Here is a 164,458-nt window from a genome sequence, read left to right as displayed (position 1 = left end):
CCCCAGGGTGGTCAAGCCCAGGCCGGTCAAATACCCCAAAAAGAAAGCGGGAGGGCTTAACTGACTGGCATTAGGGCAAGCCCGCTCCCACAGGGTGCATCTGCGCCAGCGCTCTCTCAGGCCGCCAGGCCTTTGCCGGCCCGTTCCAGATTGCGCCACAACCAGGGCGGCAACACGTCCGGGTCGAGGCTGTCGATCAGGTTCTTCAGGCCCAACCCCAACTCCGTATCCCCCTCGATCACCAGCCGCCGACGGAAGAACAAGGTGTCCGGGTCTTCCTGGCGGCTGGCCAATAACAGGAACTCGCGCCAGTTACCGCTGATGGTCACCTGGGCCTCGGCCCGCTCGGCAATGCGTAGTCCTTCGCGGCCCAGGGTCAGGTACCAGCGCAAGCCCAGGTCGGGAATGCGCAGGCACATCCAGCGCCCGCGCAGCAGTTCAAAGCCGCCATCGCGCAAGGGCTCGGCCAAGCAGCGATTCAGCGCCTGTTGCAAGGCCAGGTGTTGCACCACAAAGGGCACCTTGCGCATCAGCGGCAGTAAGCGGTCGGCGCCCTTGAGCAGCCATTGCTTGCGATTCAGCACAGCCCCACCTCCTCGACCCGCAACATCCCGGCCTGGCCATGCCAGTAGCCATTGCAGCCTTCGACAAACACCGGCGGCGTGGCGCCCTGGCGCACCCGGTCAAAGGCTTCGACGATGCCCACCATGCCTTGCGCCCGTGGGCTCAGGCGCAACAAGTCAGCGCCGCAACTGACCAATCCCGGGTAGTCGGCCAGCAGGTTGGTGACATCCGCCGACAGGGTCTGGATGCCATTTAACGTGAACAGCGCCTGCCCTTCCTGGCTGGTCAAGGCCATGCCATCGGGGTAGTTGAGACAGCAGAACTGACAGTCATCCTTGGGCCGGTTTTGCGCCCGCGCCGTAAAGCAGCGGGCCGAATAGGCCAGGGGCAGATGCCCATAGGCGAACACTTCCACTTGCGGCAACGGCCGGCCCAGTTCCTGCACCTGCTCCAGCACATCGTCAATCAGCGTGGCCGAGCATTCCACCGGCGGCACCCAGCGCATCATCCCCGCACCCAGCAACTGCACGAGGGCGTGGCCGTTATACAGGTTCAAGGCCGGGCCGCCGACAAAGGGCAACTTGCGCTCGGCAAGCAGTTGCACGGCGCCCATATCATTGGCTTCCACCAGCACCTCGCCGTTGTCACACAGGCGGCGCAGGCTCGACAGCTCCGACGCGGCCTCGATCAGGGTCAGGCTCGACAGCACGATTTGCGCCTGACCTGCCGACTGCAATTCGCGGCCCAGGCCCAACCACTGGTCGAGGTTGAACGCGCGGCGCTTGGAGCACACGGTTTCCCCCAGGTAGATCACATCCAGCGGCAGGCTGGCCATCTCGCTGTAGAACTGCCCCAGTTGTTGCTTATCCCAATAAAACAGCACCGGTCCCAGGCTGAGTTTCATGTGCGGTTCCTCATTGCCACGAACGATGGTAGGCGCCCAGGGTGGTCTGGCTGCCTTCGGATAGACCGGCCAGCACGCTGCGCCACTGGTCCTTGACCACAAAACGCTGTGGCGCGCTGCGGTGGGCATCCAGCGCGGCGCGCCAGACCCCGGTGACTTGCTCGACATACGCCGGGCTGCGCTGGCGGCCTTCGATTTTTACCGCTTCGACGCCCATGGCGATCAACTCGGGGATCAGGTCCAGGGTGTCGAGGCTGGTGGGTTCTTCGAGGGCATGGAAGCGCTTGCCATCGACCATGAAACGGCCCTTGCACAGGGTCGGGTAGCCCGCCGGTTCGTCCGGGGTGTAGCGGTCGATCAGCACTTCGCTCAGACGCGCACTCAGGCCGTCGGCGTCTTCGCTCCAGCGCACCGCCTTGGCTGGCGAGCACACGCCGCACAGGTTCGGCGATTCGCCGGTAATGTACGAAGACAGGTGGCAACGGCCCTCGGCCATGATGCACAGGCTGCCGAAACCGAAGACCTCGATCGGCACCGAACTGCTGGCAGCCACCTGCTTGACCTGGGCCAGGGACAGCACCCGAGGCAGCACCGCACGGCGGATACCGTAGCGCTCGGCATAGAACTGCAAGGCCGCCGCATGGGTCGCAGAGCCCTGTACCGAGAGGTGCAAGGCCATTTGCGGATGGCGGTGACTGGCGTATTGCAGCACCCCCGGATCGCCGGCGATCAGCGCATCCACGCCATGGTCGGCAGCGCGGTCCACCGCCCGTTGCCAGCGCTCCCAGCCCTTGGGCTGCGGGTAGGTATTGACCGCCACATACAGCTTGCGCTGGTGCTGGCGGATATGGGCGACGGCGCCGTCGAACTGCTTGTCGTCCATGTTCAGCCCGGCAAAATGCCGGGCGTTGGTGTCATCGCGAAACCCCACATACACCGCATCGGCACCTTGGCGCACGGCGGCTTTAAGCGCAGGCAGATTGCCTGCCGGGCAGACCAGTTGCATGGTTGATCCTCATCAGAAAAGTTATCGCACTTGCATAGCAGCAGGCTTGTGTGGGAGCGGGCTTGCCCGCGATGGCGGCCTACCAGTCGACATTTATGGTGATTGACACACCGCTATCGCGGGCAAGCCCGCTCCCACATTGGTCACCACCGGCAGTTATTGCATCAGTTCGGCAAAAGACACGAACCGCACCAGGCCGCCCTTCTCCACCACCTGTTCACGCTCCACAATCGCCAGGCCATCGGCCCAGCAGGCGGCGCTCAACATCGCCGAGCTTTGCCGTGGGTGCAGGCAGACCCGCGCTTGGCCATCGATGCCCGGAGTCAAGCGGGCGCGCAGGTATTGGCGACGACGGTTGCGCTGGGTCCAGGCAAAGTCGGCCGGCAGTAGCATCGGCACCGACGTGACCTCAGTCACACCCTGGGCACGCAACAGAAACGGCCGCACCACCACCAACGCGGTAATCAGCGCCGCCGAAGGGTTGCCGGGCAAGCCGATCCACGGCTTGCCGGCGACATCGCCAAACGCCAGGGGTTTGCCCGGCTGAATCGCCAGGCGCCAGAAATCAACGTGGCCCAGTTCCTTGATCGCCTGCTTAAGGTGATCTTCCTCGCCCACCGACACCCCGCCGGAGGTCAGCAGCAGGTCGCACTCCGAGGACGCCAGGGTCAACGCATCGCGGCTGACGGCCAGTTCGTCGGCCATCACCCCATAGTCATGCACCTCCACGCCCCAGCCTTGCAGCAGTGCGGCCAGGCAATGGCGATTGCTGTTGTAGATCTGCCCCGGCGCCAGGTGATCGCCCGGCTCGCGCAGTTCATCGCCACTGCTCAACAGGCACACCCGCAACGGTCGATAGACCTTGACCTGGGCCAGCCCGGCGGCCGCCAGCAGGCCAAGCTCCTGGGCGCGCAGGCGTTTGCCAGCCGGCAGTAACAGAGCGCCCTGGGTCACCTCTTCACCTTGCTTGCGCACATGCTCGCCGGTGCGCATCGGCGGGCACCAGATACGTTGGCCGTAGACCCGGCAACGCTCCTGGGGCACCACGGTGTCGGCCCCGGCCGGCAAGGGCGCACCGGTAAAAATGCGCATGGTCTGCCCGCTGCCCAGCGCCGTGGCCGCATCCTCGCCAGCGGCGATGCGCCCGGCCAGGCGCAGGTAACCGCCCTCGGCCGGCAGGTCGGCGGCGCGCAGGGCGTAGCCGTCCATGGCGCTGTTGTCCCAGGCCGGCAGGTTTACCGGGGAAAAGATATCGCTGGCCAACACCCGGCCCAGGGCCTGGGCGGTTTTCACCTGTTGGGTGGACGGGGGTGGCGGTGCCTGGGCCAACAGGCGTTCGATGGCCTCATCCACCGGGATCAGTTCGCCGCTTTCACACACCGATGTGCTCATGGCCGTGCCTCACAGGGCTGTAGCGCTTGCACGGCCTGGGGCTTGAGGTGCGGGGCGAAATTGCACGGCCCGGTGCGGCTGTCCAGTTGCCCCAGGAGGATCTGGTCCCAGCCGGTGCGGCAGGCGCCGGGCGAACCGGGCATGCAGCACACCAGCACGCCGTTGCTCATGCCGGCCAGGGCCCGCGATTGCAGGGTCGACATGCCGATCTCTTGCAGGGACACCTGGCGAAACAGCTCGCCAAAGCCTTCGACATGTTTGTCCAGCAAGGGCAGCACTGCTTGCGGGGTATTGTCGCGCGCGGTGAAGCCGGTGCCGCCGGTGGTGAGGATCACCTGCACCTGGGGGTCGGCGATCCACTGCGAAATGCGTGCGCGGATCAGGTAAATGTCGTCCACCACCAGGGCCCGGTCGATCAATGCGTGCCCGGCCCCTTGCACGCGCTCGCACAGGGTTTGCCCGGAGGTGTCGCTGTCAAAATTGCGCGTATCGCTGATAGTCAGTACGGCGATATTCAGGGAGACAAAATTGCGTTGAGTCAGGTGTGCCATGGTGAAAATCCCGGGATAAATGAGCAATGGCCCCAGCCTGCACCGCAAAGGCCGGCGGGCCTATTCCTCCGAGGAGGTACCTCTAGGCGGCTTCAGGGCGCCAGGCGGCAGCGCTGCCAGGTGCCGTCGTGCCGCCGGTAATCGAGGCGGTCGTGCAGGCGGTCGGGGCGGCCTTGCCAGAACTCCACGCGCTCGGGTTGCAGGCAATAGCCGCCCCACTCTGCCGGGCGCGGCGGTGGTTGCCCGGCAAAGCGCTGGGTGACCTCGCGCAGGCGCCCTTCCAGCTCGGCGCGATGGGCCAGGGGCTGGCTTTGCAATGAGGCCCAGGCCCCCACCTGGCTGGCCAGGGGGCGTGAATTGAAGTACTCGTCGGACAGCTGCGGCGCCAGGCGCACGACCGTGCCTTCGATGCGCACCTGGCGTTCCAGGCCCGGCCAGAAAAAGGTCATGGCGGCGCTGGGATTGCTCGCCAGCTCCTGGCCCTTGGCACTCTGGTAGTGGCCGAAGAAGGTAAAGCCCTCGGCGCCAAAGCCCTTGAGCAAGAGGATCCGACAATGGGCGCGGCCCTGGGCATCGACCGTGGCCAGGGCCATGCTGTTGGCCTCCACCGGCGCCACTTCGGTCTTGCGCGCCTGCTCCAGCCACTGGCCGAACAACACGAGGGGATCGTCCTGTACCAGGTCATCGCGCAAACCGTACAGGGTGTAGTTGCGGCGCATCTGCGCCAGGGAAAGGGGCATGGGGCGAACCTCCGGTCAGTTCGCCACAGTCTGATCAGCCGACGGCCTGCGCACCTTGATCACGATCAACTGCGCGCCGCGGCATGGCGTCGCAGGCCGTTACTTGAGCCCCAGGCGCCGTGCGAGCTTGTGCAGGTTGCTGGAGTCCAGGCCGAGCATGCGCGCAGCACCGGCCCAGTTATCGCCGGACAGGCTCAACGCCTGGCGCACCTTCTGGCGCTGGCAGTCATCCACCGCATCGCTCAAGCTCTGGAACGCCGGCGCCGGCACTTCAGGCACAGGGGCCTGGGCCAAGGTGGCGCTGTCGAGATCCAGCAGCTCGGCTTCCAGGGTCATGATCTGGTTGCGATTGCCGCCACGGCTCAACTGCTTGAGGGCAGCGCGGCTGATCACGTGTTCCAGCTCGCGCACATTGCCCGGCCAGGCATAACCAAGCAGGGCCTGCTCCGCCGCCGGTGACAGGCGCAAGCCGCGCAGGCCCAGGCGCGCGCGGTTGAGCTCCAGGAAGTGCCCGGCCAGCAGCAGCACATCGTGGCCGCGCTCGCGCAAGGCCGGGATCGGCACCGGGTACACCGACAGCCGGTGGTACAGGTCGGCGCGAAACAGCCCTTGGCGAATGCTCTCGGGCAGATGGCGGTTGGTCGCGGCGATGATCCGTACATCCACATGCAACGGCTTGTCGGCGCCCAGGCGCTGGATCTCACCGTTCTGCAAGGTACGCAGCAGTTTGGCCTGCACACTCAGCGGCAGCTCGCCCACTTCATCGAGAAACAACGTGCCGCCGTTGGCCGCATCAAAACGCCCGGCGCGGTCGCTGGTGGCGCCGGAAAACGCGCCTTTGACATGCCCGAACAACTCGCTCTCGGCCAACGACTCCGGCAGCGCCGCGCAGTTGACCTGCACCAGCGGCTTTTTACTGCGCCGCGACAGGCGATGCAGGCGGCGGGCGAACAGCTCCTTGCCCACCCCGGTTTCGCCAAGCAGCAGCACCGGCAGATCTGAGCCGGCGAGTACATCCAGTTCGTTGAGCAGTTGATGCAGCACCGGGCTCTGGCCGAGGATTTCGCCGTCTTCGACGCTGGGCGAGCCCGCCACCGGCTCGCTGCGCGACAGGCGCAGGCTGCGGTTTTCCTGCTCCAGCCGCGTGACCCGCACCGCGGCTTCGATCTGCAAGGTGCAGCGCTTGAGTTGCTCGCGGGCATTGGCATCGAAGGTCCCGGCATGCAGGGCATCCAGGGTAATCGCGCCCCAGGGCCGGCCTTCGACGAACAGGCTCACGCCCATGCAGTCATGCACCGGCAGCGGTTCGCCGACCTGGGTATCGAGTAACCCGTCATACGGGTCCGGCAGGCGGCTGTCGGGCTCGAACCAGGTCGGCTCGCGGGAGGCCATGATCGCCGCCAGCCGCGGGTGCTGGGCAATCACAAAACGCCGGCCAAGGGCCTCATGCACCAGCCCCACCGTGGCCACCGGGCGCAGGCTGTCGTCGCCGTCCAGGCGCAACAGGCCCACGGCGCCGCTATGGAAATATTCGCGCAGGGTCTGCACCAGGCGTTGCAGGCGCACCGCGTTGGGCAATTCGACAATCAGATCGGCCGACAGACTTTCACGCAACATGGTCATTACTACCCTTGGATGGTCGGTTCTACCGTGCAGCATCAGGGTGATCCTGACCACTACAAAAAATTAATCTATATTTTTCAATAAGTTGGCAATGGCACAAGGCATACAATCACCGGCTTATCTGTTCACTTGATGAGGAAACCCGATGAACGCCATCGCCCCGGACAGCCTGCCCCAGGCGCAACTGATCGAACATTTGCTGGAGCGCTACCACGCTCGCCACCGCGAGCAACTGCCGGAACTGATCCGCCTGGCCAGCCGTGTGGAGCAGGTCCACGGTCATCACCTGGCCTGCCCCAATGGCCTGGCCGACCTGCTGCGGGATATCGAACAGGAACTGGAGGGCCATATGCTCAAGGAGGAACAGGTGCTGTTCCCGATGCTGCAAATGGGCATGGGGCCCCAGGCCGCGCCGCCGATCCAGGTCATGCGCTTTGAACACGAGCAACATAATCAGGCCCTGGCGCAATTGCTGGCACTGACCAACCGCATCCAGCCGCCCAGCGACGCGTGCAATACCTGGCGCGCCCTGTATCAAGGGCTGGAAGTGTTTCATGGGGACTTGCTGGAGCATATTCATCTGGAAAACGACGTGTTGTTTGTACGTGCGCTAACAGCCTAACCCTCCCAAGGAGCGAGCTTGCTCGCTCCACAGGGGGTCAGCGCAGCATCAGCTTGGCCAGGATCACGATCAGCACCATATGCCCAAGGATGCTGCGACGGATCCACACTGCCCGCAGCGGGCTCAGGCGCTTTTGCGTCAGCCAGTACGCCAGCAACAGGTAATGCCCGATGATGCTCAGCGCCAACACGATCTTCAGGCTCAACAGCGCGGAAAAATGACTGGCCCAGGGCGCGCCCAGCACGCCGCGGTAATGCCAGGCCAGGCCGATGCCCGCGCCATACAACAGCAGCACCACGCCATGCAGCACCTGCCGCGAACGCCGGGAAATGGCTTGCTCGCTGGTGAACTGCGCCGACCAGGCCAGTTCTTCGCGGGCGCGGTGCCAGATAAAAACCTCGAAGAACAGCGTGCCGATAAAGGCGATAGCCGCCAATAGATGCACAATCAATAACCACGAATAGAGCATTGCCGTTCTCCTAGCCCGGATGGCCGTCAACCCGCGCGCGCCACAGCATTGGGGCATAGCGCCATAGATACAGGCCCAAGCCCAGGGTCCAGCACAGGCCCGCCAGCCACAGCGCGGCATACGGCCAGACCAGCACCAGCAGCACCCGGCTCAGGCAGGCCAGGTTCAACAGCGCAAAAGCCAGGGTCATGCCCTTGGGTGGCGTCAGCGGCCGGCCGGTGTGGCCGAGGCTGACCCGGGCGATCATCGCCAGGATCAACCCGCCCATCGCCCCCACCGTCAGCGCATGCACCGCCAGGCTCGGGTTCAGCGGCGCGCCGAAATGCCATAACGCCATGCCCAGGCAGGCCACGGCCAGCCAGGCATAGGCCAGGTGCAGCGACCACAGCAGTGGCACGCGCCACAGGCCACGGTCGTGCCAACGTACCAGGCGCAGCAGATGACCGAGCCCCAGCAAGCCAAACAGCAGGCCCACCCACAGGCTGGCGGTTAATGCCAGGCCGCTGGCGTACAACAGCGCCACCCCTGCCGAGCCGCCCAGCAACAGGTGATCCAGCCACGGCCAGGGCTTCACCGCCTCGGTGCGCCCCAGGCCACGCTGGGTGAAAAACGGAATCACCCGGCCACCGATCAACCCCATCATCGCCGCCACCAGCCACAACCCGGTCAACACCGCCTGGCGCTGCCAGCCTTCATCAGCGCGCAGCAAGCCATACAGGGACAGGCCATCGGCCAGGGTCAACAGCAGCAGGACCAGCACAATCGGGTAGTTGCGTTGTTGCCGCACTTTCCACAGGGTCCAGCCCATCAGCCCGGCGACCGCCAGGGGAAAGCTCAGCTCCAGCACGGCCAGCAGCGGCCATGGCAGATTGCCCAGCCAGGCCAGGCGTGCGCCCAGCCATACCCCGGCCAGCAGCGCCAGGGGCATCCCGCTGATGCCGGGGCGGCCGGTCCAGGTCTGCACCGCCGTCAGCAGGAACCCGCCGATGATTGCCAGGGCAAAACCGAACAGCAGCTCATGGCGATGCCACGCCAGCCAGCCACCCGCCGGCTGCCAGCCCGCATCGCCGGCCAGGGCCAGCAGCCACAGGGGAATCGCCAGCAGCGCCAACAGGCAGCCACCGAGGAAAAATGGCCGGAAAGCCAGGCGAAACAACGGGGTAATCGACATAGCCTTGCGTCGATCCAGCACTTGCATACCACCACTCCTCAAGTCATTGCCGGCCCGATCATCCGGGATTGCCCGCGTCCGGCCCTTGTCGCAGATCAAGCAGGGCTTCTGGGCGGCGCAATATCCTGGGGGCCGTCGCAGAAATAGCGTTGCAAGGGCCGGGCCGAACTCCCCGGTGGGAGCTGGCTTGCCTGCGATGCGGGCACCTCGGTCTAGCGGTTAAACCGCAGCGATGCCATCGCAGGCAAGCCAGCTCCCACAGGGAATTGGCGTTGCTTATGAGGGTTTAAATAACCATTAGAGGGTTAAAAGAACCCTTAAAGACAGGGTCGTTTTGACCAAGCAGGCGCTACAGCCCAGGTTTTACAAGGCCCGCGCCTTGGCCCAGCTCTTGCTCTAGCCGGTTATCCCTTATTACTGCCCCCACGGAGTCACCATGAAAAAAGTTATCCAGCCCCTGGCCTGGTTCGTGATCCTCGGTTCAATGATGGCAGCGGCCAGTGGCCTGTCGTTGTGGCTTGTATGATCCCGTCCCTGGCCTGCTCCAAGGATGCGCCCCGGGTTTTGCACCGCGTGCATCATCAGATCCTGCGCAGCCATCACCTGTTCGAGCCGCTCAACGAAGAGCAGATGAATGAGTTGATGGCCAGCAGTCAGTTGCTGAGTGTCGACAAGGGCGAGCCGCTGTTCCGCCAGGGCGAGCCGGCCGATGGCTTTTACTTTGTGATTGCCGGCGCGGTGAAGATCTACCGCCTGAGCCCAGACGGTCAGGAAAAGGTCTTTGAAGTGATCGGCGAGCGGCAGACCTTTGCCGAGGCGATGATGCTGATGGACACCCCCAACTACGTGGCCTGCGCCGAGGCGGTGGGCCCCACGCAGTTGTATCGCCTGTCCAACGCCACGTATATGCGCCTGCTCCATAGCAACAGCCGCCTGACCTTCGCCCTGCTGGGCAAGCTGTGTGTGCGCCTGCACCAGCGGGTCAACGAGATCGAGACCCTGTCCCTGAAAAACGCCACCCACCGCGTGGTGCGCTACCTGCTGACGCAACAGGTGCGCCTGCACAGTGCCGACAGTTCGTTCGAGCTGCCCATGGCCAAACAGTTGATCGCCGGGCACCTGTCGATCCAGCCGGAGACGTTCTCGCGGATCATCCGCCGGCTGATCGATGAAAAAATCATCACCCAGGACGGTCGCCAGATCGCCATTCTCGACCGCCTGCGCCTGGAGCAATTTGAATGAACGCAACGCGGGTCTGCCTGTACTGCCAGCATGCCAACCCGCCGACGCACGCCGCCTGCGAACGCTGCGCCATGCCCCTGCCCGCTTCCACCGCCAGCCTTGAGGCGCGGCGGCTCAAGCGCTTCCAATGGTTCTGCCTGGGGCTGGCCGTGTTCTGCATCACGATGTTCTTCTGGCTGCCCCGGGACTTCTACTGATCGTCGGTCAACTGCCGGTACAGCTGCGGCAAGCGTAGCGGCAGTTGCTCCGGCTGGCGGATCAGGGTGTAGCCGTGGGCGCCGAACATGTACGGCAGGTAGTCCGCAGCCTGTTTGTCGATGGTGATGCAGAACGGCACCAGGCCCTGGCGCCGCGCTTCTAGCACGGCCTGGCGGGTGTCCTCCACGCCATAGCGCCCCTCATACAAGTCCAGATCGTTGGGCTTGCCATCGGTCACAATCAACAGCAGTTTGCGCCGTTGTTTACAGGCGCCCAGGGTCTGGGTGGCCTGGCGGATAGCGGCGCCCATGCGTGTGTAGTAACCCGGTTTCAGGCCCTGGATGCAGCCACGGGTGTGGTCGTCGTAGGGTTGCTGGAATGACTTGAGCTGTTGCAGGCGCACCTGCTGGCGACGCAGGGACGAAAAACCATACAAGGCAAACGCATCGCCCAGGCCCGCCAGGCTCTCGCCAAACAGCAACAGGCTGTCGCGGATCACGTCGATGACCTTTTGCGTATCGTTCAAATGGGCGTCGGTGGACATCGACAAATCGGCCAGCAGCAAACAGGCCAAGTCACGCCGGGTGCGGCGCTGCTCCTTGAACAGGCCGCGCTCGGCGCATGCGCCGTGTTGGCGCTCGACATGAAAATCCAGCCATGCCTGCAGGTCCAGTTCCGCGCCCTGGGGTTGTTGGCGTAGCCATTGGCGGTCGGTGCGCAGTTGCTGGAACTGGCGACGTAACCGCGCAGCCTGGGGCCGCAGGCGCGCCGGCAGCGGCTGGGGCGCGCTGTGGCGGGGTTGCATCAGTTGCAGGTTGACGAAGTTGGCTTGCAGGCATTGCTGGCGGTAGTCCCATTCGGGCAGCTTGATGCCGTCGCCCAGGGGGATATCGTCGACGTCGGCCGGGGGCAGATCCAGGTGCAACTTGAGCCCGCCGCTCTTGCGCACGCGCTGGCGCGACAGGCTCAACTGGTCGAGGTCTTCGGCGACCCGCGCGGCCTCTTCGTCTTCGGAGTCATCGGCCCAACGGTCCAGATCGACATGCTCGGTCCAACTGAACAGGTTTTCCAGGCGCACCACCAACAGGCCGCCGTCGCGGCTATTGTCGTCGACCCGGTTGGCCTGCTTGGGCGCGCCCTGTTGTTCGCCGGGGCGGGTTGCCAGGTCGTCGCCCTCGTCGTCCTGGTCTGCGGCCTGCGGGCTGTGCAGGTGCAAGGGGGGATACAGCCACAGCGGCAACGGCCAGGCGGCGCGCTCGCTGCGGGGTAACTGGCGGATGCTGCCGGGTTCGCGCAGGGCCTGGCGCAAGGCCTTTTCCACGGCGGCTTCGGCGGGGTTGAGGATGGCGGGATCGGGGCGCAATTGCAGGTGGGCCTCCACCAGGCGCTGATAGCTGGGGAGCATGGCCGGGTAGCGCTGCAACAGTTGCCAGGTCCAGCGCTGGTTGTCCCGGGCCCAGTGGGTCATCGGCCCGGCGTGCGCGGCCAGCAGCGCCAGCCAGCGGTACAGCTCCAGGTTCAGGGCCACCGTGGGAAACACCGCCAGGCTGGCCGGCAAGCGCAGGCGATGACCATCGCACGAGGCCAGGGGTGCCTGGCGACAGGTGCCGGCAATGCGCATCAACAGATTGCGCCGCAGCAGCAGGTCGCGCTCGCTGGCGGCTTCCACCGCTATCCCGTGGGCGCCGCCCAGGGCGCGGAACAATAGGGCCAGGCTGCGCTGGCGGTCGACCAGATCGACCCGCGCCTCGGGGAAGTCGGCACTGGCGCGGCGCGTGATAAAGCGGTGCCAGACACTGCCGACCCACTCTTCCAACTCAAGGGTAAAGGCCATGTGAAGTGCTCCAGACGTAAAACGGCCCGCAGTACCTGCCGGGCCGCCCTCTTGGGGATTAACGTTGACCGCTCAAGCCGTCACGGGCACGGCAGAGTCCAAGCCCTTGCCCCGCTGCCGGAAGCTCCACAGGTAGCAGAGCAGGCCCAGCAGGAACACCACGCCACTGGCCAGTCGTGCCCAGAACAGCAGGGCCAGGTGGTCCATGGTGGCCATGAACGGCAGCGCCACACCGTCCACCTGCCAGCGTTGCAACCAGACCTGCACGGCACCGGCGGCGGTGAGGAACAGGGTGATCATCACCATCGACAAGACCATCATCCAGAAGCCCCAGATCTCCAGGGTCTGGGAGCGTGCATCCGGCGCTTCACCGATGCCGCGCAGGCGGGGCATGGCGTAGCTGATCAAGGTCATGACGATCATGGCGTAGGCGCCGAAGAACGCCAGGTGGCCGTGGGCGGCGGTCAGTTGGGTACCGTGGGTATAGAAGTTGACCGGTGCCAGAGTATGGAGGAAGCCCCAGACCCCGGCGCCGAAGAACGCGGTGACCGTGGTGCCCTTGGCCCACAACGTGGCCGCCCGGTTCGGGTGCTGGCGCCGGCGCTGTTTGACCATGGTGAAGGCAAACATCACCATCGCCAGGAACGGCAGGGGCTCCAGGGCCGAGAAGATCGAGCCGACCCACAACCACACCTCGGGCGCACCGATCCAGAAGAAGTGGTGGCCGGTGCCGATGATCCCGGTGATCAGGGCCATGGCGATGATCACGTACAGCCATTTTTCCACGACCTCGCGGTCGACGCCGGTGACCTTGATCAGCACAAAGGCGAGCATCGAGCCCATGATCAGCTCCCACACGCCTTCGACCCAAAGATGCACCACCCACCACCAGTAGAACTTGTCCCGTGCCAGGTTGCCGGGGTTGTAGAACGAGAACAGGAAGAACACCGCCAGGCCGATCAGCCCGGTCATCATCACCATGCTCACCGTGGTCTTGCGGCCCTTGAGCAGGGTCATGCCGATGTTGTAGAGAAAGCCCAGGCACACGACCACGATGCCCATCTTGGTGATGGTCGGCTGCTCCAGGAACTCACGGCCCATGGTTGGCAGCAACTCGTTGTGGGTCAGCTTGGCCAGGGCCGCATAGGGCACCAGCAAGTAGCCGAGGATGGTCAACACGCCGGCGACGGCGAACACCCAGAACAGCAGGATCGCCAGCTTGGGGCTGTGCAATTCGCGGTCGGCCTCCTCCGGCACCAGGTAGTAGGCGGCGCCCATGAATCCGAATAGCAGCCAGACGATCAGCAGGTTGGTGTGGACCATCCGCGCCACGTTGAAGGGGATCAGCGGGAACAGGAAGTCGCCGACCACGTATTGCAGACCCATGATCAAACCGAACAGCACCTGGCCCAGGAACAGGATCAGGGCGAATACAAAGTAGGGTTTGGCCACGGCCTGGGATTGGAATTTCAGATATGGATTGACGGTACGCATCCCTCAGCCCTCCTTGTTTGGCGGCCAGCCGTTGGTGTTGATCTTCGAGCTCCATTTGAGGAACTCGGCCATATCGTCCACCTCCTGGTCGCTGAGGTTGAATTGCGGCATCGCGCGCCGGCCGGGCACGCCCAAGGGTTGCATCTTCATCCAGGCGTGCAGGAACGGCTTGAACGCTTCCTCGCCGCCGCGGCGGTTGAACACATTGCCCAGCTCCGGCGCAAAGTACGCGCCCTCGCCCAGCAAGGTGTGGCAGCCAACGCAGTTATTGCGCTCCCAGACGCCCTTGCCGCGCACTACGGATTCGGTGAGTAGCTCCTGATTACTGCGAGAGGGAAAGGTTTGTTCGGTGTGGTAGGTCAGGGCCAGGAAGATCAGGAAGAAGAACACGCTTCCCCCGAAGTAGATATTCCTGGCCATGCCCTTGGTGAAGGTCTCTGACATGGTCGCGTCCTCATTGCTTGGCAGGGACCATGATAGAAAGCCGGGGGGTAAAACCTGCTTGATGGCGATCAAGAAATGCCGATGGTTTTGCTCAGGTATTGGGGTTGGGGTACAGCCTGCGCGTACCCCTGTCGTCAGGCTTCAGCGGTGCGCAACAGCACAAGCGCCAATCGCTGGAGAAGCTGACAGACCAGTGCCCCCGTCAGCGTTCCCCAACCTTGAGCCGCTGGATCTGTGGCGTACCCGTAGATGAGCCATTCTTGCGCGGGTCAATGACGCTCAGCATTACCCTGTCGCTGGTGATGAATACCGGCCGTGACTTGCCTTGATCTTGCGGGTCATTGGAAAAAGCCCCTTTAAACTCGACAGATCGGCGTTGCTCGGGTGAGCCACCGTTCAAGGTCAGCTTCAGATCCCCGGAGGAGGTCACCTGCCAGTCCGAGATTTCGGCGTCGGTGTAGTCCAGTTGAACGGAGCTGCCCTCCGGGTCGTCAATATGAACGCTGCCTGACCCCTTGTTGATGATGTAAGTATTGCTACCGCCTTCACCGATCACCCGGGCCCCACCATTGATAACGACGACATCAGCCCCCTTGCCTGTGCGGGCAATGTCCTCGCGGCCATTGAGGGTCAGTAAATTATTCTGGTCGTCACCTTGAACATAACTTTCGCCGTTCTTCACAGTGGTTACATTGGAAAAGTTCTGCACACTGGCGATTTTTTTCACCCCCAAGGTATTGGAATTTTCGGTTTTTACCGAGACGGTGGAGTCTTTTAGATTAATGACATGCCCTACGTAGCTGGCACTTTCTTTCTTCCCAGCGTCGTCGGGTGGCGAACTTAACTCTCCAGAAAAAACCAGGGTATTGCGTCCCTCTCCACCCTCCAGGGATATTTGTCTGGGACTGAAAGTTTTGTCTCCGCTCTTCTCGACCTCACGCGCCCGCTCCAGTGTCTGGCGCGCATCGGCATTCATGACCACCGTATCGTCAGCGCGCCCGCCACTGACAACCTTTTTGCCGGCTCCCAGCAGGAAGACGTTGGGTTTGTTTTCCACCCCTCTTACATAATCGTCCCCACCCCCCAGGTCCCATAACGTGGCTTTTCCATCACCCAACTCGCCTTCAACCTGTTTGACCGGTTTGCCGTTCAATGATGCATAGCTTTCATCCACGCCTACCTGGTCATTGCCATCACGGACGGTCACCGACGGAACCTTGCCGGATATTGGAATCAGATTCAGCAGCCAGGTGACCGGCGAAAACCAGACTCTGGGTGTCAGTGGGACGTTGCCGTCCACTTGCTTGACCTCAACCTGCGACGAACCGTAGACCACCCGTTCAAAGTTGTGCTTTCCATCACCGCTCAGGAACGCTTTATAGCGACTTTGGCGTTGCTCATCGATTTCGTTGGTGTATTGGGTTTGCAGGTAAGGCTTGAGCACATCAAATCCGGGCTCCAGGCCCAGGAACGCCCTCGCCCCGGTGACGGCCTTTTGTTCACCAGTCAGCGGCGTGACCTTATCCAGCTCTTCCACGCTACGAACAGAGTGGTAAATCATTTGGCTCATCATGAGCGTCCCTGCCACGGCCAAGCCTATCGGCCCTGCCGAGGTCGCCCCCATCATGAATGCGGCGCCCAACGTTACCGAGGTTGCAGCGTTGGCCACCGAAAACGCACCGTCAACATAGTGATCCTGGGCTTCAGTACCGCTGCTTTTACTGGCTTTTTTAAACGAATCGACAGCACTGTAGATATCAAAGGGCAGGCTGATCGCCGTGCCCGCCCCCGTGCCGACCTTGCCAATCAGTTGCCCGACACTCGACGCTTTAAATCCCATGATCGAAGGTGCAGCCTTTTGAATGACACTTTGCCCCAACTTGTTGAGCGACGCCCCAATCGCGTCCCCGCCATATTGGGCCGCGACAGCGCCCAAACTGATACTGCCTTGAGTCACGTCTCCCTTCTGAAACGACTCAATCGCGCTGCGCAGCCCCTGAAATGTACTGAATGCCTGGAAGCCCAAGCCGGCAGCCCGCGTTTTTCCAAACTTGTCCACGCCACCTGCATCAAAGAAATTCGCAGGCATCGCTTGTTTAGTGCGAACCATCTCTTGAATCTGAGCAGAAACTTTGTGCACTTGCTGCATCTGTTTTTCAAAGTTGTCAGGCATCTTTGAAACTTCGGTACTGGGGATCAGCGGTCCAGCGGACGGATCACGATGAATCGCAATTTCAAAGAACAGCTTGGTTGCCTGGTCATTGAGCCGCACATCACCGGAACCGGACCATGCCTTGAAACGCGCAAAATCAATTTGTAGGTTAGTGGCCAACAGCTTGCCATTCGGATCACCTGCCGGCTGGGCTTCTATCGGCTTGCCGTGGATATTGATGCCCATTTTGTAGAGATCGACGCGACTGATATCCAGGGTGCCGATACGTATCGGCGGCTGGCTATCATCGAGAGCCTGAAGGCGCTGCACTTCCCCCGTCTTGCTGATGACCGTGGGTGTACCCAACGTGGCAAGAGGCGCACCCGCCTGGTTTGGGGCAAACAACTGGCGATCGCGCTGCATTTGTCTATCGATGTACGGAAAACCAGGAGGCGGGGTTGCTTCGGCGAGGGTGCGCACTAATTTTTGCTCAAGCCCCTGCATGCTGCCAATGTACGGGGAGCCCGGGTACTGTTTTATAAAGCCCTGAACAGTTTTCAATGAATCGAAAGTAGCGTGATACTGGGCCATGCCTTTTTTGGCATGTATGTTGTCCACACTTTCCAGAACATTTTGATAAACCGCAGCTTCCATACCCACAATGGGCTTTGAGTGTTTTCTAAAATCAGCCGAGGAAGGTAGGCGTGTACTATCAACTACTTTTATCGTATCAAGATCGGCCAAGGGGGCATTATAGGCCAGTTGCATCCGGGTGGACGTCGGTCTAAGCTCAGGGATATGGTCTGGGTTAAATACGCTGAACCTGTATTTAGGGTTATCCGGATCGCCGTTGAGTGGCTTAATTAATTTTTTCAGATCGGGATCGGTAAAGATTTTCTTCATTGCCCTTTCAAATGCCTTGGCAGAAGAAGACCTGACCAAGCCAATATTGGGGTCGGCGTAGTAATAGGTCCGTTTACCGTCCGCTCCCACCATCACCCCTGCCGATAGACGATGCTCTCCGGTCGAGATAAGCAACGTCGTTGGGGCTTGGGCTTTGAGGATCTGCGATACAATCGTTTTGTAAGACCCGAGCTTGTCAGTGGCCGGATCATGTGCCTTGTCGGCATACCCGGCGTACTTCTGGGCCCTGGAGATCGCAGCAAAAAACGCCTTAGATTCAGGCGTGTCGGAAGAAGCAAGCGCCTGGTATATATTGCCCAGAAAAATATCAGCCTTGCCCTCTCTTGCCGCCAGGGACAGGAGGTGTGTTAGGCCCGCACACTCTCCGCCGCTCGATTGGTTAATCATAGCGAGATAGTAACTTTGCGGCATGGGCGTCAACTTAGTTTCTTTACCCGATACTAATTCGGAAAATTTTGAAACCATGTCTTGAGTCATCATAATCGTGCGTCTTTCCGCCAAGTGCTTCAGCATGCCTAATTGCTCATCAGTCACACCTGGCTTTAATGCCATTTTATAAAACTGGGAACTACTCATCGAATCTGAATAACCAGCAGGCAGAGGCACTGACCCCGGTGAGTTATACCCTCGCATATACGCCTCTCGGCCCTGACCCTGTTTGACAGCTTCTACTTTTGAAAAAAAATCATCTGCACTGCCCATTTCAGGAACCGCCATCGCCGGTGTATCCCTACGTACACGGTGCCTCTCTGGCACATCGTTGTGCGTCGACAGTTGCCCCTGTGCGGGTTTTTCATGGGACGTTGGCTGGCGGTTTTGAGCTGGGTCATTGGGTCTAACAAACGACAGAGTATTGGGCAGGGACGGCAGGCGCATAATCACTCCAGCTAACAGGTTGGGTTTGCTCAATATCCTTTTATTTGAAGGGCTCCTAAGTGAGAAACCTAGCACCAGCCCCAACACTGTCATGACAGACAAATCCGGGAAAAAACATCAAGGTGTTACCAAATGCAGCTCTCCCTCACCACAGGTTTTCGACGGCATTTTTATGCACCTGGAAGGTACTTTCGGTGTCTTCCTGGGTGGCTGGGCGGATCAGTAGATTTTTCACCCCTTTGAGATTCCGAGCGGGCCAATAAACCCAGGCGCTATCGCTGATCTTGCGTCGGGCAGCGACCGAAGACCGCACATCTTGTGCGTTGACCAACTTTCCTACACACCATATAGTGTGCCCACACACGAAACCGACCACTACATAGTGTGCGATGCCGGTAATTATCAAGTTTTTGGACGGCTTCACACGCCGTCAGAACAGACCAGGAAGGAGTATTTCATGCTGAGTTGGGATGAAGCCGACAACGAAGACACCGGTGCAGCCGTGATCCGTGGCGCCAACGCCGGCCACGCCACCGAAGCCAACATGGACCGCCTCGACGGTGCCGGCGCCGCTGCTGCCCTCGAAGCCCGCGCAGTCACCGCCAATGACTCCGCCGCCATCGTGCGCGCCAAGGCCGCCCTGGACAAACTCGACATCGCCGAAGGCCTGGCCGAACTCGAAGGCGCCGCCGCCCGTGTCGCCGTTGACGAAAAGCGCATGATCAACTGCCGCGCCGACCTCAACCAACTCGTCCCCTTCAAATACGACTGGGCCTGGCAGAAATACCTCGACGGCTGCGCCAACCACTGGATGCCGCAAGAGGTCAACATGACCGCCGACATCGCCCTGTGGAAAAACCCCGAAGGCCTGACCGACGACGAACGTCGCATCGTCATGCGTAACCTGGGTTTCTTCTCCACTGCCGATTCCCTGGTCGCCAACAACCTGGTCCTGGCCGTGTACCGCCTGATCACCAACCCGGAGTGCCGCCAGTACATCCTGCGCCAGGCCTTTGAAGAGGCGATCCATACCCACGCCTATCAGTACTGCATCGAATCGCTGGCCATGGATGAAGGCGAGATCTTCAACATGTACCACGAGATCCCATCGGTCGCCAAAAAGGCCGCCTGGGGCCTGAAATATACGCGCTCGATCTCCGACCCGAAGTTCGAGACCGGCACCGTCGACACCGACAAGGAACTGCTGCGCAACCTGGTCGCCTACTACTGCGTCCTGGAAGGCATCTTCTTCTATTGCGGCTTCACCCAGATCCTGTCCATGGGCCGTCGCAACAAAATGACCGGCGTGGCCGAGCAGTTCCAGTACATCCTGCGCGATGAGTCGATGCACCTGAACTTCGGCATCGACGTGATCAACCAGATCAAAATCGAAAACCCACACCTGTGGGATGCCGAGATGAAGGAAGAAGCGACCCAGATGATCCTGCAAGGGACCCAGCTGGAGATCGAATACGCCCGCGACACCATGCCGCGCGGCGTACTGGGCATGAACGCGGCGATGATGGAGGATTACCTCAAGTTCATCGCCAACCGTCGCCTGTCGCAGATCGGCTTGAAGGAAGAGTACCCAGGCACCACCAACCCGTTCCCGTGGATGAGCGAGATCATGGACTTGAAGAAAGAGAAGAACTTCTTTGAGACCCGGGTGATCGAGTATCAGACCGGTGGGGCGTTGAGCTGGGACTGACCGGCCCACACCGCCTGTAGGCGCGACAAACTCGCGCCTACAGGCGGTTGCGATGCATGGCGTCAGTGGGAAACTTGCTCCAGAAAGATCAACTTCAGGGGCTCCTGGAGCAAGTCATCCGCCGTGGCGGCAAAGCGTTGGAAGTACGGCATCGCAAAATGCGCATCGAGGGCCGCCTGGTCCTTGAACGCTTCACGCATATAGAACGTGCCTGGCTCATCACGCAGCTCGAACAACACGTAATCCAGGTTGCCAGGCTCGGTGCGGGTCGGCTCGACCAACCCCAGCAGGCCGGCCTTGAGCGCTTGTTCCTGGCCCGGCTTGGCCTTGAGTACGGCGATGGATATCAAGGGTTTGCTCATGTTGGCGACTCCATTGGTAGGTTGGCTGGCGCATGCAGCGAGCATCACACACAGCGATAAGCCCAGGGCTTTGATCAGGGTGTTCATTGAAAATCCTCCAGCACAATCTTGCCCCGCGCCTTGCCGCTTTCCACCAGGGCATGGGCGCTGCGCATATTGGCCGCGTTGATCGCGCCAAAATGTGCGCCAAGAGTGGTGTGCAACACACCCTGGTCGATCAGGTGGGCCACCCGGTTGAGCAGATGGTGTTGCTGGATCATATCCGCCGTCTCAAACAGCGAGCGGGTGAACATCAGTTCCCAGTGCAGGGACAAGGATTTGAGCTTGAGTGGCATGACATCCAGGCTGGCCGGGTCGTCGATCAACCCCAGCCGCCCTTGGGGGCGCAGCACTTCGACCAGTTGCGCCAGGTACTGCTGGGTATGGGTCAGGCTGGCGACATGGCTGACCGCCTCGATCCCCAATGCCTGGAGCTGGGTCAGCATGGGCCGGCGGTGGTCGATCACATGATGGGCGCCCATGCGCTGCACCCACTCGACAGTCTCCGGGCGCGAGGCGGTGCCGATCACAGTCATCTGGGTGAGTTGCCGGGCCAGTTGCACCAGGATCGAACCCACGCCGCCGCCGGCACCGACCACCAACAGCACATCGCCCGCGCCTGCGCCTTCAGGTACACCCAGGCGGTCGAACAGCAACTCCCAGGCGGTGATCGACGTCAGCGGCAAGGCCGCAGCGTGGGCCGCATCCAGTGTGCGCGGCCGGTGGCCAACGATGCGCTCATCGACCACCTGGAATTCGCTGTAGCTGCCAGAGCGGATCAGGGAGCCGGCGTAGTACACCGCGTCGCCCGGCTTGAACAGGGTCACGTCAGGGCCCACCTGGCGCACGATGCCCGCCGCGTCCCAGCCGAGGATTTTCGGCTCCTTGGCGAAGGTGCCGGAGCGCACCTTGGTGTCGACCGGGTTGACCGCCACGGCCTGCACCTCCACCAGCAAGTCCCGGGGGCCGGGTTGGGGGGCTTCGATAGTCACATCGATCAGCGAGCGCGGGTCGTCGATGGGCAGGCCATGTTGGGTAAAGGAGATAGCTTTCATGGGAACTCACAGGTGATGAGGGGCGATGGCCCTCGATGGCTTGCATCATTACCGTTCCCAGGGCGCAGAAAAATCGACAAAATGCAGCAACACTTTCATTGCTGGAGTGAAAATGATCCGCATCGATGATCTCGGGCTGTTCCTGCGCAGCGCCGCCCTGGGCAGTTTTACCGCCGCAGCGGTGGAGGCCAACCTGTTGCCCGGCCAGGTGGCGGCGGCGATCAAGCGCCTGGAGCGGGAACTGCAGGTGCGCCTGTTTACCCGCACCACCCGCAGCCTGCGCCTGAGCGCCGAGGGCGAGCAGTACCTGCCCACCGCCCGTGGCGTGCTTGAGCAATTGGCGCTAGGGCAGGAACGCTTGCGCGGCGATAACGCGCCGCTGCGGGGCACGTTACAGATCGCCGCGCCGTCGGACCTGGGGCGCAATCTCCTATTGCCGATGCTCACCGAGTTCCGCCGCCAACACCCTGAATTGACCTTGCGTTTTCTGGTGTCGGACCAGGTCACCAACCTGTTCCGCGACCCGGTGGACGTCGCCCTGCGTTACGGCTGGAACGCGGACGCCAACTATATCGCCCTGCCCCTGGCGCCCTGGAACCGCCGGGTGCTGGTGGCGTCGCCGGACTATGTGGCGCGCCACGGTGCCCCCGCGTCCGTCGACGACCTGACCCGCCACCCCTGCCTGTTGTACCTGCAAAACGGCCGCCTGCATGACCGCTGGGAACTGGGCGCACACACCGTGCAGGTCACCGGCCCGTTGTTCAGTGACGACGCCGATGTGGTGCGGCGCTGGGCGGTTGCCGGAGAAGGCATCGCCTACAAGTGCTGGCTGGATGTGTATGCCCAGGTGCAGGCACAACGCCTGGTGGTGTTGTTGCCGGAGATTCCCGGGGATGTGTACCCCTTGAGTTTCGCCTGCCCCCATCGCGGGCAGATGTCCCGGGCCGTCACCCAGTTGTATCAATACTTGAACCAGCAGTTCAGTGCGCTGGAGCGCCAGTGAACCCTTTTGTCGTGGATTAGGAAAGACGCGGTTTTTATGCCCAATCAAACCATCAAGACGCCCTGCGTCGGCCTGTGTTCCACCGTGTATGGCGACCTGGTGTGCCGTGGTTGCAAGCGCTATCACCATGAAGTCATCCAGTGGAATGGCTACAGCGCCGAGGAAAAACAAGCGGTCTGGCTGCGCCTCGAACAGTTGCTGGTGCAGGTCATGGCCAGCAAGCTGGAGGTGTTTGACCCGGCGCGCCTGCGCCAGCAACTGGACACGCGCAAGATCCGGTTTATGCCGCACCAGTCGCCTTATTGCTGGGCCTATCAGTTGATTGCCCGGGGCGCGCGGGTGATTTCCAGGCTGGATGCGTATGGCTTGGCGTTGCTGCCGGAGTTTCGCGAGCGGCACTTGGCGGACTTGCGTGACGCGATTGATCGGGAGTTTTTCCTGCTATCGGAGGCGCATTACCAGCGCTATATCGCGCCGGATTTTTTGCGTGAGGCGTTTGGGCCCCAGTTGATAGCCACTCTCTAAAGCACACCACAACCCCCTGTGGGAGCGGGCTTGTGTGGGAGCGGGCTTGCCCGCGAAGGCGTAGTGTCAGTTGATGCATAGGTGACTGACCCACCGCCATCGCGGGCAAGCCCGCTCCCACACTTGGTCCTCATTGACCTTGAGGTGTCAGTGGGTCCAGGACGCCGCGCGCTCGGTGTGCAGGCCGTACCGTTCAATCGCCTGCTGACACACCTGCGCCTCCAGGCTGCCCTGTTCCACCAGGGCGGCCAACGCGGCCAGCACGATATGGTGGCGGTCCACCTCGAAGAAATCACGCAGCGCCGCCCGGGTGTCGCTGCGCCCGAAGCCATCGGTGCCGAGCACGGTGTAGTTCGACCCCAGGTATGAACCGATCATCTGCGGCACAGCCCGCACATAGTCCGACACGGCCACCACCGGCGCGCCCTCGGGCAGGCAGCTCGCCAGGTGGCTGCGCCGTGGGTTTTGCAGGGGATGCAGGCGGTTCCAGCGCTCCACCTCCCGCGCCTCGCGGGCCAGTTCGCTGAAGCTGGTCACGCTGAACACCTCGCTGTCGATCTGCCAGTCGTCTGCCAGCAACTGCGCGGCGGCCTGGGCCTCGCGCACCAGGGTGCCGGAACCGAGCAGGCGCACCTTGGCGCCGGCACTGCCATCAAGGCGGTACAGGCCCTTGATGATCGCCGCCTCGACGCCCTCGGGCAGGCTCGGTTGCGGGTAGTTTTCGTTCATCAGGGTCACGTAGTAGAACTCGTCCACATCGTGCTCAAGCATCTGGCGCATGCCGTGGTCGAGAATCACTGCAAATTCGCCGGCAAACGCCGGGTCGTAGGCGCGGCAGTTGGGCACGGTCGCGGCCATCAGGTGGCTGCTGCCGTCCTGGTGCTGCAGGCCCTCGCCACCCAGGGTGGTACGCCCTGCCGTGGCGCCGAGCAAGAAGCCCCGGGCGCGCTGGTCGGCAGCGGCCCAGATCAGGTCGCCCACCCGCTGAAAGCCGAACATCGAGTAGTAGATGTAGAACGGCAACATGCGCAAGCCATGCACCGAGTAACTGGTGGCCGCCGCGACCCAGGAGCTGATGGCGCTGGCTTCGCTGATGCCCTCTTCGAGGATCTGCCCGTCGGTGGCTTCGCGGTAGCTGAGAATCGAGCCAATGTCCTCCGGCTCGTAGCGCTGGCCGACGCTGGAATAAATGCCGATCTGCTTGAACAGGTTGGCCATGCCGAAGGTGCGTGCCTCGTCGGCGACAATCGGCACGATACGCGGGCCCAGGGCCTTGTCCTTGAGCAAATTGCTGAGCATGCGCACAAAGGCCATGGTGGTGGACATTTCCTTGCCTTGGGCCTGGGTCGCGAAACCGCCGTAGCCACTCACCGGCGGCACAGGCACCGGTTCGGCGCTCTGGCTGCGGCTGGGTACATAACCGCCCAAGGCGGCGCGGCGCTGGTGCAGGTAGCGCATTTCGGCACTGTCGGCGGCGGGTTTGTAGAAGCTCAGGGATTCGGTCTGCTCATCGCTCAGGGGCAATTGGAAGCGGTTGCGAAAGGCGATCAGCGCCTCGCGGTCGAGTTTTTTCTGCTGGTGGGTGGTCATCTTGCCCTGCCCGGCCTCGCCCATGCCAAAGCCCTTCTTGGTCTGGGCCAGGATCACCGTAGGGCGCCCCTTGACCCGCCGCGCCGCATGATAGGCCGCATGGATTTTCAGCATGTCGTGGCCGCCGCGCTTGAGACGGTCGATCTGCTCGTCGCTCAAGCCAGCCACCAGCTTGGCCAGGGACTCGCTCTGGCCGAAGAAGTGTTCGCGGTTATAGGCACCGTCCTTGGCGGCAAAGGTCTGGAACTGCCCATCCACGGTCTGGGACAAGGTGCGCACCAACGCACCGTCCTCATCCTTGGCCAGCAAGGCATCCCAGTCCGACCCCCAGACCAGCTTGATCACGTTCCAGCCGGCACCGGCAAACAGCGCCTCCAACTCGTCGATGATCCGCCCATTGCCACGCACCGGGCCATCGAGGCGTTGCAGGTTGCAGTTGACCACCCAGGTCAGGTTGTCCAAGCCTTCGCGGGCGGCCAGGGTCAGGGCCGACATGCTTTCCGGCTCGTCCATTTCGCCGTCGCCGAACACGCCCCAGACGTGGCGGTCGGTGGTGTCCTGCAAGCCGCGATGGTGCAGGTAGCGCATAAACCGCGCCTGGAAAATCGAGCTGATCGGGCCAATGCCCATGGAGCCGGTGGGGAACTGCCAGAAGTCCGGCATCAACCACGGGTGCGGATAGCTCGACAGGCCACGGGCGCCGGCCTTGACGGCGCCCAGCTCCTGGCGATAGTGGGCCAGGTCCTGCTCGCTCAAGCGCCCTTCAAGAAAGGCCCGCGCATAGATACCGGGCGCGGAATGCGGCTGGTAGAACACCAGGTCGCCGCCCATGTTGTTGTGGCGTGCCCGAAAAAAATGGTTGAAACCCACCTCGAACAGGTCCGCCGCGCTGGCGTAGCTGGCGATATGACCGCCCAATTCGCCATAGGCCTGGTTGGCGCGCACCACCATGGCCAGGGCATTCCAGCGCACCAGCGAAGCCAGGCGCTCTTCGGTGGCCAGGTCACCGGGAAAGTGCGGCTGCTGGGCCACACTGATGCTGTTGATATACGGCGTGCCATGGCGCGGTTTCCAGCCGATGGCCGGGGTATTGCCGGCGTCGGCCAGCATATCGAGGATCTGCCGCGCGCGCTCAGGGCCGGCATGGCGCACCAGGGAATCCAGGGCGTCGCGCCACTCGGTGAGTTCCTGCGGGTCAATGGCTGTTTGCTGGACTGTCTTGACGAAACCGTTCATGGGGCACCTGTGAGCTGTTTTTTTCCAGTTTATGTCTGCCCATAAGGATTTTTTGACTGTTCTGGGTAGGTAAAAGGGCAATTTGCAGCACAAAACACTTAAACACCCCTGATTAAAAGCACGTTGTGCTTGCGTCACCTGTGTCAACGCAATTGTGTTTAAAATGCCGCCCGTTTAATGATCGACGCCACCCGATGACCCCAGACGCCCTCGCCCTGCTCCACACCCACTTGCTGACCGCCCTGCGTGATGTGCCCGTGGAAACCCGTCGCCTGTTCCACGGCCGGGGTCGTTGTTGGCCGGGGCTGGAGCAGTTGACCGTGGATTGGCTGCAAGGCGTGGTGCTGGTCTCGGTGTTCAAGGAGCCGGAGCCTGCGCAGTTGCAAGCCTTGCAACACCAGTTGCGCGAACTCTGCGAAAGCCGCGAATGGCAACAGGCCGGCGCCCACACCCTGGCCCTGCAACATCGCTACCTGCCGCAAAGCACCACCGAATGGCTGTGGGGGGAAATGGTCGAGGAACTGACCATCACCGAAGGCGGCCTGCGTTATCGCATCGACCTGGGCAAAAAGCAGAACAGCGGGCTGTTCCTGGATATGCGCTACGGGCGCAACTGGGTGCGCGAGCACGCCCATGGCCTGCGGGTATTGAACCTGTTTGCCTACACCTGCGGGTTTTCCGTGGCCGCCATCGAGGGCGGGGCCGAGCATGTGGTCAACCTGGATATGGCCCGTGGCGCCCTGAGCCGGGGCCGCGACAATCACCGGCTCAATGGCCATGACCTGGGCAAGGTGAGTTTTCTGGGGCATGACTTGTTCAAGTCTTGGGCCAAGGTCACCGGCAACGGGCCTTATGACCTGGTGATCATCGATCCGCCGTCCTTCCAGAAAGGCAGCTTCCTGCTGACCAAGGACTACCAGCGCGTGCTGCGGCGCCTGCCGGACCTGCTGACACCCCAAGGCACGGTGCTGGCCTGCATGAACGACCCGGCGTTGGGCGAAGACTTCCTGATCGAAGGCGTCACCCGCGAAGCCCCGGGGCTGCGGTTTGAGCAGCGCCTGGCAAACCCGCCGGAATTTCCCGATATCGATGCACAAAGCGGCTTGAAGGCCCTGGTGTTCCGTCAGGGCTGATGCCGAATCCGCCAGTGCTTGCTACGCTGAATCCAAGGCCTTGGTGGTGAACCTTATCCCCCCCTTCCCGGTCGATACCTGCATCCCTTGGCCAGATTCGACGCCCAACCGTCGTCGGCTGCCCCGTTTCACCTTTTGGAGAACGCCCCTGTGATATCGACCCTGCATGTAGCCAGACTCAAAGCCTGGGGCGCCCACGGCTTTACCGCCACCGGCGTGGTGCTGGCCTTCCTGGCGACGCTGGCGCTGCTGGAGAACCAACCCAAGGCGTGCCTGCTGTGGCTGGGCCTGGCGTTGATCGTGGATGGCGTGGACGGGTCGCTGGCGCGGCGGGTCAATGTGCAGACGGTGCTGCCGAGCTTCGATGGCTCGGTGCTGGACCTGGTGATCGATTACCTGACGTATGTGTTTATCCCGGCGCTGTTTATCTACCGCTATATCGACCTGCCGGACTTCACCCACCTGTTCACCGTGTCGGTGATCCTGGTGTCGTCGCTGTTCTGCTTCTGCAACGTCAATATGAAGAGCAAGGACAACTACTTCCAGGGCTTCCCGGCGGCCTGGAACGTGGTGGCGCTGTGTGTCTACATTATCGACCCGAACGCCTGGGTGACCCTGGCCACGGTGATCGGCCTGGCGCTGCTGACCGTCACGCCGATGAAGTTCCTGCACCCGTTCCGGGTCAAGCGCTTTATGCCGATCAATATTGCAGTGACCACGGTGTGGCTGCTGTGCAGTCTGTTGCTGGTGATCGACCAGCCGTACACCAACAAACTGACCATGGGCTTGTGGTTGTTGATGTCGGCGTATTTCCTGGGGATTTGTATCTGGCGTACGGCGGTGGAGTGGTTGGATAAACGCAGGGCGTGATGCGTACCAGGCTGGCTCAGAACGCCAGCTTGAAACCAATCAACCCCAGCATCACCGCCAGGCACGGGCGCAGCAGTTCATCCGGCACCCGGCCGGACATATGGCTGCCGACATAGATGCCTGGCAGCGAGCCCATCAGCAAGAACCCCAGCAAATGCCAGTCCATATTGCCCATGCTCGCGTGCCCCAGGCCCGCGACCAGGGTCAGGGGGACCGCGTGGGCAATTTCGGTGCCCACCAGGCGCTTGGTGGCCAGGAACGGGTACAGGATAAACAGCGCCACGGTGCCCAGGGCCCCGGCACCAATGGAGGTCAGGGCAACCATGGTGCCCAGGATCGCACCGGTGAACACCGTCAACCCGTTGAGGCTGCGCGGGCTCACATGGTAGTTGTCGCCGGCATGGCGCTGGGCAAAGGCCAGCAATCGCTTCTTGAACAGAATCGCCAGGGCCGTCAGCAACAACACCACGCCCAGGGCTTGCTTGATCACCTCGTTCATCGCGCTGGGATCGGTGTGCAGATTCTTGAGGAACCACAGCGTCAGCAGCACCGCCGGCACGCTGCCCAGGGTCAGCCAGCCGGTGATGGTCCAGTCGATGTTCTTGTTCTTGCCATGCACCAGCACCCCACCGGATTTGGTGATGGCCGCGTACAGCAGGTCGGTGCCCACGGCCGTGGCCGGGTTGATGCCGAACCACAACAGAATCGGGGTCATCAGCGAGCCCCCGCCCACGCCGGTCATGCCGACGATAAAACCAACGATCAGGCCCGCCACCACAAAACCAAAATTACCCACATCCATTACAACTACCTGCGGCCTTATAAAATTCTGGCGGCAGCATAGCGATTTTTCTTATAACGACTTATACCAATAAGATCTGACTTTATTCCTTTTTCTGCATCCAGCCCTTCTGGCACTGGATTAAAACGCCGACACGCGCCATCCTCCGCGTTTTGCGCCCAAAGGATCTGTTCATGCACGACCAAGCCCTCGCCCCCGCCGATTTCGAGTTTATCGAAGACATTCTGCTCAAGTACGGCGATGATAACTCGGTGTTGAACCTGGCCGAACTCGATGGCTATTGCACTGCCCTGGTGTCCGGCCCGGCACCGGTGGACGTGGCTATCTGGTTCCCCGCGATCTGGGGTGGGCAGATGCCGGCATGGGAAAGCAAGGAAGAACTCGGGCAGTTTATCGACCTGTGCACGCGCCATCTCAATAGCCTTGCCCAGCAGTTGGCCAGCGATGCCCAGGGTTTTGAGGCGCGCTTTGAACACACCGAACACCAGGGCCTGCCGCTGACCCTCGCCGAGGAATGGTGCTTTGGCTATATCCGTGGCGCCGCGATCAGCGAATGGCCCACCCTGCCGGCCGAGCAGGCCGCGCAGTTGGAAGCCATCTCCTGGTGCGCCGAGCAGGACAATTTTGAATTGCCGGCAGACCTGGATGTGGCGGCCCATCAACAGCAGGTGGCGCGCATCGAGCCGGCCGCCAGGGCCTTGCATGCCTATTGGTTGAGCCAACGCGGTTAAACCCGCGGCATGATTTGACCCTGCCCTGCCGGATGGTCGATTATTCGTCTCCGCCAGCCGGCCACTCCCAGCCACCGCGCCTTGAATCAGGAGCCTTGTACCTTGAGTTCGCAGAAAACCGTGACCGTGACACCGCCCAACTTTCCATTGCACGGCAAGGTAGCGCCTCCCGGCTCCAAATCCATTACCAACCGCGCCCTGCTGCTGGCGGCCCTGGCCAAGGGCACCAGCCGCCTGAGCGGCGCGCTGAAAAGCGACGATACCCGGCATATGTCCGTGGCCTTGCGCCAGATGGGCGTGACCATTGACGAGCCGGATGACGTGACTTTTGTCGTCACCGGCCATGGCAAGCTGCAGTTGCCGGCGCAACCGTTGTTCCTCGGCAATGCCGGCACCGCGATGCGCTTTCTCACCGCCGCCGTGGCGACCGTGGAAGGCACCGTGGTGCTCGATGGCGACGAGTACATGCAAAAGCGCCCCATCGGCCCGCTGTTGGCGACGCTGAACCACAATGGCATCAAGGTTGAAAGCCCCACCGGCTGCCCGCCTGTGACCGTGCAGGGCACTGGCCGTGTGCAGGCCAAGCGCTTTGAGATCGATGGCGGCCTGTCCAGCCAATACGTCTCGGCGCTGCTGATGCTCGCCGCCTGCGGCGAGGCCCCGATCGAGGTGGCCCTGACCGGCAAGGACATCGGCGCCCGTGGCTATGTCGATCTGACCCTGGACTGCATGCGTGCGTTTGGCGCCCAGGTGGAGGTGGTCAACGACAGCACCTGGCGTGTGGCGCCCACCGGCTACACCGCCCACGACTACCTGATCGAACCCGACGCCTCGGCGGCCACCTACTTGTGGGCGGCCGAAGTACTCACGGGCGGCAGCATCGACCTGGGTGTCGCCCCGCAGGACTTCACCCAACCCGACGCCAAGGCCCAGGCCGTGATCGCCCAGTTCCCGCAGATGCCGGCCACGGTAATTGGCTCGCAGATGCAGGACGCCATCCCGACCCTGGCCGTGCTGGCGGCGTTCAACAACACCCCGGTGCGTTTCACTGAACTGGCCAATCTGCGGGTCAAGGAATGCGACCGCGTCCAGGCCCTGCATGACGGCCTCAACGAGATCCGCCCGGGCCTGGCGACCATCATCGGTGACGACTTGCTGGTCGCCAGCGATCCGGCGTTGGCCGGCACGGCGTGCACCGCACGGATCGACACCCACGCCGACCACCGCATCGCCATGTGCTTTGCCCTGGCGGGCCTGAAAGTCTCGGGCATCCAGATTCAAGACCCGGACTGCGTGGGCAAGACCTATCCTGAGTACTGGAACGCCCTGGGCAGCCTGGGCGTGCAACTGACCTACTAAGCCGTCAGCATCAGCGTGGGGAGGGAGTGATCATGACAATTCGCCAACCCTGCCCACCGGCTGTGTGTGACTGCGAGCGCGAACAATTGCTCGCGGCTCCCGACGCCGACCAGCGCATCCTGCAACTGACCCGCCAGGAAGAAAAAAAGCTGCTCGAGCGCCTGGAAAACCTGCAAAGCCTGGCCGACCTGGAACGCATGCAACACCTGATGCAGCAACAACTGGGCATCCGCGTGCACATCGCCCCGGGCCATACCGAAGTCAAAAGCATGCGTGGGATCCAGATTGTGATCGACGAGCTGCCGGGGCTGTGTCGCAAGACGCGGCAGTCGATTCCGGCGGCGATTCGCAGAGGGATGGAGAAGCGACCGGAGATTGCTTATCGGTTGCTGGATGCCCATGACCTTTTCCGCGACAGCCCAGCCCTGTAATGCCATTCAGTTAAGCGAACGCAATGCTCAAAGCAGCGCAGATCAAATGTGGGAGCGGGCTTGCCCTAATGCCAGTCAGTTAAGCCTTTTTGTAGGAGCGAGCTTGCTCGCGAAGAACTTGAGAGCGCCGCGTTTACCTAGCAAACACGCGTTATCGTTGACGTCCTTCGCGAGCAAGCTCGCTCCTACAGAAAGCAGAATCCGCTTAACTGACTGGCATTAGGGCTTGCCCGCGATAGCGGAGTGTCAGTCGACAGATATACCGACTGACATGACGCCATCGCGGGCAAGCCCGCTCCCACAGGGGATCTGCGCTTAACTGAACGACATTACCGCTTGCCGTCTCCTACAGGGCGGAGCGGGTTTGCACAAACAACTGGGCCTTGCGCGTCAATTGGTCAAAATGCCGGTCGCGCTGTTTCTCGGCATCGATCATCGCGCGCTTGCCGTGTTTGTGTAGCAAATAGGTGTGGATCTGCCGCACTTCCAGGGAGCTGTAGATCGACGCCACCTCCAACACGCCCATCAGGCCATCGGTGCTGTAGTCGCGGGTGTTCATCAACACCTGGGTGCCCCGCACGCCGCGCACCTGAAAACCCATGGCCTCGAACGCCGGGACTTTTTCCACCGCGCAGGCCAGTTCGCCATGGGGGTAACGGCTAAGCATCTCATCGATCATCGCCCGCGCCACGCCCTGGCGGCGGTGGCTGGCCTGCACGGCCATATAGGCCACACCGCAGGCTTCGGGATCATCCTTGACCGGCAGGTACAGCAGGAAGCCGATAACCTTGGCTGGATCCTGCTTATCCATCGCCACGATCAGCTCAACCGCAATGCCCTTGGCCCCGCCCACCGCCTCCAGGTACAGGTGCACTTCGTAGCCGATTGCATACTGGTAGACGTTGTACAGCAGGTTGCTCGGCGGGATGGCGACACTACTGATATCGGTCAGGTAGTCGACCACCATCTGCAGGATCTGGCTGTTGACGGGCTCGGGGCATGGGCTGGCGTAATGGGTAAGGGTGAACATCGAATTCCTGTTTCCTGGTCTTTCACATCAAGGCTGGCGGGATTGTACCTGTTATGCGCCACACACCTCGCGTAAACAGCCACGCAACCTGGGCTTGATCATCGGCGCATGGGCCCTGGGCGCGGCGCTGGGCCTTATCGTCCTGGCCTTGCTGCTGGCCGTCACGCGCCGAGTAAAAGCACAGCAAGCCATCACGGCGCCTTGACAAGGGAAAATCGTAACAGCTATTGTCTGACAACCTGATCACCTAGGTTTTGCCATGCTTGAGCTCCAGCGTCCAGATTCCCTCGTGGTGCGTGTTGTCAGCGCCATACGGGCCGAGATTGACTCCGGGCAACTGCCGCCTGAGTCGCGCCTGCCGACCGAGCAGCAACTGGCGGAACAGTTGAACGTCAGCCGTTCGGTGGTGCGCGAGGCGATTGCCCAGCTCAAGGCCGATGGTGTGTTGACCGCCCGGCGTGGCCTGGGCTCGTTTATTTCGCAGACCCCGGCCGGTACGGTGTTCCGCTTCCCCGAAAAGAATGGCCGGCGCCCTGACCTGGCACAAATGTTTGAAGTGCGCCTGTGGATCGAAACCCAGGCGGCCTCCATTGCCGCCCAACGCCGCGACGCTGACGACCTGCAACGCATGAAACGCGCCTTGCAGGAAATGCACGACAAGCGCGCCGACTTTGAAGCTGCAGCGCTGGCCGACGTGGCGTTTCACCGGGCCATCGCCGACGCCAGCAAAAACGAATACTTCGTTGCCTTCCACGACTTTTTGCGTAGCCAATTGGCCAGCGCCCGCAAGACGGCCTGGGAAAACTCCGCCTCGCGCTTTGCCAGCGGTTCGGCCGACGCCACCCAGGAACACCAGGCGCTGTACCAGGCCATCGTCGACGCCGACCCCCAAGGCGCCGCCGCTGCCGCCGAAGCGCATTTGCGCGCTGCCGCCAAACGCTTGCAACTGGAGCTGCCGGCAACCCATTGATCCATCGAACACCTATAAAGCGTGCCTGCGGGCGCGCCGTTTTTTTAACAAAAACATTAGTCTGACAACCTGATAAGCAGACTGAAATGTACTGATTTAGGTAGCCCATATGATTTATGACTTTTGCATCATCGGCGGCGGCATTGTCGGCCTGGCCACCGCGATGGAGCTGCTCAAACGCCAGCCCAACGCGTCCCTGGTGATCCTGGAAAAGGAACCGGTCCTGGCCAGGCACCAGACCGGTCATAACAGCGGCGTGATCCATGCCGGCATCTACTACGCGCCGGGCAGCCTCAAGGCCGACCTGTGCAAGCGCGGCGCCGAGGCCACCAAGCAGTTTTGCCGCGAGCATGGGATCAAGTTCGAGGTGTGCGGCAAATTGCTGGTGGCCTCCACCGCCCTGGAAGTGCAGCGCATGGAGGCGCTGTATGCGCGCTCGCAACTCAACGGGATGAAGGTCGAACGCCTGGACGCCGAGCAGTTGCGGGCCCGCGAGCCGAATATCGTCGGCCTTGGCGGGTTGTTCCTCGATGCCACCGGGATCGTCGACTACCGCCAGGTCTGCGAAACCATGGCCGGGGTGATTCGCCGCAATGGCGGTGAGATCTGCCTGGAAAAAACCGTGACTGCGATTGCCGAAGACAGCGACAAAGTCACCGTCAGCACCCACGACGGCGCCTGGCAGGCGCGGCACCTGGTGGTGTGCGCCGGCCTGCAATCGGACCGCCTGGCAACCCTGGCCGGGATCGATATCGACCACCAGATCATCCCGTTCCGGGGCGAGTATTTCCGCTTGCCCGCGTCGAAGAACAACATCGTCAACCACTTGATCTACCCGATCCCCGATCCAGAACTACCGTTTCTGGGGGTGCACCTGACCCGCATGATCGATGGCAGCGTCACCGTCGGCCCCAATGCCGTGCTGGGCCTGGGTCGGGAGAACTACAAGAAGTTTTCCGTCAACTGGAAGGATGTGGCCGAGTACGCGCGCTTCCCCGGGTTCTGGAAAACCCTCTGGCAGAACCTCGGCTCCGGCAGCGTGGAAATGAAGAACTCATTGTTCAAGTCCGGTTACCTGGAGCAATGCCGCAAGTATTGCCCGTCCCTGGAACTCGACGACCTGCTGCCCTACGAAGCCGGGATCCGCGCCCAGGCGGTGATGCGCGACGGCAGCCTGGTGCACGACTTCCTGTTCGCCCAGACGCCACGCATGTTGCATGTGTGCAACGCGCCGTCACCGGCGGCCACCTCGGCGATTCCGATTGGCGAAATGATCGCCGACCGCATGTTCACCCCCCACTAAATCCCCCTGTAGGAGCTGTCTCGCCCCGCGAGGCTGCGATGACGGCGGCACAGGCAACACATGTATTGCCTGGCCCACCGCTATCGCAGCCTCGCCAAGGCTCGACAGCTCCCACAGTTGACCGCGTTTGCAACCCCCTAATAAATATAATGACTGAGAAGGAAGTACAGCATGACGGCAAAAGCCCACAACCCCGCCACGGTGGAAACCCCGGCCCAAACCAAGAAACGCCTGCGCAAGGTGGCTGCCGCCACCATCTTCGGTTCGATGCTGGAGTGGTATGACTTCTACCTCTACGCAACCATGGCGGCGATTGTCTTTTCCAAGATCTTCTTTGATAACAGTGACCCGAAAACCGCGACCCTGATGGCCTTCTCCACCTTCGCCATCGGTTTTATCGCCCGCCCTTTCGGCGGCATCCTGTTCGGCTACCTGGGCGACAAGTTCGGCCGTAAACATGTGCTGGTGCTGACGTTCTGCATGATGGGCGTGTGCACCACGCTGATCGGCCTGATCCCCAGCTATGCCTCGATTGGTATCTGGGCGCCGATCATTCTGGTGTTTATCCGTATCATCCAGGGCCTGGGTGCCGGCGCCGAGTTGTCGGGCGCGGCAGTCACGTCCTACGAGCATGCGTCAGAAGGCAAGCGCGGCAGCCAGGGTGCCTGGCCGGCGCTGGGCTTGAACCTGGGCCTGCTGCTGTCATCGCTGACCGTGTACCTGCTGACCATCAATGGCAATGAGTTCCTGCTGGCCGGCGGCTGGCGCATCCCGTTTATCTGCAGCATCGCCCTGGTGGGTGTGGGCCTGTGGGTGCGCAACAGCATCCCGGAAACCCCGGAGTTCAAGGAACTGAGCCAGGCGCCGGCCAAGGCCAAGGTCTCGCCGCTCAAGGCCCTGTTCAAGAACGACCTCAAGGGCCTGGCGGTGGTGTTCTTCGTGGCGATTGGCTACAACGCCCTGAGCTATATCTTCAAGACCTTTTCCCTGGCCTACCTGACCCAGTTCAAGGGGGTCGACGTGCACGTCACCTCGCTGTCGGTGACCATCGCCAGCCTGGTGGCGATTGTCGCCGTGCCATGCTTCGGCTGGCTGTGTGACAAGTGGAGCAGCAAGTCGGTGCTGGTGCTCGGCGGTGTGTTGTCGCTGCTGTTCGCCTACCCGTTCCTGGCGCTGCTGAACACCGGCGAAAGCCTGATGATCTACCTGGCCATCGGGATCGGCACCGGGATCCTCGCGCCGATGATGTTCGCGCCCCAGGGCTCGTTCCTCAGCCGGCAGTTCCCGACCCAGACCCGCTCTTCGGGCTTCGGCACCGGGCGGGAAATCGGTACCGCCATCGCCGGCGGTTTGGCGCCGCTGGGGGCCTTGTCGATGGTGGCCGCTTCGACCACTCACTCGACGGACGGCGTGGTGATCATCCTCGCCATCGCGTCGGTGCTGGTGGTGGTGTTTGCCCTGTGTGACCAGGGCCGCAAGCACTCGGCATTCAAGAACTGAGGGCAAAATATTGCCCAAGGGGTGCATCCGCGCCCCTTCATCGCGCATCATGGGCACTTTCATGCTCAAGGGAAACGTCCATGCGCGCTCTGTCATTGATGATAGGTGTCACGACGCTGGCCGCCAGCCTGGTGTTTTGCGCCACGGCGTCGGCGAGCGAAGAGAGTCAATTGATCGACTCGATCAACCAGTACCGCAGCCAGGTGCAGCGCTGTGGCGACCAGGGCTCCCAGGAATTGCCGCCGCTGGCGGTCGATCCGCGCCTGGTGTTGCCGGTCAATAATGTCGGCGATTTGCAGCAGGCCCTGGCCCAGGTGGCCTACCCGATGGTCAATGTACAGGCGATCAGCCTGTCCGGGCCGCGCGACGCGCAATCGGCAATGAAGGCGGTGCGCGAGAGCTTCTGCCGGGTGGTGCTGGACCCGCAATTTGTCGATATCGGCGTCAGCAACACTGGCCAGGACTGGCGCATTGTCCTCGCCCGCCCGCTGTTGAGCCGTGGCCTGGCCAGTTCCCAGGAGGCCGGCCCGCAGTTGCTGGAGATGGTCAACGCCGCCCGCAAACAACCGCGCCAGTGTGGCGAGCAAGCCTTCGCGGCCACCACCCCGCTGGCCTGGAACGCCCAGTTGGCGAGCGCCGCCGACAGCCATGCACGCAACATGGCCAACCATAATTTCTTCGACCACCTGGACCGCGACGGCCGCACCCCGGGCGACCGCGCGGAACTGGCGGGTTATGTGGCCCAACAGGTCGGCGAAAATATTGCCGCCGGCCTGGATACACCGCGCAAAGTGGTCGATGGCTGGCTCGCCAGCCCCGGGCATTGCGCCAACCTGATGAACCCGCAGTTCCGCGAATTGGGTGCCGCCTATGGGCTGGACCCAAAAAGCGACGCGGGAATCTACTGGACGGCGCTGTTAGGCACGCAATAGCGCTGCACTGGCCGGCGCTGCTTGGTATTGCCCTGTGTTGAGGGCAGACGTTATACCAGGGTTTGGTTACCCCTTGAGCGCCGCCTCAATCGCCGCAATGTCGATTTTCACCATGCCCATCATCGCCTCGAACGCGCGCTTGGCTGCCGCAGGATCGGGGTCGGTGATCGCCGCCGTGAGCAGGCGCGGGGTGATTTGCCAGGAGAGGCCCCACTTGTCCCGGCACCAGCCACAGGCAACCTCCTCGCCGTCATTGCCGACAATGGCCTGCCACAAGCGATCCGTCTCGGCCTGGTCATCCGTGGCGACCTGAAATGAAAATGCCTGGTTGTGCTGGATACCCGGCCCGCCATTGAGGCCCAGGCACGGGATGCCCATGACGGTGAACTCCACGGTCAGGACATCGCCCTGCTTGCCCGCCGGATAGTCACCCGGTGCTGTGTGTATGGCCTCTACCGAGCTGTGCGGGAAGGTCGCGGCGTAGAACCTGGCAGCCTCCAACGCAGCGCCGTCGAACCAGAGGCAGATGGTGTTTTTGTGGGTCATCTGGATGCTCCAAAAAGGCGATTGACCGTTTCAGTCTAGCCAACCCCAGAACCGGCGGCGCTGGCGCGTCTCCCCATCCGCCATCAGCGCGTGCTGCGCGACGCCGACTTCATTTCCAGCCACGCGAGCGCACGTACGGCCCCCATGGGGCGCGCGCACAGATAGCCCTGGCCCAGCTTGCAACCCAGCTTGAGCAAGCGCTGGCGCTGGCTCTCGTACTCGACGCCCTCGACCACGACCGCCATCCCCAACGCCTCCCCCAATGCCAGGGTGCTGCTGATCGCCGCACGGTTGCGGGTGCTGGTTTTCAGGTCGCGGGCAAAACGGGCATCGAGCTTGATTTCGGTAAAGGGCAGTTGGCACAGGCGCTCCAACGACGAGTAGCCGATGCCAAAGTCATCGATGGCCAGGCCGACGCCCATCATCCGCAGGCGAATCAAGGTGTCGAGCACGCCGGGCGAGATCTCCAGCAATCCACTTTCAGTGATTTCAAAGCTCAGGCGCGACGCTGGGATAGCGTAGCGCTCCAGGGCCTCACACAAACGCGGAAGCAGAGACTCATGGGCCAATTGCCCGGCCTCCAGGTTGAGCGCCAGCGACAACTCATGCCCCTGCTCCCGCGCCGCCTTGAGGAACGCAAGTGCCTGTTCGAGCTGGGCAAACAGCAGTTTATCCATCAGACCGAAGCGGCGGGCCTGCGCCATGAAATCCGCCGGGCACAACACCCCATACTGCGGGTGTTCCCAGCGCGCCAGTACTTCAAGACTGCTCGCTTCACCGGTCATTAAGTTGAACTTGGGTTGGAAGAATGCCTTGATTTCATGCTGTGCAATGGCCCGCTCCAGGCAAGCCTTGCTCGCGTGACCATAGCGAACCTGCCGAGACACGGGGTGCCCCGCCGCGACCGTTGTTTCCAGGTAGCGGGTCAACAGCGCTGCAATCGCCCCGGCCCGCACCGGGGTATCGACATAGCCCAGGAGGCTGCTCCCCAGCAGGCCGATCAGACGTTCGATGGCCTCATGCAGGTCTTGGGACCGAGCGCTGCACAGGATGATGGACTTGACCCGCCGGGTGCGGCTGAGCACTTCAAGGTTCGTCAGCCCTTGCACCCCATGCTCCTTGAGGGGGCAGAGCACAATATCCACCGGCCCTGTGCGCTCAAGCACTGCCAGGGCAGCGGCCACGTCGGCCACGCCCATCACCCATTCACACCCCGAGTCCTTGAAGACCTGGGTGGCAACGAGTTGCTTGAAAGGATGCTCTTCGACGACCAGAACACGAATCGGCAGAAAGGACATGAAAAATCACAGATGAAATGAAAGTGCCCCCATTCTCACGACTTCTCCTACCGGCGCATTTAGGAAAGCTCCTAAATGGAAATCGAAAATTCCGTGTTGGGTGGCTCTTACACGAGCTGAAAACGCCGTAGTGCACGTGTGGGAGCTGGCTCCCACATTCAATCTGCATTGTTTGCCGTTGCCCTACATGTCGTAGCGCAACACCAAACCCACCGTGCGCGGCGCGCCCACATCGACAATATCGCCGCTGCGGTTGTTGGTGATGTATGCCTTGTCAAAGGCGTTTTTCACAAAGCCGGAAACCGCGACGTTCCGGGTGACCTTGTACTCGGTGTTGAAGTTGACCAACCAGTAGTTGTCGCTCCGGCGCTCACCCGTGACCTTGCCTGCCGTATCGAACTCATACTCCGACGGCGCGGTGCTCTGATACACCAGGTCGGTGTTCAGGGTCAGGCGATCATTCCAGCGGTAGAGGCCGCCCAGGGACAGTTTGTACTTGGGCGAATAAAGAAATGCCTCGCCGCTCATATCGCGGCCGTCACCGGTCACGAAGTCCTTGTACTTGCCTGCGGTGATCGAGCCCCCAGCCGTCAGGGTCAACTGTTCGCCCAGGTCTTTCTCGACAAACACTTCCAGGCCCTTGATATCGCTGCTGCCGGCGTTGAATACCTGGACAAAGTCGGTGTTGCGCTCCAGCACGCTGACCTGCTGGTCCTTCCAGTCGGTGTAGTACAGGTTGGCGCGGGTGCGCAGGGTCTTGTCGAAGAACGAGCCACGGTAGGACAGCTCGTAGTTGGTGGTGTATTCCGGGTCGTAGCCCTCATGGCCGCCACCGGCACGCACGTTGACGCCGCCACCGCGATAGCCCTTCTGCACCATCACCCCCAGGTATTGGTTGGCGGCCAACTCGAAGTCCAGGCCCAGTTTCGGCAGGAGTGCATCAAACGACTTGCTGACCTTGCCGGGGCTGGAGAAATCGTCCTGCTTGATGTCGGTATCGTTGGTTTCGTGGTCATAGCGCAGGCCGGTGATCAGGGTCCAGCGCGGGGCGAATGTCCAGTTGATTTCACCGAATACGGCCTTGCTTTCAAGGGTCGTCTCGCCCTTGGCAGTGCCGAACAGGACGTTGTCGAACAACAGGCGGTCATGGAAGTTGTTGGTGTTGTGGCCGTAGTAGGCGCCGACAAAACTCTTCACCGTGTCGCCGCTGTAGTTCAGGCGCAGTTCCTGGCTGAACAGGTCGCCGTCCTGGGTGCGCAGCACCACCTGGTTGGCGTCGGCGGACTGGTCGAAATCCAGGCGCGCGTCGTAGTCCGAGCGGGTATTGGCGGTCAGGCTGGTCAGCGACCAGTTGTCGTCCAGGCGATAGTCCACCTTGGCGCTGAGGGTGTCCTGCTCAAGCTTGTCATAGGCCTTGGTGTTGGATGTCATCTTGTAATAACGGATCTTGTCGTTCTGGCGCATGGCCGAGTTGTCACCCTTACGGCTTTCGCCATGGGCGTAGGTCAGCAGCACATCCAGATCGTCGTTGGGCAGGATCAGCAGCTTGCCCCGGGCATTGCCGGTGCGGGTCGGGTTGGCGTCGTCATGCAGGGCGACGTTGTCGATATAGCCGTCGCCTTCCTGGTAATCCACGGCAATACGCCCGGCGATCTTGTCAGCAACCAGCGCGCCGCCACCGGCCACCGCCGCACCGCGCTCGCCGTAGTTGCCCATGTTGGTGCGCGCTGCAAAACTCGGCTCGAAGGTGGGGTTGCGGGTCTGGATCACCACCGCGCCGGCCAGAGAGTTACGGCCCTGGGTGGTGGATTGCGGGCCGAGGAACACTTCGACCTGGTCGACGTCCCACAGCGGCATCGGGCTGAGGGTCAGGGCGCGGTTCGGTTGCACGGCGCCATCGACGAATACCGACACCGCACCGTTGAGCGTGGCCGGGCCCTGGTCGTCGAAACCGGACACCGGCACGCCGCGAATCCCCCAGTTTTCATTGCCGGACTGGTTGTACACCCCTGGCGTGCGGGCCAATACATCCACCAGGTCACGGTCCTGCTTGTCACGCAGTTGTTGCTCAGTCACCACCACCACGCTTGACTGGGTCTGCTCCAGGGTACGGTTGATTTTTTCACCGGTGACGGTGATCGGCGCAATCTCCAGAGCGCTCGCAGGTTCTGCGGCCCACGCACCGTTGCACAGGCAGATAGCCGAACCCACCGCCGCCATTGTCGTTTTTTTGAAATTCACACCCTGCTCCCCTACGCCTGTTTTTTTGTTTTTCTGATGCCCAGAACGCTGTGTGTGCCCAGCCGGCGGCAGTCTAATCGAATCCTGATGGTAAAGAAATACAATTGATAACAACTCTCATTCAGCACTTCCAGTTGGAGTGTGACGAAGCTGATACCCCCGGGCACCATGGCGTTTACTCCACGTTGACCATTCAAAGGGTAGTCGTTACTATCGCCAAAACCTACCGACCGGTAGGCAGTTTTTTAAGTTGGAGGCTGTATGAATTCGCTCCCCACCCACAGGGCCTCCCTGCGGCTGGCTATTGGCCTGGGACTGATCGGCGCCCTCGGCCCGTCGGCTGTCGATATGTACTTGTCGAGCCTTCCCGAGATTGCCCGCGAGTACCAGAGCAGCTTCGCCAGCGTGCAGTTGACCCTGACGTTCTTCCTCCTGGCCATGGGCGCCGGCCAGTTGATCTTCGGGCCCATCGTCGACGCCTATGGCCGCCGCCGGCCCCTGCTGGCCGGCCTTGTGGTGTTTACCCTGTGTTCACTCGGCGCGGCGTGGGCACCGAGCCTTGAGGCCTTGATCGCCCTGCGCTTCATACAGGGCCTGGGCAGCGCTCTGACCCTGGTGGTGATCATGAGTATGGTGCGGGACGTCAGCGAAGGCGTGGCCGCAACCAAGCTCTTCGCATTGTTGATGACCATCGAAGGGGTTGCGCCAATCTTCGCCCCGGCACTGGGCGGGGTTATCGATACCCACTACGGCTGGCGTGCGGTGATGCTGGTCCTCGCCGCTTTTGGCCTGGCGGTACTCGGCAACAGTTGGCTGTCGCTGCCGGAAACCCTGGCCCCCAGCCAAAGGGAACCGCTGCGCCTGGGCGCGGTGTACCGGACTTACCTGGCGATCGCCAGGGACCGGCACTTCCTGCGCCCGACCCTCGCCGTGACGGCGGTGTTCTTCTTTCTGTTTGCCTACATCGGTGGCGCAACCCTGGTGTACCAACAAACCTACGGCCTCAGTCCACAAGCGTTTGGCATGCTGTTCGGCGTCACCGGCGTGGCCATCCTGATGGGGGCGATGAGCGCCGGTAAGCTGGTCAGCCGGCTTGGTTTGCGCCGCCTCTCGTTGATCGGCGTGTCGTGCCTCGCCGCCGGCTCAGCCATCGCCCTGGTTTCCAGCGTTACCCACCTGGGCCTCCCCGGTATAGTGGCGGGTATGGCCGTGGCCCTGTTTGGCCTGGGCATCGCCGAGTCCACGCTGATGTCGCTGGTGATGTCCTCGCAACAACGTGCCCTGGGCTCCACCGCCGCACTGCTGGGCGCCTTCCAGCTGTCGATCTGTGCCAGCGCGACACCGCTCTCGGCCTTGGCGCTGACCTACGGACCGGTGGCTTGGGCAACGTTGCTGTTGGCCAGCGCATTGTTGACTTGCCTGCTGACCACCATCAGCCTCCCCCGGGGTACAGGCGAAACCTTTGACCTGGCCGGGCACTGATCAAGGAGCACTACCATGACATCCACCGTCCTGACCTCGGCTGCCGAACGCATCGCGCACCTGGCCCTGGAGCAATTTGCCGAGCATGGCTACGACGCCGCCTCACTCAATGACATCGCTGTGCGCGCCGGCATCAAAAAAGCCTCGCTGTACGCACACTTTGCGAGCAAGGATGCGCTCTACGTGGCCGTACTCGAGCTCGCACTGCGGGCCGAACGTGACTACGTGCAAAGCCAATTCGCGAAAAACGCCCGATCGATCAAGGCCCCCGGCGAGGTCTATCTCAACAACCTGCAACGCCGCCATAGCGCCAATGAATCCCTGCGGTTCCTGCTACGGGCCGCGTTTTACCCGCCGACGCCGCTACGAGACGTGGTCATGTCCGGGTTCAATGACTACATGGCCACGATCCGCAGCCATTTCCAGCAGGCGCTGCTTAAAAGCTATCCAGACATCGATGAACAAACCCTGGAGGTACTGGCAGAGGCCTACCTGGTGATGATCGACAGCCTGCATGTAGAACTGACCTACGGCGACGCACAGGCCTACTCACGCCGCCTGGAGGCACTGCAACGGTTAGCGCGGGCGGTGGGTTACGCTGAGATTATTCGTCGGCTGCGTGGATAAGCACGCTGGCGGGGCTTGGCGTAATGCTGTCCAGTTAATCGGCAAACATAAGTGTGTCTGTGGTCGGCATTCCGACCACAACGCAGGCTTGCTGGGTAAACGCGGCGCCCTCTGATTCTGCGCAAGCAAGCTCGCTTGTACAGTGGGCCTGTTGTCACACGCCCCTCCCCGGCCAATGTAGATCACTGATATGGTGGGCTTTTTTCCCAAGCAGGCACACCCGACCAGGCAGAAAAAGAGCACATGCAAACTTGCGCCAAGGTGCCTTGATCTATATATTCCCTAGCCTGCTGCACTGCTCAGGCGCTTTGCTGAACAAAGCCTGCTTGAGTCGCTTCATCGCGCTGCCGCCCGAATGGCGAAACTGGTAGACGCATGGGACTTAAAATCCCCCGCTCGTAAGGGCGTCCCGGTTCGATTCCGGGTTCGGGCACCATAGATATCAAGGGCTTGCATGATGAACCTCATGCAGGCCCTTATCTTTTCTGCTCCGCAATTTTAGGCCCTGCTCCGCAACTCTCTTCCCGGCGTCCTGCCGACAGCTCACAATCCACCACCAAGCAACCCAACTGCTGCGCTGTTCACTCCAAGGAGGAACACCGATGCCGAACTCTGACCTACTCCCTTCCCTACTGTCCAAAGTCAACGAAAACCAACTCGCCCTTGAAGCGGCCATCATGGAGCTTACGAACTGAGCTTTATCACAAGCAAGCTAAATTCACTTGAATGGGCGCTTGCGCGGGCTACAAATGGGGCCTGGGGAAGCCCCCCATGAAAATTTTGCCGAGTGATCTAAGCTGAAGTTTCTACCGAGGGCTTGCCGATGTGCGGAAGACTTTCACAGTACAGCGGAATTCATGACTTCGTTACGGCACTGAGCATGCCCAACGCCCTGGCAAACTCAGTGGGTGAAGCACCGCTTGAGCGTTACAACGTGGCACCAACCACCCAAGTCGCCCTGCTCCACCAGCAGGATGAAACGCTGCACGCAGACCTGGTGCGGTGGGGTTGGCTTCTTGCCAGTGGCCCATGCGCTACCCTGCTGGTGCCATCTCGACCGCTACACAACGCCCTTTCGTCCGCACCTTCTGCACCAGCCGCGCTCTGTTGACGAACACATTGATCTCGCAACTGCCTGAGTGCTGTACGTCTTCCCAGTATTCTGCGTGCACAAGTTGCCCGTTCTGCGGCCCCGTGTAAGTACCCGCTGCTTCACGTGAGACATAGCTACTGTCACGTACATACCTAAGCACTACCATATCTTCCGCCGGCGCCACCATGATCTGCCTTGGCACACCGAAGAAGTCGATCAGTTCGCCCACCGGGCGATCTTTCCAGGCACTGCTGGCCGACAATGATGCACAGCCACTGAGCAAGGTGGCGAGCAGGGCCAACATAAACAATCGGTTCATAAGGTCTTCTCCCTGAAGGTCGCGTTACTTGGCAGGCATCTGCGCGAACCCTTCATCTATCTTCTGCATGATGGCCGTCTTGGCGGCCTCGCGGTTCAATATCTCGAAGAACTGCGGCCCTGCCTTGCTCATTTGCGACGCGGACATCACACCCAAGTGCTCCATCTTCTTGGCCTGGCGTTCAGTCGGCTTACAGACAAAGTCACGGCTTTGCACCAACCAGGCGTCAGGTTTGCTCTGCCATTGGCTGGAATACTTCGTATTGCGAAGCTCATTGAACACGCTGCGAAAATCCGCTGCCCCCATTATTCGCACGCGGTTCTTCGCACAATCGATTTCGACATCGTAAGCGGTGAAGTTGGGTTTACCGGGCTCTTCGTAAAGTTGATAGACACCCAATGATTTCGCGCCACCTGGGCGATTGACGATGTGAGTGGGGTCGCCGTCTGCGATGAACACCTGATTCTTGCCCAAGGCACCTTGGTGGTGAACGACCCAGAAGTCGCCCTTCAGCACTTCGCTCGCCTGGGCAGAGAGGGCACTACACAGTAATGCGACAGGTAGGAGATGCCTTGTAAAAGCGATCATAGGGGCGGTCCTTTGCCGTTATTTTTGAAGACAATAGCTTCACACCCTGGATATGAGGCAAAGGGCCACCTAGCACATTCGTACTATTCATAAGAGACTTCTACGCCAATACCATCGTGACACAGGCGGCCATGCGCTTCGGCGCTAAAGCACTAGAAAAAGGATTTTGGAAAATGTTAAAGAAAATAACCATAGCTGGTTTCACTCTTGCACTTGATGCCGAGCGCGAAAAATTCGCGCTCTAATCTGAGATAAATAGCTTCAGGTTCTTTTGCATCCGTTGCAACAGAATATCAAAACAGACCGGCAGGTTCGGCCTGAATGTCCCAGCTGAAGATCAGCACCTCCTTTGCGTCGCTCCCTTTACCACCACCGACTGTGTACTTGATGTCGGTAGTCTCCATATGAAAGCCAGCGAACACCCTGCGGATGTCCGGGTGGTCGTTGAGGCTGACGATAGCCTTTCCCTTGATCTCACCCAGAAGTTTGGCCATGTCTTCATATTGCTCAATCCCAAATGGAACGCCATAGCCCTCGGTCTGCCAGTACGGAGGGTCGCAATAGAACAACGTGTGTTCACGGTCGTACTTCTTCATCACCTCCTGCCATCCAAGGTGTTCTATATAGGTGCTGCTAAGGCGTAGGTGTGCTGCCGACAGTGTCTCCTCCAGTCGCAAGAGGTTTAGACCTGGTGGTGTGGTGGTTGCCGTACCGTATGTCTGGCCATCAACACGACCGCCAAAGGCAGATTGCTGCAGGTAATAGAACCTGGCAACTCGCTGAATATCTGTGAGGGTTTCCGGCCTGGTCATCTGCAACCACTTGAAAACCTGACGGCTCGACAAGGCCCACTTGAACTGTCGGACAAACTCCTCCAGGTGGTTCTGAACCACCCGGTAGAGATTGATCAGGTCGCCGTTGACGTCATTAAGCACCTCGATAGCTGCCGGTACCGGCCGGAGAAAGAACAGTGCGGCACCTCCTGCGAACGGTTCGACGTAGCAACTATGTGCGGGAAACAGCGGGAAGATGCGGTCGGCGAGACGGCGTTTGCCGCCTATCCAGGGGATGATCGGTTGCGCGGACATGTTGCCTCCTGAAGGTTTTGAACGCTCGATGGCGGTGTCAGGAGGCTCTCGGCCTTCAAATGGTTAAGTGTCCGGCAACGCGGGCACTTGATCTGTAACTCAGCGAATTCACGCACTGCGGCGAGCTTCCGGCCACAATGGCCACAACGTATCTCTTGCATCATCTGCAAACCCTTTGCACTTCTGGTAGGCTCCCTGTCGCTCACGTGAGCGGGAGGGCCTTGGCTGGTTTGCAGGCTAGATCTGCTGACTGGCGGTCAGCCAAGGTGCTCGAACACCTTGGCTGACAGCCCTCTTCTATTACTGAATTGTGGTTTGCAACCACAGCGGTTCTTTTGGCCGCAGGGTTGGATCAGGGAAACCAGGCTGACTCGGCCAATCCCGAAGATCCAGTCTGTACGCCTGCAGCGCCTGGTACTCCTCTTTGCTCAACGTAGTGTCGCGCTCAGCTTCCATTTGGTCTCGATGGCGTGTCACTAGCGGGTCTGTTGTACCCAACTGACGATCCCTCCAGGCACGTTCCTGTCCCGCTAAATCCTCCAGCGGGACCTCAGGTTTGATCCAGGTAGGTCGCCCCTGCTCGTCGCTGCCACGGCGCATTCCTTGCGGTGGAGGCTGCTGACCGTACATTTCCCATTCTTCAACTGTTACCTCTATCGCGTCTTGCGGCCACGTACCCGCAGCGTCATAGGCGCTCCGTTCAGACAGAAAGAGGAAGGCCCGATCTTGAGCGCTGAAGTAAATCCTTTCCGGCGTTTCAGTTTCTTCGTCGATCATCTTTATTTTCCAATGGCAAAAATCAGCGGTTTAACCAGGGACTGGTTGCCCGTGCCAAACCATTGAGGGAAGACTTTCACCCCCAGACGGTCCCAATATTCCATCTGGAACATCTGATCCGAGAGGGTGTTACTGCTCGTAGAGCGAGTGAAAACACCGGCGAAAAGACACTGGCTGGGGAATGCAACGGGATGGCTAATTGCCGGGTAGGAGTCGGTTTCCGCTCCTGCGAGCGGGCCTTCGTACCACTGGATGTACAAAGGGCCGCTGCTGGTCGGGATCACCAAACGACCGTTGGCCGTCATGGCTGCAGCTGCAAGCACATCAGCGGTGTTGGCCTTGAGCGCCAGGGCATTGGTTACATCAACCGTGTTCGCCTTGGTTGCAGGATTGAAATTGCCCTCAGTCCAGATTTTCTTATCACCCCAAACCAAATCGCCCAGTACGGACATTTTGAGGTATCGAGCGAACTTTCCCGACCAGTTAAAAAGGATTGACGGCGCCCAGTTCAGATCGGTCTGACCGCCAGCGACCTCATTAACTTCCCTGATCTCAATCGCGCCGCCCTTACCATCGGCACCACCATCCGCCCCCGCAGCAACCGAACCAGCCAACACCGGCCGCTGACGACTGGGGGCACCTATCAAAAGTGATGTGGCCTTATCAGCCTTGAGGCCCAAGGCGTTGAGAATCGTGGTAGCAAAGTTGGGATCGCCGCCGAGAGCATCAGAAAGTTCCTTGAGCGTATCGAGTGCGCCAGGGGCCGAGTTAACCAGAGCCGCAATGGCGGCTGCAATTGCGGCATTCGCCTGATCCTTGGTGAAAGCATCGGCAATACCGTAGCCACCGAGGGTCGTGGCCTTGTTGGCTTTGAGGCCCAGAGCCGCCGTAACATCAGCGCCGTTCGCTTTGCTGGCGGGATCGAAGTTACCAGCGTGCCACAGAGTACTCCCACCCCAGAGCAAGTCGCCGACACTCGACATAGCCAAGTCTTTGGCCTTTTGCCCTTGCCAGTGGAAAAGCACGCGGGGCGCATACGAAAGGTCCGTCTTGGTATTACCGACCGCTTGGGCTTCACGAATCTGGAGGGCCCCACCTGTGCCGGAACCGTCAGTGCCGCCAGGGAGAGGGGCAGCCAATACAGGCAGTTGTTGGCTGATAACCCCAACACGCAACGCGTCAGTGATGCCATAACCGGCCAGTGTCGTCGGGTTAGAGCCTGAAACTGCCAGCCCTTTTACGTTGAACTGAACCTTCGTATATGTTCCCGCCTCAATGCCGCTGTCTGCAAGAGTCAGAGTTATCTCAGTATCGCCACTCCCGTCATAGCTCCCGCTGCCAGTCGCAGCCCCTTTGAACTTCAATGTGCGGCCCGTCGCCAACTTTGCCGCGACCGCCACTGTGGTTGTGCCATCAATTATCTTGGTGATCGCAGCCTTCAACCAAGCCGTCCGGTTACCCAGTTGCTCGGCCTGCTTGTTTGAGATCCCTCCCGGACCGCCAAGGACCCGATCAGACGTCTCAATCTGATACGTGCCTTCAGAAAAATCTTCTGTTTCCGGCAAGTTAGCCATCAAACACTGCTCCCATGGTTATACAGCCCGTCATAGTGAGCGGCGCCGTTGTAGCGGATGGCCACGGCTTGATATTCAAGCGAGGCAAGGCGGCGCCCAGCGGGCGCGATTGAGGACAACATGCGACGGATCAGATAAGCCTGATCGTTGGTAATGGGGTCATTGAAGATCACGCGATAGGCAGCCCATGCGCGCGAGTCACCGTACAAGTACAGTCCGTCAAACATGATGCTGCCGTCGTACTGGCGTCCGCCGAGCCCTTCCTGCAGCTGGACTTCACCGAAGCCCAGCAAGCGAATGATTTCGCGGATCGCCCAGGGCGTTCCCTTGTAACGATGAAGCTCGACTGCATTTTTGATCAGGTTCCTACGAGCATCCTCCGATTCAGCCAGCATCCAGACGGCCTCATCGAGCAGGCTGAACTGGTCGGCCAACACCGGCAGTAAAGGCGCTTTTACCAGGTCGACCAGGTACACCAACATTGGGTTGAGGTCGATGCCGGCATGACGCTCTTCAAGCAGTTTGCACAGCAATGCAAAGCGCTCATCGCCCGCCAGTGCGGGAGGTAGGGTCAGTTCAGCCATCAGCAGTCCCCGCATAGAGGATCTCGATGCCGGAGCAATCTGCCCAACCATGACGCTGCAGGTCCAGCGTTGCGGACGGTAGTTCCAGAGCAGATCGATACACGCCCATCACTTGAAGCCTGGCGTTGAGCTGCTCAGGCACGATGTCTATGCCTAATCCGGCTCGCAGTTCCTGGGCGTAATTCTCGGCGGCCTTTTGCACAGCAGCCAGAGTGGACTCCTTGTCGGTCCAGGAGTACAGGGTGATATGCGATCTGATACGCCAGTCGATCCGGTCCGGCATCTGCGCTCGCACCGTGTCACACAAGGGGCGCAACTTTTCCCCGCTCAGATAGCTTTCGACTTGTTCCAGGAGATTTGCCGTAGGCATTCCCGTCTCAGTCAGAGGGTGTATCGCGACCTCGCCATCCGGTAAGCCGTCGTCGGGGCCACGTACTGCCACATCAATAATGGACTGGTGAACCGACAGCGCGTGGTACCGATAGGCGCCGCGACTGCCTGCTGTGGTGTAAGCCTCAGGGGCAAGGATGATCCGCTCCTTGTAGCGGTCGTCAGACTCGTCCTCTACGCCATCCGCAGGCACCGTGCTGTTGCTCGCGGCCAACCCGGCGAACGGTTGACCGACCAAGGTATTGATCTGGCCGATGGCCCAGCCGTTTCCAATCACGCCCGCTGTTTCGCAGATTGCGCGTACTTGCACTGACAGTGTTCCAGCTTTGATTACCGCGTCCTGTCGGGTGAGGAAGGCCACAGCACCATTTTGGGTGGTGATCCGGGTGCCGGTTGGAATCAGGCGATCCTGTGGCTGAACCTGCGATGCAACGAATAGGAACGAACAGACCGCACCCATAGCCAACAGGCGCGGGGTGCCGACGAGGTCGCCCAGGTAATCAAGGATCGGCCCACTACTGAAGCGCACCAGAAGCTTTTCCCCGGCACTCTGGATCGCAGCCTTGATGCGGGCCTCCGAATAGGCCACCTGGTTAATGAAGAGGCGCTCGATCTGGGCCGGGAACAGCGACTTACCTGAGTCTCGCTCATAGAGCGCAATCAGCTCAGCCTCAATCGCTGCTGGGTCAATCTTGACGAACTCGGGTTTAGGCAGCTCGCGCATAGGGCACCTCAGTCAGTTGAGGAATGCCGTCGGCCACACGCCATTGCACACGTACGGTGACGTGTTCGACGTCGATGTTGACTTGCACCTGGACGACGGATACGCGGGCTTCCCAGCGGCGAATGGCGTCAACGGCTTCACGCACCAGGTGCGGGGTAACTCGGTTTGTGGGCCAGTCGATATATAGATGAAGGTCGCTGCCGAACTCTGGTCGGTGGGCATCACTGCCCTTGGGTGTGGTCAGGATGATGCGTATAGCCTGGTCAATGTCGCGGAGGCCCTCGACCACCTCGCCGGATGCGCCGAGGGCAGGCTGCCAGTGGGCGGCAGTGATACTGGTATAGGGAATGGGCGTCGTCATGCCCACATAGTGAATATGTCGTCTACGCTAGACTTTTAATCGAGTTTAAAGACAGTTACATCAAACCTAAATTGGGCAGGAAACTTGGAATGGAAAGAAAACCAAAAATAGCCGTACGCAGACACCTTCGGAAAGAAGTTGGCTTTGGCTGCCCAATTCCTGGTTGTGGTAGTCCATTTCTAGAGTGGCATCACTTTGATCCGCCTTGGCGCGAGAAAAATCATCATAACCCTGAGGGGATGATCGCCTTGTGTGTCGAGCATCATGCCCAGGCAGACGGAGGAGCTTTTACCATTGAGCAGCTCAGGAGTTTCAAGGGCTCGGCAGATTTAGCTGCAGAGGTTAAAGGACGGTTTAACTGGATGAGAAATGATCTGTTACTGGTTCTTGGTGGCTGCTATTACCTGGAAACCTATGAAATTCTTCGATACAAAGGAGATCGAGTGATATGGCTGAGCCGGGACGAGGAGGGATATCTGCTCCTGAATGTTGCCGAATCAACCGTAGACGGTGAGCCGAGGTTTTCCATGGAAGAAAACTTCTGGACAACGCATGGCAAGGAGATAGATATCGAGTGTCCCCCCTCTGGCAAAAAACTTTCAGTGAAATATGCCAATGGTGACTCTTGCTCGGTGGAATTTCTGGAGTTAGCGAGTGAGGAGGCGCTCAGGAAGAGGTACGCGGATGCTCCAGCTGATCTGTTTAGTATCAAAACCCCCATCACGGCAGTTGAAGTGACCTTCCGATTAAAAACCGTAGGCGTAGATTTTGGTCCAAAGAAGACGATACTGGGGGGGAACTCCTTAAGCCTATTTGTCAAAAATTGTGGAGTCGGAATCGATATCCGTTAGTAACTAATCAATGGCTGTGGTTACTCGAATTACCCTCGACATCCATAACGGCTCCTGTTGCATTGACATTGCCGTCCACATTCAGGTTTCCATTTACTTGTAGGTCGCCGTTCAAGGCGACCTGTGGAATATTCAATGTCGCCGACGGCGCGTTTACTACCACTGGCTCTCCAGCTTCAACCGTGATGTTCCGCCCACACTTCACAAGCAATGCCCCCACACAATCCAGCGTCATGACCCCAGCTGCACGGTCGTAGGTTGAAACCGTCCCATCACTGAAGCGGACATAATCAGTATCTTCGTCTACGACTGGCGGCGGCTCAGCAGTCGAGTAGATCCCGCCCAGGTACACACCACCGACACCGTCGGCATCTAGCAGCACCGCGACCTGCTCCCCCAGTTCGGGCATCAGAGGACGACGCTGAGTACCCTGCGTATTGCGCTGGGGCACGTGGAGCCAATAGCTCTCAATGCCATCACGGTCATCCAGGCGGACCCGCACGCGGCAGGATGGATAGTCCACGGCACTGACCTCACCGTACTCAAGCTCAATGCCCATCAGGCCACCACTTCATGCTGAATGCCGTAGGTCGACAACGCCAGGTCAGGCTTGGTATTGGCCAGGGTCAGATTGATCAAGGGTGCCGAGATGCGGCAGACCTCTTTATCCACGGTATAACCAGAGCGGGTCACCCGGTGATGTGATGCGGTGATCAAGTAGTTACCACCGAGCATGCCCGCCGCAACCAGAGTAACCACATTGCCGCTCACCAGGCCCGGTCGCCCAATGCAGCTCCAACTGCCAGTGGTGCGTTCCCTGTTGGTTTTAGCCAGCTCAGCTTTAGCCTTCGCTTTGGAGACTTCTGCCGAGGCGCTGCGCTTACGCTGCTTCTTCGTATCGGCGCTGGTGGTGGTCTTGCTGGAGCTGCTGGGCACGGCTACGGTTTCTCCGTTTTCCATCTTGTAGGCAATCAACTGCTTTTTGGTCGGGTCTTTGTGCTTCACCTCGACGGCCTTAGGCACCACAGTGATCTGGTCACGCAGTCGGACACTGGCAAGGTCCTTTAACACTAGGCTGGCCACCGACACGCCCTTGGCCAAGTCGCTGATTGCGTGGAACACCATACGTCTGCCGGTCACCTTGAAGGCATAGTCGTACTCGCCGGCCAGGTTACGCAGGAAGGCCAGGTCCGACTCCTGTTGAGTTAGGCGATCCAGCTTGATCGGTTCGATACGACCGATCAGCTCCAGCCCTTGACGGGTGGCAATCTGCTTGGCGACCGCGTCCAGTGTCATGTTTTCGTAGGCTTTATGCTCAGTGGTACGCAGCGCTGTTTGAATGCCTGCGCCAAGGGCACGAATACTGATGGTCGACGGTGGACAGTTCAATTCGACCTCATCTATTTCAAAGCTGCCCACCGCCCGCAACGGCTCGCCTTCCCAGCCTATGGACAGTTTCAGTGTATCGCCGTGCCCTGGGTACCAGGCGTCCCGCCATTTGCCCTCGGTATCCTCCAGTTCTACCTCCAGGCTGTCAGCTTCCCCCGTCAGGAAGTCGTCGTAGGTCAACGACAGCAAGTGCTTGGTGACATCACGGGTGATATTGCGCTGCTGATAGGTGAGCACAAAGCGCGCCTCGGGTACCAGCTTGGGAATCAACGCATCCATGGTGGGAGATCCTCGGTCGAGGTCACGGCTTCCAGCATAGGGATGGCTAACGTCAGCCCAGCTGGAAGCGCGGCGGTGATGGGCACATGGGTGTTTGCTTCGACAATGGGCAAATAGCGGTGAGCGTCACCGTAGTAGCGCCAGGCCAACTGATCCCAGCGCTCTCCCTCGGTGGTTACGTGGGCGATAAACATCAGGCTCTCCGGGTCAGTACTTGAGCTGCCAGGCCTGCAAGGCGAGTGCTGGCGCTGTTCAGGGTGGTCGCTGCCTGTCCAAGGGACTCGCGGGAGCTGGCAAAGCGGTCGGCGATATTGCCCAGATCCACCGGGTTGAGGCTGGACCGAGAGCCCATCACGCTGCCCAACACGTTATCGCTCAGGCGGGACAGATCAGCGCCATCGTCAAGCAATCCGGCTGCGAGCTTGAAGCCCTGTAGCGGCTCAATGGCCCTGGCAGTGATGCTCAACAGCTGCGGCACCTGACCAAGAATCATGGACGGGTTGCCACTCTTCACGGAGTCGTACACGTTCTTACCCGCACGCAATACGTTACCTACGGTTTTGGCGTGCGCGATAGCCATCTGCGTCGGGCTAGCGGGCGGGGTCAATTTAGAGATCAGCCCCGGCGATCCCATGGCTGCTGCAGCGGTTCCACTCAATGCCGGATCAAGCAACCCTGGTCGGAGTACTCTGCGATTAAACGCTCCGGTGTACTCCTTCAGGCTGACCTGGACTGTTGCTGCAGCGATTTGGCCCACAGCAGTCCCACGTCGCATCGTGTTACTGATGTCCGTGATGACGTAGGCGCCCAAGTACTCGCCGCTGCCCATCACGAATGCCAGCGGCTCATGCTTGCTCTTGGCCTGACGCAGTGCCCGTAGCCGCTCCTCGGGATCACCCAGCATCGGATGCAAAACCATCGTAAGGTTGCAGGCGTCCAGGCCTTCGCCAATCCACTCCAGTAAGGGCTTGCCCTGGATACGAGCATGTTCCGCCCAATCAGCGGTGCCGCTTTGCTCCAGGCCACTGATGCCGCCTGCAACGGTGAACTCAATGTCTCCCAGGATCGCGAACATCAGGCGAAGCCCTCATCAGGTGAGCCGTAGCTGCGGCGACGTTTATCGTGGTTGTAGCGCTCCATAAATTTGACCCAATCGGCATAACCTGCCTGCAGAGCCAGTCCTACCTGGTCGCGTACATCAGAGCCACCGGGCACGTTGATCTGCGGAGAGAAGTGGTAAGTAGGCTGAACACTCGCACCAGGTGCAGCCCCTTGTCCCGCACCTGCGAAGCCTCCCATCATGCTCGCCCTGGACACATCAGCCGGGTTGGGCGGCAGCATGTCGACCTTCGACTGCGTTGCCATTCCCAAGGCGGCCCTGCGCACCAGGTCGGATTGCGAGGTGATGCCAATGGCCGCTCCCTCGCTGATGTTCGCCCCGTAACCCATGAACACGCGGCTTGGCGACTGGATGCCCAGGGTCTCGGTAAACCAGCCTTTCACCGACGATCCGATGCCTACCACGCTATCTTTCAGCGCTCCGGCCATATTGCTGATGCCGTTGACCAGCCCTGTCACCAGCATGCCGCCGAACTCACTGAACTTTCCGGGTAGCTCAATCCCGAAGTAGCTCATCACGCCAGCAAAGGCGCGGTAGAACAGCCCGAGCGGAGAGAAGTCCAGGATCAAACTGGTGATGCCGGACAGTCCGCCGTTGAAGCCAGCTTTGATTTCGGTCCACAAGCCGCTGAAGAAGCCCTTGATGGGCTCCCAGTAGCGGTAAATCAAATAGGCTCCGAGGGCAATGCCGGTGATCAACAAGCCGATTGGGTTCATCAGCAAGGCTCGGCCCAACCAGAGGACGGCCTGACCCGCGAGTTTCAAACCGAACAGCAATGTTCCGCCGAGGATCTTGCCCAGGAACAAACCACCACGTGCCACCATCATCAACGGTGCGCCGAGGGCCATAGTGACGCCACGTAAGAACAGGCCACTGTACCGCGCAACCGTGAGCAAACTGCTGCCAATACGGTTGAGGCCGCTGATGAAAGGCGCGAACTTGCCCATCTGCCACATGCCACGCAGCAAGGTCCATTTGGCAGATACCGTGGTGATGGTGGTGGACATGGCCACGAACGGCGACATCACCAGGTTGGCGCCGTAGGCGAGTCCGATGAAGGCCAGCTTGCCCAGCAGCAGGCCACCGACGAGACCAACTACACCTTTAATAATGCCGGGGTTTTCGCTTGCCCAAGTGGAGAACGATGCCATTACTGGAACCAAGGCCTTGGTCACATCTACTAGGGCAGGTAGCAACGCATTACCTACCGAAATGCCTATGTCTGAAAGATTGGTCTTTAAACTTTTAAGCTGCTCTTTAGAGCTGCCCATTCGCTTATTCCAATCCTCATCCAGTACACCTTTATCCGCAGCATCCTTACTACCTGATTTAATATCACCCAAGTTTTTTTGGTTTGCGAGCGCAGGACGAACAAACGAAAGTACTTGCTGATCAACAAACAGCTCTCCCAATTTGTAGGCTTCATCCAATCGGGCGAGCGCTATTTGCTTTTCTTGGTCATCTTTTAGATCCAGAGCTTTCCCATATTGGGCAGCAGCTTCGGGCGCCTTCTTCCCGAGATGCACCGTCAATATTTTGATCATTGCTTCAGCAGGCGAAAGACCTTCGCTGACTAAATTCTTCATGCTGCTTTTAAGATCAATACCCGCCTTCTCAAAGGCCTTTATCGAATCTGGGGCGGTAATTTTTGAAAGGAAGTTTTTGAAGTTGTTAGCGGCCTCATCATTCGTGCCTGCGCCGCGCCGAGCTATTTGCAGTGACGCTCCGATTTCAGCAACTGCTCTTTCGCCTGTAACCCCCAGTGCAGCGAACTGTGGGGTCAACTGTGGCAACCATTTTGCCATGTCAGCGAGTTCGAACTGGCCGCTTTTCCCGGCGAATGCCAGCATGTTCATTGAACGCTCTAAACCAGCAGCGCCAATACCCAGGTTATCGTTCAGTGCAATAGCAACAGAACCAAGATCGTCCATGCTAGCTCGGGTGGCGGTAGCGGCCTTGGCCATTACTGGAGCGTAAGCCGCGAGTTCCTTGGCGCTCGATATACCCCCAGCGATCAAGACACCCGTACCCTTGGCCACGTCGGTTTGAGTTTGGTTCCACCTCAACGCGGCCCCACGCATCACATCGCTAAGGCGTTTTTCCTCGGCCTCGTCGAAGCCGCCTGTAATGGCGATGTCACGAGTCTGGTCTTGAAAATCGATAGCAGTACGCATCGACTGCACCACAGGCGCGCCCAGAGCGACTCCAGTGCCGATGGTTTCCATCGCCTGGCCACGCAGATCCCCGCGTTTGTTTTTCAGCGTTTCGCCACGGGCAATACTGGTATTGAGGCGCTCCTGCTTGGTCTTGAGCTGCTCAATGGTGCGGCCGACCTGGTCGTATTGCCGGCGAAGGCGCTCGACACCGGTACCGCCCCTGGCGATAGACGCCGCTAGCTCCGTGCCCATCAGTTTCTGCTTGGTGGTCAAGCCATCGGTAGCGCGGCCCAGCTGCTGCACAGTGGACTTAGCCGAGCCAAACGCGGCGTGCAGGCTGCCCGATACCACGGCACCAATCTTTAACCCGACGAGGACTTCATTAGCCATAATTTGCTACGCTGTAAGCATGTTTGAAAAAGCCGCTCTGCTCACCGCCAAAACCCTTTATGCACTGGCCATCGGCGTCGGTGTGATCTGGCTTGCCGGGCTTTGCCTGGCGAACCTGCCCTTGTGGGCGGCGGTGCTGATGTTCTGCCTGGGACTGCCGTTGCTTGCCCTGGCAGCCGCCCCTATAGCAGCGAGCGGCGCGTTACTGGCGGGAGTGGTGGTTGGGTTGGTAGCTTTGCTCAGCGGTTCATTTGCTCGGAAAGTTCGATCCGGCGGTTGATCTCTCGCTGACATACATCAACCCAAAATCCGTACCGCTCCATCTCCAGTTCATCGATCTCAGACGGCTGCATCCTCAGTACCAGCAGCAGCGCCTCGTCCCAGGAATTCAGCAATGTCTCGTCCGTTGGACATTTCCCGCAACACCTCGGTGGCTGACTTGGAGTCAGCAATATCAAATTCCAGTAGGTCTTCCAGAGTAATGCCGAGCATCTTGGCGCAGAGCATGTCTTCCATGGCGCCTTCGTCCTTGGCCACTGCCTGAGCTGCACTGATGTCTTTGCGCTTGAGACGTTTGATAGGCAGAGATTTGAGCTGGTCGCCCGTGCCTGATTTGAAGGGAAATTTGAGGGTGAAACTGACTTGGTCGGCCACGTTTGATACTCCAGGTTGATCGAGTGATCGGTTGCTCTATGAGAGCCCTGAGTGTCGCGTCTGGACGTGGCGCTGGCTTTTAATCGAGTTTAAAGAGACAGTAATTGTTGGGGGCACCAGGCACCTTGCGCATTACTGTTCATCACGAAAGGAGTAAGAAAGCATGAGTAACGATCACGAATTCAGTTTCAGTGGTTTGGTAAGGACGATACTCAACTTATTGATAGATTCTTGTCCTTTGCAGGTTGAGATTACCGTTGAAACACTGAACCTTCCAAAGGGGGATTACGAGAAGAGTCCACCGTCTAGTGGGCTCATTCTGGGTTTTTATAATCAGACTCCAGAGGAGGAAGTTCTGAACAGCACGCTTGAATGGCTTATCGCTGAGGGCTACATCCGAGCAGGAGCGCGTGATCACTACGTTGCTACGTTGCAGACTCTGAAGCTCTACGGATCAGTTCCAAGTGCGCTGAGTTCTTAACAGGCCAACGGGCTATCAGTGAGGGATTGACAAAGCTGAAGGCATTTTGCTTAGCAAAATGCCTTCAGCTTTTATGCCTGACCGATGTTCTTCCGGTACTTGGATAGCTGATCCTCACCACCTACGCGGAAGATGTTGGACAGGTAGTCCAGTCGCACGATTTCCTCACCGTTCAACAGCTGGCGCACGTAAGTGGCTGAGAACGGTGTTTCGAACTTGGTGGGGTCACGTGGTTTGTAACTGCCCAGGGCGTATTCCTTGAAAGTCACCGTCATCAGCGTGACCAGCGGGACTTCATCCACCAGCCCCGCACTGTTGAACACTTGTACGTTCGAACGGCACTGCAGCTGCACACTTTTGAACGGTGTGGCCAACTTCTTCGCCGCGTCGTAGTAAAGGCTGTTCCACACGATCTTGCCTTCCAGCTTGTCGAGACCGTCGGGCAACTCAATCAGGCCGACCATGCCCAGTCCTTGGAAGTCAGACATCACGGCTTTGACCGTGCCGAGTTCGATCTCCTCGCAACGAGCGAAGAAGCTGTTGCCGTCCAGGTATACGTTCGCGTTGGCGATCCGATGCGCGCTAAAGCCAGCCATTATTCGGCTCCCAGTTTGACCAGGTATTCCCCGGTAATTTCGGTTTCAAAAGTGCCGCGTTCAAAGGGCACCGGCACGGTGAGCTTGTAGTTGATCAGCAGGTTGCCCAGTTCGACCTGCGTCTGTGGATTCCGTGTCGGGTCAAACCAGCACTCACCGCCGAGCAGAGCCTCGTCGCCGATCAGCTTGCGGAAGAACTGGTTGACGCTTTCAGTCAGGCTGTCGATCAGAGAGTTCGTGATCGGCATGTCAACGAACTGCAACGAGCTGTAGCGAATCGATTCGTCGGCCACATCCTTGGTCCGGCGCACGTTTTCGAAGTTGCGCATATGGGTCACGGTGGGCCATGCCGCCGTTCGGTTGCCCCAGAGACGCAGGCCGGTACCGAACGAATTGAACACGGTGGTCACGCCGTTTTCGTTAAGCAGGTTGACTTCGCTGTTCGGATCATCGACCCGCGCCGTCAGTGGCCGCTCCAGACCGATGACCCCAACCAGCTCCTGGTTGGAGCTGGACCACCAGTAGCCCTTTTCGTTATCTACCTTGGCCCGAAGGCCTGCGGCACGGATCGACAGAGGCTGCAGCCGGTCGCTGTTGGTGCGTGCGTTATAGACTTTCACGTGGGGATAGCACAGACGCGCCCGGTCGCTGCTGGTGTTGAAGTTGATAACTCCACGTGGCCCGCGACCCGCAATTACCTGCTGCACGGTGCTGCCGATGGGGGCATCAATGTAGGCAACGCCGCCCAGTTGGGTTGCTGACGCGATCAGCTCTACGCCCACCGAGTTCAAGGTACTGAACCCTGGCGCGATGAAAATCTTGGGGAAGAAGCCAAACAAGTTGTAGCTATCCGGGAACGCCTTCAAGCCCGTGCGGCGACCAGCCAGGGTGACCGATCCGATGATGTCAGCCGGAGTGACCTTGCTTGGATCAGTATGGGTGTAGTCCGCCTTGACGTTGGCAGCGGCAGGAATAGCGCCAGACGGCAGCCGCGTGACGCGACCGGTCAACAGGTCCACCGAGTAGTCGGTATCAGGTACATAGGTGGTGGCACCGTCCTCGGACTTCAACGCCAGAGTTTGCAACGCGCCGTGCTGCACCTGTAGCAAGTCGTTGTCCCCGAACGGGCGAGCCTGGCCGACGACATTGCTGCGATGCACCGCTGGATCAAGCACGTTGATCACCAGCACAGTCCCGGCGCCAAACACGTGAATCCCCGCAAGTGCATCGGCAATGCTGAAGCCTTCCAGATCTGGACCAAACTGGGCGTCGTCCACTTCGGTCTGCGACAACGTCAGCTCGTTGACCGGACCAATCGGTGCAGTACCGACCAAGGCAATGACCGCCGACTTGACCACGCGAATAGCCCGAGGGCCGCGCTCGACCTCGATAGTCTCGATGCCGTGTAGATAGTTAGCTGGCATTGGCTTTTACTCCTTTCTTTTCGGTGGTCGGCAGCAACACCAGGTGCTTCAGCTCCAACAACACCAGGGTGTATTCGTGATCAGCTGGAAGCTCGACCGGCTGGCCAGGTAACAGCTGCACGTCGAGCAGTTCACGCGACTCGCCAACGCGCAGCGATGCGCAGCTCTGAGGGCCGGTGTAACGGTATCGGGTCAGTGTCATGGGTATTCCTCGAAGCGGACTTCTTTCAGTGGCGGGCCGTCTTCAAGGCCCATGAGTTGTAATTGCACTGCGCGAGTGGAGATGCTCAGGCCGTATTGCCAGAGCCCCTGTACCTGACCGATAAAGTTCTCGGCTGTTGGGCGACACGTCATATCGCAGTACGGTGGCTTCCAGCCGGTCAGGCATTCGCGGATTCGATCCAGGTAGCTGATCGCGCCGCTGGTGCCATGAAGCTGGCGAAACACCAGCGTCAGTTGAAAGCTCATGTTGCGTGCCTGGAACACCGCGTCAGTGGACTCTGATGCACCGAACGTCGATTTCCCGTATGCAACCAGGATCGCGCCACACGCATGGTTGAGCCGGTACTGGACAGGGTTTTCGGGGAACAGCTCAATGGCCAGCTCGCGGTCAAAGTCCTTTTTCAACCGAGTGACAAAAGCGTCCAGCAGCTGCTCGGTTTGTGTTTTTGCCCTGGGCTGGCTCATCAGTAGCGCTCCCAGCGGTCATCCGTGAATTGAGGACGTCGCGCACGAACCCTGATCTCACCAGGCTCCGGCGCGGCTTGGCCGGTCGGCATACCCAAGGTGACTACGCCGTCGCGGATGCTTTCCAGCAGCTTGATGGTGTCCTTGCGGCTGTCCTTAACCGCATCGGGCACCATACCTTCCGGCCTACGCTGATAAAGCCAATGCCGAGCCAGGTACACCGCCGCATCCCGCAACACCGTCGGCACTGGATCAAGGGGCAGGTTGTAGCGACCACGTAGGTAACCGTCGACCAGTTCCTCTGCCTGGCGTACACCGTCCTCGATGACAGACTCGTTGGGGGTCTCAGCCGCTGGATCGTCATTGGATAGCTGAATCAGCGTGCGCTCAGGGATGGCGTTGCTGACGTCAGCGCGGGTGCAGTAGCGCATAGGTCAGCCCAACTTCAGCTCGACCAGGGCTTCAGGAAACAAGCACATGGCCAATGGGTTGCCCTGGGCTTCCAGGTCCCAGCCTTTACCCAACCGACGTGGCTCGGCCTTGCTGTAGAACGGTTGGCCGAGGGTGTTCACGGTCTCGTTGTAGTTGGCGGGTGCGTTGAACATTCGGAATACGCCACGGGCCAACGGGAAGACCTGAGCAATATCCGTTGGAATAAACCGTTGGCTGCTGACCGTAACGTCGTACTCGATAAATTCGATGCCGCCGAAGGTGAACCCAGAGCGCACATCACCACCGAGTCGATCCTGGGCTTCCTGATAATTGGCAAATGCGGCCTTGACCTTCTCATGATCAATCAACGCATCGAACCAATCCGGCCCGCACAGCGCCCGAAAACCGGTGACCATCACACCGCCGAGCTTCGACTCGGAATGGCGCTTGGCGTCGAGGCATGCCTTGCGCACGTTGGTGCTGGCATTGCTCAGGGCCACAGTCACTTTCTTCTGGGCGACTTCAAATTCCTTGTACAGGTCGAACATGGTTTCGCCGTCCGCATCCAGCAGCTTGCCGCGCAGCGCGCCGACACGTTGGAACTCGCGGGTGGCCTCAATGCTGTTTTTCAACTCCTGCAGGTTGTCATTGATTACGGTCGCAACTGGCGCGGCAGCACCTTCCTGACCAAACGCGGCAACCCCTTGCAGTTGGCTTGGCAAAAGAGGCCGAGAGATCGGCAGGTGCAGGGTTTCAAAGCTGCGGCGTTTGCGTTTACCTGCTTTCACCGGCGCAGGATCGTCATTACGTGACGTGTTGGGCACCAGGACCAGACGCCCCTCGCGCTCGTCGATCACCACGCTGGTGCTGTTGACGCCTTTCTCGTCGAACAAGCCCATGGCGCCGACTTTTCCCGGAATGGCCGGGAGTTTGTTGATGGCCGCCGTGAGGTTGGCAACGCTGAACATGTCTTGCAGATTCATGGAGTACTCCTAGTTAAAGGGCCGCACGAGCCACAACGCCCAAGGCATTGAGTTCGTCCAGGGCAGTCGATTTTTGGGCTTCGGTAATGCCTTCCGGCCAAACCAGTTCGGCGGTGGCAACAACAGCACCGCGAGCAATCGCGACACCTGTCGTGTCACCTGCCGTTGCGTCGATGTGTTCGCCAAGTACCGCAGCTGCCTTTTTTGCGGCACCAGTGCCTGCAAGGTCGAGCACCTGGAACTTGCCAGCCACCTTGGCCAGTACCTGCCCGAACGCGTAATTGACGCCCCCCAGCAAGGTTGCTTTTTCTTTGGTCCAGCCTGGAGCGACCTCTACCAGCAGCAAGTCGCCCAGGTCTTTGGGCTGATTGAACGTGGCCATGGGGCCTCCTATCGTTGAGCGCGGGCTTCAGCGTCTGCCAGCAAGGGGTTGGTGGATTGGTTGACGGACTTGCCAACGCGGGTTTTGGTGGCCACCTCGGCGAAGCTGACGCCACCCGCCAAGTCGTTGAAGATGGCTTTCAAACCATTGCTCAATGGCTCGCGCTCATCTTCTTCACCGAACTCCAGTGGGGTCTCGCTGGAGTCGGCGTAGTCCAGCGCCGCGATCACCGCCGATGCATGAATGGGTTTCATGCCCGCGGCTACGAGCTGTTCGGCGTATTCAACGTTCGATGTGTGAATGGCAGCCTGGGCGGCGGCGCGGTCTGCTTTGTCGCGTTTGGTGATGACTGCTTGCAGGCGTTTGTTTTCCGCCTCCAGGGCGGCGCTGTCTTGCTCGGACATGCTGGTTACCTCAGTGGCGCGAGTGGGTTCGGAAAAGGCGTTTTGAAGGGGCTGATCTGGTTGGCGTGCGGTTTCGGCGAGGCTGTCTATTGCCCAGGACGGGGCGACCTGGTCGGCAGTTTCTTTGTCGAACTTGCCAATGAGCCACTCGCGAAAGCGGCGCCACAGATCAGAGCTGACTTCGTGTCCGTAGTCGCCGAACTCGACAACGCCTTGCTCGCCGTCGGCCAGTTCGATGGGGCGCAACCCTTTTACCGATGGTGGCTGGGCGCCTAGGAAGCCAACGTGGCGCAGGTAGTACACGCCTGGCACAGGGTTGTTGGCAGCATCGGGGTGGTAGAAGGAAGCGGAAATTTTCTTGTAGCTGCCCTTGGCCACTTGCTCGGCGAACTCAGCATCGACCTGCGCTGGGACGGCGATAAGACCTTCTGGGGTGGCTGTGAGTGACTGAATCCAACCGGAGGCCGGGCCGTCATGTTTGGGATGGCCGATAACCATCGGCGCTTCGTGCAGGGCCGGGTCATACGCACGCACGGTGGCTGCCAGATCCGACTCGCTGAAGTCGAAGCTGGCGCCGCTCATCGCAGTGTGCTTACCGGGTCTGAAGATATGGATGGGTTTCATGGGGCTGTGCGCTGCCGTTGAAGGTGATGCGCACAGATTGAAGCGGGGAGCTGACGGCGGCTTTTAATCGAGTTTAAAGAGTGTCGAAAAAGGACTCAGTATCGCCCTTCAATCTTCAAGTGTTGAGTCACCACGAAGGGTGGAAATATTGGCCCGGATCTCAGTAGATTCATTAAATCCCAATAGCAAGCCTTGGCATATGGATGCTCAATTTCCTCGGGATACTGAAACCTATACATGGGTAATTCGTCACTGTCCGGCGGGGTATAACTTCTCGTGTACTCCGGTGCCAAGTAGTCTTGAATGCCCCATGTCAGCCCGTTCAAAAACTCCGCGATTGTGCTGGCGTGATACGCGCAAACGTCCTCATAGAAAATTTCATAAAAGTCACCTTGGGCAAGCATTGCTTGGTACAACTCAACGGACTTACCGGCTTTCTGAAGGTAGCGCTGTATATCTTCAGCTACGCCCACAGATCGCAAAGTGTTGTGCTTCGAGAGATTCCCGACGATTTTCATCACAACATATCTTGGGATAGAGATTTCGACCTGCAGATTTATCGATGGCAACCAAGCGTCAACGGTCATTTCCTCACGTAGCCAGTCCCTAAAAACAATCACTGCCTTTTTTAGTTTCTGCACAGAGCCATTCACTTCGAAGCTTGGCGCATCACAGATATTATTCATTGCTTGTAAATAGGGTATTGATGGAACGGGGGCTTTTGGATCAGTTTGCGATAAAAAGTCCACTAGGGTGATGAAAAAGAATTGTCGGTGTACCGAGGTTTCAAACCAAACGTTTTTATGCTCCCCCTTACCAACCACCGTCATCAGCTGATAATTGACCATTGACCTAAGTAGCTCGGTTACTGCTGACAAATAAATGACCTCATCTTCCATTTTGTTCATCTGATTGTCTCAGTCGGTTACTGTTAGATTCGGCATAGCCCGAAAAGAGGGCCAATAAGCCTTTATAAAGCGTTTACAGAGATTTTTCAGCCTCGATACCTGTGAACCGTAGCGACATGAACACACGGGCGCGCCTGTAGGCCCTACAGGCGAGCGGTTCTTTCGATGTGATGCATGGCCAACTCAAGGATTGCTTCCTCTGCATCAAGCTGCAGCTGCCCCTCGGTGTCCATCGGCAAAAACGGGCGGCCTGGAATATCACCCCACAGGTGCGGGAAGTCCGACTTTTTACCGCCGAAGTGCATCATGGCGGCGTAGGGCTTGTTGCTGCCAACCAAGGCGGTGCTGTCATCAGCACGGCTGCTGATCGAGGCTGCCAGTCCTGCAGCGCTGATCTGCAATATCTGGCCAGGCCAATTACCGCTCTTCGCCCGGCGCTCGGTGGTGGTGTCCGACAGATCCGCCCAGTCGGGTCGACCTTCCTCGGCGAAGTTCTCTTCGGTCTGACTGACCAGCTCAGCAGCGATGCCGCGCATCAGCGGCGCGACATCTCCCACGGCCCACTCAACTCGGCGTAGGGCGGCCTGCAGACGTTCGTGATCCAACTCAACAGTGATCATTTCAACTTCCCTACACAGCGGTTTGTTTGCGTTTCAGCATGTCAGCGAGGCCAGCACCTGGTGCATGGTTGAACCCTGGGTCCGTAAGGAAGGTAATTGCCTTGCCTGCTGCATCCGTGGTGCGTAGGCCCGTAACCTCGGCGGTGCGTATCTCGCCAGTTCGTTTATCCGTGCCTGTCTCAACCGTTTCGGTGAACATGCGACCTTCACTTGAAATGATCCTCAGACCACGGCGCCTTACCGACGCCTCCGTAAGTGCAACGACACGGCAGCGGCAATTGAAGCCGTTCGGTGGGAAGATCGCTGCCCAGATCGGATCATCGTGACGGAACACCTGACCATGTAACGCTCGATGGCTGGGTCTTGTTTTGCCATCCAGAATGGCGACGTACATCCAATTCGGATGGGTGTCCGTGGTTTCTTCCATATCGGCCTTACGGCCAGCCATGTAGGCGCTCTGCAGATTTGTCTGGTAGATCGTTCGAAGCCTGCGCGGACTGCCGAGCTGCACCAGCTCACCCACGCCTTGGCTATCAACGATTACCTGCTGGCCCCACCAACCTTGAGATTCCAGCGTTGGTTGCAGTGCGGCAATGAACTGTTTAAGCGTTTGCCCATCTTGGAGCGCCGTCTCCAGTGCGCCACGAATATCGGACAGCAGATCGAGACGCATGGCCTTGGCCACAGTGAAGGCCTGGTCATGTGCCTGATCGAGCATTTCCTGCCAGTTCCAAGTGATCGCATACCCTTTGGACTTCAGGTACTCCATAGCCTTTTCTGGCTCCAGGCCGAAAATGGCCTTGAGGTCAGCCGGGTTCACTGGTTTTGCGGCGCTGGCCATGTCAGTTCTCCCGGTCGGCGCTGGCGCTCAAACGGCCCCAGGTGTCCGCGATGAACATCAAGCGTGCCAGCGTCTGCTCAAGGGCTTGGGTATCCATCTGGGGATAAACCTCGGCCAACAGCCCGAGCGCTTCGCTGTCGGCACGGCCACGTTGCAGTGCTTCAATCAGCGGCGCTATTGCCTGTTCGCTTTGCTCCTGGAGCAACGACGCAGGCAGAGCGTTAATGGCCTGGTCGAGTGCAACCTGATCAAGGATCGGTTTGAGCGCGGATTCAGCGAACTCTGGGCCGACATCGGAAGGCGTCGTTTCAACGATGTCGCCGTCCTGCAGGTTGTAGGTGCGTTTGAAGTATTGCGGGGTGAAGGTGACGCCTGATTCGCTGAGGCTTTTGTCTCGCTCAGCCAGCACCTTATCAATCTCTTCCTGCTCCCACAGCTCGTAAACGGGAGCGATCACCTGTTCGCCAAAATTTATATCGACGATACGTCGAATCACAGCATTCAGTGATGCAGCAACAATTCCAGCATCGCCGTCACGAATATCCTTAGTAACCTCAGCCCCCGCCGTAGCGCTTGCGCGGGTGCTGTCTTTCTCTGTGGTCTGGTTTTGCCCAAGCATGGCCACGTTGATTTCGCTGCGGCAATATTCCAATAGTTCGCGGTAAACCTCAGCGCTGCCAGCCTTACCAGCGGCTTCAATGATCTGCACGCTGGAGTCATCAGGGATCGCCGCGACGGCGTCCTGCACCATCGCCTCCAAGCTATCGAGAAGCAGATCGGTCTCGCCGTCAGTGGCACCACGCGGGTGTTTTCCGATAACCCACGGGCTGCCGTACTTCTCGGTGAACTGCACCCAGAACTTCAACCCTCCCTTCATGAAGGTCGCGGGCCAGAAGCACATGCTGAGGTCCGGGAAACCGTATGGGTTCGCATAGGTAGCATCCTGGCGGGCAACGATAAACCGCTGCGGGTCGCACAGCTCACCGTCCTGGCCTGCTTCTTTGGATCGAAAGCGCAGTTCGTTGTCCTTGTCGTAGAAGAACCATTCGGCAGGTTTGCCTAGCAGGTCTTCTGGCACTAGGTTCATACCGACTGGCTGCCACATCAGCTCGACGGGCTGATATCCAAACAACGGTGCGTCGAGCAGCTCGCGAATGATGCGGTCCAGATCCAGATCCGTCAGCCAGTCGCGGATGAATCGCTCAACCTTGATGGGCGCCGCGCCGCGTTTGATCCCGCGCTCCAGTGAAAGTACCGACGCTTTACGGCGGCGGATGTTGCCGCCAACCAAAGCCGAGCTGCGCAAGTCACGATAGACCGTAATGTCCTTGCCCTGTGCCTTGAGGATCGGGTCAGGGTTTGGCAGGTTGGCGCCGCTAAAGCTGCCCGCGTCGGATCGGCCACGGGTGGCGATATGTTGATTGAGCGTCGAGCTGCGCTTGGCTTCGGCAAAGCTGACAAATTCAGTGGGGCTGACCCACAAGCCTCTCTTGTTCATGCGAACCCCTGGGTGATGCGTTTGCCCTGACGGCGGCGACGTGATTTGACAGAGACCGGGCCGGAGGTGACTTCCAGCGTGGCAAAGTTGGCGAGCGCGCCCGCGCCCGCGAAGTCGCCGTGGCGGTACAGGTCCGGGTCTTTTAGATCTTGGGAGCGAGCTTTGACGATCATAGGAATACCGTCCACTTGCTCGATGGCGCGCACATCCTGGTGCAGGTTGTCGTCCTGGGGCATGGTGATGGTGTTGTCCTCAAACAGGCCGACGAACTTCGGCATCCAGGCGCCGTACCAGGCTCGACTGATTTTCACTTGTTTGATGAGGTTGTGGCCGAACTCGTCGGCGGTCTCTTCGGCGAGCGTTTCACCGTTACCCGACGCATCGAGCGCCGCGCCGCTGAAGCGGGGTAATCCGCGCAGGGTGTAGAACAACACGAGTTTTTGCTGACGCGCGGGGACACGATGCATCTCGATGACAAAGGGCACGTCTCGGTGGCGTGACTGGTCGACTGACATCGGGCAGGCAATGGAGAAGTCGCGGTGGCGGGCGTAGTCCATGCCCAGGTAATGGCGCAGATCGAGAGGGAGCTGCTTTACCAATGGAGCCAAATACCGCTCTATCCAGTCCTCAACATAGGCGTCGCGCCGTTGGACAGATTGCTGGGTGAAGTCGTCCGGCAGCGCCAGGCGCAGTACTTCTCGGCCCGCTCGCATAGCGTCGTCGATCCACACGCCAGGAATACAAACACCGTTGCCGTCCCTTGGGATCGCGTCCAGCTCTTCGCGCATCTGTGCTTTGCGCGGGCCGTAGGCATTGCGGATCTTTTTGTACCAGGCTTCCTTGCCTTCCGCTCTGGCGGGTTTCCCGGCCATGAAGCACACACGTTCATACAAACCGTTGGCCACCGCGTCATCAAACGTTGCTCGGAACACCTCGGCACTGTCTCCATAACGCTTGTCCTGGATGTCGTTGACCATCTGATTGAAAGGGTTGGATTTGCCGTTGTGGGTACTGATGATGACGATACGACCGCCCCAGATCAGCAAGGCAGTAGCGGCATCCAGCACGGCGGACACGTCACGGTGAAACGCTGCTTCGTCGATGATCACTTTGCCCTGCAAACCACGGACACCGGCGGGGTTACTCGAAAGTGCAACGATCTTGAAACCTGATGCATAGCGAATACGGTAGGCGTTGATTTTACGGGTGTTGCCTTCCTCGTCCTGGTCATCGAACAGGAACTCCTCAATCTGACTCACACCTGAGGTCTGGGCTTCCGCGATCACCCGGCTGAACTTGGCGCAGTAGCCGATGAACTCCAGGCCTTTTTCCTTGGTGTCGCCGATGTAGAAGCAATCCATGCCACCGGCCACATTTTGAGATGCGGCAGTGATCACTGAATCCAACGCTTCAGCAAAGGTGATGCCTGTACGACGTCCTTTTTCACAGAGTTTTATCTGAGCGTCCAATGCCAACCAGGCAGACTGGTGGGCCATCAGGATGCCTTCTGCCAAAGGGTTATAGCCGTCGGGGATCTGGCGAACGCTGGGGGGCAACTCGTCCCATTCGATGACGCGGACGGTGCTAGACGATGGTTTCATTGCCTCACGCCCAAGAATTTCTGACGCCAGAACATGGCCTGATCTTCGGTCATGCCTTTGGCTTTCACAGCGCTGTCCAGCTCAGCCGCTTGTTCCTGGAGCAGGCGTTCGCGGGCCGCTTTTTCGATGACCTGGCGTTCTTTCACGCTCATTGTCCGCGCCTCCATGGTGGCCTTGGCGGCACGGGCCAAGGCCGAGACTTCGGCGATGGTGACCTCGTCCTTTTCATGGGCACCCATCGCCGCCTGGTAAGTCAGGGTCGAAATCGCCTCGACCAGCAACACGCCGGTTTTATCCGATGCATCCTCGCCAAAGGCACCGACAAAAGCTTCGGCCATCTCCCGCTGCTGGCGGACCTTGTCGGTGAGTTCGTCGAAGCCCAACTTGAAGCGGCCCAAGGCGCTACGACTGGGGGCTTTCTCGCTGGGAAATCGCCTCTGAATATCGGCCAGCATGTCATCCAGGGTCATGCGATCTTCGCGCAGCAGTTTCTGGATGTGCGCCTTGACCAAGGGCGGCAGACGACTGATGGAGGACTTGCCCGCCATGGTTACGCTCCTGGCCGCTTGATACCGGGCACGCGAGCGCGTCCTGCAGCAATGTCCTGCCCGCGCTCGGAGAGCGTGGCCACCATCACCGGGCCGACATCCTGAAGGGTCAACGCCCCTTGCTCTGCCAGCCAGTGCAGCTCAGTTTTGACCTGGTCGCGACTGAGGGTATGCCCGTAACTATCGAGGGCCATAGTCAGCACGGAGCTGTTGGCACGGTACGCGGTCATCTCGACGAGCAAACGCAGCAACACTAAGCGGACATCCTGACGAATGAAGTCGGAATATGGGGTCATGTCTTTTCTCTCAGCAGGTAATCATTGATCCGGTCCAGCGAACGTGCCAAAGGGCCTAGCGCATCCTTCATTCCAGACAGCTCGGCCCGCACAGCCTTCATATCCCCCAGCAGATCGGTGACAGCAGTTTGGTCAGGCAGATGCCGAACGTGTTCTTCCAGGGCGACAATCCTGGTGCGCAGTACCAGCAGCTCCTGCGTGCTGGCGGCTTGACGATTAGTGAGCCAGGTGTAAATGCCAATTACCGTGAGCACTACCCACTGCATGGCGGTGAAGCTGAAGTTCAGTTGTTCCAGGTTCATCGAAAACCCCGTCTATTCATGTGTTGTAAAGCGCCTTCGCAGTCGCTGCAGTGTTCGGTGCCTGGTTCGTTCTGGCGGCGGTCCTCCGGGATCGCATCGCCACATGCCTCACAGCGGTAGGCTGAAGGCCCGGATCGGCGTTGCAGCCCACGGGCGTAGATTCGTGCTTCCGACTCATCGTCGTCCTGCTCTGTAGCGTGTTCGGCTACATCCATAGAGCGTCAGTCCTTTTTCTGTAGATCCAGCAAGCCGTTGAGTTGGGCAAGGTTGTTGCGAGCCCACACGCCGTAATCCTGGGCGTGGGCAAGGATGTCTGCGGGAGTGACGCCGCTTTCCAATAGTTCGGCGTCAGTGCCGGGGGCTGCCCAGGGCGCTTGCGCAGATTGGGTGGCAGTGGCGCCTGCTCTTGGGGCAGGCACACCGAGGGCGGTGTTGTAGTCGCGCAGCCAGCCAGCAGTGAACACGCAACGAGGGATAGGCTGAGCAGCTGCGCCAGGCGCAGGGCGGTATTGGGTCGTGACATGGGGGATGCGCTCCTGGAGCAGTTGTTTTTCTTTCGCGTACTGATCCATCAAGTTGAACAGCAGCGACTCGCTTTCGTTGGCTCTGGTGACCTGCTGCAGCAGCTGCAGGCGGTTGGCGCTTTCCGCTGCCAGGGCTTGCTCTGCGTGCTTGAATTTGAGATCTGACAAAGCAGTGGCGCCCAAGGACTGGCCGTAACGAAAGCCGAAGCCATACGCGATTGAACCGGCAGCTGAGGCGCTTAGCAGGCATGCGAGCCCGACAGCAGCGAGCCGAGCCGGTAAGGGCCAAACCAACTGCTCAAGCGCGCCCATGATGATGCCTCTGGCGGTTGCGTGATTTACGTGCACGACGTTTGGCAGCGACGATGCCGGTCTTGCCGTGCCGATAGGAGGGTGTGACTGACGCCCTGGTCCAACTGCCGACGGCGGAACTGGACACGGGCCAGCGAGGCGCCCACGTAAAACTCGCGAGCAATGCCGAAAAGAGACGGCCACACAAGTTGAACTTCATGCCGATGCCCCCTGATCCGGGCCTTGCTTGATCAGGCGAGCGAGGAAAAGCACCAGCGCCAAACCGCTGTTGAGGGCGGCATAGGCACGTGGTGAAAGTTGGGCCTGCCACATTGGCAGCAACTCAAGTTGAGCGAACCCCAGCAGCGCGATCAGGATGGTGATCTGGACGCTGTAGAGCCGGTAGCAGCAACGCCAGCCGCAGATGGGTTTCATGCCGCCACCCCATGCTTTGCCCCGCGCTCAATACCAGCGAGAGCCAGCCCATCGGCAATGATTGCATCGCCATACCAATGATCACCGGGCAATGGGCCTGGGCCGTTTTCATGACGGACGATGGCGCTGACCAGTGTGCGCATGACGTCGAAGTCGTACACGTCCACGCCTTCATAGTCAGGGTGAAGGCCAAGCGCACGTGCCACGCTAGCCGTGTAGGCATTGGTGTTGTTTTCGGAGGGTGGCGCCCAGCGTTCGATGAACTCGCGCACGGTGTCAATGCGGCTGCCGTCCTTGGCCAGGCGCTTGTCCTGGTAGGTGATCAGTACGCGGGCGATGGCACGGATACCCCAGCGCGGGGTGGTGAACTGAACGAACTCCGTATCGCCCTGGGCGACGGCCATACCTTGCCAACGCACGCCCTTGGCATGGCGGATATTGCCGGGATTGAAGTTGCGGATACCGCGAGGGGTTTCGGGTCGCATGGGACACCTCCTGTAAAGGCGCCGTAGGTTTCAGGCGCCAGAAATACACACGCCGCCATGATCGGCGGCGTGTGGCAGGAAGGCTTTTAATCGGGTTTAAAGAGCGGTTATTAGCAATATACGTTAGTTGCTTAGAATCATTTCCTTTTTTGGTTCTCTGGATTTAGCGCGTATATGCGGCCCTTGGGGGTTAGCTCCCAGTAATTGTAAAAGTTAGCATCGTACTCAATTGTTATCAGAGACCTATCGGTCAGAACATCAATGGCGGCCTGAGTAGGGAGCCGCGTAAGGCTGAGTTGTTCCATGATGTCGTGATCATCTGGGCATTGATTGTTTTCGAGGAGTGCAGCGATTGTCATGAGTACAGAATGTTCGATATCGCTCAGCTGTGGCATTGGCGGCTTGGTTCGTACTGGCGGATTTTTTAGTCTCTCGTTCTCAACATTGGTAGCATGCAATGTTCTATTTTGGAAAAAGATATAGAGACATAGGAGTAGTGCGAAGAGCAGCAAAGCTATTAGCTGCCATAGAGGCGTAGGAATTTCTTGCTTAAGGAGGGCTGCACCATAGAGGATGCCAGCCCAAATGGTCGATAGGATCGTAAAGTCGAGAAAGTAGTCGAAAGCTTTTGTCGCCGCCCAAGCAATACAGAAAAATACTACCGACCATACAGCTTTTTTGATTGATGATGCTGTGAAGATTCCATTCATGTTCATTTCTAGTTCCAAATACTAACGTGTGCTACGCCCATTGGGAAGAATAGCGTTCAAAAAGTGACTGCGTGAATTAAGAAGATTACTTCCGTTAGCTCTCGCAATAAACTGGTTTCGGCTTTGCGACCACTTCTTTCGTCTGTGGATCAACACCAAAAACTGTTAGGCATTCTGAATCTTTATTGTTTTTTACTGATTTGGCGGAGGCAGCTGGCTGGGCTTCTTTTAGGCACTCGGTACGGTGTGCTTGGAACTGCTCCAAGGCCGCCGACAAGGAGTCTGGAGCGGACTCGAAATCGCCTCGACCCGCAACACTAACTTTCGCTCGCCACCAGCTTTGGGCATAAACACCAGCTGCGCTACAGTGCCCTAAAGGGTCAAGAACTGATGATCCAAACGAAGCCTTCCCCAAGACTACAAGTGATGTGAAGTGCCGGCTATGCTTTCCCACCTCTTTCAAATCGCCTGCTTCTAGTATCGTAACCCCGTCGGCCATTGCTTTATCCAGTGCAATCATTTGTTTTGTTGCGCGTTTGAACGCATCTGGGCTTGGCTCCGTAAACGGCAGACCATGTGCAACTGAAGACAGTGCGAAAGCAATCACAGCAATAAGGTGTCTTCCGGTGCGTCTACTCATTACTTGTTCCCTCTTATCAATCTAATGAGGAGCTTGCCAACAAGGGATAGCACTACAGAGCCGTTAAGTATCCACCATTGCCGAAATCCATTCCAAAGCGCCGCTCCGAGTAAAACAAGCATTGTTGAGATAGCTCCGAGTTCAAAAAAGCTCACGGGGGGGATATCTGGAGAGCGGCTATTCAGCAACTGCAGCAACGCTCCCCAAACGAGCATAATCATGAAGCCAAAGCGCAACAGACGCTCATTTCGTGCCTGAGTCTTAAGTTCATAGCGGCAATGGTTGCAGATGGTGACATCAGCGCTGACGACCCTATCTTCGCACCGGGCACATGGTTTGATGGCAACCTGCCTAAGCTGCTCAGACGACAATTTCAAAATGGTGTTGTGTTCGTAATAGTCGCGTCCCGCTACACGATTGTTGTCCCCGTTGATACCCATTTCCGCTATCACTCCTTGGTATTGAAATCTCGCCCTGCTACTCGGTGACCAGACCCGGAAACGGTTTGTGTACTTGTGTGCGATGTCTGCTCAGCAGTGCTTGTGCCCATAAGCATGGAAGCAAGCGCACGCTTTTTACTTGACGTATCGAGCGTGCGGTAACCGTCAATCAGCACCTCTTCATCAGGCGCCAGTTTGTTTGGCACATGTTGAGGGCGTTCTCCCGTGAGTACGTACATCGCGTCCACCCCTATAACCATCAGTCTGGCTACGAGGTCAGCCGGGCACTTCTGCCTTCCTGACACGACATCCTTGAGCCGCTGCGGGCTCGACTCGTGCGCGGCACGAGAAGCCGCAGCCAGCGACATACCGCAGCGGTCGATTTCTTCGCGCAAACGAACGTGTATATATTCCACTAAATCAGTTGACACGGTGTATATATCCCACCAAAATAATCCACACAAACACTAATCATCTTTGCATCACAGGAGCCACCACCATGGCCACCCATGCCAAAGCCCTATCCGCCGACCAGGTGAAAGAAAACTTCCGTCGGGTTGGCAAAACCATCACTGAATGGGCTACCGAGAACGGCTACACCCGTAACGAGGTGTACCGCGTACTCAATGGCCAAGCCAAAGCCCATTACGGCAAGGCTCACGATATTGCGGTGAAACTGGGGCTTAAACCTTCATCGGCGTTGGCAGCGTAATGGCTGTCGTGCAGATGGGTGTCGACCGCTTCGGCTTCCGGCTTGCCGCGTTGTCGATTGGCGAGCCATGCGGGCTTCAGCCAATTGATCGCACAGCCAGCCAAGCGTCTTCGTCGCTTCAGCCTCAATTGATTGGCCTGGCCAACGAATCGGCCTCAGCGCCTTCTCAAGGCACTCAGCGGTCACAAGACCTTCAACTTCAAAAACTGCCGCAAGGCGTAACCAGCCCTGCGCCAAAGCATTCACTTGCGCTTCAAGCGCCTCAATACGGTCGGTCATAGCCATGTCTCAGTTTGCGAATGTACCGCAAAACTTTGCAGCTGGCGCAACCCGTTTGGCTAGCTGCAAAAAAAGCATTTGTTTGGAAGGCCGTTTGCAGGAGGGTTTCCAATGAATCGTCGCCGCTGGAAGAACGTTCGCCCGACATCGCTGCGCCACGCTCTAGAGCTGTGCAAGGATTTTGCAATCGACGCTCACAATAAAAGTGTGCAGCGCATCGCGGATGAAATGGGGCTCCCTGATCACTGGGCGCTTTATAAATGGTTACAAACTGGCCGCATGCCCGCCAACTTGATTCGCCCTTACGAGCGAGTGTGTAACTGCGATTACGTCACTCGCTGGATCGCTGCCAGCGCAGGTCGCCTGACTATTGATATGCCCACCGGGCGTAACTGCAACGCCCAGGACACCCAGGTTTTACAGGAACTGCTGACAACCGCTGCAGGGAAGCTGCTGGCTTTCTACGCCAAGAATAGCGAAGCCGACGAGACCTTAGCCGCCATTCAGGAAGCTATGGAAGGGCTCGCCTGGCACCGGGGCAACGTCAGCCAAACCCAACACCCACAACTTGAACTGGAGGGACGGCCATGAGCCGCACTGCCTCAGGAGCAGCCCGTGTGCTGGGCGTGCTGAAAGCGCTGAAGGGCCACACCGTCACCGGCCTCAGCAATACCGAGTTGGCCCAGCTGACCAAGGACAGCCCGAGCAACATCACCCGTGCGATGCAGACCCTGATTGAAGAAGGGTTGGCGGTGAAGCTAGACAACGGGCGGTTTGCCCATTCGGTGGCAATGCTGCAAATCGCCCAGGCACACGCCGAGCATATGGCGCGGCTGACCCAACGGATGCAAGAAATCAATCAGCGCATTGCCGCTGGCTCGATAAACTAAGGAGACAACCATGGCACGTGCAAAAAACCAAATTGCTGACCCCATTGAATTGCCTGCGTTGGATGGCGAAATGCTCACCGCCACTCAAAACTCGATGGCCACCGCAATGACCTCACACAGTGAGGAGCGGGACATCGTCAATCAGCTGCTCGGCCAGGCCCAAATGGCCGACTCCATCGGCAAGTTCACCGCGACGGTCGCGGTTTCCAAGATGGCCTATGTGAAAGAACACAAGCTGTACCGGGGCTTGGCGGGGATGCACGACCGCGACGGTCGCGGTTTGAGCGGCACTTGGGAGGAGTTTTGCAGCCTGCTCGGCACTTCTGCACCCAAGGTAAACGAAGACATAAACAACCTGCGCCAGTTTGGCGAGGACGCCCTTGAGTCCATGTCCCGCATGGGCATCGGCTACCGCGAAATGCGTCAGTACCGGCGCCTGCCTGAAGACGCCCAAGCAGCCCTGATTGAAGTTGCCAAGGCCGGTGACAAGGATGCCTTTGTTGACCTGGCAGAAGAAATAATTGCCAAGCACGCCAAGGAAAAAGCCGAACTCACCCAGCGCTTGGACGAGATCAACGCCGACTACGACGCCCAGGGCGAAGTCATGGCGAAGAAAGCAAAAGAATTGGACAGCACCAAGCAGGAGCTGGAGAAACACCGCAAACGCATCCAGACCGCAACGCCGGACGAGGTCATCAAAGAACTGCGCACCGAGTTAGTCGCCCTTCAATTTGAAGTGGAGGCCAAGATCCTGGGCGAGCTGCGCGAAGGGTTTTCCAAAATGGCGGAACACGCCACCGACAATGGCCAGGACCATCGCGCCTATCAGGCCGACTTGATCCTGCAGCTGGAAACAACCCTGGCCACAGTACGCAGCGAGTTTCATCTGCCCCATCACCAGGGCGCCAACCCTGTGTGGATGGACCAGGTAGAGGCGTAACCCATGAACCCGGTACAGACCCAGCAACTGGCTCAGATCGCCCAACGGGCAGCCAATGCCCCGCATGGTCAGCGCACCGCCATTTACAAGGCCGGTGCAGCCGAGCTGGGTGTTTCCCTTCAAACCCTGCAGCGCAAGCTCAAGGAGGTTGCGGTGAGCAAACCCCGTAAACGTCGCAGCGATGCAGGCAATAGCGCCTTGCCCTTGGATGAGGCTCGCATGATTTCAGCCGTGTTGCTGGAGTCCATCCGGGCCAACAACAAGCAGCTGTCCACCATAGAGCGAGCTGTTGAGCGCTTGCGCAGCAACAACTTGATCCTTGCGGGCCGCGTGGATGAGGGCTCGGGAGCGTTTCGCCCGCTGACCAATAGCGCCATCAGCCGCGCCCTACGCACTTACAAGCTGCACCCGGAGCAGCTGCTGCACGATGCACCCGCCGTGTCGCTGGCCAGCAAGCACCCCAATCACGTCTGGCAGGTCGACGCGTCAATCTCGACGCAGTTCTACCTGGCGGACGACGGAGCACGGGTGATGCTCAAGGCAGAATTCTATGATGGCAAACCGGGCAATCTGAAGAAGATCGAGCGCCAACGTCTTTGGCGTTACGTGATCACCGACCACACCAGCGGCACGTTGTATGTCGAGTACGTGCTGGGGGCGGAGTCGGCTGAGAACCTGTGCAACGTGCTGATCAACGCCATGCAGAAACGCAGCGAGTCAGACCCATTCCACGGCGTGCCCTGGATACTGATGACCGACCCCGGCGCCGCCATGACCAGCGGGATTTTCCGCAACCTATGCCGTGCCATGTCCATTGAGTTGATCATCAACCAGGTCGGTAATGCTCGGGCCAAGGGCCAGGTTGAACAGGCTCACAACATCGTCGAGCGCGAATTTGAGAGTGCCCTGAAGTTTCAAGCCGCGACCAGCCTAGAGCAGATCAACAGCTGGGCAGGCCAGTGGATGCGTTACTTCAACGCAACGTCTATTCACACCCGTACCCGCCGTAGCCGCTATGGCGTGTGGCAGATGATCAAGCAGGACGAATTGCGCCTGGCTCCCAGCGTTGAGGTCTGCCGGGAACTGGCGGTCAGCACGCCGGAGCAACGCAAGGTCAGCAACCTGTTACGGGTTTCGTTCCGAGGCGACCAGTTCGATGTCAGCTCGGTACAGGACGTGATGGTAGGCGACAAGCTACTGATCACCCGTAACTGCTGGCGCGACAAGGACTCAGCCATCGTTGTGATGATCGGCGCCGACGGTCGCGAGCATTACCACGTCGTTGATCGGATTGGCATGGATCAATTCGGTTTCGCTCAGACGGCAGCGACCATCGGAGAACAATACAAACGCCATGCGGAAACACCTGCTCAAACCTCGCGCAAGCTGCTGGAGCAGATCGCTACCGGTACTACCAACGAGGCCGACGCCCAGGCTGCCCGCAAGGCCAAGACCCTGCCATTCGGTGGACTCATTGACCCGCACAAACACGTTACTGACACCGTGCTGCCAGCCTACCTGCCGCGTCGTGGCACGTCCCTGAATGTCAACGTCCCTACTGTCGAGCATGCACTTTTGTCGCATGTAGAGGCTGCGAAATTACTGCGCCCGAGGATGGCCAATCTCTGGTCAGCCGAGACATTCAACTGGCTGCAGCAGCAATACCCGGAGGGCATCGCCCAGGAGCAGCTCGACACCATCGAGGCCGAGCTGAAACGACCTGTAGAGGTCATGCGCAAACCGCTAAGCCTAGTTCGGGCTGCGGTTGGAGGTGAGTGATGTTGAAACTTAAGCACGTTTTACAGGGGGTCGGCCGACCTCAATCGGCCCTGGCCGAGTCGCTGAAGCTCAGCGAGGCCGCCATCGCCCAGCTGCTGAACCACGGCCAGTGGCCACGCAGCCTGGATAACGAAGAACTGCAGGGGCGCATCCGTGTGTTCCTGACCGAATCCGGCGCCAACGATGCCGATATCGCCAACGCTTTTGAAGAAGTGGATCTGCCGTGCGCCAACACGACAGATCCGGCCCTTAAAAAAGAGCCGTCCGGGGAGGACGAACCTATGTTACTGCCAAAACAAACTTTGCTGCCATCTACCCGCAAGGCGTTCAGCCTTTTCCGTGACCCATTTGATGAGCTTTCCTGCGCCCAGGACATGTGGGTCAGCCCGGATATCCGCTACGTTCGCGAGGTGATGTACCAGACCGCCCGACACGGTGGCTTCATCGCGGTTGAGGGGGAATCCGGTGCAGGCAAAAGCACCTTGCGCCGTGACCTGGTGAACCGGATCGCAGAAAACAACGATCCTGTGTTGATCATTGAGCCCTATGTATTGGCCTCGGAAGATAACGATACCAAGGGTAAATCCCTGAAAAGCACTCACATTGCGGAGTCAATGATGGCGGCGGTCTCGCCCCTGACCAAGCCCAAGAACAGCCCCGAAGCGCGCTTTGCGCAACTGCACAAAGCGTTGAAAGAATCCCATGCGGCGGGATATCGCCACTGCCTGGTGATCGAGGAGGCCCACAGCCTGCCTATCCCGACGCTTAAGCACCTCAAGCGCATCCTGGAGCTGGAGGTGGGTTTCACCAAGCTGGTCAGCATCATCATGATCGGCCAGCCCGAGCTGAGCGTGAAGTTAAGCGAGCGCAACGCCGATGTGCGCGAGGTGGTGCAGCGGTGCGAGCGCGTCACGCTTCCACCGGTTGAAGGCGCTCGCCTGGAGGAGTTTCTGAAGTTCCGCTTTGAGCGTGCAGGTAAGCCGCTGGCCGAGGTGATCGACGCCGGGGGCATCCAGGCCATTGCTGCGCGTCTGTCGCAGGCCGACCGCCGTGGTGGTCGAGACGAAACAATCTCGCTGCTGTATCCGCTGGCCATCGGCAACTTGATGATCGCCGCGATGAACTTGGCCACCCACCTCGGTGTGCCGACAGTCACCGCCGATGTTGTGAAGGGGGTGTGAGATGGCCGCTCTGTATCTGGTAAGTCCGCCAACAGCTCATAGGTTCAGCATTCTGGCTGAGGAATTCCCGGTGAAGTTGTTGGCATTCAACGAACTGACCCGTGATATTCGCAACGCCGATATCGAGATAAAGCACCTGGTACTGCTGGACAACAAAATCTTCATTGAGCAGGGCTGCGTTGAGCTGTTCTTGCGCCGTTTTGGGCACGAACTGCGCGGCTTGCGTTACACGCCTGCAGGACGTTTTACCCGTAACACCGTGACGGTGCGGGGTGTTGATGTGGCTTGGTACTCCTTGGTAAAGGAGCAAGACCAATGAATCACGCGCTTGATGTCTCGATTAAAGCCCTGAGAGCGGCTGTTGAGTCCGAAACCCCAACGTTGTTCTGGCAGGAAACCATGACGCATGTGGCGGTACTGCTGGATCATGCTGAGCGGGTGCCCAATTCATCTCGGGCGTTAGAAGCGGCTCATGCGGCCATTGCTGAAGCCCGCTTCCCGGACGCTATCCAACATTTGCAACAGGTCATCAACTGCCTGCACGCCGAGTGCAGCGAACACGTCACCCGGTTGGCTGATTTGGTGACGGCCTTCGACGCCGCGCTGAGCCTGCGGCCCTTCCTATGGCTGGAGATCGGCTTCAACAGAGTCGTTGGCTGGATGATCACCGTCTACGACAAAACCGGCGGGGTTGAGCGGGTCGTTGTGCAGGCTCAAGGCGCGGGCGCCGATGAAACCTGCCAATGGGCCACCTTGCATCTTCAGGCTCTTATAAAGGAGAGCAGCCATGTCTGACATCAAGATCCCAGAAGGTTTTGTCCGCAATGCCGTAGGTCATCTGGTCCCTGTCGACCAGGTGCGTGAACAGGACAAACTGCGTGACCAAGTCGCCCGCGAACTGGCTGAAGCGGCGAAGGCGCTGAACCTGGCTCTGAAGAACTTCAAGCAAAAATCACTCACTGACGTGGCTGATCTGATCAGTATTGCCGGTGAGCGCTACGGCGTTCAGATGGGGGGTAAGAAAGGCAACGTCACTATCGCGACCTACGATGGCCAGTTCAAAGTGCAGCGCTCATATGCTGACCGGCTGACGTTCACCGAGGAAATGGAAGTGGCGAAGGTCTTGGTCTACGACTGCATTCGGGCCTGGAGCAAGGGCGCGGACGGCCATTTGCTGGCTATCGTCGACAGGACTTTTAGCCCAAACCGTAACGGCCAGATCAAGACCTCTGATGTGCTCGACCTGCTTCGTCTGGAAATCAACGACGACAACTGGAAGGCGGCGATGCAGGCGGTCAAGGATTCGATTCTTGTCACGGGAAGCGCGGTGTATATCCGTGTATATGAACGGATCGGCGACTCGGACAACTACAAAGCGATCCCTCTTGACCTAGCGGTGGTGTGACATGACTGATCTGGCCAAAGCAAACATCTGCGACCATGACGTCGTGGAGATTATCGAAATGCTCCAGCAGTGGCATGCCAACCGCCTTGAGAAACTGCAGATGATTGTGCAGGTACCTTCAGATACCGAGTTGGTATTACGCGGAAAGAATGGACAGCAAATTTCACTGATCGGTGAAGAGCGTAAGGGCTTCAAAGCTGGTTGCGCCACAGCACTGGAACTGTTTGGCAAGTTCCCACTGACTATGACCAAGGTCGCCAGCGACGACACAGACGCGGGGCAAGAGTGATATGGACAACAACCGCACTCTGGAAAAAATCAAGAAATGCCTGGAGATGGCCAAGTCCAAAACCAGCAACCCCCACGAGGCGGAGACCGCATTACGTCAAGCCCACAAACTGATGGAAATGTACAACCTGGAGGTGGGTGATGTACTCGCCAGCATGGCGAGCGAGCACACAACCCTTGCGGGCTCTGAGGGTTCTCCGCCTGTTTGGCGTGTGCGCCTGGCCCAAGTCTGCGCAGATGCATTCGGCAGCAGGTTCATCATTTCCAACCCTCGGTGGAGTGCAGCTCGCTTCATCTTTGTTGGCTGTTCAGCTGCACCTGAACTGGCCGGTTATGCGTACCAGGTACTCGGACGCCAACTGCAGAAAGCTCGCCGTGACTTTCTGGACACTCAGAAGCGCTGCAAGCGTTCGACGAAAGTTGCCCGAGGTGACGCGTTCGCCAACGGTTGGTTGGATGCTGTCCACAGCAAGATCCAGGCTTTCGCGGGAGTTGAGGACAATATTGCGGAGGCAATCGAGGCGTTCATGCAGAAACATCACCCTGAGTTGGAGAGCGTCGAACTCAAGCGCCGCAAGGTCAAAGCACGCAATGAAGGCGCCAGTGATGCCGGTTATGAGGCTGGTAAATCCGCTCAACTGCACCAGGCGGTGAATCACCAGCCTCGCGCACGCTTGACCATGGGGCTTTGAAATGACCACGACCAGCACAGGGAAACTTTCAGCCGGTGTATTGGAGTTCTTGGCGATCTGCGATCAGTGCCAGCGCACCCGAAACACCGGTAACCACACCAAATGCAGCAAGGCTCGGCAACAGATTCACGCTGCCCGAAACCAGCAGAGCAATAGCGCACGTTCGACGCAGGGAGGTGCCCAGTGAAAACCGCGCCTTCCAACCCGAACCGCCTGCGCTTGATCAAGCTGATCCACGTCGCCCGACGTGAGCTACGCATGGAAGATGACACCTATCGCCTGATGCTGGCTGGCATGAAGGTTTTGGACGGCGCAACGTCCACCGCTGATCTGAGCGTTCCAAACCTGCTCAGGGTTTTGGAACAGCTCAAGCTAAAGGGTTTCAAGGCTCGTCCAAACAAAGAGCAGAAGCGGCCTCTGGCCGACGACATCCAATCGAAGAAGATCCGATCACTGTGGTTGGAGCTGCACGGCCTGGGTGCGGTGCGCGACCCCTCCGAGGCGGCTCTGGCCAAGTTCGTACAGAGCATGACTCGTGTCGAAGCGCTGCAGTGGCTGACCACAGCCCAGGCAAGCCGGGTCATTGAGAACCTGAAACAATGGATGGGGAGAGTCCAGCAATGAGTACATTACGCGGCAGTGATCTTTTGAGCGAAGCCGTCGAGCCTATTGCCAAAGTGATTCGCGACACTCTAGGGGTCAGCCCCGAACTGGCCGAAGCGACGAGCGTGGAAATCACCACGCTGTTCGCATTTTTGTGGGGGGGCCAGGTGGTATACGTCCCGAAGGGCGTTTTTATCCAAGCTTCGAAGCTCCACCAAAAAATCTACGATGACTTCACAGGACGGAATCACCACCAGGTGGCGACGAAGCACGGCGTCTCTGTTCAGCACGTATATACAGTGGTGAAACGTATGCGACTGGCAATCATCGCCCGTGACCAGGGAGACTTATTCCCACCACCGGACGATGAGCATGCTTGAGCCCGCTACGATCTAAACCCAGCCACATGCCCCCGCCAGCACCAGCTGATCGGGGGCTACTTCCAATTGCACTAGCTGCAACTCTATTTCACAATCCATCCCAACCCAGGCCAGCGTATCCCGGATTAGCCCAGGTTTATCTCACCGCTCCCTATGGATTTATCTCAGTCCTAAACATGCACTTACAGGATGCGGACTTCTCCCTCCCCCAGCGCCACCCGCTCCCCCCACAGTCGAGCACTCTATTGCAAGCAAGACCGAAATCGCCGATGCAAAAAGGAAGCTGCTCAGACGTATATCAGACCCTGACTCCGCGAAATTTGAAACTATTTACAAATTCAAGGGGCGCTTCGCTAGCGGTAAAAGCTATGAAGGAGTCTGTGGGTATGTGAATTATAAAGGCGCAGAAGGTGGCTATGAAGGATTTACACCATTTATGGTCGTTGGAGATGTGGTCTCTTATTACGGTGACCATTTACCACACAACTACCATATCCTCAAAAGTTTTTGCACAAAGTCACGATCAAGCTAATAGGCAGAGGCCGGTAAGTAAAGGTCAAGTTAGCCTTTGAGATCAATAGTAAGTACTACCGAACCTATATTAATACTTTCCTAGGCTAGTGCCCCGAATGGCTAGCCGGTCTGGATGTTAACGCATCCGCCCGGCTCACTTCTTTTCAGACTGTTGTTTCGCGCCTATAGGCCTGACAGGCCTTGAGTAGGATTAGGCCTCGGTCGTCTTCGTCGGTGATGACGATAATTCGTACCAGTTTATGCTCGCGCCTCGCTTGGTAGTTCCGGGATCGCCGCAGGCAGCGGCGGCGAACTTGCCGGCTTCAACGTGCAGCCGCTCGCCAGCGACACGCGAGCTTTTGTCATAAAACAGCCGAGTGTCAGTGATAGGTTCACATCAGGTCTCACTTCATCAAAGGAATGGATTATGAACGCCTCATACCTGCTGATGCTGGGTGCACTGGGTCTAACACTTTCACCGTTGATCTACGCCACGTCCGAGGTTGATGCCGAGGAAAAAAGTCAGTTACGCAAGCTTTTTTGCGAGTCAAAGGGCGGATCTGATGTGACACTGCAAGGCGAGTTGAAAAAGGGGGACGGTGTCGGTGCCGTAGTGGTGTGCAGGCTCCCGCCTTCCGCAACAACCGTTGTCGAAAACCAAGCAGTGTCGACCCGGGCCCTTCTGCCACTCACGCCCATTACCGCCGCGCTCTCCCCCCATCGGGGGTATACAAGCTTGATCCAGGCGCCGCCTCCGTCAATACATCCTGTTCGGCCAACATAGCCATCGCAAGCATGACGATAACGCAGTGAGGCTGGCCATGAGGAATATGCCTGGTTTTTTCAGAACCGTTGCCAGAATGGGCGTATTGCTGACAACGATACCGTTGTCTCTTTCTGGCTGCGCTCAAGAACCGCCCAAGACGGTAAGCCAAGACGCCACGCGACGGGTGTCGGTGATCTGCTCCAGCAGCATCCCTACGGACGCCACCCCGTGTCAGCAAAAAGCCGAATCGGTATGTCAAGGTGCCGTGAAACTACACTCCGTCAAACCACCCACCAAGGTCATCGTCGCAGAAGGCATCTCCCAGCACCCATTAACGGTTGCCTACACCTATGACACGGTTTACCTCTGTGAGAACTTACCCTCAAGCACGTTGTGACACGACCGCATCGGCGCCGCCCATCTATTGATGGCCTGGTTCCCAGCGTTACGCACCTGTGCGCCCCACAACTTTACTACCTGTTCCGCCCCGCAAACTCGTGAACTCAAGAATCACCGTAAAACGCTGCTGCTCAAGGATCACCTCAATCTGCCAACCCAATTTTGCGCATAACTGACGCATCAATTGCAGCCCCAGGCCGTAACCGAAATCATTGGACTCCTCCCGCGGCTTGGCCTCCCGGACGTGATTGGCAATCACCAACCGGGGATAGTCGAAGCTGATTTCTACCTGGCCTTCTTCCGCGTATTGCAGCGCATTGCGCAGGAAGTTGCCGATCACGATGCGACACGCGGTGGGGGGGAGTCGGCAGGGTTCGTTGTGGATGTCGACAAGCAACTCGATATCCCGGTTGCCGATCAGGTAGCGATGTTTGTCAATCAACTCGCCCACCAACGCGCTCAGGTCAATGTCTTCCTGCGGCAACGGTTCGGGGCGCTCGCGGCTCATCCACAGCAAGGTCTCGGCGATAAGCTGCATATTCAGCACCGAGCGCTCAATACGTTGCAGGGCGGGTGGCAGGACACCGCCGGCCTGCAGGGTCAGCAGTTCTATATTGGCCTTGAGCACCGCCAGCGGGGTTCGCAGTTCATGGCTGGTGTAGCGCAACAGGCGCCCTTCGCGCTGGCTGGCGGCCTGCACTTGCTCAACACTCTGGGCCAGGGCGTCGGCCAGGGTATTGAACTCCTTGAAGCTGAAATCCGGGCGTTTGCAGGCCATGGCATCAGGGTTTTTCAGGGTGCCGGACCATTGGGCCAGGCGCCCCAGCGGCCGCACCAGCCACCAGACCAACAGGGCGATGATGATCAGCGCCGGCACGAACACCGCCAGGCTGATAAACACGACGCCTTGCAGGACCTGGTCAAAGTAGGCGTCGGACAGCGGCGTCTCGACCTCGCCACCCTCTTCGTGATCATGGTCGATGTCATACATATACAGGGTCTTGCCGTCGCCCAGGGGCTGGGAAAGGACCGCCCGGACCTCTGTGTCGTCGTCATCGGAGTCGGTATCACCAAAGACCTGGACCGCGCCGAAGGACATGCTCGGCGGTGCCTTGAGCAACTCACGCACACTGGCCGGCAAGGCTTCCTTGCCGATGACGGACTCGAAGAAGTAATTGTGCGGGGGTGGCGTGGTCGGGTCCTTCTCGTAGTGCCTGACGAAATACCGGGCCTCCTCTTCCATCATCGCGCTGGCGGTGTAGAGCAGGCCGCGCACGGTGTATACCGGCAGCAGCTGGCTGTAGATCAGTAACACCACGGCAATCAGGAACAGGAGCTGCCGCTGATCACCCACTTCAGGCTCAGGCCGTTACGCATGGGGTTTGACCTGAATACCGACCCCAGGAAGGGTGTGGATCAACGGCCGGTTGAAGGGTTTGTCGACCGCCTTGCGCAGCCGATGCATGTGGACCTTGAGGGTATTGCTGTCCGGTGGTTCGTCGCCCCAGATCGTGGTTTCCAGGCGTTCCCGGGGCACGGGTTCAGGGCTGGCGCGCATCAGGTACTCCAGCAAGGTCCAGCAGATGGGCGACAAATGCAGTACCTGCCCGGCGCGGCTGACGGTGCGGGTCGTCAGCTCCATCACCAGGTCGTCCACTTGCAGGCGGCTGGTCTGGCTGCTGCGGCGCATGCTCAGGGCACGAATCCTGGCGACCAGTTCGGCCAGCTCGAAGGGCTTGACCAGATAGTCGTCGGCGCCTGCTGCAAAGCTGGCGAGCTTGTCCGGGAGGGCGTCCAGTGAAGTGAGCATCAGGATCGGCGTCTGGCTGCCTTGCGCGCGTAACCGTTCGCACACTTGCTGGCCGTCCAGGCGCGGCAACATGATGTCCAGGAGGATCACGTCGTAATGCTGGTCGAGTGCCAGGTTAAGAGCGGCCTGGCCATTGCTGACGTGGTCGCAGACCATGCCGCTGATCTCCAGGTATTCGATGATGGTCGTGGCCAGGTCAAGGTTGTCCTCGACCAGCAACAGATGAATATGCACGGGAACGTCCCCTCGGACAGGTGTTGCGCAGAGGGTTGAAGGATAACGGAAGTCGCGCGATTTCCCGTGGATGTTTACCTCGCGTTAACCCGCCACTCTCTAAGCTGGCCTCTTCCTATCCAGAGGTCATCACCGTCATGAACCGTTACTCGATGGTCAAAAGAGTCCTGCTGGCCTTGATGCTCTTCGCCCTGATGGCCAGCGTCCTGCCCGCTCGCGGGCATCGGGGGGAAGGCAGCCGGTTTCTGCTGGGCACGGGCATCGAGCAGGCAGCTCCGTGCTGTGGCGCCAATGCCTTCCGATAGCGGCACCCGTTACACCTGGCAGGTGGTGATATGCCTGGGGGTGATTATGGGGGTATCGATTGCGATGGGCGCCTATATCATGCATTTGAATGCGCGCATTGATAAGCAGCGAGAACTGTCGCCGGTGTATCTGCACGACTGTGACAGCGGGCGCGGGGGGTTTATTGTCTACCCCGATGGCCGGCGCAGCAGTGACAATTGCTACCCCATCGATGAGGCTGAAGCGACGGGCGCCGACCTGACGCCGGACCTGCCAGGCCCGCGCCGCACGGAATGGCTCAAATACATCCTGCCTGCCGCTGAGCCCGCCCCAAGAACGCCCAAGGGGGCCCGGACGGTCTGATCAGCACCTCCAGGCCCCAGCCCAAACCCCGGCACACCAGCCTGCAAGCTGCATCTGATACGCTTTTTTCTTTATCAGCTGCATCTGTACCGAACAGCCCACAACCCCGACAATGGCTCATCGGCAGGAACCCTCCTGCCACCCTTCTGCCTTTTGGAGGCCCCATGGCTAAGATGGCACTTTTTCTGTTTGGGTTTCTGGCACTGACCATCGGGATCGGCCTGCTTGCCACCATCTCACCGGTCTGAGCCCTGGCCCGCAAAGGCCTCGGCTCTTTAGCCGGCAAAAAACATCGGGTACAACGACAGCACCAACAGCCCCGCCATCGACCCGTTGAAGATTTTCAACCAGCGAGGCTCACGCAGGATATTGCGCAAACCGGTGCCACACCCGGCCCACACGCACACACTGGGCAGGTTGACCACGGCAAACACTACGGCGATGACCAGCACGTTGGTGAAGTAACCTTCAGCCGGTGTATAGGTGGTGATCGCCCCCAACGCCATGACCCAGGCCTTGGGGTTGACCCACTGGAACACCGCGGCGGCGAGAAAGGTCATGGGCTTGCGCTTGCCGTCCGTGTCGTCTGACATCGCGCTGGAGGTCGCAATCTTCCACGCCAGGTACAACAAGTACGCCGCCCCGATATAACGCAACGCGGTGTACGCCCAAGGCAATGCCTTGAACACCTCCCCCAGGCCCAGGCCGACCGAAATCACCAACACCATAAAGCCCACGCTGATCCCCAGGGCATGGGGAATCGAACGGCGAAAACCGAAGTTCACCCCCGACGCCAACAGCATGGTGTTATTGGGGCCAGGGGTAATCGAAGAGACGAAGGCAAACAGCGCAAAGGCCGACAGCAGGCTGGTGGACATCAACATGGGGCGTTATCCGGGCAAATTATTGTTGCCCTGACAGTAGAGCGTTCTGTGACGCCTCGCCCCGTACAGCTAGAGGTAGATCGAGAGATACAATTTGGACGGTGTTCCGCCAAGTTCCCCACTTAAGGCCGCTGACAACCTGCAATAAAGATCCATGTGGGAGCTGCTGCGATGAGCCTAGTACTCTGGATGGTTCAACCCCGCTCTGCTATGGTGCTGTCATCTGAAAACCCTGGCTGTCGCGCACCTACAGCCCTCAAGGAGTCAGCATGTTCAGCCACATCACCGTAGGCACCAACGACCTGGATAAAGCCGCCGCATTCTACGATGCCGTATTGATCCCACTGGGCCTGTGCCGCCGCCCTGTGACCCCGGATGACGGGCCCTCTTCCGCTTGCTGGATCACCCCAGGCAGCCCAATGCCACGTTTCTATGTCTACTCCCCTTACAACCGCCAGGACGCCACAGCGGGCAATGGCAGCATGGTGGCTTTCTCTGCCCCCTCACCCGATGCCGTCGATGTGGCCTATGCCGCCGGAGTGCTGGCGGGTGGACTCAATGACGGCGAGCCCGGCCCACGCCCGCATTATGGCGACGGTTACTATGGCGCCTATCTGCGGGACCCGGACGGGAACAAAGTGCATATCGTGCATCGCGGCGATCTCCAGGCCACGGCATAACGGCCAGACCGCTGCGAATAATGGCCGCGCTTCTCAAGCCCCAAGTTCCATTCAACTCAACCGGAACGCTGGGTCACTGTCAGTAAGATCCCGAAGCCCACAAGCAGGCCGCCAAAGATGCGATCAATCCAATGTCCCGCGGCCATTAACCGTTCGCGCACCATCCCGGCCGAGAAACATAGCGCGACAAGGCTGAACCACAGCACATGCGCGCCAACGATAAATAACCCATAGGCCATTTGCACGGTCAACGGGGTGTCTGCTCGTACTACCCCCATGAACAGGCTGACGATGAAGATCGATGTTTTCGGATTCAACGCATTCGTCAGAAACCCCGTACGCAGCGCTGCCAGATCCGACATAGCCGGTGGCGCGGCGTCCAACGGTTCAAGGGCCGGCTTGGAGCGAAGCATCTTGATCCCCAAGTAGACGAGATAGGCCGCTCCAGCCAGCTTCAATACATTGAACAACCAAGGTGTCTGTTGCAGCACCACCCCGAGTCCGAGCAACGTGTAGCCCACGTGGACAAGCACCCCCAGGCCAATTCCCACAGCGGTGAACACCCCTGCCCGTCGAGACAGGAGCAGTCCGTTGCGCGATACCATGGCGAAATCTGGCCCCGGACTGATGCATGCAAGGAGTGTGATGGTGATTACTGCTATCCATTCGCCCATGTTGTACCCTTTGATCTATTGGTCGTATGACGCAATATTTACAGATCTTATGCCTGGGTAATAACGATGATTCCTGAAGGAAATAGTGACTGCAACTCACTGATTTCTGAGAGCCGCATGCCGTCTCTGCTTGCATTGCGCTGCTTTGAATCAGCCGCACGCCTCGAAAATTTCGCCCGTGCGGCTGACGAACTGCACCTGACCCCTGGTGCCATTAGCCGCGCAGTGCGCCTGCTGGAAGAGGATTTGGGCGTTGATCTGTTCGAGCGGCGCAGCCGAAGGGTGTTCTTGACCGAGGCCGGAAGACGCCTGGCAAAAGCGGTCAGTGAAGGGCTTGGCTTGATAAACCAGACCGTGCGCGGGATACGCACCGATGCCCGGCGAACCCGCCAGCTGGTCTTGTCCTGCGAGCCAACGCTGCTGATGCGCTGGTTGATCCCTCGTTGGAGCGACTTCCAGGCCCATCATCAAGGGCTGGACATTCACCTGGTTGCCGGCGGTGGCCCCTTCTCATTCAACCAGGGGATCGACCTGGCCATTCGCCGGGACGACTTCCCCCGACCTGCCGACTACCATGCCGAGCCCCTATTCCCAGAGAAGGTCGGCCCAGTGTGCCGGCCGGAAAAGGCCGAGCAGTGGTTTGGCAAACGCAGGCAAGCCCTGCTCTCCTCAGCCCCGCTGCTGCAGACGACGAGCCGGCCTACGGCTTGGCAAGAGTGGGCCAGTGCAAAAGGACTGCCCACTCCGGCCATGGACATGCAACCATTTGAGCACTTTTACTTCAGCATCCAGGCGGCTGTTGCAGGCCTTGGAGTGGCCATTGGCCCGTGGCACTTGGTGCGCGACGATATCCAAAGCGGTGTGTTAGCCGCGCCATTGGGATTTGTTGAAGATGGCTCGCAGTACTGCCTACTCTCGCCTACCGCACCTAAGCCGGGTAGCGTGGAAATGAAACTGCTTGAATGGTTGCAGGCTGTGGGCTGACGTTTATGGGTTTTCGTGACATCCGTTGCGACCCGCTTGCTGATCGACACGTTTTCATCAGCATGGGGGCAGTCTTCACTCTTTAAAAAATCAACACGTTTTCACGTGATCAGTTTCACCACAGCGCCAACGTATAGTTAAAGATCAAACGGTTCTCATCTATATCGCTACCAAAATTGCGGGAACGCACGGTTGCGTTGCGCAATTTGATACCCACATTTTTCATTGGACCGCTTTGAATCACGTAACCCAGGTCGGTATTGCGCTCCCACTCCGAACCCTCGGGAAGACCGCCCCCCAACTCAATGCTATCCCCTTTCACATAACGAGTCATAAAGGTCAGGCCAGGAACCCCCAGGGCGGTAAAGTCATACTCGTAGCGGGCTTGCATCGAACGCTCATTACGGTTGGCGAACTCAGATATTTGCACGAGGTTAACCAAGAATGGATCGCCATTACCCAGATAGGGATACCCCGTTTTCCCATTCATTTTCTGGAAGGTAACCGTAAATGCATGACTATCCAAAGTATAAGTAAACATCCCACCCAGAGCCCGGTTATCAACGTTGCTGTTGGTCCCATTCTTGGCCCAAGCATAGCGCAAGTCGGTTTTCAGGACCTGGCCCTGGGCAATGGGCAACGTATGCACCAGATTGATAATCTTCTGCTCATAGAGCCCCTCCAACCGGCCATAGTGCAGCCCCGTTGCGAGCCTTGGCTGCCACTGGTAGGTCAACCCTGCAAAGTCGAAACGATCACTGCTCTTGCCTACCACAATCCCCTTGGCTCCTCCCGTGGTGATGGTCATCTTTTCTGCATTCGATGAGTCGCGCTGACTGACCCTGTCCAGGCGGCCAAAATCCAACGTCAGTCCATCAATCTCAGAACTGTTCAGATGAGCCCCCCGATAGGTCTGCTGTATCAGGCGGGTGTCGTTGGCCAGCACAGTGGGAAGCCTGGGAATCAGCGTACCGACCTTCAATTGACTGTTTGAAGCACGCAACTTGATGGTGGGCCCTAAGCGTCCGAAATCGTCAGGCGCTCGACGCGGTGCTGAGCGCCCCCGAGGAAGTAGTCCACTGCCGGCTCTATCTGGGCTCGAATCCAGCTTGATGCCCAACTGGCCAATCATATCGAGCCCCACACCCACCGGGCCCGAGGTGTAACCGGAGGCATAGCGCAATGTAAATGCCTGTGCCCACTCCTCCTGCTTGGATTGTGTGGCAGTCGGCTGGCGAAAGTCGCGGTTAAAGTAGAAATTACGCATATCGATGCTGGCTTTACTGTCACTGATAAAATCCGCAAAGGCCTGAGGCACCGTCAGGGTAAAAAACAACGGGGTTATCAGCAAAGTAAGCGGACGCGCAGATACACAACGAAAGAAGGTCATTGTTTTTATTCTCGACGATCAAGCGATAAAAATGGCCGCATCCCCGAACAACATGCGAATACACGGAATACTCATCCAAATAACATCAAGTTGTACGGTATGAGTCGGGGCAGGGTTTTGTCGATTCCAGCGATAAGGGCGCGAGCACGCCTTCCTCAGTAGGTTTCTCTCCAGAGGATCGGACTTTCAAAATGAATAACGCGACCGGAATAAAGCAGAAGAAGGAGCAAACCAAGCTGGTAACGGGACATCGGACTAGCGCCAAGCGCAGTACGAAAACTGACAATCTGATTCTGCATCGCAAGGTACCTTTTATTTTTTTAGGGTTACCGCATGGCATGGGACGGGTGAAATAGCTTACAGATTTTTAATCTAAACAGCCTTTTTCATTTTCGTAATCGAATTACGCAAAACGTAATTCCTCCAGGAAAGCTCGTCAACCCCAAAATATCAACCTTCCGTCTTATAGCTCAAAGGAATATGAAAATTCCTTTTTGATATAAAAACCACAAAGACGAAATCAAAATTTTCGCCATCGTCGGCGACAAAAAAATCGACGCTGCCATTCAATTCCTAGCGGCAGTTCAATTAATAAAAATTAAAGATTTTAAACTTGGCAAAACTCTATCGTCATTTAAAAGGTTACTACAAGACCCCGTAAGATGGTATATCCATAATCTCCGCAAGGAAACTAGCTCCCTCCTGATCGGCGAATTTGAGACACGCATCCGGGGCAGTTGCTTATCAATTAATAAGAAATCTTTAGAACATAATTAAGTTTATTGTTATTTTTTTCCTGAGTATTTTTGTCTACCTTGGCGACTCACCTAGAGGAGATCGTCATGAGCAGCGTAAAGAGGAAGTTTGGCATCTCAGTTTGGGGGCTGGGGCTGTCTATTCTTCCAATAATATCGACACCCGCTCTGGCCGAGAACCTAAAAGATCAGATCGGCATGGCCCGTCATCTCGGTACTGCTACTTGGGCGCGTTGCGCGCTTGAGTTAGAAAAACCAGGCGCCAAAGCTTTTGAACTCTCTCACGAGCGGGCCAATGAGATGCCACAAGCGAAGTTCGCCGAGAACGAACAGTATCGCTTTGATGCCCCGCATGGCCTACCTAATACTCGCCACGGCTTCAACACCGAATCGGTCCAAGGAAATATCGGGGGGCAAGGCACTCAGATCGATGCCCTTGGCCACTTCGGGTATCTTCCATTCATATGGGATGGCAAGGGTGAGTTTCCAAAAGACAAACTCAAATACTACGGAGGCTGGACACATCAGCAGATCAAACCTACCGATGATTCAAGGCTCCAAGCCTTGGGAATCGAAAAAGTCCCGCCCATTGTAACCTCCGCCATCTTGCTGGATGCCGCTCGCTACCTGAATAATGGCAAGCGTCTCAACGACAATCAGATTATCAGCCAGGCTGATATCGAAGGCATGCTAAAAGCACAAGGGCTGGCCAAACGAGGTCTCCTGCCCGGAGATATGCTGCTGATTTACACAGGCTGGGGTAAGAACTGGGATGAAGCTCCAGCAAAGTATTACACCCAGGGCCCGGGGCTCGGTTATGACGCAGCGCTTTATTTGCAGCAGCATGAAATCGTGGCAGTCGCTTTGGATAACCCGTTCACTGACCCAGCTCCAAAAGGCATGCTCGACGGCACGAAACAACCGGAGGGAACACCTAAGGGGCTCCCCTTCGCTATCCACCATAACAATCTGACTCAGGCGGGCATCTATCAGATCCAGAACGCCAAGCTGGACGAACTGGCAGAAAACCAGGTCTGGTCATCTTGCGCAATAGTCCTGCCCTTGAAGATCAAAGGGGGTGCTCAATCTCCCGTGAGGCCCGTCGCTATTGGAGCGGCTTCGAGCTAATTCCCTCCAGGCCGTCCCGCCAGAGTGGCGGTGAAGGGTCTAAGCCAGATGAAATGCATCTAGAGGCTGCATAAAAACGGGACAGATTTATTTTCGGAGAACAGGCCACTTTTTTCGATAAATAAATCCGCTCCCCTTTATGCAAAGCGGTGTGTTAGCCGCGCCATTGGGGTTTGTTGAAGATGGCTCGCAGTACTGCCTGCTATCGCCTACCGCGCCTAAGCTGGGTAGCGTGGAAATGGAGCTACTTGAATGGTTGCAGTCTGTGGGCTGACGCCTGTGAACCATCAGCCACTTCCACGCCCCCCTTCAGGTTGTGTTACACAAACGATCCTAACTGCCAGGCAACACCCACTCAGCGAAGGACATAGCGTGCTTATCGTATTCAGCGGCCTTCCCGGCACCGGAAAAACCACTATCGCCAAGGACCTCGCGGCTACGACAAGTGCCGTCTACCTACGGATCGATACGATTGAGCAAGCGCTCCGCAACTCCTCCGGTGCATTTGCACAAGACGTGGGACGCAGTGGCTACAGGGTTGCTAACGAGCTTGCATTGAGTAATCTTCGCCTCGGCCACACAGTCGTCGTTGATTGTGTAAACCCTGTGAACGAAAGCCGAATAGCCTGGAGCGAAGTCGCCTCAAAGGCCGGTGTCCGGTTAGTCAATATTCAAGTGATTTGCTCTGATAAAAATGAACATCAGCGGCGGGTAGAAACAAGGAAGATTGATGTTCCAGGGCTGACTCCACCCACTTGGCAGTCTGTACTGGATCATGAATATGAAGCGTGGGACGAGGCGCCGTTTTGCATAGACACCGCCGTGGTTTCGCCGACGCAAGCGGTCTCGATAATTACTCGCCAATAAGTGTCCAGTAAGTCGCTTGAAAGGTGCTCAGCGGACGCTGACACCTACAGGGTTTCAACTATAAGATTGATGCAAAACGGTTCTGGAGAGGCCTATGGACTTTGCAACACTAGCGTTATTCCTGCCCGCATGCTTTGCGCTGAATATGGCGCCAGGGCCCAACAATCTGCTGTCCATCAGCAATGCAACGCGCTACGGATATCGCACCTCCTGCCTCGCAGGCGTCGGCCGTTTGTTGGCATTCGCAATCATGATCGCACTCGCTTCGGCGGGCCTGGCCGTCGTATTGCAAACTTCAGAGCTCGTCTTCTACGGGATCAAGATAGTCGGCGCGGCGTACCTTTTTTATTTGGCGTATCAGCTGTGGAACGCCACACCACAAGCACAAGCCGAATCAGAAAACACTCGGGTGGGGTTGTGGGGGTTAGCAAGGCAGGAGTTCCTCGTCGCCGCCGGCAACCCCAAAGCCATTCTGATCTTTACCGCGTTCTTACCTCAATTCGTTGACCCAACGGTAGACGTTGGATCCCAATTCACACTGCTCGGAGTGTTGTTCCTGGCATTGGAGTGGATTGCCATTGGCGTCTATGCATACATCGGACTGCACATGCGCCGCTGGTTTACACAGCCTCGTGGGAAGAAGATTTTTAATCGTTGCTGTGCCGGTTTGTTATCCGCTGCGGCCTCGACCCTATTGATGGCGCGGCGTGCCTGATCATCATCAAAAAACAAAAATGGCACCGATTTATTGTCCGAGAGCAGGCCACTTTTCGATAAATAAATCCGATCTCCTTTATGTCCCATTGTGCATTGTCACTGTATTAACCTGGATGTGATCTTCAAGTCAGTCGACTGATTAGACTGCGCCGGTTACGCTGGCGTTTTTCGCATCAATGGAAGAGCGTATGACAAAGGTGTACCAGGGAAGCTGCCTATGCACAGCCGTCAGTTACGAGCTATCCGCCACGCCGAAAGCAGTGATTCATTGTCATTGCAGCCAGTGCCGCAAAGGTCATGGGGCAGCATTTGCTTCTTACGGCAGTGTTCCGCGTAGCGCGCTGCGCATAGCTGGTGGCTCCGTCCATATCAAAACTTATGCATCGTCAAAGACGGTAGTACGCGAGTTTTGCGCGCAGTGCGGGTCGGCATTGTTCTGGTCACGGTCTCAAGGCGAGTTTGCCAACTGGGTTTCAATAGCACTGGGCACGCTCGATACACCCTTCTTGCCTCAAAAGCAGAAACACATCCATCTCGACTCCGCAGCCCACTGGTACATACCCTTCAACCCATGCCCTCAGGTCGACTGAAGGCTTTGGGTCGAAACGCTCCTGTCTTTGACACGTACTCCCCCACAATACATCCAGTACCTGTTGCGTAGGCTGTTCGACGTCCCCGCCACGGTGGGCCAGCCTCATGCCTTGAGCAAACTCGGCTAGGCACCCTTACGTCGCTATAGTCGACTCTATTGGCGACCGTACTTCCAGGAGCTTTTCCAGTGTCTGACCTGCCGCCCCATTGCGCTTACACAAAACGCTTCAACGCCGTGCTCGCCTACATTGATGGCAATCTCGAAGGTGACCTGTCGGTGAAGACGTTGAGCCGTGTGGCAAACTTTTCGGCATTTCACTTCCACCGCCAATTCACCGCGTTCGTTGGCGTGCCGGTCTCACGTTATGTGCAACTGATGCGCCTACGCCGCGCGGCACATCGCCTGGCGGCCCTTGCGGATCACTCGGTGCTGGACGCGGCACTCGATGCCGGCTTTGAAAGCCCCGAGGCATTTTGCAGGGCGTTCAAGCGGGCGATCGGCATGACACCGAGTGCATTCAGCAAGGAACCGAACTGGCAGGTCTGGAATACGGTCTTCGCAATCCCTCACTTTTCCAGGACTATCATCATGCAAGTAAGAATCGTGGATTTCCCCGAGGTCAAAGTAGCAGCGCTTGAGCACTGCGGCCCTCCCGGGCTCGTCAATGAGAGTGTGCGCAAGTTCATCGAATGGCGAATCCAGAGCGGCCAGTCGCCGCAGGCATCGAGTCGTACCTTCGGCATTCCCTATAACAACCCCGACACAACACCTCCCCAAGCATTCCGCTTCGCAATCTGCGGCGAGATTCATGAGGCGGTGGCGCCGAATGAGTTCGGCGTGCACGAGCTCGTCATTTCTGGCGGGCGCTGCGTTGTGGTGCAACACGCGGGGTCACCGGATCATATTGGCGAAACGATCTACCCGATTTACCGCGACTGGCTTCCTACCAGTGGAGAGGAACTGCGTGACCAGCCACTGTTTTTCAACTACCTGAGCACCTATCCCCAGACGCCGATGGATCAATGGCAAACGGATATTTATGTTCCGCTGCAATAGGGGAGTAAGCAGTTTTTGGCCTTGAGTTGGCGGCAGTGAGAGAAATTGGGGCAGATTTATCAGAGATAAATAAATCTGTCCCCTTTTCAGTCTATAAAGATGGGGAGCTACAGATTGCGCTTCATCCGCGCACGTATGTCCCCGAGAATTTCCTTAAGAATATCTCTATGAGCTTTCATACCGTCAAGGTGACGCCTCAGAGTCTCTCTATCCTGAGTACGAAGTGTTCCTGCATGGGACAAAGCATCCTGAAGAATACCGCAGGAGTGGCTAACACTTTGAAGAGCCTTCAATGTGGGCTTCAACGCTTGTTCGCTCACAGGCTGAGAAATAGCAATCATCAACGCCTGATGGACACTTTCCAAGCGCTTCAATCCAGATGGAGTCTCACCCGGCCGATAAAAGTCGCTACAAATCGTAGTCAACGCAGACACCGCTTCTTGAACAATACCTTCTGCCAAAGACACAGCGCGTATCTCAACGCCTAGGTCAGCCTCGCGACTTTTTCGCCTTTCCAATTCATGAGTTCGAGTAGCAACCATAAATGCGCCGATAATCGCGCCTATGGAACCTATGGCTTGGACCCAAGCAGCAGCGTTATCAAAAGTCCAACGCTGAAACATCAGGACTATAGCCACAACAATAAACAATGCTCCTGGGGGCGACAGGGCGACTTTCAGCAATGTATTAGTTTTAAAACGAATTTCCTCGGGAAGCATTTGTGGCTCCTAGCCATCACTCAATGTGTGATTGTGAACAAATCTAGAAATATCGTCCATGGAGGCTCCTTTAATCCTCGACCAGATTTATCAACAGCCAGAACCCAGTACGGCCTCAACTTCGCCGGTGGCGGTGGCGCGACCATGGACCGACGCCATCAGCATGCACAAGCGTAACCACCCAGGCGCCGAGCACTACATCACCGACGTCTATGACGTATGCCCGCGCATGATCACCATGGAAAACGTCGTGCGCCCCTTCAACGGGGCCCCTTGATCGCCAAGCGTGTGTACCGGCGCATCGGTGCGCTCGTGAAGCCTTCAAAATGAGATAGTTTCGGAACTCCACCTTCTAAAATTTCGGAACTCCAGCACTTTCTAGCAAGCAATAAAAAACCCCGTAGACGCTAATCTACGGGGTTTTCAAGAGTGGAGGCCGAGGTCGGAATCGAACCGGCGTAGGCGGATTTGCAATCCGACCACCAAAACACCACGGCATAAGCTTTGCAACGTGCTTTCAGTACCATAACCTCACTAACTTCGCGCAGCTACAAGCCCCGAGGAGCAAGGGGGCACCTCCGAGTATTGGTACTACTTCCCACCCGTCCACGGCGTCCTGCCGACAGCTCACAATCCACCACCAAGCAACCCAACTGCTAAGCTGTTCACTCCAAGGAGGAACACCGATGCCGAACTCTGACCTGCTCCCTTCACTACTCCCTTCCCTGCTGTCCAAAATCAACGAAAACCAACTCGCCCTTGAAGCTGCCATCATGGAGCTTACGAATTGGGTTGAGCAGCAAGGCGGCACTACCGTCGCCGAAAACGTGCGGGGTGCTCTAAACACGCTCGACTGGAACGAAGAATTCATCAAGTTGACTTTGGCAGTCCTCATGGCGCCCGACTGATCGAGTGTCAGCGAGCTATTGCCCTCGCATACGCCTGGCAAGCCCGCAGCGCGATCAGTCCTTGGTCGCCGGCATCGGTGATGGCGATAATTCGTTGAGCATGCGCTGGGTCAAGTTGGGCTCTACGGGCTCCATGAACCACGCCGACGGCGCCGGGGGCGGCAGGCACGTTGCAGCCACCGGCTGAATCCGTTGCGTCGAGAAGGACTGACAGCCGCACATCAGCAGTAGCAAGGCGGTCACGCAGCAGAGCCTGGTTGCGTTGAGCATCGGAAAGTTCTCGGGTGTGTTGTTGATCGGAGGTGGCCAGCGTCTGCTCCAGGGCCAGGCGCCTGCCCTGCTCGGCGCTCACCTGCTTGGCAGCCGCCGCGCTGACACCGGCCATTTCGCCCTGGTGCAGGCCGGCCTGCTCGGCCAGCTTCTTGCCCATGCGCCAGTCCTGCACCTGCCAGGTGAAGCCGGCGGCGCTGACCATCAGCACCAGGATCAGCACCACCAGCCCGGCCAGCTTCTGGATGGGCGTCATCACGGCACATCCTTGAAAAAGATGTGATGCCCGAGGCGCAGCGTTTGCTTGGCCTTCGCCGCCCAGGCCGGGGCCTTGGGCATCGTGGTTGCGTAGTAGTGCGTGGCCCCACCGGTTGGATCCGCTACCGCGCCGGTCATCACCTGGTCAGCCGCGCGCTGGGCCTGGGCAAACTGCGCGGCCGGGATCGGCTTCGCACCGCTGAGGTAGGCGTAGTTAGGGTCGTTCTGGTTCCAGCAGCTGAACTGCCAGGGCTTCAGGCACACGCCGGCGTAGCCCTCCCCCCACCAGGACTTGGCCTTGCCGTCGAACACGCGGTTGCGGATGGTCCAGGCCACGGCGATCTGGCCGTCCAGGCCTTCCCCACGGGCCTCGCCCCACAGCGTGCGCGCTAGGATGTCCCGGTCTTTATCGGAAGTGATCATGCTTTTCTCCAGGCAAAAATAAACCCGCTCGATGGCGGGTGTCTGTACTCAGCGCGCGGATCAGTCAGCGAGAGGCCCAACGCTGACCGGCATCGGGTAGCGCGCCTTGATGGCTGCCACAGAAGCGAGCCATGCGGTGTAGTCAGGCTCCAGACCCTGGCTCAGGGCGTCATAGTCGGCTTCCAGACGCAGCGGGTCAGACTCGGCAAGGTAGGCGGCCTGGCGCGATGCCCGTGCCGACTCCAGCGCCTGCTTCTGTTCATCCTCCAGGCGCTTCTCAACTGTGATTGCTTGGCTGAAATCGATGTTTTCGATCATAGGGGAATGCTCACATTGCCATCAGGCGGATTGATGATGTCGCGCGGGAAGCAGGCCGCCTGGCTGGCACCAGGCGCAACAGGAAGGCGGAACGTGATGATCAGGTCGCCATCGACACGCAGCACGCTTTCCTCGATGTAGTCACAGTCGATTGCCGATGCGGGAAGCGTTGCACCGTCAGGCAGTGGCCGGAAGTCAAAGCGCTCGCCGTTGACCGTCAGCACGTCACCGCGCTTTTTGATCTGCAGCGTTTCGGTAGGGTCGACCGGGGCGCAGGGTTTGAACTTAATGATCATCAGTACCACCTTCCAATTGCGAACAGCGTCATAGTGAAGTTTCGAGCAGCCAGGGACACAATCGACGCAATGCCAATTGATGCGGCTGTAGTGCCCGTCGTTGGAGCGAGCTCCAAGGTCAGCGCCCCGGGCGAATTGGAGATCCCCCTGGGCACAGGCGTCCCTACGAACTGAGCCGGATAGGTCCACCCATACGAGGCATAGTAGAGGCCAGAAGCTGGACCAGTTGAGACCGCGAAGTTGGCCGTGGCCGTGTGCCAACAGATCTGCGTGCCGTCGGCAAAACGAATGAACTCGCCGCTGGCATTGCTACCACGCTGGAAGACTGCACCCGCTGGGACGCCGGCGGCTTGCGTGATGATGCCCACCAGATCCGCAATAGATGCGGATTTCAGTTCCAGGTTGGCGCGAGCAAGAGCCGCCGTTGTTCCGCCTGTGCCACCCTTCGTCACCGGCACAACGTTCTCGGTTGAGACCGTGCCCAGCCCGGCCAGTGTAGAACCCCACTGCCGGATGATGTCTCCTGCAACAATGGCCAGATCGCGCTGGTAGCCCTGCACCGGCATCACAGCATAGTTTGCGTTCGACACCGTGGCACTGCGGTATGCAGGGCTGATCGACAGCGTGGTCGGGCTCGGGGCGTTGATGACCTCGTACCACTGGCCGTCTGGGCCGATGAATGCATCCCCAGTAAGCGTGTTCGCTGCGAAGTTCGTACCCACGCCAGTGACGTTGGTTTGACCAGCGACAACGTTCACCTTTCCCTCTTTGTACCAACCCATATTTTTCTCCAGGCAACAAAAAACCGCACAAGGCGGCTATTGGGTTTGATCAGTAATTTCAATCGCTAAGACATGGGCTTGGCAAAAACAACAGGGTTATAGAGAGTGGTTGATATGTCCACGCCAACGACCTGCATCACAAGTCTATCAAGTGCATATTCCCAAACCGCGTACATATTCCCCTGCCTAGATGTTAAGCCCGCCACATCCATAGCAATATTATTTAAGAGCATATAATCGCCTGATGACAGATTAAACGGGGCCGTCCAACTCAGCCTAGTTTGCCCTTGCCCAGTAGATGAGGCGCCAATATATTGCCAGCTTGTGATACTCCTCGTGAACTGGGCGGCAGGTGTTGCGCTATCAAATAGAAGCTTTGAGCTACCATCCCGCAACCTCATACCATAAATTGCAGTGGGCACAGATTTGAATGCCGCAACAAACCACTTACCTCGTGTTGGCACCCCTACAATGCTTTTAAAGGAAAACCCATACCACGCACCGGCCCCACCACTCAGCGTACAAAAGCAAAGAGTATCCGCCGTCTCGGGCCTGACAAAAACCAGAGGAGGCTCGTCAGTTAAGACTGGGGCCGCGAACGGAACATCAACCCCCTGCCCGAAACCATCCCAAGTCCCACTTTCAAGAACTACAAGCCGAGCGTATTCAGAGTCCAGAGTTACGACATCATTATTATTTTTAAACCTGAGCCCATATGACATCACCTATACCTCATGACAAGCAACCGCTGTGTTGCCGTCCCTAGCGGACCATTGTTGCTCTGCCTGTTACCGAACCACACCCTTACATTACCTGGGGTAACTTCTGGAATGAAACAAATAGCATCCCAAAACTGCCCGCTTGTATTGTATGGGGCAACCGGCACGCACACCGCCGAATATTTTTCGGGCTCGACTTCCGATATAGCTATATCCACAAACCTGCCAGAAGATCTCGGAATAAGGGCCGAGTAAACGATCCTTACCGTAAATGAGTTCTCATCGAGCTCAACAACTCCAGTAGCACTCTTTGTGCGAAGTCCATAAATCATGGCGAAAGTCTCCCGACGGTCGCGCGGTCGATATCGTTGGCATCAAATACTGTAAGGCCACCATTGTTCAGCAGTGATGAACCGTCTTCGTCTTCGCCCCGCAAAGTAAACTTGCCTGCTGGAATATTGATTTCCAGAAGCGGTCGGCCTTTGGAGTCAACCGTTGGCGACCGTAGAGTCATTCCCAGGATGATCTCTTGAATGATCGCCTTGCTGATGATTGCGGTGTTGAATACCACTTGGTTGTTCTCCACAACAAACATCGGGATTACCGTTCCGTCTAGCTCGTTCACGATGGCAAATCGCTGGGCGTAAATCAGGAATTCCGACTGCTCTCCGTTTGAGCCAAACGCAAGGCCCGATATAACCTTTCTTCCATCAACGATGGTCTGAGCCTTCATGGTGGTCTGAGCGGAAACTCTGCCATCGAGACCAACCAACGTCTGGCTAACCTGCTGAACCGATGCGTTGGTCTGCCCTATGCTTGATTGCAGGGTTTCCGTTGTCCTGCCCAAAGCCTCATTTGCCGATGCCTGCACTTTCTTCTCTGTGAAGAAGGCAGACGTGGATTCCCAAGACTTCACGACGCCGGCCAAATCAGCGGCACCATCATCACCGCGCACCGAAGCACGCAACGACTCATTGCTGGCTGCCAGGGACATGACCCTGCCATCAACCTCAGTGACCTTTGTGTCGAGGCCAGTGATAGCCACGGCATTACCGGCCACCTTCTCATCGGTCAGCGCCAGATCGCTTTTGAGCTGGTTCAGTTGAGTGGCTGCCGTCTCCCTGTTGGTCGCCACCACCTGCTCCAGAACGGTCAGCCCTGACTTGTTCGCCCCTACTTGCGCGTTCATCGTCAGATACTGCTGCGCCATCGCCTCGTTTTCGGTGGCCCTGGTGCGCTTCTCCAGAGCCAGATCAGCGGTTGACTGCCAGCCTTTGATCACGCCCGCCAGGTCACCAGCACCATCATCTTCCCGTGCTGCTGAGCGCAGCGCCTCAATGGATGATGCGGTGGCCACGATCTTTCCGTCGATCTCTTCGATCTTCGTGCTGACAAGGGCAATCTGCTGAGTGAGCGCGCTCGTGGTTTCGAGGATCGTCCCGATATCCTTCCAGTAGGTGGAGTTCGGCGGGGTTACGCCTGCCGGTACCGCCTGGATAGCCTGGTAGATTTGCCCACCTTCCTGGACAAACGCCGCAACCGGATAAGGTTTGCCGGGATCATAAGGCGCTGCACCCGTGACCTGCCCGAGCAGCTCTTCCAGCTCCTGCTTGGCCTGTCCCAGGCGATCATTGACCGACCCAGGACCGTCGCCTGTAATCAGCTCGATCTCTTCGCGCAAGTCCTGGTACAGAGCTCCCTTGCCAATCTTACCGGCGTAATACTTGTCGTATTCAGTCTGGTCCGAACTTGCCTGGCCATTGACCGCACCAGGGATCGGGAAGAACGGCCCGACGTTGCCGGTACGGTCCACCAGCCGCGCCCAGAAGAACAGACTCGCCCCCGCCAGCAGGCTGTGCATCTCATGCTTGGCCTGCGGGTAGCTGAAGTCGCTCAGCTTGATCGCCGTCGTCAGGTCCGGCGACTCGCTGTACCAGACCTCTGTGCGCTGGGTGTCCTCTGCACCTGGTGGAAAGCCCCACTGTATGCCAATGCCGTAGACCAGGCTGGTGGTGGTCAGGAACGCCACAGCCGGCGGCAAGCCGACCTTCCCCTCCAAGTTGGTAAGGTTTGAGCTCTTCCAAATCGAAGAGATCTCGAAGGCGCTCACAGACCGTACCCGAGCCAGATAGGCACCCGAGTAAATCCCCGTAACGTCCACGCTGGTCGAGCCAGTGCGCTGCAGCTTGATCCAGTTGCCGCTGTCCTTGCGCCACTCCACGTCATACGCGACCGCGCCAGCAACGGCGGGCCAAGAGATGTTCATGGTGCTGATGGCCAGGCCCTGGTCCACGGAGTAATTCGACGTGATATCGACGCTCGCCGGCGCCGGAACGACGGTGATCGGCACAACGCTGATCGGGCGATCTTCAAGGCGTGCGCCGGTATCGATGTGCGCGAACTTGCTCGGGTCGTACTGGACAGCCGAGATCTCGAACACACCTGGCTCCGGCCGGGCCACGCTGACCACGCGGTACAACGGGATGGCCAGGTCGTCAGCATCCAGCGCCCACACCAGCTCAGGTTCCGGCACTACGGAGTAAGCAACGGTCACGGTAATCTGCCGGCCGCTGACCAGGTGCACGGTCCGCCCCTCGCACTTGCCGTCGGGCAGGTTGAGGATCAGGCGATCGCCGGGCTTGGCCTGGGTATCGCGGTCCAGTGTGATGACTTTGCCGTTCACCGCCGAGATGCGCCCGCCCACAGGTCTACCGGCCAGAAGCTCGTCCGCAATCGGGATCACGTAGCCAGGCAGCGGAATGCGTCCATCGAGGCCGACCTTAAAGGTAACGGCGCGGTCTTTGGAGTTGGTTAGCAGAGCCCACTTGCCGCGGCGCTGGGCCTCAGACTCGCGGGTGCAGCCAATAGCGCTGATCTCCAGCGGGTTATCGCCGTAGCGCCGCTGCAGCTTCGGATCGGTCACCGGGGTGACATCGGTGTCGTAGTTGTTCAGCGGGTTGTCGTAACTGACCAGCGCCCGGGTGTAGCGGGTACGCTCCGACGCACTGGAATAGGTGAACTTGCCGTCGATCACGTTCGCGCGGGTGTAGGCAAAATCGAAGTCCGTGGCGCGCGGCATATCCGCCAGGGTGAACACCTGGCCCTGGGCCCAGTAGGTCATGCCCCGGTAGATCGCTGAGATATCGCGCAGCAGAGACCAGGCATCAGCTTTGCTTTGCAAGTTCAGGTTGCAAATGAAGCGCGGCTCCTGGCCACCCTTCCCGTCCGGCACCTGCTGGTCGCAATACTGCGAGATGCGGTACAGCTCCCACTTGTCGACCATCCACGGCTTGATACGACGGCCTAGGCCAAATCGGTCGGCCGTGGTGATGCCATACGTAGCCCAGACCGGGTTGTTGGTGTAGGCCTCCTTGAGCGTCCCATCCCAAATGCCGCTGTATGTGCGCGACACGGGGTCATAGTTGCTCGGGACCTGCCACTTGCGAGCCTTGCAGCCGACGGTCACCGCCGGAATGCTACGGAACTGCTCGGCGGAGAACTCGATATAGAGCAGCGCCGTGTTCGGGTAGCGAATCTTCGCGTCGATCACCTCGGTGAAGCCCGCGATCTGCATGGTGTCAGCGATTTTGTTGTTGTTCTGATTGGTCGTCAGGCGCGTGATGCGCATCAGCCAGCCGGTGGTTGCCCGGGGCAAATCGATACGGCGGGTGCGTTCGTAGGTGCTGGTGGTCTTGCCGTCCACAGCCTCACTCAGTACCTGCTGATACGCGCCGCCGTCGGTGGCCACCTCGACCTTGTATTCAATACGGTAGCCGTTGATGTTGTTGCTCGAATCCACGGACTGGAGCGCCGGCCAGGCGAAACGTACTCGCACGGCAGAAAGCTGGGTGTTGCTGATCGCTCGAACCCATGGCGTGCCACTACGCAGCTCGGTGCTGATCGTGGTTTCGTTCTCGATCGACGGAATGCCCTGGATATAGGTCTGGTCCACCGCCCCCGTACGCCACTCCCATTTCACGTTCGGGAAGTTCATGTTCCCCTGGGGGTCTTGCAGCGGAGTGTTGTCTAAATAGATGTCCCGCGCGGTAGGCGTGCCTTCAAACTCACCTTCCCCGATCGCGATCAGCATTTTGGCAATGGCGACAGAGCGCAGACTGTCCGGGGCTTCAGTTGGGGTCTTTGGCTTCTCGGAACCACCCTTGGCGCCGTAGATGTCGAGCTTCTTTGCTGCGCCCATGCTTTTCTCCAGGCAATAAAAAACCGGCTCATGGCCGGTTGCGGTGCTGCGGGTTTTCGTTACATCTGATCTTCGGCGTAAATGGCTGCGCTGATAATTGCCCCGCCCCAGCGGCGTTCGCCGATGCATAGCGGGACCGGGTTACCCGATGCGGTAGTGTTCTTGGCGCTGCCGAAGGCATAGCCGGGTGTGTTCTCAGGCGCAGCGCTTGTCTTGAGGCCGCCGGCCTGGGGGCTGAGCATTTGGATCACGCCGCCGGCGACAAGGCCGATACCGGCGGCCATCAAGCCCGGACCAGCCGGGCCAGCAAAGAATGAGGCAACAATCAGGACAGCGCCGATGATGGTCTGAAGAATCCCCGCGCGCTTGGAACCTGTAATTACCGGGACTATGCGAATCACACCTCGCCCCTGATAGCCAATCTCTGTCTCGCCAATGTTCCGTTTGCCACGGAAAACTGCGAACTCAAGACCTCGGGCTTTAGCAGAGCTAATAAATCGTTCAAGCCCAGGAATTTGGACACACAAAGCCTTAATAGCCTCTGCTGGGCTCCGAACCGCCAGTCTGTACTCTTTGCCAAATTGGCGTAATTGCCCGCCGAGTCGAACAGTTTCTATCGGTGCATATTCAATAGCGAGTGCTGCCATTGCATTTCTCCAAGCGTAAAAAAACCGCCGTTGGGCGGTTTTTCTTCAGAAACGGTTAGAGGCAGCTGCGAACCGCATCTTCTATCGCGCCTCGCCCCACCATTTTTGCCCAGGGCATGCGCTGATATAGCGCGACCCTGCTGCCACTTCCAGATCTTCCGATTTCAAGGACCTCGTCTGCCATCATGTCTGTCGCCACAATAAGGCGATAGCCATCTTCCGTTTCGGACATGGTTGAGGCTGATCGCTCCTCCTGCCATTTCGGGAACACGCAAAGCGCATATTGTTTTGGCGACTTCTTGCTGCTCGAACTGATTGTTGGGGCATTTTTTTTAAGATCGCCGGGTGTCGAGCACGCAGCCAGCAACACAGAAACAGCCATGACCGAAGCCAATAAAATACGCATGACATCCCTCCCTGTTAAAGGAGGGAGCGTATCACTACAGCCCAACCCTTCCTATGCGGTGAGCGCGCCTTCGACAAAACCGAGAGCGGTCAACACATCCTTCCTGATGTTGAACGTTCTGCACATGAACAGCATGTGATTGCCGTTCTTGGCCTCGTCAAGCATCTCGCGGACCTCTTTGGCAACCACTGCACGATCCAAAATCATGTTCATCTGCATGTCTGCGCCTTCAGGGATCTTGGAATTATCAATTTCAGCCTGATTAGATCCAAGAATGACGTTGGCTCTCATTACCTTTCCGAGATACTCAACCTTCAACACTTCGTTCCCTTTAGCGTCTCGCGCTTTTTCTCTGCGACTGACCGGGTTCATTTTTCGCTCCTTGATTATCTTTCGGTTGAACGAAAGCCCCGAATTAACGGGGATCTTCGTGGTGCAATGAGGCTAGGCCGCATCAAGAGCAAGAGTCAACTGTAGTTGCTCGCGCCAGTAATCTACATTGTGTTCTAGTCCTGGCTTTGACCAACGCCACCCCGAAAGCTCTTTTCCGCTTAGGCTTGCGAGTTGCTGACCACGCTCAAGGGCAAGGCATGCGGAGTCGAAGCGCTTACGAACATCCACGTCGCCGTGAAGAAGCGCGTCAATCTGCAGGTCGCACCAAACCGAGAAGTCGGCGGACAACCACCGCGCAAATGCGACAGCCAACTTAGGGTGCAGCCATATCCCGCCGCTTCGCCCCATCTTTCGACGAATTAATGTGTCGGAGGATCCGACACATAGGCGCTTTGCCAAAGCCTCCAGGTATTCCAACGTGGTTGGGAGCGCGAGCCAATGACTTGGCCTTTTGCCAAATTTCTTTGATATCGCTGTCGCATTAAGCCAGCCATCCGCGCTGAGCTGCACTGGATGGCCTTCGTAATCAAACGGAACGATATTGCTCATGCAGTTTTCCTCGACTCGACTGACGTCGCTGCGCCTGGATTGAATCCGTCCAGCGGCAACAGGCTCTTCTCGCTGACCGAGTAGCGCTTGCCCTCGACCAGCATCAGCCAGTTTTCTTCGACCTTGCGGATCAGTTGGCCGGAGCGACCAACCAGATTTGGCCGCTCCGGCATCAGGATCAGTGCGCGACCACCAGCTTTCAGGGTGAAGTTCATGCCACCGCCCTCCGCGAAGCTTGGTAGAGCGACCGGCGCCGCAAATTCTCGGTAGCCAGCGCTACGAACTCGAACATTTCCGCCGTCGAAACTGGCATGTCCCCGTGAACGAGCATCGACTGCATGAACTGCTGTCGCGTCAGAACGAACGCGCCCATTGGAACTGGAGTGATCTGCGCGTTGCCTTTTGGGTCAGCACTGAGGAGATAACGATCACACTGACCAAGCTTTTCCGGGATCAAGCTCGACTGACGAGGGATGTACTCGCCCTCGATTGCATAGCTCGCTACAAAATTGCAGGCCGCGTCCATTTGGTCGGCGGGAATCAGTTCCATGCGCGGAACATCGAAGCGCGCGTGGAGTGCTGAGGCGAGTTTGGCTGTGGCACTGCGTTGATGCTCGGAATCCAGCTTGGCTACACGGCAGCGCATTACGTTGCTGAGCGTCCTCGCGCCTTCGGCGCCCAGCGCCTCGGAAACAGCTTTGGCAACGAGGCTCTTGCTCGAAAGTCCCAGCTGAGACGCCATCCAGTTGAAGGCAGCAATGTAACCTTCCTTGATAGCTGCGGCTTTCTTGCCGGTGAAGCTCATCACCAGGAACATGAAACCGTCCTTGGTCATCTCGAAGGCTTCATAGGTGTTGCCGCGATGCTCAAACTGAACCGACGAAAAGTTGTCGGTTAAAAACTGAGCAGAACACTCAAGCGCTCTGACCTTGGCAATAACGTGGTTGTGGAGCTTTTCAAATGCTTCAGCGACCTGCCGAGTTGAGGTGAAGACCTCGCCGTTACGGGCCTCAACGAATTTGCGCATGTCAACTACTGTGGTATTCTTGCTCATGACGATTTCCTCTCTGAAGTTGATCTCGTTACCTGAAGCCCTGGCCTGCACGCCGGGGCTTCCTCGTTTCAGGCTACCGCCTGCTTGCTCTGTTGTTCCCGCCACTTGAAACCCTCCTCAATCAAAAGTCCGAGCTCAGCGTTGAGGCTTCGGCGATTGGCGTGTGCCTCCTGCTTTGCCTTCCCCTTAAGTTGCTCTGCGATCCGTAGGCTGTACGGTGCAACTTGGTGCGCGTCTTTCATGATTGCCTCCTTGGTGTGTGGACTCATATTAACTCAGATATAAATAGAGTCAAGTAGGATCATTGAGCCTAATTGAGTCATTGCGCATACTGCCCGCATTGCAAAACCACCCCGAGCAATTCATGACTGACCGCCACCAGATTTCCCCGTACCCAATTCGGATGCCTGCCGAGTTGAGAGATCAGCTTGAGGAGAGCGCCCGTAAAGGCTCGCGCTCACTGCATGCTGAGATCATCTCCAGACTCACCACCAGCTTCTCGCCTCGAACTCTAGATGAGGTTGAGGTGGCAAAGGCTGATGAACTGGACAGGGAAATAGCCAGGCTCACCATGGAAGGCGCCAAGTACAGCCGCGCAATGAATGCTCTTATGGAAAAAGCCAGAGCGGCGGCCGGCACTCCAGATGAAGATAGCTTTGGCGCTCAGATACTCGAAGTGGCAGAGGCTTTCGGCAAGATCGAGAGGGCGAAATTCCAGGCCATGATGCGCCGGGAGATGCTCGACAACTGACGGCGGCTCCCTACGCCCGCGCCACAGCAAAATCAATTCTGCCTGGACCAGACACAAGGCCAGCGGTAAGGCCTGGCGTTCCTATGTATGCGCGGCTGTAGCCATCCTTGCTCTGGCACTTGCCGGAGAATTTCATGCGATCAATCTCGACACCATCATCCAGAATGGCGACTTCGGCTTCAGCACCGCAGATACCAGCGTCGGTAATGGTGAAAAGGTCGTAAATGGTCAGCATGTAGCGTTGCGAGGTTTGCATGCCCTGCTCCAGCGGCCCTGCCGCGTCATGGTTGTTTTGCATCTTTATGCCTGAGGATCAGGCGCGTTCTGTCATGCCACGGGCCGCCGAAGACGATGATTTCCGACGGCCTGCCGTACAGGTGGTGCAACAGGAATGGCCCTGGCCCGAACGTGCCGGACTCTTCACCCGGTAGCGACGGATCGGTGCCCAGGTATATGCCAGCGTGGTTCGGGTGAGCTGTTCGCCCGACCTGCATAACGATCATGTCACCGCGCTGCGGCCGGTCAACGCGCACAAAGCCGGCGGCCTCGTAGTTCGCTTCGTACAGGCTCGCGTTCTCCGCGCTCTCCCACCACCCATCGATGCGCTGGAAGGCTTCAAACTCCAGCCCCCACTCACGCTGGTACCAATCAGCGCAGACCTGCCAGCAGTCCCAGGTGCCGTGCACGAACGGACGATTGAGCAGTGGTGTATGGCCGGTCGGCGTGATCGTGCGTAGGTCGCCCTCGGGCCAGCTCAAAATGTGCCAGGGCAAGGCCGTGGCCTCGCACATGGCCAGGTCGTGCGGTGAAGGCCTGCTGGTAGCGTCCGGGTGCGAGTGAACGATGCCGATAACCTCACCCAGGTCTTCCGCCGCAGCGTAGTCCTCGGGATCGAGCCGGAACTCCTCGCTCGGCTCCGTGGCAATGTTCCGGCACGGGAAGTACTTCTGGGCCCGCCCAACAGCCAACAGCAGGCCGCAGCACTCTTTCGGATACTCCGCCGCCGCGTGCGTCTGGATGGCCGCAATGACGTGTTTTCGCATGATCAGCTCCGGGCAATGAGGGAAACGGCAGGGAACCCACCGAAAGCAAGCTCGTTGCTCTCGCCATAGCGCAACTTGCAGGACGAGAGGCAGCCCTTGCACTGATCCTTGGCCGGGTCATCCGTGGGGTTGTCTTCGTCATCAAACATCGCTGTCCCCGTGTAGTTACAGTCAGGGCCCCTGTATCCCCCCGTCATGGCCCAGTGGCAGAACGTCGTCATTTGGCGCCCTGGCAGACCGTGGTTATCGATCTCGCCCGGCGAGGACAGCTCCCAGACCACAGCCTCGCCGTCCTCGCTGGTTTTCTGGTCGATGTACCAGATTTCCAGCGCTTCCTGGGTCGGATCGGCTGTTGGGTTTCCCTCGGGGAAGTTCGCTGAATCCAGGTACTTGGCCAACGTCTCGCGAACCGTCAGCTTGAACTTCAGTAGATCCTCGAAGGCGAGGCAAAGCGCAGTAACCCGCCCATTCACGTTACCGGCTGCGAAAGTCGGCCGAGAGGCTGTGCCATCGCTGCTCGAAGAAATACCTTCAATCTGCACCGGCCAGGCCGCGTACTCCTCGCCCTGCCACCAAATCGACTTGGCCGGCAAATCCTCATCAGAATGCTCGTAGGCCAGCAGCTCTTCGGGCGTGTGCGGAATGGCGTGCCCATGAAAGCGCAGGTAATCCGCGCCATACTCGGTCCCGTCAATTTCAAACAGGCGAATCTCGCCGCCGGGCTCCAGTTTCTGGATGTCCGTGATCAGTGCCATGGGCAGTTATCTCAGGGGTGAAAGGTTTGTTGGAAGGTGGCGGTGATGGCGTAGACCTGGCCGCCGCGGTGCACAGGCTTGTAGCCGTTGCACTTGTATAGGCCAAGCTCGCCAAGGGGCGGCTCCCAGAGGAAGCCCTTCGCCCCCTTGTGGCGATCGAGGAAGTCCATGATGTCCTTGATGCGTCCCTTCACGCCCGTGAAGGTCACGGGCCAGGATTGCGACCGATTGTTGAGGCCATCCTCGACCGACTGCTCGTACCCATCGCCAAACTGCTTGGAGCGAACGCGCTGGGCGATATCGCCCTCAGCGCCCTTTTCCGTCGCCCAGGTGAATCGTTCGATTGCCATCAGCGCCCCTTGATTGCTTTGTTGATGACGCCGCCCTGGCCCATGTCCTTGTTGCGCATCTGTTGATACTTCTGCTCAACGAACGCGGCCAGCTCCTTACCGAATAGGTCGTAGCCAGGCGCGTCAGCGGAAGACGATGCGCTCCCCTCACCGTCGATATGCACTTCGACATTGATCTGGGTTGCATCCGCCCCGCCACCGCCCATTGCCATTACGCCCAGCTTACCGCTGGAGGTTCTGGTCAGGGGCATGATCGCCTCTTCCCCGGCCTCGCCCATCACCCCGGTCTTGCCGTTGGCCATGCCAAACGCCGTGGGCTTGCTGACGATGGAGTTGGTAAACGCACCGCCGTCGGCGAACATCTGCACACCACCCGACCAAGCGCCGCCCATGGCTTGCGGGAAGTACGAGCCGGAGTAGCCGCCGGCGGACGCGCCAAGGTTCGACGACGCCGCGCCAGCGGATCCGGCTGCCAGACCATTGCCGCCGGCAACGCTGCCGCCGAAATAACTCGCCGCCGCGCCGACTAAGCTTCCCAGTAGTGCCGAACTGGCCTGCCGAGTTGCGATGCGCGCCATATCTGCCAGGATCGATTTGGCGAAGTCCGAAAACGACGCCTTGCCAGTCATGGCGAAGTTGACGATCGAGTCCTCCATGGAGCTGAAGGCATTACCGAACAGAGCCTTGGTTTGGCCAGCGATGTTTTGCGCCGAATCTAGATAGTTGGCCCAGGCCGATGTCGCGCCCTTCGTCCAATCACCCTGAGCGGCCTCCACATCCGCGTAGTTCTGCCGGATCTGGTCGGTAGCAGCCTTGTTCGCGTCTGCGAGCGCCTGCGACTTCCGCTTGAACTCCTCCTCCGACATGTTGCGCGACGGATCGGAACGCTGGTTTTCCAGATCCAGCGACTGCTGAGCAAACCGGTCTTGCTGGCCGTTCAGCTCACCGTTGAGCGCGTTCTGCCGATCTCCCTGGCCAACGCCGAGCACTGCACGCTGGCCCGCAAGCTCCAGGGCTCGCTGTTGCTGCCCCAGCGCCTGCACGTACGAGCTGATTGCCCGCTCCTGCTTGGCCAGACGCCCAGCCTCATTGGTCGCCAAAACCTCCAGCTGGCTGTCGGCATCCTTCTGTGCCTTGACCATCCCTGCGCGCGCGTCTGCAATCTTCTGGTCCAGCTGGATGCTTTGCGCTGCCGAGGTGGTCTTCTTGCCTTTGGCGGCCTCCAGTGCGGCAATCTCGGCCTCGTAGGCTACCGTGGTTTGGTCGAGTTGATTGCCGATCAGTGCTTGGCGCCGCAGCAGATAGTCTTCCTCAGACAGCAGGCCGGCCTTCTGTGCCGCTTCCAGTTCCTTCTGGTGGTTTTTGTAGGTGTCAGTGATGGCTGCCAGGTCGTTCTTGGCGCTGTTGAAGCTGGCCAAGTCGACCGCCGAAGATCCGCCTGTTTTCGAGTCCTTGAACTTGTCGCGAGTCTGCTTTTCTAGGGCCGCCTCCTCGGCTGCGGTGAACGTGTAGCCTGCCTGGCGCGCAGCAGCGATACGCCTTTGATTTTCCTCAAGCGCCTTCGTCAGTTTCGTGGACTTTGATGCAGTGGCGTCAAGGTTGTTTTGCAGGGTTTCATAGGCCTTAGTTCCCTCTTGGATATCCTGGGCCTGAAACATTTCCCGTCGCGCTTTTGCCTTGTCATCCACTTCTTGCTGCAACAGGGCGGTAATGTCGCTCTGGGCACCTGACTCGCCGCCGCTGAGCATCATCATGTCTGGGTTTTCGCCCAGGATCATGGGGTTCGACTTGGCGTTGCGAAGCGTATTCAGGCGATCCGCGAGCTTTTCAAACTTCTGGTCGAATGTCTCTTCACGCCCAATATCAAGTATTGCGTCCCATGCCCCCTTCGCGGCTCCCTTAACCAAGTTCCAGGCGCTTTCTACTGCGCCCAAGTTACTGGTGATGGTATCCGCGCGCAGAATCAAAGCATCGGCGTAGGCGCTCTCTGCCAACTGCTGGGCACCCAGAGTGTCACCCTGCTCATGCAAGGCTCGAATTTGGGTGTACACGGCGGCAGTGAGAAAGTTGTACTTGTCGTTGAGCGCAACGACAGCCTTCACCGGGTCATCCGCCAGCTTGGCGAACTCATCGACGGTTTCTGATGCCGCTTTTCCGGTGGCCTTTTCAAACGACAAGGCAGCAACCGCAATATGCTCGAAGCTACTGCTCACGATCCTACCGGAGCCCGCCAGTTGTGCCAGAATCGCCGCTGCCGCCCCAGTAGTGCCAATGGTGTCGCTGACCTGACGCGCCATACCCCCTAACGATGAGGATGTTGCTCCGGCGTAATTGCCGGTTAGGACCAATGACTTGTTATAGCGGTCCTGCTCCTCGCTGCCCTTGTAGTAGGCAACCCCAAGAGCGGCGACGGCGCCTGTCGCCAGGGCAATAGGCGCCAGCATGGCCAACAGGCCGGCAGCCGATGCACCAGCACCCGCGCCAAGCTGGAGAACAGCACGAACACCGCTCCCCCAGTCACCAGAGGACAGCGCATTGCCAAGCTGCGTGACATTTTCCTGCGCCTGGCGGGTGCCGAGGCGCAGTTTGTCGAACCCGGTAGTGGTTTTTTCGAGCTTGGCATAGTCCTTGTCGATCTTGCCCAGGGCGCTGTTGTACTGGTCCTGACTGATGCGCCCCTCGTCCAGGTGCTTACCAAGCTGCTCGACCTGAGTGTCCAGCTTCGCCAGTGCGGCGCGGGCCGGGTCGATGGCACCCAGCAGGCTGTTCAGGGCCTTCTGTTCGTCCAGGGCAGACTTGGCCAGGGCCACCTGCTGCTTGTCGAGCTGCGCGGAGATCTTCGCCGCCTCGGCCTCGCCATAGGCACCGGTCTTGGTCAGCTTGGCGAGAGCTTCACGTTGCTTTGCCAGATCCTGGGTAGTCTTGGCGCTGGTGGAAAGCGATTTCTCCAGGGCCTGCATTTCGTTCATCAGCGAAACGGCGGACTGCTCGGCCCGGCCGCCGGCCTTCGCCATATCATCCAGGTTGGTTTTTGCCTGGATTGCATCGGCCGAGTCGATCTTGACGCCGAGTTCTGCAATGTTCATCGACTCACCTTGAATAAGTGCCCGTGGTTACGGGCTGTTTTCCCTTTCCTCCGCCATAACGCGCAGGGCTTCGCCTTCCAGCACCTGAAGGTCAGGGAAGATTTCAGCGAGTTTCTTTTTCTTGATGCCGAGGAACCCGGCCACGTCGCGGATGCAGCTGTAGTCGAGACCGATCGCGCCGCCGGCGCCTGCTCGCCACTGGGTGGACATGCGGTTGAAAAGGAGGAAGGCCGGCCAGTTGCATGGCCAAACCTCCACTTCCTCAACCAAATCTCCAGGGGCAAGGCCGAACATCCCGATAATCGCGTCGGGCACTCTCGGCGAATACATGGCGCGGGCGGCGTCGGTTAGTTTCCCAGGCGGGCCTGGTTATATGCGCCTTCATGGGCTTTAACGACCGCCTCGGCGGCGCCCTGGCAGGACTTCACGAATGCAACAATGTTGTCGTCGTTGTATTCGTCGTCGAAGCCCCAGCCTACTACCAGATCCTTGATCTGCTGGGTTTGCTGCTCGGTATCCACGGCCACAATTTCTGACCATGACGGTTTATCGCCCAATGCGGCCTGCGCCTTCTTCCGCTTCTCGTTCCATTCATCGAACAGAGCAGCAAGCTCGGCGCGATCCCGGTACTTGAAGGTGAACTCAACCTTCTCAGGCGCGCTGCCGACGATTGGAATCAGCACTGGCGCAGCGAAAGTGGCGTTCTGCGCGATACGGATCTTGGCCATGGGTTACACCACCGCAGTCAGGTAGCGAGTCGGCTCGGCCTGCAGTGCCAGGTTGACGGTGCGCGTCAGCAGGTTGTTACGAGACACCGCCGGCTGTTTGGAGAACGACGTGTAGGCGCCGTACAGCAGCGTGTCATTGCCCGGCAGGTTCAAACGTGCGGCCTCGACCTGCTTGCCCGCATCGGCCTTCATCAACACCTTGTTGAAGTCTTGAATCGGATCGTCGGCGAGGGTCAGTACCATGCTGGCAGCCGACTTATCGGTGGGAATCTGCTTGCCCTGGTCGTCTTCGAGGAAAACCACGTCGAGGTAGTTCTGCTCGCCACCGGAGAAGGCCACATCGGAGATTTGCGGGATCTGAACCCAGGTCAGCACCTTGCGCATGGTCCCGGCGCCACCACCGAAAGGAAAGGCCTGGGTGTCGGTAGTGTCGATACTTTCCAGGGTGATTGCAGTAGCAGTCGCCGCCTTCACGCGCACGACCTTGCTATCCAGCTTGCTCCAGCCAGAAGTGAGCAGGACGATGTCGCCCGCAGCCAGGGTGCCGCCGACAACGGTGGCCACTGCCTCAGCGGCGTTGGTGATGCTGGCAAACGCCAGAGCAGCCGCATAGGTTGCAGCGTGCTGGAAGGTGCCGCCGTTCGGGATTTTGTAGCCCATTGGTATTTCCTCTTTGCAGATATGAAAAAACCCGCTCGATGGCGGGTTCGTGGGTTTGCCCAACGGGCGGGATCAGTCCGTGTCGGCTCGGTACAAGAACGAGACCGGGACGGTATAGGTGGAATCGCCGGTAATACCGGGGCCCTGGTCGACCGGCGACATCGTCACCAAGGTGACCGGGCCCTTGGTGTCCCTGGCGTACAGCGGGAACAGATCTGTCAGTTCAGCTGCTATCGGGTTCGTCTTGGTCTTGCCGGTGCCCGCCGGCGCGATGATGCTCACTTGGAACACACCGGTGAACAGCCGGTGATCACCGCCGAGCGTGTTGCTCGCGGTGTCGCCCGGGATAGTGAAGGCCCGCAGGTAGGTCTCGCCTGCCGCCGGCGTGTAGGCCATGTTCTCGAAAACGATCTTGAGCTTCTCTGACCTGGCAGCGTTCCAGGCGATGAGCTTGGCCTCGTAGATCGAAGCGATGATTGCGTGACTCATACCTGGTTACTCCTGATGGCCTCCAGCACGATCTGCTGGAAGCGAGCCACGGTGACCCGGACCATGCCGCCGGGGGCCTGGGTGGAATGACCGAACTCCAGAGGGATCGCGTAGGGCAAGTTATTGATGATGTAGGCCATCTGGCCGGCGGTGAAGTCGCTCATTGCAGCGACCAGCGCGGCAGTGGTTTCGGCGCCGCTGGGGTCAACCTCGTCGAAGGTGACATTCTCGACCACGCCGAGCGATATGTGCCAGTTCGCACGGAACCGACCGCCGACGTAGCCCTCGGGAGCCTTGATGTCCATGCCATCGTTGAGTTTGCGACCCTTCTTGAGCCTGCCGGCCTTGGTGAGATTCGCCGGGTCACTACGCAGCGCGCTGTTGTGATCGCCTACCGCCTTGTTGTACTGAGTCGCTACGACGTTCTGCGCCCAGATCTCCGGGTTGCCCGCGGGAGACATGCGAATCAGGCTGCTGCCGACCTCGATGATGATCTCACGTACGCTCGCGTCGATGGCTTCGCTGGCCTGGGTGGCGAACTCGGCCAAGCTCAAGGCGAAGCTGCCGGATTGGGTCGCCATATCATTTCCTCAGTTGCGCCGTCCACGTCGCGTCAGCAGGGTCCGCAGAGACGTTCATCACCCGCAACCCGTTGACGATATCGCCAATGGCCGGCGCTGCTGGGACCGCCGTTGGCACCCCGGCCTCGGACACGAATAGCTCGTTTTGCAGCACCAGAAGCTTCTTGTCGGTGGTCTGGATGAGCGAACCGTCGATCTCCTTGGACAGGTAGCTGCCTAGAACACCGCGCCCTGCGTACGTCACCGTGGTCTCCGGCGTTTCGCCGCCCAGATCAGGGTCCCATTCGCCAGCGACCTTGCGTACGCCTGTCACCGGCTTTACCGCGTCGGCCAGGCCATCGGGATCATCGAACGACTCGGCCAATTCAGCCTGGATCTCTTCGCGCATGCCCATGATCAGATCCTCTTCAGCATCATTACGCCGGAGCGCTTGATCCACGGCGCGAGCAGCGCCAGGGCGAAGTTCACGCCCGCCGACTGATCGGTTGAGCCCGCCACGTAGGTCTTGCTCACAGACGTGCCGGACTGAGCCGATACCGTCTTGCTCTGCACTTCCTTCTGCGTAGCAGTGTACAGCTTGCCCGCCGCTGCCTCTTTGGCGACCTGGGCGCCGGCTGTTTTGATCTCGGCCGGGACCGGACCGGGAACAGCCCGCTTAATCTTGGCTGTGAGCCAGGCATTGGCCATGGCCACAGCAAGGACCGGATCACCGGTGCCGGCCCAGTCAGGACCGAGCTGGGCGTCAACATCGGCAACGGTGATGAAGTCGGTCATGTGCTTGTCCTTATTCCGCCGGCACCAGGGCCTGCAGGTCTTCTTTCTTGGCGGTTGCGTCGAAGGCAATGCCCTTGGCGGTCAGCCACTCTTTCAGCTCGGGGACCTTCATTTTCAGAGGGTCGGTTTCCGGGGTTTCCTGCTCCTCGCCATCGGAAACCTTGATGCCGGCCGCTTGGTAGGCATCGAAGATATCCGGGGCATCGCCGTCGACCACCACCTCGGTTGCGGCGCCGATCACGCCGAAGAACTCGCTCAGCAGGCGGTAGCACACGCCGCGCTCTTTGCCCGGCTTGTTCGTATAGATCACTTTCATGAGTCACCTCAAAAGCACCCCGGCGCCCATAAAGGCGCAAGGTTGTGTGGGCCGGATTACGGCGTGGTAGTACCGCTGATGACGGCGGCGAACGGGACCTGCTTGCGGCTGAATACACGCTGCCAGTTCGCGGCGGCTGCGTACTGAGTCGCGGTTGGGCTGAGGTTCTGAGCCTCGGAACCTTTCCAGCTGAAGCCGGCAGGCTGGAGGATGTACGTCTTCCGCTCCCACAGCACTTCGGCACCGCCGCCGTTACCGCCGCCGGGCTTACGCTCCAGTTCTACCGGAACCTTCGGCGTGCCTTCGCCATAACCGAACGCGCCCTGGCCGAAAAACACAGACAGGTACTTACCCGCGCCATACACCAGGGCATCGTCCATGAACACTGGCTTGCCGAGGTAGGTGGCCAGAATGATCTTGCCGTCGGAGTCGCGCAGGTACTCGATGAGGTCCTGCTTGACCATCTGGTTCATCACCACCGAGTGCACGCCGATCGCGCCGAACTGGTCAGCCGCATCGCCGGCGGTGAACGCAGCATCCTGGAAGGCATTCGCGCTGATGGTCGCACCCGCGTCGATGACCATGTCACCGCCGTTGTTCGCGATGTTCGAGGCGATGATGCCGCGAGCCGCGCCCAGGGTGTAACGCTGCCACTGGCGGGTCCAGTAGGTGCCGAAGCGGTTGCGGATCTGCTGCTGAGGTTCGGTGTTCGCCAGCTCAGCAGTCAGGTCAGTGACGCCGTAGCCTTTGTTGAGGTACAGGACGCGGGCACGCATGCTGTCCTGGGTGACTTTGCCGACTTCACCCTGGTCGTTCGGGTCGTCGTTGCTGATGTTGGGAGCTTCATCAGCGTTGAGATCCTGCCAGTAGCTGATCTCGGCGGTGCCCTGGCTGCCGGAAGCGATCGCATCCAGCACAGGCGAGCGGGTCACAATGCCCGACTCGTACACAGCGGTCTTTTCCGGGCTGTTAACCGGTGCCAGGGAGGCGTAGTAGTCGCCGACGAAGATGTCGGTCAGTTGGGTAGTTGCCATGGATTAGGTTCCTTTGGTGGCCTGGATTTTCTTGAAGAGCTCAGGGTTGTCACGGGCGATCGCAGCGCGTTCGGTTTCCGTGTACTCACCCCACTTTTTCGTGGCCTTGCCACCGTTGTCGCCGGTCTGCCCGGCACCCTGAGCCCTTGGCCACAGGTGTGTTGCTGTTTCACGCAGAGATTCCGCCCATTCGAGCGGCGACAGCGGGGTTTTCCCGTCCTTCCCGTAAACGACCTCGCCGTCACGGTCGGTGGCAATCGCCTCGCCGTCTTCACTGAGTTTGAAAGTGCCCCGGGCGCGCAGGATGATGTCCTCGGCAGCCTCAGGGAGCGCGCCGGCCTTGATGGCAGCAGCGCGGATGGAATCGGCCAACACCTTGTCGCTGTACTTGGCGGCGAATTGCTCGGCCTTGTCGGCGCGAGCCTTCTCGGCGGCCAGCTTGGTGTCGTAGTCGGTGCGCAGGCGCTCGGTACGGCGGGTGATGACCTCGTCCAGCTTGCCCTCGGCAATCAGCTTGGTCTCTTCATCCTGGCCAACCTTGGTCAGCAGCCCTTTCACGGCGGCGATGTCCAGGCCTTCAAACTGGGACTTGAAGCCGTCCAGTTCGGTTTTGGTGGTCCGGAGCGAGCCAAGCAGCTCGGTATTTTTGTTCTTGAGGCCCAGGGTCGCCGCCTCTACAGCTGCAGCAATGGCGGTCTGAACTGCCGGGTCTTCAAGATCAATCTGGTTTTCGTCTGCCACTTGGTGCACCCCTTGGGTTTGGTCGGCCCGCTTTGCAGGCATAAAAAAACCCCGGCATGGCCGAGGTTATTGGTAACTCAGAATTATTTTCAGTCTTGGCGTAGACCGCCATATGGCGCGACAGCAACTTGAATAGCTACCCTGCCTGCCAGTCCTATGCTCGGAAAACTAGCGAGGTCTTTACCTGATAAATTGCGTAGGTCTCCAACAGTCTTGATGCCCTCATTGAGCAACGACATCCGCCAGCGCTTCTGGATACCGAGCGCTTCAATGCTGATATCCAATAATGCGTCATGTCGGTCAGATTGTTCGATTAGCGCGGAGAGAATAGATTGCGCAGCTTTTTTACTGTCAGCTTCAACCAAGGCTTGCGTAGATGTCCCGTCATGCCTGGTGATTACGTAGCGGGTAACTTCACGAATTTTGTATTCGGGCTTCATAATGTCTTCTCCGGCCTGCGCACAGGCTGAGTAATGGGATGGCGACTTGACATCGCAAATCCAGCGTACTCCCTCACCAGAAAACCTACAAACGCTTTCCGTTTTCCACCAAGCGGAGTCCGCGCAAGACCAGGTAATCGGCGAATTGCGTCCTGCTCGGTGCGTATGGCGGCGGCCGCATGCGAAAGCCTGGCGTATCGCGGTTGAGCCGCGTGCGCCGGCCATTGGGTTCAGTGCAGTGGGTCGGCTCTTCGATCTGGAGGTCCTGCTCGGCGGCGTACAGCTCGACCGCCAGCCGTACCTGGCCCCATTCCAGCTCAAAGGGCACGAATGTCTCGGAAAGCGTTTGGTATTCGATCTTGCAGTCACGCCGGGGCCAGGCCATCGCCTGTTCAGGCCTGGCCTTGCGCCCTTTCCACTGGCGACCGTTGATGTCGGCCGCAGCGCGCAGCAGCAGTTCGACCTGGTCAGCCTCAGCTTCAGGTATACGGAACCCGTAGTAGTCGCGGTAGAAGGTCAGCTTCTCCAGGGGCACGAAGCTATTTGCGTCTGGCCTGCCCTTCCCGTCCTCAACGATGATCTGCATGCGCCATCTCAATCTGGTTGAACGCCGAGTGTAACGCCTGCTCGGGTGAACATGTCAGGCTCTGCTTCCTTCAACTGCGCCAGCGTCAGCGGCTTGAACGATTTGTCGAGCTGCAACTTGGCGAACTTCTCCGGCGTCAGGCCACCATCACGGAACAACTTACCCCGGACCGGCCCGAGGGCATGATCCTGGAAGCTCGCCGGCTGCGTTGCCAGCCACTCGTAATAATTCAGGCCTGCGTCGACCTGGGCCCCGCCGTTATCGCCCACCGTGGCGCGCGTGGCGTCCTTCGCGAACATCTCCGAAAGCCTGGTGGTCGGCACCGTAGTTGACCGGCAGTTGATGTGCGCCGGCGGCAGCGGACCTTTGCCCAGGTCGAAACGCATCCCATCCAAGCCCTTACATTGCTGCGAGGTCTTGCGGTCGAGCGTCGACACCCAGCGATAGCCCAGAACCACGTCACTGTTGGCCTTTAGCGTCTCCATTCGTGCCGTGGTGGCTACGTGCTGGATTGCCGTCTGCACCACGGCGGCAGCATTGCGGTTGCTCACCGCCAGGACGCCGTCCGTGAAGTTCTGCGCCGCGGTGCCGCGAATCGCCTGGATGATCTGGGAATTGGTCTGGCCCTGGCCGAAGCCCAGCCGGATCGTGTTCGTGACGCGCATCGTCTCGGTCCGCGTCCAGCCGCTGACAAAGCTCTTCAACAGCTTGCCGCCGTCGATGCCCTTTACCTGAAGCGGATAGGAGAACACCGCCGCACGGATCACCGTGTTGGTCGGCACCACCGCATCGATGGAGAGTGCATTGCTCAGGCTTTTAGCCTCGAAGGTTGACTCGTACAGCGCGATATCGACCAGATCAGCCTGCATCAGGTCGCCGTAGGCCTTGTAGATCTCCAGCAGCTTTCCGTCGACCCGGGCCAGGAACTGCTCAAGGCGGTCCCGGCTGTAGGTGGTCAGTTCCTTGCGGGTGAGTTGATCCCGCACCAGCTTGTCGATCTGGCGCAGGTACTTCTCGAACTTCTTGACCTCGCCGGCCTTAAGTCGCTCCAGCATCACCGAGTGGCGGGTCGTCTGCTCCAGCAGTTGGCTGTCCGCCTGCACCAGGTTTGTCGATGGCATCGTCGTTGTCCAGGTTGATGCCGGCCGACTCGCGCTCATCGCTGATCAGCTCGGCCTCTTTGTCGTATGGGCGGTCCGGCAGCTTGCCGGTGGTGAGGTACTGCCAATAAGTGTCTGCGCTGACAGTTCCAGCCATCACGCCCTTGAGAAGTTCGGCAAGCACCTGGGCGTCGACCACAGGGGTCACGAACTCAGGGTTAACCTTGAACTTGACCTGCTTGGGGTCATAGCCCTTCCACTCGGCGGCGTATCGCAGGCCCTGCTCCACCGCCTCGGCCACCGTGATGACGATGCTGTGCAGTGTGGCGTGCTGGTCGTTCTGACGCGTCTTGCGCGCCTCACCCGACTCTGTGCCGGCTACATCCATGACCTTCGCACCGGCCTCAAGCGCCGCGTTCTTCTGGTCATCCATGGCCTTGCGCACTGCTTCGATACCGGCGCCTTGGAATTCCAGGTAACCGCACTCGCCATTCGGACCAAGGTCCCATGCCGCCGATGGGCCGGTGACACTCAGCTCCACCGCCTCATCCAGGCCAGAAACCCACGGCTGCGGGTGGCTGGTCTGGTGCAGTGAGGTGAAGTAGTCAGCGCTCAACTGGTAGGACTTCAGCGCGGCCCGGGCCATGGTCAGCAGCGGCACCTCGTCGACGTCCGGCGAGTTGTCGGTCGAGCCGCAGTAGATCACCGGCAAGTACGACAGGCCTTTAACCAGACGGTTGTCAGTTCCTGTTGTGCCCAGCGGCTTTTCGTCCTCGACCAGCTCGCCGCCTTCATTCCGCACGGCGGTGTAGCAGACCTCGTTGAGCATGAAGAACTCACGGAACACCGTGTCGCAGTCATGGCTGTATCGGTCCCCGCCCTTTTTTCGGAATTCCCGGAACACCGAAAGGACCAGGTCTTGCCGACCGCCTTGATCAGCGGTGCCCCAGTTGATGGCGTTGCGTGTGGCGTACGTCGAGAAGTACGGCTCGCCGCGGTCATCGATGTTCACCACCAGCGGCACCCGACCATGGGAAATAGCCTGGCGCACCATGCGGAAGAAAAGCTGCTTCAGGCCGAAGCCGTCGGCTGTGGCGTTGTCCTCCAACCCCTTCAGGCCGGCAGGTAGTTGGATCTCAGGTATAAGCCGCGAGACCAGACCCATCATCGAACGCAACGAGTCACGCACCCAATGCTCGTACTGAGCCCGGTTCGTGTAGTTCTCATACAGGTACTTGTTACCCGCGGCGTCGAGCTTTTCCGCCTCGACCATACCGCTCGGCTTGGGCAGGTTGCGGTCATTGCGCTTCACGGCGCACTCACCCTCGAGCGCGTCGTCCATCATCTCCCACTCCGCGATGTGCGCGTCGTAGTCGGGGTTTGTCGATTGCACTGGCATCAGGTCAAGCCTCCAATTCGGCGTGTTCCGCCTGTGCGTGTTTTGATCGGGTAGCGCTTGGCAATGAAGTAGCCGGCGGCGTCGTTCATGTGGTCGTGACCCTTTTTCGGGTCTTTGTCCGGCTCACCCTTGTCGGTGTACGTCTGTCGTTCGAGGCAGAGCATCAGCTGTGGACATTGGTCAATGTTGACCTTCAGCCGGCGCTCACCGTAAGTGTTCAGGAACATGGCGTTCACCGAATTAACGCGGTCCTTAACGCCTGGATTCGTTGAGTCAACGACCACCGTGAACCCGGCCTTCTTCAGTAGCGAAAGGTCGGACTCGCTCGCGTTTTTGCTGCTGGTGTTCTGCCCGCTGGCGTCCGGATAGACCGCCACCGAATGACCAGGGAACCGTGTCTGAATCTTCTCGATCATCTCCGGCGTGTCGCGCACCCCATGGAATTCATCCAGGGCCAGCGGCAGGTCGTCCCGAACGACGTAGACAACGGACGCCATCTTCATGACGTTGAAGTCCATACCGATATGCAGCGCCTCACCTGGCTTGATTCGCTCGCTGGTGCGGCAATCCGTACGATTGAACGTGTAGTAGACGACGCCTGCGTAGTTCTCGAAGCCGGCTTCGTATTCTTGCCGGAACGTTCGCGGGTCCATCTTGCGGCGGGCAGCGTCAAGCTCTTCAGGAGGAACGTTGCCACCCTGTAATGACGTGTACTGCCAGCTCTTGTGATCAGGCTCGCCACCTGGCTTGCCGTCCAGGTACGTGTCGTAGCAGTGGTTGAAGCCCTTCGGAGTACCAATTCGCAGCGCATGGCCGCCTTTGCGCACGCCGACGCCCGGAATCGTGTACTGACAGGTCGACAGCATCGGCCTCAGTACTTCTTCCCATGCAGCCCACGGGCAGTCCGCCCATTCATCCACCAGGACGAAGAACAGGCCGGAGCCCCGCAGGTTGTCGTAGTTGTCGAGCCCCACCACCCGCATGACGTGGCCAGACTTGAGGGTGATCGAGCATTCCGTCTCGTTCGGGCGGTGAGCACGCCATGCTTCGGGGATAGCCTGCTTCAGGCGCCGCCAGAACACGCGCTTGGCCTGTTTGAACGTCGGCGCGCCATACCAGATCTCGTCCTCAACACTCACACCCCACTCAGCAGCAAGGCGAGCGGCACGGCGCATTTCGGCCTTGCCCAGGAACGTCTTGCCGAAACGGCGGCCACACACCGCGTCGCGGAAGCGGGCCTCAGGCTGAAAGCCCCAGCAATATATGTTCGCCTGCTTGGGCGTCAGCTTCACCGGCGGGTCAAAGGTACGGGGTAGCGGGGACATTCTCATCAGGCTCCAAGGTGTACTCAGCAACGGCGTGCTGCTGGTCCGCTTGGGAGCCCAGAGGTTTCTCAGGTTCGAGGCGGCGATTCACGTAAACGTCGCCCACCTCCTTGGCGGCCTGCTCGTACAACTGCGCGGTCAGCGCCAGGTTGCGCATGCTCTCGGCCTTTTCAGCCATTCGCCCCAGGCCACGAAGCCGATAGGCGCGGTTGGCGATCGGGATCTCGGCGGTCTCTTCTCGGAAGCGCTTGCGAGTGTCGTGAAACAGGGTCACCCACTTCACCGCCAGCCCCTTCCCCGCGGACTTGGTTGGGTCGTGCGTCTCCACCTGCTGGCGGCTCACCACAACCCCGTATTCGTTCTTGACGGCTTCCACCACCTGGGATGGGGTGTCAAAGCACGCCAGCGCCTGAACGATGAAGCTCTTCACCTCATTTTTCAGGGCTGCCATAAATTCTCATCCGTCTAGAGCCTGTCAAGAATCAGGCCGATCTCAGCAGACAGGTTCCGCAGGCCCTCGCAATGTTCAATTTCCCCACCTCAGCAGGACTGTTTGCAGCATCCACCAACGCTTGAACGTCAGGGCTTGCACCGTAGCGGCGGACAACACCGACGAACTCTTCGACGTCGTGGCCCTGCAACTTGATCTTCGGTGCACCGTCTTGGGTGAATGCTGGTTGACCGTACTTGTCGGTCGCGTGAGCTAGGTGGTAAAGCTCGTGCTCGATCAGGGCGCAGAACTCAAGGTCGCTGCACTGAGCGCAGTAGTCAGCAGCCAGGGTGATGATGAAGGCCGGCACGTCGCCGAACCAATCACGCATCTGTTGCTCCATCCGGGCTTTCTGCCACCCACCCGCGCGGAACGCTACCTGCTCCGCCTGGCCCAGGACTGTTCTGCCCTGCTTCTCGAAGCTCGACGACGCCCACATGACCCGGATGTCTGCATCCAGTAGGTGGGCATGGTCTTCGTTGTGAATGCTGCCGGTGTCGGCAAGGATCTCGGCTTGGACCCAGTCCCACACCTCAGGGGCAGGAGTCAGGCGAATACCGAAATCGGATAGCTCAAACAGTTCCAGTAGTGACGTTGGAGGCATTGGCCTGCTCACAGACAACCTCCAAACTTGTACTAGAGTATGGATAACTGAAAATATGACGCTCAACCGGCTAAGGAGTAGCAGATGGTAATGTCATGCACGGACCCGCGGACGCTCATCCAGCATCTGGGTACTACTTACCCGGAGGCTACTCAATTAGTCCCTAATTCTGTTGGCGCTCTGCAGTTTGTATTTCCAGATGGGCTTGTGATTAATATCTATCCGAGGGGCACCATTCACTTCCAAGGCCAAACCAGTAGCATCAGAGCTGAAGTGGAAGCTGTTGTTTTAATAATGAACAAAAAGTAACGGACCATCCCCGCCGCACTAACCCTGCGGCACACCTACCCTTCCGCGTTATCCAGAAGCACATCAATCAGCTTCTGCTCACCCAGACGCATGGCCCCCAAGCACTGCAGGTCGTCGCACTTGGGCCCAAGGCCAAATACCGTGACCTGGCCTTTGGGGTCGATCAGCGTTAAAACGCCAACTGTGCACTCGGGATGCTCGCCGGCATCGAGGTCTTCAGCAATCTTTCGTAGCGTCTTGGCAGCATCGCGCCACCCCTCACGCTTGAGCTCAACGAGCTTCATGTTCATGCCGTCACCTGTTGTAGCCACTCTTCAATGATTCGCCGCACCACCAACTCGGTCAGGATGACCGACGGCTTCTTGCCCTCAACCACCGATTGGATAAGCTCGCGCGGGAGAACGTGGACACCATCACTGGCTACCACCATAAGGTGCGGGCGGTGGTCGGCGATGTCGTGGACTTCAGCGGTCATTGGCACACCATCTGGTGGGTTTGCGCATGGGCGTGGCCGTGGAGCAAGCTTACGATCAGCCCCTGGGGCAGCCCGGCTGCCTTGGCAGCATCCACAGCATCGGCAATGGCCTTGTCGAGGGCACTTACCGCAGCGTTAATGTCTTGGCCCAACGGCAGCGCGTGGCGAAGCCGGGTGACGTTGCTCACTTGTTGTGCCCTTCCAGAGGCTGAGCAAAGGTGAACTTCACGCCGTCATCCGGGCAATACGTGGAATAGGTGGCGTTCTGAAGGATCACACCATCGCCCAACACCTCTATGGCGGAATCACCATACTTGGCGATCAATGCGGCCTTCAGATCATCCGCCGACAAGGTGAGCGTGATGTCGTTGAAGTGGATCAGCGTCTTCTTGATGCTCATGTCTACCTCAAATCTAGCGCCACAATTTGGCGCATTTGAAAACGTGGCGCGGATTACTGTCCCGCACCGCGCCTGGGAAATTTGAACTCGGCGACCCGATCAGCAAAGTCGGCCAGCTTCTTAACGCCCAGGAATCCAATAAACACCCCTGCAGCCGTCGCAAGGTTCTGCGGCAGCCCGAAGTACTCAAGGACCGGGATCAGGCCAATCGTGATCAAGGTGCAGATCGCCGCCTCGAGCAGAGCCTGGCGCCGGGTCCCTCCGCCATAGATGATCCTGATACCAGCCATCAAGGCAGATAGTCCTGCGGCATAAAGCGTCGGCGAATGCTGACTCAGCCATGCAAGCACGATGAGCCAGGTGTCTGGTTTGTCTGGCATATTGGACATCTCGGTTCCTCCCCGTCAGGGAGTTAGGGATACGACAGGCCATGACCTGCGGAATTGAATCGACTCACACAGCACTCCCAGCTCGGAGCAATGGGCGTGGTGGAGCCGAAAACGAAAAGCCCCGATCAATGTCGAGGCCCTGAATAGGTCCCTCATCAGCGTGATAAATCAGAGGCTCTGAGGGCTTGGGGAAACTTAGACAATAAAAAACCCGACGCAGTGGCCGGGTTTTTTTGTCGCTTGCGTCACCTACATGCGCAAGTACGACAGGATGGGTAGATAATGGCTCATTGGCTCACTCGTCGTCAAGCAACTTCTGATATCACAAGGCCTTCTAGCTCGAGAATGTGCTGGGCCTCAACCAAGGCCAGGTCTACGCTGCTTTCCAACGCCTTGCGAATGTCACGCCTCCACCGCTCCTGGGTCTTGATCGGGTGCGGCTCATTCGACCAGTTGTCCATCTCATACCAGCCGGCCGGCAACACGTTGGTGGAGCGCTTTCCGTCGACACCAGCAAGCCGAGGCAACGCCCAAGTAACCACGGCGCAGTGCAGGAACCTTTCCGGCGCCGGCGAACGCATCACACGTGTCAGCTCAGCAATGGCCGCGTGCTTGCGCTCGGCGTGGGTGGAGAACTTCGCCACCAGGGCGCGCCAGTGCTCGGCAGACAGGGACTTGTGCAGCCGGCCGAACACCCAGCAGTCTTGGAGGAAGGCGGCCTCCTTGCCAACTATCTCCCCCTTCTGCTTGGCACACTGCACCTTCGGCTCAAAGTCGCAACCGCCGGCGGAGGTGATAGTCTCGGCCGCAAGCGCCCGAACCACTGCGGAAACAACGTTGCGATAGGTCATGCCGCTTCCCCTTTTTTCAGCTCTCTGGTCATTGCACGGTATTTGGCCTTGATGGCCTTGATCTCTTCCACGGTGTACTTGCAGGCCGGGTGTAGACCTTCCAGCCAAGTGACCTTTTCGGCGCCGATACGCTGCACCAGGCGAATGCGGTACTCCACGACGTTGCCGGACAGGTTGCGGTTGCACTTCACGCACTGACGGTGGATGTTCAGCGGCTCGAAGCGCAGCTCTGGGCAGGCGCCCACTGATCGATAGTGCCCGGCGTCCCAACGGCTGCCGGTCATGAGGTCTTTGTCGTTCGGCGTGGAGTCGCAGCTGATGCACGGTAGGTGCGCGTCACGCAGGCGGACGTACTCGTTCACCGCGGCCTGGGCCTCGCGCAGATGGTCCGCCCTGCTCTTCAGCTTCTCCTTGCGGACCTTGATCTCGCGACGCCCTACTTCTGCCAGGGCTTTCCTGGCGATCGCCCGTCCCTTCTCGGACTTGCCGTGTGCGATGGCGCACTCGATCTCCCCGCAGACGGCCTGGGAGCCACGCACCGGTGTGAACATCACTCGGCATGACGGGCAACGCTTGCGGCGTGGCCCACCGGACGTGAGTGGGGTTTTGCGTTGTAACGGGGTGCGCTTCATGCGGCCTCCTTGAATGCTTCAAACTCTGCCATTTCGGTCAGGCGCTCTTCCGTGAGCGTCGGCCAGTCATGCAGCACCAGGTACGCGCAGCACTGGCGCCAGAAGTCTTGGAATGTCTCCTCCCCCATCGAGTCGTAGGAAAGGCTGCGGGGTGTCTTGCGGGTGAGCTGGCCCAGGCCCGGGATGTCGAACGCCTCCTCATCGCAGTACACGCCCGACTCCAGTTGCAGGGCCTTGATTGCGTCGTGGGACTGCTTGCCAGAGAACCGGTCGATATTCTGGCTCAGTACCCGGCCCAAGCCGTGTACTAAACCATTGAACCGTGGATTGCGCGGCTGCTTGAGGTCGGCCCGGATCTTCGCGTTCATCTTGAATTCACGCTCGCGCAGGATCGACCGGTCAGCGTCGGAGGACGGCACGAACGCCGCTACCTCCTTACCGGTGGCAGGATCTATCAGGCGGCGCAGCACCAGGTACACGGGCATTGGGCGAGGTTTCGCTGGCTTGGTCATTGCGCCGCCCTCTTTTCTTCCAATTCCTGGACCTGTTTGATCAGCAGCGCCCGGCGATCCGCCAACTCATTGGCAGCCTCAATCCGCATTTCGAGCTTCCGTTCTTCGCTGGCCTTCTGCATTTCCAACATCGAGCTCTTCACCAGCTCCAGCTTCTGGCGAAGCGCAGGCTCTAGCCTGGTGACCGTACCGGTGAGCAACCCCGCGATGGCGCGACCGTCTTCGGTAATTGGCTCGATGCTCAGGTCTTCCAGGTACTTCTGCCCGTGTTCACGCGGGATGCGCTTCAGTTCAATCGCTTTGGTCACAGCCTGGATGCGCCGATTGGCGTCGAAACCGACGGAAACGTGCCAGTTGACCGGCTTCGCATCCTCGCGGGCCTGGCCCACAACCCGCTGGTAGGCATCAATGAACGCCATGCGCGCACCGATTTTGTCGCCGCCATCCAAGATGGGCTTCGCAGCAGCCAGAGCCAGCTGGATCTCGTCGGTCAGCACCACGGTTTCAAATTCATCGTTGGTGGTCATGGCGATGGCCCAGGCCTCGTCCTTCCCGGGGCGGCCGTCGGAGGTCTGGACACGCTGCAGGATGTCAGCCATCGCCAGCTTGCCCTTCACCTCGAAGCGGCACGCCTTCAACGCTGCCTTGACGACGGGCACCGGGTAGGCACAGAGGTCTTCGGCCATCATCGCGGCAGTACCGGGGTTCATTTCCTGGCCCATGGCCTCGGCAGTCGCGCAGATGGCGGCAGCAAGCCCGGCGACCTGCTGGTCGTTCATTTCAAAGGTATTCATTGCGGTCACCTGCTTGGCGCTTGGCCAGAACCATCTGGGCGGCCTGCTCTGCTGCGGAAAGGTTTGCCTCGGTCCGTTCCATCTGGCGGGCCGTCGTGCCGTTGATGCGCTGCCCGGTCACCCACTGGGTGTGGTAACTCTCGGCGTTGGCCAGCAGCTCGTTGAGGCTGTGGCACTTGCGCAGGACGGTGGCATCGCTGGTTTTCAGGAAGTGAGCGGCGACGTGGTGGGCTACGTCGGCGCCCAGTCTGTCGACGAGCAACGCCATCTGCTTGCCAGCCTTGGCGTTCCACACCGGCCAAGCGCTGTAGCGCTTGCGGTAAGCCATGGCATAGTTGGCCCAAACTTTGAAGGTCTTGCAGGCCTGATCCTTCGGCCCCGGCATGTCAGCAGGAATCTCAACTCGTGGTTGCTGCGGAACGAATTGCACGACCTGCCCCGTCACGACCTTGGCGGTAGCCTGGGGCGTAATTGGTTCAATGACCGGTTCCATGACTGGTTCAAGAGAGTTACTGATTCTGGGTGCAGCTGCTGCACTACCCCCTGGTGCAGGAGATTCACTAGGGGGTGAACCTGCTGCACTACCCTGGTGAATCTGCTGCACTACCCCTGGTGCAGGAGGTGCACCACCCCCTTCGAGGGTCAGGAAGTAAACGTTCGACGAATTCCCTTTTGGGCCACCCTTCCGGATCTCCTTGCGCAACAGTCCCGCCTCACACAGAGCGGTGATGTGGTTCATGACAGAACGCTTACTGATCTCGCACTGATCGGCGATGTGCTGATAGGAGGGCCAGCACTCGCCTACGTCACTGGCGTTGTCGGCCAACTTGATCAGCACCAGCTTGCGCAGAGGATTACCAACGCGAAGCTTCATTGCGGCAACCATAAGCCCCATGCTCATGCTGCACCTCCGGCGAGCGCGCGAAAATCAATCGTCCGCACGCCCTTCCAGCTATTGCAGGACATGCAAAGGGTCTGGAGGTTGCCCAAGGAAGCCTCTCCACCTTGGCTTTCAGGTACGACGTGATCAGCCCTCAAGCGCATCAGCACCGAGCAGCCACAGCGCAAGCACGCGTGACCGTCGCGGGCGAATACCCGAGCACGCAAGCCAGAAGGGATTGGTTTCTTTTTCGTCCTGCGCCGGGGCGGGAGGACCGGTGGTTGGTGCGCGGTGACGTGGCCCATACGGTCCGGGTTCCACTCACAGCCTTTTTCGGTGAGTCGGAATGCTTCAGGGCGAAGCTCAATCAAACCGGCCTCTTCCAGGGCCTTCAACATGCGGTAAGCGGTATCCGGTTTATCAGTGAGTAGCGGCAGCTCCTCGATGATCTTGGCCTTGCTCAGCGCGAAGAAGATCCCGTCATCAGTCTTGATTGGCTTGGTCCAGCTCGGGCAGCCGTAGACGAAGGCGAACAGCAGGGCCTGCTGAGAATTCAGGCCCCACTCCAACGCCTTCACCTGATTAATCGTGACGGTGTATTGCATGTCAGGCCTTCCCGACCTTTGCGGCCAATTCAAGAAAGCGATCCACGTACCAGTGAGGCTGCGTTTCGCGGGGGCATTGAGGGCTGGTGAGATTTTTGCCGTATGCCATGCCCTTCTCGGTCACGGACCAGAAGTCCACCATCTCCTGCTTGGAATTTTTGCGCTGTAGCAGAGTCAGGAAGCCGTGGGCCTTCAGCGCAATGTTGAAAGCGCGCGGAGTGCTGGCGATGGCGTGATCTTTGATCAGGGCGGTGATTGCCTTGGTAGGCATCGATGAGCCGCCAGCGGCATCTGGCGCGGTGTCCACGGCATAGCCTGGGAGGAACTTGGCATCCAGTCCGTTGTTGGCGGCGATCTTGGCCAGCATCAGCATCTTGCTGGAGTTGGCAGGCCTCAACAGGCGGTCGAAGCATTCCAGGATGGCCAGCTCTCCGACGATCTTGGAGTTGTTAGGGCCTTGAGCGGAAAAGGATCCGGTCTTGCGGATGCTCGGCAGTACCTGGTCCACCACCCACTCTTCAAACTTTTCAGCAGCCGGCAGCTTTGACTTCATCACCAACCGGTATAGGTCGCGCTCCGGGATGATGGTCAGGAAACCACCACCCTGTTTCGGGGTAGTGGTCGCAGCCTTGCAGTGGCGGGCTACGGCGTTCTCTGGCTTGGAGTAGCCAAGGGCGTCGGCAACGTCGCGGGCGACAAACCACGGGTCGCCGAGCTTATCGGTGATGACCCGGATTGCGGCGCCGTCGAAGTCGAACGGAATCACTGAGGAATTACGCGCCACGTTTTCAGATTGCGGAAAACGTGGCGCGAGATTGGTGGGGCTATTGATCGATTCTGTGTGTTGGTGCATGATTCGCTCCAGTTGTTTACCGCTGTAGAAAAAGCCACCCTCGTCCGGTGGCTTTTTTATGTCTGAAATTCAGGCGGCCTTAACCGACGCACCCATCACGTCGAGGCTCTGGCGAACGTGACTGATCTCTTGGCGGATCAGGTTCTTCTCGAAGGTGCTGACGTGGTTGTCGCCAAGCGCCTCATGGACGGCGATGGTCAGGTCGGCCACTTCCTTCGCCACATTGATCAGCGACTTGGTTAGGGCCTCGGGCTTGGGCTCGGTCTTCGCCACCAGGTCAAAGCCGAACTCGGCGGCCAGCACCGCAAGTGGGCGCATGTCGCCGGTATGCAGCAAGATCCCGAACAGATGCTCCACGGTCAGGTGGTGAGCTTCGTTGTCTGGGTTTGCGCGCTGGAGCAGGCCAACGTGTGGAACACCCATCTTTGCAGCCAGGGTCTTGGGCTCGTTGCCCTTCACTGCTGCCTGGCATGCATCCAAAAAGTCTTCCATTCGTAAAACCTCAAATTTGTTTCCGTGGCGCCCTGCCGATGCAGAAGCGATCATTTGCTCAATGGATCGGCGGACATGGATGTCAGGCGGCCTGAGCCTTCTTTGCTGCCTTGAATCTGCCCTTGGAGAGAACCTGAATCTGGTACTGCCGGGACTCGGGAATGGTTTCCCCCCACATGGTCACTGCGCTTGGGCGGATGCCCAGTGCTAGCGCCAGCTTTGTCTTGCTGCCGAAGAATTCGGCGACTTCATGCGTATTCATTTCGCATCCTCGTTCGACTCTGACGTAATTTCAGCATGCTTAAGTTATCGAGTCAACGGCGTTTTCTGCCTACTGCATGCTTAAATTCAGTTAACTTAATATTGAGTCCATGGAAAGACACGAACGTATTGCCCGAGCCATACAGCTCAGCGGGAAAAAGAAGGGTGAAATTGCAGCGCTATGCGGTGTTGCAAACTCCGCCGTCACTCAATGGATTACTGGGGAGAGCAAAAGCCTCCGGCCAGAGAATCTTTACGCCTTGGCGGATGCCACCGGGTTTGAAGCCGAATGGCTTGGAGTCGGCCGAGGGCCGGAACGTAAGCACGGCGAGCCAGGAAACCTGGCTGATGCAGACACGCAGGAGCAGAAGTTTCGTTACCCAGTGATTAGCTGGGTGGCTGCAGGCACTTGGTCCGAGGCCGTAGAGCCCTACCCGGCCGGATTCTCGGACGCCTACGAGTTTTCAGAGTACGACTCAAAAGGCCCGGCGTTCTGGCTGACAGTTAAAGGTGACTCGATGACGGCGCCCGCCGGCCAGAGCATCACTGAAGGTACGCTGATCCTGGTGGACACTGAGGCAGAGGTTGCACCAGGTAAGCTGGTCGTGGCCAAGCTCCCTGACAGCAATGAAGCCACATTCAAGAAGCTGGTAAGTGACGGCGGCCGGCTGTTCCTGAAGCCGCTGAACCCGAGCTACCCCATCGAGGCCGTCGACGAGAACTGCCGGATCGTGGGCGTGGTTGTGCAGGCGCTGCAGAAATTTTACTGATGCACTTGGAGGCTCCATGTCCCTCACCAAGCCCAACCAGCAGCTGCGCCGCGACCTGAAAGAGGCTGCGGCCCTGCTCAAATGGTCGGGCGTTGATTTGTTTGTCTTCGCCAAGCGCCTTCTGGCGGCAGGAGATGAGCAAGGCGCCAACGATCTGATGAGGATTGCGCTGAGCTTTCAGGGTGTCGAGGATCGGCTGACCGGGTATGCGGATGAGGTGAAGGCGGGAAGGATTGAGCGAACCAAGCCTTAGCAAACGTACGATTTCTGAGACGAGCGGGCAGCCTCATCGGTGACTAATAGCTTTTAGGCACCGTCTTTGTCGAGTAGAGTCAGCCCGCATGCTAGGTGTTTATGTAATGTCTAATGAAAGGTTTCGCACATGGAAGCGCTAATCAATCCGGAAATACTGAGATGGGCCCGCTCTAGGGCGCGGATCAGTGCGGGCACACTTGCAAAAAGTATCGGGACGGCTGAGGGAAATGTGCTCGCTTGGGAAGACGGTGCGAAACGCCCTTCTTTTAACCAGGCAATGAATTATGCGCATCATACCCACATCCCTTTTGGCTATTTGTATCTAGAAAAGCCGCCTATTGAAGATCTTCCTCTGCCCGATCTTAGAACTATAAACGGACGAGAGCCTAGCTATAGCCTCGCACTCAGAGACACAATCCGTTGGGCGATGGAGCGACAAGATTGGTACCGTAGCTGGTTGACTTCTCAGGGGTATGAGAAAAACGAAGTAGTAGGCCTCTTTAGTATTAAGGATGGAATTCCGGCAGTTGTAGCTAGCATGCGGGAAAAGTTGGGTATACCTGAAATTCCAAGACGAGGAACTTTCGATGACTACTTCTCTAAGCTGGTTCAAAGCATAGAAAACGTTGGAATTCTCGTGATGCGAAATAGTATTGTAAATAACAATACCAGTAGACCGCTTTCGGTCGATGAGTTTCGCGGATTTGCAATGAGCGACACTTTGGCTCCTGTAATATTCATCAATACTGCCGACTGCCCTGAAGCTCGACTATTTACCCTAATTCACGAGCTTTCGCATATATGGACTGGGAAATCCGGCGTATCTGATGGAGAGCCACAAACGCACAATAAAGAAGAAATATTTTGTAATGCTGTTGCTGCTGAATTGTTAGCGCCAGAGCGTGAATTTCGTGCCGCCTGGAAAAATCTAGAGAATTGGAAAGATAATGTCCCTTTCATTGCTCAGACCTTCCATGTAAGTGAGTGGGTGGTGGCTAGGCGTGCACTTACGCTAGGGTTCATCAGCCAGGCCGAATACCGCGAGTTCATTGCCGGCAAAATAGCAGTGTACAGAGCCAGAAATAAAGATGGCGCCCCACCCTACTCGCGCCTACAGACTGGGCGTATTAGCAAGACGTTGGCCAAAGCCGTGGCAAGTGAGGCATTGAGTGGTCGCATGCTTTTAAGGGACGCCTCTAGGCTGATGGGAATAAAGCCACACAAGATTTCTGAATATTCTAAGAAGGAACTTGGATTTTGAGCTACCTGCTAGATGCCAACTCTTACATACAAGCTAAAAATGCTCATTATCGAATGAATTTTTGTCCCGGCTTTTGGGATTGGCTCGATACGGCTTTTCAGCTAGGTCAACTATCGAGCATAACCATGGTCTATAAGGAGTTATCCGACTATGGGGATGAGCTATCCGATTGGGTAAAAAAACGTCAGGTGCAGTTCGACGCAATTGACGATAAAGATACTCAAGAGTTTTTCGGGCGAATTGCTGAGCACGTAATGGGAATGAAGCTCCCTACCGATCCCGAAAAAATTCGGTTCTTAGGTGGGGCAGACCCTTGGCTAATCGCAAAGGCGGCCACTACCGGTAAGACCATTGTCACTCATGAAGTTTTAGCCCCAGACAATAGCAAAAAAATTAAAATCCCAAATATCTGCAAGGATTTTAATGTTGGCTATATCACATCATTCGACTTATTGGACGCGCTACAGGCCAAGCTTGTTATAGAAAGGCCGCTGATTTAGCAACGCTAATGAAAGCAAGCATCCCAAGCCCGGCCCAGCGCCGGGCTTCTTGTTTCTGCCCTTTCACACTCGGGCTCCTCTGGTCATAACAATTCCTGGCGAACCCGCTTAAGCCCACCCTCCGCAGCCAAATCCATCACAGCACATCTTGTTACAACCATTTACCAGCAGGGTGCGCCCGCAGAGAACTTCAAACTTTTACTCTAGTCATAATGTTAGGCGTGCTTTAAACCGTGAGCGCCTGCTGACAACCCATAGAGGTTCACAAAATGAAAATAACACTACCCGCCCTAGCTTTGGGTGTCCTAATTTCGCAAGGAGCGATGGCAGCCGGAGATGGCACAGCCGCTCTTGGAGGCGGCGTTGGTGGTGCGCTAGGCAACATCGTAGGCCAGCAGCTCGGGGGCTCGACAGGCGCAGCGGTAGGCGCAGGCGTAGGTGGTGCTGCCGGTAGTGCTGTTGGTGCTCAAAAAGGCAACAGAGCCGAAGCTGCATTAGGTGGCGGTCTCGGCTCTGCTGGCGGCTCACTAATTGGTAATCGCCTCGGCGGCACAACTGGCTCGACTATCGGTGCAGGTCTCGGCGGTGCCGCGGGTGGCGCGCTAGGAAACAACCTGGCGGACGATGAGAAAAATTATCGTTCTGATGGCAAGAAGCACAAAGGCAACAACAAGCATAAACACAAGAACAAGCATCGTTAGTTTCTGACGTTATCTCATCTAAGCCCGGCCCAACGCCGGGCTTCTTGTATCTGCTCTCTCCGATCTGAATCCGTAGCACTCCAATGGTGGCTGTACGCCATGGATGGTAAAGTGCGGGATCAATTACGGGAGGGATCCAATGAAAGGTTTTGGGACGTTCGCGCTGATCGTAGGCGTGTGCTGGCTGATCTTTTCACTGAGCATGGACGTGTCTGTCGCGACAGGTGGCGGCGGCCGAGTGAACAATATGGGCCTTATGGCCGACCGACAGATCCATACGATCGTTGGCGGCATGATTGCCCTCGCCGGCTTGCTTATGGTGCTTCTCGGCGGTAAATCCACTTCGCCGCAAGCCGCGGCCGAGACAGATACACGCCCCTGCCCGCTCTGTGCAGAGACCATCAAAAGAGCAGCCATCAAGTGCAAGCATTGCGGTGGTGACGTACTCCCAGCACTGTCCGCGCAAGTACCCTTGATATCAGGATGGACTGTACGGGTGGAATGCGAGCCATGGGCACACGCGGAGGCAACCCGGTCAGTGAAGCGCCTGGGGCTCCCGACCACGAAAGGATCGGCGAAATTCGTCGCTGTCGGACCATTTGCCTCGGAGGCCGAGGCGCTAGGTGCGCGCGATAACATCCGCTCAGTAAGCGACCTTCTCGGCGATATCCATATTATAGCACCTGACGCATAGCTCTCCCGATCAAGCTCAAGCCCGCCAAGCGCGGGCTTTTTCATGATTGCAAAAAAGCCCCACCAATCGAAATATGCATTTATGCATGAAACTTCTTGCCGCAACCTTGCCAAGATACGTCAGCATCAATACTGTGTACACATACAGTATTCGCAAGGAGCGAAGCATGATCCAGACCCCCTACCCTACATCCAAACCACGGAATTCCTACGAGCTTGTCGGCCGTCGCCTCCAAGGGCTTATCGCCTCGCCTCGAGTGCAGAGGATTCAGTTGGTAGAGGTATCCAGGCGCGAAGATGAGAGCCCTGAAGCCTGGCACCAGGTCATCCAAGACATCGGCGACACCGCCGGTATCAGGATCGAGCATCTGGATGGCGGCGCCGTCAGGATCGGCTGGCGTGAGTACTGCGATTCTTGAGTGAGCCCGCCAGTGAGCGGGCTTTTTATCGCCTGCGAATTTCAGCAATCTGAATTATTTAATTCAGCATGCTTGACACATTAATTTCAGCTTGCTTAAATTCAACTCAAGCCGCAACAAAGAACACCGGCCAGCAGCTAAACCTGCACCGCTCTTTAGCGACACCCTTTGCCGGATCACCACCGGCCCAGATTCAAAGGCAGCGATGAACCGGCCTCAACGGTTCAGAGGGTTGGCAACTGACCCAGGCGTGCAGCGTAAAGCGCCAAGAACAGTTATCCAGCGGGAGAACAAGCCGAAAGGCCCGCGGCTGGAGTGACATTCGATTCAAGCCGGTGACCGACGCCAGTAGCGGGTCACGGCGCGCCACAGATTTACTGATGCCGCTTCTATGAGGCGGCATTGGAAATCAACGGAGGGCAACACGATGACCGATGCAGCAGCAACACAAACGAAGTGCACGTACTGCGGCAAGCCAGCCGAAAAGGTGGTGCGCCGCAACATTCACGACCGCACTCGCGACCCATACAGCAATCGGCAGGTGCTTCGCACTCGAGAGTTGTCGTTTTGCAGCGCCGAGCATGCAAGCAACTACCAGATGGGCTGCGAAGGCTGACGGACCTTTTCACTGATGCCCATCCAGAGCGGTGGGCATTGGGAAAACAACCGGAGAAACACAATGGAAGTCGTATTTCTTGCCGACAGTGTTTCGGCAGAGGTTTGGGCGCAGAACAAGATCAGGGTCGTGACCGAGGTCGAGCCGGAAGAGTTGCTCGACTCGCTCGATGTTGAAGATCGCATCAAAGGCTTGGATGAGCATGAGGTGATCACTGCTATGGGGATCAACAAGACGCTCAACCAGCTCGACGAAAAGGAATTGGCGGATTGGATCAAGAGCAGCGACATCGACCCTATCGATCTGCTCAACGCAATTGGCAAAGAGTCCATTTACGAGTGGATCAACTCGCAGGAGTGACAACCAGCGCCACGACAGCCTGTCGTTAACAGATTCGTTTATCTCAAGCACTGCACCGCAATTTCATAATCCGAAGATCTGACTGACCAGTCTTGCATACAATGCCGGCCAGTAAGATCTCCCGGACAAAGGAATGAAACGGATGATAGTAAAACCCCGCGCAACTCTGGTGGCAGTAGTTGTGATAACACTTGTGCTGACCGTCCTTAAGCTATTTGGACACATAGACTGGTCCTGGTGGTACGTCACGTTTCCTCTCTGGGTTTTCTACCTTGTCGTAAATGTTTGGCTGATCGCCATCCTGGTCCGTGCGCTGCGCTAAGGGTCATCACCTCTGCCAATTCGTTGAGTTGGCTTTGGGATGCGGACGAAATCGCGGCCTATAACCACCCATCTGCATCACCAACGTCCTGTTCGACATGGCTTCGGCCACACAGAGCGTAGGAGCCGGACAGCGTAACCGGCACCCTTCCTAACCTCTATTGCGTCAGCACTCCACCCGCGCCCATCGGCAACCAGCGGGAGGCATGAGTGCTGACGAATACAGGTGAACAACCCGCCACCTTGGAGGCGACCATGAACGCAGCATTGAAGATATGTCAGGAGCGTTACGACGCTCAGTTGCCTCCAGAAGTAAGCGAGAGCGACGAGGTGACGGAGTGGCTTGAGCACTCGGCCGAGCAGTTGGTGTGCGGGATGGACATCAAATGGAAGCGCCGCTTCGGCCAACCGCAGGTGGTGACGTTCGACCGATTCTGCACTGTCCTGCAGGGCCACCTGAACCAGCGCCAGATCGACGGTCTGGACCAACGCGATTCGTTTGCTCGACTGCTGCTGTCAGCAATGCTCGGCAGCCAGGGCGATGCCCGGACCCATGCCGCCGACCTGCTGGGCCAGCAACGGCCGCTTGAGGCGGTTGAGAGTATTGCCGTAGCGCTGTTGAGGCCCTATGCCGAAGACGCGGTAGCAGCAGAGCGGGAAGAGACAGAAAGCGACGCGGACGCAGACCTATGAGCCCGCACGTAGCAATCACCGTCGCCCTACTCGCCCTTGATCATCCAGACACGACGGACCTTGCCGAGTCATTGGCTGAGGGCCTAATTGTCCGCCACTTCACTACCGGCGCTATCAGCGCCGAAGAGTTCCATCACTACAGCGCCTGGCTGCTGAAGATCAGCCGACAGCGCAAGGAGACTGCATGACAACCCCAATCGTGAAATCGCTGGTTGATGAGCAAATCGAAGAACTGCCCGCCGACCGCATGATCCTGGCCTTCACCCATACCAAGTGGCTGGGCGCCCTGTCGCTGGCTCACGATGCTGGCATTCCAAATGTCCACGCATGGAGCGGCCGGGCCTGCCTGTGCGGTGAGTGGACAGTGGCATACGCCGTGAAGGTGGCGCCGTGAAGTTTCGCAGATTCGACGCTACGGACACAGGCCGCATACGTGCTGCCGAGACCAAGCGCCACAGCCGGATAGAGCGCAACTACCGTAATGAGGCTGCGCAGGGCCGCGAGCCAGAAGGCTTACAGCGGATCGATGGGGTCTGGAGAGCTGAATGCCGATCGTGCGGAGACGATTACATGTTCGACTGCGATGCCCGCGAGTTTCACCCAGATTACAGCTACTGCGGCCGCAGCGACCGCTGCATCCCATGACCAGCCACCAGCGCACGAGGCACATGCTCATCTGGTGCGGCTTCTTCCCTGTCCTCACCCTCTGCACCTTCCTGATGTTGCTCTGCGCCCTCACTGATCGAATCACTCAATAACCACCACCTTCAATCGCTGCGAGCATCGCGGCAAGGATTCCCCATGTCCGCACAACAGCAGGTCATCACCATCGACGACATCAGCGCCGACAACGCTCCGGCCATTTACGTTGCCGGCGGCCTAGGCCAGTTCTTCGACGCGGTGAAGGCTGAAGTCACCGCCGAGGTGCCCGATCTGACCACCCGCAAGGGCCGCGAGCGCATTGCTTCTCTGGCCGCGACGGTTAGCAAATCCAAAAAGGCAGTCGAAACACCCGGCCGCGACTACCTGAAGCGCCTCAAGGAAATGCCAAAGGTAGTCGAGGCTGAGCTGCGCGAGTTCGTCACCAAGATGGATAACCTTCGCGACGCTACCCGCCAGCCTCTGACGGAGTGGGAAGAGGCTGAGCAGGCCCGCAAAGACAAGCACGTTGACGGTATTCAGTCCATCAAGGATATGACCGTTTTCGAGACAACCCCGGCTGCCGCCCATGTCGCCCAACTCATTGCCAACCTTGAAGCCGTAGAGATCAACGATGCCTGGGAAGAGTTCTTGCCAGAGGCCGCCCAGGTGAAGGACGAGACACTGGCAAAGCTGCGCAACCTGCTGGCCGAGCGCACCCAGTACGAAGCCGAGCAGGCCGAACTGGTCCGTCTACGGGCCGAGGCAGAAGCGCAGGCCCGGCGCGACCGCGATGCAGAGATTGCTCGGGTAGCGGCTAAGCAGGCCAGACTCCAGGCAGAGCAGCAGGCCCAGGCCGAACGTGATGCGGCAGCCCGCCGAGAACAGGAACTGCTTGACCAGGCCGCAGCAGCGCAACGGGCAACCGAGCAGGCCGCCCGCGATGCGGAAGCCGCAGCTGAGCGACAACGCCTGCAACTGGAACTGCAGGCCGAACAAGCACGCACAGCAGCGGCACAGGCAGAAGCAAGCCGTGTTGCTGCTGAACAGCGCGCCGAGCAAGACCGGCTTGCGGCTATTCGCCGTCAAGAGGAAGCCGTTGAACAGGCCCGCCTGGACGAGAAGGCCCGCACCGATGCGGCAGCAGACGAAATCCTGCGCCAGCAGCAGGAGCGTCAGGCTGACGTAGCGCACAAGTCGAAAATCCTGGGCGAAGCCAAGCAGGCCTTGATCGGCATGAACATAAGCGAAGAGCTGGCCAAGGCCATCGTCCTGAAGATCGCCCGCAGCGAAGTTCCGAACGTATCCATTCAATTCTGAGGTCTTCAGCATGTCCACCGACATCATCATGCCGGAGCAGCGCCGCCAAGTAGCCGCCCCCGCCGCAATGGACACCTGCATCATGGCTATCATCAGCCGTGCAGCTTCCGATCCTTCCTGTGACATCAACAAGCTTGAGCGCCTGATGGAAATGCATGAGCGCATGCAGGCGCATAGTGCAAAGCAGCTGTACGACGAAGCGTTGGCACAGATGCAGGAAGAAATGCCCGTAATCGGCGAGCGAGGCGGGATCAAGGATAAAAACGGACGCATCCAGAGCACCTATGCGCTCTGGGAGGACGTAAACGAGATGATCAAACCGGTAATGGCGAAACACGGGTTCGCCATTACCTTTCGCACGCCGCGCAACGAGCGAGGCATCGAGGTTGAGGGCGTTCTCAGTCACCGCGCCGGGCACCGTGAAGTGACCTCAATAGTCCTGCCTGTAGATGCCACTGGCAGCAAAAACGGCGTGCAGGCCGTGGCGTCTAGTGTCAGCTACGGCAAGCGCTACACCGCCGGACTGCTGCTGAACATCACCACCACTGGCGAGGATGATGACGGCAACGGACCGGCGGCGCAGATCACGCCTCGCGTTACCTCGGCCCAGGCCACACAACTGGCGACGCTGCTGGAAAAGTGCAGCGACAAGGCCAAGGAGGCATTCAAGAAGATCCATGGCGCCCCAGCATCCGTGGAGAAAGCAGTGTTTGACCAGGTGCTGGGCATGCTCACCAAGTCGGCAGCACAGCATGCCGCCTCTCAGGAGAATACTGATGCAAATAATCACTGAGGTAGAACAGGGTTCGCCGGAATGGCTGGCCCTGCGCCTGGGCATCGTCACTTGCTCCGAACTGGAGTGCCTGCTTGTCAACGGCAAGGGGGAATCAGGTTTCGGTACCGGAGCGTTCACCTACATGAACACGCTCATCGGCGAGCGCATCACCGGCGAGGCTGCTGATCCGTTCCAGGGTAACCGGCACACCGAGCGCGGGCATGAGCTGGAAGGTGTGGCCCGAAAGCTGTACGAGCAGCGTGAGGAAGTCGAAACCAAGCAGGTGGCGATCATCCTCAACCACGGTGCCGGCTACTCGCCTGACTCACTGGTGGGCCCCAATGGCCTGACAGAGATCAAAACCAAGCTCCCTAAATTCCAAGTCGAAGTGATCCTGTCCGGCGATATCCCCAAGGAACACGTTGCCCAATGCCAGGGCGGCCTGTGGCTGTCAGAGCGCGAATGGATCGACTTTGTTTGCTACTGGCCTGGTATGCCGCTGTTCATCAAGCGCGCCTACCGGGACGAAGCCATAATCCGCAAGCTCTCGGAGCGGGTCAGCACCTTCTACGAAATCTTGGATGACCGGATGAATCGGGTCTTAGGGATCGCAGCATGATCAGCAACCACCTCAGCCTGGTCGAGCAACAGCGCCAGAATGCCGATTCAATATCGGAACGGACCGCGCAGTTTCTGGCAGCCGGCGGAACGATCTACCAAGGCGAAAGCCCAGCGATCAACCCGCCACCGCCGAAGCGCTCAACCAAGATCGACCCCGAAACCATCCTCAAGCGCCGCAAGCCGCCAATCACCCGGGCCGAGCGTAACGCGCTGCGCAAACTCGCGGAGGCTTTATGAGCAAGCGCAAGCCGTGCAATCGGCGCGTTCAGATCGAACGCAGCATGCGGGCCCTGATCAACACTAACCATGCTGCCGTCATCAACATCGATCCAAGCGGCCTTCAGGTGATGATCAACTGGAAGAACGGAAAGCAGATTCTTTCGAGAACGGTTTCCGACGCGCTCTGCGATGTTGCACACCGCTGGACGATATACATCGCCAGCATCTGTGTTCGCCAAGATGGAGCCCAGTACATGAAATCGATAAATATCAGACCAGACGGCGTGCACCTGGTGGAAAGGCTTTCGGATGTCCTTGAGCACTTCTATGAAGAGGTGAAGGCCGACTGCAATCAGAATCACCGAGTAGGCATGGGCTGGCTGGCCGTGCCTGGCGAAAAGACGGTAACCGAGGCGCAACTGTCATCCTTGCTGGCTTCGGTCGGCGCCTGGCGCCAGGTGAAGGTCGATTCATGCGCCGCATAGCCCGCACCCAGCAACGCAAACGTCAAACCTGGCTCGCACTGCCGGCCAGCGGAATAGAAGAGGTAGGCCATGGCAGCCGAACAGAAGGAGCGCACAGCCAGGCTTGCCGAGAAGCGGCAGGAACTTGGCGAGCAGGAGTTGCGGCACACGGTACCGCACGGCACCCGGCAGATGCTCGACGAGTTGATGCTCTGGCATAAGGTCGAGGAAGTCAGCGAGGCGGTGCAACTGCTGGTGCTGAATGGCCGGGCCGAGGATCTGCCGCTGGCGCCGCCGAGAGTCAAAGGGCCATCCGCCATCATCCGCCACTACTTCCGCCAGGGAATGCGTGACCGGTTGGGGGCGCTAACCGCCGAACTGGGCGAGACGAAGGACCGGTCTACCATCTGGAGACTGATCGCGCATTCCCACTCTCTGGGCCCCAAGAAATCCGCAGCCCTCTTCAAAATTAAGCGCCACGGTTACGAGATAACAGAAAACGTGGCGCGCAAATTACGGCAGGCAGGTTTTGCCGAATCGCTGCAGATGAACGCCGGCGACGACGGCGACGAATAAACCACCCTCCTCGCGGCATCCTGAGGACGACCTTTCCCTGGAAATGATCATTGCAGAGAGGGGAAAAGGCAATGTGCAAACCGAAATCTGAGCCCTCTATTGAACTGTAGAGTTGCTGTCCGGGTAAACTACATCGCCGACGCTGCTCGCTCTGAATCAGAAAGGCACGGTCGCGTATTTCCTTTTTCTGGATTTAAGCACCAGAACATCAATATCGAAGGATAGGGATATGAAGCACCTCTACAAAACATTTCTACTACCTACGGGTATCGGTATTGCGGTGTTGTGCTCGATGAATGTCGAAGCGATAACGCGGGAAGAAATGCTCAAGCTCAATGCCGCGTACCCGCCCGGTAGTGTTGTTCGCTGTGAGACGCAGCTTGAAGGAAATGGGAAAAATTTATTGCCAACGCTCCTGAAAACTCGCGCGCACATCAAAGAAAGAACGGGGAACCTGACCCGTACTGATGTGAGCGTAACGTTTGTCCCGCAGGGATCAGCAACCACCACAATGACCGTGAATTACCAGTCGCGAGCAACCATGGAAGATGACGGTGAGTTAATTGATATTGACCCAGATAGCCTAACTGTCTCATTCAGCCCTGCAAATCCAGCCAGTGAGTCCATTGTAGCGAACAAAATGCGCAGTACTCTCCCTCCTACTGGAAGCGATCTCAGGCTATACAAGACGGTAAAAATCACCGATTTCCCTTCCTTCATAATCACTCCCCTAAATCAGCCTCCCACCTACTGTTTTAAGGAAGAATAAGCAGTGACACTTTGCATCATCGATGCAGTGTCAGACTTGGAATACGCTAGACCCTGGTCGATCTGATGGAGTGGTCAGGCATTACTGAGCAGGGCGAGGCGATGACGCTGATGATTCATCACCTGCACGCCATGGGCGCATCGAAGTGCCAGCCGCTGCTGAATCCGCCGTGCCACGAAATCGAGATATCGCAAAACGTGGCGCGGGAATTCAGAAACAAAAGCCTGCTCGTAATTCAGAAAGATCCGGGCGACGAGATTATTTCACCCAGCCATCAATGACTTTCCTTGCTTCAGCGGTCTTGGCTGATTTGGCTTCCTCATAAGTCGGCCATGAATGATCACTGTCATTGCGCCAAGGCGAATCTCCGACTTTGAGTCGTGTAGTAATCCCGCCTCCATGTTGCGTGAAGTCGATCGTGAATTCGTAACCACGATATTCAGTAGTAAACATAGGCAGCATCGACATTCTCTCTCCTTGATCCGGCTCCATGCCGGTCACCCGTAATACCCCAACCCAAACCAAATTGCCACCACCGGATACGGAGGGCGGCGCCTACCTGAGGTAAACGCAATGCCCGTACTTCACAGCGCAATCCACAAGATCGACAAGAAGCCAGACGGCACCCCGGCCGTTCTGTTCCTTGGCGCCGCCGAGCAAGTAGAGAGCCAGGCCCGCGACGACCTGATGAGCCAGTTCAACGAAAGCTACAACGGCACCGCCGGCAAGGGCTGGGGCTTCTTCCATGCTGAATCGGGCGCATATCCGCTCAGTGGCTGGATCAACAAGTATCTGGCCAAGGGTTCCGACTTCCTGGAGTTCAGCACCACCGCTGTCGAGCACCTGGTCAAGCTGATGGAAGAGTCAAACCTGACCACCGGCGGGCACGCCCTCTTCTGCCACTACCAGCAAGGCCTGACCGAATACCTGGTCATCGCCCTGGTGCAGGAAACCGAAGCGGTGACCATGACCGAGGAGCTCAGCCTGCTGACGATCAAGCGCCTGGACTTGGATCACATCCGCCTGGCCGCGCGCATCAACCTCAGTGAATGGAAGAGCAATCCGCAGTCGAAGCAGTACATCTCCTACATCAAGGGCAAGCAGGGCCGCAGGATCAACGAGTACTTCCGCGACTTCATCGGCTGCCAGGAAGGGATCGACGGCCCAAGCGAAACCCGGACCTTGCTCAAAGCATTCAGCGACTTTGTTGAAAGCGAGGATCTACCAGAAGAGTCGGCACGCGAGAAGACGCACACGCTGGTCAGCTACTCCATGGCCCAGGCCAAGCTGGGCGAGACGATCACTCTTGGCGAGCTTTCGGGCCTGATCGACGAAGACCGCCCGAAGAACTTCTATGACTTCATCAAGGCGAAGGATTACGGCCTGTCTGATGCTCTGCCACCGGACAAGAAGACCCTCAACAAATTCCGGCGATTCACCGGCCGGGCCGAGGGCATGTCGATCAGCTTCGAGGCGCACCTGCTGGGCGACAAGATCAAGTTTGACGAAGCTGGTGGCACGTTGACGCTGCGCGGGCTGCCCACTCAACTGACCGAGCAGCTCAAGCGCGCGGCCGCCTGACACCAACCGCAGCGCCGCGCTCTCGACAGAGGGCGGCGCCTGACTGGAGATAATCCATGAGCAAGCCAAAAGTCGATCCGGCATCGCGAAAGGTGCTGGCCTACTCCGTAGAGACCAACGACCCCGAGGAATCCAACATCCAGTTCGCCACCTCGAACGCAGCGGCTCGACGCCAGGGTGCGGACGAGATTGGCACAGACTTCGGTGCAGTGTCATGCCAGCGCGCGCACTGGGCCGACCAATATACGTGCCAGCGCTTTATCCCGGCGAAGGCTTACATCGACGCCGGCTGGTGGTTCGGCTGTAACCATTGCGGCGCTAGGTGCGACAGTGATGCCAGCTACTGGGATGAAGAAACCGAAACAGATATCGCACTGGACCTGGTGTTCGATGGTCGCGTGGTCTACTGCTCTGCGGACTGTAAGGCCGAGCACGAAGCCGAGGTCACGGCCCGCAATGCCAGATTTGAAGAGTTCAAGGTTCGGGTAGCAGCAGAGCGCCCCGACGTCACCTTTACCGAGTTCACCGGCGGACACCCGTGGTGCGGCAACAAAGGGCTGTTCACTTTCCCCGGCGCCCAGTACGGCGGCTCAGTCACTGACACGGAAGAAGGCGAGGAACTGAAGTGGTACGTAGCCCAAGGCGATAAAGCAGCCTGGGACCACTTCATTGCTGAACAATCGGCCGACTGACCCGCTCTCGCCTGCTGCTTTGGGTGATAGTTGTCAACACAAACTAATGCCAACGCCACAACCGCGCATGCCTATAGACGAGAAAGTATTCCAGTTCTTGCCATCGGTTGATATTCGCAAAACACGCTCGTCGCCCTGCAAAAAATACCCCTCAAATTGCATATCGATTCTCTCGACAGCGATAGCATGAGGAGGTATCGCTCGCACCTGTAAAGCAATGTCTCTAGGGCCGCGGCGAATTGTTATCAGAGGCCCAACAACCTCTACATCCCAATTTTCGTCACCGGCTGACCATACGTTATCAACAATCTTCAGCGTTGTTGCACCTGTTGTATCGGCAAGAAATCCGGAAAGCAAAACTGGCGTGCCGGGCACCTCAGGAGGACGAACTGATAGTAAGTCGATTCCGTGAACCTGAATAAGAACTCTACAATCAATGAAGCTAACACCCGCAAATCGAATTTCAATGGGGTCGGGACCGAAATCAAACAACTCTGAGGCAAAGCCCTGCTGTTTGCATTTAGGGTTATCGTTCGCCCTGGCAACAGTCGCAGCCGACAATGTTCCACGCGCTCGCTTCTGATTGCACTGCATACAGAGCAGGGTCATCCCCTTTGGATTGTGCTCCCTAGCGTCCTTGAAGTCGGGCTCGAAGTGCTCATAGTCATAGTAAGCCAAGCCGCATATAACACATCCAAAACCGCAACGACCTCTAACTTCGCGGCGTACATCCTGCGGGACGTACCGCCCGAGTCCGTACTGGTTACGCTCAGCCATAACTGCTCCTAAATTTGATCCGGCCCCCTGCCGGTCACCCGTAATACCCCATATCAACGAACTGTGCCAGCAGGCTCAGCAGTCGATAGGCCGGCCAGATCGCGCCACCGTGCCAGGTCAGCTATTAGCTTGAGCCCCAGGCGCACCTCGGCCTCTAACCTTTCCTCGGGAAGGCTGAGAAGTCGCACCACCTCATCGCCGATCATGCGTATCGCTTCCACATCGGTTTTCGTGCTCATCTCAGTCACCGTCAGGTTTTTGCTGAGCGCAGATCATCAACCCAATTTACGAATCACGCCAGCCGGCGAGGATCCCTATGCCCGATATCAACTACGGCTCTGTGTGCAGCGGCATCGAACCATGCCTTCGAGTGCGAGTCGATGCGCGTCTGCATGGTGGATATTCATAATTCACCAAAACTCAACCTCGATGAATCAATTCGGCGATAGCCACTTCACATAGCAGAATTTGGTGCTGTGTTGTGCTGATACATGCCATGGCAAGGCCAAACCTGTAATGAAGGGCGAACACAGAAGTCCCCCTGTGCTCAATGAGTTTCTTATCCAGCAGCTCTATCGATCTGCGCACAGTGCACACTGCGGTTACAACGACGGGATTAGGAAGGGCTAACAGGTCAATTCGGTCGAGCATTGAAAGAATTTTTTCTATATCGGCTCGTAAATGGAGAGTATTAACACTCCCGTTTTTAGTTAATGATTCTTGCTCAACGACATTCAGTGCGTAGTTAAGTACCCCGACGATCGCGGCACATTTAGCTGAATCCTGACGAATCGCGGCTTTCTCTGCTCGTCTGCTCTGGCGGCTCGCGATAACCCAGGCGGCCCAGATCGAAACAATCGCCCCAACTGCCTGAACCCAGCTTGCCCATTCACTGGTAGTTAACTCCACTTTCATCAAAGCTAAAACTAGGACGAAAGTGGCAGATAAACATAAAACAATGTTCGGAACCGATAGTAACGGTTGAAACAAACTCTTCCCGTAATCATTAAGCATCGCGATCTCCCTTTACCTATCCGCAAATATAACCGGCGAGGATCCCCTATGTCCGCACAACGACCACGAATCGTTTGCCAGTTCAGCTGCGGCGCTGCCTCGGCGGTTGCCACAAAGCTGGCACTGGCGCAGTACGGCGCGACACGCGACGTGCAGATCATCAATGCATTCCTCGCAAATGAGCATCCCGACAACCGCCGCTTCGCTCTGGACTGCGAAGCATGGTTCGGACGCCGGGTGACCGTGCTGCGGGATGAGAAGTACGGCGCCGACGCTCAGGAGGTGTTCCGGCGCGAGCGGTACATGAAGAACCAATATGGCGCCCCCTGCACGAAGCTGCTAAAGCGCCGCGTGCTCGATACCTGGAAACAGCCCGGTGACGTGATGGTGATGGGTTACACGGCCGAGGAGGCCGATCGCCTCGCTGACTTCCAGCAGCGCAACCCCGACCGACCGGTGATCGCCCCGCTGATTGATCGCGGCCTGGGCAAGGAAGACTGCAAGGCGATGATTGAGCGCGCAGGCATCGAACTCCCCCTGATGTACCGAATGGGGTACGACAACGCCAACTGCATCGGTTGTGTGAAAGGCGGCGAGGGCTATTTTCGGGCCATCCGGCAAGACTTCCCTGATCAGTTCGAGGGACTGTGCCTGATTCAGGATGAGCTGGGCGAAGGCTCCTACCTCTTCCGCAACAGAACTACCAACGTGCGCTTTTCCCTGCGCGACCTCGGCGACGGCCCAGTGCGGCGGAACGAAAAGATCCCATCCTGCTCGTTTTTTTGCGAAATGGCCGAAGCCGACATCATCGCTAGCACATAACTCCCCCACTCCACCGCCCGGGCATGGCCCGGCAAGGACTCCCCGTGAAACGGATTTACCTCAGCGGCCCCATGACCGGCCTGCCCGGCCTCAACTTCGCCGCCTTCCACGCCATGACCACCAACCTGCGCGCCGGCGGCCACACCGTCACCAACCCCGCCGAAATCAACCCAGACGGCGGCACATGGAACGACTGCATGCGCCGCGACATTGCAGCCCTGATGGACTGCGACACCGTGGCCACCCTGCCCGGCTGGAAAGAATCGAAAGGCGCCCAACTCGAAGTCCTGATCGCCGAACGCTTCGGTATGACGGTTGTGAATGCCCATGATTTGATAGCGAGAGAGGCTGTATGACCGCCAACCCAATAAGCCAGCAACCATGCGAAAAATGGTGTTTCTAATAGAGCATGGAGATCTTTTGCGCCTTCAAAGACTGGCGTTAACCGCCACACGAGGACTGGGCGAGCCGGTGTATCAAACCCGCTGGAACCGCTTGGGCGAGTGGCAGGAATGGAATACGGTAAGCCGGGAGCGGTATCAGCGCAGCGAAGGCGGGCTGTTTGAGCGACGGATTGTCTACGCTGAGCAGCCCGCGCCGGTAGTTAAATAAGGATGTGATCAATGGACCCAAGCGCTGATGTCTTGGACGTTGGCCTGATGCACAGGGAGTGGGTAAAACCCGAAGTTCAACACCTAAGCCCATTGATCACCGCCCATGTGAATGAGCGCATATCCGCTTTGCGTCGTCAGACTTTCCCGCAAGGCTACGACAACTGCGGATGGTGATTTTTTACCAAATGCTCTTGATCCAGTCTAAGAACATTTTTTTATAAATCTATCCTCACTTCAAAGTCAGCCGAGCATAGTTACTCGTGCTTCGACCTGGAAGTTGACCGGGTAGCGCTCGAAGCTCTTAGCCTCACCATATCGAGGCCCCTCGCCAAAGCTTCCGTCATGGTTTCGCCGGGCGGCGACTCAGGTGTCCCCTCAAAAAGCATCCTCTCATCCGCCCCGTAAACGCCTACGAACAACTCAGTCCTTCCAAGAAGTGACATACGGACTTGGACATTTAGCAGGGTGCCATCGGCCAACCGCTCATCCACGGATCGAGTGTGAAGCGAGGGATCCGCCCAATCCCAGAAAACTTTGCCTCTTTGTCTCATCTGTATCGCCCTGATATTGAGGCGGCGATTATGCGACCGAGGCGAATGTCAGGGATATCCCCATTCAAAAAGATTTTTTACCCCCCCCCAACCTATCCAAAGTCAGCCGCTATAGCGCCAAGGACGAAGTCATGCCTGAAGAAAAGAGAATCCCCGACGAAACCTGGTCAGCCAATGAAGAGCTGTTCAATTGCGACAGTCTTGGTGAGTTGTTGGGCGAGAACGACGACCTCGAAGTCGGGGCAACCGTTTGGAAGGGAGAGAAATTCCCGGTAAACACCGCTGGCTATGTTGATGCGGGCGACGTAATTGAAATGCTCGGCGAGCGCGCCTATGACGATGTAGGTGAATTCGCGGAGGACTGGCCGGATGTTCCTGATGAGGCCCGCCAGGAACTCGACGCACTTCTGTCCGCATGGATAAGCAAGCATTGCACCGCGACGTTCTACCGCGTGCGCAACGTCGCCGAATACCAGATCACCGCAGAGGATTTGGCGGATCGGGTGACGCCATGATCGCCACCCTCTGATTCGCCTATGTCTTCATCTACGAGCAACTGGACGAGGATGTGACCAGCGGACCAAGGCGTTGAGTTACTAGCCCAGAGGAAGGGAGTTGTTTAACTCGCAGCTAACTACTTCGGTCCACTGATTCACTGCCCACTGCTTCAAGAGCACGCTCCAATGACTTGATAGAGCGCCAGTCGGCGAAGTACTTCAACAACACATATCTGAAATACATGCGCGACATGTCATTTCTAGCAACGATCCATCGTTTCGTCCAGGGTCGTTTTCAAATAATCCTCACCATCACAGTCAGCCGCTATAGCGGCAAGGACGAAGTCATGCCTGAAGAAATGAAGAAAGCCTGGCCCGACCACTTCCGCTACATCGATACCATCGGTCCAGATGGTCTTGAGGTCCACTGCATCACCTATCAAGTGATCGGCGAAACCGCGCAGTGCTACTACATCGGCGACACCCACACCTGCGACCTGGTCAAAGGCCCGCAATACAGCTGGACTGCTGAGGCGGTCAAGAAACGTCGTAAGCGCGTGCTAAAAGAGGGTGCCGAGTGGGGCCGGCGCTTCGCCTACACCGACAAAGCGCTGGCGTTGCGCTCCTACAAGGCCCGTAAATCCTGGCAGATGAAGCATGCCCAGTTGTCCCTGGAGCGCGCCAAGACGGCTATCGGGTATTTCGGCAACGCTCAAGTCGAAAGCGCGATACCGGACGCTGCCGTCACCATCCCGAACGAATACATCCAAGGCTTGAACTGGGAGGACTATTGATGATCGCCACCCCCTGGTTCGCCTACGTCTTCATCTACAAGGGGCCGAGGCCATGAAACAGCATCGTGTCTTGATCGGCGACTGCATTGAGTCGATGCGGACGCTGCAGGACCAGTCGGTAAACACCTGTGTCACGTCACCGCCCTACTATGGTCTGCGTGACTACGGCATGACCGGACAGATCGGCCTTGAGGAAACACCTGCTGAATTTGTAGGGCGTCTCGTTGAAGTGTTTCGCGAAGTGCGCCGTGTGCTGCGCAATGACGGCACGGTATGGGTGAACATGGGCGACACCTACGCATCAATCGCGGGCGGATACGCACCTGGCGGTTCAGCAGGTAAACACGATACGGTTTCTCAAGCTACGCGCGGCGCGGTACTGCGTGGCAAGCGACGATCACCGCCGATAGGGCTCAAACAGAAAGACTTGATGGGCATCCCCTGGCGCCTCGCCTTCGCCCTTCAAGATGATGGCTGGTACCTGCGCCAGGACATCATTTGGCACAAGCCAAATCCCATGCCTGAATCCACCAGGGACCGGTGCACAAAGTCACACGAGTACCTGTTTCTCTTGAGCAAGTCACCTCGTTATTACTATGACCAGGACGCGATTAAGGAGCCCGTAGCGTTCAGTTCGATCAAGCGACTGGCGCAGGAGATCGAGCAACAGAGTGGCAGCGACCGAGTGCCCGGAAAGTCAAACGGGCCAATGAAAGCCGTTCGTAGCAAGCGCGATAGTTTCAAGCGCGATGATTCAAAGCGAGAGCAAGCTATCCCTGGGCAATCACTGGGAACACACCGGCCAGATCGAGAGGAAAGCGCCTGGCCATTGGACACTCGTAACAAGCGCAGTGTGTGGACAGTGCCGACGCAAGGTTTCAAGGGTGCGCACTTCGCTACCTTCCCTCCGGACCTGATCAGACCCTGCATTCTGGCCGGCGCGCCACTCAGCGGCGTCGTGCTTGACCCTTTCGGCGGTGCCGGCACTACAGCGGTGGTCGCTATGCAGGAAGGTCGCAAGTCGATCCTGTGCGAACTAAACCCGGAATACGCCGCAATGGCTGAACGCCGGATCGCAGCGGCATGGCTCGACGGCGCGGCGCAGATGGATGTTTTCCGCGATACAGCGCAACACCCGGCAGCTTAACCCCAATCCCCCTACATGCCTGCCGGTGAGCGGCGGGCAGCGAATCACACAAAAGAGCTCACCCAGCCATCTGAGGCCACTCAGCGTTTGCTCTGAAACATCTGGCTGGGCGAACAACAGAAGACTAGCTGCCTTTGATGGCCGCGTCCCTATCCACTTTCTGAACAATTCACCCTCACCTTCTGCCGCCCAGCGCGGCAAGGACACCCCATGTACGCAACGAAACTCACCCTGCTCATGACGACCATCGTGTTGTACGTGGCGGGGTCCACCTTCTGGTTTTTCTGGCAGGTGCCGGAGCTGCTCTCCACCGGTACCGAACAAACCCTGGTCGCAGCATTCGCCGGCACCGTCGCCTGGATGCTGCTCACCTTCGGTTTCATCATCCACATCATCAAGACAGCGCGGCCTACAACGGGCGGCGGGAGGTAGTTATGGAAACCGAGATTTTGTCGGACGAGGAGCTGGCAGAGATCACCGGCTACAAAGCCAGAGCCTGGCAGCGTCGGTGGCTGGATGATCGGCATTGGCACTACGTCGAGAGCCGGGGTAAGCGGCCGCTCGTTGGCCGACTGTACGCAAGAGTACAGCTGGGAACGCCAGTAGAGGGGCAAAACAAACCGCCTGCCAATACCCCTCAATGGACTTTTGACCTGTCACGAGTGAGATGAAATGCGCCCAAGGAAGACCCATAACCGCCACTTACCCCAAAGAATGTACCAAGTAAATCGAAAGCGAAAAAATGGTCAGGTATGGGTCAGCTACATATATCGCGGCACCGATGGGATAGATATCCAACTGGGCCGCGACCTAGTCCAGGCTCGCCTGAAGTGGGCAGAACTGGAAGCGAAAGCGATACCCGCCGACCTAAAAATAATGAGCGGAGTGTTTGACAGGTACAAGCGGGACATCATCCCGAAAAAATCGGAGCGGACACAGAAAGACAACGCTGCTGAGCTTCGGCAACTCCGACCAATTTTTGACGAGATCCCAATCGACGCTATAACTCCATCAATGATTGCAGCATATCGGGATAAGCGCACGGCAAAGACTAGGGCAAATAGAGAGATAGCCTTGCTCTCCCACGTTTTCAACATTGCACGGGAATGGGGCTTGACTGACAGAGAGAACCCCTGCCAGGGCGTTCGTAAGAACAAGGAGACGCCGCGCGACTACTATGCAAACGACATAGTATGGAAGGCGGTCTACCAAAATGGGGAGATTGAACTGCAGGAGGCGATGGATTTGGCCTATCTCACTGGCCAGCGACCAGCTGATGTTCGGCTGATGCGCATGGAAGATGTCGAGGGCGTGTATTTGCGCGTGGGCCAGGGCAAAACCTCCAAGAAGATCAGGATTCTCATGGAAGTTGACGGCCAGAAAAACAGCCTTGGCTTACTAATCGAGAGAATCATTGCAAGACCGAAGAAACTCAACTCTGGTTATCTGATCGTGAACAAGTCGGGAAAGAAAGTTTCCGAGCGGATGCTTTGTCAGCGGTGGGACGATGCCAGGTCTAAAGCTGTAGCAAAAGCCGTTGCCAGTGGAGATCAGGGCTTAGCCCACAAAATCGCAGAGTTCCAGTTCAGGGATATCCGACCGAAGGCTGCCTCTGAAATCCTCGACCTGGGCGATGCAAGCCGGCTCCTTGGGCACTCTAAACAGGAGACAACCAAGAAGATTTATGTCCGTGTCGGAGCCATTGCGAACCCGACGAAATAGAAAAGTTTTGGTACGCAAGCCCAAATGTTTTGGTACGCCCGCACTTTCCAACAGCCAATAAAAAACCCCGTAGACGTTAATCTACGGGGCTTTCAAGAGTGGAGGCCGAGGTCGGAATCGAACCGGCGTAGGCGGATTTGCAATCCGCTGCATAACCATTTTGCTACTCGGCCTCAAACGATCAATGCCAAAACCACTGACATTCACCGCCTATAAACTTGAGTGGACTATATAAGCTTGCCTCTACTCTATCTCATTGAAAACATTGAAGTTTTTTATACCTCAGTGCGTTCGATGGCGGCAATTATGTACTGATTTGCCGAGGCTGGCAAGCCCTTGATTTCAAAAAATATTCTTCTGTGAAGCAGAACAGGGGCGGCTGGCCCCTGCCCTGTCTGCGCTTAGTAGCCCAGTGACAGCCCGGTATTGCGCCGTGGGTCGTTGGCGCCATAGAAGCGGTTGTTGCCCACCGGCTTGCCGTCCAGGGACGGGGCGCCGACGAGGATGGCGGCCAGGTGGTTGGCGTCTTGGGGGCCGGCGAATTTGTGGCCCCAGCTTTCGAGGATTTTCTGGGTGTCGGGGCTCAGGGCGAAGGTTTCGAGGTTGGTGCTGTCGGGCATCCACTGTTGGTGGAAGCGCGGGGCGTTGACGGCTTCCTGGATGTTCATCTTGTAGTCGATGACGTTGAGGATGGTCAGCAAGGTGGCGGTGATGATGCGGCTGCCGCCCGGTGTGCCGATGACCATCACCGCCTTGCCATCTTTGGTGACGATGGTCGGGCTCATGGACGACAGGGGCGCCTTGCCGGGGGCGATGGCGTTGGCTTCGCCCTGGACCAGGCCGTACATGTTGGGCACGCCGACCTTGACGGTGAAGTCGTCCATTTCGTCGTTGAGGATGACCCCGGTCTTGCTGGCCATGACGCCGGCACCGAACCAGTCGTTGAGGGTGTAGGTCACCGACACCGCGTTGCCCCATTTATCGACGATGGAGTAATGGGTGGTGTTGCTGCCTTCATGGGGCGCAACGCCGGGCTTGATGGCCATGGAGTCACCGGCTTTTTGCGGGTCGATAGCGGCGCGCAGTTTGGCCGCGTAGTCCTTGTCCAGCAGGTGGGCTACCGGGTTCTTTACAAAATCCGGGTCGCCCAGGTAGCTGTTGCGGTCCACGTAGGCGTGGCGCATGGCTTCGATCTGGTAATGGGTGCCCTGGGCCGAGCCGTAGCCCAGTTCGGCCATGGGGTAGCCTTCGAGGATGTTCATGATTTGGCAGATCACCAGGCCGCCCGAGCTGGGTGGTGGCGCCGAGACTACGTGGTAGCCGCGGTAGTCGCACTCGATGGGGGCCAGTTCGCGGGTCTGGTAGTTATCCAGGTCGGCCTGGGCGATGATGCCCTTACCGGCCTGGCTGGAGTCAACGATGGCCTTGGCCACCCAGCCTTTGTAGAAGCCATCGGTGCCCTTGGCGGAAATTTCCCGCAGGGTACGCGCCAGGTCTTTTTGCACCAGCTTCTGCCCGACCTGCAGTGGCTCACCCTTATTGAGGAAGATGCCGCGCAGGTCCTGGTCTTTTTTGAACTCTTCGGTGGCGCTGTGCAGCATGTCGATATCGCCCTGGTCGAGGGCAAAGCCATCTTCCGCGAGCTTGATCGCCGGCGCGATTACTTGGGCGCGCTTGAGGGTGCCGTATTTGCTCAAGGCCAGCTCCATGCCGGAGACGGTGCCGGGTACGCCGACCGCCAGGTGGCCTTTGGCGCTGAGGCCGGGGACGACATTGCCGTCTTTATCCAGGTACATATCGGCGGTGGCCGCCAACGGGGCTTTTTCGCGGAAGTCGAGGAAGGTCTTGCGCCCGTCCGCCAGTTGCACGGTCATGAATCCACCGCCGCCGAGGTTGCCCGCTGCCGGGTAGACCACCGCCAGGGCGTAACCCACGGCCACGGCCGCATCCACAGCGTTGCCGCCGGCCTTCAACACATCGACGCCCACATGGGTTGCCAAATGCTGAGCCGTCACCACCATGCCGTTTTCACCGGCCACCGGGGCTTGGGAGGCCGCCTGCACACCGCTGAATGTGAGGACCAGGGCCGTCGCGATCAAGGTTCGGGTAAAGGGTTGGTAGTTCATCCGTGGATACTCTGTTTATTGGAAGCGTTAAACGTAGCCTCTTTCGCACACCAACCCCAGCCAAGTGGCGCTTTTCAGACAGAGCGTGTCGGTGACGGAATGCTATATTCGCCCCGCCCTCCTCCTTGCCCTGAGATACACCGATGCCCACGGTCGCCGACCCCATCCACGCGCTGTACCACAAGATCACCTGGAAGCTGATTCCCTTCCTGTGTTTCTGCTACCTGGCGGCCTACCTGGACCGCATCAACATCGGTTTTGCCAAGCTGCAGATGCAAGACCAGCTGCAGTTCAGCGAAACCGCGTTCGGCCTGGGCGCCGGCCTGTTTTTTGTCGGCTATATCCTGTTTGAAGTGCCCAGCAACCTGATCCTGGAGCGCGTCGGCGCGCGGATCTGGATTGCGCGCATCATGATCACCTGGGGCCTGCTCTCGGCCTGCACGCTGCTGGTCACCTCCACCACCCAGTTCTATGTGCTGCGGTTTTTGCTCGGCGTCGCCGAAGCCGGGTTCCTGCCGGGAGTGCTGTATTACCTGACCACCTGGTTCCCCACCCATCGCCGCGGGCGGGTGATTGCGCTGTTTATGATCGGCCTGCCGCTGTCCAGTGTGATTGGCGGGCCGTTGTCCGGCTGGATCATGGGCCACTTCGACCAAATGGGCGGCCTGCGTGGCTGGCAATGGCTGTTCCTGCTTGAAGCACTGCCCAGTGTGCTGTTGGGGGTGCTGGCGCTCTGGGCGTTGCCCGATACCTACCACCAGGCCAAATGGTTGTCTGGCGCCGAAAAGACCCTGCTGCAACAGCAGTTGCACGCCGATGACAGCCAGGCCGGCCACAGCCCACGGCGCTTTCGCGATGGGTTCTTCAACCTCAAGGTGTGGATGCTCGGCGGGATCGACTTTTCGATCCTGCTCAGTGCCTACGCCATGGGCTTCTGGATGCCGACCCTGATCCGCAACGCGGGAATCAGCGACACCTTCCAGATCGGCCTGCTCACCGCCCTGCCCAGTGTGGCGGCGCTGGCCGGCATGCTGCTGATCGGCGCCAGCTCCGACAAATACCGCGAGCGCCGCTGGCACATTATCGTGCCGTTCCTGGTGGGCGCCGTGGCCATGGCCAGCAGTACCTTCTTCACCCATAACGTGGTCGCCACCGTGGCCCTGTTTGCCGTGGCGTCGGCGGCGATCCTCGGCGCAGTGCCGGTGTTTTTCAGCCTGCCGGCGACCTTCCTCACCGGCACCGCAGCAGCCACCGGCTTTGCCCTGGCCTGCTCCCTGGCGAACATCGCCGGGCTGGTCAGCAACTCGTTGATGGGCCTGGCCATCGACATCACCGGTAGCAGCGCCGGGGCCATGTGGTTCTTTGCCGCCAGCCTGGTGCTCAGTTGTTTGCTGGTGATTGCGTTGCCGGCGAAGTTGGTCAACCGATAGGCTGTGGGAGCTGGCTTGCCAGCTCCCACAGGGGGCGGGGGCAGCCTCAATGACCGCTATGGGCCACGCCACTGGGCTGCTGCAACAGCGCCAGGTCTATCTCCTCGAAACGCAGCACCCGCCCGCCGGTATCGGCCGCGACTTTCTGCGCCACCGCCTGCTCGGCAAACGAGGCCAGCACCACGCCCATGGCGCCCTTGAGCCCGGTGCCGAGCACGTAGTACGCGGTCCTGGCATCGATCAGATGGGCATCGTCCGGGGTCTCCCAGTGGCTGCGCCCCATGTCATGCACATACAGTTTTGACGGGGCATGATGGTTTTCCGGCTGCAACCACCAGCCGAGCATTTCTGCGGTCGAGCAGAATTTCTTCGCCGCGCCCTGCTCCACCACCTCGCCCTTGGGCCCTGGGAATTCGCTGATCACCATGCCGCACACATGGCACTCATCCGCTGGATGGAACGCTACCGGCCCATCCCCTGCCCCCGCCGCTACCGGTTTGTCACACCCCATCAGCAGCAGGCTCAACAGCAACACCCATCCCATCTTCATGCTTATCTGCTCCACCGATAAAAAATTCATGCCGCGCGCCGCCCAAACAGCCAATAGGCCCAGGCCAGCGGCCCAACGACCCACGCCACCAGGCACAACCACAACGCCGCCCCCGGCAGCGCCAGGTCCCCACCCAGGGCCATCACGCCGACCGATGCGGGGCCGGCATCGAAGCCCGACAAGTTGATCAGGCGGTACACATCCGCCGGGTTGAACAGCAGCAGCCAGGGCAACAGCGTCGAGCTGAACTGGCCTTCGCTGAGCACCAGCAGCGCCAACAACGCCAGGTCAAAGACCAGGACAAAAAAGAACCACACCCCCAGGGCCAACCCGGCCGCCGTGGACTTCTCCGCCGAAACGCTGCTCAACACATACGCCAGCCCCAAAAAGCCCCAGCCAAGCAAAGTCGAGGTCAGCATGAAGCGGCCAAAGGCCCAGAGCAGCAGGCTGAATTCGACGTCATCCACCAGCAGCGCGATGGCGAGCATGGCGCAGCCAAAACCGATAAAAGTCGCCAGCGCCAGGATCAGCCCATGCCCGACAAACTTGCCGAGCAGGATCTGCCCGCGCCCCAGGGGATAGGTGAGCAACAGCAGCAAGGTGCCGCTTTCGTCCTCGCCGACAATCGCGTCATAGGCCAGCAACAGCGCAATCAACGGCATCAGGAAAGTCGCCAGGCTAGCCAGGCTGGCGATGGTCGCCGGGATCGAGGTAAAGCCCAGTTGCCCGGACGCCGCCGCGCCGAGCCAGGCAATGCCGATGGCCAGCACCGCAAACAGCAGGCTGATGGCCAATAACCAACGGTTGCGCAGGCCGTCGCTGAACTCCTTGCGGGCCATGTTCCAGATCGGCGTCATTGGGCACGCTCCACAGGGCTATCCATGTAATGGCGGTACAGGTCTTCCAGGGACGGCACGACGATTTCCACATCGCTGGGGCTGTCCTGGTCGAGCAACTGGCGCAGCAGGTCCAGCTTGTTGCCATTGAACGCCGCCACTTGCAGCCCTTGCGCGCCCCAGCGCTGGGTCACGTGGCCGGCCTCGCTCCAGCGTTTTTGCAAGAGCGCCGCACGTTGCAGGCCGCTGCTGCGGATCAGGGTCGGCAGCCCGGCTTCTTCGCGCAAGGCCGGCAGGGTGCCGAGGGCCAGCAGGCGGCCCTGGGTGAGGATTGCGGCACGGTTGATATAGGCCTCCACGCCGGGCAACACATGGGAGCAGAGGATGATGCTGGTGCCCTGCCCGCGCAGGCGGTCGAGCAGGCGATACAGGTCCTGGGTGGCAATCGGGTCGAGGCCCACGGTGGGCTCGTCGAGCAGCAGCAGACGCGGCTCGCCCAGCAGGGCCTGGGCCAGGCCGAGGCGCTGGCGCATGCCCTTGGAATAGGTCTTGACCCGCCGCCGCGCCGCCGCCGTCAGGCCGACGTCTTCGAGCAGGGTCTGGACCTGGCTCAACGGCGCGCCCTTGAGCCGGGCAAAATGCTGCAAGGTCTCCAGGCCGCTGAGTTGCGGGTAGAACGTGACGTTTTCCGGCAAGTAGCCAAGCATCTGGCGCACGTGGGGATCGCTGGGGGCACGGCCAAACACCCGCACCTGCCCCCTGCTTGCCTGCAACAAGCCGAGGATCAGTTTCATGCTGGTGGTCTTGCCCGCGCCGTTATGGCCGAACAGCCCCAGCACCTCCCCCGGCGCCAGGCTCAGGTTCAAGTCATGCAGCACAGTGGCGTGCCCATAACGCTGGGTCACGCCTTCGATTTCGACGACAGGCATCATGCGGGCTCCTTGAGCAGGGAAAGCGTGGGGTCTTTCATCAGCGGATGACTGTCCATCACCCCCGGCGACTTGATCACCGGAAACGCCCGCTGCACCCAGCGCAACAACTCGATGCCGGGGCTGTTCATCAACAGGCGCACCTGGGGATACAGCCACAGCAGGCGGTCGACGTTATCGTTGGGCTCGTAGGCCACATCCCCCAGCCCATCGTTATTGCGGTCCCAGCCCAGGTAGTCGCTCCAGTAATTGCCGCGGCCATCCGCCGACCATTCCTGCAGGCGCGTGGCCACGTACTTGACCTGGCGCTGGTTGCCGACAAAAGCATTGTTGGCAAGCCGGTTGTCTTCGGAGCCTGCCGTAAGGTGAATACCCACCGCACTGCGGCCGAAGTGATTGTGTTCGATGCTGTTGAACAGCGAGTTGTAGATAAACAGTGCCTTGCCTTCGGCACCGGTGATCATGGTGTCGCCGGTGGTGCCGTCGCGCACATCGTTGACCACGTTGTCGCGCAAGGTGGAATAGGTGATGTAGTTCATCAGGATCCCGTAGTTCTGGTCCTCCTCGGAGCGATTGCCGATCACCGTCAGCTTGCGGCTTTGCATCAGGGCATAGCCGGTGCGGGTGCGGCGGGTGATGTTGCCAAGCACCTGGTTGTCATTGGCGAACATGTAGTGGATGCCGTAGCGCAGGTCTTCCAGGGTGTTGCCTTGCAGCAGGTTGCCATTGGAGGTGTCGATGTAGATGCCATCGCGGGCATCGCGCACCTGGTTGCCGATCACCCGCGCGCCCTTGACCGCGTACAGGTGGATGCCATTGCCCCGGTCCTGGGAGCGCATGGCCGGGTCGCCCTGGATCTGGTTGTCGATCACACTCACATCCGCCGTGCCATCGACCCACACGCCAAAACCCTGGCCGCGCAGGCAGTTGTTCTTGACCAGGGCGCCGTGGGCCTTGGGCTGGATGAAGATGGCCGCGTTCATCGCAGTGAGGTCGTGGCCCCAGTCGAGGAAGGTGCAGCCCTCGACGGTGACGTCGGGCGCGTTGATCAACAGGCTGTTGCCCTGGCCCTGGCTATGGATCACCGCACCGGGTTCGCAGGTCAGTTGCAGGGGTTGGTCGATGCTGTAGGAACCCTGGTAGTCGCCGGCGGGCAGGCGCCAGTGCTGCGGGCCTGCAGCGACCAACGGCAGTTCGGTGATGGGCACTACAGCGGCGCTGGCGGTGGCCGAAAATAGCAGCCACACACACCCGGTCAATAACGTGCGGGGTCGAGCCACGGAGTATTCCTTTTTGATCAAAACAGATCCCATGTGGGAGCTGGCTTGCCTGCGATAGCGGTATGTCAGGCAACCGACCGTTTTCTGATGCACCGCTATCGCAGGCAAGCCAGCTCCTACATTTATTGGGTGCTCGCCGTTAAGCCCGCTCGACCAACATCCGCCCCACCATCTCCATATGCAGCGCATGGCAGAACCAGCTGCAGTAGTACCAATGCAGCCCCGGTTTGTCGGCGATAAAGGTGATGGAAGAGGTCTGCTGCGGGCTGATTTCCATGCTCACGCCATGGTTGGTCATGACAAAGCCGTGGGTCACGTCCTCGATCTGGTCGATGTTGGTGATGGTCACCGTGACCTCATCGCCATGCTTGACAGTGAATTCCGTCAGGCCATAGGTCGGTGCCATGGACGTCATGTACACCCGCACTTTCTTGCCGTCGCGGATCACCTTGTTATCGGTCTCCAGCTTGATCCCGTCCTTGGCCGCAATGGCCACGGTTTCGGCGAAGAACGGGTCGTTGCGCTCCCAGATTTTCTTGGTCTTGATCTGGTCGCGCCGCGCCATCACGCAGTCGTGGGGTTCGGCGAAGGTCGGGCCGTCGTGGACCAGTTTCATTTCATCGCCCGAGATGTCGATCAACTGGTCGTTTTCCGGGTGCAGGGGGCCGGTGGGCAGGAAGCGGTCCTTGGAGAACTTGCTCAGGACCATCAGCCATTGGCCGTCGGCATCCCGGGTTTCGGTGAGCGAGGCGTGGTTGTGGCCGGGTTGGTAATGCACATCGAGCTTCTGCTTGATGTAGTTGACCTTCTCGCCACCGTAGGCGCGGATGGCTTCGGCGATGTTCCACTTGACCACCTGGCTGTCGATAAACAGCGTGGTGTAGGCAAAACCCCGGCCATCGTAGGTGGTGTGCAACGGGCCCAGGCCCAGCTCCGGCTCGCCGACTACCACGCCGCGCGGGTCTTTGATCTTGTCGCTGAACAGGTCGTCGAGCTTGTCGATGGCAATGATGGTGCAGGTCGGCGACAGCTTGCCGTTGGCGATAAAGTACTTGCCATCCGGCGAGGTGTTGCAGCCGTGGGGGTTCTTCGGCACCGGGATATAGCGGGTGAATTCGCTGTCCTTGCCGTCGTCGCCCTTGCGCCCGTCCACCACCGGCACCTTGACGCCGTCGAGGTTGATGAACTTGCCGGCCTTGATCGCCGCCTCGATGCGCGGGATGTTGAACACCACCACCCAGTCGCGCTCGTTGCGCATCATGCCGCCCAGGTCGGAGGCCTTCTCCGAGTTGTAGCAGGTGGCCGCCGCGTATTTGCCGGTGTAGTCCATGTCGGCGTTGTCGAGGTTGCCGTCGACGATGACCTGGAAGGCCATTTCCATCTTCTCGGCGTCGATGGCGTTAAACAGGGTGAAACTGTTTTTGTCTTGCAGGTCGAAGGTGTGGCCGTCATTGGGGTGCGGGATGATGAACTCGGCGTTGCAGAACACATACTTGGTATACGGCACCTTTTGCAGGCGCAGGCCGTGGATCGCCTGGGCATTGGGCACGGTGACGATCTTGTCGCACTTCATGATATCCAGGCGGATCCGCGCCACGCGGGTGTTGGCCTTGTCGTTGATAAACAGGTATTTGCCGTCATAGCGGCCATCGGTGGTGGACAAGTGCGGGTGATGGCAATCGCCGTTCTGGTACTTGGCGCCCTCGCCCAGGATGCGCTTGCTCTCGTTGGTCAGGCCCCAGCCGGTGGCGGAATCGACGTTGAA

At 58.7% G+C, this 164,458-nt stretch carries 201 protein-coding genes, 2 tRNA genes and 4 pseudogenes (1 of these 207 only partly in view); 78 read left to right on the top strand and 129 right to left on the bottom strand.

The window, feature by feature from the left end:
• Window positions 1–116: 116 nt before the first annotated feature.
• The 7 genes from ubiT to norR all read right to left on the bottom strand — a co-directional run bounded on the left by ubiT (window position 117) and on the right by norR (window position 6,774).
• Entirely contained in the window at window positions 117–584 is a 468-nt protein-coding gene (ubiT, locus tag AC07W7_RS04435) for a ubiquinone anaerobic biosynthesis accessory factor UbiT (protein WP_495038823.1), read from the bottom strand.
• Complete coding sequence (locus tag AC07W7_RS04430; protein WP_495038822.1) at window positions 578–1,468, bottom strand: U32 family peptidase; 891 nt, start codon at window positions 1,466–1,468, stop codon at window positions 578–580. The genes ubiT and AC07W7_RS04430 overlap by 7 nt, the downstream gene beginning before the upstream one ends.
• A gap of 10 nt (window positions 1,469–1,478) precedes the next feature.
• Window positions 1,479–2,474: a ubiquinone anaerobic biosynthesis protein UbiU gene (gene ubiU / locus AC07W7_RS04425; RefSeq protein ID WP_099168423.1), complete on the bottom strand. Its 996-nt coding sequence runs from the start codon at window positions 2,472–2,474 to the stop codon at window positions 1,479–1,481.
• A 156-nt stretch (window positions 2,475–2,630) separates the two neighbouring features.
• The gene (locus AC07W7_RS04420) at window positions 2,631–3,866 is read right to left on the bottom strand and encodes a molybdopterin molybdotransferase MoeA (protein WP_495038821.1); all 1,236 of its coding nucleotides are present in this window, start codon (window positions 3,864–3,866) and stop codon (window positions 2,631–2,633) included.
• Window positions 3,863–4,417 (bottom strand): molybdenum cofactor biosynthesis protein B, encoded by a 555-nt coding sequence (moaB, locus tag AC07W7_RS04415; RefSeq protein WP_495038820.1) that lies wholly within the window; start codon window positions 4,415–4,417, stop codon window positions 3,863–3,865. Before moaB ends, AC07W7_RS04420 begins: the two co-directional genes overlap by 4 nt.
• 92 nt (window positions 4,418–4,509) lie before the next feature.
• Window positions 4,510–5,157, bottom strand: coding sequence for a pyridoxamine 5'-phosphate oxidase (pdxH, locus tag AC07W7_RS04410; RefSeq protein ID WP_076960734.1), 648 nt, complete (start codon window positions 5,155–5,157; stop codon window positions 4,510–4,512).
• A gap of 99 nt (window positions 5,158–5,256) precedes the next feature.
• Window positions 5,257–6,774, bottom strand: a complete 1,518-nt coding sequence (norR, locus tag AC07W7_RS04405) for a nitric oxide reductase transcriptional regulator NorR (RefSeq protein ID WP_495038819.1) — start codon at window positions 6,772–6,774, stop codon at window positions 5,257–5,259.
• A gap of 178 nt (window positions 6,775–6,952) precedes the next feature.
• Here norR and AC07W7_RS04400 point away from each other — a divergent pair.
• Window positions 6,953–7,402: pseudogene (locus AC07W7_RS04400) on the top strand (hemerythrin domain-containing protein); the annotation flags it as partial.
• Window positions 7,403–7,439: 37 nt separating this feature from the next.
• On the opposite strand, the gene AC07W7_RS04395 reads toward AC07W7_RS04400, so the two are convergent.
• Entirely contained in the window at window positions 7,440–7,871 is a 432-nt protein-coding gene (locus AC07W7_RS04395) for a hypothetical protein (RefSeq protein WP_495038818.1), read from the bottom strand.
• Window positions 7,872–7,881: 10 nt separating this feature from the next.
• The gene (locus AC07W7_RS04390; protein ID WP_495038817.1) at window positions 7,882–9,069 is read right to left on the bottom strand and encodes an NnrS family protein; all 1,188 of its coding nucleotides are present in this window, start codon (window positions 9,067–9,069) and stop codon (window positions 7,882–7,884) included.
• A 495-nt stretch (window positions 9,070–9,564) separates the two neighbouring features.
• Between AC07W7_RS04390 and AC07W7_RS04385 the strand changes: the two genes are divergently transcribed.
• Both AC07W7_RS04385 and AC07W7_RS04380 read left to right on the top strand, forming a co-directional pair.
• Entirely contained in the window at window positions 9,565–10,284 is a 720-nt protein-coding gene (locus AC07W7_RS04385) for a Crp/Fnr family transcriptional regulator (protein WP_495038816.1), read from the top strand.
• Window positions 10,281–10,481, top strand: coding sequence for a protein DnrP (locus tag AC07W7_RS04380; RefSeq protein WP_076960728.1), 201 nt, complete (start codon window positions 10,281–10,283; stop codon window positions 10,479–10,481). Before AC07W7_RS04385 ends, AC07W7_RS04380 begins: the two co-directional genes overlap by 4 nt.
• On the opposite strand, the gene AC07W7_RS04375 is transcribed toward AC07W7_RS04380, so the two are convergent.
• The 4 genes from AC07W7_RS04375 to AC07W7_RS04360 all read right to left on the bottom strand — a co-directional run bounded on the left by AC07W7_RS04375 (window position 10,475) and on the right by AC07W7_RS04360 (window position 18,206).
• The gene (locus tag AC07W7_RS04375; RefSeq protein WP_495038815.1) at window positions 10,475–12,316 is read right to left on the bottom strand and encodes a nitric oxide reductase activation protein NorD; all 1,842 of its coding nucleotides are present in this window, start codon (window positions 12,314–12,316) and stop codon (window positions 10,475–10,477) included. The two genes, AC07W7_RS04380 and AC07W7_RS04375, sit on opposite strands and share 7 nt — an antisense overlap.
• A 72-nt stretch (window positions 12,317–12,388) precedes the next feature.
• The gene (locus tag AC07W7_RS04370; RefSeq protein ID WP_169901686.1) at window positions 12,389–13,810 is read right to left on the bottom strand and encodes a cbb3-type cytochrome c oxidase subunit I; all 1,422 of its coding nucleotides are present in this window, start codon (window positions 13,808–13,810) and stop codon (window positions 12,389–12,391) included.
• A 3-nt stretch (window positions 13,811–13,813) separates the two neighbouring features.
• Window positions 13,814–14,254, bottom strand: a complete 441-nt coding sequence (locus AC07W7_RS04365) for a c-type cytochrome (RefSeq protein ID WP_029294425.1) — start codon at window positions 14,252–14,254, stop codon at window positions 13,814–13,816.
• A gap of 202 nt (window positions 14,255–14,456) precedes the next feature.
• On the bottom strand, window positions 14,457–18,206 hold the full coding sequence (locus tag AC07W7_RS04360; RefSeq protein ID WP_495038814.1) for an Mcf1 protease effector domain-containing protein: 3,750 nt from the start codon (window positions 18,204–18,206) through the stop codon (window positions 14,457–14,459).
• A 457-nt stretch (window positions 18,207–18,663) separates the two neighbouring features.
• On the opposite strand from AC07W7_RS04360, the gene AC07W7_RS04355 reads away from it, so the two are divergent.
• Entirely contained in the window at window positions 18,664–19,914 is a 1,251-nt protein-coding gene (locus AC07W7_RS04355) for a ribonucleotide-diphosphate reductase subunit beta (protein WP_076965325.1), read from the top strand.
• Between the two features lie 62 nt (window positions 19,915–19,976).
• Here AC07W7_RS04355 and AC07W7_RS04350 read toward each other — a convergent pair whose 3' ends face one another.
• Window positions 19,977–20,276, bottom strand: a complete 300-nt coding sequence (locus AC07W7_RS04350; protein WP_076965328.1) for a putative quinol monooxygenase — start codon at window positions 20,274–20,276, stop codon at window positions 19,977–19,979.
• A gap of 83 nt (window positions 20,277–20,359) precedes the next feature.
• Window positions 20,360–21,370 carry a zinc-binding alcohol dehydrogenase family protein gene (locus AC07W7_RS04345; RefSeq protein ID WP_495038813.1) on the bottom strand — a complete coding sequence of 337 codons (1,011 nt, stop codon included), beginning with the start codon at window positions 21,368–21,370 and terminating at the stop codon, window positions 20,360–20,362.
• A gap of 112 nt (window positions 21,371–21,482) precedes the next feature.
• On the opposite strand from AC07W7_RS04345, the gene AC07W7_RS04340 reads away from it, so the two are divergent.
• Window positions 21,483–22,373: a LysR family transcriptional regulator gene (locus AC07W7_RS04340; RefSeq protein WP_495038812.1), complete on the top strand. Its 891-nt coding sequence runs from the start codon at window positions 21,483–21,485 to the stop codon at window positions 22,371–22,373.
• A gap of 36 nt (window positions 22,374–22,409) precedes the next feature.
• Window positions 22,410–22,898 carry a DUF1289 domain-containing protein gene (locus AC07W7_RS04335; RefSeq protein WP_169867285.1) on the top strand — a complete coding sequence of 163 codons (489 nt, stop codon included), beginning with the start codon at window positions 22,410–22,412 and terminating at the stop codon, window positions 22,896–22,898.
• A gap of 147 nt (window positions 22,899–23,045) precedes the next feature.
• On the opposite strand, the gene mdeB is transcribed toward AC07W7_RS04335, so the two are convergent.
• A complete protein-coding gene (gene mdeB, locus AC07W7_RS04330; protein ID WP_495038811.1) occupies window positions 23,046–25,724 on the bottom strand; it encodes an alpha-ketoglutarate dehydrogenase in 2,679 nt (892 codons plus the stop codon).
• A gap of 194 nt (window positions 25,725–25,918) precedes the next feature.
• Here mdeB and AC07W7_RS04325 point away from each other — a divergent pair, with 194 nt between their 5' ends.
• On the top strand, window positions 25,919–26,857 hold the full coding sequence (locus tag AC07W7_RS04325; protein ID WP_495038810.1) for a class I SAM-dependent methyltransferase: 939 nt from the start codon (window positions 25,919–25,921) through the stop codon (window positions 26,855–26,857).
• 150 nt (window positions 26,858–27,007) lie between these two features.
• Window positions 27,008–27,727: a phosphatidylcholine synthase gene (gene pcsA, locus AC07W7_RS04320; RefSeq protein ID WP_076964693.1), complete on the top strand. Its 720-nt coding sequence runs from the start codon at window positions 27,008–27,010 to the stop codon at window positions 27,725–27,727.
• 16 nt (window positions 27,728–27,743) lie between these two features.
• On the opposite strand, the gene AC07W7_RS04315 is transcribed toward pcsA, so the two are convergent.
• Together AC07W7_RS04315 and AC07W7_RS04310 are read right to left on the bottom strand one after the other, a co-directional pair.
• A complete protein-coding gene (locus tag AC07W7_RS04315) occupies window positions 27,744–28,529 on the bottom strand; it encodes a sulfite exporter TauE/SafE family protein (RefSeq protein ID WP_076964692.1) in 786 nt (261 codons plus the stop codon).
• A gap of 17 nt (window positions 28,530–28,546) precedes the next feature.
• Window positions 28,547–28,708, bottom strand: coding sequence for a hypothetical protein (locus AC07W7_RS04310; protein WP_169867282.1), 162 nt, complete (start codon window positions 28,706–28,708; stop codon window positions 28,547–28,549).
• Here AC07W7_RS04310 and AC07W7_RS04305 point away from each other — a divergent pair.
• The 3 genes from AC07W7_RS04305 to AC07W7_RS04295 all read left to right on the top strand — a co-directional run bounded on the left by AC07W7_RS04305 (window position 28,703) and on the right by AC07W7_RS04295 (window position 31,050).
• Window positions 28,703–29,260 (top strand): UPF0149 family protein, encoded by a 558-nt coding sequence (locus AC07W7_RS04305; protein WP_495038809.1) that lies wholly within the window; start codon window positions 28,703–28,705, stop codon window positions 29,258–29,260. The two genes, AC07W7_RS04310 and AC07W7_RS04305, sit on opposite strands and share 6 nt — an antisense overlap.
• A 102-nt stretch (window positions 29,261–29,362) precedes the next feature.
• Entirely contained in the window at window positions 29,363–30,619 is a 1,257-nt protein-coding gene (aroA, locus tag AC07W7_RS04300) for a 3-phosphoshikimate 1-carboxyvinyltransferase (protein WP_076964690.1), read from the top strand.
• Between the two features lie 32 nt (window positions 30,620–30,651).
• Entirely contained in the window at window positions 30,652–31,050 is a 399-nt protein-coding gene (locus tag AC07W7_RS04295; RefSeq protein ID WP_495038808.1) for a hypothetical protein, read from the top strand.
• Between the two features lie 346 nt (window positions 31,051–31,396).
• Here the strand turns inward: AC07W7_RS04295 and AC07W7_RS04290 are convergent, their stop codons facing one another.
• Window positions 31,397–32,080 carry a GNAT family N-acetyltransferase gene (locus AC07W7_RS04290; RefSeq protein WP_495038807.1) on the bottom strand — a complete coding sequence of 228 codons (684 nt, stop codon included), beginning with the start codon at window positions 32,078–32,080 and terminating at the stop codon, window positions 31,397–31,399.
• Here AC07W7_RS04290 and AC07W7_RS04285 point away from each other — a divergent pair.
• The 5 genes from AC07W7_RS04285 (at window position 32,073) to AC07W7_RS04265 (ending at window position 36,785) form a co-directional block, all read left to right on the top strand.
• A complete protein-coding gene (locus AC07W7_RS04285; RefSeq protein ID WP_495038806.1) occupies window positions 32,073–32,285 on the top strand; it encodes a hypothetical protein in 213 nt (70 codons plus the stop codon). The genes AC07W7_RS04290 and AC07W7_RS04285 overlap by 8 nt on opposite strands.
• 54 nt (window positions 32,286–32,339) lie before the next feature.
• Window positions 32,340–33,050 carry a FadR/GntR family transcriptional regulator gene (locus AC07W7_RS04280; protein ID WP_495038805.1) on the top strand — a complete coding sequence of 237 codons (711 nt, stop codon included), beginning with the start codon at window positions 32,340–32,342 and terminating at the stop codon, window positions 33,048–33,050.
• A gap of 109 nt (window positions 33,051–33,159) precedes the next feature.
• Window positions 33,160–34,353 (top strand): L-2-hydroxyglutarate oxidase, encoded by a 1,194-nt coding sequence (gene lhgO, locus AC07W7_RS04275; RefSeq protein WP_495038804.1) that lies wholly within the window; start codon window positions 33,160–33,162, stop codon window positions 34,351–34,353.
• Between the two features lie 171 nt (window positions 34,354–34,524).
• Entirely contained in the window at window positions 34,525–35,853 is a 1,329-nt protein-coding gene (locus AC07W7_RS04270) for an MFS transporter (RefSeq protein ID WP_076964682.1), read from the top strand.
• A gap of 80 nt (window positions 35,854–35,933) precedes the next feature.
• Window positions 35,934–36,785 (top strand): CAP domain-containing protein, encoded by an 852-nt coding sequence (locus AC07W7_RS04265; RefSeq protein WP_076964681.1) that lies wholly within the window; start codon window positions 35,934–35,936, stop codon window positions 36,783–36,785.
• Window positions 36,786–36,851: 66 nt separating this feature from the next.
• Here the strand turns inward: AC07W7_RS04265 and AC07W7_RS04260 are convergent, their stop codons facing one another.
• The 3 genes from AC07W7_RS04260 to AC07W7_RS04250 all read right to left on the bottom strand — a co-directional run bounded on the left by AC07W7_RS04260 (window position 36,852) and on the right by AC07W7_RS04250 (window position 40,870).
• Entirely contained in the window at window positions 36,852–37,331 is a 480-nt protein-coding gene (locus AC07W7_RS04260) for a VOC family protein (protein WP_076964680.1), read from the bottom strand.
• A gap of 83 nt (window positions 37,332–37,414) precedes the next feature.
• Window positions 37,415–38,629 carry an EAL domain-containing response regulator gene (locus AC07W7_RS04255; protein WP_495038803.1) on the bottom strand — a complete coding sequence of 405 codons (1,215 nt, stop codon included), beginning with the start codon at window positions 38,627–38,629 and terminating at the stop codon, window positions 37,415–37,417.
• A 183-nt stretch (window positions 38,630–38,812) separates the two neighbouring features.
• The gene (locus AC07W7_RS04250) at window positions 38,813–40,870 is read right to left on the bottom strand and encodes a TonB-dependent receptor (protein ID WP_099170378.1); all 2,058 of its coding nucleotides are present in this window, start codon (window positions 40,868–40,870) and stop codon (window positions 38,813–38,815) included.
• 261 nt (window positions 40,871–41,131) lie between these two features.
• On the opposite strand from AC07W7_RS04250, the gene AC07W7_RS04245 reads away from it, so the two are divergent.
• From AC07W7_RS04245 to AC07W7_RS04230, 4 genes and pseudogenes are all read left to right on the top strand, one after another.
• On the top strand, window positions 41,132–42,352 hold the full coding sequence (locus tag AC07W7_RS04245) for a multidrug effflux MFS transporter (RefSeq protein WP_495038802.1): 1,221 nt from the start codon (window positions 41,132–41,134) through the stop codon (window positions 42,350–42,352).
• Between the two features lie 15 nt (window positions 42,353–42,367).
• Window positions 42,368–42,979, top strand: a complete 612-nt coding sequence (locus tag AC07W7_RS04240; RefSeq protein WP_076964677.1) for a TetR/AcrR family transcriptional regulator — start codon at window positions 42,368–42,370, stop codon at window positions 42,977–42,979.
• 349 nt (window positions 42,980–43,328) lie between these two features.
• A tRNA-Leu gene (locus AC07W7_RS04235) sits at window positions 43,329–43,415 on the top strand.
• A 387-nt stretch (window positions 43,416–43,802) separates the two neighbouring features.
• Window positions 43,803–43,991: pseudogene (locus tag AC07W7_RS04230) on the top strand (SOS response-associated peptidase family protein); the annotation flags it as partial.
• 22 nt (window positions 43,992–44,013) lie between these two features.
• Here AC07W7_RS04230 and AC07W7_RS04225 read toward each other — a convergent pair.
• The 9 genes from AC07W7_RS04225 to AC07W7_RS04185 form a co-directional block, all read right to left on the bottom strand.
• Window positions 44,014–44,391 (bottom strand): hypothetical protein, encoded by a 378-nt coding sequence (locus AC07W7_RS04225; protein WP_076964673.1) that lies wholly within the window; start codon window positions 44,389–44,391, stop codon window positions 44,014–44,016.
• Window positions 44,392–44,415: 24 nt separating this feature from the next.
• Complete coding sequence (locus AC07W7_RS04220) at window positions 44,416–44,979, bottom strand: hypothetical protein (protein ID WP_076964672.1); 564 nt, start codon at window positions 44,977–44,979, stop codon at window positions 44,416–44,418.
• Between the two features lie 293 nt (window positions 44,980–45,272).
• Complete coding sequence (locus AC07W7_RS04215) at window positions 45,273–46,067, bottom strand: DNA adenine methylase (RefSeq protein WP_495038801.1); 795 nt, start codon at window positions 46,065–46,067, stop codon at window positions 45,273–45,275.
• A complete protein-coding gene (locus tag AC07W7_RS04210; protein ID WP_236310303.1) occupies window positions 46,037–46,228 on the bottom strand; it encodes a Com family DNA-binding transcriptional regulator in 192 nt (63 codons plus the stop codon). The genes AC07W7_RS04215 and AC07W7_RS04210 overlap by 31 nt, the downstream gene beginning before the upstream one ends.
• Window positions 46,229–46,367: 139 nt before the next feature.
• Window positions 46,368–46,844, bottom strand: coding sequence for a phage tail assembly chaperone (locus AC07W7_RS04205; RefSeq protein ID WP_236362317.1), 477 nt, complete (start codon window positions 46,842–46,844; stop codon window positions 46,368–46,370).
• A gap of 2 nt (window positions 46,845–46,846) precedes the next feature.
• Entirely contained in the window at window positions 46,847–48,418 is a 1,572-nt protein-coding gene (locus tag AC07W7_RS04200; protein ID WP_495038800.1) for a hypothetical protein, read from the bottom strand.
• Window positions 48,418–49,002, bottom strand: coding sequence for a phage tail protein (locus AC07W7_RS04195; protein WP_495038799.1), 585 nt, complete (start codon window positions 49,000–49,002; stop codon window positions 48,418–48,420). Before AC07W7_RS04195 ends, AC07W7_RS04200 begins: the two co-directional genes overlap by 1 nt.
• Window positions 48,995–50,116, bottom strand: coding sequence for a baseplate assembly protein (locus AC07W7_RS04190; protein ID WP_495038798.1), 1,122 nt, complete (start codon window positions 50,114–50,116; stop codon window positions 48,995–48,997). The genes AC07W7_RS04195 and AC07W7_RS04190 overlap by 8 nt, the downstream gene beginning before the upstream one ends.
• The gene (locus tag AC07W7_RS04185; protein WP_094066638.1) at window positions 50,100–50,477 is read right to left on the bottom strand and encodes a GPW/gp25 family protein; all 378 of its coding nucleotides are present in this window, start codon (window positions 50,475–50,477) and stop codon (window positions 50,100–50,102) included. The genes AC07W7_RS04190 and AC07W7_RS04185 overlap by 17 nt, the downstream gene beginning before the upstream one ends.
• Window positions 50,478–50,566: 89 nt before the next feature.
• Here AC07W7_RS04185 and AC07W7_RS04180 point away from each other — a divergent pair, with 89 nt between their 5' ends.
• Window positions 50,567–51,328, top strand: a complete 762-nt coding sequence (locus AC07W7_RS04180; RefSeq protein ID WP_135948292.1) for an HNH endonuclease — start codon at window positions 50,567–50,569, stop codon at window positions 51,326–51,328.
• Between the two features lie 7 nt (window positions 51,329–51,335).
• Here AC07W7_RS04180 and AC07W7_RS04175 read toward each other — a convergent pair whose 3' ends face one another.
• The 5 genes from AC07W7_RS04175 to AC07W7_RS04155 are packed head-to-tail and all read right to left on the bottom strand — an operon-like array spanning window position 51,336 to window position 56,662.
• On the bottom strand, window positions 51,336–51,887 hold the full coding sequence (locus tag AC07W7_RS04175) for a phage baseplate assembly protein V (RefSeq protein WP_495038797.1): 552 nt from the start codon (window positions 51,885–51,887) through the stop codon (window positions 51,336–51,338).
• Window positions 51,887–52,996: a phage late control D family protein gene (locus AC07W7_RS04170; protein WP_495038796.1), complete on the bottom strand. Its 1,110-nt coding sequence runs from the start codon at window positions 52,994–52,996 to the stop codon at window positions 51,887–51,889. The genes AC07W7_RS04175 and AC07W7_RS04170 overlap by 1 nt, the downstream gene beginning before the upstream one ends.
• Entirely contained in the window at window positions 52,984–53,190 is a 207-nt protein-coding gene (locus tag AC07W7_RS04165; RefSeq protein ID WP_236310233.1) for a tail protein X, read from the bottom strand. The genes AC07W7_RS04170 and AC07W7_RS04165 overlap by 13 nt, the downstream gene beginning before the upstream one ends.
• Window positions 53,190–54,071 (bottom strand): phage tail protein, encoded by an 882-nt coding sequence (locus tag AC07W7_RS04160; protein ID WP_495038795.1) that lies wholly within the window; start codon window positions 54,069–54,071, stop codon window positions 53,190–53,192. Before AC07W7_RS04160 ends, AC07W7_RS04165 begins: the two co-directional genes overlap by 1 nt.
• The gene (locus AC07W7_RS04155) at window positions 54,071–56,662 is read right to left on the bottom strand and encodes a phage tail tape measure protein (protein ID WP_495038794.1); all 2,592 of its coding nucleotides are present in this window, start codon (window positions 56,660–56,662) and stop codon (window positions 54,071–54,073) included. Before AC07W7_RS04155 ends, AC07W7_RS04160 begins: the two co-directional genes overlap by 1 nt.
• 19 nt (window positions 56,663–56,681) lie before the next feature.
• Here AC07W7_RS04155 and AC07W7_RS04150 point away from each other — a divergent pair, with 19 nt between their 5' ends.
• Complete coding sequence (locus tag AC07W7_RS04150; protein WP_236310138.1) at window positions 56,682–56,942, top strand: hypothetical protein; 261 nt, start codon at window positions 56,682–56,684, stop codon at window positions 56,940–56,942.
• 59 nt (window positions 56,943–57,001) lie between these two features.
• Here the strand turns inward: AC07W7_RS04150 and AC07W7_RS04145 are convergent, their stop codons facing one another.
• Window positions 57,002–57,316, bottom strand: coding sequence for a phage tail assembly protein (locus AC07W7_RS04145; RefSeq protein WP_236310137.1), 315 nt, complete (start codon window positions 57,314–57,316; stop codon window positions 57,002–57,004).
• Between the two features lie 163 nt (window positions 57,317–57,479).
• Between AC07W7_RS04145 and AC07W7_RS04140 the strand changes: the two genes are divergently transcribed.
• A complete protein-coding gene (locus tag AC07W7_RS04140) occupies window positions 57,480–57,797 on the top strand; it encodes a hypothetical protein (protein ID WP_236310136.1) in 318 nt (105 codons plus the stop codon).
• A 71-nt stretch (window positions 57,798–57,868) separates the two neighbouring features.
• On the opposite strand, the gene AC07W7_RS04135 is transcribed toward AC07W7_RS04140, so the two are convergent.
• The 24 genes from AC07W7_RS04135 to AC07W7_RS04020 all read right to left on the bottom strand — a co-directional run bounded on the left by AC07W7_RS04135 (window position 57,869) and on the right by AC07W7_RS04020 (window position 73,899).
• Window positions 57,869–58,393: a phage major tail tube protein gene (locus AC07W7_RS04135; RefSeq protein ID WP_495038793.1), complete on the bottom strand. Its 525-nt coding sequence runs from the start codon at window positions 58,391–58,393 to the stop codon at window positions 57,869–57,871.
• A complete protein-coding gene (locus AC07W7_RS04130; protein WP_495038792.1) occupies window positions 58,393–59,817 on the bottom strand; it encodes a phage tail sheath subtilisin-like domain-containing protein in 1,425 nt (474 codons plus the stop codon). The genes AC07W7_RS04135 and AC07W7_RS04130 overlap by 1 nt, the downstream gene beginning before the upstream one ends.
• Window positions 59,807–60,019, bottom strand: coding sequence for a hypothetical protein (locus AC07W7_RS04125; RefSeq protein ID WP_449103634.1), 213 nt, complete (start codon window positions 60,017–60,019; stop codon window positions 59,807–59,809). Before AC07W7_RS04125 ends, AC07W7_RS04130 begins: the two co-directional genes overlap by 11 nt.
• The gene (locus AC07W7_RS04120) at window positions 60,016–60,504 is read right to left on the bottom strand and encodes a Gp37 family protein (RefSeq protein ID WP_495038791.1); all 489 of its coding nucleotides are present in this window, start codon (window positions 60,502–60,504) and stop codon (window positions 60,016–60,018) included. Before AC07W7_RS04120 ends, AC07W7_RS04125 begins: the two co-directional genes overlap by 4 nt.
• Window positions 60,504–60,935 (bottom strand): gp436 family protein, encoded by a 432-nt coding sequence (locus AC07W7_RS04115; RefSeq protein ID WP_495038790.1) that lies wholly within the window; start codon window positions 60,933–60,935, stop codon window positions 60,504–60,506. Before AC07W7_RS04115 ends, AC07W7_RS04120 begins: the two co-directional genes overlap by 1 nt.
• Before the next feature lie 3 nt (window positions 60,936–60,938).
• Window positions 60,939–61,919: a major capsid protein gene (locus AC07W7_RS04110; protein ID WP_495038789.1), complete on the bottom strand. Its 981-nt coding sequence runs from the start codon at window positions 61,917–61,919 to the stop codon at window positions 60,939–60,941.
• A gap of 13 nt (window positions 61,920–61,932) precedes the next feature.
• Entirely contained in the window at window positions 61,933–62,301 is a 369-nt protein-coding gene (locus AC07W7_RS04105; RefSeq protein ID WP_495038788.1) for a head decoration protein, read from the bottom strand.
• A gap of 8 nt (window positions 62,302–62,309) precedes the next feature.
• On the bottom strand, window positions 62,310–63,329 hold the full coding sequence (locus AC07W7_RS04100) for a peptidase (protein WP_495038787.1): 1,020 nt from the start codon (window positions 63,327–63,329) through the stop codon (window positions 62,310–62,312).
• Between the two features lie 95 nt (window positions 63,330–63,424).
• Window positions 63,425–64,237, bottom strand: a complete 813-nt coding sequence (locus AC07W7_RS04095; RefSeq protein WP_495038786.1) for a hypothetical protein — start codon at window positions 64,235–64,237, stop codon at window positions 63,425–63,427.
• A 143-nt stretch (window positions 64,238–64,380) separates the two neighbouring features.
• Window positions 64,381–64,857, bottom strand: a complete 477-nt coding sequence (locus AC07W7_RS04090) for a phage virion morphogenesis protein (protein ID WP_236310184.1) — start codon at window positions 64,855–64,857, stop codon at window positions 64,381–64,383.
• Between the two features lie 10 nt (window positions 64,858–64,867).
• Entirely contained in the window at window positions 64,868–65,698 is an 831-nt protein-coding gene (locus AC07W7_RS04085) for a phage head morphogenesis protein (RefSeq protein ID WP_495038785.1), read from the bottom strand.
• A gap of 1 nt (window position 65,699) precedes the next feature.
• Entirely contained in the window at window positions 65,700–67,196 is a 1,497-nt protein-coding gene (locus tag AC07W7_RS04080) for a DUF935 domain-containing protein (protein ID WP_495038784.1), read from the bottom strand.
• Entirely contained in the window at window positions 67,193–68,797 is a 1,605-nt protein-coding gene (locus AC07W7_RS04075) for a hypothetical protein (protein WP_495038783.1), read from the bottom strand. The genes AC07W7_RS04080 and AC07W7_RS04075 overlap by 4 nt, the downstream gene beginning before the upstream one ends.
• On the bottom strand, window positions 68,794–69,345 hold the full coding sequence (locus tag AC07W7_RS04070) for a phage protein Gp27 family protein (RefSeq protein ID WP_495038782.1): 552 nt from the start codon (window positions 69,343–69,345) through the stop codon (window positions 68,794–68,796). The genes AC07W7_RS04075 and AC07W7_RS04070 overlap by 4 nt, the downstream gene beginning before the upstream one ends.
• A gap of 2 nt (window positions 69,346–69,347) precedes the next feature.
• Window positions 69,348–69,641: a VpaChn25_0724 family phage protein gene (locus tag AC07W7_RS04065; protein WP_449103646.1), complete on the bottom strand. Its 294-nt coding sequence runs from the start codon at window positions 69,639–69,641 to the stop codon at window positions 69,348–69,350.
• Complete coding sequence (locus AC07W7_RS04060) at window positions 69,638–69,943, bottom strand: DUF2730 family protein (RefSeq protein WP_094066614.1); 306 nt, start codon at window positions 69,941–69,943, stop codon at window positions 69,638–69,640. The genes AC07W7_RS04065 and AC07W7_RS04060 overlap by 4 nt, the downstream gene beginning before the upstream one ends.
• Window positions 69,940–70,158, bottom strand: a complete 219-nt coding sequence (locus tag AC07W7_RS04055) for a TraR/DksA C4-type zinc finger protein (protein WP_495038781.1) — start codon at window positions 70,156–70,158, stop codon at window positions 69,940–69,942. The genes AC07W7_RS04060 and AC07W7_RS04055 overlap by 4 nt, the downstream gene beginning before the upstream one ends.
• A 6-nt stretch (window positions 70,159–70,164) precedes the next feature.
• The gene (locus tag AC07W7_RS04050; RefSeq protein WP_495038780.1) at window positions 70,165–70,779 is read right to left on the bottom strand and encodes a lysis protein; all 615 of its coding nucleotides are present in this window, start codon (window positions 70,777–70,779) and stop codon (window positions 70,165–70,167) included.
• Between the two features lie 195 nt (window positions 70,780–70,974).
• Window positions 70,975–71,193: a DUF7940 domain-containing protein gene (locus AC07W7_RS04045; protein ID WP_495038779.1), complete on the bottom strand. Its 219-nt coding sequence runs from the start codon at window positions 71,191–71,193 to the stop codon at window positions 70,975–70,977.
• Entirely contained in the window at window positions 71,190–71,678 is a 489-nt protein-coding gene (locus tag AC07W7_RS04040; RefSeq protein ID WP_495038778.1) for a structural protein, read from the bottom strand. Before AC07W7_RS04040 ends, AC07W7_RS04045 begins: the two co-directional genes overlap by 4 nt.
• A 137-nt stretch (window positions 71,679–71,815) precedes the next feature.
• Complete coding sequence (locus AC07W7_RS04035) at window positions 71,816–72,388, bottom strand: hypothetical protein (protein ID WP_495038777.1); 573 nt, start codon at window positions 72,386–72,388, stop codon at window positions 71,816–71,818.
• A 94-nt stretch (window positions 72,389–72,482) separates the two neighbouring features.
• Window positions 72,483–73,028: a hypothetical protein gene (locus AC07W7_RS04030; RefSeq protein WP_495038776.1), complete on the bottom strand. Its 546-nt coding sequence runs from the start codon at window positions 73,026–73,028 to the stop codon at window positions 72,483–72,485.
• A complete protein-coding gene (locus AC07W7_RS04025; protein ID WP_495038775.1) occupies window positions 73,028–73,468 on the bottom strand; it encodes a hypothetical protein in 441 nt (146 codons plus the stop codon). Before AC07W7_RS04025 ends, AC07W7_RS04030 begins: the two co-directional genes overlap by 1 nt.
• A gap of 8 nt (window positions 73,469–73,476) precedes the next feature.
• On the bottom strand, window positions 73,477–73,899 hold the full coding sequence (locus tag AC07W7_RS04020; protein WP_495038774.1) for a hypothetical protein: 423 nt from the start codon (window positions 73,897–73,899) through the stop codon (window positions 73,477–73,479).
• 68 nt (window positions 73,900–73,967) lie between these two features.
• Here AC07W7_RS04020 and AC07W7_RS04015 point away from each other — a divergent pair, with 68 nt between their 5' ends.
• The gene (locus AC07W7_RS04015; protein WP_005789410.1) at window positions 73,968–74,180 is read left to right on the top strand and encodes a DNA-binding protein; all 213 of its coding nucleotides are present in this window, start codon (window positions 73,968–73,970) and stop codon (window positions 74,178–74,180) included.
• On the opposite strand, the gene AC07W7_RS04010 is transcribed toward AC07W7_RS04015, so the two are convergent.
• Window positions 74,160–74,459, bottom strand: coding sequence for a hypothetical protein (locus AC07W7_RS04010; RefSeq protein ID WP_495038773.1), 300 nt, complete (start codon window positions 74,457–74,459; stop codon window positions 74,160–74,162). The genes AC07W7_RS04015 and AC07W7_RS04010 overlap by 21 nt on opposite strands.
• Before the next feature lie 111 nt (window positions 74,460–74,570).
• Here AC07W7_RS04010 and AC07W7_RS04005 point away from each other — a divergent pair, with 111 nt between their 5' ends.
• The 12 genes from AC07W7_RS04005 to AC07W7_RS03950 all read left to right on the top strand — a co-directional run bounded on the left by AC07W7_RS04005 (window position 74,571) and on the right by AC07W7_RS03950 (window position 82,617).
• On the top strand, window positions 74,571–75,050 hold the full coding sequence (locus tag AC07W7_RS04005; protein WP_457231248.1) for a hypothetical protein: 480 nt from the start codon (window positions 74,571–74,573) through the stop codon (window positions 75,048–75,050).
• The gene (locus AC07W7_RS04000) at window positions 75,047–75,349 is read left to right on the top strand and encodes a helix-turn-helix domain-containing protein (protein ID WP_495038772.1); all 303 of its coding nucleotides are present in this window, start codon (window positions 75,047–75,049) and stop codon (window positions 75,347–75,349) included. The genes AC07W7_RS04005 and AC07W7_RS04000 overlap by 4 nt, the downstream gene beginning before the upstream one ends.
• 10 nt (window positions 75,350–75,359) lie before the next feature.
• Window positions 75,360–76,289: a hypothetical protein gene (locus tag AC07W7_RS03995; protein WP_495038771.1), complete on the top strand. Its 930-nt coding sequence runs from the start codon at window positions 75,360–75,362 to the stop codon at window positions 76,287–76,289.
• A gap of 3 nt (window positions 76,290–76,292) precedes the next feature.
• Window positions 76,293–78,068, top strand: coding sequence for a TnsB C-terminal domain-containing protein (locus AC07W7_RS03990; RefSeq protein ID WP_495038770.1), 1,776 nt, complete (start codon window positions 76,293–76,295; stop codon window positions 78,066–78,068).
• Between the two features lie 155 nt (window positions 78,069–78,223).
• Window positions 78,224–79,249: an ExeA family protein gene (locus AC07W7_RS03985; protein ID WP_495038769.1), complete on the top strand. Its 1,026-nt coding sequence runs from the start codon at window positions 78,224–78,226 to the stop codon at window positions 79,247–79,249.
• A gap of 1 nt (window position 79,250) precedes the next feature.
• Window positions 79,251–79,568: a hypothetical protein gene (locus tag AC07W7_RS03980; RefSeq protein ID WP_236310171.1), complete on the top strand. Its 318-nt coding sequence runs from the start codon at window positions 79,251–79,253 to the stop codon at window positions 79,566–79,568.
• Window positions 79,565–80,044 (top strand): hypothetical protein, encoded by a 480-nt coding sequence (locus tag AC07W7_RS03975; protein ID WP_236310172.1) that lies wholly within the window; start codon window positions 79,565–79,567, stop codon window positions 80,042–80,044. The genes AC07W7_RS03980 and AC07W7_RS03975 overlap by 4 nt, the downstream gene beginning before the upstream one ends.
• The gene (locus tag AC07W7_RS03970; protein ID WP_495038768.1) at window positions 80,037–80,654 is read left to right on the top strand and encodes a DUF3164 family protein; all 618 of its coding nucleotides are present in this window, start codon (window positions 80,037–80,039) and stop codon (window positions 80,652–80,654) included. Before AC07W7_RS03975 ends, AC07W7_RS03970 begins: the two co-directional genes overlap by 8 nt.
• Before the next feature lies 1 nt (window position 80,655).
• The gene (locus tag AC07W7_RS03965) at window positions 80,656–80,943 is read left to right on the top strand and encodes a hypothetical protein (RefSeq protein ID WP_495038767.1); all 288 of its coding nucleotides are present in this window, start codon (window positions 80,656–80,658) and stop codon (window positions 80,941–80,943) included.
• Between the two features lies 1 nt (window position 80,944).
• Complete coding sequence (locus AC07W7_RS03960; RefSeq protein WP_495038766.1) at window positions 80,945–81,634, top strand: DUF2786 domain-containing protein; 690 nt, start codon at window positions 80,945–80,947, stop codon at window positions 81,632–81,634.
• Between the two features lie 183 nt (window positions 81,635–81,817).
• On the top strand, window positions 81,818–82,258 hold the full coding sequence (locus AC07W7_RS03955) for a gp16 family protein (RefSeq protein WP_236310332.1): 441 nt from the start codon (window positions 81,818–81,820) through the stop codon (window positions 82,256–82,258).
• The gene (locus AC07W7_RS03950) at window positions 82,255–82,617 is read left to right on the top strand and encodes a Mor transcription activator family protein (RefSeq protein ID WP_083266235.1); all 363 of its coding nucleotides are present in this window, start codon (window positions 82,255–82,257) and stop codon (window positions 82,615–82,617) included. Before AC07W7_RS03955 ends, AC07W7_RS03950 begins: the two co-directional genes overlap by 4 nt.
• 1,724 nt (window positions 82,618–84,341) lie before the next feature.
• On the opposite strand, the pseudogene AC07W7_RS03945 reads toward AC07W7_RS03950, so the two are convergent.
• Window positions 84,342–85,672 (bottom strand): annotated as a pseudogene (locus AC07W7_RS03945) (sensor histidine kinase).
• Window positions 85,665–86,339: a response regulator transcription factor gene (locus AC07W7_RS03940; RefSeq protein ID WP_495038765.1), complete on the bottom strand. Its 675-nt coding sequence runs from the start codon at window positions 86,337–86,339 to the stop codon at window positions 85,665–85,667. Before AC07W7_RS03940 ends, AC07W7_RS03945 begins: the two are co-directional and overlap by 8 nt.
• A gap of 137 nt (window positions 86,340–86,476) precedes the next feature.
• On the opposite strand from AC07W7_RS03940, the gene AC07W7_RS03935 reads away from it, so the two are divergent.
• Both AC07W7_RS03935 and AC07W7_RS03930 read left to right on the top strand, forming a co-directional pair.
• Window positions 86,477–86,644: a hypothetical protein gene (locus AC07W7_RS03935; protein ID WP_495038764.1), complete on the top strand. Its 168-nt coding sequence runs from the start codon at window positions 86,477–86,479 to the stop codon at window positions 86,642–86,644.
• Complete coding sequence (locus AC07W7_RS03930; protein WP_232243949.1) at window positions 86,631–86,987, top strand: hypothetical protein; 357 nt, start codon at window positions 86,631–86,633, stop codon at window positions 86,985–86,987. The genes AC07W7_RS03935 and AC07W7_RS03930 overlap by 14 nt, the downstream gene beginning before the upstream one ends.
• Before the next feature lie 275 nt (window positions 86,988–87,262).
• Here AC07W7_RS03930 and AC07W7_RS03925 read toward each other — a convergent pair whose 3' ends face one another.
• On the bottom strand, window positions 87,263–87,871 hold the full coding sequence (locus AC07W7_RS03925) for a LysE family translocator (RefSeq protein WP_076964668.1): 609 nt from the start codon (window positions 87,869–87,871) through the stop codon (window positions 87,263–87,265).
• A gap of 269 nt (window positions 87,872–88,140) precedes the next feature.
• Between AC07W7_RS03925 and AC07W7_RS03920 the strand changes: the two genes are divergently transcribed.
• Complete coding sequence (locus AC07W7_RS03920; RefSeq protein WP_099169946.1) at window positions 88,141–88,551, top strand: VOC family protein; 411 nt, start codon at window positions 88,141–88,143, stop codon at window positions 88,549–88,551.
• A gap of 56 nt (window positions 88,552–88,607) precedes the next feature.
• Here AC07W7_RS03920 and AC07W7_RS03915 read toward each other — a convergent pair whose 3' ends face one another.
• On the bottom strand, window positions 88,608–89,225 hold the full coding sequence (locus AC07W7_RS03915) for a LysE family translocator (RefSeq protein WP_495038763.1): 618 nt from the start codon (window positions 89,223–89,225) through the stop codon (window positions 88,608–88,610).
• Window positions 89,226–89,291: 66 nt separating this feature from the next.
• Between AC07W7_RS03915 and AC07W7_RS03910 the strand changes: the two genes are divergently transcribed.
• Complete coding sequence (locus AC07W7_RS03910) at window positions 89,292–90,209, top strand: LysR family transcriptional regulator (protein WP_099169948.1); 918 nt, start codon at window positions 89,292–89,294, stop codon at window positions 90,207–90,209.
• A 115-nt stretch (window positions 90,210–90,324) separates the two neighbouring features.
• Here AC07W7_RS03910 and AC07W7_RS03905 read toward each other — a convergent pair whose 3' ends face one another.
• On the bottom strand, window positions 90,325–91,599 hold the full coding sequence (locus tag AC07W7_RS03905) for an OprD family porin (protein WP_076964664.1): 1,275 nt from the start codon (window positions 91,597–91,599) through the stop codon (window positions 90,325–90,327).
• Window positions 91,600–92,441: 842 nt separating this feature from the next.
• On the opposite strand from AC07W7_RS03905, the gene AC07W7_RS03900 reads away from it, so the two are divergent.
• The 5 genes from AC07W7_RS03900 (at window position 92,442) to AC07W7_RS03880 (ending at window position 96,714) form a co-directional block, all read left to right on the top strand.
• The gene (locus AC07W7_RS03900) at window positions 92,442–93,482 is read left to right on the top strand and encodes a cyclase family protein (protein ID WP_099169949.1); all 1,041 of its coding nucleotides are present in this window, start codon (window positions 92,442–92,444) and stop codon (window positions 93,480–93,482) included.
• A 372-nt stretch (window positions 93,483–93,854) separates the two neighbouring features.
• Complete coding sequence (locus AC07W7_RS03895; RefSeq protein WP_495038762.1) at window positions 93,855–94,349, top strand: P-loop nucleotide/nucleoside kinase family protein; 495 nt, start codon at window positions 93,855–93,857, stop codon at window positions 94,347–94,349.
• A 94-nt stretch (window positions 94,350–94,443) separates the two neighbouring features.
• Window positions 94,444–95,064, top strand: coding sequence for a LysE family translocator (locus tag AC07W7_RS03890; RefSeq protein WP_169901869.1), 621 nt, complete (start codon window positions 94,444–94,446; stop codon window positions 95,062–95,064).
• 190 nt (window positions 95,065–95,254) lie between these two features.
• A complete protein-coding gene (locus tag AC07W7_RS03885; RefSeq protein ID WP_495038761.1) occupies window positions 95,255–95,656 on the top strand; it encodes a GFA family protein in 402 nt (133 codons plus the stop codon).
• 188 nt (window positions 95,657–95,844) lie between these two features.
• A complete protein-coding gene (locus tag AC07W7_RS03880; protein WP_495038760.1) occupies window positions 95,845–96,714 on the top strand; it encodes an AraC family transcriptional regulator in 870 nt (289 codons plus the stop codon).
• A 107-nt stretch (window positions 96,715–96,821) separates the two neighbouring features.
• On the opposite strand, the gene AC07W7_RS03875 is transcribed toward AC07W7_RS03880, so the two are convergent.
• Complete coding sequence (locus tag AC07W7_RS03875; RefSeq protein WP_169866942.1) at window positions 96,822–97,433, bottom strand: hypothetical protein; 612 nt, start codon at window positions 97,431–97,433, stop codon at window positions 96,822–96,824.
• Window positions 97,434–97,491: 58 nt separating this feature from the next.
• Between AC07W7_RS03875 and AC07W7_RS03870 the strand changes: the two genes are divergently transcribed.
• Both AC07W7_RS03870 and AC07W7_RS03865 read left to right on the top strand, forming a co-directional pair.
• Window positions 97,492–97,710 (top strand): hypothetical protein, encoded by a 219-nt coding sequence (locus AC07W7_RS03870; protein ID WP_495038759.1) that lies wholly within the window; start codon window positions 97,492–97,494, stop codon window positions 97,708–97,710.
• A 409-nt stretch (window positions 97,711–98,119) separates the two neighbouring features.
• Window positions 98,120–98,341, top strand: a complete 222-nt coding sequence (locus tag AC07W7_RS03865) for a hypothetical protein (protein WP_495038758.1) — start codon at window positions 98,120–98,122, stop codon at window positions 98,339–98,341.
• 7 nt (window positions 98,342–98,348) lie between these two features.
• On the opposite strand, the gene AC07W7_RS03860 is transcribed toward AC07W7_RS03865, so the two are convergent.
• The 13 genes from AC07W7_RS03860 to AC07W7_RS03800 all read right to left on the bottom strand — a co-directional run bounded on the left by AC07W7_RS03860 (window position 98,349) and on the right by AC07W7_RS03800 (window position 108,896).
• Window positions 98,349–98,867 carry a lysis system spanin subunit gene (locus tag AC07W7_RS03860; protein WP_495038757.1) on the bottom strand — a complete coding sequence of 173 codons (519 nt, stop codon included), beginning with the start codon at window positions 98,865–98,867 and terminating at the stop codon, window positions 98,349–98,351.
• Window positions 98,867–99,292: a cell wall hydrolase gene (locus tag AC07W7_RS03855; protein WP_495038756.1), complete on the bottom strand. Its 426-nt coding sequence runs from the start codon at window positions 99,290–99,292 to the stop codon at window positions 98,867–98,869. The genes AC07W7_RS03860 and AC07W7_RS03855 overlap by 1 nt, the downstream gene beginning before the upstream one ends.
• Window positions 99,293–99,352: 60 nt before the next feature.
• Window positions 99,353–99,610, bottom strand: a complete 258-nt coding sequence (locus AC07W7_RS03850; protein WP_495038755.1) for a hypothetical protein — start codon at window positions 99,608–99,610, stop codon at window positions 99,353–99,355.
• A complete protein-coding gene (locus AC07W7_RS03845) occupies window positions 99,607–99,906 on the bottom strand; it encodes a hypothetical protein (protein ID WP_495038754.1) in 300 nt (99 codons plus the stop codon). Before AC07W7_RS03845 ends, AC07W7_RS03850 begins: the two co-directional genes overlap by 4 nt.
• The gene (locus tag AC07W7_RS03840; RefSeq protein WP_495038753.1) at window positions 99,906–100,688 is read right to left on the bottom strand and encodes a phage tail protein; all 783 of its coding nucleotides are present in this window, start codon (window positions 100,686–100,688) and stop codon (window positions 99,906–99,908) included. Before AC07W7_RS03840 ends, AC07W7_RS03845 begins: the two co-directional genes overlap by 1 nt.
• Before the next feature lie 1,047 nt (window positions 100,689–101,735).
• Window positions 101,736–105,605 carry a TipJ family phage tail tip protein gene (locus AC07W7_RS03835; protein WP_495038752.1) on the bottom strand — a complete coding sequence of 1,290 codons (3,870 nt, stop codon included), beginning with the start codon at window positions 105,603–105,605 and terminating at the stop codon, window positions 101,736–101,738.
• A 59-nt stretch (window positions 105,606–105,664) separates the two neighbouring features.
• Window positions 105,665–106,252, bottom strand: coding sequence for a tail assembly protein (locus tag AC07W7_RS03830; RefSeq protein WP_495038751.1), 588 nt, complete (start codon window positions 106,250–106,252; stop codon window positions 105,665–105,667).
• Window positions 106,253–106,307: 55 nt separating this feature from the next.
• Complete coding sequence (locus tag AC07W7_RS03825; protein WP_495038750.1) at window positions 106,308–106,658, bottom strand: hypothetical protein; 351 nt, start codon at window positions 106,656–106,658, stop codon at window positions 106,308–106,310.
• Window positions 106,659–106,709: 51 nt separating this feature from the next.
• Window positions 106,710–107,030 (bottom strand): hypothetical protein, encoded by a 321-nt coding sequence (locus tag AC07W7_RS03820; RefSeq protein WP_495038749.1) that lies wholly within the window; start codon window positions 107,028–107,030, stop codon window positions 106,710–106,712.
• Window positions 107,031–107,102: 72 nt separating this feature from the next.
• Window positions 107,103–107,600, bottom strand: coding sequence for a KilA-N domain-containing protein (locus AC07W7_RS03815; RefSeq protein ID WP_495038748.1), 498 nt, complete (start codon window positions 107,598–107,600; stop codon window positions 107,103–107,105).
• Window positions 107,597–107,815, bottom strand: a complete 219-nt coding sequence (locus AC07W7_RS03810) for a hypothetical protein (RefSeq protein ID WP_495038747.1) — start codon at window positions 107,813–107,815, stop codon at window positions 107,597–107,599. Before AC07W7_RS03810 ends, AC07W7_RS03815 begins: the two co-directional genes overlap by 4 nt.
• A complete protein-coding gene (locus AC07W7_RS03805; RefSeq protein WP_495038746.1) occupies window positions 107,812–108,654 on the bottom strand; it encodes a Rha family transcriptional regulator in 843 nt (280 codons plus the stop codon). Before AC07W7_RS03805 ends, AC07W7_RS03810 begins: the two co-directional genes overlap by 4 nt.
• A 68-nt stretch (window positions 108,655–108,722) precedes the next feature.
• Complete coding sequence (locus tag AC07W7_RS03800; RefSeq protein WP_495038745.1) at window positions 108,723–108,896, bottom strand: hypothetical protein; 174 nt, start codon at window positions 108,894–108,896, stop codon at window positions 108,723–108,725.
• Between the two features lie 122 nt (window positions 108,897–109,018).
• Between AC07W7_RS03800 and AC07W7_RS03795 the strand changes: the two genes are divergently transcribed.
• Window positions 109,019–109,405, top strand: coding sequence for an Arc family DNA-binding protein (locus tag AC07W7_RS03795; protein WP_495038744.1), 387 nt, complete (start codon window positions 109,019–109,021; stop codon window positions 109,403–109,405).
• Between the two features lie 10 nt (window positions 109,406–109,415).
• Here AC07W7_RS03795 and AC07W7_RS03790 read toward each other — a convergent pair whose 3' ends face one another.
• The 37 genes and pseudogenes from AC07W7_RS03790 to AC07W7_RS03610 all read right to left on the bottom strand — a co-directional run bounded on the left by AC07W7_RS03790 (window position 109,416) and on the right by AC07W7_RS03610 (window position 133,360).
• Window positions 109,416–109,703, bottom strand: coding sequence for a hypothetical protein (locus tag AC07W7_RS03790; protein ID WP_495038743.1), 288 nt, complete (start codon window positions 109,701–109,703; stop codon window positions 109,416–109,418).
• Window positions 109,687–110,448: a C40 family peptidase gene (locus AC07W7_RS03785; protein ID WP_495038742.1), complete on the bottom strand. Its 762-nt coding sequence runs from the start codon at window positions 110,446–110,448 to the stop codon at window positions 109,687–109,689. The genes AC07W7_RS03790 and AC07W7_RS03785 overlap by 17 nt, the downstream gene beginning before the upstream one ends.
• Before the next feature lie 2 nt (window positions 110,449–110,450).
• Window positions 110,451–111,203, bottom strand: coding sequence for a phage minor tail protein L (locus tag AC07W7_RS03780; RefSeq protein WP_495038741.1), 753 nt, complete (start codon window positions 111,201–111,203; stop codon window positions 110,451–110,453).
• Window positions 111,204–111,214: 11 nt separating this feature from the next.
• The gene (locus AC07W7_RS03775; protein WP_495038740.1) at window positions 111,215–111,553 is read right to left on the bottom strand and encodes a phage tail protein; all 339 of its coding nucleotides are present in this window, start codon (window positions 111,551–111,553) and stop codon (window positions 111,215–111,217) included.
• Window positions 111,553–114,639, bottom strand: coding sequence for a phage tail tape measure protein (locus AC07W7_RS03770; RefSeq protein WP_495038739.1), 3,087 nt, complete (start codon window positions 114,637–114,639; stop codon window positions 111,553–111,555). Before AC07W7_RS03770 ends, AC07W7_RS03775 begins: the two co-directional genes overlap by 1 nt.
• 27 nt (window positions 114,640–114,666) lie before the next feature.
• Entirely contained in the window at window positions 114,667–114,969 is a 303-nt protein-coding gene (locus AC07W7_RS03765; protein WP_495038738.1) for a DUF1799 domain-containing protein, read from the bottom strand.
• A gap of 17 nt (window positions 114,970–114,986) precedes the next feature.
• Window positions 114,987–115,367, bottom strand: coding sequence for a phage tail assembly chaperone (locus tag AC07W7_RS03760; protein ID WP_032880702.1), 381 nt, complete (start codon window positions 115,365–115,367; stop codon window positions 114,987–114,989).
• A gap of 3 nt (window positions 115,368–115,370) precedes the next feature.
• Window positions 115,371–116,027 carry a phage tail protein gene (locus AC07W7_RS03755; RefSeq protein ID WP_495038737.1) on the bottom strand — a complete coding sequence of 219 codons (657 nt, stop codon included), beginning with the start codon at window positions 116,025–116,027 and terminating at the stop codon, window positions 115,371–115,373.
• A 72-nt stretch (window positions 116,028–116,099) separates the two neighbouring features.
• Window positions 116,100–116,516 carry a phage tail terminator-like protein gene (locus tag AC07W7_RS03750; protein ID WP_495038736.1) on the bottom strand — a complete coding sequence of 139 codons (417 nt, stop codon included), beginning with the start codon at window positions 116,514–116,516 and terminating at the stop codon, window positions 116,100–116,102.
• A complete protein-coding gene (locus AC07W7_RS03745) occupies window positions 116,513–117,097 on the bottom strand; it encodes a hypothetical protein (protein ID WP_495038735.1) in 585 nt (194 codons plus the stop codon). Before AC07W7_RS03745 ends, AC07W7_RS03750 begins: the two co-directional genes overlap by 4 nt.
• Window position 117,098: 1 nt before the next feature.
• Window positions 117,099–117,491 carry a hypothetical protein gene (locus AC07W7_RS03740; RefSeq protein WP_495038734.1) on the bottom strand — a complete coding sequence of 131 codons (393 nt, stop codon included), beginning with the start codon at window positions 117,489–117,491 and terminating at the stop codon, window positions 117,099–117,101.
• Between the two features lie 2 nt (window positions 117,492–117,493).
• Entirely contained in the window at window positions 117,494–117,871 is a 378-nt protein-coding gene (locus AC07W7_RS03735; RefSeq protein WP_495038733.1) for a hypothetical protein, read from the bottom strand.
• A gap of 10 nt (window positions 117,872–117,881) precedes the next feature.
• Complete coding sequence (locus AC07W7_RS03730; protein ID WP_495038732.1) at window positions 117,882–118,187, bottom strand: HeH/LEM domain-containing protein; 306 nt, start codon at window positions 118,185–118,187, stop codon at window positions 117,882–117,884.
• A gap of 56 nt (window positions 118,188–118,243) precedes the next feature.
• On the bottom strand, window positions 118,244–119,221 hold the full coding sequence (locus AC07W7_RS03725) for a major capsid protein (RefSeq protein ID WP_003218352.1): 978 nt from the start codon (window positions 119,219–119,221) through the stop codon (window positions 118,244–118,246).
• A gap of 3 nt (window positions 119,222–119,224) precedes the next feature.
• On the bottom strand, window positions 119,225–119,962 hold the full coding sequence (locus tag AC07W7_RS03720; RefSeq protein WP_047280233.1) for a hypothetical protein: 738 nt from the start codon (window positions 119,960–119,962) through the stop codon (window positions 119,225–119,227).
• An 89-nt stretch (window positions 119,963–120,051) separates the two neighbouring features.
• The gene (locus AC07W7_RS03715) at window positions 120,052–120,402 is read right to left on the bottom strand and encodes a DNA-directed RNA polymerase subunit alpha C-terminal domain-containing protein (RefSeq protein ID WP_495038731.1); all 351 of its coding nucleotides are present in this window, start codon (window positions 120,400–120,402) and stop codon (window positions 120,052–120,054) included.
• 85 nt (window positions 120,403–120,487) lie between these two features.
• Window positions 120,488–120,988, bottom strand: coding sequence for a DnaT-like ssDNA-binding protein (locus AC07W7_RS03710; protein ID WP_495038730.1), 501 nt, complete (start codon window positions 120,986–120,988; stop codon window positions 120,488–120,490).
• An 8-nt stretch (window positions 120,989–120,996) separates the two neighbouring features.
• Window positions 120,997–122,109 carry a minor capsid protein gene (locus tag AC07W7_RS03705; RefSeq protein ID WP_495038729.1) on the bottom strand — a complete coding sequence of 371 codons (1,113 nt, stop codon included), beginning with the start codon at window positions 122,107–122,109 and terminating at the stop codon, window positions 120,997–120,999.
• Entirely contained in the window at window positions 122,027–123,487 is a 1,461-nt protein-coding gene (locus AC07W7_RS03700; RefSeq protein ID WP_495038728.1) for a DUF4055 domain-containing protein, read from the bottom strand. The genes AC07W7_RS03705 and AC07W7_RS03700 overlap by 83 nt, the downstream gene beginning before the upstream one ends.
• Window positions 123,487–124,812, bottom strand: a complete 1,326-nt coding sequence (locus tag AC07W7_RS03695) for a phage terminase large subunit family protein (RefSeq protein WP_495038727.1) — start codon at window positions 124,810–124,812, stop codon at window positions 123,487–123,489. The genes AC07W7_RS03700 and AC07W7_RS03695 overlap by 1 nt, the downstream gene beginning before the upstream one ends.
• Window positions 124,787–125,263 carry a DUF2280 domain-containing protein gene (locus AC07W7_RS03690; RefSeq protein WP_038440814.1) on the bottom strand — a complete coding sequence of 159 codons (477 nt, stop codon included), beginning with the start codon at window positions 125,261–125,263 and terminating at the stop codon, window positions 124,787–124,789. Before AC07W7_RS03690 ends, AC07W7_RS03695 begins: the two co-directional genes overlap by 26 nt.
• Before the next feature lie 31 nt (window positions 125,264–125,294).
• The gene (locus AC07W7_RS03685; protein WP_495038726.1) at window positions 125,295–125,918 is read right to left on the bottom strand and encodes a putative metallopeptidase; all 624 of its coding nucleotides are present in this window, start codon (window positions 125,916–125,918) and stop codon (window positions 125,295–125,297) included.
• Window positions 125,919–126,250: 332 nt separating this feature from the next.
• Window positions 126,251–126,505 (bottom strand): hypothetical protein, encoded by a 255-nt coding sequence (locus AC07W7_RS03680; RefSeq protein WP_495038725.1) that lies wholly within the window; start codon window positions 126,503–126,505, stop codon window positions 126,251–126,253.
• Window positions 126,502–126,690 carry a hypothetical protein gene (locus tag AC07W7_RS03675; protein ID WP_495038724.1) on the bottom strand — a complete coding sequence of 63 codons (189 nt, stop codon included), beginning with the start codon at window positions 126,688–126,690 and terminating at the stop codon, window positions 126,502–126,504. Before AC07W7_RS03675 ends, AC07W7_RS03680 begins: the two co-directional genes overlap by 4 nt.
• Window positions 126,687–126,878: a hypothetical protein gene (locus tag AC07W7_RS03670; protein ID WP_495038723.1), complete on the bottom strand. Its 192-nt coding sequence runs from the start codon at window positions 126,876–126,878 to the stop codon at window positions 126,687–126,689. The genes AC07W7_RS03675 and AC07W7_RS03670 overlap by 4 nt, the downstream gene beginning before the upstream one ends.
• Window positions 126,875–127,090, bottom strand: coding sequence for a hypothetical protein (locus tag AC07W7_RS03665; RefSeq protein WP_495038722.1), 216 nt, complete (start codon window positions 127,088–127,090; stop codon window positions 126,875–126,877). Before AC07W7_RS03665 ends, AC07W7_RS03670 begins: the two co-directional genes overlap by 4 nt.
• 53 nt (window positions 127,091–127,143) lie before the next feature.
• The gene (locus tag AC07W7_RS03660) at window positions 127,144–127,479 is read right to left on the bottom strand and encodes a phage holin, lambda family (RefSeq protein WP_169899548.1); all 336 of its coding nucleotides are present in this window, start codon (window positions 127,477–127,479) and stop codon (window positions 127,144–127,146) included.
• A 305-nt stretch (window positions 127,480–127,784) separates the two neighbouring features.
• A complete protein-coding gene (locus AC07W7_RS03655; RefSeq protein WP_495038721.1) occupies window positions 127,785–128,330 on the bottom strand; it encodes a hypothetical protein in 546 nt (181 codons plus the stop codon).
• Entirely contained in the window at window positions 128,327–128,962 is a 636-nt protein-coding gene (locus tag AC07W7_RS03650) for a recombination protein NinG (protein WP_495038720.1), read from the bottom strand. The genes AC07W7_RS03655 and AC07W7_RS03650 overlap by 4 nt, the downstream gene beginning before the upstream one ends.
• Complete coding sequence (locus AC07W7_RS03645; protein ID WP_495038719.1) at window positions 128,959–129,474, bottom strand: hypothetical protein; 516 nt, start codon at window positions 129,472–129,474, stop codon at window positions 128,959–128,961. The genes AC07W7_RS03650 and AC07W7_RS03645 overlap by 4 nt, the downstream gene beginning before the upstream one ends.
• Entirely contained in the window at window positions 129,471–130,268 is a 798-nt protein-coding gene (locus tag AC07W7_RS03640) for a hypothetical protein (protein WP_495038718.1), read from the bottom strand. The genes AC07W7_RS03645 and AC07W7_RS03640 overlap by 4 nt, the downstream gene beginning before the upstream one ends.
• The gene (locus tag AC07W7_RS03635; protein WP_169899350.1) at window positions 130,255–131,169 is read right to left on the bottom strand and encodes a helix-turn-helix domain-containing protein; all 915 of its coding nucleotides are present in this window, start codon (window positions 131,167–131,169) and stop codon (window positions 130,255–130,257) included. Before AC07W7_RS03635 ends, AC07W7_RS03640 begins: the two co-directional genes overlap by 14 nt.
• Window positions 131,166–131,453 carry an HNH endonuclease gene (locus AC07W7_RS03630; RefSeq protein WP_495038827.1) on the bottom strand — a complete coding sequence of 96 codons (288 nt, stop codon included), beginning with the start codon at window positions 131,451–131,453 and terminating at the stop codon, window positions 131,166–131,168. Before AC07W7_RS03630 ends, AC07W7_RS03635 begins: the two co-directional genes overlap by 4 nt.
• Window positions 131,454–131,459: 6 nt before the next feature.
• Window positions 131,460–131,753 (bottom strand): annotated as a pseudogene (locus AC07W7_RS03625) (phage replication protein); the annotation flags it as partial.
• 1 nt (window position 131,754) lies between these two features.
• Complete coding sequence (locus tag AC07W7_RS03620) at window positions 131,755–132,606, bottom strand: BRO-N domain-containing protein (RefSeq protein WP_495038717.1); 852 nt, start codon at window positions 132,604–132,606, stop codon at window positions 131,755–131,757.
• Between the two features lie 69 nt (window positions 132,607–132,675).
• Complete coding sequence (locus AC07W7_RS03615; RefSeq protein WP_495038716.1) at window positions 132,676–133,098, bottom strand: phage regulatory CII family protein; 423 nt, start codon at window positions 133,096–133,098, stop codon at window positions 132,676–132,678.
• An 82-nt stretch (window positions 133,099–133,180) separates the two neighbouring features.
• Window positions 133,181–133,360, bottom strand: a complete 180-nt coding sequence (locus AC07W7_RS03610) for a Cro/CI family transcriptional regulator (RefSeq protein WP_024075251.1) — start codon at window positions 133,358–133,360, stop codon at window positions 133,181–133,183.
• A gap of 109 nt (window positions 133,361–133,469) precedes the next feature.
• On the opposite strand from AC07W7_RS03610, the gene AC07W7_RS03605 reads away from it, so the two are divergent.
• The 19 genes from AC07W7_RS03605 to AC07W7_RS03515 all read left to right on the top strand — a co-directional run bounded on the left by AC07W7_RS03605 (window position 133,470) and on the right by AC07W7_RS03515 (window position 145,612).
• A complete protein-coding gene (locus AC07W7_RS03605; RefSeq protein WP_495038715.1) occupies window positions 133,470–134,129 on the top strand; it encodes a LexA family protein in 660 nt (219 codons plus the stop codon).
• A 16-nt stretch (window positions 134,130–134,145) separates the two neighbouring features.
• Window positions 134,146–134,382 carry a hypothetical protein gene (locus AC07W7_RS03600; protein WP_495038714.1) on the top strand — a complete coding sequence of 79 codons (237 nt, stop codon included), beginning with the start codon at window positions 134,146–134,148 and terminating at the stop codon, window positions 134,380–134,382.
• A 129-nt stretch (window positions 134,383–134,511) separates the two neighbouring features.
• Window positions 134,512–135,645, top strand: a complete 1,134-nt coding sequence (locus AC07W7_RS03595) for an ImmA/IrrE family metallo-endopeptidase (protein ID WP_495038713.1) — start codon at window positions 134,512–134,514, stop codon at window positions 135,643–135,645.
• Window positions 135,642–136,145, top strand: a complete 504-nt coding sequence (locus AC07W7_RS03590; protein ID WP_495038712.1) for a DUF4411 family protein — start codon at window positions 135,642–135,644, stop codon at window positions 136,143–136,145. Before AC07W7_RS03595 ends, AC07W7_RS03590 begins: the two co-directional genes overlap by 4 nt.
• 269 nt (window positions 136,146–136,414) lie before the next feature.
• Window positions 136,415–136,846, top strand: coding sequence for a hypothetical protein (locus AC07W7_RS03585; protein WP_495038711.1), 432 nt, complete (start codon window positions 136,415–136,417; stop codon window positions 136,844–136,846).
• Between the two features lie 860 nt (window positions 136,847–137,706).
• Window positions 137,707–137,958, top strand: coding sequence for a DUF1654 domain-containing protein (locus AC07W7_RS03580; protein WP_495038710.1), 252 nt, complete (start codon window positions 137,707–137,709; stop codon window positions 137,956–137,958).
• Between the two features lie 427 nt (window positions 137,959–138,385).
• Complete coding sequence (locus AC07W7_RS03575; RefSeq protein WP_495038709.1) at window positions 138,386–138,574, top strand: hypothetical protein; 189 nt, start codon at window positions 138,386–138,388, stop codon at window positions 138,572–138,574.
• A gap of 63 nt (window positions 138,575–138,637) precedes the next feature.
• Window positions 138,638–138,934: a hypothetical protein gene (locus AC07W7_RS03570; RefSeq protein WP_495038708.1), complete on the top strand. Its 297-nt coding sequence runs from the start codon at window positions 138,638–138,640 to the stop codon at window positions 138,932–138,934.
• Window positions 138,935–139,510: 576 nt separating this feature from the next.
• Window positions 139,511–139,948 carry a hypothetical protein gene (locus AC07W7_RS03565; RefSeq protein WP_495038707.1) on the top strand — a complete coding sequence of 146 codons (438 nt, stop codon included), beginning with the start codon at window positions 139,511–139,513 and terminating at the stop codon, window positions 139,946–139,948.
• A complete protein-coding gene (locus AC07W7_RS03560) occupies window positions 139,945–140,136 on the top strand; it encodes a hypothetical protein (protein WP_495038706.1) in 192 nt (63 codons plus the stop codon). Before AC07W7_RS03565 ends, AC07W7_RS03560 begins: the two co-directional genes overlap by 4 nt.
• Window positions 140,133–140,342 (top strand): hypothetical protein, encoded by a 210-nt coding sequence (locus AC07W7_RS03555; protein ID WP_495038705.1) that lies wholly within the window; start codon window positions 140,133–140,135, stop codon window positions 140,340–140,342. Before AC07W7_RS03560 ends, AC07W7_RS03555 begins: the two co-directional genes overlap by 4 nt.
• A gap of 407 nt (window positions 140,343–140,749) precedes the next feature.
• Complete coding sequence (locus tag AC07W7_RS03550; protein ID WP_495038704.1) at window positions 140,750–141,907, top strand: hypothetical protein; 1,158 nt, start codon at window positions 140,750–140,752, stop codon at window positions 141,905–141,907.
• A 10-nt stretch (window positions 141,908–141,917) separates the two neighbouring features.
• Window positions 141,918–142,700: an ERF family protein gene (locus AC07W7_RS03545; RefSeq protein WP_495038703.1), complete on the top strand. Its 783-nt coding sequence runs from the start codon at window positions 141,918–141,920 to the stop codon at window positions 142,698–142,700.
• Window positions 142,684–143,301, top strand: coding sequence for a lambda exonuclease family protein (locus tag AC07W7_RS03540; RefSeq protein ID WP_495038702.1), 618 nt, complete (start codon window positions 142,684–142,686; stop codon window positions 143,299–143,301). Before AC07W7_RS03545 ends, AC07W7_RS03540 begins: the two co-directional genes overlap by 17 nt.
• On the top strand, window positions 143,298–143,540 hold the full coding sequence (locus AC07W7_RS03535; protein ID WP_495038701.1) for a hypothetical protein: 243 nt from the start codon (window positions 143,298–143,300) through the stop codon (window positions 143,538–143,540). The genes AC07W7_RS03540 and AC07W7_RS03535 overlap by 4 nt, the downstream gene beginning before the upstream one ends.
• Window positions 143,537–144,007, top strand: a complete 471-nt coding sequence (locus tag AC07W7_RS03530) for a hypothetical protein (protein WP_495038700.1) — start codon at window positions 143,537–143,539, stop codon at window positions 144,005–144,007. Before AC07W7_RS03535 ends, AC07W7_RS03530 begins: the two co-directional genes overlap by 4 nt.
• A 69-nt stretch (window positions 144,008–144,076) precedes the next feature.
• Window positions 144,077–144,562, top strand: a complete 486-nt coding sequence (locus AC07W7_RS03525; RefSeq protein WP_495038699.1) for a hypothetical protein — start codon at window positions 144,077–144,079, stop codon at window positions 144,560–144,562.
• 229 nt (window positions 144,563–144,791) lie between these two features.
• Window positions 144,792–145,331: a hypothetical protein gene (locus AC07W7_RS03520; RefSeq protein ID WP_495038698.1), complete on the top strand. Its 540-nt coding sequence runs from the start codon at window positions 144,792–144,794 to the stop codon at window positions 145,329–145,331.
• 65 nt (window positions 145,332–145,396) lie between these two features.
• A complete protein-coding gene (locus AC07W7_RS03515) occupies window positions 145,397–145,612 on the top strand; it encodes a hypothetical protein (RefSeq protein WP_495038697.1) in 216 nt (71 codons plus the stop codon).
• Here the strand turns inward: AC07W7_RS03515 and AC07W7_RS03510 are convergent.
• On the bottom strand, window positions 145,590–145,799 hold the full coding sequence (locus tag AC07W7_RS03510; RefSeq protein WP_495038696.1) for a hypothetical protein: 210 nt from the start codon (window positions 145,797–145,799) through the stop codon (window positions 145,590–145,592). The two genes, AC07W7_RS03515 and AC07W7_RS03510, sit on opposite strands and share 23 nt — an antisense overlap.
• Window positions 145,800–145,904: 105 nt before the next feature.
• Here AC07W7_RS03510 and yejK point away from each other — a divergent pair, with 105 nt between their 5' ends.
• Together yejK and AC07W7_RS03500 are read left to right on the top strand one after the other, a co-directional pair.
• Window positions 145,905–146,912: a nucleoid-associated protein YejK gene (gene yejK / locus AC07W7_RS03505; protein WP_495038695.1), complete on the top strand. Its 1,008-nt coding sequence runs from the start codon at window positions 145,905–145,907 to the stop codon at window positions 146,910–146,912.
• A 56-nt stretch (window positions 146,913–146,968) separates the two neighbouring features.
• The gene (locus AC07W7_RS03500) at window positions 146,969–147,604 is read left to right on the top strand and encodes a hypothetical protein (protein WP_495038694.1); all 636 of its coding nucleotides are present in this window, start codon (window positions 146,969–146,971) and stop codon (window positions 147,602–147,604) included.
• Between the two features lie 33 nt (window positions 147,605–147,637).
• Here the strand turns inward: AC07W7_RS03500 and AC07W7_RS03495 are convergent, their stop codons facing one another.
• The 3 genes from AC07W7_RS03495 to AC07W7_RS03485 all read right to left on the bottom strand — a co-directional run bounded on the left by AC07W7_RS03495 (window position 147,638) and on the right by AC07W7_RS03485 (window position 149,395).
• Window positions 147,638–148,381 (bottom strand): hypothetical protein, encoded by a 744-nt coding sequence (locus AC07W7_RS03495; protein WP_495038693.1) that lies wholly within the window; start codon window positions 148,379–148,381, stop codon window positions 147,638–147,640.
• Between the two features lie 53 nt (window positions 148,382–148,434).
• Window positions 148,435–148,620, bottom strand: a complete 186-nt coding sequence (locus AC07W7_RS03490) for a hypothetical protein (RefSeq protein WP_495038692.1) — start codon at window positions 148,618–148,620, stop codon at window positions 148,435–148,437.
• Between the two features lie 181 nt (window positions 148,621–148,801).
• Window positions 148,802–149,395, bottom strand: coding sequence for a hypothetical protein (locus AC07W7_RS03485; protein ID WP_495038691.1), 594 nt, complete (start codon window positions 149,393–149,395; stop codon window positions 148,802–148,804).
• A gap of 48 nt (window positions 149,396–149,443) precedes the next feature.
• Between AC07W7_RS03485 and AC07W7_RS03480 the strand changes: the two genes are divergently transcribed.
• The 8 genes from AC07W7_RS03480 to AC07W7_RS03445 all read left to right on the top strand — a co-directional run bounded on the left by AC07W7_RS03480 (window position 149,444) and on the right by AC07W7_RS03445 (window position 155,542).
• Window positions 149,444–150,217 carry a hypothetical protein gene (locus AC07W7_RS03480; RefSeq protein WP_495038690.1) on the top strand — a complete coding sequence of 258 codons (774 nt, stop codon included), beginning with the start codon at window positions 149,444–149,446 and terminating at the stop codon, window positions 150,215–150,217.
• Window positions 150,218–150,261: 44 nt separating this feature from the next.
• The gene (locus tag AC07W7_RS03475) at window positions 150,262–150,573 is read left to right on the top strand and encodes a DUF4406 domain-containing protein (RefSeq protein ID WP_495038689.1); all 312 of its coding nucleotides are present in this window, start codon (window positions 150,262–150,264) and stop codon (window positions 150,571–150,573) included.
• 940 nt (window positions 150,574–151,513) lie between these two features.
• Window positions 151,514–151,897 carry a hypothetical protein gene (locus AC07W7_RS03470; protein WP_495038688.1) on the top strand — a complete coding sequence of 128 codons (384 nt, stop codon included), beginning with the start codon at window positions 151,514–151,516 and terminating at the stop codon, window positions 151,895–151,897.
• Between the two features lie 329 nt (window positions 151,898–152,226).
• Entirely contained in the window at window positions 152,227–152,673 is a 447-nt protein-coding gene (locus AC07W7_RS03465; RefSeq protein ID WP_495038687.1) for a hypothetical protein, read from the top strand.
• A 52-nt stretch (window positions 152,674–152,725) separates the two neighbouring features.
• Window positions 152,726–153,820, top strand: a complete 1,095-nt coding sequence (locus AC07W7_RS03460) for a DNA-methyltransferase (RefSeq protein ID WP_495038686.1) — start codon at window positions 152,726–152,728, stop codon at window positions 153,818–153,820.
• 210 nt (window positions 153,821–154,030) lie between these two features.
• Window positions 154,031–154,252: a hypothetical protein gene (locus tag AC07W7_RS03455; RefSeq protein WP_495038685.1), complete on the top strand. Its 222-nt coding sequence runs from the start codon at window positions 154,031–154,033 to the stop codon at window positions 154,250–154,252.
• Between the two features lie 2 nt (window positions 154,253–154,254).
• The gene (locus AC07W7_RS03450) at window positions 154,255–154,491 is read left to right on the top strand and encodes a DUF4224 domain-containing protein (protein WP_495038684.1); all 237 of its coding nucleotides are present in this window, start codon (window positions 154,255–154,257) and stop codon (window positions 154,489–154,491) included.
• Window position 154,492: 1 nt separating this feature from the next.
• A complete protein-coding gene (locus AC07W7_RS03445) occupies window positions 154,493–155,542 on the top strand; it encodes a tyrosine-type recombinase/integrase (protein ID WP_169901823.1) in 1,050 nt (349 codons plus the stop codon).
• Between the two features lie 99 nt (window positions 155,543–155,641).
• Here AC07W7_RS03445 and AC07W7_RS03440 read toward each other — a convergent pair.
• Both AC07W7_RS03440 and ggt read right to left on the bottom strand, forming a co-directional pair.
• Window positions 155,642–155,715, bottom strand: a tRNA-Cys gene (locus AC07W7_RS03440).
• A 228-nt stretch (window positions 155,716–155,943) separates the two neighbouring features.
• Window positions 155,944–157,668, bottom strand: coding sequence for a gamma-glutamyltransferase (ggt, locus tag AC07W7_RS03435; RefSeq protein WP_076964004.1), 1,725 nt, complete (start codon window positions 157,666–157,668; stop codon window positions 155,944–155,946).
• A 143-nt stretch (window positions 157,669–157,811) separates the two neighbouring features.
• On the opposite strand from ggt, the gene AC07W7_RS03430 reads away from it, so the two are divergent.
• The gene (locus tag AC07W7_RS03430; protein WP_076964003.1) at window positions 157,812–159,098 is read left to right on the top strand and encodes an MFS transporter; all 1,287 of its coding nucleotides are present in this window, start codon (window positions 157,812–157,814) and stop codon (window positions 159,096–159,098) included.
• A 46-nt stretch (window positions 159,099–159,144) separates the two neighbouring features.
• Here AC07W7_RS03430 and AC07W7_RS03425 read toward each other — a convergent pair whose 3' ends face one another.
• The 5 genes from AC07W7_RS03425 to nosZ form a co-directional block, all read right to left on the bottom strand.
• Window positions 159,145–159,648 (bottom strand): nitrous oxide reductase accessory protein NosL, encoded by a 504-nt coding sequence (locus AC07W7_RS03425; RefSeq protein ID WP_495038683.1) that lies wholly within the window; start codon window positions 159,646–159,648, stop codon window positions 159,145–159,147.
• A 26-nt stretch (window positions 159,649–159,674) separates the two neighbouring features.
• Window positions 159,675–160,505 carry an ABC transporter permease gene (locus AC07W7_RS03420; RefSeq protein ID WP_495038682.1) on the bottom strand — a complete coding sequence of 277 codons (831 nt, stop codon included), beginning with the start codon at window positions 160,503–160,505 and terminating at the stop codon, window positions 159,675–159,677.
• The gene (locus tag AC07W7_RS03415; RefSeq protein WP_495038826.1) at window positions 160,502–161,413 is read right to left on the bottom strand and encodes an ABC transporter ATP-binding protein; all 912 of its coding nucleotides are present in this window, start codon (window positions 161,411–161,413) and stop codon (window positions 160,502–160,504) included. The genes AC07W7_RS03420 and AC07W7_RS03415 overlap by 4 nt, the downstream gene beginning before the upstream one ends.
• The gene (locus tag AC07W7_RS03410; protein WP_495038681.1) at window positions 161,413–162,726 is read right to left on the bottom strand and encodes a nitrous oxide reductase family maturation protein NosD; all 1,314 of its coding nucleotides are present in this window, start codon (window positions 162,724–162,726) and stop codon (window positions 161,413–161,415) included. Before AC07W7_RS03410 ends, AC07W7_RS03415 begins: the two co-directional genes overlap by 1 nt.
• Before the next feature lie 106 nt (window positions 162,727–162,832).
• Window positions 162,833–164,458, bottom strand: the 3' portion of a protein-coding gene (gene nosZ, locus AC07W7_RS03405) for a TAT-dependent nitrous-oxide reductase (protein ID WP_495038680.1). It continues 297 nt past the right edge of the window; 1,626 of the gene's 1,923 nt are visible here — the last part of the coding sequence; the start codon falls outside the window, past its right edge — the gene reads right to left on this strand; the stop codon is at window positions 162,833–162,835.

It is taken from the genome of Pseudomonas sp. GW821-FHT01D09 (assembly GCF_059422465.1).
The sequence above is the reverse complement of the archived record's forward strand: the minus strand, read 5'-3'. Positions and strand labels throughout refer to the sequence as shown.

Bases quoted from the DNA above. Each gene is read 5' to 3' on its own strand.
- AC07W7_RS04050 (WP_495038780.1), bottom strand. From the start codon at position 70,779: ATGGGCGCGCTTGAGCAGTTGGTTTGGCCCTTACCGGCTCGGCTCGCT.
- AC07W7_RS03490 (WP_495038692.1), bottom strand. From the start codon at position 148,620: ATGAGCACGAAAACCGATGTGGAAGCGATACGCATGATCGGCGATGAG.
- AC07W7_RS03795 (WP_495038744.1), top strand. From the start codon at position 109,019: ATGACTGACCGCCACCAGATTTCCCCGTACCCAATTCGGATGCCTGCC.
- AC07W7_RS04215 (WP_495038801.1), bottom strand. From the start codon at position 46,067: ATGTCCGCGCAACCGATCATCCCCTGGATAGGCGGCAAACGCCGTCTC.
- AC07W7_RS04055 (WP_495038781.1), bottom strand. From the start codon at position 70,158: ATGGATGTAGCCGAACACGCTACAGAGCAGGACGACGATGAGTCGGAA.
- AC07W7_RS04150 (WP_236310138.1), top strand. From the start codon at position 56,682: ATGTTTGAAAAAGCCGCTCTGCTCACCGCCAAAACCCTTTATGCACTG.
- AC07W7_RS04040 (WP_495038778.1), bottom strand. From the start codon at position 71,678: ATGCGACCCGAAACCCCTCGCGGTATCCGCAACTTCAATCCCGGCAAT.
- AC07W7_RS03655 (WP_495038721.1), bottom strand. From the start codon at position 128,330: ATGACCTATCGCAACGTTGTTTCCGCAGTGGTTCGGGCGCTTGCGGCC.
- AC07W7_RS04340 (WP_495038812.1), top strand. From the start codon at position 21,483: ATGATCCGCATCGATGATCTCGGGCTGTTCCTGCGCAGCGCCGCCCTG.
- AC07W7_RS03465 (WP_495038687.1), top strand. From the start codon at position 152,227: ATGCCTGAAGAAATGAAGAAAGCCTGGCCCGACCACTTCCGCTACATC.
- AC07W7_RS04265 (WP_076964681.1), top strand. From the start codon at position 35,934: ATGCGCGCTCTGTCATTGATGATAGGTGTCACGACGCTGGCCGCCAGC.
- AC07W7_RS04375 (WP_495038815.1), bottom strand. From the start codon at position 12,316: ATGGCCTTTACCCTTGAGTTGGAAGAGTGGGTCGGCAGTGTCTGGCAC.
- AC07W7_RS03530 (WP_495038700.1), top strand. From the start codon at position 143,537: ATGAGCAAGCGCAAGCCGTGCAATCGGCGCGTTCAGATCGAACGCAGC.
- AC07W7_RS04105 (WP_495038788.1), bottom strand. From the start codon at position 62,301: ATGGCCACGTTCAATCAGCCCAAAGACCTGGGCGACTTGCTGCTGGTA.
- AC07W7_RS03965 (WP_495038767.1), top strand. From the start codon at position 80,656: ATGACTGATCTGGCCAAAGCAAACATCTGCGACCATGACGTCGTGGAG.
- AC07W7_RS03480 (WP_495038690.1), top strand. From the start codon at position 149,444: ATGTCCGCACAACGACCACGAATCGTTTGCCAGTTCAGCTGCGGCGCT.
- AC07W7_RS04290 (WP_495038807.1), bottom strand. From the start codon at position 32,080: ATGTTCACCCTTACCCATTACGCCAGCCCATGCCCCGAGCCCGTCAAC.
- AC07W7_RS04000 (WP_495038772.1), top strand. From the start codon at position 75,047: ATGAGCCGCACTGCCTCAGGAGCAGCCCGTGTGCTGGGCGTGCTGAAA.
- AC07W7_RS04135 (WP_495038793.1), bottom strand. From the start codon at position 58,393: ATGGCTGGCTTTAGCGCGCATCGGATCGCCAACGCGAACGTATACCTG.
- AC07W7_RS04010 (WP_495038773.1), bottom strand. From the start codon at position 74,459: ATGACCGACCGTATTGAGGCGCTTGAAGCGCAAGTGAATGCTTTGGCG.
- AC07W7_RS04335 (WP_169867285.1), top strand. From the start codon at position 22,410: ATGCCCAATCAAACCATCAAGACGCCCTGCGTCGGCCTGTGTTCCACC.
- AC07W7_RS03645 (WP_495038719.1), bottom strand. From the start codon at position 129,474: ATGACCAAGCCAGCGAAACCTCGCCCAATGCCCGTGTACCTGGTGCTG.
- AC07W7_RS03605 (WP_495038715.1), top strand. From the start codon at position 133,470: ATGGAAAGACACGAACGTATTGCCCGAGCCATACAGCTCAGCGGGAAA.
- AC07W7_RS03805 (WP_495038746.1), bottom strand. From the start codon at position 108,654: ATGAGCAAGAATACCACAGTAGTTGACATGCGCAAATTCGTTGAGGCC.
- AC07W7_RS03585 (WP_495038711.1), top strand. From the start codon at position 136,415: ATGAAAATAACACTACCCGCCCTAGCTTTGGGTGTCCTAATTTCGCAA.
- AC07W7_RS03735 (WP_495038733.1), bottom strand. From the start codon at position 117,871: ATGACCGACTTCATCACCGTTGCCGATGTTGACGCCCAGCTCGGTCCT.
- AC07W7_RS03935 (WP_495038764.1), top strand. From the start codon at position 86,477: ATGAACCGTTACTCGATGGTCAAAAGAGTCCTGCTGGCCTTGATGCTC.
- AC07W7_RS03420 (WP_495038682.1), bottom strand. From the start codon at position 160,505: ATGACGCCGATCTGGAACATGGCCCGCAAGGAGTTCAGCGACGGCCTG.
- AC07W7_RS03835 (WP_495038752.1), bottom strand. From the start codon at position 105,605: ATGGGCGCAGCAAAGAAGCTCGACATCTACGGCGCCAAGGGTGGTTCC.
- AC07W7_RS03630 (WP_495038827.1), bottom strand. From the start codon at position 131,453: ATGGGCCACGTCACCGCGCACCAACCACCGGTCCTCCCGCCCCGGCGC.
- AC07W7_RS03950 (WP_083266235.1), top strand. From the start codon at position 82,255: ATGAGTACATTACGCGGCAGTGATCTTTTGAGCGAAGCCGTCGAGCCT.
- AC07W7_RS04220 (WP_076964672.1), bottom strand. From the start codon at position 44,979: ATGATCGCTTTTACAAGGCATCTCCTACCTGTCGCATTACTGTGTAGT.
- AC07W7_RS03760 (WP_032880702.1), bottom strand. From the start codon at position 115,367: ATGGCCAAGATCCGTATCGCGCAGAACGCCACTTTCGCTGCGCCAGTG.
- AC07W7_RS03865 (WP_495038758.1), top strand. From the start codon at position 98,120: ATGCCGAACTCTGACCTGCTCCCTTCACTACTCCCTTCCCTGCTGTCC.
- AC07W7_RS04090 (WP_236310184.1), bottom strand. From the start codon at position 64,857: ATGATCACTGTTGAGTTGGATCACGAACGTCTGCAGGCCGCCCTACGC.
- AC07W7_RS03445 (WP_169901823.1), top strand. From the start codon at position 154,493: ATGCGCCCAAGGAAGACCCATAACCGCCACTTACCCCAAAGAATGTAC.
- AC07W7_RS04245 (WP_495038802.1), top strand. From the start codon at position 41,132: ATGAATTCGCTCCCCACCCACAGGGCCTCCCTGCGGCTGGCTATTGGC.
- AC07W7_RS03775 (WP_495038740.1), bottom strand. From the start codon at position 111,553: ATGGCAATCGAACGATTCACCTGGGCGACGGAAAAGGGCGCTGAGGGC.
- AC07W7_RS03815 (WP_495038748.1), bottom strand. From the start codon at position 107,600: ATGAGCAATATCGTTCCGTTTGATTACGAAGGCCATCCAGTGCAGCTC.
- AC07W7_RS04060 (WP_094066614.1), bottom strand. From the start codon at position 69,943: ATGAACCTGGAACAACTGAACTTCAGCTTCACCGCCATGCAGTGGGTA.
- AC07W7_RS03755 (WP_495038737.1), bottom strand. From the start codon at position 116,027: ATGGGCTACAAAATCCCGAACGGCGGCACCTTCCAGCACGCTGCAACC.
- AC07W7_RS03885 (WP_495038761.1), top strand. From the start codon at position 95,255: ATGACAAAGGTGTACCAGGGAAGCTGCCTATGCACAGCCGTCAGTTAC.
- AC07W7_RS04120 (WP_495038791.1), bottom strand. From the start codon at position 60,504: ATGAGCCAGCCCAGGGCAAAAACACAAACCGAGCAGCTGCTGGACGCT.
- AC07W7_RS03710 (WP_495038730.1), bottom strand. From the start codon at position 120,988: ATGCAGATCATCGTTGAGGACGGGAAGGGCAGGCCAGACGCAAATAGC.
- AC07W7_RS03520 (WP_495038698.1), top strand. From the start codon at position 144,792: ATGAAGCACCTCTACAAAACATTTCTACTACCTACGGGTATCGGTATT.
- AC07W7_RS03790 (WP_495038743.1), bottom strand. From the start codon at position 109,703: ATGCAAAACAACCATGACGCGGCAGGGCCGCTGGAGCAGGGCATGCAA.
- AC07W7_RS03810 (WP_495038747.1), bottom strand. From the start codon at position 107,815: ATGAACTTCACCCTGAAAGCTGGTGGTCGCGCACTGATCCTGATGCCG.
- AC07W7_RS04015 (WP_005789410.1), top strand. From the start codon at position 73,968: ATGGCCACCCATGCCAAAGCCCTATCCGCCGACCAGGTGAAAGAAAAC.
- AC07W7_RS04155 (WP_495038794.1), bottom strand. From the start codon at position 56,662: ATGGCTAATGAAGTCCTCGTCGGGTTAAAGATTGGTGCCGTGGTATCG.
- AC07W7_RS03850 (WP_495038755.1), bottom strand. From the start codon at position 99,610: ATGATCGAAAACATCGATTTCAGCCAAGCAATCACAGTTGAGAAGCGC.
- ubiU (WP_099168423.1), bottom strand. From the start codon at position 2,474: ATGCAACTGGTCTGCCCGGCAGGCAATCTGCCTGCGCTTAAAGCCGCC.
- AC07W7_RS03785 (WP_495038742.1), bottom strand. From the start codon at position 110,448: ATGCGAAAACACGTCATTGCGGCCATCCAGACGCACGCGGCGGCGGAG.
- AC07W7_RS04205 (WP_236362317.1), bottom strand. From the start codon at position 46,844: ATGATCGACGAAGAAACTGAAACGCCGGAAAGGATTTACTTCAGCGCT.
- AC07W7_RS03725 (WP_003218352.1), bottom strand. From the start codon at position 119,221: ATGGCAACTACCCAACTGACCGACATCTTCGTCGGCGACTACTACGCC.
- AC07W7_RS03905 (WP_076964664.1), bottom strand. From the start codon at position 91,599: ATGACCTTCTTTCGTTGTGTATCTGCGCGTCCGCTTACTTTGCTGATA.
- AC07W7_RS03960 (WP_495038766.1), top strand. From the start codon at position 80,945: ATGGACAACAACCGCACTCTGGAAAAAATCAAGAAATGCCTGGAGATG.
- AC07W7_RS04295 (WP_495038808.1), top strand. From the start codon at position 30,652: ATGACAATTCGCCAACCCTGCCCACCGGCTGTGTGTGACTGCGAGCGC.
- ggt (WP_076964004.1), bottom strand. From the start codon at position 157,668: ATGAACTACCAACCCTTTACCCGAACCTTGATCGCGACGGCCCTGGTC.
- AC07W7_RS03525 (WP_495038699.1), top strand. From the start codon at position 144,077: ATGGCAGCCGAACAGAAGGAGCGCACAGCCAGGCTTGCCGAGAAGCGG.
- AC07W7_RS03615 (WP_495038716.1), bottom strand. From the start codon at position 133,098: ATGGAAGACTTTTTGGATGCATGCCAGGCAGCAGTGAAGGGCAACGAG.
- AC07W7_RS04420 (WP_495038821.1), bottom strand. From the start codon at position 3,866: ATGAGCACATCGGTGTGTGAAAGCGGCGAACTGATCCCGGTGGATGAG.
- AC07W7_RS04370 (WP_169901686.1), bottom strand. From the start codon at position 13,810: ATGCGTACCGTCAATCCATATCTGAAATTCCAATCCCAGGCCGTGGCC.
- AC07W7_RS03540 (WP_495038702.1), top strand. From the start codon at position 142,684: ATGCAAATAATCACTGAGGTAGAACAGGGTTCGCCGGAATGGCTGGCC.
- AC07W7_RS03825 (WP_495038750.1), bottom strand. From the start codon at position 106,658: ATGCGTATTTTATTGGCTTCGGTCATGGCTGTTTCTGTGTTGCTGGCT.
- AC07W7_RS04350 (WP_076965328.1), bottom strand. From the start codon at position 20,276: ATGAGCAAACCCTTGATATCCATCGCCGTACTCAAGGCCAAGCCGGGC.
- AC07W7_RS03695 (WP_495038727.1), bottom strand. From the start codon at position 124,812: ATGTCCCCGCTACCCCGTACCTTTGACCCGCCGGTGAAGCTGACGCCC.
- AC07W7_RS03620 (WP_495038717.1), bottom strand. From the start codon at position 132,606: ATGCACCAACACACAGAATCGATCAATAGCCCCACCAATCTCGCGCCA.
- AC07W7_RS04185 (WP_094066638.1), bottom strand. From the start codon at position 50,477: ATGACGACGCCCATTCCCTATACCAGTATCACTGCCGCCCACTGGCAG.
- AC07W7_RS03515 (WP_495038697.1), top strand. From the start codon at position 145,397: ATGGAGTGGTCAGGCATTACTGAGCAGGGCGAGGCGATGACGCTGATG.
- AC07W7_RS04365 (WP_029294425.1), bottom strand. From the start codon at position 14,254: ATGTCAGAGACCTTCACCAAGGGCATGGCCAGGAATATCTACTTCGGG.
- AC07W7_RS03665 (WP_495038722.1), bottom strand. From the start codon at position 127,090: ATGAGCATCAAGAAGACGCTGATCCACTTCAACGACATCACGCTCACC.
- AC07W7_RS04190 (WP_495038798.1), bottom strand. From the start codon at position 50,116: ATGCGCGAGCTGCCTAAACCCGAGTTCGTCAAGATTGACCCAGCAGCG.
- AC07W7_RS04160 (WP_495038795.1), bottom strand. From the start codon at position 54,071: ATGTTCGCGATCCTGGGAGACATTGAGTTCACCGTTGCAGGCGGCATC.
- AC07W7_RS03820 (WP_495038749.1), bottom strand. From the start codon at position 107,030: ATGAACCCGGTCAGTCGCAGAGAAAAAGCGCGAGACGCTAAAGGGAAC.
- AC07W7_RS03460 (WP_495038686.1), top strand. From the start codon at position 152,726: ATGAAACAGCATCGTGTCTTGATCGGCGACTGCATTGAGTCGATGCGG.
- AC07W7_RS03770 (WP_495038739.1), bottom strand. From the start codon at position 114,639: ATGAACATTGCAGAACTCGGCGTCAAGATCGACTCGGCCGATGCAATC.
- AC07W7_RS04200 (WP_495038800.1), bottom strand. From the start codon at position 48,418: ATGGCTAACTTGCCGGAAACAGAAGATTTTTCTGAAGGCACGTATCAG.
- AC07W7_RS03765 (WP_495038738.1), bottom strand. From the start codon at position 114,969: ATGTATTCGCCGAGAGTGCCCGACGCGATTATCGGGATGTTCGGCCTT.
- AC07W7_RS03780 (WP_495038741.1), bottom strand. From the start codon at position 111,203: ATGGCACTGATCACGGACATCCAGAAACTGGAGCCCGGCGGCGAGATT.
- AC07W7_RS04075 (WP_495038783.1), bottom strand. From the start codon at position 68,797: ATGAAACCATCGTCTAGCACCGTCCGCGTCATCGAATGGGACGAGTTG.
- AC07W7_RS04325 (WP_495038810.1), top strand. From the start codon at position 25,919: ATGACCCCAGACGCCCTCGCCCTGCTCCACACCCACTTGCTGACCGCC.
- AC07W7_RS03975 (WP_236310172.1), top strand. From the start codon at position 79,565: ATGAATCACGCGCTTGATGTCTCGATTAAAGCCCTGAGAGCGGCTGTT.
- AC07W7_RS04025 (WP_495038775.1), bottom strand. From the start codon at position 73,468: ATGGGTATCAACGGGGACAACAATCGTGTAGCGGGACGCGACTATTAC.
- AC07W7_RS03680 (WP_495038725.1), bottom strand. From the start codon at position 126,505: ATGAACATGAAGCTCGTTGAGCTCAAGCGTGAGGGGTGGCGCGATGCT.
- AC07W7_RS03870 (WP_495038759.1), top strand. From the start codon at position 97,492: ATGGAGGCTCCTTTAATCCTCGACCAGATTTATCAACAGCCAGAACCC.
- AC07W7_RS03485 (WP_495038691.1), bottom strand. From the start codon at position 149,395: ATGCTTAATGATTACGGGAAGAGTTTGTTTCAACCGTTACTATCGGTT.
- AC07W7_RS03910 (WP_099169948.1), top strand. From the start codon at position 89,292: ATGATTCCTGAAGGAAATAGTGACTGCAACTCACTGATTTCTGAGAGC.
- AC07W7_RS04030 (WP_495038776.1), bottom strand. From the start codon at position 73,028: ATGAGTAGACGCACCGGAAGACACCTTATTGCTGTGATTGCTTTCGCA.
- AC07W7_RS04305 (WP_495038809.1), top strand. From the start codon at position 28,703: ATGCACGACCAAGCCCTCGCCCCCGCCGATTTCGAGTTTATCGAAGAC.
- AC07W7_RS04100 (WP_495038787.1), bottom strand. From the start codon at position 63,329: ATGAAACCCATCCATATCTTCAGACCCGGTAAGCACACTGCGATGAGC.
- AC07W7_RS04180 (WP_135948292.1), top strand. From the start codon at position 50,567: ATGGAAAGAAAACCAAAAATAGCCGTACGCAGACACCTTCGGAAAGAA.
- AC07W7_RS04270 (WP_076964682.1), top strand. From the start codon at position 34,525: ATGACGGCAAAAGCCCACAACCCCGCCACGGTGGAAACCCCGGCCCAA.
- lhgO (WP_495038804.1), top strand. From the start codon at position 33,160: ATGATTTATGACTTTTGCATCATCGGCGGCGGCATTGTCGGCCTGGCC.
- AC07W7_RS03425 (WP_495038683.1), bottom strand. From the start codon at position 159,648: ATGAAGATGGGATGGGTGTTGCTGTTGAGCCTGCTGCTGATGGGGTGT.
- AC07W7_RS03470 (WP_495038688.1), top strand. From the start codon at position 151,514: ATGCCTGAAGAAAAGAGAATCCCCGACGAAACCTGGTCAGCCAATGAA.
- AC07W7_RS03410 (WP_495038681.1), bottom strand. From the start codon at position 162,726: ATGGGATCTGTTTTGATCAAAAAGGAATACTCCGTGGCTCGACCCCGC.
- AC07W7_RS04260 (WP_076964680.1), bottom strand. From the start codon at position 37,331: ATGACCCACAAAAACACCATCTGCCTCTGGTTCGACGGCGCTGCGTTG.
- AC07W7_RS03830 (WP_495038751.1), bottom strand. From the start codon at position 106,252: ATGGCAGCACTCGCTATTGAATATGCACCGATAGAAACTGTTCGACTC.
- AC07W7_RS04195 (WP_495038799.1), bottom strand. From the start codon at position 49,002: ATGGCTGAACTGACCCTACCTCCCGCACTGGCGGGCGATGAGCGCTTT.
- AC07W7_RS03575 (WP_495038709.1), top strand. From the start codon at position 138,386: ATGACCGATGCAGCAGCAACACAAACGAAGTGCACGTACTGCGGCAAG.
- AC07W7_RS03610 (WP_024075251.1), bottom strand. From the start codon at position 133,360: ATGAATACGCATGAAGTCGCCGAATTCTTCGGCAGCAAGACAAAGCTG.
- AC07W7_RS03930 (WP_232243949.1), top strand. From the start codon at position 86,631: ATGCCTTCCGATAGCGGCACCCGTTACACCTGGCAGGTGGTGATATGC.
- AC07W7_RS04110 (WP_495038789.1), bottom strand. From the start codon at position 61,919: ATGAATCTGCAAGACATGTTCAGCGTTGCCAACCTCACGGCGGCCATC.
- AC07W7_RS03565 (WP_495038707.1), top strand. From the start codon at position 139,511: ATGAACGCAGCATTGAAGATATGTCAGGAGCGTTACGACGCTCAGTTG.
- AC07W7_RS03980 (WP_236310171.1), top strand. From the start codon at position 79,251: ATGGCCGCTCTGTATCTGGTAAGTCCGCCAACAGCTCATAGGTTCAGC.
- AC07W7_RS03970 (WP_495038768.1), top strand. From the start codon at position 80,037: ATGTCTGACATCAAGATCCCAGAAGGTTTTGTCCGCAATGCCGTAGGT.
- AC07W7_RS04005 (WP_457231248.1), top strand. From the start codon at position 74,571: ATGAATCGTCGCCGCTGGAAGAACGTTCGCCCGACATCGCTGCGCCAC.
- AC07W7_RS03730 (WP_495038732.1), bottom strand. From the start codon at position 118,187: ATGAAAGTGATCTATACGAACAAGCCGGGCAAAGAGCGCGGCGTGTGC.
- pdxH (WP_076960734.1), bottom strand. From the start codon at position 5,157: ATGCCCCTTTCCCTGGCGCAGATGCGCCGCAACTACACCCTGTACGGT.
- moaB (WP_495038820.1), bottom strand. From the start codon at position 4,417: ATGGCACACCTGACTCAACGCAATTTTGTCTCCCTGAATATCGCCGTA.
- AC07W7_RS03750 (WP_495038736.1), bottom strand. From the start codon at position 116,516: ATGAGTCACGCAATCATCGCTTCGATCTACGAGGCCAAGCTCATCGCC.
- AC07W7_RS03715 (WP_495038731.1), bottom strand. From the start codon at position 120,402: ATGAAGCCCGAATACAAAATTCGTGAAGTTACCCGCTACGTAATCACC.
- AC07W7_RS03430 (WP_076964003.1), top strand. From the start codon at position 157,812: ATGCCCACGGTCGCCGACCCCATCCACGCGCTGTACCACAAGATCACC.
- AC07W7_RS03455 (WP_495038685.1), top strand. From the start codon at position 154,031: ATGTACGCAACGAAACTCACCCTGCTCATGACGACCATCGTGTTGTAC.
- AC07W7_RS03745 (WP_495038735.1), bottom strand. From the start codon at position 117,097: ATGGCGACCCAATCCGGCAGCTTCGCCTTGAGCTTGGCCGAGTTCGCC.
- AC07W7_RS03995 (WP_495038771.1), top strand. From the start codon at position 75,360: ATGGCACGTGCAAAAAACCAAATTGCTGACCCCATTGAATTGCCTGCG.
- AC07W7_RS03660 (WP_169899548.1), bottom strand. From the start codon at position 127,479: ATGTCCAATATGCCAGACAAACCAGACACCTGGCTCATCGTGCTTGCA.
- AC07W7_RS04430 (WP_495038822.1), bottom strand. From the start codon at position 1,468: ATGAAACTCAGCCTGGGACCGGTGCTGTTTTATTGGGATAAGCAACAA.
- AC07W7_RS03705 (WP_495038729.1), bottom strand. From the start codon at position 122,109: ATGCCATCGACAAACCTGGTGCAGGCGGACAGCCAACTGCTGGAGCAG.
- AC07W7_RS03855 (WP_495038756.1), bottom strand. From the start codon at position 99,292: ATGATCACTTCCGATAAAGACCGGGACATCCTAGCGCGCACGCTGTGG.
- AC07W7_RS03555 (WP_495038705.1), top strand. From the start codon at position 140,133: ATGACAACCCCAATCGTGAAATCGCTGGTTGATGAGCAAATCGAAGAA.
- AC07W7_RS04390 (WP_495038817.1), bottom strand. From the start codon at position 9,069: ATGCAAGTGCTGGATCGACGCAAGGCTATGTCGATTACCCCGTTGTTT.
- AC07W7_RS04355 (WP_076965325.1), top strand. From the start codon at position 18,664: ATGCTGAGTTGGGATGAAGCCGACAACGAAGACACCGGTGCAGCCGTG.
- AC07W7_RS03700 (WP_495038728.1), bottom strand. From the start codon at position 123,487: ATGCCAGTGCAATCGACAAACCCCGACTACGACGCGCACATCGCGGAG.
- AC07W7_RS04395 (WP_495038818.1), bottom strand. From the start codon at position 7,871: ATGCTCTATTCGTGGTTATTGATTGTGCATCTATTGGCGGCTATCGCC.
- AC07W7_RS03510 (WP_495038696.1), bottom strand. From the start codon at position 145,799: ATGTCGATGCTGCCTATGTTTACTACTGAATATCGTGGTTACGAATTC.
- AC07W7_RS03495 (WP_495038693.1), bottom strand. From the start codon at position 148,381: ATGGCTGAGCGTAACCAGTACGGACTCGGGCGGTACGTCCCGCAGGAT.
- AC07W7_RS04360 (WP_495038814.1), bottom strand. From the start codon at position 18,206: ATGCGCCTGCCGTCCCTGCCCAATACTCTGTCGTTTGTTAGACCCAAT.
- AC07W7_RS03875 (WP_169866942.1), bottom strand. From the start codon at position 97,433: ATGCTTCCCGAGGAAATTCGTTTTAAAACTAATACATTGCTGAAAGTC.
- AC07W7_RS03740 (WP_495038734.1), bottom strand. From the start codon at position 117,491: ATGGGCATGCGCGAAGAGATCCAGGCTGAATTGGCCGAGTCGTTCGAT.
- AC07W7_RS04255 (WP_495038803.1), bottom strand. From the start codon at position 38,629: ATGTCCTTTCTGCCGATTCGTGTTCTGGTCGTCGAAGAGCATCCTTTC.
- AC07W7_RS03915 (WP_495038763.1), bottom strand. From the start codon at position 89,225: ATGGGCGAATGGATAGCAGTAATCACCATCACACTCCTTGCATGCATC.
- AC07W7_RS03545 (WP_495038703.1), top strand. From the start codon at position 141,918: ATGTCCACCGACATCATCATGCCGGAGCAGCGCCGCCAAGTAGCCGCC.
- AC07W7_RS03500 (WP_495038694.1), top strand. From the start codon at position 146,969: ATGAGCAAGCCAAAAGTCGATCCGGCATCGCGAAAGGTGCTGGCCTAC.
- AC07W7_RS04070 (WP_495038782.1), bottom strand. From the start codon at position 69,345: ATGGCGGGCAAGTCCTCCATCAGTCGTCTGCCGCCCTTGGTCAAGGCG.
- AC07W7_RS04280 (WP_495038805.1), top strand. From the start codon at position 32,340: ATGCTTGAGCTCCAGCGTCCAGATTCCCTCGTGGTGCGTGTTGTCAGC.
- AC07W7_RS03675 (WP_495038724.1), bottom strand. From the start codon at position 126,690: ATGACCGCTGAAGTCCACGACATCGCCGACCACCGCCCGCACCTTATG.
- AC07W7_RS04210 (WP_236310303.1), bottom strand. From the start codon at position 46,228: ATGCAAGAGATACGTTGTGGCCATTGTGGCCGGAAGCTCGCCGCAGTG.
- AC07W7_RS03580 (WP_495038710.1), top strand. From the start codon at position 137,707: ATGATCCAGACCCCCTACCCTACATCCAAACCACGGAATTCCTACGAG.
- AC07W7_RS04165 (WP_236310233.1), bottom strand. From the start codon at position 53,190: ATGTTTATCGCCCACGTAACCACCGAGGGAGAGCGCTGGGATCAGTTG.
- AC07W7_RS04345 (WP_495038813.1), bottom strand. From the start codon at position 21,370: ATGAAAGCTATCTCCTTTACCCAACATGGCCTGCCCATCGACGACCCG.
- AC07W7_RS03800 (WP_495038745.1), bottom strand. From the start codon at position 108,896: ATGAAAGACGCGCACCAAGTTGCACCGTACAGCCTACGGATCGCAGAG.
- AC07W7_RS03920 (WP_099169946.1), top strand. From the start codon at position 88,141: ATGTTCAGCCACATCACCGTAGGCACCAACGACCTGGATAAAGCCGCC.
- AC07W7_RS03535 (WP_495038701.1), top strand. From the start codon at position 143,298: ATGATCAGCAACCACCTCAGCCTGGTCGAGCAACAGCGCCAGAATGCC.
- AC07W7_RS03845 (WP_495038754.1), bottom strand. From the start codon at position 99,906: ATGATCATTAAGTTCAAACCCTGCGCCCCGGTCGACCCTACCGAAACG.
- AC07W7_RS04140 (WP_236310136.1), top strand. From the start codon at position 57,480: ATGAGTAACGATCACGAATTCAGTTTCAGTGGTTTGGTAAGGACGATA.
- AC07W7_RS04315 (WP_076964692.1), bottom strand. From the start codon at position 28,529: ATGGATGTGGGTAATTTTGGTTTTGTGGTGGCGGGCCTGATCGTTGGT.
- AC07W7_RS03900 (WP_099169949.1), top strand. From the start codon at position 92,442: ATGAGCAGCGTAAAGAGGAAGTTTGGCATCTCAGTTTGGGGGCTGGGG.
- AC07W7_RS04170 (WP_495038796.1), bottom strand. From the start codon at position 52,996: ATGGATGCGTTGATTCCCAAGCTGGTACCCGAGGCGCGCTTTGTGCTC.
- AC07W7_RS04385 (WP_495038816.1), top strand. From the start codon at position 9,565: ATGATCCCGTCCCTGGCCTGCTCCAAGGATGCGCCCCGGGTTTTGCAC.
- AC07W7_RS04130 (WP_495038792.1), bottom strand. From the start codon at position 59,817: ATGCCAGCTAACTATCTACACGGCATCGAGACTATCGAGGTCGAGCGC.
- yejK (WP_495038695.1), top strand. From the start codon at position 145,905: ATGCCCGTACTTCACAGCGCAATCCACAAGATCGACAAGAAGCCAGAC.
- AC07W7_RS03560 (WP_495038706.1), top strand. From the start codon at position 139,945: ATGAGCCCGCACGTAGCAATCACCGTCGCCCTACTCGCCCTTGATCAT.
- AC07W7_RS03860 (WP_495038757.1), bottom strand. From the start codon at position 98,867: ATGACGCCCATCCAGAAGCTGGCCGGGCTGGTGGTGCTGATCCTGGTG.
- AC07W7_RS03550 (WP_495038704.1), top strand. From the start codon at position 140,750: ATGTCCGCACAACAGCAGGTCATCACCATCGACGACATCAGCGCCGAC.
- norR (WP_495038819.1), bottom strand. From the start codon at position 6,774: ATGTTGCGTGAAAGTCTGTCGGCCGATCTGATTGTCGAATTGCCCAAC.
- AC07W7_RS03635 (WP_169899350.1), bottom strand. From the start codon at position 131,169: ATGAGCATGGGGCTTATGGTTGCCGCAATGAAGCTTCGCGTTGGTAAT.
- AC07W7_RS04240 (WP_076964677.1), top strand. From the start codon at position 42,368: ATGACATCCACCGTCCTGACCTCGGCTGCCGAACGCATCGCGCACCTG.
- AC07W7_RS03600 (WP_495038714.1), top strand. From the start codon at position 134,146: ATGTCCCTCACCAAGCCCAACCAGCAGCTGCGCCGCGACCTGAAAGAG.
- AC07W7_RS04085 (WP_495038785.1), bottom strand. From the start codon at position 65,698: ATGGCCAGCGCCGCAAAACCAGTGAACCCGGCTGACCTCAAGGCCATT.
- AC07W7_RS03650 (WP_495038720.1), bottom strand. From the start codon at position 128,962: ATGAAGCGCACCCCGTTACAACGCAAAACCCCACTCACGTCCGGTGGG.
- AC07W7_RS04065 (WP_449103646.1), bottom strand. From the start codon at position 69,641: ATGACCCCATATTCCGACTTCATTCGTCAGGATGTCCGCTTAGTGTTG.
- AC07W7_RS04045 (WP_495038779.1), bottom strand. From the start codon at position 71,193: ATGAAACCCATCTGCGGCTGGCGTTGCTGCTACCGGCTCTACAGCGTC.
- AC07W7_RS03890 (WP_169901869.1), top strand. From the start codon at position 94,444: ATGGACTTTGCAACACTAGCGTTATTCCTGCCCGCATGCTTTGCGCTG.
- AC07W7_RS03840 (WP_495038753.1), bottom strand. From the start codon at position 100,688: ATGGGTTGGTACAAAGAGGGAAAGGTGAACGTTGTCGCTGGTCAAACC.
- AC07W7_RS04095 (WP_495038786.1), bottom strand. From the start codon at position 64,237: ATGAACAAAATGGAAGATGAGGTCATTTATTTGTCAGCAGTAACCGAG.
- AC07W7_RS03450 (WP_495038684.1), top strand. From the start codon at position 154,255: ATGGAAACCGAGATTTTGTCGGACGAGGAGCTGGCAGAGATCACCGGC.
- AC07W7_RS03640 (WP_495038718.1), bottom strand. From the start codon at position 130,268: ATGAATACCTTTGAAATGAACGACCAGCAGGTCGCCGGGCTTGCTGCC.
- AC07W7_RS03690 (WP_038440814.1), bottom strand. From the start codon at position 125,263: ATGGCAGCCCTGAAAAATGAGGTGAAGAGCTTCATCGTTCAGGCGCTG.
- AC07W7_RS04225 (WP_076964673.1), bottom strand. From the start codon at position 44,391: ATGAACCGATTGTTTATGTTGGCCCTGCTCGCCACCTTGCTCAGTGGC.
- AC07W7_RS04035 (WP_495038777.1), bottom strand. From the start codon at position 72,388: ATGAATGGAATCTTCACAGCATCATCAATCAAAAAAGCTGTATGGTCG.
- AC07W7_RS03595 (WP_495038713.1), top strand. From the start codon at position 134,512: ATGGAAGCGCTAATCAATCCGGAAATACTGAGATGGGCCCGCTCTAGG.
- AC07W7_RS04115 (WP_495038790.1), bottom strand. From the start codon at position 60,935: ATGCGCTACTGCACCCGCGCTGACGTCAGCAACGCCATCCCTGAGCGC.
- AC07W7_RS03570 (WP_495038708.1), top strand. From the start codon at position 138,638: ATGGAAGTCGTATTTCTTGCCGACAGTGTTTCGGCAGAGGTTTGGGCG.
- AC07W7_RS03415 (WP_495038826.1), bottom strand. From the start codon at position 161,413: ATGCCTGTCGTCGAAATCGAAGGCGTGACCCAGCGTTATGGGCACGCC.
- AC07W7_RS04175 (WP_495038797.1), bottom strand. From the start codon at position 51,887: ATGGGCATTGAGCTTGAGTACGGTGAGGTCAGTGCCGTGGACTATCCA.
- AC07W7_RS03925 (WP_076964668.1), bottom strand. From the start codon at position 87,871: ATGTTGATGTCCACCAGCCTGCTGTCGGCCTTTGCGCTGTTTGCCTTC.
- AC07W7_RS04380 (WP_076960728.1), top strand. From the start codon at position 10,281: ATGAACGCAACGCGGGTCTGCCTGTACTGCCAGCATGCCAACCCGCCG.
- AC07W7_RS04080 (WP_495038784.1), bottom strand. From the start codon at position 67,196: ATGAACAAGAGAGGCTTGTGGGTCAGCCCCACTGAATTTGTCAGCTTT.
- AC07W7_RS03990 (WP_495038770.1), top strand. From the start codon at position 76,293: ATGAACCCGGTACAGACCCAGCAACTGGCTCAGATCGCCCAACGGGCA.
- AC07W7_RS04125 (WP_449103634.1), bottom strand. From the start codon at position 60,019: ATGACACTGACCCGATACCGTTACACCGGCCCTCAGAGCTGCGCATCG.
- mdeB (WP_495038811.1), bottom strand. From the start codon at position 25,724: ATGAACGGTTTCGTCAAGACAGTCCAGCAAACAGCCATTGACCCGCAG.